At 46.6% G+C, this 230,686-nt stretch carries 200 protein-coding genes, 1 tRNA gene and 1 pseudogene (1 of these 202 cut by a window edge); 89 read left to right on the forward strand and 113 right to left on the reverse strand.

The genetic code is table 11. From position 1 onward, the window contains the following. Positions 1 to 180: 180 nt before the first annotated feature. Positions 181 to 600 carry a response regulator gene (locus CLV42_RS05860; RefSeq protein WP_106600964.1) on the reverse strand — a complete coding sequence of 140 codons (420 nt, stop codon included), beginning with the start codon at positions 598 to 600 and terminating at the stop codon, positions 181 to 183. Between the two features lie 227 nt (positions 601 to 827). On the opposite strand from CLV42_RS05860, the gene CLV42_RS05865 reads away from it, so the two are divergent. Next, positions 828 to 2,096, forward strand: a complete 1,269-nt coding sequence (locus tag CLV42_RS05865; RefSeq protein WP_106600965.1) for an NAD(P)/FAD-dependent oxidoreductase — start codon at positions 828 to 830, stop codon at positions 2,094 to 2,096. A 78-nt stretch (positions 2,097 to 2,174) separates the two neighbouring features. On the opposite strand, the gene CLV42_RS05870 is transcribed toward CLV42_RS05865, so the two are convergent. Beyond that, the gene (locus tag CLV42_RS05870; RefSeq protein ID WP_106600966.1) at positions 2,175 to 3,974 is read right to left on the reverse strand and encodes a hypothetical protein; all 1,800 of its coding nucleotides are present in this window, start codon (positions 3,972 to 3,974) and stop codon (positions 2,175 to 2,177) included. Positions 3,975 to 4,006: 32 nt separating this feature from the next. Next, positions 4,007 to 4,414, reverse strand: a complete 408-nt coding sequence (locus CLV42_RS05875) for a hypothetical protein (RefSeq protein ID WP_106600967.1) — start codon at positions 4,412 to 4,414, stop codon at positions 4,007 to 4,009. Positions 4,415 to 4,522: 108 nt separating this feature from the next. Between CLV42_RS05875 and CLV42_RS05880 the strand changes: the two genes are divergently transcribed. Next, complete coding sequence (locus CLV42_RS05880) at positions 4,523 to 5,002, forward strand: DinB family protein (RefSeq protein WP_106600968.1); 480 nt, start codon at positions 4,523 to 4,525, stop codon at positions 5,000 to 5,002. A gap of 220 nt (positions 5,003 to 5,222) precedes the next feature. Here CLV42_RS05880 and CLV42_RS05885 read toward each other — a convergent pair whose 3' ends face one another. After that, complete coding sequence (locus CLV42_RS05885) at positions 5,223 to 6,356, reverse strand: LamG domain-containing protein (protein WP_106600969.1); 1,134 nt, start codon at positions 6,354 to 6,356, stop codon at positions 5,223 to 5,225. Positions 6,357 to 6,481: 125 nt separating this feature from the next. Here CLV42_RS05885 and CLV42_RS05890 point away from each other — a divergent pair, with 125 nt between their 5' ends. Continuing rightward, positions 6,482 to 7,909 carry a hypothetical protein gene (locus CLV42_RS05890; protein ID WP_106600970.1) on the forward strand — a complete coding sequence of 476 codons (1,428 nt, stop codon included), beginning with the start codon at positions 6,482 to 6,484 and terminating at the stop codon, positions 7,907 to 7,909. Positions 7,910 to 8,091: 182 nt separating this feature from the next. Beyond that, a complete protein-coding gene (locus CLV42_RS05895) occupies positions 8,092 to 8,535 on the forward strand; it encodes a hypothetical protein (protein WP_106600971.1) in 444 nt (147 codons plus the stop codon). 13 nt (positions 8,536 to 8,548) lie between these two features. Here the strand turns inward: CLV42_RS05895 and CLV42_RS34415 are convergent, their stop codons facing one another. Next, positions 8,549 to 8,674, reverse strand: coding sequence for a hypothetical protein (locus CLV42_RS34415; RefSeq protein ID WP_262509987.1), 126 nt, complete (start codon positions 8,672 to 8,674; stop codon positions 8,549 to 8,551). Between the two features lie 249 nt (positions 8,675 to 8,923). On the opposite strand from CLV42_RS34415, the gene CLV42_RS05900 reads away from it, so the two are divergent. Genes CLV42_RS05900 through CLV42_RS05915 form a run of 4 tightly spaced genes read left to right on the forward strand, consistent with a single transcriptional unit; the run spans position 8,924 to position 11,602 of the window. Then, complete coding sequence (locus tag CLV42_RS05900; RefSeq protein WP_106600972.1) at positions 8,924 to 9,478, forward strand: phage tail protein; 555 nt, start codon at positions 8,924 to 8,926, stop codon at positions 9,476 to 9,478. A 43-nt stretch (positions 9,479 to 9,521) separates the two neighbouring features. Beyond that, a complete protein-coding gene (locus tag CLV42_RS05905; RefSeq protein WP_106600973.1) occupies positions 9,522 to 10,073 on the forward strand; it encodes a phage tail protein in 552 nt (183 codons plus the stop codon). A 29-nt stretch (positions 10,074 to 10,102) separates the two neighbouring features. Beyond that, positions 10,103 to 10,684 (forward strand): phage tail protein, encoded by a 582-nt coding sequence (locus CLV42_RS05910; protein WP_106600974.1) that lies wholly within the window; start codon positions 10,103 to 10,105, stop codon positions 10,682 to 10,684. A 9-nt stretch (positions 10,685 to 10,693) separates the two neighbouring features. After that, positions 10,694 to 11,602: a methionyl-tRNA formyltransferase gene (locus CLV42_RS05915; RefSeq protein ID WP_106600975.1), complete on the forward strand. Its 909-nt coding sequence runs from the start codon at positions 10,694 to 10,696 to the stop codon at positions 11,600 to 11,602. Here CLV42_RS05915 and CLV42_RS34420 read toward each other — a convergent pair whose 3' ends face one another. From CLV42_RS34420 to CLV42_RS05930, 4 genes are all read right to left on the reverse strand, one after another. Continuing rightward, a complete protein-coding gene (locus tag CLV42_RS34420) occupies positions 11,603 to 11,734 on the reverse strand; it encodes a hypothetical protein (protein ID WP_262509988.1) in 132 nt (43 codons plus the stop codon). Between the two features lie 95 nt (positions 11,735 to 11,829). Next, positions 11,830 to 13,665: an asparagine synthase-related protein gene (locus CLV42_RS05920; protein ID WP_106600976.1), complete on the reverse strand. Its 1,836-nt coding sequence runs from the start codon at positions 13,663 to 13,665 to the stop codon at positions 11,830 to 11,832. Positions 13,666 to 13,669: 4 nt separating this feature from the next. Continuing rightward, entirely contained in the window at positions 13,670 to 14,080 is a 411-nt protein-coding gene (locus tag CLV42_RS05925; protein ID WP_106600977.1) for a lasso peptide biosynthesis B2 protein, read from the reverse strand. Continuing rightward, the gene (locus tag CLV42_RS05930) at positions 14,080 to 14,976 is read right to left on the reverse strand and encodes a phosphoenolpyruvate carboxykinase (ATP) (protein ID WP_106600978.1); all 897 of its coding nucleotides are present in this window, start codon (positions 14,974 to 14,976) and stop codon (positions 14,080 to 14,082) included. The genes CLV42_RS05925 and CLV42_RS05930 overlap by 1 nt, the downstream gene beginning before the upstream one ends. 172 nt (positions 14,977 to 15,148) lie before the next feature. On the opposite strand from CLV42_RS05930, the pseudogene CLV42_RS34550 reads away from it, so the two are divergent. Together CLV42_RS34550 and CLV42_RS05940 are read left to right on the forward strand one after the other, a co-directional pair. After that, positions 15,149 to 15,274: pseudogene (locus CLV42_RS34550) on the forward strand (PqqD family protein); the annotation flags it as partial. A gap of 79 nt (positions 15,275 to 15,353) precedes the next feature. Beyond that, entirely contained in the window at positions 15,354 to 16,466 is a 1,113-nt protein-coding gene (locus CLV42_RS05940; RefSeq protein WP_106600979.1) for a nucleotidyltransferase family protein, read from the forward strand. A gap of 157 nt (positions 16,467 to 16,623) precedes the next feature. Here the strand turns inward: CLV42_RS05940 and CLV42_RS05945 are convergent, their stop codons facing one another. Beyond that, complete coding sequence (locus CLV42_RS05945) at positions 16,624 to 17,610, reverse strand: hypothetical protein (protein ID WP_106600980.1); 987 nt, start codon at positions 17,608 to 17,610, stop codon at positions 16,624 to 16,626. 33 nt (positions 17,611 to 17,643) lie between these two features. Here CLV42_RS05945 and CLV42_RS05950 point away from each other — a divergent pair, with 33 nt between their 5' ends. The 6 genes from CLV42_RS05950 (at position 17,644) to CLV42_RS05975 (ending at position 31,460) form a co-directional block, all read left to right on the forward strand. Then, on the forward strand, positions 17,644 to 18,126 hold the full coding sequence (locus CLV42_RS05950) for a dual specificity protein phosphatase family protein (protein WP_106600981.1): 483 nt from the start codon (positions 17,644 to 17,646) through the stop codon (positions 18,124 to 18,126). A 707-nt stretch (positions 18,127 to 18,833) separates the two neighbouring features. Beyond that, positions 18,834 to 19,349, forward strand: coding sequence for a DUF4402 domain-containing protein (locus tag CLV42_RS05955; RefSeq protein WP_106600982.1), 516 nt, complete (start codon positions 18,834 to 18,836; stop codon positions 19,347 to 19,349). Between the two features lie 90 nt (positions 19,350 to 19,439). After that, positions 19,440 to 20,267, forward strand: coding sequence for a fimbrial biogenesis chaperone (locus CLV42_RS05960; protein WP_106600983.1), 828 nt, complete (start codon positions 19,440 to 19,442; stop codon positions 20,265 to 20,267). 59 nt (positions 20,268 to 20,326) lie between these two features. Further along, the gene (locus CLV42_RS05965) at positions 20,327 to 28,282 is read left to right on the forward strand and encodes a T9SS type A sorting domain-containing protein (RefSeq protein ID WP_106600984.1); all 7,956 of its coding nucleotides are present in this window, start codon (positions 20,327 to 20,329) and stop codon (positions 28,280 to 28,282) included. A gap of 7 nt (positions 28,283 to 28,289) precedes the next feature. After that, positions 28,290 to 28,805: a DUF4402 domain-containing protein gene (locus CLV42_RS05970; RefSeq protein ID WP_106600985.1), complete on the forward strand. Its 516-nt coding sequence runs from the start codon at positions 28,290 to 28,292 to the stop codon at positions 28,803 to 28,805. 6 nt (positions 28,806 to 28,811) lie between these two features. Then, the gene (locus CLV42_RS05975) at positions 28,812 to 31,460 is read left to right on the forward strand and encodes a hypothetical protein (RefSeq protein ID WP_106600986.1); all 2,649 of its coding nucleotides are present in this window, start codon (positions 28,812 to 28,814) and stop codon (positions 31,458 to 31,460) included. A 5-nt stretch (positions 31,461 to 31,465) separates the two neighbouring features. Here CLV42_RS05975 and rhaM read toward each other — a convergent pair whose 3' ends face one another. The 12 genes from rhaM to CLV42_RS06035 form a co-directional block, all read right to left on the reverse strand. After that, a complete protein-coding gene (gene rhaM, locus CLV42_RS05980) occupies positions 31,466 to 31,777 on the reverse strand; it encodes an L-rhamnose mutarotase (protein WP_106600987.1) in 312 nt (103 codons plus the stop codon). 15 nt (positions 31,778 to 31,792) lie between these two features. Then, positions 31,793 to 32,389: a LutC/YkgG family protein gene (locus CLV42_RS05985; protein ID WP_106600988.1), complete on the reverse strand. Its 597-nt coding sequence runs from the start codon at positions 32,387 to 32,389 to the stop codon at positions 31,793 to 31,795. 132 nt (positions 32,390 to 32,521) lie between these two features. After that, complete coding sequence (locus CLV42_RS05990; protein ID WP_106600989.1) at positions 32,522 to 33,898, reverse strand: lactate utilization protein B; 1,377 nt, start codon at positions 33,896 to 33,898, stop codon at positions 32,522 to 32,524. Between the two features lie 88 nt (positions 33,899 to 33,986). After that, entirely contained in the window at positions 33,987 to 34,721 is a 735-nt protein-coding gene (locus CLV42_RS05995) for a (Fe-S)-binding protein (RefSeq protein WP_106600990.1), read from the reverse strand. Between the two features lie 5 nt (positions 34,722 to 34,726). Beyond that, positions 34,727 to 36,109, reverse strand: coding sequence for an FGGY-family carbohydrate kinase (locus CLV42_RS06000; RefSeq protein WP_106600991.1), 1,383 nt, complete (start codon positions 36,107 to 36,109; stop codon positions 34,727 to 34,729). A gap of 18 nt (positions 36,110 to 36,127) precedes the next feature. Further along, positions 36,128 to 37,402: a sugar isomerase gene (locus CLV42_RS06005; RefSeq protein ID WP_106600992.1), complete on the reverse strand. Its 1,275-nt coding sequence runs from the start codon at positions 37,400 to 37,402 to the stop codon at positions 36,128 to 36,130. A 217-nt stretch (positions 37,403 to 37,619) separates the two neighbouring features. Further along, a complete protein-coding gene (locus CLV42_RS06010) occupies positions 37,620 to 39,743 on the reverse strand; it encodes a bifunctional aldolase/short-chain dehydrogenase (RefSeq protein WP_106600993.1) in 2,124 nt (707 codons plus the stop codon). A gap of 47 nt (positions 39,744 to 39,790) precedes the next feature. Beyond that, positions 39,791 to 40,843: an L-rhamnose/proton symporter RhaT gene (gene rhaT / locus CLV42_RS06015; protein ID WP_106600994.1), complete on the reverse strand. Its 1,053-nt coding sequence runs from the start codon at positions 40,841 to 40,843 to the stop codon at positions 39,791 to 39,793. A gap of 154 nt (positions 40,844 to 40,997) precedes the next feature. Then, on the reverse strand, positions 40,998 to 41,597 hold the full coding sequence (locus tag CLV42_RS06020) for a hypothetical protein (protein WP_106600995.1): 600 nt from the start codon (positions 41,595 to 41,597) through the stop codon (positions 40,998 to 41,000). Positions 41,598 to 41,972: 375 nt separating this feature from the next. After that, positions 41,973 to 43,001, reverse strand: a complete 1,029-nt coding sequence (locus CLV42_RS06025; RefSeq protein WP_106600996.1) for an LLM class flavin-dependent oxidoreductase — start codon at positions 42,999 to 43,001, stop codon at positions 41,973 to 41,975. A 95-nt stretch (positions 43,002 to 43,096) separates the two neighbouring features. Then, positions 43,097 to 45,304, reverse strand: a complete 2,208-nt coding sequence (locus tag CLV42_RS06030) for a helix-turn-helix domain-containing protein (protein ID WP_106600997.1) — start codon at positions 45,302 to 45,304, stop codon at positions 43,097 to 43,099. Between the two features lie 54 nt (positions 45,305 to 45,358). Next, positions 45,359 to 46,249 carry an SAM hydrolase/SAM-dependent halogenase family protein gene (locus CLV42_RS06035; RefSeq protein WP_106600998.1) on the reverse strand — a complete coding sequence of 297 codons (891 nt, stop codon included), beginning with the start codon at positions 46,247 to 46,249 and terminating at the stop codon, positions 45,359 to 45,361. Positions 46,250 to 46,367: 118 nt separating this feature from the next. Between CLV42_RS06035 and CLV42_RS06040 the strand changes: the two genes are divergently transcribed. Next, positions 46,368 to 46,703, forward strand: a complete 336-nt coding sequence (locus CLV42_RS06040) for a four-helix bundle copper-binding protein (protein WP_106600999.1) — start codon at positions 46,368 to 46,370, stop codon at positions 46,701 to 46,703. A 128-nt stretch (positions 46,704 to 46,831) separates the two neighbouring features. On the opposite strand, the gene CLV42_RS06045 is transcribed toward CLV42_RS06040, so the two are convergent. The 8 genes from CLV42_RS06045 to CLV42_RS06080 form a co-directional block, all read right to left on the reverse strand. Then, on the reverse strand, positions 46,832 to 48,052 hold the full coding sequence (locus tag CLV42_RS06045; RefSeq protein ID WP_106601000.1) for an ABC transporter permease: 1,221 nt from the start codon (positions 48,050 to 48,052) through the stop codon (positions 46,832 to 46,834). Between the two features lie 2 nt (positions 48,053 to 48,054). Then, a complete protein-coding gene (locus tag CLV42_RS06050) occupies positions 48,055 to 48,804 on the reverse strand; it encodes an ABC transporter ATP-binding protein (RefSeq protein WP_106601001.1) in 750 nt (249 codons plus the stop codon). Next, positions 48,801 to 50,054: an efflux RND transporter periplasmic adaptor subunit gene (locus tag CLV42_RS06055; protein ID WP_106601002.1), complete on the reverse strand. Its 1,254-nt coding sequence runs from the start codon at positions 50,052 to 50,054 to the stop codon at positions 48,801 to 48,803. Before CLV42_RS06055 ends, CLV42_RS06050 begins: the two co-directional genes overlap by 4 nt. A gap of 16 nt (positions 50,055 to 50,070) precedes the next feature. Then, on the reverse strand, positions 50,071 to 51,378 hold the full coding sequence (locus tag CLV42_RS06060; protein WP_245901514.1) for a TolC family protein: 1,308 nt from the start codon (positions 51,376 to 51,378) through the stop codon (positions 50,071 to 50,073). A gap of 308 nt (positions 51,379 to 51,686) precedes the next feature. Next, positions 51,687 to 52,139, reverse strand: coding sequence for a hypothetical protein (locus CLV42_RS06065; protein ID WP_106601004.1), 453 nt, complete (start codon positions 52,137 to 52,139; stop codon positions 51,687 to 51,689). Between the two features lie 12 nt (positions 52,140 to 52,151). Beyond that, complete coding sequence (locus CLV42_RS06070; RefSeq protein WP_106601005.1) at positions 52,152 to 52,583, reverse strand: helix-turn-helix domain-containing protein; 432 nt, start codon at positions 52,581 to 52,583, stop codon at positions 52,152 to 52,154. After that, the gene (locus tag CLV42_RS06075) at positions 52,576 to 53,022 is read right to left on the reverse strand and encodes a hypothetical protein (RefSeq protein WP_106601006.1); all 447 of its coding nucleotides are present in this window, start codon (positions 53,020 to 53,022) and stop codon (positions 52,576 to 52,578) included. Before CLV42_RS06075 ends, CLV42_RS06070 begins: the two co-directional genes overlap by 8 nt. 356 nt (positions 53,023 to 53,378) lie before the next feature. Further along, positions 53,379 to 55,358: an alpha-L-arabinofuranosidase C-terminal domain-containing protein gene (locus tag CLV42_RS06080; RefSeq protein WP_106601350.1), complete on the reverse strand. Its 1,980-nt coding sequence runs from the start codon at positions 55,356 to 55,358 to the stop codon at positions 53,379 to 53,381. Between the two features lie 532 nt (positions 55,359 to 55,890). Between CLV42_RS06080 and CLV42_RS06085 the strand changes: the two genes are divergently transcribed. Continuing rightward, positions 55,891 to 56,517, forward strand: a complete 627-nt coding sequence (locus CLV42_RS06085) for a hypothetical protein (RefSeq protein WP_106601007.1) — start codon at positions 55,891 to 55,893, stop codon at positions 56,515 to 56,517. Between the two features lie 479 nt (positions 56,518 to 56,996). On the opposite strand, the gene CLV42_RS06090 is transcribed toward CLV42_RS06085, so the two are convergent. The 5 genes from CLV42_RS06090 to CLV42_RS06110 all read right to left on the reverse strand — a co-directional run bounded on the left by CLV42_RS06090 (position 56,997) and on the right by CLV42_RS06110 (position 61,253). Beyond that, a complete protein-coding gene (locus CLV42_RS06090) occupies positions 56,997 to 57,539 on the reverse strand; it encodes a hypothetical protein (RefSeq protein ID WP_245901516.1) in 543 nt (180 codons plus the stop codon). 69 nt (positions 57,540 to 57,608) lie between these two features. Then, entirely contained in the window at positions 57,609 to 57,977 is a 369-nt protein-coding gene (locus tag CLV42_RS06095; protein ID WP_106601008.1) for a hypothetical protein, read from the reverse strand. 150 nt (positions 57,978 to 58,127) lie between these two features. Then, positions 58,128 to 58,337 carry a heavy-metal-associated domain-containing protein gene (locus CLV42_RS06100; protein WP_106601009.1) on the reverse strand — a complete coding sequence of 70 codons (210 nt, stop codon included), beginning with the start codon at positions 58,335 to 58,337 and terminating at the stop codon, positions 58,128 to 58,130. A 12-nt stretch (positions 58,338 to 58,349) separates the two neighbouring features. After that, positions 58,350 to 60,596, reverse strand: coding sequence for a heavy metal translocating P-type ATPase (locus CLV42_RS06105; RefSeq protein ID WP_106601010.1), 2,247 nt, complete (start codon positions 60,594 to 60,596; stop codon positions 58,350 to 58,352). 93 nt (positions 60,597 to 60,689) lie between these two features. Then, positions 60,690 to 61,253 (reverse strand): helix-turn-helix domain-containing protein, encoded by a 564-nt coding sequence (locus tag CLV42_RS06110; RefSeq protein ID WP_106601011.1) that lies wholly within the window; start codon positions 61,251 to 61,253, stop codon positions 60,690 to 60,692. A 114-nt stretch (positions 61,254 to 61,367) separates the two neighbouring features. Between CLV42_RS06110 and CLV42_RS06115 the strand changes: the two genes are divergently transcribed. Next, positions 61,368 to 62,207 (forward strand): hypothetical protein, encoded by an 840-nt coding sequence (locus tag CLV42_RS06115; RefSeq protein WP_106601012.1) that lies wholly within the window; start codon positions 61,368 to 61,370, stop codon positions 62,205 to 62,207. Between the two features lie 42 nt (positions 62,208 to 62,249). On the opposite strand, the gene CLV42_RS06120 is transcribed toward CLV42_RS06115, so the two are convergent. From CLV42_RS06120 to CLV42_RS06135, 4 genes are all read right to left on the reverse strand, one after another. Continuing rightward, complete coding sequence (locus CLV42_RS06120) at positions 62,250 to 64,982, reverse strand: PAS domain-containing hybrid sensor histidine kinase/response regulator (RefSeq protein WP_106601013.1); 2,733 nt, start codon at positions 64,980 to 64,982, stop codon at positions 62,250 to 62,252. A gap of 299 nt (positions 64,983 to 65,281) precedes the next feature. Further along, positions 65,282 to 65,710 carry an SRPBCC family protein gene (locus CLV42_RS06125; RefSeq protein ID WP_106601014.1) on the reverse strand — a complete coding sequence of 143 codons (429 nt, stop codon included), beginning with the start codon at positions 65,708 to 65,710 and terminating at the stop codon, positions 65,282 to 65,284. 192 nt (positions 65,711 to 65,902) lie between these two features. Then, a complete protein-coding gene (xrtN, locus tag CLV42_RS06130) occupies positions 65,903 to 67,264 on the reverse strand; it encodes an exosortase N (protein WP_170117410.1) in 1,362 nt (453 codons plus the stop codon). Further along, entirely contained in the window at positions 67,261 to 69,786 is a 2,526-nt protein-coding gene (locus CLV42_RS06135) for an XrtN system VIT domain-containing protein (protein WP_170117411.1), read from the reverse strand. The genes xrtN and CLV42_RS06135 overlap by 4 nt, the downstream gene beginning before the upstream one ends. Before the next feature lie 238 nt (positions 69,787 to 70,024). Between CLV42_RS06135 and CLV42_RS06140 the strand changes: the two genes are divergently transcribed. From CLV42_RS06140 to CLV42_RS06165, 6 genes are read left to right on the forward strand one after another with little or no spacing between them, the layout of a single operon-like run. Continuing rightward, entirely contained in the window at positions 70,025 to 70,306 is a 282-nt protein-coding gene (locus CLV42_RS06140) for a DUF427 domain-containing protein (RefSeq protein ID WP_106601017.1), read from the forward strand. A gap of 21 nt (positions 70,307 to 70,327) precedes the next feature. Beyond that, the gene (locus tag CLV42_RS06145) at positions 70,328 to 71,710 is read left to right on the forward strand and encodes a mercuric reductase (protein WP_106601018.1); all 1,383 of its coding nucleotides are present in this window, start codon (positions 70,328 to 70,330) and stop codon (positions 71,708 to 71,710) included. Between the two features lie 48 nt (positions 71,711 to 71,758). Further along, positions 71,759 to 72,745: an ABC transporter ATP-binding protein gene (locus tag CLV42_RS06150; protein WP_106601019.1), complete on the forward strand. Its 987-nt coding sequence runs from the start codon at positions 71,759 to 71,761 to the stop codon at positions 72,743 to 72,745. Next, positions 72,720 to 74,288 (forward strand): ABC transporter permease/substrate-binding protein, encoded by a 1,569-nt coding sequence (locus tag CLV42_RS06155; protein ID WP_106601020.1) that lies wholly within the window; start codon positions 72,720 to 72,722, stop codon positions 74,286 to 74,288. Before CLV42_RS06150 ends, CLV42_RS06155 begins: the two co-directional genes overlap by 26 nt. A 10-nt stretch (positions 74,289 to 74,298) precedes the next feature. Then, entirely contained in the window at positions 74,299 to 75,450 is a 1,152-nt protein-coding gene (egtB, locus tag CLV42_RS06160; protein ID WP_106601021.1) for an ergothioneine biosynthesis protein EgtB, read from the forward strand. A 30-nt stretch (positions 75,451 to 75,480) separates the two neighbouring features. Further along, positions 75,481 to 76,470 carry an L-histidine N(alpha)-methyltransferase gene (locus tag CLV42_RS06165; RefSeq protein WP_245901518.1) on the forward strand — a complete coding sequence of 330 codons (990 nt, stop codon included), beginning with the start codon at positions 75,481 to 75,483 and terminating at the stop codon, positions 76,468 to 76,470. 55 nt (positions 76,471 to 76,525) lie between these two features. Here the strand turns inward: CLV42_RS06165 and CLV42_RS06170 are convergent, their stop codons facing one another. Beyond that, positions 76,526 to 77,011 (reverse strand): DinB family protein, encoded by a 486-nt coding sequence (locus CLV42_RS06170; protein WP_245901520.1) that lies wholly within the window; start codon positions 77,009 to 77,011, stop codon positions 76,526 to 76,528. Positions 77,012 to 77,100: 89 nt separating this feature from the next. Here CLV42_RS06170 and CLV42_RS06175 point away from each other — a divergent pair, with 89 nt between their 5' ends. Further along, entirely contained in the window at positions 77,101 to 77,661 is a 561-nt protein-coding gene (locus tag CLV42_RS06175; RefSeq protein ID WP_106601023.1) for a TetR/AcrR family transcriptional regulator, read from the forward strand. 311 nt (positions 77,662 to 77,972) lie between these two features. Continuing rightward, a complete protein-coding gene (gene fabF / locus CLV42_RS06180; RefSeq protein ID WP_106601024.1) occupies positions 77,973 to 79,226 on the forward strand; it encodes a beta-ketoacyl-ACP synthase II in 1,254 nt (417 codons plus the stop codon). Positions 79,227 to 79,253: 27 nt separating this feature from the next. Here fabF and CLV42_RS06185 read toward each other — a convergent pair whose 3' ends face one another. The 3 genes from CLV42_RS06185 to CLV42_RS34555 form a co-directional block, all read right to left on the reverse strand. Next, a complete protein-coding gene (locus tag CLV42_RS06185; protein ID WP_089831257.1) occupies positions 79,254 to 79,481 on the reverse strand; it encodes a DUF3820 family protein in 228 nt (75 codons plus the stop codon). Between the two features lie 418 nt (positions 79,482 to 79,899). Next, positions 79,900 to 81,123, reverse strand: a complete 1,224-nt coding sequence (locus tag CLV42_RS06190; RefSeq protein WP_106601025.1) for a hypothetical protein — start codon at positions 81,121 to 81,123, stop codon at positions 79,900 to 79,902. Between the two features lie 177 nt (positions 81,124 to 81,300). Beyond that, positions 81,301 to 81,435: a DUF3823 domain-containing protein gene (locus CLV42_RS34555; RefSeq protein WP_394337222.1), complete on the reverse strand. Its 135-nt coding sequence runs from the start codon at positions 81,433 to 81,435 to the stop codon at positions 81,301 to 81,303. 365 nt (positions 81,436 to 81,800) lie between these two features. On the opposite strand from CLV42_RS34555, the gene CLV42_RS06195 reads away from it, so the two are divergent. Beyond that, a complete protein-coding gene (locus CLV42_RS06195) occupies positions 81,801 to 82,355 on the forward strand; it encodes a hypothetical protein (protein ID WP_106601026.1) in 555 nt (184 codons plus the stop codon). A gap of 315 nt (positions 82,356 to 82,670) precedes the next feature. Then, a complete protein-coding gene (locus CLV42_RS06200) occupies positions 82,671 to 86,918 on the forward strand; it encodes a sugar-binding protein (RefSeq protein ID WP_106601027.1) in 4,248 nt (1,415 codons plus the stop codon). 166 nt (positions 86,919 to 87,084) lie between these two features. Here CLV42_RS06200 and CLV42_RS06205 read toward each other — a convergent pair whose 3' ends face one another. Both CLV42_RS06205 and CLV42_RS06210 read right to left on the reverse strand, forming a co-directional pair. After that, positions 87,085 to 87,477, reverse strand: a complete 393-nt coding sequence (locus tag CLV42_RS06205) for a hypothetical protein (protein ID WP_106601028.1) — start codon at positions 87,475 to 87,477, stop codon at positions 87,085 to 87,087. A gap of 11 nt (positions 87,478 to 87,488) precedes the next feature. Beyond that, positions 87,489 to 87,842 carry a hypothetical protein gene (locus CLV42_RS06210; RefSeq protein ID WP_106601029.1) on the reverse strand — a complete coding sequence of 118 codons (354 nt, stop codon included), beginning with the start codon at positions 87,840 to 87,842 and terminating at the stop codon, positions 87,489 to 87,491. Between the two features lie 204 nt (positions 87,843 to 88,046). Between CLV42_RS06210 and CLV42_RS06215 the strand changes: the two genes are divergently transcribed. Next, positions 88,047 to 88,943, forward strand: a complete 897-nt coding sequence (locus CLV42_RS06215) for a LysR family transcriptional regulator (protein ID WP_106601030.1) — start codon at positions 88,047 to 88,049, stop codon at positions 88,941 to 88,943. A 78-nt stretch (positions 88,944 to 89,021) separates the two neighbouring features. After that, positions 89,022 to 89,294 (forward strand): hypothetical protein, encoded by a 273-nt coding sequence (locus CLV42_RS06220; protein WP_106601031.1) that lies wholly within the window; start codon positions 89,022 to 89,024, stop codon positions 89,292 to 89,294. Position 89,295: 1 nt separating this feature from the next. Here the strand turns inward: CLV42_RS06220 and CLV42_RS06225 are convergent, their stop codons facing one another. From CLV42_RS06225 to CLV42_RS06245, 5 genes are all read right to left on the reverse strand, one after another. Next, entirely contained in the window at positions 89,296 to 89,766 is a 471-nt protein-coding gene (locus CLV42_RS06225; RefSeq protein WP_106601032.1) for a hypothetical protein, read from the reverse strand. A 2-nt stretch (positions 89,767 to 89,768) separates the two neighbouring features. Beyond that, positions 89,769 to 90,149, reverse strand: a complete 381-nt coding sequence (locus tag CLV42_RS06230) for an SRPBCC domain-containing protein (RefSeq protein ID WP_106601033.1) — start codon at positions 90,147 to 90,149, stop codon at positions 89,769 to 89,771. 63 nt (positions 90,150 to 90,212) lie between these two features. Next, complete coding sequence (locus CLV42_RS06235; protein WP_106601034.1) at positions 90,213 to 90,626, reverse strand: hypothetical protein; 414 nt, start codon at positions 90,624 to 90,626, stop codon at positions 90,213 to 90,215. A gap of 90 nt (positions 90,627 to 90,716) precedes the next feature. Beyond that, positions 90,717 to 91,064 (reverse strand): hypothetical protein, encoded by a 348-nt coding sequence (locus CLV42_RS06240; protein ID WP_106601035.1) that lies wholly within the window; start codon positions 91,062 to 91,064, stop codon positions 90,717 to 90,719. Positions 91,065 to 91,258: 194 nt separating this feature from the next. After that, positions 91,259 to 91,717, reverse strand: coding sequence for a hypothetical protein (locus CLV42_RS06245; protein ID WP_146154321.1), 459 nt, complete (start codon positions 91,715 to 91,717; stop codon positions 91,259 to 91,261). Positions 91,718 to 92,025: 308 nt separating this feature from the next. Between CLV42_RS06245 and CLV42_RS06250 the strand changes: the two genes are divergently transcribed. Further along, positions 92,026 to 95,184: a TonB-dependent receptor gene (locus CLV42_RS06250; RefSeq protein WP_106601037.1), complete on the forward strand. Its 3,159-nt coding sequence runs from the start codon at positions 92,026 to 92,028 to the stop codon at positions 95,182 to 95,184. A gap of 652 nt (positions 95,185 to 95,836) precedes the next feature. Here CLV42_RS06250 and CLV42_RS06255 read toward each other — a convergent pair. After that, positions 95,837 to 98,155, reverse strand: a complete 2,319-nt coding sequence (locus tag CLV42_RS06255; protein ID WP_106601353.1) for a family 20 glycosylhydrolase — start codon at positions 98,153 to 98,155, stop codon at positions 95,837 to 95,839. 78 nt (positions 98,156 to 98,233) lie between these two features. Next, complete coding sequence (locus tag CLV42_RS06260) at positions 98,234 to 98,869, reverse strand: pseudouridine synthase (protein WP_106601038.1); 636 nt, start codon at positions 98,867 to 98,869, stop codon at positions 98,234 to 98,236. Between the two features lie 106 nt (positions 98,870 to 98,975). Here CLV42_RS06260 and CLV42_RS06265 point away from each other — a divergent pair, with 106 nt between their 5' ends. The 3 genes from CLV42_RS06265 to CLV42_RS06275 all read left to right on the forward strand — a co-directional run bounded on the left by CLV42_RS06265 (position 98,976) and on the right by CLV42_RS06275 (position 103,616). Further along, the gene (locus CLV42_RS06265; RefSeq protein WP_106601039.1) at positions 98,976 to 101,378 is read left to right on the forward strand and encodes a glycoside hydrolase family 127 protein; all 2,403 of its coding nucleotides are present in this window, start codon (positions 98,976 to 98,978) and stop codon (positions 101,376 to 101,378) included. A gap of 29 nt (positions 101,379 to 101,407) precedes the next feature. Then, on the forward strand, positions 101,408 to 102,229 hold the full coding sequence (locus CLV42_RS06270) for an MBL fold metallo-hydrolase (protein WP_106601040.1): 822 nt from the start codon (positions 101,408 to 101,410) through the stop codon (positions 102,227 to 102,229). Positions 102,230 to 102,314: 85 nt separating this feature from the next. Next, on the forward strand, positions 102,315 to 103,616 hold the full coding sequence (locus CLV42_RS06275) for an acetyl-CoA hydrolase/transferase family protein (protein ID WP_106601041.1): 1,302 nt from the start codon (positions 102,315 to 102,317) through the stop codon (positions 103,614 to 103,616). Between the two features lie 4 nt (positions 103,617 to 103,620). Here CLV42_RS06275 and CLV42_RS06280 read toward each other — a convergent pair whose 3' ends face one another. Further along, positions 103,621 to 104,019 (reverse strand): winged helix-turn-helix transcriptional regulator, encoded by a 399-nt coding sequence (locus CLV42_RS06280; RefSeq protein ID WP_106601042.1) that lies wholly within the window; start codon positions 104,017 to 104,019, stop codon positions 103,621 to 103,623. 99 nt (positions 104,020 to 104,118) lie between these two features. Between CLV42_RS06280 and CLV42_RS06285 the strand changes: the two genes are divergently transcribed. Genes CLV42_RS06285 through CLV42_RS06295 form a run of 3 tightly spaced genes read left to right on the forward strand, consistent with a single transcriptional unit; the run spans position 104,119 to position 107,306 of the window. Next, positions 104,119 to 104,835: a DsbA family oxidoreductase gene (locus tag CLV42_RS06285; protein WP_245901522.1), complete on the forward strand. Its 717-nt coding sequence runs from the start codon at positions 104,119 to 104,121 to the stop codon at positions 104,833 to 104,835. Positions 104,836 to 104,893: 58 nt separating this feature from the next. Next, the gene (locus tag CLV42_RS06290; protein ID WP_106601043.1) at positions 104,894 to 105,958 is read left to right on the forward strand and encodes a winged helix DNA-binding domain-containing protein; all 1,065 of its coding nucleotides are present in this window, start codon (positions 104,894 to 104,896) and stop codon (positions 105,956 to 105,958) included. Positions 105,959 to 105,977: 19 nt separating this feature from the next. Beyond that, entirely contained in the window at positions 105,978 to 107,306 is a 1,329-nt protein-coding gene (locus CLV42_RS06295) for a S41 family peptidase (protein ID WP_106601044.1), read from the forward strand. Between the two features lie 6 nt (positions 107,307 to 107,312). Here CLV42_RS06295 and CLV42_RS06300 read toward each other — a convergent pair whose 3' ends face one another. The 4 genes from CLV42_RS06300 to CLV42_RS06315 form a co-directional block, all read right to left on the reverse strand. Next, positions 107,313 to 108,479, reverse strand: coding sequence for an efflux RND transporter periplasmic adaptor subunit (locus tag CLV42_RS06300; protein WP_106601045.1), 1,167 nt, complete (start codon positions 108,477 to 108,479; stop codon positions 107,313 to 107,315). 12 nt (positions 108,480 to 108,491) lie between these two features. After that, positions 108,492 to 112,850, reverse strand: coding sequence for a CusA/CzcA family heavy metal efflux RND transporter (locus CLV42_RS06305; RefSeq protein WP_106601046.1), 4,359 nt, complete (start codon positions 112,848 to 112,850; stop codon positions 108,492 to 108,494). Positions 112,851 to 112,893: 43 nt separating this feature from the next. Further along, positions 112,894 to 113,169: a hypothetical protein gene (locus CLV42_RS33665; RefSeq protein ID WP_146154322.1), complete on the reverse strand. Its 276-nt coding sequence runs from the start codon at positions 113,167 to 113,169 to the stop codon at positions 112,894 to 112,896. A 124-nt stretch (positions 113,170 to 113,293) separates the two neighbouring features. Further along, positions 113,294 to 114,286, reverse strand: a complete 993-nt coding sequence (locus CLV42_RS06315; RefSeq protein ID WP_106601048.1) for a YeiH family protein — start codon at positions 114,284 to 114,286, stop codon at positions 113,294 to 113,296. A gap of 188 nt (positions 114,287 to 114,474) precedes the next feature. On the opposite strand from CLV42_RS06315, the gene CLV42_RS06320 reads away from it, so the two are divergent. From CLV42_RS06320 to CLV42_RS06335, 4 genes are all read left to right on the forward strand, one after another. Then, positions 114,475 to 115,059, forward strand: coding sequence for a TetR/AcrR family transcriptional regulator (locus CLV42_RS06320; protein WP_106601355.1), 585 nt, complete (start codon positions 114,475 to 114,477; stop codon positions 115,057 to 115,059). Positions 115,060 to 115,120: 61 nt separating this feature from the next. Continuing rightward, on the forward strand, positions 115,121 to 115,861 hold the full coding sequence (locus tag CLV42_RS06325) for an SDR family oxidoreductase (RefSeq protein ID WP_106601049.1): 741 nt from the start codon (positions 115,121 to 115,123) through the stop codon (positions 115,859 to 115,861). 67 nt (positions 115,862 to 115,928) lie between these two features. After that, on the forward strand, positions 115,929 to 117,470 hold the full coding sequence (locus CLV42_RS06330; protein WP_106601050.1) for a DHA2 family efflux MFS transporter permease subunit: 1,542 nt from the start codon (positions 115,929 to 115,931) through the stop codon (positions 117,468 to 117,470). 92 nt (positions 117,471 to 117,562) lie between these two features. Beyond that, a complete protein-coding gene (locus CLV42_RS06335; RefSeq protein ID WP_106601051.1) occupies positions 117,563 to 118,210 on the forward strand; it encodes a class I SAM-dependent methyltransferase in 648 nt (215 codons plus the stop codon). A gap of 109 nt (positions 118,211 to 118,319) precedes the next feature. Here CLV42_RS06335 and CLV42_RS06340 read toward each other — a convergent pair whose 3' ends face one another. The 6 genes from CLV42_RS06340 to CLV42_RS06365 form a co-directional block, all read right to left on the reverse strand. Continuing rightward, positions 118,320 to 119,216, reverse strand: coding sequence for an SDR family NAD(P)-dependent oxidoreductase (locus CLV42_RS06340; RefSeq protein ID WP_106601052.1), 897 nt, complete (start codon positions 119,214 to 119,216; stop codon positions 118,320 to 118,322). Between the two features lie 16 nt (positions 119,217 to 119,232). Further along, the gene (locus CLV42_RS06345; RefSeq protein WP_106601053.1) at positions 119,233 to 119,436 is read right to left on the reverse strand and encodes a hypothetical protein; all 204 of its coding nucleotides are present in this window, start codon (positions 119,434 to 119,436) and stop codon (positions 119,233 to 119,235) included. Between the two features lie 158 nt (positions 119,437 to 119,594). Beyond that, a complete protein-coding gene (locus CLV42_RS06350) occupies positions 119,595 to 119,996 on the reverse strand; it encodes a hypothetical protein (RefSeq protein ID WP_106601054.1) in 402 nt (133 codons plus the stop codon). A 180-nt stretch (positions 119,997 to 120,176) separates the two neighbouring features. Further along, the gene (locus CLV42_RS06355; RefSeq protein WP_106601055.1) at positions 120,177 to 120,581 is read right to left on the reverse strand and encodes a hypothetical protein; all 405 of its coding nucleotides are present in this window, start codon (positions 120,579 to 120,581) and stop codon (positions 120,177 to 120,179) included. Between the two features lie 37 nt (positions 120,582 to 120,618). Beyond that, positions 120,619 to 121,053 (reverse strand): helix-turn-helix domain-containing protein, encoded by a 435-nt coding sequence (locus CLV42_RS06360; protein WP_106601056.1) that lies wholly within the window; start codon positions 121,051 to 121,053, stop codon positions 120,619 to 120,621. Between the two features lie 6 nt (positions 121,054 to 121,059). After that, positions 121,060 to 121,545: a hypothetical protein gene (locus CLV42_RS06365; protein ID WP_106601057.1), complete on the reverse strand. Its 486-nt coding sequence runs from the start codon at positions 121,543 to 121,545 to the stop codon at positions 121,060 to 121,062. 219 nt (positions 121,546 to 121,764) lie between these two features. On the opposite strand from CLV42_RS06365, the gene CLV42_RS06370 reads away from it, so the two are divergent. The 7 genes from CLV42_RS06370 (at position 121,765) to CLV42_RS06400 (ending at position 126,257) form a co-directional block, all read left to right on the forward strand. Then, a complete protein-coding gene (locus CLV42_RS06370; RefSeq protein ID WP_106601058.1) occupies positions 121,765 to 122,484 on the forward strand; it encodes a pirin family protein in 720 nt (239 codons plus the stop codon). 82 nt (positions 122,485 to 122,566) lie between these two features. Then, the gene (locus CLV42_RS06375; RefSeq protein WP_106601059.1) at positions 122,567 to 123,145 is read left to right on the forward strand and encodes a nitroreductase family protein; all 579 of its coding nucleotides are present in this window, start codon (positions 122,567 to 122,569) and stop codon (positions 123,143 to 123,145) included. A gap of 10 nt (positions 123,146 to 123,155) precedes the next feature. After that, positions 123,156 to 123,467, forward strand: a complete 312-nt coding sequence (locus CLV42_RS06380; protein WP_211303393.1) for a hypothetical protein — start codon at positions 123,156 to 123,158, stop codon at positions 123,465 to 123,467. A gap of 26 nt (positions 123,468 to 123,493) precedes the next feature. Further along, the gene (locus tag CLV42_RS06385; RefSeq protein ID WP_106601060.1) at positions 123,494 to 124,354 is read left to right on the forward strand and encodes a pirin family protein; all 861 of its coding nucleotides are present in this window, start codon (positions 123,494 to 123,496) and stop codon (positions 124,352 to 124,354) included. A 17-nt stretch (positions 124,355 to 124,371) separates the two neighbouring features. Beyond that, a complete protein-coding gene (locus CLV42_RS06390; RefSeq protein ID WP_106601061.1) occupies positions 124,372 to 125,304 on the forward strand; it encodes a ring-cleaving dioxygenase in 933 nt (310 codons plus the stop codon). Between the two features lie 11 nt (positions 125,305 to 125,315). After that, positions 125,316 to 125,621: a GNAT family N-acetyltransferase gene (locus tag CLV42_RS06395; RefSeq protein WP_106601062.1), complete on the forward strand. Its 306-nt coding sequence runs from the start codon at positions 125,316 to 125,318 to the stop codon at positions 125,619 to 125,621. A gap of 15 nt (positions 125,622 to 125,636) precedes the next feature. Further along, positions 125,637 to 126,257: an alpha/beta hydrolase gene (locus CLV42_RS06400; protein ID WP_106601063.1), complete on the forward strand. Its 621-nt coding sequence runs from the start codon at positions 125,637 to 125,639 to the stop codon at positions 126,255 to 126,257. 252 nt (positions 126,258 to 126,509) lie between these two features. Here the strand turns inward: CLV42_RS06400 and CLV42_RS06405 are convergent, their stop codons facing one another. Continuing rightward, complete coding sequence (locus tag CLV42_RS06405) at positions 126,510 to 127,091, reverse strand: Crp/Fnr family transcriptional regulator (RefSeq protein ID WP_106601064.1); 582 nt, start codon at positions 127,089 to 127,091, stop codon at positions 126,510 to 126,512. A gap of 119 nt (positions 127,092 to 127,210) precedes the next feature. Here CLV42_RS06405 and CLV42_RS06410 point away from each other — a divergent pair, with 119 nt between their 5' ends. The 3 genes from CLV42_RS06410 (at position 127,211) to CLV42_RS06420 (ending at position 131,639) form a co-directional block, all read left to right on the forward strand. Further along, entirely contained in the window at positions 127,211 to 129,664 is a 2,454-nt protein-coding gene (locus CLV42_RS06410) for an MG2 domain-containing protein (protein WP_106601065.1), read from the forward strand. A gap of 119 nt (positions 129,665 to 129,783) precedes the next feature. Next, positions 129,784 to 130,953 (forward strand): MFS transporter, encoded by a 1,170-nt coding sequence (locus CLV42_RS06415; RefSeq protein WP_106601066.1) that lies wholly within the window; start codon positions 129,784 to 129,786, stop codon positions 130,951 to 130,953. 2 nt (positions 130,954 to 130,955) lie between these two features. After that, the gene (locus CLV42_RS06420) at positions 130,956 to 131,639 is read left to right on the forward strand and encodes an HAD-IA family hydrolase (protein ID WP_106601067.1); all 684 of its coding nucleotides are present in this window, start codon (positions 130,956 to 130,958) and stop codon (positions 131,637 to 131,639) included. 77 nt (positions 131,640 to 131,716) lie between these two features. On the opposite strand, the gene CLV42_RS06425 is transcribed toward CLV42_RS06420, so the two are convergent. Then, entirely contained in the window at positions 131,717 to 131,956 is a 240-nt protein-coding gene (locus tag CLV42_RS06425) for a hypothetical protein (RefSeq protein WP_106601068.1), read from the reverse strand. Between the two features lie 116 nt (positions 131,957 to 132,072). Between CLV42_RS06425 and CLV42_RS06430 the strand changes: the two genes are divergently transcribed. Next, entirely contained in the window at positions 132,073 to 132,684 is a 612-nt protein-coding gene (locus CLV42_RS06430) for a DUF4142 domain-containing protein (protein WP_106601069.1), read from the forward strand. A gap of 24 nt (positions 132,685 to 132,708) precedes the next feature. Here the strand turns inward: CLV42_RS06430 and CLV42_RS06435 are convergent, their stop codons facing one another. From CLV42_RS06435 to CLV42_RS06470, 8 genes are read right to left on the reverse strand one after another with little or no spacing between them, the layout of a single operon-like run. After that, on the reverse strand, positions 132,709 to 133,278 hold the full coding sequence (locus CLV42_RS06435) for a 4'-phosphopantetheinyl transferase family protein (RefSeq protein ID WP_106601070.1): 570 nt from the start codon (positions 133,276 to 133,278) through the stop codon (positions 132,709 to 132,711). Further along, on the reverse strand, positions 133,275 to 133,529 hold the full coding sequence (locus tag CLV42_RS06440; protein ID WP_106601071.1) for an acyl carrier protein: 255 nt from the start codon (positions 133,527 to 133,529) through the stop codon (positions 133,275 to 133,277). The genes CLV42_RS06435 and CLV42_RS06440 overlap by 4 nt, the downstream gene beginning before the upstream one ends. A 5-nt stretch (positions 133,530 to 133,534) precedes the next feature. Beyond that, positions 133,535 to 134,806, reverse strand: a complete 1,272-nt coding sequence (locus tag CLV42_RS06445; RefSeq protein ID WP_106601072.1) for a beta-ketoacyl-[acyl-carrier-protein] synthase family protein — start codon at positions 134,804 to 134,806, stop codon at positions 133,535 to 133,537. Beyond that, positions 134,799 to 135,245 carry a 3-hydroxyacyl-ACP dehydratase FabZ family protein gene (locus tag CLV42_RS06450; RefSeq protein ID WP_106601073.1) on the reverse strand — a complete coding sequence of 149 codons (447 nt, stop codon included), beginning with the start codon at positions 135,243 to 135,245 and terminating at the stop codon, positions 134,799 to 134,801. Before CLV42_RS06450 ends, CLV42_RS06445 begins: the two co-directional genes overlap by 8 nt. Next, positions 135,242 to 136,042: an SDR family oxidoreductase gene (locus CLV42_RS06455; RefSeq protein ID WP_106601074.1), complete on the reverse strand. Its 801-nt coding sequence runs from the start codon at positions 136,040 to 136,042 to the stop codon at positions 135,242 to 135,244. The genes CLV42_RS06450 and CLV42_RS06455 overlap by 4 nt, the downstream gene beginning before the upstream one ends. Continuing rightward, positions 136,036 to 137,088, reverse strand: coding sequence for a type III polyketide synthase (locus tag CLV42_RS06460; protein WP_106601075.1), 1,053 nt, complete (start codon positions 137,086 to 137,088; stop codon positions 136,036 to 136,038). Before CLV42_RS06460 ends, CLV42_RS06455 begins: the two co-directional genes overlap by 7 nt. Beyond that, the gene (locus CLV42_RS06465; protein ID WP_106601076.1) at positions 137,085 to 137,798 is read right to left on the reverse strand and encodes a methyltransferase domain-containing protein; all 714 of its coding nucleotides are present in this window, start codon (positions 137,796 to 137,798) and stop codon (positions 137,085 to 137,087) included. The genes CLV42_RS06460 and CLV42_RS06465 overlap by 4 nt, the downstream gene beginning before the upstream one ends. A gap of 7 nt (positions 137,799 to 137,805) precedes the next feature. Beyond that, entirely contained in the window at positions 137,806 to 138,930 is a 1,125-nt protein-coding gene (locus CLV42_RS06470) for an NAD(P)/FAD-dependent oxidoreductase (protein ID WP_106601077.1), read from the reverse strand. Between the two features lie 630 nt (positions 138,931 to 139,560). Here CLV42_RS06470 and CLV42_RS06475 point away from each other — a divergent pair. The 3 genes from CLV42_RS06475 (at position 139,561) to CLV42_RS06485 (ending at position 142,019) form a co-directional block, all read left to right on the forward strand. Then, positions 139,561 to 139,806, forward strand: a complete 246-nt coding sequence (locus tag CLV42_RS06475) for a hypothetical protein (RefSeq protein ID WP_106601078.1) — start codon at positions 139,561 to 139,563, stop codon at positions 139,804 to 139,806. 256 nt (positions 139,807 to 140,062) lie between these two features. After that, a complete protein-coding gene (locus CLV42_RS06480; RefSeq protein ID WP_106601079.1) occupies positions 140,063 to 141,034 on the forward strand; it encodes a glycosyltransferase family 2 protein in 972 nt (323 codons plus the stop codon). A gap of 4 nt (positions 141,035 to 141,038) precedes the next feature. Next, complete coding sequence (locus CLV42_RS06485; protein WP_106601080.1) at positions 141,039 to 142,019, forward strand: glycosyltransferase family 9 protein; 981 nt, start codon at positions 141,039 to 141,041, stop codon at positions 142,017 to 142,019. On the opposite strand, the gene CLV42_RS06490 is transcribed toward CLV42_RS06485, so the two are convergent. From CLV42_RS06490 to CLV42_RS06510, 5 genes are read right to left on the reverse strand one after another with little or no spacing between them, the layout of a single operon-like run. Continuing rightward, positions 141,984 to 143,102, reverse strand: coding sequence for a glycosyltransferase family 9 protein (locus CLV42_RS06490; protein WP_106601081.1), 1,119 nt, complete (start codon positions 143,100 to 143,102; stop codon positions 141,984 to 141,986). The two genes, CLV42_RS06485 and CLV42_RS06490, sit on opposite strands and share 36 nt — an antisense overlap. Then, on the reverse strand, positions 143,102 to 144,586 hold the full coding sequence (gene rfaE2, locus CLV42_RS06495; protein WP_106601082.1) for a D-glycero-beta-D-manno-heptose 1-phosphate adenylyltransferase: 1,485 nt from the start codon (positions 144,584 to 144,586) through the stop codon (positions 143,102 to 143,104). The genes CLV42_RS06490 and rfaE2 overlap by 1 nt, the downstream gene beginning before the upstream one ends. Further along, positions 144,562 to 145,158 carry a D-glycero-alpha-D-manno-heptose-1,7-bisphosphate 7-phosphatase gene (locus CLV42_RS06500; protein WP_106601083.1) on the reverse strand — a complete coding sequence of 199 codons (597 nt, stop codon included), beginning with the start codon at positions 145,156 to 145,158 and terminating at the stop codon, positions 144,562 to 144,564. Before CLV42_RS06500 ends, rfaE2 begins: the two co-directional genes overlap by 25 nt. Then, positions 145,155 to 146,426, reverse strand: coding sequence for a glycosyltransferase family 4 protein (locus tag CLV42_RS06505; RefSeq protein ID WP_106601084.1), 1,272 nt, complete (start codon positions 146,424 to 146,426; stop codon positions 145,155 to 145,157). The genes CLV42_RS06500 and CLV42_RS06505 overlap by 4 nt, the downstream gene beginning before the upstream one ends. Before the next feature lie 16 nt (positions 146,427 to 146,442). After that, entirely contained in the window at positions 146,443 to 147,486 is a 1,044-nt protein-coding gene (locus CLV42_RS06510; protein WP_106601357.1) for a glycosyltransferase, read from the reverse strand. Between the two features lie 404 nt (positions 147,487 to 147,890). Between CLV42_RS06510 and CLV42_RS06515 the strand changes: the two genes are divergently transcribed. The 4 genes from CLV42_RS06515 (at position 147,891) to CLV42_RS06530 (ending at position 149,338) form a co-directional block, all read left to right on the forward strand. Further along, complete coding sequence (locus tag CLV42_RS06515; RefSeq protein WP_245901525.1) at positions 147,891 to 148,214, forward strand: alcohol dehydrogenase catalytic domain-containing protein; 324 nt, start codon at positions 147,891 to 147,893, stop codon at positions 148,212 to 148,214. A 122-nt stretch (positions 148,215 to 148,336) separates the two neighbouring features. After that, positions 148,337 to 148,432: a Rieske 2Fe-2S domain-containing protein gene (locus CLV42_RS34275; RefSeq protein ID WP_245901549.1), complete on the forward strand. Its 96-nt coding sequence runs from the start codon at positions 148,337 to 148,339 to the stop codon at positions 148,430 to 148,432. 132 nt (positions 148,433 to 148,564) lie between these two features. Next, positions 148,565 to 149,068 carry a CinA family protein gene (locus tag CLV42_RS06525; protein ID WP_106601085.1) on the forward strand — a complete coding sequence of 168 codons (504 nt, stop codon included), beginning with the start codon at positions 148,565 to 148,567 and terminating at the stop codon, positions 149,066 to 149,068. 45 nt (positions 149,069 to 149,113) lie between these two features. Then, complete coding sequence (locus tag CLV42_RS06530) at positions 149,114 to 149,338, forward strand: hypothetical protein (protein WP_106601086.1); 225 nt, start codon at positions 149,114 to 149,116, stop codon at positions 149,336 to 149,338. Between the two features lie 75 nt (positions 149,339 to 149,413). Here the strand turns inward: CLV42_RS06530 and CLV42_RS06535 are convergent, their stop codons facing one another. Both CLV42_RS06535 and CLV42_RS06540 read right to left on the reverse strand, forming a co-directional pair. Then, positions 149,414 to 149,944: a hypothetical protein gene (locus CLV42_RS06535; RefSeq protein WP_106601087.1), complete on the reverse strand. Its 531-nt coding sequence runs from the start codon at positions 149,942 to 149,944 to the stop codon at positions 149,414 to 149,416. Between the two features lie 422 nt (positions 149,945 to 150,366). Continuing rightward, a complete protein-coding gene (locus CLV42_RS06540) occupies positions 150,367 to 150,744 on the reverse strand; it encodes a response regulator (RefSeq protein ID WP_106601088.1) in 378 nt (125 codons plus the stop codon). A 325-nt stretch (positions 150,745 to 151,069) separates the two neighbouring features. On the opposite strand from CLV42_RS06540, the gene CLV42_RS06545 reads away from it, so the two are divergent. Continuing rightward, positions 151,070 to 151,819 (forward strand): 4'-phosphopantetheinyl transferase superfamily protein, encoded by a 750-nt coding sequence (locus CLV42_RS06545; protein WP_106601089.1) that lies wholly within the window; start codon positions 151,070 to 151,072, stop codon positions 151,817 to 151,819. 194 nt (positions 151,820 to 152,013) lie between these two features. Here CLV42_RS06545 and CLV42_RS06550 read toward each other — a convergent pair whose 3' ends face one another. The 4 genes from CLV42_RS06550 to CLV42_RS06565 all read right to left on the reverse strand — a co-directional run bounded on the left by CLV42_RS06550 (position 152,014) and on the right by CLV42_RS06565 (position 156,397). Then, the gene (locus CLV42_RS06550) at positions 152,014 to 153,165 is read right to left on the reverse strand and encodes a putative sensor domain DACNV-containing protein (protein ID WP_211303394.1); all 1,152 of its coding nucleotides are present in this window, start codon (positions 153,163 to 153,165) and stop codon (positions 152,014 to 152,016) included. Positions 153,166 to 153,370: 205 nt separating this feature from the next. After that, positions 153,371 to 154,114 (reverse strand): LytR/AlgR family response regulator transcription factor, encoded by a 744-nt coding sequence (locus CLV42_RS06555; protein WP_170117413.1) that lies wholly within the window; start codon positions 154,112 to 154,114, stop codon positions 153,371 to 153,373. After that, entirely contained in the window at positions 154,080 to 155,921 is a 1,842-nt protein-coding gene (locus tag CLV42_RS06560; protein WP_106601091.1) for a sensor histidine kinase, read from the reverse strand. Before CLV42_RS06560 ends, CLV42_RS06555 begins: the two co-directional genes overlap by 35 nt. A gap of 5 nt (positions 155,922 to 155,926) precedes the next feature. Further along, positions 155,927 to 156,397, reverse strand: a complete 471-nt coding sequence (locus CLV42_RS06565; RefSeq protein ID WP_106601092.1) for a hypothetical protein — start codon at positions 156,395 to 156,397, stop codon at positions 155,927 to 155,929. Between the two features lie 91 nt (positions 156,398 to 156,488). Between CLV42_RS06565 and CLV42_RS06570 the strand changes: the two genes are divergently transcribed. Both CLV42_RS06570 and CLV42_RS06575 read left to right on the forward strand, forming a co-directional pair. Next, positions 156,489 to 157,394: a DnaJ C-terminal domain-containing protein gene (locus CLV42_RS06570; protein ID WP_106601093.1), complete on the forward strand. Its 906-nt coding sequence runs from the start codon at positions 156,489 to 156,491 to the stop codon at positions 157,392 to 157,394. A 10-nt stretch (positions 157,395 to 157,404) separates the two neighbouring features. Then, positions 157,405 to 157,698 carry a chaperone modulator CbpM gene (locus CLV42_RS06575; RefSeq protein ID WP_106601094.1) on the forward strand — a complete coding sequence of 98 codons (294 nt, stop codon included), beginning with the start codon at positions 157,405 to 157,407 and terminating at the stop codon, positions 157,696 to 157,698. Between the two features lie 152 nt (positions 157,699 to 157,850). Here CLV42_RS06575 and CLV42_RS06580 read toward each other — a convergent pair whose 3' ends face one another. Genes CLV42_RS06580 through CLV42_RS06590 form a run of 3 tightly spaced genes read right to left on the reverse strand, consistent with a single transcriptional unit; the run spans position 157,851 to position 159,684 of the window. Further along, on the reverse strand, positions 157,851 to 158,477 hold the full coding sequence (locus tag CLV42_RS06580; protein ID WP_245901527.1) for a PQQ-dependent sugar dehydrogenase: 627 nt from the start codon (positions 158,475 to 158,477) through the stop codon (positions 157,851 to 157,853). 18 nt (positions 158,478 to 158,495) lie between these two features. Beyond that, positions 158,496 to 159,152, reverse strand: a complete 657-nt coding sequence (locus CLV42_RS06585) for a GDSL-type esterase/lipase family protein (protein ID WP_106601359.1) — start codon at positions 159,150 to 159,152, stop codon at positions 158,496 to 158,498. 19 nt (positions 159,153 to 159,171) lie between these two features. Further along, positions 159,172 to 159,684, reverse strand: coding sequence for an alpha-ketoglutarate-dependent dioxygenase AlkB (locus CLV42_RS06590; RefSeq protein ID WP_106601095.1), 513 nt, complete (start codon positions 159,682 to 159,684; stop codon positions 159,172 to 159,174). A 132-nt stretch (positions 159,685 to 159,816) separates the two neighbouring features. On the opposite strand from CLV42_RS06590, the gene CLV42_RS06595 reads away from it, so the two are divergent. Continuing rightward, positions 159,817 to 161,154 carry an NAD(P)/FAD-dependent oxidoreductase gene (locus tag CLV42_RS06595; RefSeq protein WP_211303395.1) on the forward strand — a complete coding sequence of 446 codons (1,338 nt, stop codon included), beginning with the start codon at positions 159,817 to 159,819 and terminating at the stop codon, positions 161,152 to 161,154. Here the strand turns inward: CLV42_RS06595 and CLV42_RS06600 are convergent. The 3 genes from CLV42_RS06600 to CLV42_RS06610 are packed head-to-tail and all read right to left on the reverse strand — an operon-like array spanning position 161,138 to position 164,236. Continuing rightward, positions 161,138 to 162,310 carry a DUF5009 domain-containing protein gene (locus CLV42_RS06600; protein WP_106601096.1) on the reverse strand — a complete coding sequence of 391 codons (1,173 nt, stop codon included), beginning with the start codon at positions 162,308 to 162,310 and terminating at the stop codon, positions 161,138 to 161,140. The genes CLV42_RS06595 and CLV42_RS06600 overlap by 17 nt on opposite strands. 1 nt (position 162,311) lies before the next feature. After that, complete coding sequence (gene treF / locus CLV42_RS06605) at positions 162,312 to 163,928, reverse strand: alpha,alpha-trehalase TreF (protein ID WP_106601097.1); 1,617 nt, start codon at positions 163,926 to 163,928, stop codon at positions 162,312 to 162,314. A 38-nt stretch (positions 163,929 to 163,966) separates the two neighbouring features. After that, positions 163,967 to 164,236 carry a hypothetical protein gene (locus CLV42_RS06610; RefSeq protein ID WP_106601098.1) on the reverse strand — a complete coding sequence of 90 codons (270 nt, stop codon included), beginning with the start codon at positions 164,234 to 164,236 and terminating at the stop codon, positions 163,967 to 163,969. 124 nt (positions 164,237 to 164,360) lie between these two features. Here CLV42_RS06610 and CLV42_RS06615 point away from each other — a divergent pair, with 124 nt between their 5' ends. The 3 genes from CLV42_RS06615 to CLV42_RS06625 all read left to right on the forward strand — a co-directional run bounded on the left by CLV42_RS06615 (position 164,361) and on the right by CLV42_RS06625 (position 166,794). Then, positions 164,361 to 165,458, forward strand: a complete 1,098-nt coding sequence (locus CLV42_RS06615; RefSeq protein ID WP_106601099.1) for a DNA alkylation repair protein — start codon at positions 164,361 to 164,363, stop codon at positions 165,456 to 165,458. A gap of 110 nt (positions 165,459 to 165,568) precedes the next feature. Then, positions 165,569 to 166,327 carry a DUF899 domain-containing protein gene (locus CLV42_RS06620; protein WP_106601100.1) on the forward strand — a complete coding sequence of 253 codons (759 nt, stop codon included), beginning with the start codon at positions 165,569 to 165,571 and terminating at the stop codon, positions 166,325 to 166,327. Positions 166,328 to 166,338: 11 nt separating this feature from the next. Then, entirely contained in the window at positions 166,339 to 166,794 is a 456-nt protein-coding gene (locus CLV42_RS06625) for a hypothetical protein (protein WP_146154323.1), read from the forward strand. Here CLV42_RS06625 and CLV42_RS06630 read toward each other — a convergent pair. Next, on the reverse strand, positions 166,783 to 167,706 hold the full coding sequence (locus CLV42_RS06630; protein WP_106601102.1) for a hypothetical protein: 924 nt from the start codon (positions 167,704 to 167,706) through the stop codon (positions 166,783 to 166,785). The two genes, CLV42_RS06625 and CLV42_RS06630, sit on opposite strands and share 12 nt — an antisense overlap. Positions 167,707 to 167,800: 94 nt before the next feature. Here CLV42_RS06630 and CLV42_RS06635 point away from each other — a divergent pair, with 94 nt between their 5' ends. Continuing rightward, positions 167,801 to 168,439, forward strand: coding sequence for a hypothetical protein (locus tag CLV42_RS06635; RefSeq protein WP_146154324.1), 639 nt, complete (start codon positions 167,801 to 167,803; stop codon positions 168,437 to 168,439). Positions 168,440 to 168,536: 97 nt separating this feature from the next. Here CLV42_RS06635 and CLV42_RS06640 read toward each other — a convergent pair whose 3' ends face one another. Then, positions 168,537 to 170,246 (reverse strand): GMC oxidoreductase, encoded by a 1,710-nt coding sequence (locus CLV42_RS06640; RefSeq protein ID WP_106601104.1) that lies wholly within the window; start codon positions 170,244 to 170,246, stop codon positions 168,537 to 168,539. A 13-nt stretch (positions 170,247 to 170,259) separates the two neighbouring features. Next, positions 170,260 to 170,811 carry a gluconate 2-dehydrogenase subunit 3 family protein gene (locus CLV42_RS06645; RefSeq protein WP_106601105.1) on the reverse strand — a complete coding sequence of 184 codons (552 nt, stop codon included), beginning with the start codon at positions 170,809 to 170,811 and terminating at the stop codon, positions 170,260 to 170,262. Between the two features lie 123 nt (positions 170,812 to 170,934). Between CLV42_RS06645 and CLV42_RS06650 the strand changes: the two genes are divergently transcribed. The 5 genes from CLV42_RS06650 (at position 170,935) to CLV42_RS06670 (ending at position 175,104) form a co-directional block, all read left to right on the forward strand. Next, complete coding sequence (locus tag CLV42_RS06650; RefSeq protein ID WP_106601106.1) at positions 170,935 to 172,584, forward strand: carboxylesterase/lipase family protein; 1,650 nt, start codon at positions 170,935 to 170,937, stop codon at positions 172,582 to 172,584. A 106-nt stretch (positions 172,585 to 172,690) separates the two neighbouring features. After that, positions 172,691 to 172,963 carry a hypothetical protein gene (locus tag CLV42_RS06655; protein WP_106601107.1) on the forward strand — a complete coding sequence of 91 codons (273 nt, stop codon included), beginning with the start codon at positions 172,691 to 172,693 and terminating at the stop codon, positions 172,961 to 172,963. 285 nt (positions 172,964 to 173,248) lie between these two features. Beyond that, positions 173,249 to 174,121, forward strand: coding sequence for a hypothetical protein (locus CLV42_RS06660; RefSeq protein WP_106601108.1), 873 nt, complete (start codon positions 173,249 to 173,251; stop codon positions 174,119 to 174,121). Positions 174,122 to 174,323: 202 nt separating this feature from the next. Beyond that, on the forward strand, positions 174,324 to 174,785 hold the full coding sequence (locus tag CLV42_RS06665) for an SRPBCC family protein (RefSeq protein ID WP_106601109.1): 462 nt from the start codon (positions 174,324 to 174,326) through the stop codon (positions 174,783 to 174,785). After that, positions 174,763 to 175,104, forward strand: a complete 342-nt coding sequence (locus CLV42_RS06670) for an ArsR/SmtB family transcription factor (protein ID WP_106601110.1) — start codon at positions 174,763 to 174,765, stop codon at positions 175,102 to 175,104. Before CLV42_RS06665 ends, CLV42_RS06670 begins: the two co-directional genes overlap by 23 nt. Before the next feature lie 67 nt (positions 175,105 to 175,171). Here CLV42_RS06670 and CLV42_RS06675 read toward each other — a convergent pair whose 3' ends face one another. The 11 genes from CLV42_RS06675 to CLV42_RS06725 all read right to left on the reverse strand — a co-directional run bounded on the left by CLV42_RS06675 (position 175,172) and on the right by CLV42_RS06725 (position 191,410). Beyond that, positions 175,172 to 176,545: an MFS transporter gene (locus CLV42_RS06675; RefSeq protein ID WP_106601111.1), complete on the reverse strand. Its 1,374-nt coding sequence runs from the start codon at positions 176,543 to 176,545 to the stop codon at positions 175,172 to 175,174. A gap of 13 nt (positions 176,546 to 176,558) precedes the next feature. Further along, positions 176,559 to 178,883 carry a glycoside hydrolase family 65 protein gene (locus CLV42_RS06680; protein WP_106601112.1) on the reverse strand — a complete coding sequence of 775 codons (2,325 nt, stop codon included), beginning with the start codon at positions 178,881 to 178,883 and terminating at the stop codon, positions 176,559 to 176,561. A 44-nt stretch (positions 178,884 to 178,927) separates the two neighbouring features. Further along, positions 178,928 to 179,590, reverse strand: coding sequence for a beta-phosphoglucomutase (gene pgmB, locus CLV42_RS06685; RefSeq protein ID WP_106601113.1), 663 nt, complete (start codon positions 179,588 to 179,590; stop codon positions 178,928 to 178,930). Between the two features lie 26 nt (positions 179,591 to 179,616). After that, positions 179,617 to 181,476, reverse strand: coding sequence for a glycoside hydrolase family 13 protein (locus CLV42_RS06690; protein WP_106601114.1), 1,860 nt, complete (start codon positions 181,474 to 181,476; stop codon positions 179,617 to 179,619). An 81-nt stretch (positions 181,477 to 181,557) separates the two neighbouring features. Beyond that, positions 181,558 to 182,592 carry a SusE domain-containing protein gene (locus tag CLV42_RS06695; RefSeq protein ID WP_106601115.1) on the reverse strand — a complete coding sequence of 345 codons (1,035 nt, stop codon included), beginning with the start codon at positions 182,590 to 182,592 and terminating at the stop codon, positions 181,558 to 181,560. A 38-nt stretch (positions 182,593 to 182,630) separates the two neighbouring features. Then, positions 182,631 to 184,223: a RagB/SusD family nutrient uptake outer membrane protein gene (locus CLV42_RS06700; protein ID WP_106601116.1), complete on the reverse strand. Its 1,593-nt coding sequence runs from the start codon at positions 184,221 to 184,223 to the stop codon at positions 182,631 to 182,633. Between the two features lie 19 nt (positions 184,224 to 184,242). Continuing rightward, complete coding sequence (locus CLV42_RS06705; protein WP_106601117.1) at positions 184,243 to 187,206, reverse strand: SusC/RagA family TonB-linked outer membrane protein; 2,964 nt, start codon at positions 187,204 to 187,206, stop codon at positions 184,243 to 184,245. 564 nt (positions 187,207 to 187,770) lie between these two features. Then, positions 187,771 to 188,805, reverse strand: a complete 1,035-nt coding sequence (locus tag CLV42_RS06710; RefSeq protein WP_106601118.1) for a LacI family DNA-binding transcriptional regulator — start codon at positions 188,803 to 188,805, stop codon at positions 187,771 to 187,773. Between the two features lie 298 nt (positions 188,806 to 189,103). Next, complete coding sequence (locus CLV42_RS06715; RefSeq protein WP_106601119.1) at positions 189,104 to 189,715, reverse strand: TetR/AcrR family transcriptional regulator; 612 nt, start codon at positions 189,713 to 189,715, stop codon at positions 189,104 to 189,106. 211 nt (positions 189,716 to 189,926) lie between these two features. After that, positions 189,927 to 190,517, reverse strand: coding sequence for a TetR/AcrR family transcriptional regulator (locus CLV42_RS06720; protein ID WP_106601120.1), 591 nt, complete (start codon positions 190,515 to 190,517; stop codon positions 189,927 to 189,929). 134 nt (positions 190,518 to 190,651) lie between these two features. Then, positions 190,652 to 191,410: a translocation/assembly module TamB domain-containing protein gene (locus tag CLV42_RS06725; protein WP_106601121.1), complete on the reverse strand. Its 759-nt coding sequence runs from the start codon at positions 191,408 to 191,410 to the stop codon at positions 190,652 to 190,654. Between the two features lie 387 nt (positions 191,411 to 191,797). Here CLV42_RS06725 and CLV42_RS06730 point away from each other — a divergent pair, with 387 nt between their 5' ends. From CLV42_RS06730 to CLV42_RS06745, 4 genes are all read left to right on the forward strand, one after another. Continuing rightward, a complete protein-coding gene (locus CLV42_RS06730) occupies positions 191,798 to 192,043 on the forward strand; it encodes a hypothetical protein (protein WP_106601122.1) in 246 nt (81 codons plus the stop codon). Between the two features lie 399 nt (positions 192,044 to 192,442). Beyond that, positions 192,443 to 193,036 carry an inclusion body family protein gene (locus CLV42_RS06735; protein ID WP_106601123.1) on the forward strand — a complete coding sequence of 198 codons (594 nt, stop codon included), beginning with the start codon at positions 192,443 to 192,445 and terminating at the stop codon, positions 193,034 to 193,036. A 132-nt stretch (positions 193,037 to 193,168) separates the two neighbouring features. Beyond that, the gene (locus tag CLV42_RS06740; protein WP_106601124.1) at positions 193,169 to 193,480 is read left to right on the forward strand and encodes a c-type cytochrome; all 312 of its coding nucleotides are present in this window, start codon (positions 193,169 to 193,171) and stop codon (positions 193,478 to 193,480) included. Then, complete coding sequence (locus CLV42_RS06745) at positions 193,477 to 194,025, forward strand: anthrone oxygenase family protein (protein WP_106601125.1); 549 nt, start codon at positions 193,477 to 193,479, stop codon at positions 194,023 to 194,025. Before CLV42_RS06740 ends, CLV42_RS06745 begins: the two co-directional genes overlap by 4 nt. Before the next feature lie 64 nt (positions 194,026 to 194,089). Here the strand turns inward: CLV42_RS06745 and CLV42_RS06750 are convergent, their stop codons facing one another. Both CLV42_RS06750 and CLV42_RS06755 read right to left on the reverse strand, forming a co-directional pair. Next, the gene (locus tag CLV42_RS06750) at positions 194,090 to 195,487 is read right to left on the reverse strand and encodes an aminopeptidase P family protein (RefSeq protein ID WP_106601126.1); all 1,398 of its coding nucleotides are present in this window, start codon (positions 195,485 to 195,487) and stop codon (positions 194,090 to 194,092) included. A gap of 77 nt (positions 195,488 to 195,564) precedes the next feature. Next, entirely contained in the window at positions 195,565 to 196,587 is a 1,023-nt protein-coding gene (locus tag CLV42_RS06755; RefSeq protein WP_106601127.1) for a serine hydrolase domain-containing protein, read from the reverse strand. A gap of 192 nt (positions 196,588 to 196,779) precedes the next feature. Between CLV42_RS06755 and CLV42_RS06760 the strand changes: the two genes are divergently transcribed. Then, on the forward strand, positions 196,780 to 199,128 hold the full coding sequence (locus tag CLV42_RS06760) for a GAF domain-containing protein (RefSeq protein WP_106601128.1): 2,349 nt from the start codon (positions 196,780 to 196,782) through the stop codon (positions 199,126 to 199,128). A 111-nt stretch (positions 199,129 to 199,239) separates the two neighbouring features. Here the strand turns inward: CLV42_RS06760 and CLV42_RS06765 are convergent, their stop codons facing one another. Continuing rightward, positions 199,240 to 200,466, reverse strand: coding sequence for a family 16 glycosylhydrolase (locus CLV42_RS06765; RefSeq protein WP_106601129.1), 1,227 nt, complete (start codon positions 200,464 to 200,466; stop codon positions 199,240 to 199,242). 283 nt (positions 200,467 to 200,749) lie between these two features. Here CLV42_RS06765 and CLV42_RS34665 point away from each other — a divergent pair, with 283 nt between their 5' ends. The 9 genes from CLV42_RS34665 (at position 200,750) to CLV42_RS06810 (ending at position 220,458) form a co-directional block, all read left to right on the forward strand. Then, positions 200,750 to 203,638, forward strand: coding sequence for a triple tyrosine motif-containing protein (locus CLV42_RS34665; RefSeq protein ID WP_106601130.1), 2,889 nt, complete (start codon positions 200,750 to 200,752; stop codon positions 203,636 to 203,638). An 8-nt stretch (positions 203,639 to 203,646) separates the two neighbouring features. Then, on the forward strand, positions 203,647 to 204,318 hold the full coding sequence (locus tag CLV42_RS06775) for an RNA polymerase sigma factor (protein ID WP_106601131.1): 672 nt from the start codon (positions 203,647 to 203,649) through the stop codon (positions 204,316 to 204,318). 77 nt (positions 204,319 to 204,395) lie between these two features. Further along, positions 204,396 to 205,607, forward strand: coding sequence for a FecR family protein (locus CLV42_RS06780; RefSeq protein ID WP_170117414.1), 1,212 nt, complete (start codon positions 204,396 to 204,398; stop codon positions 205,605 to 205,607). Between the two features lie 313 nt (positions 205,608 to 205,920). After that, complete coding sequence (locus CLV42_RS06785; protein ID WP_170117415.1) at positions 205,921 to 209,157, forward strand: SusC/RagA family TonB-linked outer membrane protein; 3,237 nt, start codon at positions 205,921 to 205,923, stop codon at positions 209,155 to 209,157. 11 nt (positions 209,158 to 209,168) lie between these two features. After that, positions 209,169 to 210,608 carry a RagB/SusD family nutrient uptake outer membrane protein gene (locus CLV42_RS06790; RefSeq protein ID WP_106601134.1) on the forward strand — a complete coding sequence of 480 codons (1,440 nt, stop codon included), beginning with the start codon at positions 209,169 to 209,171 and terminating at the stop codon, positions 210,606 to 210,608. A gap of 77 nt (positions 210,609 to 210,685) precedes the next feature. Next, positions 210,686 to 213,196: a zinc-dependent metalloprotease gene (locus tag CLV42_RS06795; RefSeq protein WP_106601135.1), complete on the forward strand. Its 2,511-nt coding sequence runs from the start codon at positions 210,686 to 210,688 to the stop codon at positions 213,194 to 213,196. A gap of 261 nt (positions 213,197 to 213,457) precedes the next feature. Next, complete coding sequence (locus CLV42_RS06800; RefSeq protein WP_106601136.1) at positions 213,458 to 216,625, forward strand: Ig-like domain-containing protein; 3,168 nt, start codon at positions 213,458 to 213,460, stop codon at positions 216,623 to 216,625. Between the two features lie 267 nt (positions 216,626 to 216,892). Continuing rightward, on the forward strand, positions 216,893 to 220,288 hold the full coding sequence (locus CLV42_RS06805; RefSeq protein WP_106601137.1) for a carbohydrate-binding protein: 3,396 nt from the start codon (positions 216,893 to 216,895) through the stop codon (positions 220,286 to 220,288). A gap of 97 nt (positions 220,289 to 220,385) precedes the next feature. Then, a tRNA-Lys gene (locus CLV42_RS06810) sits at positions 220,386 to 220,458 on the forward strand. Positions 220,459 to 220,730: 272 nt separating this feature from the next. On the opposite strand, the gene tnpB is transcribed toward CLV42_RS06810, so the two are convergent. From tnpB to CLV42_RS06840, 6 genes are all read right to left on the reverse strand, one after another. Then, the gene (gene tnpB / locus CLV42_RS34570) at positions 220,731 to 221,021 is read right to left on the reverse strand and encodes an IS66 family insertion sequence element accessory protein TnpB (RefSeq protein ID WP_394337221.1); all 291 of its coding nucleotides are present in this window, start codon (positions 221,019 to 221,021) and stop codon (positions 220,731 to 220,733) included. A gap of 20 nt (positions 221,022 to 221,041) precedes the next feature. Then, positions 221,042 to 221,344 (reverse strand): IS66 family insertion sequence element accessory protein TnpA, encoded by a 303-nt coding sequence (gene tnpA / locus CLV42_RS06820; protein ID WP_146154325.1) that lies wholly within the window; start codon positions 221,342 to 221,344, stop codon positions 221,042 to 221,044. Positions 221,345 to 221,562: 218 nt separating this feature from the next. Continuing rightward, on the reverse strand, positions 221,563 to 223,479 hold the full coding sequence (locus tag CLV42_RS06825; protein ID WP_106601140.1) for an AIPR family protein: 1,917 nt from the start codon (positions 223,477 to 223,479) through the stop codon (positions 221,563 to 221,565). Further along, positions 223,476 to 224,441 (reverse strand): PD-(D/E)XK motif protein, encoded by a 966-nt coding sequence (locus CLV42_RS06830; protein ID WP_106601141.1) that lies wholly within the window; start codon positions 224,439 to 224,441, stop codon positions 223,476 to 223,478. The genes CLV42_RS06825 and CLV42_RS06830 overlap by 4 nt, the downstream gene beginning before the upstream one ends. After that, positions 224,441 to 227,422: a Z1 domain-containing protein gene (locus CLV42_RS06835; protein WP_106601142.1), complete on the reverse strand. Its 2,982-nt coding sequence runs from the start codon at positions 227,420 to 227,422 to the stop codon at positions 224,441 to 224,443. Before CLV42_RS06835 ends, CLV42_RS06830 begins: the two co-directional genes overlap by 1 nt. A gap of 3 nt (positions 227,423 to 227,425) precedes the next feature. Then, entirely contained in the window at positions 227,426 to 228,910 is a 1,485-nt protein-coding gene (locus CLV42_RS06840; RefSeq protein WP_106601143.1) for an ATP-binding protein, read from the reverse strand. Positions 228,911 to 229,273: 363 nt separating this feature from the next. On the opposite strand from CLV42_RS06840, the gene CLV42_RS06845 reads away from it, so the two are divergent. Together CLV42_RS06845 and CLV42_RS06850 are read left to right on the forward strand one after the other, a co-directional pair. Beyond that, the gene (locus CLV42_RS06845; protein ID WP_106601144.1) at positions 229,274 to 229,690 is read left to right on the forward strand and encodes a very short patch repair endonuclease; all 417 of its coding nucleotides are present in this window, start codon (positions 229,274 to 229,276) and stop codon (positions 229,688 to 229,690) included. Beyond that, positions 229,690 to 230,686, forward strand: partial view of a DNA cytosine methyltransferase gene (locus CLV42_RS06850; protein ID WP_106601145.1) — the 5' portion only. Its footprint extends 266 nt past the window's final position; the window shows 997 of its 1,263 coding nt (coding positions 1-997); the start codon lies at positions 229,690 to 229,692; the stop codon falls past the right edge of the window. Before CLV42_RS06845 ends, CLV42_RS06850 begins: the two co-directional genes overlap by 1 nt.

A 230,686-nucleotide genomic window follows, 5' to 3' on the forward strand; every position in this document is an offset into this window, starting at 1 on the left:
CGGGGAACCAGATGTTTATATCAAACACAATTAACAAAACACAATAGGACTCCGCTAGGAGTCCCCTTGTTTGTAGCCCGGGGTGAAACCCCGGGGATTATAATGAACACGGGGTTTCACCCCGGGATTATAATAAACGCGGGTTTTCACCCCGGGAAACGGAATTCCTTCCCCCGCCCATCACGCATTCGGATGTTTACAATCCCTCCAGTAATCCAGTATCTGCCTCACCTGTTTTTCAATATCTTCCAACAGATCCTTTTTAACGAAGTAACCTTGTATAGCTAATTCGTATGCTTCATCAACCACTTCTTTTGATTCGACAGTGGTAAGGAACACAAAGGGAATACTCTTTTTTCTCAGGAACTCATCTGCGTCTATCTGCCGCATCAATTCAATACCACTCATGCGGGGAACATTGATATCAGACAGAATAATAAACGGCCTGTCAGGCGTTACCTGTAAATAACGAAGCAGGTCATCCCCTCCTTCAAAGAACTTAATTTCATTTTTAACCCCCAGTGAAGCCATTATTTGACCGTAGATCTCCCGGTCGTCGTGATCGTCCTCTAAAATAAGAATGGGGCCCGCTTTAGCCATAAGATTGCATTTATTGGTGAGAGAAGAGATCTAATACCCACATTAGTCATGCCAAGTTCCGACATCACTGCATGACGCCATTTCACGGGTTGAAAAGCGATATATAGCGAGCAGATAAATCCCGCTCGCTATTAATCAAATGTTTATCAACCGCTTATACATGGCACAAGGCTTGCCTTCTCCTGTTTCCGAAGAATGCGCACGTCATGACATCTAATCCAATACATATGACCACAAATGGTACCGATAAGAAAATCATCATCGTCGGTGGGGGATTTGCTGGGTTGAACTTTATCCAGCAGTTATACAGGAACGACTACTATGATGTTACATTGGTAGACAGGAACAACTATAACTATTTCACGCCGCTATTATACCAGGTAGCCACCAGCTTCCTGGAGCCTTCCAGTATCAGCTATCCGTTCAGAAAGCTATTCCGGGATAAAAAGATCAACTTCCGTATGGGGGGAGTGACAAAAGTAGATCCTGCAGCACAGCGCCTCTACCTGGATGATGACAGCATCTTGTCATATGATCATCTGGTATTCGCAGCAGGTGCCCAAACGAATTTCTTTGGCCTGGAGAATATAAAGCGGAATGCGATTTCACTGAAAGGCGTTAACGATGCATTGATCATGCGGAATACACTGCTGAAGACCATGGAAGAAGCAGCTGCGACGACCGACCCCGCGGAACGTACAAGACTGTTAACCATTGTGGTAGCCGGCGGCGGTCCTACCGGTGTGGAAGTAGCCGGTATGCTGGCGGAGATGCGGAAGTATATCATGACGAGGGATTATCCCGAATTAGCGCATGCAGACGGCGATATTTATATCGTGAATGGAGAGCATAACCTCCTGCAGCCTATGAGCGAGAAGACCCATAAAGGCACGTATAAGGCGCTGGACAAATTAGGCGTACGTATCAAATTACATACAAAGGTGACCGACTATGCAGATCAAAAGGTGACCTTTTCTGATGGAGAAGTGATCGAAGCAGGTACTTTAATATGGACAGCTGGTGTCACTGCCAATACATTCGAAGGTATGCCCGCCACCAGCCTTGGCCCTGGTGGCAGAATGAAGACAGACCACTTCAACAAGGTGGAAGGCGTAGACAACATCTATGCTATCGGCGATATCAGTATACAGACCACAGATCCTGCTTACCCTAAAGGACATCCGCAGGTAGCGCAGGTGGCGATACAACAGGGTCGTACCCTGGCTAAGAATTTCCTTTCCTATGCAAAAGGGAAAAAGTCAAAGCCGTTCAAATACTTTGACCGCGGAGAAATGGCGATAGTAGGCAGGCACAATGCCGTGGTAGATCTCTTTAAACATAGGGTACATGTAAACGGTTTTCCGGCCCTGATCGTATGGCTGTTCATTCACGTAGCATCGCTGGTGAATTACAACAATAAGATACGGACCATGTATAGCTGGATCGTTGCTTACATTACCAGGGACCAGTTCCTGCGAATGATCTTCAGAACCTAAGTATTACCATTGATCAAACCTGCAGCAGTGTTGCTGTTGTTGCCGAAGCGCCGTTTCCCATCCCCTGGGTGCTGAAAGCTACTTCACAGGGACACTGCTGTTATTACCTCCTCCGAGGTTCATGGTCGGTATCGGCAACCTGAAACCGATGAACACATAGTTAGCTCCCTGGAAAAGATTATATGCCCATCCTACCTGCAGATAGTCTTTCAATGCAGACGCCACTACGCCAAGTCCTAATTCCGGCACATCATCCTTATCGAAGTCAGGTGAAGAAACATGCAGACCGAAATTCAGGTCCAGCAGATTATTAGGCAGGGAGGAATTCCTTTTCCATTTCTGGCTCATACCAAAAATGCCTTTGAACAGCACGTTATAATAGGGCGCCATCTGTACATCCTTCTCTATCTTGGTAGGGGTGAGCGGATGCGCAAATATAACGCCTACAGTAGCTTGTAAGTGAGGCAGGATACGGTATAATGTCACACTGTGCGATTCTTCCAGCAGACTCTTTTTGGTGCTGGTATTGGTCACCACCATTTTGATCACTACCCTGTCGCCTTCCTGGCGGAAACCGGAATATAAAAGGTCAGTCGTTGCTTCACTAGGGATATCTCCTAATGCCAGCGAATATACTTTATCTGAGAAGCTTAACGCCAGTCCCTCCAGGCGTCTTTGTGCCTGACCGAAACGTAATATCTCATCAGGTATCAGCAGATTGGCCAGTGCTGTGATCTTACCGCTGGCCATCGTCACAAGGTTCGCACATTGTGTCCTGACTTCAGCAGTGGCAGCGGGAATATGAGACTGGAAATCGGTGAGCAGTCCTTTCATTTTATTGAACTCGCCATTGATCGCATTCACGTCGTTCTGCAACTTTGATATAAAAGCAATGCTGTTTCCCGGCACCGTATTATTCAAAAGCGACTGATAATAATTTACTTTCTCCGTTAGCTGTGTCTTTATCAGATCGCCCTGCGCCAGTATTTGTTTTACATCTGTAACAATCTGCTGGTCCTGTAAGGTAGTCAATACCTTCTCTCCTTCTTTCCTGAAGTCTTCGAAATCGGTCTTCAGTCTTTGCTGTAAGATATCAGTGAACTGCCTTACATATTCACCACGGAGTATTTCATTGACATTCAGTTCCCGCTGCTGACTGCTTTTCACCCATTTCTGGATGTCTTCCAGTTGTGCCAACTGTGCATCTGTGAGCGTAAACTTCCAGCGCTCTACTTCATAATAGTCTCCTAATGGGTTTTCATCAAGACCGTTGAAGTGCAAGGGTGACGGTTGGTTATTGTGCATCAGCCATCCTCCTATCTGAATGCGGACGTCGTTGTAGACCGGAGTTTTGGACAACTGCTCTTCCAGATCAGCCATCCTTTTATTGATCGCAAAGAGGATACCGCTCCACATCTTTTCCTCCGTAAAATCTTCGTTGACATTAAAAAAGCTTTCGTAGTAATCACGCGTTTGCTGATCCCGGTCAAAGATGGCTACAATCTCCGCAGTGATGGCAGAAGTCCGTTGCAGGAAAGTATTCAGACTGGCTTTATCTCCCCGCACATAGTTCTTCACCGCGTCTTCCATTCCCTTTGACCATCCTTCCACCTTCTGCGTAGCATCGTAAAGGGTATTGAGCAGGCTCACGGCATCAGGCGGTAATGGATTGCCAATACCGGCGCTATTGACCTTCCTGATGAAAGTTGCACGATCAAAAAGCACGGTCAGCCGGCTATTGATGTCGGCATTATTTTTATCGTCGTATGGTTTATTGTTCTGATCAATTTCCCTAACCTTAATAATAGATTGGGAAAACACGGGACGCACAGTACACAACAGGAACAGGATAGCACATGGCAATATAAAAAGTCGCATATTATATTCGCATTAAGGTAAAAAGGGAGTGATCATCCATTGGCGAAGGCCATCATCACAGCAGTATTCATACTACCTCTGCCCTTCATAAAACGGGCTTTGGTAACACCTTCAGAAATAACATTCTTAAACGGAGAGATAGAAAGGAGTACAAAATCATTATAATCCGCAAGATTCACGCGCTCATGGATCTTCAGTGTTTTCAGCAGCGGCAGAATAGTCATCGGGGCAGTTACTTTTACAAATACCACGGCCTCAAACATACTGATACCGTTCTTCCCTATGCGTGAACGGATAAAATTGGCGGTATCCGTGGCTTCATCTGCTACATCATCGTCCCCCAGTATTAATAAGAGCAGCTGGTCTGGTTGATCTAAGAGCTCCTCAAGTACTTTCTGTGCCTCGGATCCTTCTGTTGGAAGTGCTACGAAGTTTTGCATTTGCATTAATTATAGTGTGTCAGAAGTAGGCAGAAAAAACATGAAAGTACTCAATTATAAGTGAATTTCAAGATTATAACATAATTTTATTAATATATAATTGCTAATATGGTTAAAGTATACAGACAAGGAGCAAAAGGTGCATTGCTGGATGAATATGAAAAAGCGATCATCGAACTACAAAGCGTTATTGCAGATATGTCAGATAAGGAGCTGGTCACTGTTGTAGATCCAGTGACCAGCGATGAAAACTGCCGTTCAGTACAAACGATATTATCGCATGTAGTTAGTTCGGCTTATAGCTATGCCATTTACATTATGCACTATTACGGCTACCAGATGGTGCGGCCGGCGCCAAAGTACTATACTACCGTAAAGGAATATATCAGGGAGCTGACGGAAGCCTTCCAGTTTACAGAAACAGTATTCAGGGATATCAAAGACAGCGATCTGGAACAGTTAGAACAGGACAAAAAGATTGCCGCCCGCTGGGGCCAGTCATATGACATCGAGCAGATGATGGAACATGCTATTGTACATATCCTCCGCCATAGGCGACAAATACAACGATATCGTTCGCTGCATTAATAATAACAAACACCATTAACAAAACATCATTAACAAAACACAATAGGACTCCGCTAGGAGTCCCATTGTTTGTAGCGCGGGGTGTAACCCCGGGGATAAGGGTGTAACCCCGGGGATAAGGGTGTAACCCCCGGGAATCATAATGAACGCGGGGTGTAACCCCGGGAATCATAACGAACGCGGGTGTACCCCCCGGGAATCATAACGAACGCGGGATGCATCAATATTCATCCAACCTCGCCACAATCCCCCAACCATAGAAGCTATTCGCCACACCTATCAGCAATTCATTATCTCCTTCTTTCAACGGAACATTAAACGACGTATTCTCAATAGAGCAACGGCCATCGGGGAACTTCGACAATGGCTGACCGTAAAGGTTCTTATCTACATACACATATTTTCCGTTGATGAACACCCATACTTCATCACTGAAGCCCAGGTTCATTTTACGGGACTGCTCTTTTACGGTGTGAATATTAGCTTTCAGCCATATGATACGGCGTTCCTTGCTGGGTCCGAATTTCCTTGTCAGATCAACCAATCCTCTTCTTTCCGCCCAGATAGTTTCCCAGGTCGCCTCTTTACCAGGCATAAAACTATTACTGAAGTCGACATCTTTCGTTTCAATAGGTTGGCTCACCTGCCATTCCCGGAGGTAGCGGGGATCATTGTCGGTAGGGTCCGGACCTTCCAGTGGAGAAAGCCCTTCTGTCTGTCCGGGTTTGATCACCAGGTTGGAAAAGATAGCACCTTTTCCTTCGAAAGAGATGCGGCCATGTTCCGTATTACCTTCCAGGCGGGGTACTTTCAATGCCGGGCGGGACATATCATTCACATATACCCACATTTGTTTACCGGAGATGACCAGTTTAACATGATTCCATTTCTCACGCTTGAAATCCGCATTTGCCTGGTAGCAGGGAAGCATATCCCACATGTTGACGCCGCCAAAGTAGGGAGCATATTGAATGGCGTCTATAGCGGAAGCATTACCGGCAACATAGGTGCGGAAATAAAAACACTCCCTTTCCTCGGAAGAAGCCTGTCTGAAGAAAATGGTAGCAAAGCCATTCTCTACAGGCTCCATATCATATTCGATGGTACCGTCTGTGAAGTCGACATCCTTCAGTACTGCGGATCCTTTTCCCCCCAGGCATTTCAAAGCCGGAACGGAGCGCCAGGTGGTGAGTTCCGCTACCGTGGGGGCGATATCCCAATTATCTGCAGTCATCGCTACATTGATAGTGGCGGGTGTTGACAGGGATTTGCCGGGACGTTTTCCGTCTTTCTGCTGTGCCATAACGTGCAGGGAAAACAGAAACAGGGAAAGGATGCTGAATGTCTTGTACATGGTCTGTTGTTTTAAGTTTTCAAATGATAATGGGGCAAAACTGAATAATAAGTAACTTGATGGCAATTCAACGGGAGTTCAAGTTTGTGCAAGTCTGTGCAGGAACATAACAAACTCATTTTCAAATGGAAAACAATTTAGAAACAGATTACATACAGCGATGCCTGAAGCTGGTGGAGATACGGTTTGACCGAGGCGCCAACAGCGAATGGAGCAGCTATGATTTTGAAAAACTAAGTGAGGCCATCCAGGAAGCTACCGGTGTTGTACTAAGCGTTACAACATTAAAAAGACTTTGGGGGAAATTGTCTTACACCAATACCCCTGCTATCACTACCTTGAATACATTGGCGCAATACGCCGGGTACGAAGACTGGGGAACGTTCAGGCGGAAACTATCTGGCGGGAGTGCCAGCCCGATTGCCACCACAGATCCAACCACCGATACGACCAGTATCAACAGCGTCAATGGCACGGCTCCGCAGGAACACGAACACTTGCTGACCGGTGCATTAAAAGCTGGTGAATACGGTAATATGACCGTTACAGGCATCCCCCCAACCGGGTCTCTTTCTGCACAACAGGTCACAGGAAGCGCCCAAAAGTCCCGCTCCCGCAGATGGCCTTATTGGGCATTGGGTCTTTTATCATTAGCCATCATTCTCTATGTAACATTGTTATCCAACGGACGGTCAAAACAGGCCTCTATGGACCCTGCGGCTTATCAGTTCAGCAGTAATAAAACCGTTATGGCGGGGGTACCCAATTCCGTGATCTTTAAATACGACGCCAGGGCTGCCGGGGATGATTCCGTATTCATATCCCAGTCGTGGGATATCAGCCGGAAATTCGCCGTTCCAAAGGATAAACGGGAGTACTCTTCCATCTACTACCATCCCGGCTATTTCCGGGCAAAGCTGATCGTAGGCAAACATATTGTGAAGGAACATGACCTCATGATCAGTTCCAACGGCTGGCTGGCAGCGATAGACCAGGGTGAGGTACCGGTATATTTCAACCAGAAAGAATTCCTGAAAGGACATACCGCAGAAGTGGACAAAGCCACCATGGAAGCTTATAACATCTCCTTACAGCCCACTATCCCAAGTCTGCGATTCTATAATGTACAGGACATGGGCGACCTGCGGACTGACAATTTCAGTTTTGAAACAACCGTAAAGAGCAACTTTAACCAGGGCTCTGCTGCTTGCCAGCGGGTACAGATCCTGCTCCTGTGTAAGAATGATGTATTTATTATCCCACTATGTGCAAAGGGTTGCGTCGGAGACCTCAACCTCTATGCCGGCGGAAAAACTATGCAAAGCAACAATACCGACCTCTCAAAGTTCGGCCGGGATATGAGCCAGTGGGTGCAATTAAAAGTGGAAGCAAAAGACAAGCATATCCGGATACTCGTGGATGGAGAGGAAGCCACTGCCTTTGCGGGTGAATATGAGCCCTCGGATATCGTGGGCGTACAATACCGCTTCCAAGGTCCGGGAGCCGTGAAAGATACCCGCTTTGTAAAAGGAGATAAAGTGATCACATTATAATTTCCGGAACGCTTTATGCTGTCTGTTAGCGACGGCCTCCTATCGGTACAACCGCTGAAAGGTGCCTTCAGCGAACTGTATTACTTTTAGGCTCTCAGCCCGCCCGGGCGGACTGCATGTTTGTATCTCCGGGGGACATATCCGGGGTACCTCATATATTCACGTTTAAACGCTTTCATTCCATGATGACTACCGACGAGATTATCCACGCGCTTTCCTCCTTCATCCCCAATGGGCGCTCCGACGATGAGAACATCTCCTATTTCTACGACCTGATGGAGGACCTGAAACATCATCCCGATAGGGAAAAAGCAATAGAACCTATCTTCCGGCTCATTGAAAAATACCCACACCTTGACTACGGCTCTCCCGGCCCCCTGGCGCATACACTGGAAGGCTTTCATGATATTTACCATGACTACCTGTTTGCATCGCTGGACAGAAAGCCTACACCACTGACGGTATGGATGCTGAACCGGCTCACCAATGCCGATCAACGTTATCTTGAGCACAAGGCACTGACCGAAAAAATGCATGCTTTATTAAAACATCCTTTGCTGGATGAAGAAACCAAAGGAGCTATTGAGGATTTTGTAGACTTCCAGGATCATCCCGGTGAGGAATGAGTACGAAAACAGCTCAGACAATATAAAGACTACGTCCCTCCTTTTCCGTACTGACGCCTAAGCTGTTCAGATGGAAGATGAATTCATTGACCTTATTGTAGTCAAACAGGTAGTTCAGCTTTTTGCATAGTCTGTTCATACCTATTTATCATATATTACCAAATTTACAGGACAATAAAAAGACTTTTATTTTTCCTTACATTTTTATTTTACCCTAACCCTTCCTAATTTAGGTAATACGAGTCATGTAATGCATATTCCACTCACTGAATAAAAGAATGTTCCCCTGAATAACGCCAGATTCATGAAAGACTTTTTATACCACTCCTCTTTCCTCTTCCTTATTTTCATTTCGTAATGTTTATTATTTCACCCAAAATTCACACTTATGGCAGATGGTTATATCGGCGAAATCAGAGCCTTTGCTTTCAATTTTACCCCCCGGGGATGGCTGCCCTGTAACGGTGCGATCTATCCCATTCAGAGCAATTCCGCCTTATTTGCCATACTGGGCATCCAGTACGGTGGCAACGGCACTACTAACTTTGCGGTCCCCGACCTGCGGGGCGTAGCAGCACTGGGTATTAACCTTGGACAACCAGGTTATAATACACCCGGTACTACCGGCGGTTCGGAAACCGTCACATTAACAACGAACACCATGCCAGCACACATGCACAATGTGCAAGCGGTGGTCCGTACCAGTCAGCCGCAAACAGCCGCCGCTATTTCACAGCCCGGCAGTAATGCATACCTGACAAACGGTTATTCTATTATCGCCGCTAAAGGCATCGTGGTCTATTCCAATAACAAAGGGAATATCACCATGAACCCGCAGACAATAGGGGTGACCGGGAGCAGCACACCACACGCGAACATGGACCCTTATCTGTCAATGACCTATTGTGTCTGTTCAGAAGGTGTCTTCCCTCAAAGACCCTGATTGTCAAATCTCATTTTTTCACCTTATCTTATTCCAAATCATTATGGAAAACTATCTCGGAGAGATCCGGTTATTCCCTTATACACAGATCCCCAGGGGATGGGTTGTCTGCAGTGGACAAACACTGCCTATCGCGCAGAACCAGGCATTGTTCTCCCTGCTGGGAGTCTACTACGGTGGTAATGGCACCACTACCTTCATGCTGCCCAACCTGAACGGTAGAACGATCGTAGGTACAGGCACCAGCAAAAGCGGTTCCAGCTACCAGATCGGCCAGGCTGCCGGTACTGAAACGGTTACACTGACGACCCCCAATCTGCCTGCACATACGCACCTGGTAAGTGCAAATACCTCTTACGACACAGGTAGCCCTAATACCAATTATTTCGCCAATCCAAATACGCCCACCAGTCCGTCTCAACCGGGACAAAACACAGGCACTGTCAACCTGTTTGCGCCGGCCGGCGGCCCATTGGTGAACATGGCTCCCTCCATTACCCCAACAGGCGGCAGCCAGCCTCACACCAACAGGATGCCTTACCTCGCAATGAACTTCTGCATTGCCACACAGGGCATCTACCCGTCAAGATCCTAAACAATATTTAACACCTCTAAAGATTTTATATGGATAATTACTTAGGCGAGATCAGGATATTTGCCGGCAACTTCGCACCTGTTGGATGGAGGCTCTGCAATGGCGCCCTGCTGGCAATCAGTCAGTATGAAGCCCTGTTTACATTGCTGGGTACACAATATGGCGGCGACGGACAAACGACGTTTGGATTGCCCGACCTGCGACAAAGAATTGCAGTAGGTACAGGACAGATATCTCCTTCCGGAGGGTCGCAAACCTATATGCTGGGACAAGCCGCAGGTACGCCGAATGTAACACTGCTGCAAACCAATATCCCCTCGCATACCCACAACCTGGTAGCGACCACCACCACTGCTACTACCGGCGATCCTACCAATAACCTCCTCGGCGTTACCAATGGTAATAACAACACAGGGCCTACGGCATATCCGGACGTGAACCTATATACGACCCTGCCATTACCCGCAGGCGGTACTACCACGCCCAACGCCTTACTGGACCCCGGTACGATCAATCCTTCCGGAGGCACACAACCACACGATAACCAGATGCCCTATGTGGTCATCAATTATATCATCGCTACAGAAGGTATCTATCCTTCTTCTTTTTGAATAAACAATATGCGTATAGGAATTATCTCCAACAGCGATCAGTTTATTCCAATGGCATACACACTTGCAAACCAGGGTTTGCAGGTGTGTATCTTTTATGCCCCTTCAGAGGATATGATCGCCAACCAGAAAGTAACAGGTTTTATACAGGCTACCAGACTACATTTCACGCAGGAAGTACACCAGCCGGACGAGGTATATCAATGGCTCGACAATGTAAAACCAGCAACGGTATTTGTATACGGGTACCGGCATCTGCTGGATGTACCCCGCTTCAATGGTATACCGGCTTTTAATATTCATCCCGGCCCACTTCCCTCCTTCCGCGGACCATCACCTGCGTTCTGGCAGCTGAAAACGGGACAGCCTACACTGGGTTTCACCATTCACGAACTCTCGCCCCGCTTCGATGCAGGAAAAGTGGTATGGACAAGAAGTATTGCGAATCTTCCGCAGTACCATTATGGCATGGTACAACAGCTATGCAGTCAGCTATGTGTGGAAGGAGTGGCGATGATCTTAAACGCCGTGCGACAGCAGGCGCCATATCCTGAAGTAGCGACAACAGGCATTGCTGCAGCCTATCATAAACGGCCACAACTGAAAGATGTACTGATAGACTGGGATAAAATGGATGCGGTAGAAATATGTAACCTTATCAGGGCCTGTAATCCCTGGAATAAAGGCGCCCTCACTGTCTTTCAGGGACAGGAGGTAAAACTGATGGACGGTATGGTCACAGAATTGCAGACAGCCCATCCACCAGGCACCATGATGGTCCGGGGAGATGGGTTGTACATTGCCTGTGCCGGCGGCAAGAGTATTAAGTCCAATATGCTATATATGCACGACGGTTATTTACCATCCTATCATACAAGCATATACGGCTTAAATCATGGCGCCAGACTGGGAGCCTGATCAGGGTGCGCTGATTTCAGAACCAAAATCTGTACCTGCAGCGCCACCGCCTAAAGTAACTTCATTCACTGCAAGGATTGTCATACCTGGAGTTTCCCATTGGGGCTTGGATTGCATTTGCTCGTTTTTCATGACTGGATATTTGTGTTTGGAGTTTGGAATTTTGAGTTTGGAATTTTGAGTTTTCAGAGCTACAGTTTTCAGTTTAATATATGAGTAACTGTAAGTTAAGAAAAATTATTATCAAAAACATATCCCTTTTTTTGTAAGGCGGCTACTACCATGCTACTGATCACACCCTGTGTTATTCTGATCATAGCCAGTTCGTCTCTACTAACGCAGGTCTGCAGACTATCACGGGAAAGATAATATCTGAAGCCGGCATCATAATCATCCGATGCAAGAAAGGCCCTTATATGTTGCTTATTGTTTTCAAGGCGACTGAAAAAATCAGGTGAATACATTCCCTTGTCCGTTCTCCACTGTATGGCTGGTGGCAACACACCCTGCATGGCATGCCGCAGCAGGCTACGCTTATAACCTCCATGCACAAACAATTGATGGGGTACGTCCATCATAAATTCCAGCACATTCTTACTCAGTAAGGGAACGGCTGAACGCATACCATAGGCCTCATTGCGATTAGCCAGCATAGAGGGAAACAGTCCCGTACGTCCGCTGCTGATATTTTTAAGCATGGAAGCAGTGATATTCTGTATCGATCCGAAAACAAGCGTATCGCGGTACTTGCCGTAAAAATCATCCTGCAAACCAAGACCTATATAACTGATTTCAGACTGATGCCTTTTTTTATACCAGGAGGTATGCCTGATATATTCCCTTTTCAGGATAGGCCACAGTGGCTTCCCTTCCCGCTTTGAGAAGGTCTTTAATAAACGCCATGCACTGCCGAAGGCCCCCTTCCTGATCAGGTTATAGATAACAGGATTACCCTTCCAGGATACCCAATGATCTCCCCCATACCCGGTAAAGAGCACTCCGATATCTTTATGCCGGGCCGCCTCCAGGATAGCATGATCCATATAATAAAATACATTGGGAAACACTTCATCTTTTTCAAATGCATGCAGTGTATCCTGGAATGGCCCGCTGCCTGCTGCGTGTATATATGTCTGTACGATATTAGGACAGGCCCTTCCGATAATATCAATATATTTTCGCTCATCTTCCCCTTCCGCATCATTCTGTAGCACGGATGAGAAAGCATACAACGGTTGGTTCATCTCAGCCAGCAGCGGGGCCAGTATACATGCCACAGAAGAAGAATCCAGTCCGCCGCTCAACGTAATGCCCACCGGCCTGTCTGTCCGGATCCTGTTCCTGACGGCTACCTTCAGCAGTTCCTTAAGGCATTCCGTCCATTCATTGAACCGCTTAAAATGATATTTGCCGGGAGCCGGCGTCCAATACTTTTTAATATTGACAATATTGTTATCCAGCGTAAGCATATTACCGGCACATAACGCATACACGCCTTTCGTATAAGTACCTGCCGGATCTGACTGGCGGAAATAATATTCGATCAGGCTGGCCTCGTTAAATACATGCGGGCCAGGCTTGACAGCCAGGATGCCTTTCTGTTCGGAACTGAAAATGAACAGTTCCGGCGAGTCGTAATAATATAATGCCCTGCATCCCATCTGATCTGTGGCCATCAGTAGCTGACGTTGTTGTTTATTCCATATACAAAATGCGAACTCACCTTCCAGGTGCTGTACACAATGCGTCCCCCACCTGCGATAAGCGTGTAGTAATAACAGTTCGTCCGTCACCTCTTCCCGTGTACCGGTCTGCTGCAACAGGTATGGCCTGTTGTCAAGCTGGATATCCGCAGCAATAACAATATCTCCACTCACTAATGGCATCGTGCTGATGTCTGTCGTCAACAGCCGCAGGGTACACTGCCCTATGAGTATATTATTTTCACACCATGTATGCAGCCCATCTATCGCCCGGTGCTCCATGGCATGACTGATCCGTGCTATAGTTGCAGGATCCACCGGCTGCCCTGTCTTATTAATTATACCGAATATGGCGCTCATCAGGTTAACTTTTAAATCTTGCTATAACAATGAATTGGTCGGCCTCTTTACCACCGGTAATGATCACGCCTTCACTTTCCAGCCAGGCATGGGCCTGCAGGTCATCACCCACCTTATTGATACCAAAGAAAACAATACCGGACATATGTTTATAAGTGAGCATGATCTTACCGGCCAGCGCCTGTTCAAAACACTTTGCCCTCCAGGGTGAATATGCCGCAGCTCTTCTGATGGCCGCCCGGATCCGTTCCGGACGAGGTGAAGGCCTCATCTTGAAGGTATCTGCTTCGTCCACACTTTTACCCAGCAAGGGCGCTATTTTTCTGAAAGGCATAAAGACAAGCATACAGCGGGCAACAGCAATGCATATCCACGCCTGTATAAAGAGCAGCAGCGCTGAAATTTTCCTTTTCATTAGAATATTGATGTTACTACATCCAACAATGAATCAGGCGCACACTGGGCAGGACGTGTTACCTGGTATACTTCTGCACATTTTACCATTTTACTGATCACATCGAAACAAAGGGCCCGCATGGCGGGCTGCCTGAAGAAAGATGCTTTATAGACGTGTTGTACCACACCTGCAAAGGCTACACTGCCCCTTAACTGTTTATGACGGATCGTATCGGTTTCCCCTGTTTCCAGCAGAATGATCCGCTCAATAGGATACTGCCGTGTATCAAAAGCGCCATGAAAGAAAAAACCGTACTTCTCAAAACCCGGCATCACAGGAAAAGAACGATCGTTCAGCTGCAAGGTTTGCAGGGAGTGTTCCCACAATTTGATCATCGGGTAAGAAGCAACCCCACTGATACGGTCGTCATCCGGCAGTTCTTTCAGCACCGTAATATCATCGCTGAAGATCCTGTATTGCCGCTGTTTCAGTCCTGCGAGCGTCGTAGACTTACCAGCGCCCGATTGTCCGGCAATGAGCGTCAGCCTGTCATTCACTACAACAGCCGATGTATGCAGCGGTACCTGCCTTCTTTGCTGCAGGATGCCGGCTATTGCAGCACCGAGTACAAACAGGCGGACCGCCCGCTCTTCCGTATTGGCCGGATGAGGATGAACAATGATCCGGTTGCCATCGGCAACATAATAGCTCGCAACATCCTGTACAGAGAAGACCAGCTCATGGTCATTCAGCTGGTAAGAAATATGGCCGATGTCGAAGGCTATATCAACATTGATATCGGGTACTTCACCAAGGGTAATACTTACATCAGCATGCTTAAACTCGAACGGTAACAACTCAGGGAATTCCATTCCGGAAATAATATGCAGGCCGAAGCCCCAATATTTATGCATGGATAGCGAACTATTTGACGTTTAATAATGTTACAATTACTATACACTCAAGTAATCACTAATGTTTAAACATATGTCAGAAAGCGTACAGACTTCCCTATGCAGAGAGACTATCGTTCGCAGGAACGAGCGTAATTTCCTGATCAGTCATATCGGAGAAGAAGTGGTACTAATGGATATTCACAATGGTCAGTACATCGGTCTTAATGCCATAGGCAGCGCCATTTGGGAAAAACTGGAGCAGCCTGTGCCTGTTCATGAAGTGGTACACGCATTGACAGCAGAATATGCTGTCAGCATGCAGCTATGCGAACGGGAAACGCTTCTTTTTCTTGAGAAAATGATGCAGCATCAAATGTTGATCATCCAGTAATATTATGCGCCAACCCGAGGTTACTATTCTATTGCTATGTTGCCGGGTATACCTGCAAACCAGTTCCATTTCTACGCTCTGTACTTTTATATCCGGCCATACCATCGACTGGCAAACAGTATATAAGTTATGTGCACGGCACCGGATACGACCTGTGGTTTATTATGTATTAAATAAACTAAGGGCCATCGTACCGCCCGATGCCCTGAAGCCGTTTAAAGCTTATTGCAGAGAATTTTCTGTGTTCGCCTTTGACAGGAAAATGATAACGGAATACATTGTCGACCGCCTACAACAACACGGCGTCACCGCACGGTTCTACAAAGGGATGGACTTTGCACAGCTGGTGTATGGCGACATTGCCATGCGGGAGTTTACCGACATGGACATTATCATCCCGGAAGACCAGGTATCAACGGTCGTGTCTGTCATGCAGACGGAAGGATATGAGATGCACCAGGAAGAATATTTCAGCAATTATCCCGATCATTTTAAAGACCACATAAAAGAAGTGGTTTTCGGTAAACCTTGCAGCCGCGGCAAATGGCTGAGTTTTGAGTTTCATTACCGGCCTCCGGAAACCCTGACTTCTGCCCAGTATCAGTTTGATCAACTGCTGGGTAGTGATTATTTAACAGGTGTACCTTTTACACATGAAGATTATTACCGGCTGATGCTGGTAAACAACGGGGCGAGCGATTTCTATCCGCATCTGCGCTCTTTACTGGATATGGCTTTACTGTACCGTCACGGTCCCCATAAAGTGCCACCGGAGCTGCAGGGATTTGAAGACCTGTGGATGCAGCTCGCATCCGGCCTGCTGGGTGTTCCCGCCATTGCAAATGGTGCTGTACCCGACAAGACCTGTCAGCTGCTGATGAACCGCTTATTACACGAGCCCCGGCAAACGGAGAACAAATTCCTCCAACTGGCACTCATCCGCCTTTCCTTCATGACCAGCCTGAAAGCGAAATATGCTGTTTTCATGCGGTACATCGGCTTCCTGCTCAGACCTAACGGAGAAGATATTATGAGTCTCCGATTACCCTGGTTCTTCCTTTATTACTTCACCAAACCTTTCCGGCTGACGCTTGGCCTGTTCAGGAAGCCAAGATAAACCCTGCCTATTTCAGGTCCACCTCAAAACCATGGCAAAGCCGTCCCAAAGCCGCCCCAGAGCCACCTGTAGAACTCCTTTAGAGTCCCTTTGTTTGTAGCGCGGGGTTCGTAACCCCGGGGAACAACACGTAATCACTCGCGACAATAGGACTCCGCTAGGAGTCCCCTTGTTTGTAGCGCGGGGTTTCAACCCCGGGGACCGCAATGCGCGGGGTTTCAACCCCGGGGGCCGCAATGCGCGGGGTTTCAACCCCGGGAACCGCAATGCGCGGGGTTCGCAACCCCGGGGGCAGGTCAGCTATCGCCAGATGCCCCCTTCTGCGTTGGGGAACAATCTGCACCACAGGAATGCTCCAGAAAGCAGACAGGTTGTTATATAATTTCTTTTCGCGCTTTTTCTTTTTAACAGGCCTCACCGGCAACGCCACACTGACAATGTCCAAAGCAGTACATTCACTGTTCCGGGACAAATGCAACGCACCATTTACTTCATAATACGCCTGCACCTGCAACAGGATACAGGTAATATCCCCACTGCCGGTATTTAATGTAAAGCTTAATCCACGTCTTTCATCACGGGGAATGATGACCGCTTCACTGGCCATCTGCTGACAGCGATGCCTGGTAAAATCAACGGATAAGGCAATAGCCCTTATGCTCAGATGCGTAATGCCGTTGAAGGCTCTACGCCTACTGAAGATGATTTCAGGTAAGGAAACAGTAACGCAATTATCTTCCCTTGCTATAACCGGCATTGCGCCCAGCAGCCTCTCAATATTTGTTGCATGATTGAAGCTAAAGCCTTCCAGCAAATGCATATGCTGCGCCAGGATCCGGCGATTTCCGGGCTGATGGCTGTTGTCGGCGCGTACCACTGCGCCCATTACTTTATTCAGACTGTTGATCAGTGCACCACTATCGTACGACTGCGTATACTCCTTTAATGCATGACGCATCACTTTCGCACAGCGGCTGGCTGTACCAAAATCTGACGCAGCCCTTTTAGTGGCCACGGTTTGTTTTACTTCGTCAGGGGCCTGTCGGACGAAGTAATTTACCTTGCCGTTCTTATCTCTCCGGAAGTAATAGATCTTATCTCCCAATTTCCCGGACAATGGGAGGATCCCTTTTTGTCTTGCCATTTGAATTGTTATACATTAATTTACGAAAAAAACATGATCCGGATTCATGCTAATCTCTTTGTTGGTAACACGGCGGATTGTATATCGCAAACACCGGATCTGGCAGTTATCCACGCATGCAAAGAACCCTGTCACAGGAACGCCCTCGGCTATAAAGGAAATTTACCCTCTGACCATCCCCACTACCTGGTACAGGAAGCGAACAATCACCTGTACCTGAATATGGTGGATATGGACAATGAACTGGCGCCGCATTTTACTGACCCTATTATGCGGGAGGCCATGACCTTTATTGAAAGAAATATAACTGACAGGCAGGTACTGGTACATTGTAACCAGGGCTGGTCACGTTCGCCTTCGATTGCATTATTATACATGGCGCGCAGGGGTTATATAGGGAATCAGTCCTACAGTATAGCCGGAACCGATTTCAAGCGCATTTATGCCCCCTATAACCCGGGAAAGGGCATTGCAGCATACCTGGACAGAAACTGGGAAAAACTGCTGACTTTTTAAGTTCTATTTTTCTTCAGATTATCAAAATATATTACCTTCGCTATCAAATAGCTATTTACGATCCCCAATTAACCACAATATTTCTTTTTGGATTTGCTACAATAATTAACGTTAGTACGGAATACACCTTTATCACTCAATAACCAAATTGTTGCTATGTAGAAACTGATTCTTATTGTTCGAGTGTTTTCAACCCATAATTTATTTACCATGTCCATGAATCAATATCATGCACAGTGAAGGTATGTCTAAATATTTATTGCCGGGCAGAAGTTACGCCGGGTGCTATAGCAGCATTTCTGACAACCAGGCTTGCAGTACTATAGCCGTATGGAGCGCGCTTTAACATATTCTCCGCATATGAATATTTAATTCCATAATACGGTTCCCACAAATAACGATTCAACATTAATGATAAAGCGTACATGGATGGGGTTATTGCTGTCATCAACAGCATAATCAGCTTACCCGAAAAAATGTACCTATTTATCCCTAAAGAAACAATCCGGGAGACCGTTCTCTTATGAAATAAACAACAAGAAGCAGAACATGATGGAGCCCGTTAACGGAATGAAATATACCTTTTAAGAAGAATGCAATAAGTATACTGTGCACACCACGCACAGACACATTTTCCAACCTGACCTGATCTCCGGTGCATTCCCCGGTCTGTAACTCTTTTACCCTGACAATCTAAAAAAAACAATATGAAAAGAACATTCATTTTTTTTGTTGCCTCATTGACATTGACATGCCTGGCAACTACCACAAGGGCGCAGGAAACGGCTTCCGCTACAGCTACTGCCACCATCGTGACCCCCATCAGTATCGTGAAAAACATTGACATGAACTTCGGGAATGTGGCCGTGCAATCTACCACTGCGGGAACAGTGGTGCTGACACCTGCCGGCGTTCGCTCAGCTACCGGCGGCGTAACATTGCCTAATACAGCGGGAACAGTAGCTGCCGCAAAGTTTACAGTAAGCGGTACTTCCGGTTATACGTACAACATTACACTGCCGTCTACCGCATTGACCATTACCAGTGGTTCCAACACCATGACAGTGACCACCTTCACCAGCAGCCCTTCCGGCACCAGTGGTACCCTCACAGGAGGCTCAGAAGTACTGAATATTGGTGCTACACTGAATGTAAGTGCAGGACAACCTGCCGGTACCTACGTATCAGGCACTCCCTTTGACGTAACGGTTAATTATAACTGATCTTAGCGCTCATCTTCCAGAAGGCCCTCCCGGTAAGTGTGCTGTACACGGCCGGGTGGGTGTTTATTGGCCTGACTATTAACGCTGTTTATGCGCCATATCTATTATCTGATATTTGTTACCATTTTATCGCCCCTCCTATCAACCGCACAGGGCAATCTCCTGATCACACCCATGAGGGTTGTTTTCGAGGGACAAAAGAAAGTACAGGAACTCAATCTGGCTAATACCGGCATTGATACAGCCCGGTACCTGATCTCCCTTATCGAAATCCGCATGAACAGCAATGGCACTTTCGAAAGGATCAGTGAACCGGATTCCGGACAATTGTTTGCAAGCAAATTCCTCCGTCTCTTTCCCAGAAACGTGACCCTTGCTCCCGGCGAGGCACAGCTGGTGAAAGTACAGCTCACAAAAACAGGACAGCTACAGGACGGAGAATACCGCTCACATATTTATTTCAGGGCCGTACCCGATGTCAATACCCAGGGAGAAGTGCCCCGTAACAAGGACACCTCGACGATCTCTGTAAAGCTGATAGCTGTCTTTGGTATCAGCATTCCTGTGATCATCAGGGTAGGCCCACCGGCGTTAAATGTAAGCCTGACAGATATTTCACTTGAAACAAAAGAAAATGCGCCGCCCCGTCTGAAGATGATATTGCGCCGCACAGGTAATCATTCATCATATGGCGATATCAACATTGATTATGTTTCTGAAAAAGGAAAAGTAACTACTGTAGCTACTGTAAGAGGACTCGCCGTTTATACGCCGAATCCATACAGGCAATTCGATATGGAACTCGAAAAGAAACCTGGCATTAACTATCACCACGGCAAACTAAGGATCACATATACTGCGCAATCAAAAGGAACAGTGTCCGATCCATTAGCTGAAACAGAACTGCAACTACATTGATCAGTCGCGGGTGTTTATCCGGCATACAATAGCATATGCCGTCAGATAATATTCAAACCATGAATATCGATAGACAATTTATACGTGTTTGTTTTACACTCCTTATCTTATTGTCAGGCCTGCCTGTTTCCCTGTGGGCACAGACAAGCTGGACGGGAGCTGTCAGCACGGCATGGAATAATGCGGCTAACTGGACCGCAGGTATTCCAACAGCTACAGTTAATGCGGTGATCGGGGATGCGTCTTTCACAGGCGCCTTTCAACCCACCATCAGCGCCACCGCCAGCTGTAATTCCCTGACGCTGGTAACAAGCGCCAAGAACCCCGTATTGACCATTTCAAAAGGCCTGACGGTATCCGGTACGCTCACCATCAACAGCGGCTGCACGATTTCACACAAGGGCGTTACTGTTACAGTAAAAGGCGACTGGGTGAATAACGGCACTTATACGTTTACCAGCAATAACTCGAAAGTCATCATGGGGGGTACCACCCAGACAATCGGAGGTACTGCTGCCACCGCTTTCAGACGCATCACTATCTCTTCCGGCGCCACAGTGACCCAGAACACCAACTTTTCCGTAGCAGGTATCTTTACCGTAACCGGCACTTTTATACCTTCAGAAAGCACTACTCCGATTGTATCAGGGGGCGGTACCACTTCGGTCAGCTCCACCGGTATACTGCGCGTAAATGCCAGCACTTTTGCTGGCAACTATACCATATCAGGTACAATTACACTCACCGCAGGTAGTACGGTCGATTACAGTGCAACGCTTATCAATCAAACTGTCCGTAATGACCTTAGTTATTCCACACTCAGGATCAGCGGGGCATTGGTGAAAACATTGGCAGGCAACCTCGCTGCATTAAACTCCAGTACAAGTGCAGCAGGCCGTATTAACGTAGTGGCGGGTACACTGGATCTGTCCACTTTTACGGCCAACCGGGGTACAACAGTAGCTGGTGGCACCCTCACTGTAGCGAATGGCGCTACCATGAAAATAGGCGGAACGAATACCATCCCTGCCAACTATGCCACACATTCCCTTTCCCTGACAAGTACCGTAGAATATAACGGTCTTGCCCAAACGGTATCGTCAGAGACGTATGGCAATCTTACCCTGTCCAGCTCCAGCGGGTCCGTCGTAAAGACCATGCCCGCTACTGCCTTCACGGTGGCAGGCACCCTCACCAGTACGGTGGGAGCAGGCACCGGTGTAAGTTATACGGCAGCTTCCAATATAATGATCAGCGGCGGCGTGAATATCGGCGCATCTACTACGTTCAATGGTGGCAGTTTTACGCATGAGGTAGATGGTAACTGGGTGAACAATGGCACCTTCACCGGCTCTACCAGCACCGTTAACTTCGGAGGTCCCGGTTCATCTATCAGTGGTACCGGTACCCACAATTTCAATAACATAGGATTACTGGCTACCAATATCACAGCTGCCGCTACCAGTGCGTTAAGCGTGTCGGGTAACCTCTCCACTTCCGGACCAGGTACCTTCACCCATCTGACAGGCGGTACATTGACAATGACAGGTACATCCAAAACCATTACCGGCGCGAGCATCACCTTTGACAATCTTTCCGTTTCCGGTAGTGTCAGCGTCAGCACCAGCATCGTAGTAACGGACAATCTTAATGTGACCGGCACTTTTAATGGTCTCGGCGGTACCGTTTACATGCAGGGAACATCCAAGACCATTTCGGGCGCAGGCACTATCAGTTTCGGTACACTGATTATCTCCGGCACCGTCAGTACAGCCGTGTCTTTCTCTGCGATCAATACATCTCTTGACGTCAGCGGATCTCTTACAGCCACCGCCGGTACTGTTACCTTTACGGGCACCAGTACCTTAAACGGAACGGCTAATCTCTTCAATGTTACACTGAATGGAACATCCCTGCAATTGTCGGCCAACTCGGTATTGGGTATAGCCGGTACATTCACCGTCACCGCCGGTACACTGAATGTTACTTCCACACCACCTAATACCGTTAACTTCAATGGTACAGGCGCACAGACGATCAATGCCCTGACCTATGACAGGCTGGTATTATCCGGCGGCGGTACAAAAACGGCCGCAGGTGCTATTACCACTAACTATTTCACCCTCTCCGGTAGCACTACCTTTGCTGCAGGATCCTTCACTCACCAGGTGCAGAATGATTTTGTCAACAATGGTACTTTCACAGCCGGCAGCAGTACGGTATCATTTACAGGCGCCAATGCCTCCACCATTACCGGCGCTACCACCTTCAATATCCTTACGCTGAATAAGACAACAACAACAACACACGTCGACATCAACAATGACGTACAGGTGGCCACCATTAATATGACCAGCGGCACCATGAGTACCGGTAGCAATACCCTGACAATGACGGTAGACAGATCCGGGAATGGTGTTATACTAGGCAATATCCGTAGATCTCAATCTTTCTCCCTGGGTGTTGCCTATACATTCGAAAGTCCCAACAACTCAATAACTTTTTCAGTGGCGGTGCCACTAACCACTTCTATTACTGTTTCGGTTGCGGTGGCGCCGGTCTCCGATTTTCCTCAGGGTAGTGCGATCAACCGGGTGTATACAGTCAGTGACGTAACGTCTTTAGGACTTATGGCGCTACGACTGCATTATGAGGATGCGGAATTGAATGGTAACAATGAGTCTACCATGGGGCTGTGGTTCAATGGTGGCACCACCTGGGGGGCTTCAGGAAAAACATCCAACAGCACTACTTCCAATTATGTGGAATTAGGCGGACAAGTAGCCCTCAATGGACGATGGAGCATATCGGACAATTCCAACGTTGTGCGCTGGAATGGATCTGTCAGCAGTGACTGGTTTACCGCGGGCAACTGGACATCTGTACAGGGCACACCGTCCCTCCCTCCTGGCGTTAATGATATCGTAGAAATTGCCACCGCCGCATTTACCAATCAGCCTACGATCAATAATACCGCCTCTGTAAAGGCCATACGATTCGGCAGCACACAGGCGGCCACCCTGACCCTTACAACAGGTGGCAGCCTGACTACGCAGGGTAATATCAGCGGTTCCTGGTCTGCCAATGCAACACATACCATTACTACAGGCACTCAGACACTAACCGTAAATGGCGACCTGGTACTGAGTGATGGCACCAGCGGCCATGCTATCAATCTGACTGCAGGCGCAGGTACCGTTACTGTAGGCGGCTCCCTGATTGAATCAGGAGGCGCTAATGTTACGTTAAGCGGGGCAGGCACGCTCAATATAGGCAGCAACTATACTTACACCAGTGGAACCTTCACAGCCGGCAGCAGCACGGTCGTTTACAATGGCACAGGTACACAAACAATAGCCGGACTGGCGTATAATCATCTCCAGGTAAATAAGTCAGCCGGCATCGCATCCCTGAGCAGTGCAGGCACTGTAGCCGGCAACCTGAGTGTTAGCGCAGGAACGTTTTCACTGACTGCTGGCATGACTGTAAGTGGTAACGTCAGTATATCTTCCGGCGCCATTTTAAACAGCGATGTCATCACACTGACTGCTGGTGGCAACTGGAGCAACAGCGGTACGTTTAACGCCTCTGGTGGAACAGTTACACTGAATGGCACCGGCGCCCAGAGCATTTCGGCTACTACCTTCAATAACCTGGTAGTTAACAAAACAGCAGGTACGGCCACACTTAGTGGTAACTGTCCTGTCAATGGCAACCTTACAATCACCAATGGCACAGCAGATCTCTCTACTTTCAGCGCAAGCAGATCTTCTACTGGCGGTACGCTGACGATCTCTAACAGCGCCACCTTACTGGTGGGGGGAGCAAGTAACTTCCCTTCCCTATTTTCCACCTATACCCTCAGCAGTAGCAGCACCGTCAACTACAACGGCACCGTCGCGCAGACAGTGGCAGGTGTCGCTTACGGCAACCTTACCTGCAGCAACGGCAGTACAAAAACACTGGCTGCTACCTGTACTGTAAACGGAGATCTCACCATCGGCAGCGGCGCTACCTTCGATGGCGCTACCTTTACCGTCAATCTTTACGGCAACTGGAATAACAGCGGTACGTACACTCCCAGCAGCAGTACGGTAACACTGAATGGAACCAGTAAAACTATCACCGGCAATACTACCTTTAACAGACTCACCGTATATGGCAGCTATGCCGTGAGTGGCAGCGATATTATTTATAATGGCCTGCTCACCGTTACCAGCAGCGGCTCCTACGACGGCGGCAGTGGTAATGCCACATTAAATGGTGATCTTACCAACAATGGCTCTCTGATCAGTAACGGTGTTACCACCTTTAGCGGTACAGCAGTGCAGACCATCCGCTTCATAAATGCCGTAGTCTCCAATTCAAGCGGTGTTATTAATTTCAACGGCACCGTCCCCCCCGTGCTGAATTCGACCAGTACCCCCACTTATGCTACCCTCAACATCAACAATACAGGAGGTGTTACCGCCAGTGTGGGATGGAGAGTACTTATTGCATTCAATATCAGCAGCGGCGCTACTTTCAATGGTGGTATATCTACCCACACTATATTCGGATCTTTTACCAACAATGGTACGGTGACCAGCAGTGGCAGCATGAACTTCACACCTACAGCGGCACAGACCATCCAGCTCACCGGCACCGGCTTTACCAGCACAGGTACCGTGACCTTCGGTGGTAGTGCTGCAATGACCGTAACCGGTACCCCTACTGCGCTGAACAACGTTATCATCAGTAATACTGTTGGCGTTACACCATCCTCCAGCTGGACCGTGAATGGTGACTTTGCCATCACAAACAGTGCAATATTCAACGCAGGTAGTTTTACCTATACCGCAGCGAAAAACATCGAAAGTAACGGTACATTAAACGGAGGTACGTCCACCTTCAACATGACAACAGCTGATGGAACACTCATCGGTAACCCGGCTACAACTTTCTATGACCTGACCATCACGGGTACGGTGGCTTCTCTATCTGACTATAATGTCAGTCATAACTTCACCAACAATGGCACCTATGATGGCACCATCGGTACACTGATCATGACTGGCAGCCTGCCTTCACTCATTACAAGTTCTGCATCTTCATTCGCACTCTCCCAGGTAACCAATCAGAAAAATGCAGGTGTGACCACTACACTGGGCAAGCCGATCACTGCTGTGGATGATATCACCATTACCAGCGGTATATTTGATGCAGCAGGTATTGCGATCACACCTTCCGCAACCAGTTCCCTGACTATTGCGAATAATGCAAAACTCATCCTTGGCGGCACACAGACATTGCCCACGTTCACGGCTTATGCACTGGACACCTTAAGTAATGTTGAATACGCAGGAAGCACACAGGCCGTCTCTTCTGCCACACCATACGGCAACCTGATTATATCTGCCGCGGGTAGCAAAACAGCGTCCGCAGTAGTGAAAATACTGAACGACTTTACATTGACTAACGGCACCTATATACAGGGCAGTTTTACAGACACTATCGGCGGTAACTGGACCATGTCCAGCGGTACCTATACGAACACCGGCGCTACCGTTTATTTTAACGGCACGGGTACGCAAACCATCAATTCCACCGGGACCTTTAATAACCTGACGGTGAACAAGACCGCCGGCATTGTTTCTCTTGGTTCCAATATTACCGTAAGTGGTGTGTTGAACTTTGTACTGAATAAAATAAGCACCGGGGCTACATTCGCCGTTATTCAACCATCAACAGGTACTGTTACCGGCGCTTCCCAGAGCACGGGATGGGTATCCGGAAGACTACAGAAAGCACTGCCTACCGGCAGTAATGTGACAAGAACTTTTGAAGTAGGCGACAACCAATATTATACACCCGTTACCGTTACTATGCCGAGCGTTACCACAACCGGCAATCTGCTGACCAGCACTACTGCCGGCGATCATCCGAACATCAACAGCTCAGCGATCAGTTCCGCCAAAAGTGTGAACCGCTACTGGTCATTTACCAATACAGGTACTGTCTTCACGACGGCTTCCGTTACGCTCAACTGGAACGCGGCAGATGTAGATGCGGGGGCCAATACGGCCAATTTCAAGGTGGCAAGTTATGATGGCAGCATCTGGGCAACGCCTACCACTGCCAGTCCCCTGTCCACCTCTATACAAACCACTGGCCTGACCAATATGAGCCTTGCCCTGATAGCAGGTGAACTGGTGTCCAACAATACCTGGACCGGCACAATAAGCACCAACTGGTTTGTGACCGGCAACTGGTCTATCAACGCGCTGCCTACCAACACCATGAATGTGATCATACCAACTGGCCTTACCAATTACCCGACTGTCGGCACAGGTACTGCTACTACCGCCAATATCACCATACAAACGGGAGCATCTGTTACGGTAAGCGCAGGAACATTACAGATCTATGGTACTGTCAGCAACAGCGGTACTTTCACGGCTACCAATGGTACGGTAGAAATGGATGGTAGTGCGGCGCAAACCATCCCTGCAAATACCTTCGCTACCAATACCATACTGAACCTCACGACCAATAATGCCAGCGGTGTAACATTGTCCGGTACATTAAAGGTGTCTGGCGTACTGAAAGCTACAACAGGCACATTTGCCACAGGCAGCAACCTCACCCTGCTTTCCACGGCAACACGTACCGCGTTGATCGATGGTAGCGGCAGTGGTAGTGTCACCGGCAATGTGACCGTACAGCGTTACCGGCCTACAAGCTTTGGTTATGTCTATTTCAGTTCTCCGTTCCAGTCAGCAACAGTAAATGAGTTTTCGAACGAAATCAATCTCAACGCCACCTTCCCGACCTTCTACCAATATGTAGAGAACCGCACCTCCTCAGGATGGACTGCGTATACCACAACTACAGGAGTGCTCACGCCAATGGCAGGTTATGCCGGAAACCTGGGCACTTCTACTTCCCCTGTAACGATAGATATGACAGGGGTTGTCAATAACGGCACCATCGTCTCTCCTACCCTGACAAACAATAACCGGCCGTATACACTCGGCTTTAACCTGGTAGGCAATCCTTATCCATCACCGGTCGACTGGGATGCCAGCGGAGGATGGACACGCAATAACGTCGATAATGCCATCTATTACTTCAACGCTGGTACGACCAATCAATATACAGGCACTTATAGCTCTTACATCAATGGCGTATCCAGCGATGGCATTGCTACCAACATTGTACCTGCCATGCAGGGTTTCTTTGTACACGTCACCAATGGCAGCTTCCCGGTATCTGGTTCCCTCACCGTCAACAATACGGCGAGGGTCAATAACCTGACACCCAACTTCCATAGGGAAAGACCTCTGACAGAACCCTTATTACGCCTGAGCGCCGGGTTCACTGACGAAGGTTATCATGCAGATGCCGCTGTTATCTACTTCAGCAATACTGCTTCCAGGGATTTCGAGATAGAAACGGATGCGCTCAAACTCATGAATACAGATCCGACAATTCCAAGCCTGTATGTGCTGGCAGGTGGTCAACGACAATCTATCGCCGCCTGGCCGGAGAATATAGACAGTACGGAAACCATTCCATTGGGACTGACCACAGAACAGGAAGGATATATCAGCTTCACGATGCCGCTTATTGAGCGCATGCCTGCAGGCTGGCATTTTTATCTCTATGATAAGGAAGCAGATATCACCCATGATCTGCATAAGACTACACCTTACCGCCTGCTGTTACGGAAAGGCGTCTATGATAAAAGATTCTTCCTGGTATTCAAAACCGACGAGGGTGTGGTTCCAGGCAATACAGCATTCTATCATGCATTCTATACAGGCAATAACCTGTACGGACAGTTTGATAAAGTACCCGGTGAGAAATGCACCATTGCCGTCAGCAATATGGCAGGTCAGATCTTATTCCGGAAAGCATTTAAAGGCAATGGACGCTACCTGCTGGGCTCACGCTACAGCAGTGGAGTCTACCTCGTCACCTTCCAATCTGACAAAGAGCGGATATCGAAGAAAGTGTTTATAAGCAATCAATGATCATTACATGCGATCGGTGCTAGCAAAATATTACCTCCTTTGTACAGGCCTGCTGGTCTTCCTGCTCACCATCACATCATCCGTGAAGGCGCAGGAACCTCCGCCAAAGCCTATATCAGTGTTCGTGAATCCCGCACAGGGACTCATCTTTGGCGCATTCTTCCAGGGAGCAACCGGGGGCACGGTAACTGTTTTTCCCGATGGCTCGCGTTCTGTTACCGGCAGCATTGTGCAGGCCAACCTTGGCTTTCCTTTCTCTCCGGCAATTTTCGAAATAGATGCGAATCCAGGTACCCTGGTACAAATTCTGAACGGCCCCGACGTAACACTGACCGGCAGTAACGGCGGTACACTGTCACTGCACATTGGTTCATCAAGTACAGGAAGTCCCTTTGTTACTACTGCCACCTCTCCGGCCAGAACACTGGTGCGCATAGGCGGTACGCTCACTGTGGGAGTGCCGCTGGCAAATCCTGCGGGGAATTACAGTGGTCTATTCTCAGTCACCTTTATCCAGGAATAACAATTAATGACAGGCACTATCATACATATCACTCCTTTCCTCCGGCATTGCTGCAAGGCGATGTGCATCTTGCTCCTGGCCTGTTGCGTGAACCCTGTCTTTGCAAAAGATGGAGATAAGGATGGCGACAATGATGAAGAGCCGAAATTTGATGAGACCTCTATCATGGTCATCCTGCAGGGTGTGGGTGGCACAGAGATACCCGCAGTGGTGAAAGACCAGACAGCTTATCTATCCATCACAGATGTATTTAACTTCCTGAAGATAAGGAACACCCTGTCTGAAAGCATGGATACCGTTTCCGGCTTCTATATCAGCCAGGATGCTGTTTTCCTGATCGACAAAAAGAATAACAGGATACGCTTCCGCGACAAGGTATTTAACCTGGGGCCGGAAGATCTTGTGAAGATGGAAACAGGCTTATACCTGCGTACAGACTATTTCAACAAGGTATTTGATCTGAGTTGCCAGTTCAACTTCCGCAGCCTGTCCGTGAATCTGGTATCCAGGGCAGAGCTACCCGCTATCAGGGAAATGCGGCAACAAACAATGTATCAGAACCTTAACAAACTGAAAGGAAATGTGGAAGCAGATACTACCATTGGAAGAAGTAAACAGCTCTTTAAATTCGGAATGGCCAATTGGTCAGTAGTATCTACCCAGCGCCTGCAGAACGTCAACGATACCTGGTTCAATCTTACAATGGGCGGTACACTGGCGGGTGGAGAGGCCACCGTGTCCCTGAACTATAACAACTTCGCACAGCAGCAACTGGCGGCCACGCATCCTGATAGTAGTATCGTCCGCCCTTTTGACCAGCGACAACAATATTACCGTTTACGCTTCGTGAACAATGACAGGCCCTGGTTACGGCAGATCATCATGGGAAAGATATTTACGCCTACGATTGCCTCGCTGTTCGCGCCTATAGTAGGCGTACAGGTCACCAATACACCCACCACCTATCGCCGCTCTTATGGCACTTATACACTAAGCAATTTCACAGACCCTGGCTGGACGGTGGAACTCTATATCAACAATGCACTGGTGGATTATACAGTAGCGGATGCTGCGGGTTTTTATACGTTCCAGGTACCCCTGGTGTATGGCAATACCCAGCTCAGACTGCGGTTCTATGGTCCCTGGGGGGAAGAACGTTTCCAGGAAGAGAATATCAATATTCCTTTCAACTTCCTGCCTGCGGGTGAATTTGAATACACCGCCAGCGCAGGTGTGGCTGAAGATAGCGTACATAGTAAACTGGGAAAGGTACAAGTCAACTATGGCGTCTCAGGCATACTTACTGTTGGTGGAGGCCTGGAATATCTTTCTTCCATCCGGTCTGCCAATACCTTGCCATTCGTGACGGCTTCCATGCGTCTTGCATCAAGCCTGTTATTCTCCGGGGAGTATACATATGGTGTCAGGGCAAGGGGCATACTCAGTTACCGCTCACGTACAAATCTGCAGGCAGAACTCAATTATACAAGGTACAAAAGGAATCAGAAAGCGATTATCTATAACTGGCTGGAAGAGCGTAAAGCGATTATCTCTAAACCGTTCAATGCGAAGAATTTTTCCCTGTTCACAAGATTCACAGCTGATCAGATCATATTACCCGGCTCCTACTATACAACCACAGAATGGCTCATATCAGGCGCCCTCTACAAAGTGGGCGCCAGCCTTTCGACTTATTCAATTTTCATAAAAGATGAAAGTCCCTTCGTTTACAGCAATCTGGCGCTGACATTCCGTATACCAGGTAATATTATGCTGACGCCGCAGGCCCAGTATGAATACAACAGCAACCGCTTTATGGCTGTGCGTTGTGAGGCTGCCAAGTACCTGTTCAAAAATGGTTACCTGAATATTTCATATGAGAAGAATTACCGGAATAACATTACGAACTATGGCATCGGACTACGGTATGACTTTTCATTTGCACAGATCGGCTTCTCCGTATGGAAGAACAACAATCTCACCACGCTCGTAGAATCTGCCCGCGGCAGTATCATCTATGATGGAAAGGCAGACTATGCCAGCGTCAACAATCGCAGCAGTGTTGGCTCCGGAGGCGTTGTATTTGTACCATTCCTCGACATCAACAACAATGAACGTTATGATGCAGGGGAACCCCGTGTAGACGGATTGCAACTGAAACATAGTGAAGGAAGAATGATCCGTAGTCTACGGGATACGAGCATCGCCATCCTTGATATGGAACCATATGCCTCCTACCTGTTCGAACTGGAACCAACTGGTTTTGAGAGTGTTTCCTGGAAGATCAGAAAGCCTGCTATCCGCGTGATCATTGAACCCAACCAGCTGCGTCGAATTGATGTTCCTGTTACGGTGATGGGTGAAGTATCGGGCGTTGTATATCTGAAAGAAGATACCCTGCGGAAGGAACAGGCCGGTATTAAGATCTGCATTTACAAATCAGATGGTACAATACTAAAATGCCTCCTCACAGAATCCGACGGGTATTTTAACTATATGGGCCTTCCTCCGGGCGATTATATTATCCAACCCGATGCGGCACAGCTGAAGAAACTAAAACTAAAAACACTGCAACCCGCATATAACCTTCACATCAGCAGCAGGAAGGAAGGAGATGTGATCGATGATATTGAATTTATACTGGAGAAAAAGTGAACACGCTAATCCATATGGAAGACCTTCGTAAGCGGTATGGTTACAGGAGAACGATCTTCATTGGTGTCCATGATATCAGCCATATAGGCCCACCAGCGTTGTACAATCTGTGTTTTCCCTAAATCCTGAGATGACTGTTCTCCTGCCTGTTGCTGAACAGCAAACAGGATATTCGTTTCCTCATCCAGGAAGATGGTATAGTCACTTACACCATTATCCTTCAACAACTGTTTCAGCTCTGGCCAGATTTCATCATGGCGTTTACAGTATTCTTCTTTGCTGCCTGGTTTCAGGCGCATTTTAAAAGCGATCTTCATAACGGGAACATAAATTTAGGGCTTCGGAGTATAGAGGAAAACTGTCAGGCTTTTAGCACCATGAGCGCCTAATACCAATGACTGCTCGATGTCTGCCGTCTTGGAAGGACCAGCAATGAAAACACCAAATCCACCTCCCGGATGGGCAATGCGCTCCGCATAAGCATCATGCATAGTCGGCACAATATCCTGTGAGGCCACAACGATGGCGAGGTGCTGGGTGATGAAAGGCAGTACTCTTTCCTTTATTTCAACATCAGTGATCCAGATAGCGCCGTTCTCCGCTACACCAAACTGTCCGGGGATGATAGCCAGGTCTACATTCTCAAACTGACGACCGCCATCTCCGGCTTCCCATTCGGTGATTGCACCGGGCAGGTATTGTTCCTGCAGGGAAATGATCTTCCGTGCATCAGGCTGATGTTCCGCAATGAGGGCTTGTATTTCAGCATATGAACTGATTTCGAAAACCTGTCCGCCGAGTGTTTCTATTACTTTTCTGAAAGCAGCCGGATCACCGGGACCTGTACGTCTGAAAGCGTCCAGATCAGGTAATGCCTGCTGTTCCGGTTGATTCTTTTTTATGGCGGCGAGAATGCTTTCGCGGGACATATGCGTTGTTTTGATATTGTTGAAACAACATGGTTGCCCATGTTGCTGAATGCTGATATTGTTGTTATAAACATCGGTGTTGTTGCTTGCATCCGGGGTTATTACCCCACGCTACAAACACACAGCTCGTAACTATTGCTTTCTGTTTTTCTTATACCAGTCTGCAAATGATTCCTTTGGAGCTTCCGGCATCTCGCGTTGCTTGTACCATGGGTTCAGGCCATTGTTGACAACAGCCGGGAATGTTCTCATCACCCAACGTCCCACACCTCCGGCAGTTTTATATAAGCCGGGCTTAGATAATACCATGTTCATCGCATGCATACCGGCAGCTTTTGTTTTCTTGGCGTATCCTTCTTTCGTGATTACCTGCCGCCATTGATACAACTGCTGGTGAATGTCGATCTTCACCGGGCAGACATTGGAACAGGAACCACACAAGGTGGACGCGAACGGCAGGTCCGCATATTCCTTCATATCCAGGTTAGGCGCCAATATAGCGCCTATCGGTCCGGCAATAGCATTATGATAACTATGTCCGCCGCTACGACGATATACAGGACAAGTATTCATACAAGCCCCGCAACGGATACACTTTAGTGAATTGCGGAAATCCTCACGTCCTAACTGACGACTACGACCATTATCCACCAGCACGATGTGTAACTGTTGTCCTTTTTTAGGCGCACGGAAATGGCTGCTGTAGGTAGTAATAGGCTGACCGGTAGCACTTCTGGCCAGTAAACGCAGGAAGACACCAAGGTGTTTCCGCTGAGGAATGATCTTCTCAATGCCCATACAGGCAATATGTACATCTGCCAGGTGAGCGCCCATATCCGCGTTCCCTTCATTTGTACAAACCACCATCTCCCCGGTTTCTGCTACGGCGAAGTTCACGCCGGTAATAGCCACCCTTGACTGGATAAATTCCGCTCTCAGGTGCTGACGGGCAGCGGCCGTCAGGAATTTAGGATCAGCATTACCTGCAGGTGTACCCAGGTGCTCATGGAACAGTTCACCTATCTCCTCTTTCTTTTTATGGATACAAGGCAATACGATGTGGCTTGGCGGTTCTTTCGCCAACTGTACAATACGCTCACCCAGGTCGGTATCAATCACTTCAATGCCATGTTCAGCCAGGTATGGATTCAGGTGGCATTCCTCTGTGAGCATGGACTTACTCTTCACCATGCGTTTTACGCCCTGCTCCTGTAACAGTTGCAGCACGATCTTATTATGTTCAGCGGCATCAGCTGCCCAATGCACCACCGCACCATTGGCCTGTGCATTCTTTTCGAATGCAAGCAGGTAATCGTGCAGGTTGCCCAACACGTTATGTTTAATGCGGGAAGCAGCTTCTCTCAGGTCTTCCCACTCCGGAATACTCCAGGCCATTTTATCCCTCTTCTGACGCACCCACCAGAGGGTTTCGTCATGCCAGTTCACACGGGGCTCATTGGCGTTAAATTCTTCCGCAAGCAATGAGTGTTCTTTATGTTGATGTTCCATACCTTACAAATTGAAACCGGTATTCAGCTGTTCGTGGTTATCATCCCCAGCTACAGCCGGGGCCTATCGACGTTTTGCCAAGCCTTTCTTAAATTGAATTGAGTATCTCTGCAATATGCAGCACCTTCACATTGCTTTTCTGTCTGCGTAAAATACCTTCCAGGTGCATGAGACAGCTCACATCATTCCCGGTAATATATTCCGCACCGTTATTAACGTGATCAGCAATACGGTCCTTCCCCATTTTAACAGACACTGCTTCTTCAAAAACACAGAAGGTTCCTCCGAATCCACAGCATTCGTCTGTCCGCTTCAGTTCTATCAGCTCCAGTCCTTCCACCATCTGTAATAGCTGCTGAGGTTTGGAGAACGGAGCCGCCACCAGTTCACTCATTTGAGCAAGGCCCAATCCACGCTGTCCATGGCAGCTCTGATGTATCCCTACTTTATGTGGGAATTTTGCTTTCAGATGATCTACCTTCAATATATCTGTCAGGAATTCCGCCAGCTCGTATATATGCTGACGGATATGGGTAGCGACCTGCTCTTTCCCATCTACATGCAGATGGTCTTTGATATGCAGCACACAACTACCTGAAGGTCCTACGATATAGTCTACATCCTTAAAATGATCTACGAAAAGTTCATTGCAACCGTGGGTCAGGTGTTCGAAGCCGGAGTTTGCCATGGGTTGTCCGCAACAGGTTTGTCCCGGTGGATATACCACGTCACAACCCAGTTTTTCCAACAACGATAACGTGGCGATACCTACCTGCGGATAAAACTGGTCTATGTAACAGGGAATGAAGAGTCCTACTTTCATCTTTTTCAAATATAAATCGAGCCGTGGCTATAATGTCTCATCTCTACAAGATCGGCCGGTAAAGGCTGTGTATTCCAGTGGCGATGAATAGCAAGGGCGGCTCCTATAGCCGTAGCCTGTGCTACTGAGGCAGCGTAGATCTCCATCTGCGGGAAAGCTGCTGCCAACAGATGCATGTATATGCTATTCCTGCTGAATCCACCATCCACAAAAATACGTTTTACCGGTGTTCTGTCTATTACCAGCGAGGAAGAGAACTGCTGTTGTTCCATGATGTCCATCAGTAAGCGGTGATAGGCAACTTCATAGCTGGTAAAGTCGTTCAATGATCTTTCCGCAAAGCGGGAGGCCTGCAACAAGCCTGTACCGGATACCGGCCGTTCCTGTTGCGGAGATACCGCGAGCAACCTGGCAAATATAGCGGGGTCGAAGGCTACTTGCTGGTAGTAATTTACCGGTGTTTGATAATATTCTGCCAGCCTTTTCACCTGCTGCTCGTGCTCATTGCCTGCAAAGAGCCTTGCGGCCTTCACAGGTCGGTTTTCATAGGTCAGGTAGCAAAGGCAGTCAGACGCCAGTTCCTGCGCCGTTAAAGGACTGCTATTAAACGGATTAAGGGTAATGCACCAGGTACCTGTGGAAATAAGCGCAAAGGGTTCGGAGAAACTCGTAAGGTAAGGGATCAATGCGGCGGAGCTGTCATGCAGGCCAACGCCCGCAATGCAGTTATAACCGTCGATAGTGGCAGGCAACACATGATCGCACGGGAATACGGGAGGCAGCTTTTCTGCCAGTCCTTCTCTCAACACCCAGTCGTGGTATCCCTGTTTCGTAAAGTCCCACAACATCGTATGACAGCCAATGCTGGTAATATCAGACAGCGGCTGCCCTGTTACCAGGAAACTGATATACTGGGGTAAATGCAGGGCATATTTCACCCTGTCGAAGATAGCCCGCTGCAATTGTTTTAGCCGGTAGAACTGCAGGCCTGCGTTCAGGCTGCCCAGTGCCGGGGAAGCCGTATCTGCACATAGTTTTTCCCCTCCGCCGGAGGCCTCGTGAAGCGCCTCCTCCATACCGGCCGGATACGGTTTCAGATAGTTATACAAAGGCGTCAGCACCTGTCCCTGTTCATCCAGGTAAACAAGGCTGGCGCCGTAGGTACTGCAGTTAAACGCTACAATAGTATAGTCAGGCAACTGTAGCAGCTCCCGAAGACTGTTCTTCACCCAGTTTGTCAGCTGTGCTATATTTTCACACGCATCCCCATCTTCATCAACCGTTTCATCGAAACAGGCGCCTCTTTCCCATACGATCCGGTAGTGCTCGTCGATCAGGAATATCTTCTTGTTTGTCTTACCAATGTCGAGTATTGCAATACAGCGCATCCCCCGGAGAATTAGAAATTACAATCCCGTCGCTACGGTTTTCAGACCTCTTTCTTTTATCAGCTGTTCTCTTACCTTGAATTGCCTGTAGAAAGCAACCGGCTGTAACACACCTCCTGCCTGCAGACGCGCCTGTGCCACCAGCGGACGGACATCCGTGCGGTAAGCATATTGCAGTATTTCCTGTGCAGCCACCGCATCATTGTTCTGCTGAGCCGCCTGCAATGCCTTGGTATCTACCAGCAAAGCCTGCGCATAAGCGATCATGATCGCTTCTACTGATTGCAACAGGTCTTCCAGCGGGTCCTTTACATTATGAGAGGCATCTATCATCCAGCCCAGATCACTGGCATGATTCATACCGCGTGCATCCATACCTTCTACCAGTTCATTAAAAATGAGGAAGAGCTGATAAGGATTGATACTGCCTACGGTAAGGTCATCATCCCCATACTTGGAATCATTGAAATGAAACCCTGCCAGCTTTCCCTCCATTAACAGCAATGCCACTATCTGCTCGATGTTGGCATTAGGCAGATGATGCCCCAGGTCAACCAGCGTATACGCTTTTGCACCCAGCTTATTAGCGAAGAGCAATGACTGTCCCCAATCGCCTATCGTAGTGGAATAGAAATTAGGTTCATATGCCTTGTACTCAATGTACAATTTCCAGGCATCAGGGAGAGCGGCATATATTTCCTGCAGACTATCCAGCGTACGTTTGAAAGCACCTCTGAAGTTCAGCTGACCAGGAAAACAGGAACCGTCTGCCAGCCAGAGGCTCAAGGCATTGGAACCCAGTTCCACACCATATTTAATCACCTCCATATTGTGCTCTACAGCCAGTTTCCTGACACCTTTATCCGTGTGATGCAGGGAGCCAAACTTGTAACTCAGTTCCTGACCCGGCTGGTCCTGGAAAGTATTGGAATTAACAGCATCAAAACGGATGTCATGTTGTGCTGCCAGCGCTTTTATGTTAGCTGCATTCTCAGGAATATCCCAGGGGATATGCAGGGAGATAGCACCGCTGCTTCTATTCAGGGCATGCAGTAGACCTATATCAGTGATCTTTTCTTCCAGGTTGCGGGGCTCCCCTCCTCCGGAAAAACGGCCAAAGCGGGTACCACCTGTCCCTAAAGCCCAGCTGGGAATTGCCACCTGGAAGCCCTGTAATTGCTGCAGGATATCCGCTACATGCGGGATAGTCCCTGCTATATATTCAAAGCTACGCTCGTGCGCCTGCCGGTGAGCATCATTGAAATCAGCTATCTGGAATTTCTCAATATTCATAACGGGAAAATTGGGTCTTTAGTAAATTATGAAAAGTTTTTCGTTGCTGGTATACACCTCCACACATTATCAACACATGCCGGCCTGACCGGAGTCAGGAGCATGTGTTGACTCAATGTAACTGGTATTTAACTGATGAAAGAATTTATCTATAAAAGTCAGGACAACATCACGCCAGCTATTCAAATTACCGCCAGCGTTCAACTGATGAATGTACTTATCTTACAAAAGCCGCAGCAACACCACCATCAACGTTGATCACGTTACCGGTCGACTTACTCAGCAGGCCGCCTGTAACAGCGAAACATGCATTGGCGATATCTTCCGGAAGGATCACCTGGTTCAGTAAGGTACGTTTTGCATAATAAGCAGGCAACTCCTCTACCGAAACACCATAAGCCTTGGCACGCCCCGCAGCCCAATCGCCTTCCCATATCTTACTGTCTGCGATCACAGCATCCGGGTTCACGACATTTACCCGGATACCATCTGTACCCAGTTCTGCCGCATTCAGGCGACTCAGGTGCAATTGTGCTGCCTTCGCCGAGCCATAACCGGCATTATTCGGCCCACTCATCAACGCATTCTTACTCACGATATTGATCACATCACCTCCCAGGTCCTGCTTGCGCATCACTTCCACACCCTGCTGGGTAACCAGGAACTGGCCTTTCACCAATACATCATACAGCAGGTCCCAGTCTTTCTCTGTATGCGCTTCCAGTGGCTTGGAGATAGACAAGCCTGCACAGTTAACCACCATATCCACACCGCCGAATGCCAGGCTGGCGATGTCATATGCCTCTTTTATATCACTACCTTTTGTAACATCGAGGATGGCTGTTGCGAAAACATCCTGTCCATATTGTTTGGAGAATTCATCCTTTGCAGCTTGCAGTCGGTTCGCATCGTTGTCATTGATCACCACACAAGCACCTTCATCAGCAAATTTCCTGGCGATCGCTTTTCCAATGCCACCGGCACTTCCCGTGATCAGCGCAATACGACCAGACAGCGCTTTCGGCTTAGGCATACGCTGTAGTTTCGCCTCTTCCAGCAGCCAGTATTCTATGTCAAAAGCCTCCTGGCGTGGCAAAGCGGTATATTCAGAAATGGCCTCAGCGCCTTTCATGACATTGATCGCATTGGTATAAAACTCTGCCGCTACCCTTGCAGTCTGTTTATCTTTCGAGAAAGTGAACATACCAACACCTGGATACAGGATCACCACCGGATTAGGATCACGTAATGCAGGACTGTTCGGATGACGACAAGTATTGTAGTAGTCGGTATACATCCGCCTGTAAGCAGCAAACAAAGGCGCCAGTTGTTGCTTTACCGCTGCTGCATCATCCAGCGAAGCCTGAGGATCGAGTGGTAAAACCAGGGGACTGATCTTCGTACGCAGGAAGTGATCCGGGCAACTGGTACCCAGTGGTGCCAGCCTGTCAAGGTCTTTGGAGTTAATGAACTCAAGTACCCGGGGATCATCTGTAAAATGACCCACCATACGGGTATGTGCAGAACATAATCCACGTAGTACAGGCGCCAGGGCAGCCGCCTGTTTTCTCCTTATTTCAGGAGCAGGGGAAGTCATACGTACGCCACCGAAAACCGGTCCTTTCTTACCGTAATGCTCTTCAAGATAGGCAGCACAACGCTCAATGACTTCCAGCGTATTCATATAACTTTCATATGCGGTATCACCCCAGGTAAACAGACCATGAGATCCCAGCATAATCCCCCTGATACCTGGATTATCGCGCAGACACTGTCTCAGCTGTAAGCCCAGGTCAAAGCCTGGACGCTGCCAGGGCACCCAACCAATAGTACCTCCGAAAAGTTCTTTTGTAATACGCTCACCATCTTTCGCCGCAGCAATAGCAATAGCGGCATCGGGATGTAAATGGTCAATATGTTTGAACGGCAGGAAACCATGCAATGGTGTATCAATAGAAGGCGCTTTGGAACTGAGATCGAAGATACAGTGATTGAAAAGCTCCACCATTTCGTCTTCCTGTTCAATACCCTTGTAGATATTCTCCAGGCTGTGCAGTCGCTCTACATATAGCGCTGCCAGACCGCTACGTTTCAGTGTACCCAGATCACCCCCTGAACCTTTTACCCACATTACTTCCGTTTGTTTACCCGTCAGCGGATCTTTCGCCATCACCTTACAGGAGGTATTACCGCCGCCATAATTGGTCAGCCGGAGATCAGCCCCCAGCAGGTTAGAACGATAGATCAGCAATGCTACCTCATCACCCGCCAAAGCAGCAGCTTTCTGCTCGTCCCAGAGATAACTTACATGTTTGAAATTTGTTAAGGAAGAAACCGACATATATTCTTTTTTAAATTTTTACATTGTTACAGCACAGCAACACACCTCTAAATGGAGTTGCCATATCCTACCAGCATTACTGACCCCATAATTGTCAGCACACCCAGTATAATCGTTGCGAATGTCTTACGGCTCACACCTTTCCACTCTCTCAGTGTAATACCCCACAAGCTTGAGATCATGATAATGAACGCCATGTGTAATATCCAGGAACTGGCCCCGTTGCCCAGTTTACTCTCGCCCATACCATAAAAAAAGAACTGGAAGAACCAGGTAGTACCTGCCAACGCGGCAAAGAAGTAATTGCCCGCCAGAGGTGTTTCTTTATTGACATAATCGCCGAATGTTTTGTTCCTGATATTCAGCAGCAGGCACCAGATCAGGTTGGTGGTAAGTCCGCCCCAGAGTAATACAACAAATATCACGTTGTTCTGAAACAGCGGATTACTGCCCTGCTCTATGGCGATAGCAGCCATAGGCTTCCCGGCCTCTATGCCGAAATTGAAACAGGCGCTCAGTATACCGGAAACCGTTGCTACCACCAATCCTTTTTTAAGGTCGAATTCCTGTATACTTTGTTTCTTCTGATCTTCTGATAATTCACGTTCCTTCATCACCCCTGCAGCACCGCAAATGGCAATACCCAGCAGGCAGACTACAACACCACCCAGGACTAACAATCCCCCGGGGCTCTTTAGCATGGCGGAGAACGTATGTGTTGTATCGGAAGTGAACAGGTCCCTATAGATAGGAGGAATAAGCGAGCCGAAGGCGGAAGTATATCCCAGTGCGACAGACATACCCAGAGACATGCCCAGGTAGCGCATGGCCAGCCCGAAAGTAAGGCCGCCTACGCCCCATAATACACCCATAAAATAAGTCCAGAAGAGAGTAGAACTATCCGTTTTACTAATGATGCTCAGGAAATCAGGTACGGTGATCCAGGCTGCCAGGAAGGGCACTATTAACCAGGAAAAGAAACCGCCTACTATCCAGTAACTTTCCCAGGCCCAACTCTTTACTTTTTTAAAAGGGATATAAAAACTGCCGGAAGCAAAGCCTCCAATGAAATGAAAAAAGACACCTAAAATAGCTTGCATAATTGTGGAATTGTGTATTCAATCGTGGATTCTTTCAAATTTAAATAAAGGCAGCGGGGCAACTGTCCTACACATTCCTATTGGGGCTAAAATGAAGAAAAGGCCATCCGCCAACAGCGAACAGCCTTATTCTCTCTGCATAAATATCTTAATATCAGTACATTACTTTCACGTCAGCAACGATATAATCTGTTGTTATCGCCTTCACCTTGATAATCCCCTTCTTGGCGAAACCATTCTGGAAGAATACTAACAGCGGCATGTCAGCTGAAGCAAAACTTTCATTATCTGTAGCGATGGTCAGCTTTTTAAGAGTAGAGGCATGCGCGATAGTATCGAAAGCAGCCACCTTGAAGGTATCAGCAGGCACCTTGTTACGTACGAGTGTTGTCAGGGTACCAGGGATCTTCAGATCAAAGCTCTCATCATTAGGACTGGTAAAGAACATAGAGAAGGCACCAAAGTTATTGAAGGCCACGTCTATATATTTACCAACGGAATCAGGAATATCACTATCCACGTATACCTTTCCCTTAAAAGAGGAAAAAACGCGGCCATAGCTTTCATTTGCCGGTGTTAAGGAAAATTTCACATCTGTAAATGTAACGACGCTATCTGTTTTGTTGCCGGATCCGGATCCAGGTGTTTTAGTGGTATCACCAGGATTGTTTGTTCCACCACCAATACCCGCCTCTTTGGTACAGGCAGTATAAGCCAGTGCAACGACTGCTATCAGCAGGAAGTATTTTCTCATAGGATAGGATCAGTTATTTCCAGCAAAAATATAAAAAAATATAATCAAGTGTATGCGCTAAGATAACTGTAACGGCAATGCACCGTTTTTGCCTGGTTCTTATGTTAATAATACACGGATGTTGTGATATTTCTTGATAGATGACACCACATAGTGTCATAGTAATCATTCACTTATATCCCATCTCAAGACATGGCGTCTGTTGTAATTTCCTGGTAGACAACTTTTCAGAACCTTGTGATACCAATCATCGTTTTCTCTAAGACTGCATTCATCAATAGGATACTAATCAATAATTTATACGATATCACAACATTCTGATGTCTTCATAGCCGAATGGCAGGTACCTTTTACAGTAAAATGTTAATCAATCACTTAGGAGACATTACGAGGTTCGAGATCAAAAATCTCAGCCAGCAATTCATATGACCGGAAACGGTCTTCCACATGCTCCGCCATCGTAGCGGCAACTATCTCATCCACATCATATTCGTCGGCCAGTTTCAACATACGTTGTTTTACCTGGTCAGGAGTACCGGCAATCATACGTCCTCTGTTCGCCATTACACGTTGCCATTCCATGTCTGTGTACTCGTAATCCCGCACTTCTTCGTAGGAAGGAAATTCATCAAACCTGCCCTTCTCAAAACTTAACAGGCGGTAATCCATCATTGCCTGTAATTCATCCGCCTTTTCCTGCGTGTCTGCACAGAAAACGAAGATCCCGACGCTAGCGGCAGGTTCGTTCAGGAAGCGGGAAGGCTTGAATCGCTCACGATAGGTTTTTATCGCCTGCGGTCCACCCACATGGTAAATGAAATGTGCGAAAGATAAGGCCCAGCCCTGACGCGCTGCCAGCAGACCACTTTCTCCACTGGAAGTCAGCATCCATAGTTCAGGTGCCGTATCTATTTTAGGTATGGCTATTACTTTCTCATGTATAGTGCCTGCCTCCCGTGAGTCGGACAGATAACCTTCCAGATCATTGATCTGCTGTACAAAGTCTCTTGGTTCGAAGGTATTGGAAGGGTTCAGCACATGAGCGGTTAAACGATCACCTCCCGGTGCCCGGCCTATACCCAGGTCAATACGTCCGGGATACAGCGCCTCCAGCAGACGGAAATTCTCCGCTACCTTCAGCGTGCTATGATTAGGCAACATTACGCCGCCTGATCCCAGGCGTATATGCTTAGTAGCTGCTGCCAGCCTTGCAATCAATATTTCAGGTGATGCTCCCGCAAGTGAGCGGGTATTATGATGTTCTGAAAGCCAGTAACGGGTGAAGCCGAGGCGATCGGCCAGCTGTGCCAGCTTAACGCTCTCCTGTAATGCCTCCACGGCATTGCTTCCTCTACGGATGGGGGATTGATCTAATACGCTGAGTCTTAATTTCCTGTCGGCCATTGGGTAATCCTTTTTAGAATGTTCATTCCAAAATTACAAAAGAATTACGAAACAATCAGCATTCAGCGTTTTCTTACGCTATTATCTTCCCCTTCTTACTCCATCGTTTTCCGGTAATAAGCCTGTACCGCCCGGATCTCTGCCCAGGTGGCTGTCTCTCCCAATCTGGCCTTTATCGGCGCCGAAGCAGTACTTCCCAGCTCTTTCACCACCGGCAATATGAGCGCGATCTTTTTCTCATCCATAAAGCGATTGAGCTGCAATTCATCGTTCGCTACACAATCTGCCAGGTGACTTTCTACAGTACTCACCGCCAGTCCTCGCTCCGTCGCGATCTCTTGCAGCGTTTTACCAGTGAGGAATAGTTCCAGTGTTCCTCTTCGGCTATCCCCCGCCTCACGGGTCTTCTTCGCAGGTTTTTCCTTTGTTTTCTCCTCTTCCGGCGGCCGGCGTAAGGTTTCATAGTCCGGCAATCCCTCATTAAACTTCACATTGCCATAGCTGGCGTCTGCGAAGAGCTGTAAGCGGCCCCACAGAAAATGCTCCAGTCCGGACAGCTGTAGTACGTATTTCTTTATCTTGGGAATATCTTTTACGATATCTCTTTCCCGGCGAACCGGCTGTATGAAAGATTCATATATCTCGTTGGTAAAATAGGCGACTGCCTTACCCACACGTTCGCTTAAAGTAATGACATTACCCGTTTGCAATACTTCCTTCAGCAAAGGATCCAGCTGGTGCCTGAATTTCAATCCCACTTCGTGCAGCTGGGCCGCCCGTTGTTGTAAATTACGACTCAGCGTCACCGCGCTTTCCATCCCAACCATCTTTTTATCGCGCAACCAGGCAGCATGTAACTGTAACTCTGCAAGGATCTTTTCCGCACTGAAGAGCTTCAACAACTGTTCAGCCCAGAAAACCATCTTCTCTCCTTCCAGCAACATTTCCAGTTCGTCTTCTTTATGAAAGCGCGAGGAGAACTCCAGCACCTGTTCATCTGTGCGGATCGCTCCCGGATGGATCCGTGAGTGTAATACCAATCCCTCCAGGGAAGTACAACGGCTTAATGCTACATATACCTGACCCGGTGCAAATGCATTTCCTGCATCAATAATCGCCTTTTCAAAAGTAAGTCCCTGGCTTTTGTGTATAGTAATGGCCCATGCCAGGCGGATCGGGTATTGCGTGAAACTACCTAATTCTTCCTCATCTACCGTTCCTTCCGTCTTGTTCCAGGAGTAGCGGATATTACGCCAGGTTTCTTTTTCCAGCACCAGTGTTTCCTCGCTGTTGGCAAGTACTACAACGATCTTATCATCAGGCAGGACCTCTTTAACGGTAGCCAGCTTTCCATTGAAATAGCGTCGTGGCTCCGCCACATCATTTTTGATGAACATCACCTGCGCCCCCTGTTTAATACGCAGGTCCATATCCGTCGGGAGCGCCTTGTCACTAAAGTCTCCTTTGATCTCTCCCGTGAATGTATGAATACCACCCGGCATAGCAGCCAGACGCGCATTATTTATCTCATCGGCCCGGCGATTATGAGTAGTGAGCACGATATACTGATCTCCATCGCCGGTGAAATGCGGTAAATAACGCTGATTCAAGGCTTCCAGGTCATCCCAGTCCAATGTACTGTTGCGCACACCATTCAGCAGGTTAATGAATGTCGCTTCATTCTGCCTGTAGATCTTATTCAACTCTATGAACAAGGGCGGCGCCTGTTGCATCACTCTCGCATGAAAAAAGAATACGCTTTCATAACAGCCTTTCAGCAACTGCCATTGTTCATCCGGCATAACTGGCGGCAACTGGAAAAGATCTCCAATGTATAATACCTGTACACCACCAAAAGGCAATAAAGGCTGGTTACGGAAGTGCCGGAGAATTGCGTCGATCGCATCCAGAGTATCTGCGCGTACCATACTTACCTCATCGATGATCAGCAGCTCCATCTCACGCAGCAGCTCTTTTTTATCATGGTTGAAGCGGATATTCCGGAACAGCGCATGTGCATCTGTTACCCCGTTATTTACACCGAAAAGATGCGCACCTGATGGTACATAAGGACCAAAAGGCAGCTGGAAGAAAGAGTGCATCGTCACTCCGCCCGCATTGATGGCAGCAACACCTGTAGGCGCTACCACAACTGTATTCTTGCTGGTATGCTGTCTGATATATTTCAGGAAAGTGGTTTTCCCGGTACCGGCTTTACCGGTCAGGAAGATATGGCGGTTGGTATGATTAATATAGTCTGCCGCCAGATGAAACATCCTGTTGTTACTATCCGGTTGTGACATCAAAAAAAAGTAAGATTAAAAAATGTAAACATCGAAATTAGATAAAAATCAGCACTATTTGCTGACTGTTACACTCCATTCCGGCCCGCTTTTCACATGATGAGCAGCAGAGAAGTCGCCCATATTTACTGCAAATGATAAATTTAGCAGACTATTCAGATATGCCAGCTCCTTCCCTTCAGGAACAGCGGCAAACGTGTTAGCAAATGGTACACCGCCACTGTATACCAGTTCATTTCCCTTATAGATACTTACCTTCAGCACATCGCCCGGCTGCACTTGCAGCTTGCTGAAAGTCTGCTGATCAATATTCGTCCAGATATTACCATATTGTACATCCAGTACGGGGACGTTTCCCTTTACGGTGTCATTGGCAAATACCGGCGATTGAAAAGCAATAGTTACTACAGATTCAGCCAATTTAGGCCCCACCTGCTGGAAGGTGATCTTTCCGGCGGCCAGCTTACCGGCGGTATAAGCATAAACATCTCTGCCATGGAATGTATACGATGCACCGGAATTCTTTCTACGGTTCACCGCTTCATCAATCTCCCTGACCTCTGCTATGCCCATTTGCCTGGCTACAAGGGTAAGTGTGCCATTATCGGGCGTTACAAAGTAATGCCCCGTCTTTGTTTTCAGCACTACTGATTTGCGGGCAGAACCCACGCCCGGATCCACTACAGATACGAATACGGTACCTGCAGGCCAGTATGGAGCAGTCTGCTGCAGGCGATAAGCGGCCTCCCAAATATTATATGCCGGTATTTCATGTGTCAGATCGAACATCGGTATATCGGGAGACAGGCTATAAACTACGCCTTTCATCTCAGCTACGGCTCCATCTTTTAGTCCGAAGTCCGTCTGAAAGACCAATGCATGCCGCTGTGCAAAGGCAGAGAAGCAGATGAAGATCAAACAATGGAAAAGGAATGTACGTTTCATTTGCGCAAATTAGCGATTCTTCTACAATATTTGCTGAGTATGCCTGTTCAAATTTGTACGGTATTTGGTGCAATGTATCTGAAAACGCTTCATCATTCAACCACCAATACTTAAACACATGAACGGTTATCATTTTTACAAGGATTGTATCGACAATTGTTTACGTTGCGCCGCTGTTTGTAACCACTGTGCCAGCGCCTGCACACAGGAGAAGGATGTTACCATGATGGCCCGCTGTATCAGATTGGATATGGAATGTGCAGCCGCCTGTTATGCTGCTGCCCAATTAATGAGCCTGGGAAGCAGTTATGCGGTACAGCTCTGTTCCGTTTGTACCGACATGTGCGAAGCATGTGCTGCTGAATGTGGTAAACACAGCAACAAACACTGCCAGGAATGTGCGGAGATATGTAAACAATGCGCTGATGCTTGTAGAAAAATGCTTGTTTCTTAATGGATATACTAGCTGATATCGAGGCATTTGCCCGTCAGGCCCATGGGGAAGCAGCAACGACAGTTCGCAGATGAACCTTATATCGGGCATCCCATCAGAGTCATGCAACTATCCGGAGAAGAATGCTTTTATTCATATCGCAACGCTTCTATAGGATCCAGCCTGGACGCCTTTTGCGCCGGATAATATCCGAAGAAAACGCCTGTCAGTGCACATACCATAAAAGACAATACAATAGAAGACTCCGACACCAATGTCGGCCAGTTCAGGAAATAGGTGATAAGCTGGGCTGAGGTAATTCCTAACACCACGCCTATCAACCCGCCGGTGATACTGATCATAATCGCTTCTATCAGGAACTGCATCAGTATGTCTATCCCCCTCGCACCAATGGACATACGCAGTCCGATTTCCCTTGTACGCTCTGTAACAGATACATACATGATATTCATGATGCCAATCCCTCCGATAATGAGAGAAATACCCGCAATAGCCGTCAATAGTATCGTCAGCAGGTTACTGGTGGAGCTCAAAGTATTGATCAGTTCTGCCATTGTCCTGACCTGGAAATCATTTTCATCAGCATCCCTCAGGCGGTGGGCTTTCCGCAGAATGGTTTCGATTTCTTTCGTAGCTGCGTCTGTAGCGGCTTCGCTTACCGCAGACACATAGAGCGTACGGAAATAAATAGTAGCCAGTATACGCTTCTGCACCGTAGTATAAGGCGCCAGGATCACATCGTCCTGATCCTGGCCGAAGGAACTCTGCCCTTTTGCAGCCAGCACACCTATCACCTGGAAAGGAATATTATTAAAGCGGATGATCTTCCCCACAGGACTCTCTCCATTGGGAAAGAGATTACTGACAACAGTCTGCCCCAACAGGCAGACCTTGGCCGAAGCCCTTACATCTTCGTCTGTAAACGGCACTCCATCCTGCAGGGTCCACTTACGGATATCCAGGTAAGCAGGACTCACCCCCTGTATACTGGTGGGCCAGTTGAATGCCCCGTTGATGGACTGTCCGCTGGAAGTAGCCGCCGGTGAAATAGCACTGATGTTCAACGCCTGTTTCTGTATCGCCTTTACATCTTCGATGGTCAATGTCTGCACGCTGGCCCCTTCCAGCCTGGCGCCACCGGTTACGTTACTGGCGGGCAGGATAGTGATCATATTGGAACCCATGCTCGACAGCTGCGACTGGATGCTCTCCTTGGAGCCTTGTCCGATGGCCACCATGGCAATTACCGCCGCTACCCCGATGATGATGCCCAGCATGGTGAGAAAAGCCCTCAGTTTATTCCGCTGTAAGGCTTTCAACGCAATCCTTATGAGGTTGAGTATATTCATAATCAGTAATCATCTGCTGGTGGCAATGTTGCCAACTCTTCTTTGGCGGAACGTACATTTTCATTGACGGTATCCTTTACCACCTTCCCGTCGCGCAACATTACCGTACGGCTGCTGAAGGCAGCTATATCCGGTTCATGAGTAACGAATACGATTGTCTTTCCCTGTTCCCTGTTCAACTCCTGCATCAACGCCATGATCTCGTAGGAGGTACGTGTATCCAGGTTACCTGTCGCTTCATCTGCCAGTATCATTACCGGCTCATTAACCAGGGCCCGGGCAATGGCCACACGTTGCTGCTGACCTCCCGACAACTGGTTGGGTGTATGGCCCAGCCTTTCTCCCAGCTTCACTGCTTCCAGAGAGTGTATCGCTTTCTTCCTGCGTTGCTCGTGACTGATCTCCATGTTATATAGTAATGGGAGCTCCACATTTTCCAGTGCTGAAGTACGGGGTAACAGGTTATAGGCCTGGAATACAAACCCGATCTTCCTGTTGCGTAAACGTGCCAGTTCATTACGTGACAACTGCCCTATATTAAACCCGTCCAGCAGGTAGGTCCCATCCGTAGGCTTATCCAGGCACCCCAGTATATTCAGCAGGGTAGTTTTACCTGAGCCACTACTCCCCATAATGGTCACAAACTCACCCGCAAACACGTCAAAGGAAACACCCTTTAGTGCCCGTACGGTCTCCGTGCCCATACGGAATTCCCGTTTGATGTTTTGTATTTCGAGGATCTTTTTGCTCATCGTCTTCTTCTTTGCGGCATGAAAGGACTGGCTTGTCCACCACTACCTGCAGCCTTCTTATCACTTACCTGCTGCATACCCGTTATTACGTCGTCATCCGGAGAGAGTCCTGACAACACTTCTGCCCGGGTATTATCATTCAAACCGATCTCCACTTTTTTCTGCAGCAGGGTATCCCCTCTTTTCAACCATACGTAGTTTAATGCCTCTGCCATTTTCCCTTTTTCTGAGTTTACACGCCTGGTGGTATCCCTGCTACCACCGGTGACAGGCATTGACCGTTTATGGCGTTCCGATTCAGGCGGCGCTATAGCTATGAGTGTAAATTTTTTAGACAATGCCGAATCAGGTCTGAACATCAGTGCTTTTGCAGGAATGAGCATCGCATGGTTCTTTTCGGCAGTATAGATCGTCACGGTTGCCGTCATACCCGGTTTGAGTTTCATGTCTTCATTGGATGCACTGATCATTGTGGTATAGGTCACCACATTGGCTGACACTGAAGGCTTCAGCCGGATCTCCTGCACCTTTCCGGCAAATTCCTGGTCCAGGTAGGCGTCTACCGTAAATGATACCCGCTGACTATCCCTCACATTCCCTATATCAGCTTCGTCAACGTTTGCCTGTACCTGCATTTTAGTAATGTCCTTTGCCAATACAAAAAAGGTAGGCGTATTAAAACTGGCGGCCACTGTTTGTCCCACACTCACGTTTCTGTTCAGTACAACACCATCTATGGGGGAATAAATGTCAGCAAAAAACAGGTTCCGCTGAGCTGTCTTCAGAGATGCCTGCGCACTTTCTACACTGGCGACTGCCGCCTTATACAGGTAGTTCGTATTGTCGTAATCCGCACGACTGATAGCCCCGACCTTATAAAGTTGATCTTGTCGTTTAAACTGGGCTTCCTGGTATATCTGCTGACTTTGTGCATTCGCCAGCAAGCCTTTATTACGGTCTACTTCTGCCTGCAGCAATACCTTGTCCAGCTCCGCCAGCAATTCACCTTTTTTTACTTTGGAATTGAAATCTGCGTAAATGTATTTCAGTATTCCGGAGACCTGTGTACCTACCGCCACGGTATCCACGGGTTGTACCGTACCCGTAGCTGTTACACTGGTAGAAATATGCCCGTAATCGGGTTTCTGTGTGCTGATCACTACAGGATTCTCTTTCTTACGGAAAAAGAAGTACCAGACTGCCACCAGTGCTACCAGCACTAATATTGTAATTACAATCTTCCTGTTCATCCGTTGTTATTTTATACTATAATTTAACAGGTACTCCCCTGTAGAAGTCATATATCCTTACGTATAAAGCCGCGCTGTATTTTGCCTGGATGTATGCCTGCATGGACTGTACATAGAGGTTCTTCTGCTGTAATACTTCAACAGTATTGGCTGCGCCGATCTTTAACTGCTCATTTGCAATGCGGTAACTTTCCTGCGTATAACGAAGCTGCTCCACTGCCGCATCATATTGACCCTGGGCATTCAGCACATTGATATATGCTCTTTCCACCTCCTGCGAGAGATTAATGCGGGTATTCTGTAATGTCAGTTCCGCCTGTCCGACACCGATCTTCGCCTTTTCCTCATTCACGCGGTTCGCCCTCCGGCTGAAGATGGGGACAGATAAGGTTAACCCTACCTGTTGATAGAAGTTATTGTCCATCTGCTTCAGAAAGGTATTATAGTCCCCTTGTGCGTAACTTGTACCGATTCCCGCACCGGCCGTCAGCGCAGGCAGATATCCGGCCCTTGCCTTCTTCACGTCCAGCTCCGCCACCTGTACTCCCAGCTCACTGCTTTTCACTTCGGGGCGCATAGCCAGGGCCGTTTTCTGTGCTTCCAGCAATGGAGTAAGCAGGGCATATCCCATTAAAGTATCTGGTTCTACTATTTCGAAAGGCGTTTCTGTGGGCAACTGCAACAATTGTTTTAATACCAGCACATTCTGCCGGTGGGTATTCTGCGCAGTTACCAGTGTATACTTATCATTAGCCAGCTGCGCCTTTATTTGTATAAGATCTTTCAATGCCACTGAACCTACATCATAAAAATGCTGCTGTTGCTGTACCTGGGCTGCTGATGTAGCCACTACATCTTTTACATATACGATATTCTCTTTCGCCAGCAGAATGTTCAGATACGCCTGTGTGATCTGAAGTGTAATATCGTTTTCCACCGTTGCCAGGTCCAGTCCCGCTACCTTCACCAGCAGGTCCTTCTGTTGGATATCATTTCTGAGGTAACCTCCATTATATAAGGTTACAGAAGAATTCAGCGAAGTATTTCCCGACACCCTGAAGCGCGACCGGAAATCGCCGGAAGCGGTATCTATTTCTTTACTATGTGTTAAAGAAGGTGAAATACTCGCGGAAAGGTTAGGTAGTACAGCCGATTTTGATAACAGCAGGTCCTGTTCACTACTAAGGCGGTTTAGCCGATAGCTGTTGAGGGTAATATTATTAGCCTTTGCATAGTCGAGACAGGCCTGTAAGTCCCACTTCAACGGCAACTGCCCGGGTAATGTGGTACTATCCTGTGCATGTAAGGGATTTATCCTCAACATGAATATCAAAAATAGAACCCAATGTATGTATCTGCTGACCATATACTCGCTTTTATGGTAACCCGGTCCCTGATAAAGACTAAAAAGTATGCCATAGCGGACGTAACAGGATTAAAGATGCCTTAAAATCCATCAACGACCGTCTCCGCCCGATGACCAGACATATGGGCATATAAAGGCAAAAGCATTATAAATAACTGGAATTAAATAAACCTTCCGGGTGCTACAAACTATAATTATATAAAACTAAAAGACTGCTTTGGATATTCAATACTTTATTGGAATTAACTACATCGGACTTCCTGCGCTTAATTCTTCCCTCCTTTTTGCCCTTTCTCTCTTTTAATATCTGCCGGATCAATAATCGGCAGTATCACTTTTCCTATCAGATCATTTCTCCCTCTTTCAGATAACAGGCCCCTTGTACTATTATAGGAAACATCGATCAGAAAATCCTCCAGTTCTTTATCAACATCAACTTCAGATTGCTTCTTACCCAGCCTAACTTTTTTCCATTCATTCACTGCTGAAAATACGGCCACTGTTTCGATGTAACCCACAGGTGCCATACGTGAATTCCCCGCCCCCTTCACATATACCTCTGCCTTTATCACGACAGCAATATTTTTCTGTTTGGCATTCACGTTAATAGACGCCAGCAGTTTCAATTCCCCACTGTATGTATTCTTTTCTTCCAGCGGATTATAAGCCTTATATTCTCTGATTTCAAGGGTTTCAATTATGATGTTGAATCTGGGCATATCTGACGATTACTAATTCCTGTTTAAAGTAAGTGGCACTGTTACCGTTCTGTTTCCAACCTCCCTGTATAAAGACCATTGCTGTGAAGTATCAGATAATCCTCCAGCAGACTTCAGCGGCTTTATTGGAATCACTGTAGCATCTGATTTCGCCAGACGGCCGTCTCCCTGCCTTACCGTCCGCTCTTTGGGTACGTAAATTAACTTTGCGTCCAATGCCATATTGATCTTGGCGATCGTATCGAAAGTAAAGTTGTGTGTACCGCGCATCCACTTGCTGATCTCGGATTCTGACTTACCAAGCGCCTGTGCCAGATCTCTATGGCTCATTCCTTTCTTCTCAAGGATAGCATGGATACGATCTGCGACTTCAAGACTCATGGCTGCCCTTTCCATGGCATGTGCCGGTAATGCGTTTAACGCATCTTCAAAAATTTTACTCATAACAATCTCCTATTTTAAAGTGTAAATTTCCTTCAAGCTGCCTGTTAAACATTCTCAGGTCTCCCTCCACAATTCTTTCTGTAATTTGCCTGCTTAGTGCATTCATGAACTCAAAATGAAACAGGCAATCCTCACTTTGCTGCACTTTCTGTGCTGTCTTAACACAGCCATTTCCCAATATCACAATATCGGGACTGACCCTGCTGCAATAAAGCCTCACATTTCCGGACCTGTATGGCGGAGGTAATGCTTCTGCGGCTCTTTCATGCCTGAAATAATGTTCTTCTGCGCCCGTACATGTTCCCATATATCTTACTACAGACATGATGTTTTCATAATCATCCTTATAGGCAGGGATATTGAACCTGGTTACAAACTTCTCCACTTCACAAAGATCGTCTCCCTCAATATGGAATGAATAATATGTAATCTTATTCATCCTCATTATCCGTTTTAATTTACCACTATAACACTTCACTTTTAAGTTAAGTTCAAAGTTAACAAATAACGTTGTGTCTATCCAAAAAAAAACCAACATTTTTTCCTTAACTCTTCGTAGGCATAAAGTCATGACACTAGAGAAGCCGCCTTACTTTCGTAAAGAAGATTCAATACAGTATTTTTTACATTGACCGCCAGTGCTGGCGTTTAGGGGAGATGTCAGATCAACAAGCAAGTAACATTCACAACACCAATTTACACTTTTTTTTTAGTTCACAAATTTTTTCACTCCTTTCAACAAAAAAAACGCATGCACAAAAATGCATGCGTTTTCCTGACTGAAAAAATATATCCTTACCTGTAAGGTATCGTGATCACATTTAAAGAATTTGCCTTCACTACAACATCCACATTATTCTTCGCCGGTTTCAATTGCAGTTCTACCGGTTTCACTACAGATGGATTATCCAGCGTATTGAAATCACCCTTATTTTTCGCTGTCAGCACCTGTTGTGTTGTTGCATCCTTCGTAGTGACAGCTCCATCCAGCGCCAGTTTGTAATTCATGGCCTTACCAGAAGCGTTCACGATCTTCACTAATATCTTATGTGCCTGCTGATCGATCGTTGCACTGGCATAAATGCTATCTTTTCCTGTTAAAGGCTGATCATTCAACGTGACAGGGATCGTATGTGTGCCTTTGTTATTGGCGAAAAGCAACTGCACATAATAATTGGGCGTGCCTACTGAGCGCAGGTTATCAAACCATATCAGGTCCGGGCGCCATTGCCAGGCCTCCACATGGGCCAGCAGAGGCGCATAAGAGCACATCTGTACTATATCTGCATTTCTTTCCAGTCCGGTCATAAAAGCTGCTTCTGCCAATGCACTTTCCCATGTATTACGTGTTTCTCCCTGCTCACTGTCATTTTCCTTTGCCACTCTTATATGAGCGGCATATTCACCTGCGAATATCTTTGGCCCGTTCCTGTCATATTTATCATAACGGGTCGTATTTTTCAGGAACCATTCAGGCGGCATATAATAATGCTCATCTACGAGGTCTGCTTTTGATGTCCGTAACTTAGACCACAAATATTCAAACTGCTTTCCGCTGGAAAAAGGGCCAACGCTGGACACCAGTTTAATTTCCGGATGTTTACTTTTCAGCTCCTGCTCAAAACGCTGATATCTGGCAACATACTGACTGTCCCACTGCTCATTCCCTACCCCCATCATCTGGAGATTAAAGGGCTTCGGATGCCCCATTTCTGCCCTTAAATGGCCCCATTTGGTATCAGTGCCACCATTGGCAAATTCAATAAGATCCAGCGCATCCTGTATGTATACAGCAACGTCTTCATCTGCCGCCACCTCACCTGTATTAAACTGGCAGGCCATACCACAATTAAGAATAGGCAATGGCGATGCGCCTATATCTTCTGAAAGCAGGAAATACTCATAGAAGCCAAGACCGTAGCTCTGGAAGTAATCACCCGGCGCACGGTTAGCAAATTCAGTATTCCAGCGGTTGACGATCAGTGTACGGTCTTCTACTTTTCCCACTGTCTTTTTCCATTGATAGCGGTTGGCCAGATCACGTCCTTCAACAATACATCCGCCGGGGAATCGTACGAACCCGGGGTGCAGATCTGCCAGCTTCTGTACAAGATCACTCCGCAATCCGCCGGGGCGCTGTTTCCAGGTATCCTCAGGGAATAAAGAGATCATATCAATATCCAGGCTGCCATTACCGGAAAACTGCAATTGCAATCCGCCTTTGGCAACCGTACGCGATGCAGTTACAGATGCCGTATATTGCTTCCATTCCTTTCCGGTCGGCGGAATAGCCACCTCTCCAATATGTTCTCCTTTCTCATCCAGCAACACTAGTTTCAGCGCCGGATTGCCGGTTGTATTTCCAGCCCGGAAGGAAAAATTATAACGCAGGTCCTTTTTGAAACCCATTCCCCGGAACCCTTCATTAAACAAGCCATAAATACTATCGCCGGCCTGCACTGTTACATGCGCATACCGTGGATTGGCAGCATGTTCACTACCCTGGTTAACGATCAGTATCCTGCCGGCGCCCTCTTTTCCGGTCTCCTTCCAGCCCATTAGTGGATCTGTAAACTCAAAAGAACGGTTCTTCACGAGTTCCGCATAGATTCCTCCGTCAGCTGAAAAATTAATATCCTCAAAAAAGATCCCCCACATAGTAGGCTGTACAGCTGCCTGTGGCTTGTTCACTTTCAACGTAATTGTCTGCGCAGAAGATATGCCTCCCGTCAGCGACAGCAGTCCTGCTGTAATAAGCGTAATTATTGTTCTCATAAAGGGAATTGACACAACAATATACATTCAAAAATCAATATCCAAAACATTTACAGATACTTTTTGTGTTAAAATGACATTTAATTATTTGCCGGTAAGAAGTGTTCAAAAATCATTATCTGATGAAACTGACAACTCGCAAATGCAATTTTTACACACAAACATTCTCATGGATGACGATACAACATTTTATCCTGTCATTTAACATGTACAGTCAACATGTGTTGTTTCATCGTTCATTATTGCATTCATGAGACAGTTGAAAAATGGGAAAGCGTGTACCCGGAAATGTTACCTGCGGTCTACAGATTACCATTTTTTCCGCCCTACTCCTATCAGTAAGGTTTAATCACTCCCCGAAAACTACTCAAATAAGAAACAATTTACAATATCATGAAAATCAATAAATTAATAAGATTTAAAATCGTTTTAACATTTCCTTAGAGTATTCTCGCAAGGTTTTAGCTTAATCGATACCAACCATCTTTTATTGAGATCTTTTATTTTTTAACCAGTTTAAAATTGAAAAACCATGAAAAAGCAATTATTGAGATTTGGCCTCATGGCTGGCCTGGGAGCATTCGCACTGACACAGACAAACGCAGTAAACGCAATGACAACTAAAGCGGACACCGCAAATTTTGCATTGGACACTGCAAGTTTTATCAGAGACACAGTAAATTATGCACCAGACACGGCCAACTTTGCAATGGATACAGCCAACTTCGCACTGGACACGGCTAATTTCAAAGCAGACACTGCCAACTTCTCACTGGACACAGCTGCTTTTACAAGAGACACTGCTAACTTCAAATTTGACACAGCATCCTTTGTAAGAGACACTGCTGCCTTCGCGAAAGACACTGCCAGCTTCAGCAACGCAAAAGACACTGCATTCTTTAAAGACACAGCCAACTTTGCTTTTAAAGCAGACACTGTAGCTTTTAAATATGCAGACACGACTGCTGCTAAAGCCGACACTGCTACCATGAAGGACACCGCCAGTTTCGTAGCGAAACTGGATACTGCCACCGCAGTAGCTGACACTGCCGCCGTAAAAAGCGGTACAGCAGTAATCAGGAAAGATACTACTGTAAAAAATCCAGCCGATACTTCTGCAACGCAGAAGCCAAAAGCGGTGAAAGTGAACAAAAAGTAATTACAGGTCTAACACTAAAAGAGGCCGTCTCAACACATGAGGCGGTCTTTTTTATTTACCACTACTATCGCAATCTTAGGAAAGATTCCAAAGCGGTTCTAAAAAAAGTGTACGAAAACCTGAAAATTGCTTAATCACGTTATAAGCCCCTTTTATCACCAGCAATTAAGCTGGTCCTATCAGGCATATAACTTCGTATTGATCAGGTGCAAATAAGGTACAAGAACCGTACAAACAACGTTTCTCCTAGGTTCATCTTACGTTCATCTTACGTTCATCCTACGTTCAAAGACGTAGAATGAACGTAAGATAGACATAGGAGAAACATTGTTTAGTCCTTATTATAACGGCGTTTGTACGGCGCCATATCGGAGCTGCACCCTATTCATGTGTAAACTAATGAATATTAGCACTAACAAAAACCAAAAAAGCCGCCTCAGCAACGAGACGGCTTTCTATAACAAAAAAATTATAATCGATTAGAAGTTGTAACCAGCTTTCAGGCCAAAGAAGCCGCGGTTGTCGTTCTTAAACCACACTTCATATTTTGCTTCTACATCCAGTCCCAGGAAACGAATACCCAGACCTGGAGCAAAAATAGCCGCAGTACCTTTGTAGTTGTCTCCATCGCCGCCTACGAAGGTAGCAGTACCACCTTCAGCTTTCACATACAGCAAAGGGAAACCAAATTTGTACTTCAGCCCCACCCTTACCGGCAATGCCTTCAGCGATTGTGCCTTTGCGGTCAGCTCAGTACCACCTCCACCAAGGTAGGTATAGGTCTTACCCGGAAAATACATGAAACCTGCGGAACCAGTCACGCCGAATCCTGCTATCAGCTTGATATCGGCATTCAGGCCGCCACCAAAACCAGTGTTATGAGTGTCCTTAAAGTCTCCTACCGGGGAACCGACTTCAACATATGGACCAATGCTGAATCCTTTTAATTGAGCTTTAGCCGTATTGCCAAACATGCAGGTGGCGGCAATAAACAGGCCAGCGGTGTACAAGGTCTTTAACATAGAGGATATTTTAAAATTTCCACAAATGTAAGTAATTCACATTAAATCAAACAAATGGAGCAAACGGGGTTATTGTGGCCGGACCTTGTAAACTGAATCCATACGCAGACTATCAACTGGTGCCACCTTTTTGGCATCAGTTTTAGCCGGCATGCCAATCTTAGCACCTCCTCCGGGTGCAGGAGGAGCTGCATTGGGTTCTCCTGTAGGATATCCCATCTTAGCCATTTCTTTACGGGTCTTTTTGTCGAAAAGATATTGAGGTTTCTTCTCCCTGCGCAAGCCTTCCTCGAAACGGTATTCAGCGCCCCCTCTCGGAGCTGGGTCATAGCCGCTTTCTGTTTTGCAGCTGCTCAGGGTCAAAATGCCTGCCAGCACAAAATAACCTGATATTATGCTGGCAGGCTGTTTAAATTCTTTCCAGGTGAAATATGACATATGCCTGGGTTTACTGTCCGGTTTAATAACGTCATTGCTATGCAATTATTATACCGCTTGTGTACCGGCAACTAGTTGCAGCGTTAGAACCTGCACAAAAAACGGGCTGGTTACAACCAGCCCGGTAAAACACTAAAAAACTATCCCTGATTATAACTTTTCCGCTTTATAACCGGCCTTTTCTACTGCACGGATAATTTCTTCTGCACCTACCTTATCTGCGGATATTGTCAGCACCTTTTCCGGCGCAGCTGTATCCACTTTCCAGGCATTTTCGCCCGCTACTTCGTTCAGGTAAGGTGTTACAGTGGCGATACATCCACCACACTTAATATTCGTCTTAAATTGCTGTGTTTCCATACTTGTGTATTATTAAATTTTTGACCATTTTAATCTTAGGCTGTTGCTGACTACAGAGACGGAGCTCAATGCCATAGCGGCGCCGGCTATCATAGGATTCAATAAGAACCCGTTTACCGGAAATAGTACGCCTGCTGCCAGCGGAATACCGATTACATTGTAAATAAATGCCCAGAAAAGATTCTGTCTTATTGTGTAAACCGTTTTGCGTGACAGGCGCAGGGCTTTAGGTATTGCATTCAGATCTGAAGTGATCAGTGTCATTTTAGCAACGTCCATCGCTATATCTGATCCTTTTCCCATAGCAATGCTGACATCTGCCTGAGCGAGCGCATGGCTGTCATTAATACCGTCTCCTACCATTGCTACTACCCGGCCTTCCTTTTGTAGCTCCTCTACAAAAGCGGCCTTTTCAGCTGGTAACACGCCCGCTTTGTAATGACGGACACCCACCTGTCTGGCTACAGCGGCTGCAGTATGTTCATTATCGCCGGTCAGCATATACACGGCTATTCCATTGTTCTGCAGGGATCTGATCGCTGATGCAGATGTCGGTTTGATCTCATCTTCGATGGCAATAATTCCCAGCAGGCGGCCATCTGCGGCAAATGATATCACCGTCCTGGCGACAGCCTCCCATTCGTTGATCTTACGCAATACAGTATCTTCAGTCCTGACGCCATTGTCCTTCATCAATTTTGTATTACCTGCCAGGTATAACGTTTTGTTATAGACAGCCTGTATTCCTTTACCAGTAATACTTTCAATCTTCTCCAGTTGTCCGGCGGCAAACGGTGTGACACCTTTTGCCTGCAATTCCTTTATGATCGCTGCCGCCAGCGGATGTTCCGATTGCATCTCCATCGTCAGCAGTATGCGTTGCAGTTCCTTTACATCTTTATTTTCTGGCACGAAATAGCTGTCAGTCACAACAGGCTTACCTTCTGTAATAGTACCTGTTTTATCCAGGATGATGGCATTTACCTTATGCGCCAGTTCCAGGCTTTCCGCATCCCTGATCAGGATGTTGTTCTCCGCTCCCTTACCGACTCCCACCATGATAGCAGTTGGCGTTGCCAATCCAAGCGCACAGGGACAGGCAATCACGAGTACAGTTACTGCGGATAATAAACCATGTGTGAAGGCATTCTCTCCTCCTATCAGCATCCATACTGCGAATGTGAGCAGAGAAATACCTATCACCACAGGAACAAATATGCCTGCGATCTTATCGACCAATTGTTGTACCGGAGCCTTACTACCCTGCGCTTCCTTCACCATGCGGATGATCTGGGCCAGCACAGTGTCTCCTCCCACTTTTTCTGCACGGGAACGGAAACTGCCCTTCTGATTGATAGTACCGGCAAATACAGCAGCATCCGCTTCTTTCAGCACTGGTACCGGTTCCCCGGTAATCATGCTTTCATCTACCCAGGACGAGCCACTCTCTACGCGTCCATCTATCGGGATGCGGGCGCCTGGCTTTATTACAATAATATCGCCCACCTGTACTTCACTGAGGGGCACTTCTTTTGTATGCACACCATCTGCCGCTACTACAATAGCAGTAGCTGGCTGCAAGCCCATTAGTTTCTTCAGCGCAGCCGAAGTATTTGATTTGGCTTTCTCTTCCAGCAATCTGCCTAATGATATAAAAGCCACGACGACTGCTGCCGCCTCAAAATATACATGCGCATGTAATCCACGAGCATGCCAGTATTCGGGAAATAAAGTATTAAATACGCTGAATATCCAGGCTATGCCTGTACTTAACGCGACGAGCGTATCCATATTGGCTTTGCCGTGTGATGCCTGTTTCCAGGCATTGATAAAGAATTGTCTTCCGAGGTAAAAAATAACTGGCGTAGATAATGCCAGCATGATCCAGTTGGCATAGGGTATATCCATCAGGAACATACCGATCACAACGACAGGCGCCGATAATATCAGTGCTGCAATTGTTCTTTTCTTTAAAGCCCTGTAATGATCCAGCTGCGCCTGTTCCTGTACCTGTTCACGGTTATGCTCATCTATTACAAGGTCATAACCAATGCTGCGGATCACATTCCGTAATGCTACTGGCGTAACACTGTCGCGGTCGTATGCTACACGGGCTGTCTGATCTGCATAATTGACGGATGCCTCTTCCACTCCTGGCGTAGACTGTAGCATGGTGGCCACGCTAACAGCACAGGATGCACAGGTCATCTCTAGTACAGGAAATGTTTCTTTTATTATATGTCCGGTTGTTGTAGCCATGTCCAATCTTTTCACAAAGCTACTACCGAACAGAAAAAGGGTTGTTATACAATGATGGGGAATATGTATAAAATTATGAAACGTGCATTACCGTCATACTTTGTCAAGCGGTTTCCGGTTGTTCTCTTTTAATTGCCTGTAGCCTGTTGGTGTAAGTCCTGTGACTTTCTTAAACTGCTGCGATAGGTGCTGTACACTGCTGTAGCCAAGGCTGTCAGCTATTTCACTGAGGTTCATCTCATCATACTGCAACAGTTCCTTCACACGTTCAATGCGTTGCAGGATCACATACTTTTCAATGGTAAGACCTTCAGTAGATGAAAAAAGGGTGGAAAGATAATGATAATCAACCTGTAAAGCCTCCTGCAAATAAACAGACAACTTTGTATTGAGTGTTTCATTCTCGTTCCCGTGAATCAGGCGGATGACAGTGGTTTTCAGCTTCTCTACCAGTGTGGTTTTCTTATCGTCCAGCAATTCAAAACCCAGGGCATGTAATTGTTTTCCAAGGACCTCCAGCTTTTCAGGAGCGGGTGCTTTCTCCAGTTCAACATCTCCCAGATCGATTTTTGCGTAAGGGATATCCAGTTTCTCCAGCTCTTGCTGTACCACAAGGATACAGCGGTTACAAACCATATTTTTTATAAACAGATGCATTGATCAGAAATTGAAGAGGCAAAGTTACGTGATAAAATGAATTTATCTATTCCACCTATCATGAGAAGACGCACTATTATGCTACATGGTTTATATTCACTAATTTTAACGATCATGAAAAATTATTCATACATCCTATTAGCGCTTACCCTTGCAGGCTGCGTGGAAAACAAATCACAGGAACAACAGGCCGACAGCACGGTTCAGACAGTAGAGAAAAACAACGAACCGGCGGCGGAAGTATCGAAAGCGCCGGAAGCCACCTCAGAAAAGATCATCAGAGAAAGGGCGCAGGGCACCGTCACGCTCCTGGATTCTGCTAATGGCCGTCCTATTGTACAGGTAAACGACAACGTACAACTGGAAGCAGGCATCCCAAGAAAAGGCTGGGCGTCGACATTGGTAACTACAGAACTCAATGATACGCAGACGGAAGGGCAGCTGTTGAAAAAGGGCTCTCCAATCATTGCAGATGGAAAAACAGTGGGGAAAGTATTGGAAGATGTGGTGATCGAGATGACATTCAAAAATGACAAAGGCGTGAATACAGGCGTATTTCACGCTGCTGTACAGCAGAATAAAATAAAAACAGGTACTGTGATTGAAAATGTCCTTGCCAGATATTTGCAGGAGCATACCGGCAAAACATTGGCTGACATGCAGGCCTTCATCAAACAGTTCCAGCTGGAAGCACTTGATATCAATAAACCTTACATAGAATATTACAATTACGAAAGTGCAGCGGATGATCCATCTCCCGGCTATCGTACAGTATTGGTATTCCACCAGGATAAACTGATCGGTGTAGTAGATTCCAGAACATTACAACTGGCCGACGCTAAACACTATCAGCTTGACAGAGATTATCATGGTTATTTCTTTACAGATACGGACGAGAAACTCCGGAAAGAATACATCAAAAAGTTTAACCAGTTTGTGAATGCAGCAGACTAAGTTGAAAGTGACCGGGAATCAGGAACGAAGGACAACACGTTCCTAATTCCCGATCTTCGCGATTTGTTCCTCCATTAATCGCATGACGAGCAGGGATTCTTCCTGCATAGATGCCATCAGGAAACCGAAATCCGGTTCACGTTTGACCGTCAGCGTATCCAGCTGTTCTGCTATCCGGGCCAGTTTGGCGAGGCCAATGATCTGTGAGGTGCCCCGTATCTTATGCCCGACACGGTTGATCTTACGGATGTCCACTGCTGCAGCTGCGGATTGCAGTTCTGTGACGGATGATCTCAATTCCTCTATAGTCAGCTTTAACAATTGTTTCAGTACTGATTTATCTTCTCCCACCAGGTAGGCTTCTAATGTTCCCATATCAAAATGCGTATCTTTTGCTTCCTGTTCGGTAATAAGGTTGGCGGGCCCCTCTTCTATCACGACTGTCAGCCATTTACGGAACAGTTGTAACAGCTTTTGCTGTACCAACGGTTTACCAATAAAGTCGTTCATGCCAGCCTCTACGCACTTTTCCCTTTCACCTTTCAGATTACCGGCTGTCAATGCAATAATGGGTATACGCTGACCACCGGTCATCTCGCGGATCTTTTTAGTGGCCTCATACCCGTTCATCACCGGCATCTGCACATCCATCAGTATCAGATCAGGCATCTTTCCGCGGCAGATCCGCAGGGCCTCTATACCATCCTGCGCCTCATAGATACGCGCATCATGTGCGATCCTTTTCACGATGGTGGTGGCTAGCAGCATGTTCACCGGATTATCCTCGACAATAAGAATATTCAGTTTTCCACCTATCCACTGCTCTTCTTTTTCCTGTTTATGACGCTTTGCTCTTTTTTCTTTCCTGATCAGCAAGGAAAGGCTGTTATACAGCTCATTGATCTTAATAGGCTTTACCATCCGCAGGCCGATATCCAGCTGATCACAGACCCGGATGATCCGTTCATCATCAGAAGAACTGTGCAGCAGGATCACGCCCTGTTCTCCTGGTAGTCTGCCGAAATGATGCCTGATCTTTTTTACCGTTTCGAGTCCATCCATATAAGGCATATGGTAGTCCATGAGGATGACATCATAGCGGTCGCCCCTCGCTAAAGTATCTAATGCTTCAAATCCGCTACGGGCTTCTGTACAGGAGATATCTTTGAGCGACAGCATTTCCTTGAGGATGGTGCGGTTGTTATCATTATCATCCACGATCAGTACCTGCCGGATCTTTTCCAGGCTTTCCCATCTGTCGGCGGGCGCTTCGGCGGTAGCCAGGTCTATATCAAAGAAGAAGGTACTGCCTTCATTCAGATTACTCTTTATTTGCAGGTGGCTGCCCATCAGGGCCAGTAGTTTATTGGAGATGGTAAGTCCCAGGCCTGTGCCACCATACTTTTTGGTAGTGGAAGCATCTTCCTGGCGGAAGGCTTCAAAGATCTTGTATTGTTTCTCCGGTTTAATACCGATACCAGTATCCCTGACTTCAAACCTGATCCTAGCCTTTCCGTCCTGTTGCATTTCAAGAGGGGTTACTTTTAACTCGATCTCTCCATTGCTGGTAAACTTTACGGCATTACCGAGGAGGTTGATCAGGATCTGCTTCAGGCGTACTTCATCAAACCAGGCAAAGCGGGGCAGGTTGGTAGCAACGTTCAGCAGCATTTCCAGTCCCTTGTGCTGCGCCTGATAACTCACGATGTCACTCACCTGGCTGCTGAACTCATAAAGGTCATATTTGTCGATATCGAGTTCCAGCTTGCCGGATTCTATCTTGGAAAAGTCCAGGATGTCATTGATGATGCTTAGGAGCGCATTAGCCGACTGATTAACGATAGAGAGGTATTGATGCTGGGTTTCATTAAGGTCTGTTTTCAGCACCAGTTCTGTAAAGCCTATTACCCCGTTCAGCGGAGTACGGATCTCATGGCTCATGTTGGCCAGGAATTCTGACTTGGCCATATTGGCCTGCTCTGCCTGTAGCTTGGCTGCCGCCAGGCTGGCTTGCTGAGACAGCAGCTCCTGTTCTGTTTCTTTGGAGATGGAGATATCCTGGAAGGCACCGTATAGTCGTTTACATTTCCCGTTCTCAAATTCGGCATTACCGATGGCTCTTACCCATCGTTCATTCCCTTTGGCGGTAATGATCTGCAATTCGAGATCCCAGGGTTGCCCTGTTTCAATGATCTCTTTGAGAGCGGCGGTGATCTTTCTGCGGCTCTCTCCTTCTTTATAAAACCCGACTGCGGTAGTTAAGGTAGGCGTAAAGTCTGCCGGTACTTCATGAATCTCTTTAGTTACGTCAGACCAGAACATGTCCTTATAAACAAGGTCTGCTTCCCAGCCGCCTATACGGGATAACTGGCTGGTACGTTCCAGTATTTCCCGGGTACGTTTGAGGTCTTTTTCCAGTTCGAAGAAGGCGCGGAAATCGCGTTCGCTGTTCTGTAATGCTACCTGACGATTATGATCGATGATTTCGGCGACGATTTCGCCGGTAATGATCTTCATCATCTTTTGCTGCCGGACGTCAAGGCTCCGGGGCTCCTTATCCATCAATGATAAAGTGCCCAGCAGATCTCCCGAAGGGGATACGAGATCGTAAGTAAGGTGGAAAGTAGCTTCTTTTGGGGTAATAGGAATACCTGATGCAATGACAACGGATGGCTGTTGATCATCAATGATTAAGATCGTTGCTACCTGTACATTGCAAACAAGAGACGCTAATTCAGTCTGTCTATTCAGTTTCTCCTGTAATATTGCATTCAAACATTAAGCTTTTCACTGTGGATGAAATTACATGCTGATCTCTTCTTTCCTGTTCTGGTGTAAAAGCCTGTTAATGTAGAGCTATGAAGATACTAAATTTCCCTCTATGTGAGTAAACGAAATATGATCCCACTTTCGTGGCAGGTCATTGGCAAGTATATTGATGCGGTATTGAAGGGACTGTTTAAATGAAGTCTGGGGTTCCCGGCAATGCATGCGGGGCTGTAGGGATTATAAAAATGCGGGATACGGGTATGTGTGGCATACCTGTATCCCGCATAAAGTTATATTATGAGTTTTTATGCTTTCTCTACAAACTGTTTCAGCGAAGTACCTATCAGTTCTGTCCAACCCATAGCAAAATTTTCTTTCGCGAAGCTTGAAATAGGTGGGAAAGTTTCAAGACCTGCATGCGTTAGTTTTACGCGTGTTTTATCGCCTTCCGGAAACAGCTCGAAGGTTACGAACGAATTCCCCTCATATCCATCATAACGCCAGCTATAAGTAAGTTTACGGTCTGTTTCCACTTCAGTCACCTTACAAAGGTGCAGGAACTGCTGTCCCTTGGGATCGCCGCCCGTAAACTGAAATTCAGCTCCTACCTCTGGCTTGAATGCAGGAATGTCAAAATACCATTGTTTCATCTGGTCTTTATTGGTAATGGCATCCCAGACTTTTCTTACCGGCGCATCATAAGTCCGTTCAATTACAAATGGTTCGCTTTTCATAATTATATATGATTTAGAATGTTTTAGGGGACCATGTTATTATATAACCGATCGGTTACAAATATAAAGGAAACCTTTTGGTTACGGAAATATTTTTATGCTTCCGGGTGACTATACAATATTGGTACCAGGGCTCCCAGGAGGGAGAATGGTTAACGCCTCGCCAGTCTGTCACAAAAGAATAAGTCCATCTTATAAATACACTGACAAACGACGTTTATTCAGTATTTCATTCACTGCCAGTTGGAGCTCCCGTTCCGAACCGGCGGTAACATTGACCAGGGAATAGGGATGCGCTCCCAGGAGCACATCCCATCGCCATTGTAACTGGCTGCTTGTTGATACTAACCCATTGTCATACCACCAGGCTGTATATAGTCTGTCTTTTTCCTGTTGCAGTAAGGCAGTATAGATGGTATGTCCCTCTACCAGTTTCTCCTCCACTTTATAAAACTCATATCCGCTGCCTTTCCAGCAGATCATGGGGTTGTGTTCTGTGTAATAACTGGCCGGAATATGTTTGATGTAAACCAGTAAGGTATCGTTCTTTAAGCGGATGATATTTCCCGGCAGGGATTGCACAGCATACCCAGGCATAGCAGGTATATTGGACAGGACCTGCTGATCCACATCTCTTGGCTTATTGATGAGGAATACGATCAGCAGCGCAGCAGGCAATAGCATATTAAGCAGGAATAACTTTACTGCTGAACGAAGCACATAACGTTTTCTGTGTAACGCTATCGGTTTGCCATATTTACGGGCGATCCATTGTGTCAGGAACAATAGCGGCACGATCACATAAAGCACCAGGCAGATGATACCGGTTACATCATGCATCACTGTGCCTGGCATAATGTGGAGGCATACAAGGAATATAATGCGTAAAAGGTTGGAGGCTATGTTCATCAGTATCATCATGGCCAGTATTGATAAGACCCACCATAGGCTTAACACCTTTTTATATTGTTGCTGATAAAAACCAATGAGGGTCATGCCACACAAAGATGCCGTCACCATCATCTGCAAACCCATACACGCGGGATCTACCGAAAACTCGTTACCGTTGCAGGTGATCATATTTCCCTGTACATTTACCTCCTGCCCCGTTATCCGGATGATGTTTCCGGCCCAACCGGTCAGTGCCAGGCGTATCGGAAAACTGAATATGTTCATGCCATATTCAAACAACGGAGACATCATCACTAATACCAGCACTGGCAGGAAGTTCATACGCCCGTAAAATGTTTCGATCATGAACAGGCAGCCGCACAAGCAGGAGATACACAGGAATGTTTTGGCTGGCACCAGTAGATACAACAGCAGGAACACCAATGCCATGAAAAAGTAACGCGTACTTCCCCGTTCGCTCGTCTTAAATGATGTGGTGAAATACAATGCTGCTATTCCCAGGATAACTCTGGTAGCATCCCATACCAGGTAATCATGCAGACCAATGAATAAAACAAGGCCATAGCATACAACAGCCATCAGTGGCCAACATCTGCCAGCACGTAACAATCCCGCTATCACTGAAAAGATTCCTTTGTTCATATAGCTGCAACACGTTTGAATAACACCGGTCTGAATTTTAAGTACACGATCAGTAACAGGCCGATCACTATCAATGCCCATTCATGTGGTTCAGGCACTGCGCCCTTACTTTTGAGGGATGCATTTTTAAGGCTGTTGTTGCTTTCTTTTATATTGAAGCGATCGTAGTCTTCCTGCTTTTCCAATACTACCAGACTAGATAATGGCGTCACGATGTAAGACTCCGCGGCTTCTGCCACCAGCGTATCACTCTCGTTACCACCGGTCAGCAAGCGTGGCCCCATCGCATGCATGATATGATTATAGGCAAACAGGCGTTGCAGGTGATCAGGAGCGGTAGATACTTCTGTGCCGGGAGTTTCGTTGATTGTCATGCCGGCAGATTCGATCACGATACGCTGGTCATTTTCAATACTGGCAGGGAAACGGTGGGCGTCCAGCAACGCTTTCAGCGCAGCAATATCTCCCTGATCATAACGGAAAGTCCGGCATTCCTTTAGCGTACGCAGGTAGGGCGAAAGTTCACCACCCAGATTGTAAAGCATTACATGCTGACCACCTGCAAGCCATCCCTTCAACGCATCCATGAAGCGGGTGTTTTCCAGATCGTCCACGGAAGGAGAGTTCACTACTCCTTTGCTAATAACAATCGCGGTTGAAGGCTGAGATATTTTAAAGAATGGGAACAAGCTAAACCTGCTTGCAGCGGCTTGTTTAAATAATTCAGATCTGTTCTGTTCCGTTACCTGTTCCATCATTTCGTCAATGTATACCCAGACACGTTTGTGCCCCAGCAGCGAGAGTACCGTGTTGTATTCATTTTTGCTCCAGACGCTATTGACATCCAGGTAAACATCTGAGATATCCGCAGTAGCCAATTCCTTTCTATATGGCGTTACTGAAAATACTTTGCCATTAGCACTGAACAGCTGATGTACCAGTCCTTCGTCTTTAAAAGACAACTGCCAATCGGCACTGTAAGGGCCGGAAGCAGTCAGCCTGCCATCTTTTTCTTTACTGAAGATGCCTCCTTTCTGAAGATCTGCAGGCGGCGTTTCAAATGAGATCTCCACATCCTCGCCGGTGCTGCTGGTAACGGGACCATCGAAATAAATATTGCGGTAAATCAGCGCTCCATGTTCGAGAGAGAGTGGCGCTGTAATGCCCAGTTTGAACTGTCGTTCTTCATTATCAAGCACTGGGAATACCCTTACGGTCACGGTATTTCCTTCCTGCCAGTGTACGACGGAAGGGTCGCGGTTTTCCACTCCTACGATAGTTTTATATGCACTGTCTGCTTTTGCTTTTGTAGTGAGCAGGCCTTTTTCTTCCTTGTTATTGATCCAAAGGGACAATGATGACACAACAGCGCCTTCGGGGAGATGAAAGATGTAAATCGCTTCCTGGTTGTTTCTCCATCGCCCTCTCTCCGTTATGATGCGGTTATTCTTTACGTTCACCGTTTTTTCAGTATACGCCATTCTTAAGCGCGGCCAGATACGGGCGGAAGTCTGTACATGTGTGGTTGTCAGATCATCTCCTGACCATAAACGCTCTTCTGCTTCATAGCGGGAATCGTACAGGAATTTTAGTATATGGATACGGTCTTCATCGGTCATCATAGTAGTGCCGCACAATGTTGAAGCGATCATGACAAGCGGATCATGTTTCCGTGCCTCATTCCAATTGAGTGAAGAACCGAAATTGAAAAAAGGTCTTTCCCATCCGTCGGCCGTAGTGTATACCATTTCTGCCCTGAGGACTTTTCCTGTAACGGGATTGGGGGTAATGTGTGCCGCAACGTGTAACCAGGCAGGTAAGTAGGTGTCTCTGACCTTCTCGCTCCAACGACGATATTCGCGCCCCATTTCAACTACGTTCATCATCCAGAGTATAGTATATACCAATACGATCAGCACCGTTATACCAATACCTGACCAGAAAGCCAGTTTATATGGCCGTCTTCGGGCATTACTGCGGCGAAATAAGCGGATCGTATATAAAAAGAATAAAAGCGGTACCAGTGCATGCAGGGAAATTCCGAAGAAAAAGAAAGCCAGCAGTCCAAGCGCAGTAAAGGGTGCAACATAAATAGCCATGTACAGGAAACAGCAGAGAGACAATCCTAACAGGAAGAACATGACTATACGTACAGGAACAGGCACAACACGAATGAAGGCAAAAGCAAAATAGTTGACAGCACAAAGGATGATCATTACTGCGAACCAGGGCGCCGATACCTCAAAGACTGGGAATAAACGGTTTAAGGCATATGCGCTGACCAGGAACATCAGCAGGAAAAGAAAAAAAGGATGTAGTCCTTCCCTGCCCCGCCGCAGGCGTCCACTGATCCACAGGGTCAGAAAATAGCCCACCGTAATGGCATGGTTCAGAAAGAACCAGGTCAACTCATCTTCTATCGGCGACAATGCAGGAATGAGGAACATGATCAAGGTAACTGCCAGGAGAATTAACCCTGTGCAATAGATCTCATCGTTAAAACGCTTTCTTATAATTTTCAAAGGTATAGTTTGTCTACTCATAAAATAAAGTACTTTGAATTACAAAGAATACAAGGATAAAAAAACAGGCTGTAGCCCGTTTGCTGATTTAATATATACTTTGAAATACAAAGTAAGTAAAAGAAACTGATTCACACAAATCTCATTTCAAAAAAAAGTACTATCTTCTGCTATCGCGACATACCTACCCGGGTATAATATTTGGTCTTGCAACAATAACACTTTAAACGACAACACGATGAAAGCAATCTGGCAGAATGAGGTCATTGCGGAAAGTGACAGTACTGTGGTAGTCGAGAATAATCATTACTTTCCTCCAACATCCGTAAAAACGGCCCTGCTGAGCCCCTCAAAGACACATACTTTCTGCCCATGGAAAGGAGAAGCCTCTTACTATGATGTCAACATTAACGGCAAAGTCAACAGAGATGCTGCCTGGTATTATCCTGATCCTAAGGAAGCGGCAGCGAATATCAGGGGTTATATTGCTTTCTGGAAAGGAGTGGAAGTAGTTAAATAGAAAACCTGTAAACGCTTGGTTATGAGAAAATTTGATGCAATTGTCATTGGCTCCGGCCAGGGTGGTGTTCCGTTGGCAAAAAAGCTGGCCAAAGCCGGCTGGCAGACTGCCATCGTAGAGAAAAGATGGATCGGTGGTACCTGTATCAATGATGGCTGTACTCCCACTAAAACAATGATCGCCAGTGCAGCTGCTGCTCATATCATTGCCAACAGCCAGGAATGGGGCATTACCGTCAGTGATTTTAAAGTAGATCTGGAGAAGATTGTTGCCCGGAAAAATAAAGTGGTGCGGTCCTTCCGGGAAGGCACTACCAAAAGCATGGAAAAGATACAGGGCCTTTCTATTATTTATGGTGAGGCTGTATTCAGCGGTGATAAAACACTAGCTGTAAAACTCGCTGATGGCGGGCAGGACGAGATTGCTGCCGACCATATATTTATCAATACCGGCACCTTACCCAGCATCCCTCCTGTTCCCGGTCTTGATACCGTCAACTATCTTACCAATACGACCATCATGGACCTGACCAAGCTGCCTTCACATTTAATGGTGCTGGGCAGTGGCTATGTAGGACTGGAATTTGGTCAGTTGTTCCGCCGACTGGGTTGCCAGGTAACGATCATTGACAAGAACAAACAATTGCTGCAACATGAAGATGAGGATGTTGCTGTTGCGGTAAAGAAGGTCATGGAAACTTCCGGGGTTATGATGTACAGTAACGCCAATGTACAGAAGATAGAACAGACCGGCGATGTGATCAGATTACAACTTACTGCCAACGGAGAAACGCATGCCATTACCGGCTCTCACCTGCTGGTAGCGGCAGGACGTACACCTCAGTCGAAGTCACTGCAGCCTGAAAAAACAGGACTTGTGCTCGATGAAAAAGGATACATACCTGTGAATGATAAACTGGAAACCAATGTTCCTGGTATCTATGCGCTGGGAGATGTAAAAGGAGGCCCTGCCTTCACGCATATTTCCTACAATGACCACCTGGTGATATACAAGAACCTGATCCATATGGAAAACGTTTCTATTAAAGACAGGCCTATCCCCTATTGTATGTTCACTGATCCTCAACTGGGACGTGTGGGATTGACAGAAAAAGAAGCGAAAGCAGCCGGGTATAAAGTAAAGATTGCCTGTCTTGATATGACCAGGGTAGCGAGAGCGATTGAAACAGGCAATACACAGGGATTTATGAAAGCCGTTATTGATTCAAATACGGATAAATTGCTGGGAGTTGCTATCTTGGGACCGGAAGGCGGAGAAGTGATGTCGGCGTTACAGTTGGCTATGCTGGGAGGCCTGACTGTCACACAGTTAAAAGAAATGATCTTTGCGCATCCATTATATGCAGAATCTATCAACAATTTATTTATGACACTGGATAAGTAGCCAGCTCCGCAACAATATGCGGATTAAAATCCTCAATGAATCCCAACCATGATAAAACTTGAACATGTCAACAAATCTTTCCATAACGGCAAACCGGCTGTCAGGGATGTTTCCTTCGAAGTGAACACGGGGGAAACACTGGTATTGCTTGGCACCAGCGGTAGCGGAAAGACTACGACACTGCGCATGATCAACCGGCTGATTGCGCCAGACAGTGGACAGATCCTCGTGAATGGAGAATCGGTAAATACACAGCAAACCGAGGCATTACGACGGAATATCGGGTATGTACTACAGGATAACGGCCTGTTTCCTCACTACACCGTAGCTGAAAACATCGGTATTGTTCCCACTTTACTCAAATGGGATAAAAAACGTATAGAAGAGCGGACACGCTCTCTGATGGAAAAACTACGTTTATCAGTCGCGGACCATTATGATGAGTATCCCCAGCAACTGAGCGGGGGACAACAACAAAGGGTTGGACTAGCCAGAGCACTGGCGGCAGATCCGGCGGTATTGCTGATGGATGAGCCATTCGGAGCGCTCGACCCGGTAACACGGGCCAGTGTAAGGAAAGAATTCAGATCACTGGACGAGATCCATAACAAAACCGTGATCATGGTAACACATGATGTACCTGAAGCATTTGAACTGGGCAATCGTATCTGCCTGATGGATAAGGGCGCCATACAACAAACCGGTACGCCTGCAGAACTCCTTTTCAATCCGGTGAATGATTTTGTCAGCAACTTTTTTCAGGAACAACGTTTTTGGCTGGAGCTGAATGCACTCCGGCTTACAGATATCAGGTCCTGGCTTAGCGATACTGTGCCTGGCGAGAATCATGCACCTGTTCTGAAGGGAGAGGATTCCTGCTGGGACGCCCTGGAGCAGCTGACTACGCTGTCTGCTCCTGTCAACATTTTATTCAATGATAAGCTCGTTCGCATTGACACCAGCGAATTGATGCACGCCTTTACTCAATACAAGCAAACTGTCAGCGGACATGGAAGATCAACCAGGCTTTCCTGAATTTGTGCAACAACAGGCCGGCAAATTGCTGGAGCAAACGTTGCAACATATCGGGCTTACTTTTATTTCTCTTTTAATAGCAGTGGTGATAGGTGTACCGCTGGGTATTCTTATTACCCGCCGCAAAAAGCTGGCAGGTATTGTACTCGGTATTGCCGGTGTATTACAGACCATTCCAAGCATTGCATTACTGGGATTTATGATTCCCTTACTGGGCATCGGGGCTAAGCCGGCTATTATGGCTTTATTCCTGTATGCCTTGTTGCCTATTATCAGGAATACTTATACCGGTATTCTCCAGGTCGATCCTGTTGTGATAGATGCGGCTACGGGGATGGGCATGAGCAAACGGCAGCTGCTTTACAGGGTACAACTGCCACTGGCGATGCCGGTATTACTGGCAGGTATCAGAACAGCCACTGTTATTAATGTGGGTGTAGCTACCCTGGCAGCGTATATAGCAGCAGGAGGATTAGGAGAATTTATTTTTGGCGGCATCGCGCTGAATAATACCAATATGATACTGGCGGGTGCCATTCCGGCAGCATTACTGGCCATCATCTTTGATTGGGCAGTAGCCCGTCTGCAGAAACTGCGGGCACAGAAGGTCAAAACGGCACTCTACTTCCTACCCTTTTTACTGGTGATACTGTCCTCTTTCTACCTGTTGCCGGCAGCCTATGGAAGCAGTCTGGTAGCAGGATTCACGCCTGAATTCATGGGTCGGAAAGATGGCAATCTGGGACTAAAACAGGTGTATGGATTACATATGCGGACTGTCGTGATCAGTGACATGATCATGTACAAAGCTGCCTATGAGAAGACCCTGGATGTCATCAGTGGCAGTACGACGGATGGCAGGGTGAGGGCTTTTGATCTTCAGGCACTTACCGACGACAAACATATTTTCCCCCCTTATTATGCGGCTCCGATTGTGCGGCAGGAAACACTCGACAAGTATCCGGAACTGGCACCTGCACTAAATAAACTATCTGGTATAATTAATGATAGTGTAATGACTGAGCTGAACTACAGGGTCGATCATCTGAAGCAGGACCCGGCGGCTGTAGCCAGTGATTTCTTAAAAGCTAAAGGATTATTGCAGGTAGCGAAACATGGCACCAAGGGAACGGTTGTCATTGGAGCCAAGATATTCGGGGATGGCTATATCCTTGCCAATATGTACAAGTTACTGGTGAACGGGTATACTGAACTAGAAGCTACTACAAAAACGGGGCTGGGAGGTACTAAGATATGCTTTGATGCGCTTACCAATGGGCAGATAGATCTTTATCCGGAATACTCCGGCACCGGTTTACTCGTCATCCTACAGGCAGACAAATCTGTCGTTGATACATTGATCAGCGACAATCAAAAAGTCTATGACTATGTTTCACGAGAGTTTATGCAACGGTACCATATCAAATGGTTGCCTCCTATCGGGTTCAATAATACATATGCATTGATGATGCGCAGGCAACAGGCTGCGGATCTGCATATTACCTCTATATCAGACTTAAAGGAATATTTACTGCATCACTAACCACCAGTATATGCAATTGAAAAATGATTTTAACACGGTGCGGAAAAGGTCCATGCATATCTGCGCACCTTTGAAAACGGAAGACTATGTAGTCCAGCCTGTCGTAGATGTCAGTCCGCCGAAATGGCATCTCGGGCACACCACCTGGTTCTTCGAAACATTTCTTTTAAAACCACATTTTCCCGGTTATAAAGAATTTGATCCTAATTATAATTTCGTATTCAACAGTTATTACGAAACTGTCGGCGCCCGTGTGATCCGTACTGACAGGGGAAATTTAAGCCGTCCTGCAGTGGAAGACGTTATGCGTTACCGTGAGCATGTGGACAAAGCCATGCAGGCTTTCCTGGATACGGAACTGAGCGATGAAATACGTTCACTGATCGTATTGGGACTGAACCATGAAGAGCAGCATCAGGAATTATTGTACACGGATATTAAGTACATACTCGGCCACAATCCACTGATGCCGGCATATTCCGATACGGCAGTTACCAGCATTACGACGCCTGTAACGGAACAGCCTTTCCTGCAAATGCCGGCAGGGCTGTATGAGATCGGCTATAAAGGAGATGGCTTCTGTTTTGATAATGAGTTAGGCAGGCATACGGTTTATCTGCAGGACTATCAGATCAGTACGCAGCTTGTTACCAACGCGGAGTACCTGGAGTTCATGGAAGCAGGCGGTTACAGCGATTTCCGTCACTGGCATGCGGAAGGCTGGGACTGGGTAAAGAGAGAGCAGGTAAAAGCGCCATTATACTGGCACTTTGTAGATGGCAAATGGATGCAATACACCTGGCAGGGGCAACAGCCAGTGGCGGATGACGATCCGTTGTGTCATATCAGTTATTACGAAGCGACTGCTTATGCCTCCTGGAAAGGCCTGCGTCTTCCTACTGAATTTGAATGGGAAGCAGCTGCGCCGCAATTGTCATGGGGACAACGTTGGGAATGGACAGAGAGTGCCTACCTTCCTTATCCGGGCTTTACCAAAGCGCCGGGCGCGATTGGCGAATACAACGGTAAATTCATGGTCAGCCAGATGGTGCTGCGTGGAGGCTCTGAAGTAACACCGCCTAATCATAGCCGTCTTACTTACCGCAATTTCTTCCATCCATCATTGAGATGGCAGTTTACCGGTATCAGACTGGCAAAGTAAACTTATTTTTACACTACTAATAATTACATTATGGCCACCTCTGTAATGCATACGGTATTAGTTCCTTTAAAACAGGACCAACGGGAGATCTTCTCCCAGGATGTGATCCGCGGACTCAGTGCAAAAAACAAATACCTGGACTCCAAGTATTTCTACGATGCTGAAGGTGACCGTCTTTTCCAGGAGATCATGCGTTGCCATGAGTATTATCTGACCAATTGCGAAATGGAAATATTGCGGGAGCAGTCGGCTGCGATCAGTCAGGCGATCCTGTCGCACACCAGGCTTTTCGATGTGGTGGAACTGGGCGCGGGCGACGCAACAAAATCTATTCACCTGTTGAAGGAGTTACTGAAGACAGGGCAGGATTTTACGTATTACCCGGTAGACATTTCCGGTAATGTGATCGCCCAGCTGGAGCGGTCATTACCACAGCAGTTACCCAACCTGAAGATGCATGGATTACATGGAGAGTACTTCGACATGTTGCAGCAAGCGGGCACATTATCACGGAAGACGAAAGTAGTGTTGTGTATGGGTGGTAACATCGGCAATTTCACGCCGGTAGAAGCGAGAAAGTTCTGCCGCCTGTTGCGCAATTACCTGCAGCCGGGAGATCTTGTGATCATCGGTTTTGATTTAAAGAAACATCCGCAGATTATCCTGGATGCGTATAATGATGCAGCTGGTTTTACGCGGGATTTTAACCTCAATCTGCTGAAGCGCATCAACCGGGAACTGGGCGGTAATTTTGATATCAGTAAGTTTGATCATTATCCTACTTATGATCCTGGAACAGGGGCTTGTAAGAGTTATCTTGTCAGCCTGGAAGAGCAGGATGTAAAGATCGGCGATCAGACAATTCATTTCGGACTACATGAGCCCATTCATATGGAGATATCGCAGAAGTATGATCTGGAATCAACAGAGCAGATGGCGATGCAGTCGGGCTTTGAAACGGTGGCCGATTTCTTTGACAGTCGCAGATGGTTTGCGGACTGTATGTGGTTGTGCATATAATGCCAGAGAAAATATGAGGCTGCCCCTGTTAAACACCAGCGGGCAGCTTCTTTTTTTATGACTTCCAGGTGCCCAATAATCTTCTGAGCACGATAATTTCGCCGGTATGATAACTGGTATGATCTGCAATGAGCAGCGCTTCTCGTAACAGATGTTGCCCGTCGCCATGAGCGAAAGGTTTATACAGATCAGCATGCGGGTCTTTCAGCAGATCAATAAATTCCTGCAGATCACTTTTAATTTGTGCCAGGCACTTTTTCCAGGCCGTTTCACTGGCAGGCGCTGTTTCTTTCGGCCAGTACCCTTCCGGCCATGAGGGCGACTCATGTTTTGGGTTGCGTGAGAACTCCAATATATCCCATTGCGTTATCCTGATATGATCTACCAATTGCCATATGCTATACGGCATACCTTCGGGTACTACTCCTCTCAGTTCAGCAGGCAGCCCTTTTACAGCGTCATCAAAAGTAGCGTGCGCGTGACCGCCGGTTAATAATTGTTCCAGTGTCTTTATAAGTTCTATATTGTGTGTTGCAGCCATAGTTATATGCAATTTATGGCTTATGACTCAATAAGGATGCCAGGGGGAAATAATTTGTATACTTACTTACAAGTAAGTAATTTTACAGGATGCAGGACACAAAAGAAAGAATAGTTTCGCTGGCGGACCAGCTGATCAAGAGCAGGGGGTATAATGCCTTCAGTTACAAGGACATATCTGATCCTCTGGAGATAAAAAATGCGGCTATTCATTATCACTTTCCCACGAAAACAGATCTGGGTATGGCGGTCATAGATGTTGAGATGCAACACTTTATGGCTGGTACTGGCAAGTTGGCAGCGCAGCCGGAAGATAAGCAGCTGAAGTTCTTATTTGACACTTTTAGTAAGAAACATAAGGAAGGTCTGGTATGCCTGATGGGGTCACTATCGCCGGATTATGATACGTTGCCGGAACCATTGCAGGATAAGATCAGTGGTTTGTCGGCGGCGATCCTGGAGTGGACTACGGGCTGTCTTGAAAGAGGACGTGAGAAGGGGTTGTTTCGTTTTGAGGGGGAGGCGTCAGATAGGGCGTTGTTGGTGATAAGTAATTTACTGGCGTCACTGCTGTTGAGCAGGGTGATGGGGAGTAAGGTGTTTGGTAGGATCACACATCAGTTGTTGAGGGATTTAGGTGCGGGGAAGTGATGTTGGGACTCGAGATACGCGTTGCGGTTTCAGATGGGACCGCGGTCGGCGCCTCTCTGGAAGACGATTGGGCATTGTCAAGCGAATAGGATTTGGGATATGGATTGAGCAGCATCTGTCGTTTCACCGGAGAGCCGAAGGCCCGCGGTCTCCACTGAAACCGTCCGCTGCTTCGGACTCCCAACGAAATGAAAGAGGGTAATGAGATGGAGGGGCTTTCAATTAGGGCGTTCAAATATCAAATAAACATCTATTCGTTTAATGGTATAAGTTATAATATAATAAAATAAACTAGCTAATAAATAAAGTACATGCAAACATTAAAAAGAGCTGTCATTACCGGTCTGGGCGCACTGACGCCTATTGGTAATAATGTGACTGATTTCTGGAACAACCTGATAGCAGGTAAGAGCGGAGCTGCGCGTATTACAAAGTTCAATCCGGCCCCTTTCAGAACGCAGTTTGCCTGTGAACTAAAGGACTATGATCCGGCGAAATTGCTGGACCGGAATGATATACGCAAGACAGACCCATTTACACAATATGCATTGATTGCTGCACAAGAGGCGGTGACAGATTCAGGACTGGATTTCTCTAAAATGGATCCGTTTGACAGTGGTGTTATCTGGGGTTCTGGTCAGGGAGGTATGCAGACCTTTGAGGAACAGGTAAAGGAATATACCCTGGGTAATTATGTACCGCGTTTCAATCCTTACTTCGTGCCTAAGCTCATCGCTAATATGGCGTCAGGCATGATCTCTATCAGGTTTGGTCTGATGGGTATCAATTATACGACTGTTTCGGCCTGCTCGACTTCGAATACTGCTATTATGGACGCATTGAACTACATCAGGCTGGGCAAGGCGAAAGTGATCATTACAGGAGGCTCTGAGGCACCGATCACGGAGGCTTCTGTGGGCGGATTCTGTGCCATGAAAGCGATGTCGACCAGGAATGATGATCCGGCTACTGCATCCAGGCCATTTGATACGGAAAGAGATGGTTTTGTGATGGGTGAAGGTGCAGCTGCACTGGTGCTGGAAGAATATGAACATGCGGTAGCCAGAGGCGCGCATATTTATGCCGAAGTGGTAGGCGCTGCTATGACGGCTGATGCCTATCATATGACGGCTACACATCCTGAGGGATTGGGTGCTTTAAGAGCGATGAAAAGTGCGCTGGAAGATGCTGAGCTTACGCCGCAGGACGTGGACTATCTGAATGCACATGCTACCTCTACTCCGGTAGGAGATCTGAGTGAGCTGGCTGCTATCAGGGCATTGTTTGGGGAAGCACCGCAACATTTGTCTATCAGTGCGACCAAATCCATGACAGGTCATCTGCTGGGAGCTGCTGGTGCCATTGAAGCGATTGCTTCGGTATTGAGCATCAACAACGGTATTGTTCCTCCTACTATCAATACGACGAACCTAGATCCTGCTATTCCTGCAGGTTTACAGATTGTATTGGGTAAGGCCGTACAAAAGAAGATCAGCGTAGCGATGAGCAACACCTTTGGGTTTGGCGGCCATAATGGTATTGTGGTGTTCAGGGAAGTGAAGTGATTCGTCACCCACGATCTCATACAATCACTATTTCCCTTTCAGGGGAGTGAGCAGCCCCGTAAGGCCGTTCGACTTTATTTCATACAGCGTAGCCAGCAACATCCCCAGTTTGCCTTGTGGAAACCCTTTACGCTGAAACCATTCCAGGTAAGAAACCGGCAAGTCACACAGCAATACATCCTTATACTTACCGTATGGCATCTTCATTGTTACCAGCTGATTAAATATTTCCCTGTCCGGTTGTGCAAATTCCATTACTGATTGATTTAAAGTCTGATTCCTCACAAATATAGGATGAGAAATGTCGAGTGATGAAAAAACTTTTAACATTTCTTTGGCTTTCTAAATCCGTCTGCCATCTTCGTACGTAAGTAAGTACATTATTAGAATTATTCTATATCTGTGCTTGTAGAACAGCATTTTTGGGGGACAATCTTTTTGAGGCAATACATTTTGAATTTATGTTGAATTTCCTTGTAATGAGGTCAATCCTGCTATGCTTTTTTCTTTACCTATATAAATGAGTTTTTTTCATTTTGCAGTTTTTGTAAACTTTTTGATTAAACATCCCCCCAGAAGAGTGGTTATTCAGAAAATAAGGTTACAGCTCTCCCGTAGCTGTAGCCTTTTTCTTTTTATGTTTTCATGCATTATGCTTCCATACAATGCGCTATCACAACCAACCCCGCTCCTTCCAGGAACTGATCACTTTTCCGGTTACACCACATTCCCGTAGCACATCTTCAAAATCTTCCATTTCCATTCCCCAGTCTACAGCATATGCTGCAAATTCTTCTCCTACAGGCAGTCGGCCGAACAATTTCTCTGTGGTGAGAATATGTGCCACTTTACGCAGCAATACACTTCCCATTTCCCATTTTTCCTCTTTGCTAATGACCTGCATCAACTGTGTAAATGGCCGCTCAAATTTCTCAGATGCAATCTCGAGATAGGCATGATCAAGTTCTGTAGCCAGGAAGATGAGATCAAAAATATCTTCATCTGGATGTTGTTTGGAGATCTTTTTTGTGAAGGCTACTGAACGGGGTGACAGTGAAGGAATATAAACATCCGCGTAATGATAACTCATTTCCAGCAGCGATAAAGGCGTTTCCACTTCATGCGTCTCCAGTGCATCTGTGATGGCGATTGCCATACTTTCTGCAACGGTAGCCATTAATGTCTGGATGTTCAATTTTTCTTCCGGCCGGACATAAGACAATCTACTTACACCAGATGCATAGACTGTTCTAATCTCCTCCAGGATACCGTCGCTGTTATATTTATAGCTATTTTCGTATTCGGATTCACCGGTGCCGGGTGTGATACTCAGGCAATGCCCTTTTTCAATACGTCCTGCAGACAGTTCATATTTCTCCATGCTGCAAACAAGGGAATGCTCCTGATCAATGATACTGGCTATTTTCTCTGCTTCATCCATATCGGTGTAAACATCTCCTTCTCCCCTGCCAATGACACGTAAAGACTGATATGCCACTTTCTGTCCGTTCTCATCATACTGGACCCTTTTGATGCCTGATGGTATTTTAGTCGCGGTATTATACTCTACATATTCGATCCATTCTTTACCATAGGAATAGTAGCCCTGCCAGGATTCATTAGTAACAGCATGACCATAGGAAGTATAACAGGGTAATCCGTCGGCAGAGAAGCCATAAAAATGATAGTCGTTGATCTCCCTGACTGCAGCTACAGGAAACAATTTCTCCTCCGGTTGCAGAAAGGCAGGCGTACCATAGTCTTCAAGGTGATACCGAAAGCCCGGAATATATTTTTCGGAGGTGACGTTGGTTTTATACTGCTGTAAGCGATCAAACTCTTGAAATGCCTGTTTCCATCGGGATAGTAGGTTCTGCTTCAGTATTTCCAGGGACATTCTTCTACATTTTGAATAAAAATAATATTTTAAACGAAAAGATGCTACTTGCTTTGTTCAATTGGTTTACAGGATATTATAAAGCCTGCCAAAAAGTTTAAACGTTCTGGCGGGCTTAACTGGAGTGATTATGACTCCTATCTATTCAATTTTAAATGGTTGTGTATATATCTGCTCTCATACACCTGCTGTTTTAACGCCTATACGGGCGTAAAAAAAAGATTCTCCTGTCAGGGTAGCTGGAATGGTCACACTGAGCGTAACAGGGGCTGTAATGTCCCCTATTTGCGCTGCGAATATGCTGATGCTGATGAATTCTCCCGCTAAGTAGCCTCGGTTTCAGTATGGGATGGCGGTCGGCGCCTCTCTGGAATGCTATTGGGCGTTGTCAAGCGAATCGGGCATGGATATCTATTGGGCAGCACCCGTCGTGTCACCGGAGAGCCGAAGGCCCGCCATTCCCATCTGAAACCGCTTGCTACTTTCGCTGTTCCTGTTACTGGTTGACAGTCCGCCCTTTTTATGTTGCAATGAAGATGCGGCATAACCGGCATAATCGGCAAATACGGCAATGAAGTACGCTTTAAACCCGGCTTTGATAGGACGTTAATACGGCGTATCCATGAAGTATAGTACATTCGTAACAGGTCATTTTTTTATTTTAAAACCTGAATCTTATGGCAAAGTTTGTGGGAGGTCCCCCTCCATTTGTAGGCACCAGAGATAATGTGACGATATATGTCATGAATGGAGAATATTTTATCCGCAGTAAAAGTTCGCTTACAGGGAAACGTGTGAAGCGTGATCCGGCATTTGCAAGAACAATGGAATATGCGGGTTGGTTGAAAAAAGCGGCAGTGATTGCTTCACTTGTTTACAGGCAGCTCCCGGAGAATGGACGGGTGTATAGACAATACCGGGAACTGGTTGGAAAGGCCATGAGGCTGCTGAAAGAGGGATTTGATGTGGATGCTGTATTGATTGTGTTGGAAGCGGGTTATTTACCAGATAAATTATCTGATGATTTGCCTGAAGAAGATAACACTTTTGTCCGGTGTGCAGAGTTGGATAAATCCTATAAAGAAAGGAGTGCTGACAAAAAGAGAGGTATTGTTTTGTATCAGGTATTTGAGAAAGAAGCGTCTGTAAAAAGGCGGAAGTCTATAGGTAGCGGTAGGTTCCAGGTAGAACGTTCTACCATTCAAACCCGATGTACAGTTTTCAAATCATAGGCTGCCGCTAAAGTAAACAAAGTAATCCAGGCCAATCCGTTTTAATGTGTTCACATGTCGGTCTCCTGACTGCGGAATCGTCTCAAAACAACCTATATCAGTGATGGCAACCATATATCTACAGTGAATTAATAATGAAACCATTACAAGTAAATCAGCCCGCTGTAAGCGCCGTATTTTCTATATTTTCTCCGTACTACTTGCCCGTTTGAGCTGACTTCACTTCCTTTGGTATACCACGGATGAAAAAATATTTCCACGTTGCTGATACTGTGCCGTTCCACGAAAATTCCATGTCTCTAAATACCTACCATAATGAGAAAACCCGTTCCCTCGAAAGCGCGGTATTCCGCGTCCATTACGCAGGCTGACCCTGCCCGGTTTAAGCACCTCAGGAAGATTTCCGTATGGTGCCGGTTTACACTTTTCATGCTGCTCATGCTGCCCGGCATGGCGTCCTTTGCGCAGAGTGATGGATTGCCCCGCGGTGCATACCAGTTGCCCTACACACGCTATGAGGCAGAAAATGCCACGCTCGATGGCGGTGCAGCATTGCAGCAATCACCTCAATTCATTCAGACAGACATTGCCTCGGAGGCTTCTGACCAGAAGTATGTGAGCCTCAACAGCAACAATGCCAGCGTTGAATGGACACTAACACAGGCAGCCCAGGGTGTGACACTTCGTTTTACCATGCCGGATGATAATACCGGTGCAGGGAGAAGTGGTACGCTTGGTCTGTATGTGAATGGAACCAAGGTGAGAAATATCAACCTCTCCTCCTACTGGGCGTACCAGTATTTTCCGGCTGCAGATCCGGTGCAGACGCCCGGAGGCAAGACCTTTATGCGCTTTGATGAAGTGCATTTCCGGCTGGATAATCCGCTGAATGCGGGTGATAAACTCAGCATCCGCAAAGACAATGGAGATGCCATTAACTACGGCGTTGACTTCGTTGAACTGGAACCTGTTCCTGGAGCCTTGACTCAGCCAGCTAATTTTCTTTCAGTGACAGATTATGGCGCTGTCGCCAATGATCAGACAGACGATTTTGCGGCCTTTAATGCCTGTATTGCTGCTGCTTCAGCACAGGGTAAACATGTGTATATTCCGGCTGGTCGTTTCATGTTGAGTGACAAGCTGGCCCTGAATGTCAGCAACATGAAGATACAGGGCGCTGGCATCTGGTATACGGAAGTATACTTCTCGACTGACAAGCAATTTTATGGCGGTTTTATGGGGCGTGCCAGCAATGTGGAGATCTCCAATTTTACGCTAAGCACCATCAATAACGACCGTCTGAAATATGATGAGTCTAATCCAAGATTGCCAGGTGAGATGTATAAGACCTATAAGGGGTTTATGGGAACCTACGGTACTGGTTCCCGTATACATGATATCTGGGTAGAACACTTTGAGTGTGGCTTCTGGATAGCAGGTTATGATCCTCCGTATCCGATCGATATTACCAGGGACCTGGTGATTTCAAAATGCCGTATCAGGAATAACTATGCGGATGGGGTGAACTTCTGTCAGGGTACTTCGAATTCTGTAGTAGAGCAATGTAGTGTGCGGAATAACGGCGATGATGGTCTTGCGGTATGGCCTGCTAATGCGGCGGGCAACAATGAGACCTGTCGCAATAACATCTTCCGATATAATACTATCGAGAACAACTGGCGTGCAGGGAGTATCGCGCTCTTTGGTGGTACTGGGCATGAGATCCATCATAACTACATCAAAGATGGTGTGGGTGGTTCTGCCATCCGTTTTACCAATGATTTCCCTGGGTTTACGTTTGAGTATCCCGGCGATGTGATCAAGGTGTATGAAAACACGATGACAGGTTGTGGTACCAGTTATGACCTGTGGAATCAGAAGCGAGGGGCTATTGAGTTTTATGCTGGTGGCAGTGGCATCTTCAACATGCAGTTTGACAATAATACTATTCTGCGTTCTCAGCGGGATGGCATACAGATATATGGGAATAACCTGCATCACCTGGTGTTCAACAATACAACTATTGATGGTACCGGGTTAGATCCTGTTGTACGTGATGTACCGGCAGATGTCTATGGTGGTTTCGGATTGTATGTGCAGGCGGGCTCGCAGACGGCTACGTTCAACAATCTGACTGTTACCAATGCGGAGTCAGGTGCGTATATCAACCGTAATACCAATTTCCAGCTGATCATTCAGAACATCAATATTCCGGTATCAGGTGTTGCGATAAAGCCTGCAAATGATACAACGCTTACTGAAGGACAGACCTTGCAGCTGACAGCGGATATTATACCAGTAGATGCGACTAATAAGAATGTGACCTGGAGTAGTTCCAATACATCGGTAGCAACAGTGGATGCAACGGGTAAAGTGACGGCACTGGGATTTGGTACAGCTAATATTACCGTGACTACGGGCAGTGGTAATTTTACAGCTACCAGGAAGGTGAGCATTCTACCGGGCGTAAATGTAGTTGCAACGATCCCTAATGCTTCTGAGAATGGTACAGCGGGCAGGTTTACTGTCAGCACCTCTTCTCTGTCGCAGAGTATCAATGTGAAGTATACTGTTGCCGGTACAGCCAGCGCCAGCGATTATACGGCTAGTCCTGCGTTGAGTGGTACTATTACATTAACACCGGCGCAGCCTTCTGCTGTGATCAATATTACACCCGTGAATGATGCTGTGTTTGAAGGTCCGGAGACACTGCGTTTAACCTTGCAGAAAGACGCTTCTTATAATCTGGGTGGTGATACTGTAGCAGTGATCACTATTGCAGATAATGATAATCCGCCTTGTGTATCGCCGGTGATAGCGCAAGTGTCGGGCACTCCTCCTGTGATCGATGCTACAATTGATGGCGCCTGGGCGATTGCTCCTGTGCGGAATATCAGCAATGTTGTGTTGGGTAGTCTTCCGTCAGATTATGCAGGCAAATGGAGAGCACTGTATGACAATAATAATCTTTACCTGTTGGTAGAAGTGAATGATGCTACGAGAATCTCTGATTCCGGTGCCAGCTGGTGGGAAGATGATGTAGTGGAGATATTTATCGACGGTGATAATAACAAAGGAGCTACTTATGACGGTGCGAATGATTTTCAGCTGGGTTTCCGCTGGAATGATAATACGGTGCATACGGGAGGTAATTCTGTGACCAGGATGACTGGCATCAGCTATAACCAGTATGCTACGGCGACAGGTTATAATCTCGAAGTGGCTATTCCATGGACAACTATTGGTACTACTCCTTCACTGGGTAAACCATTGGGATTGGATGTGCAGATAGACGATGACGATAACAATGGTACCCGTGATGCACAGATTGCATCTTTTGCAACGAATACGACAGCGTTTTCTAATCCGTCTGTATTTGGTACTGTTTACCTGACAACGTGCAGCGGCACACCTAATCAGCCGCCTGTAGCGAATGCAGGTGCAGATGTTACACTGGCGGCTAATACGACCACGGTGACTTTACAGGGTACAGGATCTGATCCGGAAGGTAATACAGTTACTTATAGCTGGACAAAAGTGAGCGGTCCGGCGGTAACGTTCAGCAATGCTGCGATTGCTAATCCGGTTGTTTCAGGATTGACCAATGGCGGCACGTATGTATTCCAGTTGACAGTCAGCGATGGTAGTCTGACGGCTAGTGACCAGGTGCAGGTTACAGTGGGTACTGTTACTGATCCTAATCAGCCGGGAACGATACAGGCACGTCCGGCGTCTGGTACGATTACGGTGAATGGTAGTCTGAGTGAAAGCAGCTGGAATTTATCACAGACGATCAGTAAGGTGACAACCGGCTCTCCTAACAATACGGCTACTTTTGGTGTACTCTGGGATGCTAATAATCTCTACATTGGTGTGAAGGTGCTGGATGGGTCATTATATTCAGATTCACCCGATCCGTGGGACAATGATGCCGTGGAGATATTCATCGATGCAAATAATAACAAGCTGAGTGTGTTTGATGGAAAGGATAATCAGTTCATCAAGGCATATAATAGCAGTGCGCTGTTTAGTAAGGTGGCAGTAACGGGTGTACAACATGCGTATGCAGCTATCAGCGGAGGTTATACTGTAGAGATCAGCATTCCATGGTCGCAGTTGGGTATTACGCCAGCAGCGGGTGTATCGTTTGGTTTTGATGCGGGTTATGATGATGATGATAATGGAGGATCGCGTGATGGTCAGGCGGTATGGTTTGGCAACCTGTACAACTATGAGAATACATCAGGTTATGGTACTGTGATACTGGCTAATGCAGCGGCAGTTGGTGCGATGGCAGTTACACATGATGATGTTGTAGCGGAGAAAGCGCCTGAAATCCTTATCCTGCCTAATCCGGCAACTGATGGACAGGCAAAGATTATGATCTCCAATCATAGTGGTAAGGGTTATGTGTTTGTGTATGACTTGAATGGCAAGCAGGTGTATACTGCGAAAGCGCAAGCGGAAGTACGGCTGAATCTTCCGCAGTTACCGAAAGGAGTATATGTGGTGAAATATGTGTCGGGAGAAAAAGTGATCACGAAGAAATTGCTGATACAGTAAGATCGTCATTACTAAAAAAAGGAACGCCTGCTTCGGGAACGGAGCGGGCGTTTCTGTGTATGTATCGATATATGCTGAAGGTGCCTGGCCTTTTACCATAGCACCTGGAGCTGGAGGTGTAAACAATAGAGAAGACCGGTATAGGGATATGGGACAGCCCCATTGTTTATCCTTCGATTGTTGGAACAGGAGCAAGTGTTAAACTTTTTGCCCTTGCCTTTCTTCTTCCGCGGAAGAAGAGGTAAAGATTAAAGAACAGCATTACTCCGAGGTAAATGCAGAAGCCGCCGATTTTGGCACTCAGGACTTCCAGCAAACTGCGCTGATTGCCGATGCTGGATGATATTTCCATTACCCAGAAAGCGAACCCCAGGTTGAGCAGGTAGAAGCCTGTTTCAAATAGCTTATTGGTGGCGGTAGCGATATCGGTTTTGCCATGGAATATATCCAGCATAAATACCTTGCTATTTTTAAACAGTGTGTGTGCGACATACCATGTGAGCACGATCACTATAGGTAGATAGATCAGGTAAGCAATGAAATTCAAAGACGATTCCATACAACAGTGTTTTAAGCGTGAAGAATTGATTTATTTCGTTTACTGATGAGATAAATTACGAGCATGTTGAAATAGTGCATGATGGCTAGTGTAAGCACTATTTTGCCGGTCATGACTGTTATGGATGATAACAGCTCTGTCCAGGTGATGATCGTATCCCAGGTACTGATCATCAGTGCTGCATAGCCCAGGTTTACCAGGTAGTAACCGACGAGTAATATGCGGTTGATGGCGTCGGTCAGGGACACGTCGTTCTTTAGCAGACCGAGGATGAATAGTCGTCCGTTACGGTAAAAAATAAAGCCCACGCGCACAGTTATCAGGTATGTGATAAAGAGATAAATGATGTAAGCGAGTGTGTTCATACCGGGTACATTTTAGGTGACTGGCAGAAGGTTGCTTTTGTGATACAAACCTATGTATTAATATTCGAACTTTCAAAATATTCTGAAAGTTTCAGTTTAAACAAAAGCATAAGTAATTGATATTGCAGTAAATAATTTTTTAAAGGATGTTAGCTGTTGGCGCAGTTCGCTATTTTGAATACCTTGGCTGCAAATACGACCGTTATGTTATCGACCCGACATCTGGTATTTATGGAAGTAGCCCGGGAGAAAAGTTTTTCCAAAGCCAGCGAGGTATTGTTCATCTCCCAACCTGCGGTGAGCGGCCATATCAAGAGCCTGGAGGAGCAGTATCAGACGAAATTGTTTGAGCGGAAGGGGTTGCATATAGAGCTGACAGAAGCGGGCCAATTGCTGTATAAGAGGCTGCTAACGGTGAAGATGATACAGGAGGAGACGGAATTTGATATCTCCGTGATGAAGGACAAGTTACAGGCCAGCGGGGTGCTCAACCTTGGCGCCAGTACGACGGCTGCGCTGTATATCCTTCCCCGGGTGATGTCTGCCTTTAACCAGGAATATCCCCGGGTAGAGATCGCCCTGCTGAACAGGAACAGTGAGATCGTGCTGGATGCACTGATCAACAAAGAAATAAATATCGGCGTGACGGAAGAAAAGGGCAAACTGAGCAATGTAACTTACCTGCCCTTCCTGAAAGACCAGATCGTCGCTGTTTGCAGCCATAACAATCCGCTGGTAAAGAAAAAAGAATATCCGCTCCGGGAGATCCTGAATATGCCCCTGGCGATACGCGAGCGCGGCAGTGGTACCCTGGAGGCTATTAAACAGGGGTTGAAGAAAAGTAAGATTAACCTGGACGATCTGAAAATCAATGCCCGTCTGGGGGGAACAGAAGCGCTGAAGAACTTTCTGGTAGAATCCGGTTGCGTGGGATTCCTCTCTACCCGGTCCATCGTGAAAGAGCTGCAGCTTGGTGAGCTTGCCGTCCTCAACTTTGAAGGACTCCGTATTGAGCGTAGTTTTTACTTTATTCAACGGAAAGGGGAAACCAGTGAACTGAATAAGCGGTTTATCAAATTAGCAAAATCCATCTATAACTAAATCTTATGGATCATAAGATTTCTATATAGCTTTCATTATAGCCTAAGGCATACATTTGTTGTTCAAATGATAGCTTGTATGAATATCCTTTTTTACTACGAAGAATTGTATAATACGACCGCTGAAAGATTGAAAGAACTTGCCGGTATCTCTATACAACACAAGAATAACCTGCTGAAACAGATGAGGGAACATACCCCCTCCTTCCTGACTACCAGTACTGCAGACATCGATCTGCTGGCGAAAAAAGTAGTTGCTTCCCTGGGTGCGGTGTTATGTCCGGAGGCTGCTGCTGAATATGCTGGTTTCAGTAAATTAACTGAACAGGATATGGCTGAAGAAGCGGATTAAACTACAGCTGCTCCAGCTGTCGTTTATAGTCATACTGTAGGTCCTCGTGCTGTAGTGAAATAGACTTCTCAATCTTTTTCACCTGCTGTAGATAAAGTTTGGTCAGCGCAACGCTCTCCCCTACTTTAATACCTGCTTTTTTTATCTTGGTACAGTAATAGAGTAATAATTCTACCTCGGCCTGTTTAGAGCCGGTGTATTTGATATGCTTGTTCGTAGCACGGAGTATCTTCCGGAGATGTTTTTTGACGAAGTATATATTCTGACGGGGAGATTCTGCGAATGCTTCGTCCATCTCTTCTTTTACTGCTTCAATGTATGCCTGGAGATCGTGTGACTCGAATAACAGGTAATTCAACAATTCCTTGTTTTCCTTCTTGAACTTCGCCAGACGCAGGCATAATTCCACCAGCTGAGCTGGTGGGACTTCCTGTAACTCCTTCTTTAATTCATTGATCGTGGCGGCTTTCATGGCTATTCTGCGTAAAAATCAATCAAAGCGCCGAAGTAAGCGTTATTCCATCCTTCTACGATGTCGTCGTATGCTTCGTCAGGGATGTTCGTATGTCTTAATTCTACATCGGTACCTTTTTTATTCGGGTGCAGGATGATAGTGACAATAGACGCATCTTCCTGCTCGCCGAAGTACCATTCCTGGACGATCTTTTTGTCTTCTTCGAATTCCAGGTTCATACCGACGATACTTTCTTCCCAGAGGGCGAATTCAGTACCCGGTTCCGTGGACATCTCGGCGGGCTCGCCACTCCAGAGCTGGATGGTAGCGGCGTTGGTGAGTGCTTTGTATAAGTCTTCCGGTGGTGCCGGGATAATGAAGTGCTTTTTGTAATCTTTCATGTGAGTGTTTAGGGGGCAAAGCTAGGGAAATATTTGGTTTGTTGAGATGCAACCTGGCCATTGCTAATCAGGACACGATGCTGGATCGGCTTTCACTACTTTGCCATATTCATCGGTCCAGACACTAATCCGATAACCTCCTGCGTCGCCTTGTGCTCTTTCAATTGTATATTTAGACAGAGGTGCCAGTTTAAACTTCTTATTGTCTATCGTCTCCCGATACCCCTTAGAGATATAATAATTATTATCTATAGAGGAAAGGTTAATAACTGTAGGAGCATCTTTGTCTTTATCGCTCCACTTTATCGAATATTCTGTTTCAGAAGAATCTAGTTCTATGGATAGATTTCGTATTCCGTTGGAATTACAGGATTTGATGGCTTGTTCTTTGACATCAAAGTAGATTGCATTACTTGGAAAAAACAAACTACATCCAGGGATGGCTATAAACACGGAAAATGCTATTAAATATTTCATTCTAACTAATGACTATTTTTCGTTCTGCTTCTTCACAGTTTCCTTTTGAATTCATTTGAAAGAGGGATTACTTTCTGATCAGTGCAAGCACTAGTACTTCTGCATATCTTCTTTAACTAAGTCAAGAGCCACAGCCAATTGGATCTGATGCCGTTTGCTACGACCATGTAAATACAGAGGAACAGTTGTTGTTTCCACTATAGACCTATCACTATATTTATCCAGTTCAATCGTCGCAATAATACTATCGTTAATTAGTATCGTATATACATTCTCTCCTTGCTCTGGTATCCAGTTGAGGGTATATGCTGTTCTCATCTCTGGATAAACGCTTTTTAATACTTTATTCAATCTGTTTTCGGAATTTAATAGCCAACGATTCGATTGTATAAGTTGAATCCTAATATCTTGTTCCGTTTTACTACCAATGAGTTTCATACTTTATCTATTCCTATTTAGAATATTATTCTTATTGATATGGTCCACTCAATGGATGTCTCTGCTTGACTGGGCTCACATTCAAAAACTTTAATAACCAGTCACAATATATTAGTTTTTAACCTCTTCTTTAGCTAATGGAAAAATAATCCAGGTCACTCCCTGTCTGGATTATTGCATTTTTAATACTGCTTTCAAGTAACCCTATATTTAGAACAATACTTTTCAGGGCTAGTTAATTGCCAGGCTCCTTTTTTGATTGTTACGTCAACGGCTTTATCAACTCCATAGCCAGAGACGACACCGACGAGTCCCAGCACCATCTGGTAAGTGCCACGCCTACGTTGTTGATTCATCAGGTCAAGCTGCTCATTGGCCAACGGCGCTTTAGTATAATACCTCCGCAGTATGTTACCATGACGGTCAATCCTCACCGGGCGTGCATCATTAATTATGACGCCAGGTATATATGCGACAGTTGTGCCATAACGTGCACTGTGATATTCCACCGCCCGGTAAGTGAGTTCCAGCCGGGTTGTATTTATTGGCTTCTTAAATAACGGAACTTTCTTTTTTGTTGAATCTGTTTGGGAAAAGACCAAAATTGGTATACCCATGCATAACAGCATGAGCAGCAGCTTACGAACATTCAAGGGTGATAGTTTAGTATAGGTTTAAATATTGAAGGTGCAAAAATATACTATTTAACTACGTATTCAAATTATTATTCACATATATTATATAACTCTCCAGGGCCATAACGGAACACGGTATCAACTTATCATCCTTCAACCGGCCATTTGCCGCGGTGTCGGCAATACCCGGTTCTTTGTTGCTTTCGCCTGCACTCCTACTCATTTAAACAGTATTTCCTTTACTCAAATTTAATACTCCGCTAAAACTCTCTTAATATTCGCTCACCACCTTTGCACCTTTACATTTCTCACGCAAATCCATTCAAATGTCAAATTATCCAAAGTGGATATTCGTCACCTTTATGCTGTGCTTAACATCTATCTTCTCGTTTGCACAGGCCAACCTCGCCGGTATTTCCGGTAAAGTACAGGGAGCTGATGGTACTCCCTTACCAGGCGCAATGATCCTGGTGAAGAATGAATCAACCGGTTTTCAGACCAGGGCTGTTTCTAATGACAAGGGAGAATTCCTATTGAAAGAACTTCCCTTAGGTACACCTTACTCCGTTACTGTTGAAGCCATGGGAATGGTATCGCAAAAGCAGACAGGGTATTCCTTAAACCAGGGCGACCTGTTGGCGGTAACTTTTAAAATGGTGGAAAAAACAACAGAGCTACAGGCTGTTGTTGTTACAGCAGGTTCTAACAAAAACAAGGTGGAAAATATCGGCGCCGCTACCGCTGTAACGGCAAAGGATATCGCGAAACTACCAGTGAACGGACGTAACTTTACTTCATTGATGGACCTCTCTCCATTAAGCAGTGGCTCCAACCTCTCCGGACAGCTGGCTTCTGCTACTAACTTTACTATTGATGGTATGGCGGCAAGAGGTACTATTTCCGGCGGACAACCAACCGGCGCCTATTCCATTTCAATGGAAGCTGTAAGGGAATTCCAGGTAGTAACCAACCAATATGATGTTACCTATGGTAATGCAGGTGGTGGTACCGTTAGTACCGTAACCAAATCTGGTACCAATACACTGTCTGGTAGCGCCTTTACGTTCCTGAGAACCGACTGGCTATCCAGCAAGTACGGTCTCAACGGACAGAAACGTAACCAGCCATTTTCTACTTATCAATACGGTTTCTCTATCGGCGGACCAATCATCAAAGACAAAGCACATTTCTTCTTTGCCTGGGATCACCAGGAAGATTCCCGTCCGTTGAGCATCGCCTATATTCAGTCGCCCGATGACGAAAAGAGATACAATGTCACGCAGGCAACACTCGATCAATTCCTGACTATCGCGCGCAACAAATACGGCGTAGCAAACACGCCGCAGTTCGGTCAGTTCGACAAAAAGAAAAATACACATGCCCTCTTTGGAAGAATAGACTGGCAGCTGAACGCCAAAAACCTGCTGACCATCAGAGATAACTTTATCTATGATATGGATAACCAGTCAGACGGCGATAATACTTCGATCAATCTTTATGAAGTATACAGCACCCGTAAAAGCCTTAACAACAGCCTCATGGCGTCTTTGCGTACTTCTATCAGCTCCAGTTTAACAAACGAATTAAAACTGCAGCACTACTGGGAGTATAATAAAATGTTTGCCAACTCACAGCTGCCGGCTGATAACATTCCAAGAGCGATCGTACAGAGCGTGTTATCTTCTACCACTGAAGGTTCTACACTCAGCACTGCCATCCAATTGGGAGGACAACGTTATGGCGGCGATTACTTCAACAATAACCTGGTACAACTGATCGATAACGTTTACTGGAATGTTGGAAAATCACACGTTACCATCGGTGGTGGACTAACATTCACCAACCAGAACTCTATCTATGGTAGTGAGACGAACGGGCGTTTTTATTTCACTGGTTTGACTAACTTCGACAACCTGACTCCTTACCGCTATGCACGCGATGTATATTTAACTGATGACCACAACATCAAATTCAATATACTCGCGCCTAATGTATACGCACAGGTGCAAACACCCGTAGCACCGGGACTCGATGTTACCGCAGGTGTACGTGTAGACTACACCGCTTACCTCGACAGAGCGAATTACAATGCAACAGTAGACAGAACACTTGGACTGAACACCTCCAACAAACTCAGAACATTGCAGGTACAGCCACGCGTACAGGCAACATGGGACATCGGACAGAACAAGCGTGACATCATCCGCATTGGCGCCGGTATCCTGGGATCTGCACTCAACCCGTATTCTATGATCAACAATATGCTGTTCGACGGCTCTCATATTGTTGGCGTAGATCTGACCGGCAGCCTGGTACCTACACCTGATTTCGTTTCTTACAGGAAAAATCCTGCTACAGCTCCTGGTATGGACCTGATAAACAATCCGAATATTCCAAAGCTGGCTACTATTAACATGAATGGAAAGGACGCCAAAGTACCTACCGTTTACAAAGCCAATGCATCTTATTCCCACTTCTTTACAGAGAACTTCCGGGTGAGCGTTAACGGCTATCTGACACTGGGACGCCACAACTATACTTATGTTGACCGTAACATGGTGGATCAGCCTTATTTCCGCATTGCGCAGGAAGATAATCGCGGTGTATACGTTCCTGCAAATACTATCACCACTTCCAATGGTGCTGCCGACTGGACCAAGAGCCGTAAGACCACCGAAGTTGGACGTGTGCTCGAATTACAAAGCACAGGAAAAGTGAACCAGATGGCCTTCGTATTGGATGGTGCATACCGTTATTTCAGAGATGGCGAAATTGCTTTCTCTTATACATGGAACAACAGTAAAGATAATACCTCCTATAACGGTAACGTAGCCAATACAGCAACACTGGTACAGTACATCAAAGATGATCCACGTGACCTGAGTAAGATGTCATACTCTGACAACCAGTTCAGGAACAAAGTAGTGGTTTATGGTACTGCACCTACGTTCTGGGGTATCAGTGTAGGTGTTCGTTTCTCCGGTATCGGCGGCACCCGTTATTCACTGACCGTGAATGGTAACGTGAATGGCGACTTCGTTGCAAGCAATGACCTGGCCTACATATATGATCCTAAGTCCGCCAGCACGCCTCAATACCTGAAAGATGGTATCAATGCTCTATTAAATAACCCGAAAGTAGAAAAAAGCACCAAGGAGTATGTCACCAAAAGCTTTGGAAAAATAGCGGAAAGAAATGGTGGTGAAAATCCATTCTATGGTGTGTTTGATATTAGGGTGAGCAAGAAAGTGAAGACGTTTAAGAAACAGTTCGTGGAAATATCTGCAGATATGTTCAACGTTGCGAACTCATTGAATAAGTCATGGGGTGTGAATCACAATGTGGGTACTACTAGTTTGTACACCATCAAGGGTTTCGATCCGACTACGACTACCTATAACTACCAGGTTAATACCAATGCAGGGGTTTCCAGCTTAAGCGGTAATCCTTTCCAGGTACAGATCGGGGTGAGATACGGATTCTAATTTCTTAGGATATCTTCCTATAATAAAAAAACGGCCTTGCATAAGCAGGCCGTTTTTTTGTGTCTTTTTGCCGTCTTGATACCGCATTAATACCGCTAATCCTCCCTTCATCTTACGTTCATGAACGTAGGATTAAGGGAGGATTAGCGGTATTAAAGCGGTATTAAAGCGGAGAAATAACACACCAAAACCAGGGCGTTGTTCCGATAGAGATATAGTAGAGATTCGCTTGAGATAGCCTCATCCTCCCTTAATCTTCCGTTCCGGAACGGAAGATTAAGGGAGGATGAGGCTACCTCGAGCGAATCTCTACCGAAGGTCAAGCTTGTATTACCCAAAGAAAAGATAGATTCTTCTTATTTCGCACACTCAATACAAATCACACTCAAATATATGAAAACCAATATCTTACTAAGAAATAAGAGAAGATAAAATCCGTATTTCCCGCATGCATTTTCTACTTAGCTTTGTAATGTAATCATAATCATTCCTGCCAATCTTCCTGAGCTAGTTTAGCATTATTTCGAATAATCCGCGTTACTAAACGCGTCCAGATAACTATGTACGTTCTTTGACATCTTGAATTTATACACAATAAAAAAACCGCCTCATTTTGCAATGAGACGGTCTATTCTTTTTACAATGCATGTGCTTATTTCCGTTGGAACCAGGCATCCGGAACCTGCTGGATCTTACCTCCATTCACCCGGTATTCCAGTTTCAGCGTATAACCGCCGCCACCTTCAACAAACTGCAGTTCGAATGGATGTAATCCTTTCTGCAGCGCTACCTGCCCGCTCTTCTGCACCGGCGCATGCCAGCCGTCATTATCAACGACCTTATCTCCTTCTATGAGGAGGTTAGCGCCATCATCTGCTGTGAGGAAGAAACTGTATATAGCCGTTTCCGGCACCTCTATATAACCGGTTAGTCTGGCGCCAAAGGCTTTACCACCCTTGCCCATACCTTCAGGGATAATCGCGTTAGGGACAACTACAAGGCTGTCCGCTGTTGCCGGCAGTTTAGTGGCACTCTTGTAAGAGCCATTGAAATACTGCAGCTGCAGACCAGGCTGTAAGCCACTTACACTCACTGGTGGGAAGAATGACTGCTGACGATAGTTGAGTGTATAAATATCGCTCATACTACCTGCCGGACTGAAAGACGCCAGTTTGATCGTACCAGGACCAGGAATGATATAAGCCTCCGGCAATGCAGGAGATTTCACCGTCGGTGCGGTACCATCAGTAGTGTAGCGGATGGTGATATCCGGTGCTGGTTTTTCCAGCTTTAACACGGTCTTGCCTACCAGTACGTTGTCGTCAGTGAAACCGTCCAGATCAGGCATACGGTAATGCACTTTCAGGCGGTCGAGTCTTTTATACTGGCTGTTTAATCTTTTCAGGTAGCTATCGTAATCCTGACGGTGTGTCCACAGTACTTCCGCCAGCGCTGTCATACGTGGCATGAACATAAAATCAGCACGTTTTTCGGAAGGGATCCATTCTGTCCAGATGTTTGCCTGTGCACCAATAATCACCTTCGCCTCTTCCGGCGTCAGCCCTTTAGGGATCGGATCGAAGTGATACACATTAGAAACGGAATTACGGTCTGGGATGCCATCGAAGTAGAGCGGATTACCCGGTGTCATGATCACGGTATTGCCATTCTTCGCCGCTTTCACCGGCGCATCAGGTACCCAGCTACGCCAGTACATCAGCACCGCTGTAGGGCTGATACCACCTTCCAGGATTTCGTCCCAGCCAATCAGTTTTTTGCCTTTGGAATTGAAGAACTTCTCCATTCTCTTTACGAAGTAGCTCTGCAGCTCTTCGACGGTCGACAGGTTATTGGCCTTCATCACCGCTTCGCAGGCGGGCGATTTCGCCCAGGTGCTTTTTTCTACTTCATCAGCTCCTAAGTGAACATATTCTGAAGGGAAGAGCGCGAAGATCTCGGAGTATACATTCTCTGCGAATTCAAAGGTAGATTCGTTACATGGGCAGATCGGTGTGGTAAACAACGGGCCCCAGGTAGAACCACCCGTACAGCTCAGGAAAGGATAAGACTTGATAGCTGCCATCATATGACCCGGCATGTCTATCTCTGGTATGATGTCGATGTGACGGGCTGCCGCATAGGCAATCACGTCTTTCATTTGTGCCTGTGTATAAAAACCGCCATAGAGGGTCTTACCATTCTTTTGGATGATATGGGATTTGTCGATCTCCATATCCGGATTGGATTTCGCCTTCTGCATACATACGGAGTCCTGGTTGTTGAATTCACGCCAGGCACCCTGTTCTGTCAGCAGCGGATATTTTTTGATCTCAATACGCCAGCCCTGATCGTCTGTCAGGTGCAGGTGGAACTTGTTCATTTTGTACAATGCCAGCAGGTCGATGAACTTCTTCAGATAATCAACGGAGAAGAAGTGCCTGGATACATCCAGGTGCATGCCACGCCAGGCATAGGTAGGATGATCGGTGATCTGTACCGCCGGCACAGTGATCTTAGCCAGTTTACCGGCTTTAACGCCTTCAATGATAGCCGGCATCAGCTGGCGGACGGTCTGCACGGCACGGAACATACCGGTAGGTGTCTTTGCGGAGATCACCAGTTGCTGCGGCGTAACATCCAGGGTATAATCCTCTTCACCTGTCAGCTGATCATTTTGCTTCAGGACTATCGCACCGGTACCTGCTTTGGCAGCAACAGGCAATGTCTTTCCCAATCCCTGTTTTACCAGCGCCTGCAATTGTGCGGCTTCATTACTGAAAAATGTTTTGTTGGCGGATAGTACCAGTTTGGTGTTTGCAGTGATGACGAAATCCCCCTGTCTGGGCACCAGTTCCTGTGGATAGGGAACCAACGCATAACGTGCAGGGTCTGCTTCCTGCGCCTGTACAACGGATGCACCCAATAGTGTGCAAAGTACCACGACGCCTGTAAGCCTGAATGGTTTGAACATAATAGATTCTTTAAGCATGATAAAGGAAGCCAGCAAAATAGCAAGAATCTCAACAGTAAACTGATGCCATATTGCTCATTACTGCGGTAATATTGATGTCTCCGGCTGCCAGTTTTCGATCTTCAGCAGGCGGAAAAACTCCGTCTCTTCCATTTCCCTTACGCCTCCCGGTGGCAGGTCGCCCAGCTCTATGTCTTCTATAGATACACGTATCAGGCGGTCGCAATGATGCCTGATGGCTGATGTCATCTTACGTACCTGATGATATTTGCCCTCGGTGAGTGTGATCAGCAGCCAGGAATGCGGGAGAAATTCTTTCAGCGGATGGTGTTCCCTTTGTTTGATATAAGCCGGCTTTTCCACGATCTCCACCTGACAGGGAGTCGTCACCCAGTCTACACCACCCTTGATGCGGATGGTCACGCCCCGCTGTAATTGTTCTACTGTTTCCTGGCTCACGATGTTCTTCACCATGACCAGGTAAGTCCTTTTATGCGGCTGCTCACTTTCAAATAACAGGCGGGTTACTCTTTTGTTGGTAGTGAGGAGGAGCAATCCTTCGGAATGATTGTCCAGCCTTCCCACGGCATGCGTACCTTCGGGAAAGTCAAAGTCAAGGTCCCCCAGCAGCCTGACCTTGTCGGGGCTGATAAACTGGGAAACCATGTTGTATGGCTTATTGATGATAAAATAACGGTGACCGCTGTTACTCATTGTTGATTTATTTCAGATAAAATCTGGCCAATTCTGATTAATATATTTCCATCATGCTCACATAACTATCAATAATTTTAGCCATTGCCAAAATCGTCTTCATTGTATGAAATTATTTGCTTTCGTTTTTGCACCACTCGCTGGTTTCAGCATATTGGCACAGGCCCAGTTAAAGAAAGACTATCCCATACAGCCTGTCGCTTTTACCCAGGTGTATGTGACCGATAACTTCTGGGCGCCAAAAATAAGGGTTAATGCCGATGTCACAATACCCTATACGTTGGAACAATGCAAGCGTACCGGCAGGATCGACAATTTCAAACGGGCGGCACACGTGCTGCCGGCCGATACAATGACGGAATATACCTTCGACGACACAGACCTTTACAAAGTAATAGAAGGCGCCTCCTATGGCCTGCAAATGAAGAAAAACCCGGAACTGGAACGCTACCTGGATACCCTGATCGCCATTATCGGCGCAGCCCAGGAAAAAGATGGCTACCTGTATACTTTCCGGACCATGAATGCGCCAAAACCACATCCATGGATAGGCACAAAGAGATGGGAGGAAGAGGAAGACCTCAGCCATGAACTATATAACTCCGGCCACCTGTTTGAAGCAGCAGTCGCCCATTACCAGGCTACCGGCAAAAGGAACCTGCTGGATATCGCTATAAAAAATGCTGACCTGCTGGTAAAAACATTCGGTTTCGGAAAAGAAGAACGCTTTCCCGGTCACCAGATAGTAGAAACAGGACTGACAAAGATGTACCGGGTTACCGGTAATAAATCCTACCTGGACCTCGCGAAGTTCTTCCTCGATGTGCGCGGGCCAGGCAAAAAGTACAGCGGAGAATATAATCAGTCTTATAAGAAAGTGGTGGACCAGCATGAAGCCGTAGGCCATGCTGTACGCGCCACCTATATGTACACCGGTATGGCGGATGTAGCCGCCCTGACTGGGGACGAACAATACCTGCACGCGATAGATGATATCTGGCATGATGTGGTGGAAAAGAAACTGTATATCACCGGAGGGATTGGCGCTACCGGCAATGGCGAGGCTTTTGGCAAACCTTATGAGCTACCGAACATGTCGGCCTATGCGGAGACCTGCGCGGCTATTGCGAATGTATACTGGAACAGCAGGATGTTCCTCCTGCATGGCGATGCGAAATATATAGACATCCTGGAACGTACCTTGTATAACGGATTATTGTCAGGGGTATCCCTCAGCGGGGACAGGTTCTTCTACCCTAATCCCCTGGCCTCTATGGGACAACACCAGCGCAGCGCCTGGTTCGGATGCGCCTGTTGTATCTCTAATATGACGCGCTTTCTGCCCTCCATGCCGGGATATATTTATGCACAGAACAAAAACGATCTGTACGTGAACCTGTTCGTGGGAAATACAGCCGACATTCAGCTGCCCGCAGGAAAAGTCAGCATCACCCAGCAGACAAACTATCCCTGGGATGGGAAGGTTAATATTACCGTTAAACCAATCCATACTGAAGCTTTTGCACTGCATGTCCGTATCCCGGAATGGGCTGAAGGAAAACCTGTACCAGGTGACCTTTATTTTGATACGGATAGCATTGCCCGGAAGATCGATATCCTGCTGAATGGCAAATCCGTGAAATATACGATGGTAAAGGGCTATGCTGTTATACAACGTACCTGGAAAGCAGGTGATAATATCAGCCTGGAATTCCCTATGCAGGTACAAAAAGTGCTGGCGAATAACGCTGTAAAAAGCGATACCAACCGCTTTGCCCTGGAACGTGGTCCGCTGATGTACTGCCTGGAAGGCCCGGACAATAAAGACGCTACCGTACAAAACATTGTAGTGGATAAAAATGCAGCAGTGAATGCTGTATATAAACCAGGTCTGCTCAATGGCGTGACCGTCCTGGAAATGCAGGGAACCTCCACCAGCAGACAACTGAACTCCGCCCAGCTGGTTAGTTCAACACAGACAGTGACTGCCATCCCCTACTATTCCTGGGCCAACCGTGGTCCTTCAGAAATGACAGTCTGGATACCTTATGAAGCATCCGCTGCGCGGCCTAAGCCAGCACCGACCATCGCATCAAAAAGTAAGGTAAGCGCCTCCGTGGCGAATAAACGGATGTACCTCGCCCTGAATGATCAGTATGAACCATTGGATTCACATGATAATAATTCTATGTACCTCCATTGGTGGCCGAAACATAATACGCAGGAATGGGTGCAGTATGATTTTGACCAGGAATATACCGTATCAGCGTCACAGGTGTACTGGTATGACGATGGTCCATTCGGGGATTGCCGTATACCTGCTTCCTGGCGTATCCTGTATAAACAGGGCGACCAATGGATCCCGGTGAAGAACGTCACGCCCTATACGGTTACGAAAGATAAATACGACAGTGTGCGTTTTGAGCCCGTGAAAACAACAGCCCTAAAGCTGGAAGTACAGTTACCTGCAGAAAATGCTTCGGGCATTCATGAATGGATTGTTAAATGACTAAATTTTTTAGCTAATATTGCAGTGCTATGTCACTGCAAATTACGTCACTCAACTCGGGCAGCAACGGAAACTGTTATTATATCGGGAATGCAAAGGAAGCTGTCCTGATAGATGCAGGTATATCGTGCAGGGAAACAGAAAGGCGGATGAAACGCCTGGGATTGCGTATGGACTGTGTCAAAGCGATCTTCATCTCACATGAGCATTCCGATCATATCCGGGGACTGGAAGTTTTGTCAAGGAAATACAGTCTGCCGGTATACATTACGGAAAACACCATGCTTCATGGTAACCTGCAACTCGACGCGCTTCATGTACGGAGATTTGACGAATATGCGCCGATATCAATTGGAGATCTCAGCGTTACTGCATTCCCGAAATTTCATGACGCTATAGAGCCTCGCAGCTTTATGATCAGCAGCCAGGAAATCAGGATCGGCGTATTTACAGATATTGGTGCCCCTTGTGATCACCTGATCCGGCACTTCCAGCAATGTCACGCCGCTTTCCTGGAAGCCAATTATGATGAACAGATGCTGGAAAAAGGCAGGTATCCCTTCTATCTGAAAAAACGTATCCGCGGAGGGAAAGGTCATCTGTCCAATACACAGGCACTGGAATTATTCAAAGCACATAAGCCCCCTTATATGAGCCACCTCCTGTTATCCCACCTTTCCAGGGATAATAATAACCCGGAGATGGTACTCGAACTCTTCCGTCCACATGCAGGACGCACACAGGTCATCGTCGCTTCACGCGATGTGGAAACAGCTGTTTATCACATCAGTAATCACTATCAGCCACCGGTTCCCAAAGTAGAATACGTACAGGGACAGCTCTCTTTCTAACATATATCATCCTTTCAGCTAACGATTGTCATATTTCAATTCCGCCGGAGCGGATAATTTTGTAGTGTCAATTAAACATTATACTATGATTAATATGCCATATATCACTGCTGCAGAAGCGGTAAAATGTGTTCAATCCGGTAACCGGGTGTTCATACATGGTAGCGCAGCTACCCCGGTGCATGTGCTCAGGGCATTACAGAACAGGCATGCTGAATTGCAAAACGTGGAGCTGGTAAGTATTACCACATTGGGAGATGTCGATTTCGATAATCCCTTATACCGGGAAAGCTTTTTTATCAATTCATTGTTCGTTTCTGCGGCTAACCGATCCGTGGTGAACAGTGATGACGGCGATTATGTGCCTGTTTTCCTCAGCCAGATCCCACAGTTGTTCAAAAGGAATATCCTGCCGCTGGATGTGGCCATCGTAACAGTCTCTCCGCCTGATGATCACGGCTACTGCTCCCTTGGTACTTCCGTTGATGTTGCCCGTGCAGCGGTAGATACCGCTAAATATGTGATCGCGCAGGTCAATCCGCTGATGCCACGTACACACGGACAGGGGTTTGTACATATGTCTAAATTCCATGCTGCGGTATGGCAGAAGGCGACCCTTCCTGAGATCGATTATTCACTGCAATCAAGTGCAATTACCGAGCAAATAGGCCGTAACATCGCACAGCTGGTAGAAGATGGCGCTACCCTGCAACTGGGTATTGGTGGTATTCCGGACCAGGTGCTGAAGAATCTCACCAACCATAAAAATCTTGGTTTACATACGGAAATGCTGTCTGACGGAGTGATACCGCTGATTGAAAAAGGAGTGATCAATAACAGCCTGAAGAAGCTGAATACGGGCAAATCGGTAACAGCCTTCATGGCGGGCACCCGCAAGTTGTATGATTTTGTGAATGATAATCCGGCACTGCGTGTAATGGACATCAGTTATGTGAATGACACTGCTATCATCAGGCAGAATCCGAAGGTAACTGCTATCAACAGTGCGATTGAGATAGACCTGACCGGCCAGGTATGTGCGGATTCTATTGGTACGTACCAGTATTCCGGTATCGGCGGGCAAATGGACTTCATCAGAGGAGCATCCCTGTCAGAGGGCGGCAAACCGATCATTGCCATGCCTTCTGTTACCAATAAAGGCATTTCCCGCATCGTACCTTTCCTGAAAGAAGGTGCCGGCGTCGTAACGACAAGAGGCCATGTGCATTGGGTGATCACAGAATACGGTATGACCGACCTGTTCGGGAAAAGCCTGAAACAACGCGCCAAAGCGCTGATCGAGATCGCCCATCCGGATCATAGAGAAGAACTGGACAGGGCTTATTTCGAACGTTTTGTCAAAAAAGTAGTCCCAGCATTGATATAACAGGTTAAAGATGGCTTATTGCATCCTGTAGGTCTAACTGATTTACGGGATGCATGATCCTTTTACGGTGTGAACGTCCCCAGTTGGCCATTTCGTCGATAATGGTTTCCAGCGTCTTGCCATAGGGTGTTAACTCATATTCGACGGTTACCGGTTTGGTATCGTAAACAGTCCTTTTCACCAGCTCGTTCATTTCCAGCTCCCGCAATTCCTTGGAAAGCATTTTGGAGCCTACTCCTTCCACTTCCCGCTGTAATTCCATAAACCGCTTCTTGCCAAAACGCAGAGAGCCGATAATGGAGATCTTCCACTTCCCATTCAGCACGTCCAGTGTGTCATGAATGGCACGGAGGTGTTCCGTACATACTTCTGATTTTTCAGATGTTCCTGGTTTCTTGCTCATAGTTCACTTACTTTCCCCAAAGAAACTACTTTCCTTTGGGATACCACTTTCGAAAGTAAAGCATCTTTCGGAACTTTACAAATCAAAATGAACACTATTATGAGTAATACTAAGATGAAGGTAGAGATCTGGTCGGATATTATGTGCCCATGGTGTTATATCGGTAAGCGGAGATTTGAGGCTGCTATGGCCCAATTCCCGGATGCCAGCGCTGTGGAGATAGAATGGCATAGTTTTCAGCTGGACCCGACCATAGAGTCCGGCCATGGAGATAATCTGTATACCTACCTGTCAAAGAGGAAGGGCATTCCTTACGAACAGGCGGAACAAATGAATAACCAGGTGACGGCCCTGGCCAGCACCCTGGGATTGGCCTATAACCTGGAACAGGCCGTAGTGGCCAACTCTTTTGATGCGCACCGCCTGATCCAGCTCGCTAAAAAGCACCAGTTGGGTGATGCTGCTGAAGAACGTCTTTTCAGGGCCTATTTTACGGAAGGAAAGGATTTTAGCGATCCAGCTACCCTGGAAGCCCTTGGTAAAGAAATCGGCCTGGAAGAAAGTGTTTTACAGGAACTGGTTAACGGGCAGGCATATGCCGGCGACGTCCGCAAAGACATTGCGGAAGCAGAAACCCTGGGTATCAGAGGTGTCCCTTTCTTTGTTTTCGACCGTAAATATGGTGTTTCCGGCGCCCAGGCAGCTGAAACCTTCCTGGAAGTGTTGCAGAAATCTGTCGGCGAGTGGAAACAAACGCAACCTGCCGGACTGGATATCATAGAAGGACAAACTTGTGGTCCTGACGGAAACTGCTGACATACTGTTGTCATCTTCGTATCTTTCCTTTGTACTGTTAACATAAACAGCACTACGAATGACAGCAAAAAACCTCCTGCAGCAAAGACTGGCCAACCAGCAATTGATACGTCCTGCCTTTGGTTCCGCACCGGAACTCGTACACTGGTGCGGGGCCATACAGGCACAGGATTATGAAATGTCCAAATGGGCAGTAGGTATGCGGCTTCCTGCGGCTACCAGCGAACAGATAGAAGCGGCTATCACTAAAGGAGAATTGGTCCGTACCCACATACTACGCCCTACCTGGCATCTTGTACATCCGGAAGATGTACGCTGGATGATGACGCTATCAGGCCCCTGTATAGAACAGTCCATGGGCACTTATAACCGGAAACTGGAACTCGACAGTACCGTCTTCCGGAAAAGCCATAAAGTGCTTGAAAAAGCCCTGAGAGACGGCAAACAACTAACCCGGCCGGAGCTGGCAGACATACTGGAAAAAGCGAAGATCCCGACCAATGATCTCCGGATGAATTTCCTCCTTATAAAAGCTGAACTGGATATGGTCATCTGTAATGGTGGCAAACGGGATAAACAGATCACCTATGCCCTGTTTGAAGAACGTGTACCCGTAGCCAAACCGTTCACGAAAGAAGAATCCCTCGCTACGCTGGCGCTCCGTTATTTTAACAGCCACGGACCCGCTACCCTTAAAGATTTCACAGGCTGGAGCGGATTGCCTATTACCCAGGCAAGACTGGGACTCAACCTGGTAAAAGATCGACTGAATAAAGAAACCGTTTCCGAACTGGAATACTGGGGACCGGCCAATGCACCAGACATTAAAACCACTGATAATCAGATCCTGTTAATACCAAACTACGATGAATACCTTGTCGCTTATAAAGACAGAGACATCATTTACGACGGGCAGAACGATGATCATCTAAGCAGGGAAGGCAATCCCCTCTTCAACAATATCATACTCATCAAGGGACAGATTGCCGGCGTATGGAGACGTACGATCAAAAAGAAAGAGGTAGTGATGGACTTACAGACATTTACGCCACTCAATAAAACGGAGCAGGCTAAACTGGATAAGGAAGTGGCGAGATATAAGCAATTCATCCACTTACAATAATATGCATTAAATTGGGTGCATGTTTACCCGGTTCATCAAACTATTGCCAGCCGTCATTCTCATCTGCTGTGCACATGTCGTATCAGCACAACGTGGTAATGCGCTGAAGGCTGACCTGCAGCTGCTGAAAAATAAGCTGGAAACCATCCATCCAGACTTATATGCCTATACGTCTGAAACGCGGTTGGAACAATTGTTTGACAGCTGCTATCAGCAGCTGAACGATGACACGGACGACAGGCTATTCTACGGTATCGTCAAAGTATTATTAAGCGCTGTAAAGGATGGTCATTTGTCCACAGGTGCGTCACCGCACTTTTCTCAGGTCATTCATACCGAAAACAGCTATCTGCCACTGATCACGTATTTTAAAGGAGACAGCATCTTCATTGTCAACAGTATTGATAACAAGATACCTGCCGGCAGTCGCCTGATCAGTATCAACTCTCATCCTGCTGATGCTATGCGACAAAAGATGTACGACTACCTGATGTCAGACGGCTACAACACGACTAAAAAAGCGCTGGTGCTTAACCAGATCTTCTATTTCTATTATTATCTCGCCTATGGCAATTCCGCAGGATTTACCGTAGAATACGTTTCTCCCTCCGGGGATTATTCAACTGTCGCACTGCCTGCCATCGAAGAAAAAGCCATCAATACACTAAAGATCACTGAGGAAGAAAAGCCTTTGTTATCCGCCACATTTACGGAAGACAACATCTGCATACTTAGTATCGGGACCTTCGCCGCAACTGATCTGCAACAGGCAAAGCTTGACTATACTGCATTTCTTGGAAAGACTTTCCGGAGAATAAAACAGGACCGGGCGCAGCAACTCATTATCGACCTGCGTGAGAATGGTGGCGGAAGAGATGCATACGGTGTGCTATTGTACTCCTATCTCACCAAACAGGCATTCTCTTATTACAGCTACCTCGAGAAGGACCAAAAGAAACTGTCAGGTAAACCAGGACTGGGCAAACAAAAACCTGCTGCAATACCCTACAGCGGGGCTGTCTGGATATTGACCGGAGGTAATACTTTCTCTGCCGCGGCAGAATTCTGCGCTGTTGCTTACAGTAATCACAGGGCCACTTTCATCGGAGAGGAAACTGGTGGAGCGTATGAAGGGAATCACTCCGGACAATTGATACAGGTCGAATTACCATCCAGTAAAGTCACTGTCTGGATACCTACTACCAAATATGTCATGGATGTGATTCCCGCAAAATATCCCGGACATGGGATCATTCCTCATCTGCAGGTACAGCCTTCTGCAGAAGAATATCTGCATCATGAAGACAGGGTGCTACAGGAGGCGCTGTCAGAAGCCCGTTCCCATTAGTCAGTACTAGTGCTCCTCTTCTTCTCCTGTGTTCTTTAATTTGGAGAATAATGCATAGGCGCCTTTTACAACCACCTCTGCCCCTTTGATATCAAAGCCAGGTGGCATGATCACTTCGGTATAACCTAATTCGCTATTGCCTTTTTCAATGGTCAGCATCTCAAACAGATAATTTCCTTCCACTCCTGCCTCACGGCCTTTTGCGATAAAGATACAAGGCTTGCCTTCAAACTGGATTATCGCTTCATCAGGCAAGGCATTTACCATGGCATTACCTGTCTCGATCCAGGCAGTGAGGTACATGCCAGGCAGCAGTTCCCGGTCTTCTTTGTCCAGGTGACAGTGTACCTGCACAGTACGTTCATCGCTGATCTCGCGACCTATGAGATGCACCCGGGCACTACGTTGTGTGGTCTCATTCGCCAGCGTGAAACGGACACGTTGTTCCAGTTTTAGCTTGGGAATATCCTTTTCAAAGATGGTCAGTTCCGCATGCAGGTGTTCTGTATTGACAATCTCAAAGAGTTTGTCGGCCGGATTCACATAAGCGCCAATATTGGTATTCACGGCAGTCACATACCCTGTAATGGGACTATACAACTGAATTGTATTCTGGATATTTCCGCCATCCAGATTGGCCAGGTCAATATTGAGCAATTTCAGCTTCTCCTGTAATCCCTTGATGCGGGCGGCGTTGGAGAGATAGTTCGCTTTCGCCTGCTGGAACACTTTCTGCGCATTGACGTTCTCTTTCGCCAGTACTTCCTGCCGCTGATATTCTGCCAGCAGGTATTCCTGCTGTCCTTTATTTTCCAGGTAGTCCTGCTGCAACTGAATAAGATCCGGATGTTGCAGGGAAACGACTACCTGTCCCTTATGGATCAGGGAGCCTTGTAATAATTCTGTATTCTTTACAAAAGCACCGAATGGTGCGGAGATGGTGACCATACTTTGCGGCGGCACATCCAATTTGCCGTTGGCGCGGATATTACTGCTGATCTGTTTAGGTTCGATCTTGCCTGTTTTCACGCCAACGGTGGTATACTGTGCAGATGTTAATTCCGCTATCATTCCTTCTGCGGCAGCATGTTGTTCTTCCTGTTCCACTTTTTCTGTTTTACTACCACAGGCGGCTAAGGAGATGATCAGGGCACTATATATGAGATACTTCATGATGTCTGTTGATTATTGTTGTACGTTCAGCATTTGTAAGGACAATACTGCATTGTTATAGTCACGGATCGTTTGCAGGTAAGCTTCACGGATGTTAAATACTTCCTGCAGACTTAAGAGATAAGTAGTATATCCTACATCTCCTTTTTCATATCCCAGCAATGCTTGTTTTTCTATGAGCATCGCATTGGGCATGGCCGTTTCCTGGTAATAATCCAGGCTGCTCTTATAACGGGAGAACTGTGCCACTGCCTGCTGCCACCGGCTTTTCAGTTCAACGTTCGACTGCTGGTAGTTGAAGTCGGCCTGTATCCTGCGCTGCTCCGCCGCTTTCACTCTTGCGCGGAAAGGACCCAGCCATAAAGGAATAGAAACACCCGCATGCCATCCCTGGAAACGGTCGCCCCCTTTGGCAATGGAAGTACCCGCACTATTGAGCGAAGTACCTATCAGCGACTGGTTAAAATAACCGATTGACAGGTCTGGCAACAGCGCATTCGCTTCCAGCTTTTTTTCCTTTTCCTGGATGACCACCTGTTGCTGTTGCCACTGTAATGCGGGATAGTGCTGTAGCTGCGCAGAATCGCTGATAGTACCTGCCGGTAAAGGCGTCAATGTTTCTTTGGCAATAAGCAGCGGAGTAGTGCTGCCGGATAAGCCTTGTAATCCCGACAGCAGCACCTGTTCTTCAGCGAGACTTTGCCTGTTGAGATGCTGTATCTCGGCCAGTCTCGTTTCTGCGGAGGTTTTCTCTAATAGTCCTGTTTCACCTGTTTTGAACTTCAGGTCTGCCGCTTTTACAAAATGTTGATAGATGCTATCCTTCTGCACCAACATCTGCTGGTATGCATACAAGTATTGCAACTGGTACCAGACCTGCTTTACCTGGAATACCAGTTCATGTTTGGTTACAGCCTGCTGCAGTTTACTACCTTGCAGCTGTGCATCGTACAAGGAGGCCTTTGCACCGAATACAGAAGGGAATGGGATCTTTTGGGTAACGGTGATATTATTATCGCTTTTGACATAGCTATTGTATTGCCCATACAGCAGACCAATGTCTGTTTTGGGCAATTCTCCGGCAGTTCGCTTCAGCTGTTTATAATAGTCTACACCAGCTCCTGCTGCCTGTAGTTCTTTATTCTGCTGTAGTGTCAGCTGTATGAGCCCATCGAGTGTAAGTGGCTGTTGTGCATGCGTGAGCAGGGGAGCACCTGCCAGCAGCAACAGGATCGTGACTGTTTTATGCATGTTTCCGGTGCTTTTTATTTTTTCGGATAAGATGTAAAGGCAGGGCAGCACAAACAAGGTAAGCAGGGTCGCGGTTATCAGTCCGCCGATAACCACTGTGGCCAGTGGCTTCTGTACTTCAGCACCACTTCCGTGCGACAAAGCCATCGGCAGGAAACCAAGGGAAGCCACCGTAGCTGTCATGATCACAGGGCGCAAGCGGGTACCGGTACCCTGCATGACGATCTCGCGCAGGTCAGTAAGGCCCTCTTTACGAAGGCGGTTGAATTCAGCAATGAGTACAATGCCATTTAGCACCGCCACACCGAAGAGCGCGATAAAACCGACAGCGGCTGAAATGCTGAAAGCCATTCCCCGTAACCATAAAGCCACAATGCCACCAACTGCAGATAAGGGAATTGCTGTGTAAATAAGTAAGCCCTGCTTTACAGAACCAAAGGAGAAATATAGTAGAATGAATATCAGCAGTAGTGCTACCGGTACTGCTATCTTGAGGCGAGACCGCGCCTGTTGCAGGTTTTCAAATGAGCCACCGTATGTTACGTAGTAGCCGGAAGACATCTTAACTTTCTGTGCTACCTTCTGTTGTAACTCATTCACGATGCTCTCCACATCTCTTCCCCGCACGTTAAATCCAACAGTGATACGCCGTTTGGCATCATCGCGCTGGATCTGGTTAGGTCCTACTTTCAGGCTGACATCTGCAACCTGGTTCAAAGGTACCTGGTTGCCATTGGGAGCGGTGACATACAATGCTGATACATCTTCCAGGCCTGCCCGGCTTTGTTTATCCAGTCTGACCACCAGGTCATATCTTTTCTCTCCTTCATAGACAACGCCTGCACGCTGACCAGCGAAGGCGGTATTGATGACAGTATTGATGTCTTCTATATTCAGACCGAACCTCGCAATCTGGTCACGGTGATATTGCACCACGATCTGCGGAAGACCGGAAGATTGTTCCACATAAAGATCTGTCGCACCGCGTATACCACTCACCACACTACCCACCTTCTGGGCATAGGCGGCCAGCCTGTCCAGGTCTTCACCGTATATCTTTACGACCACATCCTGCCGGGCGCCGGTCATCAGTTCATTGAAACGCATCTGTATCGGTTGCTGGAAGCCAAAACTCACGCCGGGGATCGCCTCCAGTGCTTCCGTCATTTTATCTGCCAGTTCATCCCTGTTGTCTGCCTTTGTCCATTCAGAGCGGTCTTTCAGGGTAACGATCAGGTCACAGGCTTCTACCGGCATAGGGTCTGTAGGGATCTCACTACTACCGACCTTCCCCACTACTTCCTTTACCTCATCAGGGAATTGTTTCAACAGTATATCGGCGGCCTTCCCCGCAACGTCTATTGTTTCATACAGGCTGCTGCCGGTCAGTAATCTTGTTTCCACAGCAAAATCGCCTTCATCCAGGGACGGAATAAATTCCGCTCCCAACCGGGTGAACAACAGGAGACTCGCGCCGAATAACAGGATAGATACAACAATGACCGCACGTTTAAAGCGTAGCACGGATGTTAACACCCTGGCATAAATACGATGAAGATAATCCATGATCCTGTCTGACAAGGTGCGTTTATGTACAGCCTTTTTACTCAGGAACAATGCACTCGCCATCGGCACATAGGTCAATGAGAGAATAAAGGCGCCTAAGATGGCAAATGAGACCGTCTGCGCCATTGGGCGGAACATCTTCCCTTCCACACCGGAAAGTGCCAGAATAGGCAGATAAACGATCAATATGATGATCTCTCCAAAAGCAGCAGAGGTTCTGATACGACTTGCGGCGGTATAGACTTCATCATCCATTTCCGCCTGTGTAAATGCAACACCTGTTTTTCGTAGTCCTAAGTGATGCATAGTCGCCTCCACGATGATCACTGCACCATCTACGATCAGGCCAAAGTCGATCGCTCCAAGGCTCATCAGGTTACCGGAGACATTGAAGAGCTGCATCATACAGATGGCAAACAACATGGCAAGCGGAATAACGGATGCCACGATCAGGCCGGCCCTGAGGTTACCCAACAGTAGTACCAGCACAAAGATGACGATAAGTGCGCCTTCAGCCAGGTTACGCACCACGGTCTCTACGGCATTGTTCACCAGCTTTGTTCTGTCAAGGAAAGGTTCTATCAGCACTCCTTCCGGCAGGGTCTTTTCTATCTGTCTGATCCTTTCCTTTACGTTCCTGATCACGGCAGAGGAGTTAGCGCCTTTCAGCATCAGTACGATGGCGCCTACCCTTTCGCCTTCCACATTACGCGTCATGGCACCGTAACGGATAGCGTGGCCATAGCCTACTTTTCCTACGTTTTCGATCAGCACGGGAATACCACTACTATGTGTTTTTACCACTACATTGTTGATATCTTCCAGGCTGCTTATCAATCCTTCGCTGCGGATGAACCAGGCATTGGGTCTTTTATCAATGTAGGCGCCACCGGTATTCTGGTTGTTCTTTGCCAGCGCATTGAATACATCAGTAATACTGAGGTCCATACTACGCAGCTTTTCAGGGTCAAGGGCGATCTCGTATTGTTTGAGATAACCACCAAAGCTGCTCACATCCGCCACACCGGGCACGCCCAGTAATTGCCTGCGGATAATCCAGTCCTGTATACTGCGCAGCTCCATGGCATTGTATCTTTTTTCATAGCCTGGCTTTGTATGAACGACATACTGGTATATCTCTCCGAGTCCGGTGGTAACAGGCGCCAGTTCCGGATCTCCCACACCAGCAGGGATCTGTTCCCTTACAGTCCCCAGCCGTTCGCTGACTTGTTGCCGGGCCCAGTAGACATCTATATTTTCCTGGAAAACGACGGTTACTACACTCAGGCCAAACCGGGAAAAGGAACGTACTTCAGTAATACCAGGAATGGACGCAACGGATTGTTCCACCGGGAAAGTGACAAGCCGTTCTATGTCCTGTGCTGCCTGTGAAGGTGCAGTGGTGATGATCTGCACCTGGTTGTTGGTGATGTCGGGTAATGCGTCTATAGGCAACCTCGTGATGGCGTAAATGCCCCACGCGATCAGCCCGACGATAAAGAGTATAATGATCAGTTTATTCCGCACGGAAAAACCGATGATCTTATCGAGCATGGATGTAGTTTATAATGATGAATAAGGGAATAATATGGACGTATTATGCCCTGGGAGGGTTCCAGCATTTCGCTGTATAACCGGGAAGAGAGAGGATCCGGTATTCAGTATAAGGGGTATAAATAATGTTCGTAACGGGTTCTATCTGTACTGTCTTTTCCAATACTACGGGAACAGAGCAGTTATGGCAATTGAAGAAAGGAGAACATATACCTTGTGGCGCATCATGCCTGTCGCCTTCGCAATTATCAAAATTGCAACAGGGAATGACTGCCATCAGCAGCACATAGATCGATATGATCAATGTAAATACTTTCATAATGCCGGGTCAAATATAGGTCAATCATCAGATTTATTTGTAATGAAAGATTGCAACACTGTTGTCAGTCGGAAGGAAAGGCGCATAGATGTAGCTGTCTGACAGGTATCTATGGCCTTTCTGCTTATTTCGCCAATTGTAGCACGGCCCACAGGGCAGCACCGGAAATGATCACCCATAAAAGCACACCTTGTATCAATGGTCTTACACCTACGCCTTTCAGTACAGCACCGGATAATCCTGCACCGATCAGGAACAGGGTAACAGTGAGACCGGTCTTTGCTACGTGTACGATCGTCTCACTGACAGGCTGCATTGGTATATAAGTATGTATGATCATGGCCAGGATGAACAAGCCTATGAAGTATGGTATTTTCATTTTCTGTTTGCCTGTTTTGAAACAGAAGGCGGTCAACAGTACTACTGGTATGATCCAGAGTGCACGGGCAAGTTTAACGGTGGTGGCTATTTCGAGTGCTTCAGGACCATATTTGCTGGCGGCTCCTACAACAGAACTGGTGTCGTGAATAGCAATAGCGCTCCACAACCCGAACTGCGTCTGTGTCATATGCAGGAGATGACCAATAAAGGGGAACAGGAAGAGTGCTGCTGAGTTCAGGATGAAAACCGTGCCCAGGGCAACTGACAATTGTTTTTCTTCCGCTCTGATAACGGGGGAAATAGCTGCGATAGCGCTTCCTCCACAGATGGCGGTACCACAGGAGATGAGATGTGATGTTTTGGTATCAATCTTTAATAGCTTCCCCGCTATATAGCCTATTACCAGGGTACCGGTAATAGAGGCTATGGTAAATAAAAATCCTTCGCTGCCGGCTTTTACAGCGCTATGGATGTTCATACCGAAACCCAGTCCTACGACAGAGATCTGCAATAATATATGTGTGGCTTTATGATTAAGATGAAGGAAGGGATGCCCTATAAACTGTGCGATGATCAAGCCTGTTACCAGGGCTACAGGTGGAGTTACCCAGGGTGTCAGACAGGCGGTCAGCGCCAACACAAATATCACTTCGCGGGTAGTGATGCTTCTGTCCAGGAAATGCTTTTTCACGATGCCTTCCTCAATCGTCTTTTCATTGTGCACTATTGTATTCATATGCTTGATCTTTTGATGGCACAAAGTTGCGCTATATCTCCTGTCAAAGGAAATCATCATTGGTAATATCCGATAACCTGAGGTTATCCGTTATGTATCCTGAAAGTTATCTACCCATCAGCAGGAAAAGATTTATTTGGCAAATAATACCGATTGGTATATTTTTACATCGTCTTAATGAAAGTGATATGAGTAAGGCAGAAAAAACGAAAGAGTTCATCGTAGAGAAAACGGCTCCTATCTTTAATAAGAAGGGATTTGCCGGTACTTCTCTTTCTGACATGACGGAGGCGACGGGTCTTACGAAGGGTAGTATTTATGGCAATTTCGCCAATAAAGATGAGGTGGCCCTGGCTTCATTTGACTACAACCTCCGTAAGATGAGGTCATTTATCTATGCTGAAGAGGAAAAAGTCGAAACTATCAAGGAAAAGCTGATGGTGCGTACCAGGCTGTTTGGAAAAGAACGTCCCCTGGCTTACCCGGAGGGTGGCTGTCCGTTGCTGAATACCGGCCCTGAAGCAGATGATACACATCCTGCGCTGAGAGCAAGGGTAGCGGATGCCATTGAACGCTGGAAGGAAAGAACTATCAGCATGATAGAAGAAGGCATCAGGAATAAAGAGATCTCTCCGGATACGGATGCAGAACAGGCTGCGCTCACGCTCATCTCTATGATCCAGGGAGCTATATTTGTGGCCAGGACAACCGGCAAGCTGGAATACGGCAAGCGTGTCATGGAGTCGACCAGAAAATATATTGAATCACTCTGACTATTTTTTTAACTATAAATATACCAATCGGTATAATTTTTCAAAGCGTAAACAAAACATCATGAAAACGAATAACAACACTGTCCTCATAACAGGCGGCGGAGCAGGCATTGGCTTTCAGACAGCCAAATTATTATCTGAAAAAGGTAATCATGTCATCATTACCGGCAGAAATGCGGGCACCCTGGAAAAAGCAGCAGCACAGCTGAAAAACGTAACACCCATTGTGTCTGACGTATCAAAAGAAGAGGATGTATTTGCACTGGTGAAAAAGCTCAAAGCGGAATTTCCAGCCTTGAATATTGTGATCAACAATGCAGCAGCAGCGGAAGTATACACGCTGGAAGCCGGCGTAAATGCTTATGATAAGGCATCTCATGAAATACATACCAATTTCCTTTCTGTAATAAGGCTGAATGAACTGTTACTGCCATTGCTGGAAAAACAGGCAGAAGCAGCCATTGTAAACGTATCTTCTGTCGTGGCGATCGTTCCAGGTGTGAGACTGCCGGGTTATGCTGCCAGTAAAGCGGCGCTGCATTCTTATACCCAGGTATTGAGACATACACTATCTGACACCAGTGTGAAAGTGTTTGAACTGATGCCTCCATTGGTGAACACAGAATTCTCCAAAGAGATCGGTGGCGAGAATGGTATACCTCCGGCTGCAGTAGCAGAGGCCTTGCTCGAAGCGCTGGCTACAGATCATTATGAAATACATGTAGGCAACACTGCTGATCTTTATAAATTGTTCCTTTCCTCTCCTGCTGAGGCTTTCAAAGTAATGAACGCCGGAAGGTAAATCCTGCTTTTTTTTGACAGTTATTATACCGACTGGTATAATAACTGTCTCCATATAATTCTCTCACATGAAAAGGACTATACTGCTGATCACCGTTATTGCTGCTGCGGTAATGGAGCTGATAGACACATCCATCGTCAACGTAGCATTATCGCATATGAGCGGTAACCTGGGTGCTACACTGGAAGACACTTCCTGGGTGATCACGGCATATGCTATTGCCAATGTGATCATCATTCCTATCACCAGTTTCCTTTCGAATAAACTTGGCCGGCGTAATTACTATATTGGGTCCATCATTGCTTTCACCTTCTTTTCATTCATGTGCGGGCAGGCATCCAATATCTGGGTGCTAATTATCTTCCGCTTCTTACAGGGTATGGGTGGAGGCGCCCTGTTATCCGTTTCGCAGGTGATTGTGTTTGAACTTTTTCCTAAGGAAAAACAGAATGTGGCCAGCGCATTGTTTGGTGTCGGCGTATTCGTTGGTCCTACTATCGGCCCTACCCTCGGTGGTTATATCACGGAGTTCTACGACTGGCCATGGATATTCTTTATCAACGTTCCTATTGGTATTGTTGCTGCAGCCATCTGTTATGCATTATTGAAAGAACCGGAAGTGAAAGGAACAGCAGGTAAAATTGACTGGGCAGGTATTATCTTGCTCGCTATTGGTGTCGGCTCTCTGCAGACGGTGTTGGAACGGGGTGAGACGGACGATTGGTTTGAAGCAGGATATATCATTTTCCTGAGTGTTACGGCTTTCTTTGGACTATTGCTATTTATATGGTGGGAGCTGACTACGCCGACGCCGGTCGTTAACCTGCGGGTACTTAAAAGCAGGAACCTGAGTCTGGCGGCCATACTGACTTTTGTATCGGGTGTAGGCCTGTTTAGCTCTGTATTCCTGACGCCTGTATTTGCGCAAAGACTACTAAATTTTACACCAACACAAACAGGCCTGCTATTGCTGCCGGGCGCTATACTCGCCATCGGGGGACTGATCATCTCGGCCAGGCTGTTACAAAGGGGCGTCTCTCCTCTCATTATGATCACCACCGGCATGCTGATGTTTGTCGTTTTTAGCTGGCAGATGTCCGGTTATAACCTGGACGTCAGTGCCCAAAGTCTGACAACTACGCTGATCTGGAGAGGGGTTGGACTGGCGATGACCACTGTGCCATTGTCGGTATTAGCAGTATCGTCCCTTGCTCCGGTCGACTTTGCACAGGGAGCAGCCCTGAATAATATGATGCGGCAGCTGGGCGGTTCTTTCGGCCTGGCAATGGTAAACACGTACCTGGCCAATCGTAACGCGGTACACCGGTCGGACCTCGTGGCCAATATTACCGCCGACAATCCGGTGGCGGTGAAACGACTGGCTGACTATACACAATTCTTTATATCAAAGGGCGCGGGCCTGGCGGACGCCAAGGCCAAGGCATTGCGGCTCATAGATGCCGGTATTACCAAACAAACTTCGATGCTGAGCTTCGATGATGCTTACCTGTTAATAGGGCTGGTATTCCTTTTTTCACTGCCCTTATTACTGATGGCATCACGGAAGAAGAAAGGTACTAAAGTACAGGTGGTACTTGCAGATCATTAGGATGTTCTCGCTTTGTCAAGTATACCAGGGCTGGGGAAGCATTTGGCTCCCTGGCCCTTTTCGGCTAATTTACAGCCCATACCTGCCGGTGAATGAAGAACAACTACGATAATATTGCCAGATACTACGACTTCCTCAGCCGTATAATATTTCGTACAGCACAACGGGATGCACAAACAGCCCTGCTGCCTTATATTGAGCCTCACAGTACAGTGCTGATCGCAGGAGGAGGCACTGGCTGGATACTGGAAGAGATGGCAAAAATATGTCCCCCCGATTTACATATTTATTATGTGGAGATCTCGGCAAATATGATTGCACTCGCAAAGCAGCAACAATACAAACATGCCGTAACGTTTATTAATATGGCAGTGGAAGATTTCAACGGGGATATTTCTCTTACCTTCGATGTCATCATGACACCGTTTCTGTTTGATAACTTCTCCCAGGAAAGGATAAAGCCTGTTTTCCTTCATCTTCATAACATGCTCAGGCCAGGCGGCAGATGGCTGTTCACTGATTTTCACTATCAAAAAGTGGCGCCGCTGTGGCAGCGGATATTACTCCAGAGTATGTACATGTTCTTCCGGATAGTAAGTCATGTGGAAGCGAGTGCATTGGCGGATATTGAACCTTTATTCAAAGCACATCATTATGAGCAGCTTTTTGAGACGTTCTATTTCAGGAAGTTTATCTGGTCGGCCGTTTACGTTAAAGAGGCGCTTGTTAATAATTGTTAAATTACCCATACTGCGAAAACGTTTCATGGATGATTCATGAGATTTAATAAAAATTTCATGCATTCTATCCTGAACAACCACTAATAGAAAAGAGGGATAGGCTTATTGCCTATCTCTCTTTCAAATCTCCAGACTCCCGGCCGATAGATTCACGTTCCTTGCGGGAAGCACTATGGCTGGAAGCCGTTCTCCCATCTTCTTTCTCCGACGGTTCCATCAGTTTACGCATGTTGACGGCATTTGTTTCATCACTCCGCAAATTTGCCATATAAACATGCATCTTTGTTTTGCCGCCGGATATTACACGACTTTCTCCACTCATGAGTGCTTCATAACCGTCCTGGGCTACTTCCTCGGGGGTTTGCAATGACTCTTCCCGATACGTCTTCGTATTTTCCATATTAGCCTTATGGAAAAAGTCTGTATCAGATGCTCCCGGCACTAACACTGTAATATTTACGCCGGTGCCTACCAGCTCATTACTGACAGCAGCGCTGAATGACAGTACAAAGGCTTTTGTGGCGGCATACACTGACAATAATGGCATGGGGGCTTTACCAGCTTCTGATCCCAATTGTAGTATATGTCCTTCGCCTCTTGTCACCATATCAGTAAGAAAGTATTTAGTCAATGCCACCAGTGAACAAACATTCAGCTGAATAATGTCAAGATTACGCTGCAGATCAACATCTACGAAACGGCCCCATTCTCCCTGTCCGGCGTCATTCACCAGGTAATTCACAACAATGCCCCTGGCCTGTACTTCATCATATATTTCCTTTGCTGCAGCCGGCTGAAAGAGATCACATGAAAAAGGTGTTACCTCAATATTATATTGCTGCTTCAATTCATCCGTCACTTCCTGCAATCTTTCTTTGGATCTGGCAACAAGCACCAGGCTAAAGCCGTCCTTTGCAAACAATTTTGCCAACTCATACCCGAAACCACTTGTGGCGCCGGTAATCAGTGCATATTGGTTACGGTTGTTTACGTTAATTACTGGCATACATTTCAATTTAATGTCAACGGGAATTTTTAAGACTTTCCGGCGCTTCTTTCAGTTCATCCCTTTGTTTGCTTACGTCGGGAGTTACTTCTTTTGCACCTTTGTTATCACGTTCCCGTTCGGTCTGCTCGATAGATGATGCAGAAGATTCAGCTGCTTCTGATTGTTCAGCTTTACCAGTAAGGTCTTCTTTTGTCATCTTTGGTTTATTCTGTCCCATAACATAAATTTTAAGCTTGAAAGAATAACTTTTAAAATCAAACAACAAGCCATGTATGCCATTCTATAGGACGAGGCGAAGTCGACCGGCATATTTGTACATATGCTGGTACAGCAGTGTGGAATAAATTACTGGGTAACAAACCTGCGGCTATCTCTTCAGTCAGCCGACTGAACAGGCGCTTCTTTCTCTGTTCCTGCAATAAAGCTTTCCTTTCCGATATTGTTCTGTTCTCCCAGCGACAGATCATCTGTACGCGTGGTTTGCAACCAGCCGGTTCTGGAGCGTCTGAATATCTGTATGGCCAGGCCCATATCCCGATAAAAATCTTTTTCTACTTCTGCCACGGTGCGGTGCTCACTGATATCTACCCAGCCAAAGCTGTGGATCAACCGGATATCCTCGATGGGAGTATTACCAGGGATCTTTTTATTATTGGCGGAGCCTTCTCCCGGTTCATGGGGACAGAGATAACATTCCAGTTTCAGGTAAGGATATACCTCATGAAACTTGTTCTGGATGTTACGCAAAATATCTTCTTCACTGATATATATTTCCATCTTGTTGCGTTTTAATGAGTTATTGATACACCAGTCATCTTTCCCATGTATTCCCCTTTTTGTAAAACAAACAGGTGAATTATTAGTTGCAGGAATGACAAGATGTTTCAAAGGTAGAACACCCGGGAAGGGTGAGCAATGATGGAAGTTATAAGGAAAGGTGTTTATGATCAGGGAAAATCATTCTCCCGGTAGCAAAGGAAGGATGCAGTCCTGCAGGAAAGAACCTCTCAGCTGGCTGTAAAGGATACCGCGGGTGATACCGGTAGCTGCCCTGGAAACAGCCTGCCCGATGTCGGCCGATATGAGGTATTCTCCGCTTGTCTGTCTCGTCAGTGTTCCTTCAGATGCAGGAATACCAAAACCACATGCTACTGTTGCAGTAGCAAGGGGAAGGGTACTGCCGGATGGCATGACGGTTACGGTCGTGAATACAACAACCAGTTGTTTGTCAGGGTTTGTCTTTTGTTCCTGTTGTACATTAAACTCATAACTCACCTGTTTCTCCTTGCTGCCAGCGAAAGGCTCCGGCGAAAGGGAAAAGGAAAGCAGTTCAATGCCATGTAAATTAGGGGAGGTTTCCAATTTGTGCTGATTATAGTAGAGAAAAAATCGCGTGTGTTCAGGCGTTTACAGGGGAGCCTGTTAAACCACCGCTTTGACTGGCTATCTTGTATAGTGGCCCCTGGATGACGTCTTTTAAGGACGAAGGAACTACCGGAACGGTAACATTGACGTTCAGCGGTGGCGGCGCTATTGCCAGGTCGGCATCCAGCAGCCTAATGCCCAGTACCCGCTGGATATCTACTAATGTATCCATGGTAAAATTGTGGGTACCACTTAGCCATTTAGATACCAGGGAGGGGCTTTTCAAGTGGAGCTCCCGGGCGAGATCAAGGCTCTTCCAGCCTTTGGCTTTGAGGGCTGCATGAATCTTTGCGGCCATTTTCATTTTGTGGTCTGTCTGGTCTTGCTCAGCGGGGCTGATGTGACTCAGTAAATTATTTACCAGATCGCTGGTGTAGTTTGTGTTGGTTGCATCAAAGTTTTCCATCATTCTTTTTTAACGTATGAGTAATAAATCTCCTTCCAGTTTTAGCCGGTTGAGGGATATCCTTAAGGTATTATCCTTTAGCCGGGTGCGGATTATTTTGGAATAATGCATCATCTCATTGACTTCCCGGGCCAGTTTGGGATCATCCTGCCAGGCGCGGACATTTTTTGGACCTCCGCCACCCACGATCACTATCTGCTCACTTAGACGTATGCAGTACAGGCGCAGATGCTTATCGGGAATATCATAAAGGGCACAGACCTGGTCATCCCATTCCAGTCCTTCATCCAATTTAAAATAAGTACTGACAGCCCCTGTTACATTCCCGATACTCTTGAGCCGCCCCATCATACTTAGCAGATCCTGAAAGAACTCTTTTTCGTATTCCATTATAAACCGGTCCAAAAAAGCATACTGACTTTCGTCAGTAATAATACTATAGACCGAAGCCTTCTTACCTGAGAGATTATTCAGGCAAACCAATTTTGATTTCACTTAAAGAAGAACTTTTACGAAGTTAACAATATAAAATCACTTTAAAGTGATTTTTAAAACATTTTTTTTTACCTAAAAGTAAATTACTACATATTTCGCTAATTTATTACACTGATAGGTATACTATTTTTTCCTTCCTGCTGCCCTTTCTTAAGGTAGGTTAATGGATTCCTCCCCTTTTCCGGCGTATATTTGTTGCAACATATAAATACACTGATCATGGCAAAAACAGTATTACATAAGGCAGCAACACGTGGACATGCAGACCACGGATGGTTAAACAGCCATCATACTTTCAGTTTTGCCAACTACTACAATCCTGAAAGGATGCGGTTTGGTGCCCTACGGGTATTGAATGATGATATAGTAGCTGGTGGAAGAGGTTTTGACGCTCATCCTCATGATAATATGGAAATTATCAGTATTCCCCTGAAAGGCGCCCTGGAACACAAGGACAACCTGGGCAACACCGTACTCACCAAAGCAGGCGAGATACAGGTAATGAGTACAGGAACCGGCGTTTTTCACAGTGAGTACAATGCTAATACCGATATACCTGCTCATTTCCTGCAGATCTGGTTATTTCCTAACCAGTTGAATGTGACTCCCAGATATGATCAGGTAACAGTGGATATTGAGAGCAAGCCTAACCATCTGCAACAGCTGATCTCCCCGGATCCCAATGGTGAAGGTACCTGGTTGTACCAGGACGCCTGGTTTCACATGGGCCGGTTTGACAAAGGCAGTGAGACTTCTTATGATGTCAAAAAACAGGGAAACGGCGTGTACTTCTTTGTGATCAAAGGAAAATTCATCATCAACGGGCAGGAACTGGATAACAGCGACGGCTACGGCGTAGAGGATGCAAGTCATTTCACTATCGTATCGCAGGAAGAAGATGCCCGCTTACTGGTGATAGATGTACCATTATTCAGTTGATTTTGACAACTCATTGCTGAAAAAGCATGCGTTGTTACATATACCTTTGCTTAACTTAAACATTCAATATAAATCAAATTATATGTCTCCTATTAAGATTGCCAACACACAGAATGAAGTACTGGATCTGATCAGGAACAGGTGGAGCCCACGCTCATTTTCCGCCAAGGATCTGAATACGGCAACAGTTGAGACCATCCTCGAAGCGGGATCATGGGCGCCCAGCGCAAACAATTCACAGCCCTGGCGCTTTATATATGCTTTACGTGGTACGCCGGGTTTTGATAAGCTGCTTTCAACGCTGGCTCCTGGTAATGTACCCTGGGCGAAAAATGCTGCTGCACTGGTAGCCTCTATAGGCATCCGTGAACTGCCTGACACCCAGCAGAAAAATCATTATTACATGCACGACGTGGGCATGGCCACCTCTTTCATGCTGTTACAGGCTTTAAATATGGATGTATACGGACATGTGATGGCGGGCTTCAATAAACAACATGCTGCTGAATTACTGGGGCTGTCAGCTAATGAAGAAGCGGTGTCCATGCTGGCACTGGGCTATGTAGACAGCGCGGAAAAACTGGATGAACCTTACAAAACAAGGGAATTAACTCCCAGAAGCCGCAATCCGATATCTGCGATTGCTACTCAACTGGACTAAACCACACTATATGGAACCAATGCAACTGCATATACTCGCTGTAGGAAGAAATGCTGAGATCATGACGGTGATGCATCGACTACTCAATGCTCCCGACAACTGGACAGGTGTGACCGTTACGACAGACGAAGCTGCTAAGTCAGCTTTTGAAAAAGAAGCGTTTGATATTGTGCTGCTCTGCGCCGGCATTAGTCCTGAAGAAGAAACAGCATTGACTTCCTGGTTCAAACAGCGTTCGCCAGCCATTATTGTCAAAAGGCATTATGGTGGAGGCAGTGGCCTACTGAAAAATGAAATATTATACGCCCTGGAGAATAGATAACAATCTGGCACTACAAAACACCTGGTATGAAAAAAAACATTGCACACATCCTTGCGGGAAGAGCAAAAAATATCACTCCTACCCAAACGGTATTACAGCCTTTGCCACATGCGGACTTCCGTTTCGCCAATCCGTTCATCGTCCTGCATCATGGAGGACCTGATATCGTACCGGCGGGATCGGATGATAGGATACATCCCCATCCGCACAGAGGTTTTGCTCCCGTTACCTTCCAGTTACAAGGACAGGCGCATCATAAAGACACTGCCGGCAACGATCAGTTACTGAATGCAGGTGATGCACAATGGATGTTTGCAGGAAAAGCGATCCTCCACAGTGAGGGACCTTCAGCCCAGATGCATAAAAATGGCGGCGTATCAGAGATATTACAGTTATGGGTAAACGTACCTGCGGCCCATAAATGGGATGATCCCCGTTACCAGTTCGTACGGAACGAGGAGATGCCCAGCATACTTGAACAGGACGGTGTCAACCTCCGCCTCCTAAGCGGACAATTCGACGGTAAAACAGGACCGGTAAACATTTCTTTTACCCCTGTGATTTCCGCAGTAGGTGAAATTGCAGGTGGTAAGGAAGTGGAGTTCAACGTAACAGCAGACTACTGGACCTTACTATATGTTGCACATGGCAGGGTGACTATCGATGATATCACACCAGTGCCCGAACATTCCCTGATCGTCTTCAAAAGAGAAGGCACTACTTTCTCAGTAGCTGCCAATGAAGACAGCCAGGTGCTTTTCCTCTCAGCTGAAGTCATTGACGAACCGGTAGCAGCCAAAGACAATTTCGTTATGAACACCATGGCGGAAGTAGACCAGGCTATAGAGGATTATAAGAATGGCCGCTTTGGCACATTAGCTTACTAAACATTAAAAACTATTTTATGGAAGATAGAATCTTAGGCCTTCATCACATTACGGCCATTGCAGACAATGCTAAAAGAAACCTTCAGTTTTATACAGAAACCTTAGGTCTTCGCTTCGTGAAGAAGACGGTGAACTTCGACGATCCGGGTACTTATCACTTCTACTTTGGAGATGAACATGGTACGCCGGGCTCCATTCTGACCTTCTTCCCATGGGAAGGCATAGGCCGCGGTCAGACAGGAACAGGTATGGCTACAGAGATCGGTTATTCCGTACCTGCAGGCAGCCTGGATTTCTGGGTAGAACGTTTTAAAACGCATAACGTAACACATGGTCCTATAGCCGAAAGGTTTGGTGAGCAGTATCTTCCTTTCGAAGATCCGGATGGCCTGAAACTGAACCTCATCGTATCTAAAACGGCTGACAACCGCCAGGCATGGGAAACGGCTGAAGTGAAAGCAGCCCACGCTACCAAAGGGTTCCACAGTATTGTGCTGACCCTGAGAAGCATCGGTCCTACTGCCAGCATCCTGACAGAAGTACTTGGTTATAAATTCCTGGAACAGGATGGTAACCGTCACCGCTTTGTTACCGACGCCATTCCTGAAGCGAATATTGTAGATCTGGTAGAGTCTAAAGAACCGGCCGGCAGAGGCGGTGGAGGTACTAACCATCACGTGGCTTTCCGTGTAGAAAACGATGAGATCCTCATGAAATTCAGAGACAAAGTGGTAAAGAAAGGACTGAATATTACCCAGAAGATCAATCGTGACTACTTCTTCTCCCTTTATTTCCGGGAGCCAGGTGGCGTGCTGTTTGAACTCGCTACCAACAATCCCGGCTTTACGGTAGATGAACCGCTGGACCAGCTGGGACAACATCTTAAACTACCGGTACAGTATGAATCTATGCGCGCAGACATCGAAAAAGTATTACCTGCACTCAAATAGCAACCTACACAATGGACGAAGTAGTAATCAGGCTCAATGCCAAGAACCACGGTGCTTTCTACCTGATGCACGAAGGAGAACAGACCGGTGAAATGATCATCAGCATTGCTGATAATGTACTAACAGTCTATCATACAGAGATAGATCCCAAATTTGAAGGCAAAGGCCTTGCAAGGGTACTCCTGAATGGTATGGTAGCTTACGCCCGGGAACATCAGCTGAAGATAAAACCGTTGTGTGCTTATGTGCATGCACAGTTTAAGCGACATCCGGAGGAGTTTGCCGACGTCTGGCTGAAGCAGGAAGGAGAGCAATAATCACAAATACAATTTATGCATAGCAAGAAGATAATAACAGCAGGGAAAAAGACGACAGAAGCAAAGAAGGCGCTGATTATGATCCATGGACGCGGAGGGAGTGCGGAAGATATCCTCACTCTCTCCAACTACCTGGAGGTCAGAGATTATGCACTGATAGCCCCACAGGCTACCGGAGGTACCTGGTACCCCTACTCTTTTCTGATGCCCCCTGCGCAGAATGAGCCGTGGCTATCGTCTGCCCTGGCTGTGCTGAAAGAAATAACTGCCGATGTGATAGCTGACGGAATCTCCCGCGAGAATATTTATTTCCTGGGATTTTCACAAGGCGCCTGTCTTACACTGGAATTCGTCACCCGCAACGCGGATACCTATGGCGGAGTGGTGGCCTTTACCGGAGGTCTGATCGGCGACAAGATCTATCCGGAGAACTATACAGGCAATTTCGGGAATACCCCGGTATTCATCGGCACCAGCAATCCTGATCCGCATGTACCGGTGGAACGCGTCAGGGCGAGCGAAAAGATACTGAAAGAAATGGGAGCTGAAATTAAGGTGAATGTCTACAACAATATGGGCCATACCATCAGTCAGGACGAGATCAACCTGGCCAATGAGCTGGTGTTTCGTAAGTAATATTACCCTATCCGCTGTAGACACTTCCTGTCCGGCTATTTATAGGAATGTCAGGTCTTACGCATAGCTTTTGTCCACTAAATGTGGTAACTTTAATAGACTTCTCTAACATGGCTTTGGGATTCGTAAGTAAATAAATTTTACTCACTATCCCGAAGCCTTTGTGTTACAAGCAATACCAACCTGTAGATCAAGTTCACCTCTTCTTTGTCGCTTCTTCGTCAATACAAGGCTTTTCGGTGGTCGCTATGCTCAATGCTTTCTGTACATAGTACTCCTTACCTTACTCAGGAATTCAGGAGATACCCCTATATACCTGGCTATATGATGCTGCGGGATGCGCTGTACAATAGCCGGATATTTCTCTAAAAAAGCCAGATAGCGCTCTTCAGCCGTCTGTGAAATAGAGGCATATATCCGTTGCTGCAATACCCCGGCGGTACGCTGTAGCAACATGCGGAAGACCTTTTCGAACTTGGGGACCTTCTGGTATAAAGTATTCTTGTCTTCGTAAGAAATCGTCAGTAACTCGCAGTCCTCCAGCGTTTCGATATTCTGCCGGGAAGGCTGCTGCTCTGAAAAACTGGCAATATCTGCTACCCACCAATCCTCCACAGCAAAGGTCAGATTTGTTTCCACCCCCTGCTTGTCCACATAGAAGGTACGCACACAACCTTTAAGTATATATGCTTCATAATCACATATTTCTCCCTCTTTCAGGAGAAAGTTCTTCTTCTTTACTTTCCTGAATTGCAGGAGTGAATGGAAGATCTCCACTTCCTCCGGGGTAAGCTGTATATATCTTGCAACGAATTGGTCAATTGAGCCGAACATAGTAAATTGATGGGCGGTTGTCTTAAATTTTGCTTAAAAGCTTACTTTCAACCGCAATAATAAGCAAAGCACGTATTTTTTGATAGTAAATTAGATAAGTATTACATAAATCGTCCCGCATGGAATTTTCATCTCTAAAAAAGTATTCCCGTCTGAAATGGCTCATCCCTGTCTTCTCAGCAGGCATACTTACAGCGTTCTCCCTTGTGCCAGCCGACGACTGGCAGGATAAGATTACAAACGCCCTGGCTCTTTTCAACAAACGTTATCCGCAGGAAAAGGTATACCTGCACTTTGACAAAGACTTCTATGCCTCTGGTGAAACTATCTGGTTCAAGGCATATATCATGATACAGAACCAGCCTTCTCTGACTGCCTCTAACTTATATGTAGAGCTGTTGGATAAAGATGGCAACGTTGTCATGAAAAAACGCCTGCCTGCGGCCGGTGCTGCCGCAGCGGGGGATTTCGAACTACCGGAAACGCTGAAAACCGGCCAGTACCAGGTAAGGGCTTATACCGCCTGGATGCTTAATTATGACCCGGAATTCCTGTTCTATAAGAATATAGAGATCTTCGACCCAGCCAAAAAGAATGCCCTCCCTTCAAGGGACACTGCCATATCACGTGACTTTGCAGTGCAGTTCTTTCCAGAGGGTGGCAATATGCTGCAAAATGCCGCTGGTCAGATCGCCTTTAAGGCCATAGACCAGAACGGTTATCCTATCGCTATTGCAGGTACAGTGCAAAACAGTAAAAAACAGACCGTTGCGGAGATCAAGACCGTGCATGATGGTATGGGCTCCTTTGAACTGACGCCAGCCGCCGGAGAAAACTATAAGGCAATTGTAAGAATAGCTACCGGACAACAAAAAGAAATAGCACTCCCCGCAGTACAGTCTGAAGGTGCTGTGCTTAAACTCTATAACAGGGGCAGCCGTATCTTCTACCAGGCAAGCCTTGCCAATCCTGACGATTCCGCCTACTATCGTATGATGGTGATAGCCCAGGTGCAGAACCAGATGATATATAAGGCCGTACTGGATGCAGGAGAAGGCAGGATCAGCGGGTTTATTCCCACACAGTCTCTTCCCTCCGGTATTGTGCAGGTAACCCTGTTCAGCGACAAAGGGCAGCCGCTTTCCGAAAGACTCGCGTTTATCAGGAAGAATGACCAGATCGACCTCAGCTTCATGAATGCAGAGCTCAGCAAGGATCCGAGAGGTAAAAGCTCTATCGAGCTGTTTGCACCTGACAGTGTGCAGACCAGCATGTCCATCTCTATCACCGATGCTGACCAGGTGCTCAAAGATCCGGATGAGCACAACATTATTTCCAATATGCTGCTCACCTCCGACCTAAAAGGATATATTTATAATCCTGCCTGGTATTTCCAGGACACTACTAAGGAAAGACTGCAGGCGCTCGACCTGGTGATGTTGACAAACGGATGGAGAAGGTTCAACTGGCAGAAGATCCTCAACAACGACATGCCGAAGATCAAATTCCCTTATGAACAGGGTATGTCGCTCAAAGGAACCGCAGTGACCAATACCGGCCGTTATCCGCTGGTGGGTGGTAAAGTGGATTTCATCTTCAAACAACCGTTGGATAGCAGCACCTCTTTCGCCTCTGCCCCTACCAATGACAAAGGTGAATTTGAAGTGCCCAATCTCCAGTTCATGGATACCGTATTGGTATTCTTCCAGGGAAATGACAAACAAAAAAGGTGGAAGGATGTACAGGTTACTTTTGAGCCACACTTCTTTGATAAATCCCCCCAGGTTACTTTACCCTACCCTATGCGGGTACCGGAAGGCCTGGACCTGGCCGCAATGAGCCGGTTCCTGAATACGGCCAGTGAGAGCAATAAGGTGAACCGCTCTATGAGCAACAAGACCGTTTACCTGAAAGAGGTGAACATCCGCGATAAAAAGGTCACGCCACAGCAGACCACAGAGCAGCGTTACACTTCTGGTCTGTTCTCTTCAGGCGATGGTTACACCTTTGATCTGACGAAAGAAACACCTTATCAAACGAATGTGTTCCAGTACCTGCAGTCTAAAGTGGCTGGCTTGAACATTGCCGGAGATATCAATAATCCAAGCATGTCATGGCGTGGGGCCAAACCATCCCTGTACCTGAATGAGATGCCGGTGGATGTCAGCATGCTGGCGAATGTCAACATCAATGATATCGCCCTGGTGAAAGTATTCCGCCCTCCATTTATGGGAGGCTTCGGCGGAGGTGCTGGTGGTGCAATTGCGGTATACACCAAAAAAGGAGGCGATAACAAAGGTGATGAAACGATCCGTGGCTTTGAGCGTATGAAGAAAGCGGGATATAGCCTTGTGAAAGAGTTCTATTCTCCTGATTATGCTGTAAAGAAAGAGGTACATGCTTTGCCTGACAAACGCCTTACGCTCTTCTGGAGCCCTTATATCTCGGTAGATTCCATCACCCATGCTACTACCATCCATTTTTACAACAATGACTTCTCCAAACATTTCCGTATTGTGGTGGAAGGTATTGCAGCCGATGGCCGTGTAGGACGGGTAGAGCAGGTGTATTAAGCGCTTATACTGTTTAACAATACTGATTAAAAAATTAGGAATTGGGCATAGCATCAGGAAGCATCCTTCTTTCTGATTCTTCACACCCAATTCCTAATTATTTTTAGCTTTGTTGTCTTATGAGCACTCCCAGATCTGCGCGTATAGCAACAGCAGTATTCTTTTTTATCTCCGGCTTTAGTTTTTCCAGCTGGGCATCCAGGATTCCGGATATCCAGCGCCGGCTGGCCTTAAATAAGGCCGAGCTGGGCTTCTTTCTACTGGCTTTACCAACCGGACTGGTACTCACTCTGCCCGTTACCGGATACCTGTTACAGCGATACAGCAGTCGTAATATCATGATGATAGGAGTATTGGTATTCAACCTGATGCTGGCACTTATTGGGGTTGTCAGCCTCCCCTGGCAACTGGGGCTGGTACTTTTCTGCTTTGGTTCTTCCCGGAACCTGATGAATATTTCTGTCAATGCACAATCTGTTGCCGTCCAGGCATTGTATAAACGCTCAATAATCACTACTTTTCATGGTGTATGGAGCATGGCTGGTTTCGCAGCGGCAGCACTCGGAGCGATTATGGTGGATTTCAGGATGGCGCCTTCCCGGCACTTTCTTTTTGTATCTCTGGCCATGACCATTATGGCATTCCTTGCCTTTCGCGACAGTCCTCATATGCCACCATCTCCGGACGCTAATACAAAACGCTTTATATGGCCCGACAACCATTTAATGAAATATGGGTTAATATCATTTGCCGTAATGGCTTGTGAGGGGACGATGTACGACTGGAGCAATATCTATTTTCAGGAGGCAGTACATCCACCTGAAAAACTGATTGCGGCAGGATATGTTATCTATATGATCGCAATGACTACCGGTCGGTTTACCGGCGACAGTCTGGTGAACAGACTGGGCGTGGCAACGATGATCAGGTATAGCGGCATACTGGTCCTTTGCGGGTTTATTGTATCAGCCCTCATGCCTTATACAATATCCACCAGCATCGGTTTCCTGATGATCGGATTCGGTGTATCCTGTGTGGTGCCGCTGGTACTGCGCATGGCGACACAGACAACCAGCATGAATAGCGGACCGGCGATAGCGGCAGTGTCTACCGTGGGATATATGGGTTTCCTGATAGTACCACCATTAATAGGCTTTATAGCAGAAGCTGCGGGATTACGCTGGGCATTTGCATTGATGGCAATGTTCGGTCTGCTGATCACTGTTTTGATCTTACAGATAAAGGAAACAGCACAAACAACTACATTAAAAGAAAGCATAAAAGCATAGGTATGAAAAAGCCTGGATGTATCATATTTGATTGTGATGGTGTATTAGTAGACAGTGAGGTATTAGGTGTAAAAGTATTGCTTGATATGGCATCCCATTATGGCGTTACCATGGATCTTCAGGAGGCTGTGGAGGAATTTAGCGGCATCCGTCTAAAAGAAGGTATCAGGATGCTGCAACAGAAGGCCAGCAGCCCTTTTCCGGAAGACTTTGAACAGGCATTCCGTGCCCGCTCCTATGAGATCTTTAAAACGGAGATGCGCCCGGTAAATGGTATTAAAGAAGTTCTCGATATCCTGGATATTCCGTTTTGTGTAGCGTCCAGTGGGCCGATAGAAAAAATGAAACTGAACCTGACCGTTACAGGATTGATCTCCTATTTTGAAAAGGGTAACAGGATGTTCAGTGGTTACGAGATCAACAGCTGGAAACCTGACCCTGGTATTTTTCTTCATGCCGCGGAAGTAATGGGCTTTTCTCCTGCTGAATGCGTTGTGATCGAAGATAGTAAAGCGGGAGTTATTGCCGCACATAGAGGAGGCTTCCGGGTATTTGGATATGCAAAACCTTTCAACGGTGAGGAGCTGAGAAAAGAAGGCGCTGCCGTTTTTTACGCCATGAAAGAACTTCCTTCCCTTCTTTCGCTTAACGATATCAGTAATCTTAGTACTTCGCCCTCTATTTAAAATAAAAGTATAAAAGAAAATGTCTGAATACCTGGTGTAAAGTCCCGATATTCAGACATTTCTTTTCTCCCCGGCTGTTAATCATGTCCTTCCACCTTAACGATTTTGTTGTATATGCCCATCAGCAGGAAGGGAGCAGCCCATTGCCCGATGAACAAACTGATATGTTTCTGTCTCAGGCATTGCAAAGCCAGTGAAAGTCCCATCGCTCCTACGGCTGCCCACAAAAAGGTGTCTGATGGTAATTTTGCCGTTTGCTTTTCTATTGCTTTTGCAACTGGTCCTTCTTCATGGCCCTGGTTGAGTATAGAATCCATAATACATGTTTTTAGGTGATACAATATGATTCATTACACTGTTAAAGCAATAAAACTATGCCAGCATCGGGCCGGTGGTATTTTTTTTGCGGCTCATTTAGCATAAATCATCTGATATGAAAAGCATACACTTCATCCTGATCATATCAGCCATACTCATCTATGGCTGTAAGAATAATAACAACGTAAAAAGCAGCAAGGAGGCTAGCAAAGACAGCACTAAAGCGATGGCAGAAAGCATGAACAATGTCAGTAATGCGGCTGTTGATTTTGCTACGAGTGCTGCCAGCAGTAATATGAAAGAAATAGCACTGGCGAATGCAGCACTTAAATATGCTAATTACAGCCGGTTGAAGGAATTTGCACAGAAGATAGCAGATACACATACAATGGCAAACAAAGATCTTCAGACAGCCTGTTATTCCGCCGGCGTTACCCTACCCTCCCGTCTTTCTAAATCAGACCAGGAAGAGGTGGATAAAGTGACCGGCAAAGAGGGTAAATCCTTTGACAGGGCCTTTATCAAAAAGATGGTCAGTGAACAGCAGAAAATAATGGAAAGACTGGATAATGCCGCCGCTACTATGAAGAACACTTCCTTACGAAATTATGCAGAGAAAACACTTCCGGTAGTAAAAGCGAACCTGGCAGATGCAAGAAATGTACTCGAAGATGTACGTAAGCGATATGATCCTACTCAGTGGGATGACGTGGATTCTTATCAATGATACGGTTCCCTTCACGGTCGTATTTCAGGGTCTGTACGTAGCGTTCTCCGCGCACGTTAAGATTGCTTTCTTTTGTACCCAACCTACATAGTTACCATGATGACTAATAGAAACAGGTACAGGGGAATAAGTGCAACGATTCAAGAGATAGGGTACGCCATCCTGGTTTTTTATCAGGCTTTTATCAGAGAACAGATGTACGGGTAAACTGCTTCCTGTATAGATATCGAGGTGATCGAGGAAGATGTCATGAGAGACCGCTACGGTGTGAATACAATTGTCATTGCGACGGCTGATAAAGGAATAGGTACAGGCCTCATATGATACATTGCCACAGGCGGCGCCTTCTTTATTGTCTGACAATGTACAGCTAAACTTTGCGGGGTTATATGTTCTGATGTTCGTAACGCGGTTAACAATCTTGTACGCAGCTTCTTTACAGCTCCAGAGCAGCCATACCATGTCTGATGGTATCGATGCGTGACAAATCATCTCCTGCTCGGTAGCTGTAAAGATCTTGCTGAGGTATCCTTTTCTCTGCCAGTTACTCTCCTGGCATGCGAGATTGAGATCTATGATATCGTTGCCGATCATTGCGCGCCTAATTTGGCCTCTATGATCTCTATGGCTGATTTTACATTCAACATGCGCTCCATCGATTCATTGTCGATCACAATATTGAATTGTTCTTCTACATCCAGGATCACGTCCACGAGGTTGGCGGAGTTGATCTTAAGATCATTGACGAAATCTGTATTTTCGTTAATGTTCAACAACGCTTCCTCATTCTTCGCATAGGGTTTTACGATCTCCCTTAATTGTGTTATCAGCGTTTCTTTATCCATTGGTTTTATTTATACTTCTTTAATATCACGCAGGCATTTACGTCACCAAAGCCAAAACTCGCTTTCGCGATCAAATTTAATTCTTTATAAACCAACTGCTGAGGTATTTTTTCGGGATCTATGATAGCGGTTATATCGGGATGCAGATCTTCACAGTTGATATTAGGGAACAGGAAACCTTCGTTCAGTTGTAATATGGCAGCCACCAGCTCTATACTGCCCGAAGCACTGAGACAATGACCGATCATACATTTCAGGGCATTGATATAAGGGAAGTCCTTTCCTCTTCTTCCCAATGCGGTGCTCCAATTCTCAACTTCCAGTGCATCCTTTCCGGTAGCTGTCAGGTGTCCGTTAATGGCATCTATCTCCTCCGGCTCTACGCCGGCCGCCTTAATAGCCTCCCGGATACAGCGTTGTACGGCTATACTGTTGGGTGCTGTCATAGACCCATCGCCTCTTTGTGCACCGGCGTTAATATGTCCGCCCAGTACTTCTGCATAAATGGGTGCCTTACGTTCCAGTGCACTGTCCAACGATTCCAGCACCAATGCCCCTGCGCCACTGCCGGGCACAAAGCCGCTGGCGGAAGCGCTCATAGGGCGGGAACCTGCAGCAGGATGATCGTTGTGCTTAAAAGTGCAGACCTTTAGTGCATCGAAACCGCCCCATATATAAGGCCCCGCATCACTGGTACTACCTGCCAGCATACGTTTGGCATGTCCGTTACGGATACGTTCATAAGCCATCAACACACTTTCTGCTCCTGTAGCGCAGGCAGATGAATTGGTACTTACCTGGTTGGCAAGGGCCAGTTTCCCACCCAGCCAGGCGCTGATACCGCTGGCCATCGTTTGCGGCACTACAGTACTACCCAGCCGGCGCACCTGCAAAGCATCCACTTTATAGATCGCTTCCCTTAATTTATCCACGCCTGCAGACCCGGCACCGAAGATGGTACCGCTATCCCAGTCAGGCGCCAGTTCGGCCCCCACAGGGAGTTGTGCATCCTTCCATGCGTCTATGCCTGCAATGAGCCCGTAAAGGATACCGTTGCTATTGAAATTCCTCAGTTCGAGGGCATCCAGGTATTGTAACTGCAATATTTCAGGCACGTCTGGTCTCCCTGCTATCTGACAGGAGAACTGTAATGCTGCCAGCTCCGGGTCATGCCGGATACCGGAGATACCTGCTTTAATCGCCTCTGTAAAAGCGGGGATGCCAACGCCATTTGGAGCTGCTACTCCCAGGCCTGTCACAACAACTCTTTTATTCATGTGGTTTGCTAATGATCATTCCGGCAATTGTGCCACTGCACACATCCTGCTGTGCTTCGTTTTTCAGGGTGACCCTGCACTTTAATTTTCCGAAACGGAAATATACCTTTTCTGCATAAACGGTTACTTTTTCTCCCGGGAATACGGGCCGCAGGAATGCTATTTCTGTGGATGTCAGTCCGAAGGTCATATTTTCCGCCAATACTTCATCGCCCAACAGATAAATGCCCAGGCAGACCAGTCCTGTCTGTGCCATCACTTCCGTTAGCAGTACACCTGGCGTAACAGGATATCCTTTGAAATGACCTTTATAACAGTCCATGTCTTCCCGGAAGGTAAAATATCCCTGTACTTTCTCACTGTCAATATAGTCCAATCCATCTACAAAGAGAAAGGGGGGCGCGAAGGGTAGTTTCTGCAGAATTGCTTGTGTTGTCATGCCTGACTGATATGTTCACCTCCATTCACCGGAATCACGGTCCCATTGATCCATGCAGCTTCATCTTTGCATAAAAGATAAACGGCATTGGCTACATCTTCAGGTGTAGTGAGACGATGAAAGGGGTTACGCTGTTTTGTATATGTAAGAATATCTTCACTGCCGGGGATGAGCTGCATAGAACGGGTTTCCGTCACGCCGGCCTGTATACAGTTAGCCCTGATGCCCAGCGGGGCAAATTCCAGGGCTATTTGACGGCTGATCGATTCCAGTGCGGCTTTGGCGGCTGCTACGGCGCCATAGTGTTTCCATGCCTTGCTGCTACCTTCGCTGGTAAAAGAGAGTACCCTGGCATCAGATGCGAAGAGCTGTTGCTGTACCAGCTCCTGTGTCCAGTCGTACAGGCTGATGGCCATGTTGTCAAGGGTAATGCGAAAGTCGTCGGTACTCAGCCTTGCGTTGTCACTGTTCATCGCTTTGAGGTTGCCTTTGGCAATACTATGTACGAGCGCTCTGACGCGGCCCTTTTCACCCATGGCCGACTTTAACGCCGTTAACACTTCCCCGCGCTTAACGGCATTAACGGCATCTGTATTAAATGCGAGCACTTGTACTCCGGAGTCTCTGATGGTGTCAACATCGTTGTTGATACGCTCCATGTCCACCCGGGTATCCCGGTGAATGATGCAAATGTTCATGCCGTGCAGGGCGAGTTTCCGGGCTGCTGCAAGACCTAAACCACTGCTACCACCGAGTATCACCGCCCAGTAATGATGTGATGCAAATTCCTTTACCATTGTAACAATATTCGCTGTGCGGAAAAGCCGGGTCCAAAGCTCAGCATCAGTCCCTTCTCTCCTGCCGGCACTCCTCTGTCCATAAAACGCTCCAATACATACAGTACGGTAGCGCTGGACATATTGCCGTATAAACGCAGTACTTCTTTCGTATCATCGATGTTCTTCCCCATGGCGCCAAACAACTCTTCCACGGTTTGAATGATCTTCTTTCCTCCGGGATGGAATATCAGATGCTCAATGTCTTCTATACGGTACCCATAACTATCCAGGAAAGGGTGTATAATAGCCGGAAAATGGGCTGCAATCGTATTGGGCACCTCTACATCCAGGACCATCTGTAAACCGGTATTAGTGAGCTTAAAACCCATTAAATGTTCGGCTTCATAGAAGTGGTACATCCCGTCTCCCAGCAGCTGCGGACCGCTGTCATCTTCATGGGAAGAAAGGATCGCACAGGCGGCGCCATCTCCGAAAATGGCTGCGCTTACGATATTGGGCATAGAATAGTCATCCAGCTGGAATGTAGCGGTAGGCGATTCTATGGCTATCACCGCCGCCCTTTTACCCGGATTGGCTTCCAGGAACCTTTTAGCGTAGATCATTCCGGAGATTCCTGCTGCACATCCCATTTCTGTTACCGGCAAACGTATGATATCCTGGCGTAGCTGCAAGAGATTGATCAGGTATGCGTCCAGTGAGGGGATCATGATGCCGGTACAACTGACGGTAATAATGTAATCCAGGGCATCTGCTTCAAGACCTGCCTTTTCCAATGCGTTCACCAGACATTGGCTACCCAGCTTAATCACTTCTCTTACATAAATGTCGTTCTTTTCTTCAAAGGAAGTATTGGTAAACACTTCCTCAGGGCTCATAATGGAATAGCGCCTGTCAACAGCTGCATTCTCAAAGATCTTTTTGACTTTTCTGGCAAAGCGGTCCTCCTGGCCGGACAACCAGATATCAAGAAAGGGCATGATCTCTTCCGTGCTTCTGGTATAAGGAGGTAAGGCTTTCGATACTGCTGTTATTTTAACGCTCATACATTAGTAATTATCCACTGATAACGGAAAGCCCATTTCCATCTGAGTGTATATTGCTTGAAATTTAATTTACGTGACAGTTCCTGTATTTCTTTTCTTTTAAATCCCCGCAGGATGGATATCAGCCCATCTTCCTTTGCCATCCCTCCCATTGCCATCAGCCTGCTGAAAAGCTGGAATAAACGGTATGCCAGTGCGCTTCTGTGCAGGTCATTAACGACAATACCAATTGTCGCATTTCTGCGGAAGAGTGACATGAGTTTCATGATCTGCCGGTCTTCAAAGTGGTGTAATGTAAGTGTACATAATACGATATCGTATTGCAATTCCCTGAATTTCTCTCCCAGAATATCCATACAATAGTAAGTGATTTCCGGATATTGTGCAGATAAAGTGCTCGCATAATTCACTGTATACTCATTTGCATCGATACCTACGAGCTTTACCCGCCAGCCTTTTTTACCAGCTATTCTGGCCACTGCACGCAGCATGTCGCCATTTCCACAACCGATATCGGCTATCGTCACTTCCTTCCCTGGCGCTACATCCTCCATTAGCATACTAACCCCTTCCAGCGTGATGCTATTTCCTCCCAACAGCTGATTAATACGCGCGATCTGGTCCAGCGTATTCCTGAGCGTCTCTCCCTCCATTTGAAAGTCATCCATGATCTCGGACGCGAGGGTTCTCTGACTGGTATTAACGAACATACGTAGTTTACGTTTTAAAAGGTTTTCCATGTGTCTGCCGGACAATGACAGGCAGCAGCCCCGGAAAAAGCATCAGGCTATTCATAACACCTGCTGCCAGCTCCTGTTTCCGGAAAACAGCAGACAGTAACTTGCCTGCCTGTATCCGTTTATTAAATTCTTTCTTCCAGCTCCTGGTATAACTCATTTCCAATTCCTGCCGGGAAGAGAGACGACCTGATAAGAAAGCCATTACATGTTCTGCAGCGATCTTTGCACTATGAATAGCCATTGCCATGCCGTTTCCACAAAGTGGATGTATAAGGCCGGCTGTGTCGCCTGTCATCAGGATATGACCATCCACTTTCTGCTTTTCCGCAAAAGACACCTGGCTGATGGTCAGCGGCCGCTCAAACAGCGGCCTGCTGTGTTCCAGCACTTCTTTCAGATGCGGATTACGGCAGAGCACTTCCTGCTGATGTACTGCTATATTTTTAAATCGCCTGAAGGTATCATAACTGACGAGGTAGCAGATATTGATGATATTATTCTCCACTTTGGAGACACCACAATACCCACCCATAAAATTATGCAGCGCAACCAGGCCGTCGGGGAAATCACCTTCATAGTGACTTTTAACTGCCAGCCAGGGAGACTTCGTAGTAGAAAAATCGCGTGCAAGCTGCTGGTCCAGGGCGGCCCTTTTTCCATAAGCACCTATGACAAAGCGTGCGGCAAGCTCCCGCCCCGAGGCTGTACTAACGGTAAACTGATCATTTTTGAAGGAGATATTGTTCACTGTATCTTCTTCCAATATTCCCCCGGCGGCCACCATCTGCTGCATCAGGAACTGGTCCAGCGCATAACGGCTGATGCCGAAGCCACCCAAAGGCAGCGCTGCTTCTACGCTTTTGCCAGAAATTGCCGAAATCTTCACCCGATTGATCCTGGCTGGCCGGAGTACCTCTGGATCTGCTCCCAACCATTGCAGGTAAGGCAACACCTCGTTGGAGATATATTCACCGCACACCTTATGTCTTGGAAACGGATTTTTTTCAATAACAATAACCCGTAACCCTGCACGTAGCAGGTGCAAGGCGCCGCATAACCCGGCCAATCCCCCTCCTACAATAATGACGTCAGCCTCCGGCATTTATTAACTGATTGATTTTAAGCACCCGAACATTCAAAGTCAAACTACATGTTGCAACAAGTGTACGTTATTTTCCTGACATGAAGAACGGGGCAGTATGAAATATCCGTTTGAGGCTTCCGAATTAATCCGGGGGTACATCCCCGCTCAGCCTATAGCCTGTCCTGGGGACTAATCTTGTTCCAGGTGGCCTATTCCTGCTACAGCTGCTTTACTGTTTATTTCAGTAGTGCGAACCGGGGCTAACAAGAAGGGCCGGCTTTCGCCGGCCCACTTCACCCTTATCTGATAAAACCATTGCCACTGTCTTCATTATAAGTACTCCACTGTGGGCTTCACCTGGTGCCGCGACGGCATTGACCTCCGTACTTCGGGACATGTTCAAACGTTTTAATGGTAAACAAAATCTCCAGATGGTCGTCTGTTATCTTCGGCTATAAACATGCCATACAACGCTTACTCTAAACGCTCTACTTTAACTGTTTCTCTTTTTACATACCTGTGTGGACAAGCTTTCCCTCTTACCGGAGCTGGCAATATATTCTTGCTGGCAGGCCGTCATGGCGTAATCTTTGAAGACATTCAGAAGTACCCTTGATTAGAATTTTTCACTTCACTAAACAGATCTGTATGCAAAAGACAAACATCAAACAAAGACCGGCCGATGAAAAAGGACCATTGAATGCCCGGCTGGCAGAGGATCAGGAAAATGACGAAGTAAATGATGTAGATAAGGACGCTGATCTGGCCGGCGATGAAGAAGAGGAACTGGATGATACTCCCGAGCTGGACGAAGAAGATCTGGAAGAAAATAACCTTTTAGAAGAAGACGCAGACAAAGTTCAATGGGATCCTCAAAAGGATACGAATAAGTAGTGTTACAGGGTGGTTCGTAATACTATGACAAACGGGGCAATAAGCGAGACGATCGCTTGTTGCCCTTATTGCTGAATTCACCATACTGAAAAACCGTTTCTTATGCACAAACCTGATTGTAATGCTGCCTCCCCGACTCAGCAGCATGTGTTGCAGCCAACAGTTTATCCTGTGACCCGAAGAAGAAGCAGATAAAACACCTGATAGATATCCTCCGTATAAGAGCATTGTTTTCTCATTAAAAAATAACCCGTCAATGGAGAAGAAAATCACTGTGGTGGTACCCACCTACAAACGCCCTGAATTACTGTCCCGTTGCCTGAGGGCATTAGAGGATCAGGAATTTGACAAAAGCGATTTTGATGTAATTGTCGTCAGCGATGGTCCGGATAAATATACCCGGCAACTAGCCTGCAGCTGGAAATATGCGGGGCTGATAGATGTAAAATATCTGATGATGCCTGTTAAAAAAGGTCCCGCTGCAGCAAGGAACGCCGGATGGCGTGCGTCAGATGCACCTATTATAGCTTTTACTGACGATGATACTATTCCTGATCCTTACTGGCTACAAAACATCTGGCAGACCTGGAAGGGAGAACCTGCCGTCGTATATACCGGACGTGTGGTCGTCCCGTTAAAAGGACGTCCTACTGACTATGAATGGAATACAGCGCAACTGGAGAAAGCAGACTTTGTAACGGCAAATTGCGCCTGTACACGCCAGGCATTGGAGATGGTGAACGGCTTTGACGAATCTTTTGAGACAGCCTGGCGGGAAGACAGTGATCTTGAATTCAGACTATTACAGCAGAATATTCCCATTTATCATCTTACAAACGCCATTGTACTGCACCCTGCACGTAAGGCCCACTGGGGAGTAAGTATACGCGAACAGCGGAAGAATATTTTCAATGCATTACTATATAAAAAATTCCCCAAAATGTATAGGGAGAGGATCCAGCGCAGACCCGCATGGAACTACTACCTGATGATCTGTTGTTTTCTGCTGGGTGGCATTCTGGTACTCTATGGGGCATACACCGCATCAATTGTATTATTTGGTGCATGGTTATTGATGATTGGTCTCTTTGCAGGCAAGCGATTAAAACACACTTCGCATACTGCGTCACATATTCTTGAAATGATCGTTACATCTGCTGCCATTCCATTTGCGGCTACATATTGGAGCCTTTACGGAGCATGGCGCTATAAAGTACTTTATCTGTAAAATGATGCCTGAATCAATTCATAAGATTGCGGTATTCCGCGCATTACAATTAGGAGACATGTTATGTACAGTGCCGGCATTACGTGCCTTACGCACGGCATTTCCCGAAGCACACATTACATTACTGGGATTACCCTGGGCAGCTTCCTTTGTAGAAAGGTTCTCCAAATACCTGGACGCCTTTGTACATTTTCCGGGTTATCCCGGATTACCAGAACAGCCCGTAGTGCCTGAACAGTTCCCGTTGTTCCTGACAGCCATGCAGGAACAACGGTTCGACCTGGTATTGCAGATGCAGGGTAACGGTGCTATTGTTAACCCTATGATCGCGTTAATGGGTGGACGATATACGGCCGGTTACTGGCGACAGGAAGACGGTTGCCCGGATGCCGGCCTTTTCCTCGAATATCCTGAGGATGTGTCAGAAATAGAACGCCACCTGCTATTGATGGAATACCTTGATATTCCCAGGCAGGGCACTTACCTGGAGTTTCCCATTACCGCAAAAGACATGGGGGACTTTAATCGGTTGGACCTTCCGCTGGAAGCACAGGAATACCTGTGTGTACATCCAGGCTCAAGAGGTAGCTGGCGTCAATGGCCTCCACATATGTTTGCTGCTATGGCTGATGAATTTGCAGAGAAGGGATGGAAAATAGTACTGACAGGTACTGGGGACGAACGTCCTCTTACTGAGGCTGTAGCGGGACTGATGAAGCATAAATCCATCAATACTGCCGGACTCACTACACTAGGTAGCCTGGGAGTGCTCATTAAAAATGCACGTGCACTTTTGTCCAATTGTACCGGGGTATCTCATATGGCGGCTGCCTTTGAAACACCCAGCGTCATTATCAGCATGGATGGGGAACCCGTCCGTTGGGCGCCATTAAATAAACAATTGCATTATACAATAGACTGGACGACTGAGCCGGATTATGAGATCGTGTTAAGAAAGGGCATGCGGCTCCTCGAAGCTACCTGAAGAGGCAGCAGTGAGTGCTAACATGGCCTGGGTCATCTTTGCAATTTTATCTGGCGTAGCTAACGGCAGTTTCTCTGCAGAGAAAGAGCGGTATACATATTTCACTACTTCGTTCTTACTCTGCAGAGGCGCCGGCACGTCGAAGTAAAGTACCTTATTGGTAACACGCCAGGGTGTATGCTGGGGGTTGGTCAATGCATATAATACCAGTACAGGAGTATGTACTGCTGCCGCTATATGTACAGTACCAGTATTGACAGACAGTAATAAGGGCGCATGTTTTATCAGTATGGTCAACTCTGCCAGGTCAAATAGTCCTGCTGCAGCAAAGGCACGGTTGCCTATTCCTGCAGCCATTTCACCTGCCTCTTCTGCATTGTTCTTCCCTGTTATCAGTATCTGGCAATTAGTAGCGGCTTTTATTTTTCGTCCTGCAGTTATCCAATCCCTCACCGGATACCTGCGTTTCTGTTCTGAGACTTCAGGATGCAGGACTATCCACGGCTTCCGTGGATCAAGTCCCAGCAGCAATAATTTTTCACATACTGCCGGCCATAGTATTTCCTTTGCCTGGATACTCAGGTGCTGATCTTCCGTGGCAGCCCCTATCCGAGCCACCAGTTCAAGATCGCGCGTTACCTGGTGCCTGATGCAGGTATACGGCTCTTCGTCAGGTACCCAATGCGTCAGTAACTGGTATGGATTCTCGCGACAGTAAGCCAATCTGAGCGGGATTTCTGCCAGATATGCCAGCATAATGGACGGCATCGGGTTCTGGCTATATACGGTGAAGATAACGGCGGCATCAAACCTACCTTCCCTCAGTTTCTTTACAAGCCGATAGAATTGGGCCGGATCAGGCACTCCTGTAGTCTGTACCCAGGGTACGTCAAATACAATTGCTTCATCTATTTCCGGTATTTCCGGCACTGCTGCTGCACCCAGAGAGGAGACGAGAACTGTAATATGACAGTTGAATGATTGCTTCAGTGCCCTGATAGCAGGTGTGCTCATCAACAGGTCTCCTATATTATCCGGCCGTATACAAAGTATACGACGACATTTCTTCCATTCATTTTCCATTATCCTTCCGCTACTTTTAGAGCAGGTGTCGTATAAATTCGTTTGATGATAAGTGTGGTAGAACGGTCCGGTACGAGTGGCAGTAACACCACTTCACCTCCAAACTCCTCTACCGCTGTTGCTTCCGGCAGAGATTCCCTGCTATAATCACCGCCTTTGGCAAAGATGGCTGGCCTGATGATACGGATCAATGATTCCGGTGTATCATCCTGCCCGCTCCCGAATGCAATTACATGCGCCACCGCACCGAGGCCGGCCAGCACCTGCACACGGTCGTTCAGATGATTAATGGGTCTCTCTGGTCCCTTTAACCGTTTAATACTTTCGTCGGTATTGACTCCTACAATAAGGATATCTCCCAGCGAGGCTGCCCTCTCCAGATAACTGACATGCCCACTGTGCAGGATATCAAAACAGCCGTTAGTAAACACGATCTTCTTCCCTTGTGACTTATACATCTCGCAAAGTGCCTCCAGTTCTTCCACATCCCGGATGTATTTATCCTTCATGGAGAAATACGCCATTAACTCTGATTGTTTACAGTGTGCAGTATTATTCTTCCGGATAGCTACAGTTGCAGCCGCTCCTGCTATTTCAGCGGCAGTCGGTGCATTGGCGCCTGCAAGACTAGCCAGTGTAAAGGCGCTGACATATGTATCTCCTGCACCTGATACATTCGGATTGCTGACTGCACGCGCTGCTGTATGACAAAGCAGTTTATCTTCCAGGAAGATAAGGGCTCCTTCCTCATCCAGGGTCACTGCTGTAACAGCAGCTCCTGTCACCGCATATATGGCCTCACCCATTTCTTCCAGTTGCTGTGCCTTGGAACATGGTTGCTCAGGCAACTCCAGCATGGCCATCATCTCCCTGAAATTAGGCTTTGCCAATGCTGGTTGTAAGCCTTTATACTGTTGCAGCTTCCTGGCATCTACAGCAACGAACTTCGGATGCTGTTGATTTAACCGTTCCAATGCGGCAATAATACCGGGCGTGAGTAATCCCTTATTATAGTCAGCGATCACAATAGCATCATGCAAAGGGAACTCCCTTTCCAGTACGGCTATCAGCTGTGCTTCACAGGCACTGTCAAGCGGTACCTCTGTTCCTTCATCATAGCGGGTCAATAACTGTTGTCCGGCAATCACGCGTGTTTTAATCATCGTGGTCCGTGTGTCACAGCGGATCACCTCATCCCGGATACCTTCTTTTTGCAACAGCTCACCGGCCAGTTCTGCGCCATAGTCGTTTCCTACAAGACTGACGAAGGTAACTGATGCTCCCAGATGGCGCAGGTTTGCCGCTGTATTCGCTCCTCCCCCGAGCACTGATGTATGTGAACTGATATCCACTACAGGCACGGGTGCTTCCGGCGATAAACGGGTGCTGGCGCCTCTCAGATAAGTATCGATCATCAGGTCGCCCAGTACCAATACAGCAGGCTGCATAAAAGCTTTGATCAACGTTTGATATATAAGTTCCATGTTTCGAATTTTGCTGTAGCGTGTTTCACAATAAGCCGGGCAGCCTCCAGCATGTCATTTGCTATATGTGCAGGTTTATTATAGTCATTCGTTTCCCATACCGTCTCATTCCCGTTGTTCAGCAGTACCGACCGGCAACCGGCACGATTACCTGCTTCCACATCGTTCAATATATCTCCTATCATCCATGATCCGGGAAGGAATATATCCATTTCCTCAGCTGCCTGCAGCAGCATACCGGGCAATGGTTTCCGGCAATCGCATCTGAGGGCGTAGGGTGTTATTTTTCCTGCGGGATGATGAGGGCAGTAATAAAACCCATCTAATGTTATTCCTCCTTCCTGCAGTAGTTCCCGTACCCTGGCAATAACAGGCAGCATATCCTCTTCTCTGAAATATCCATGCGCAATACCTGCCTGGTTGGAAACAACGATCAGCGCATAACCTTTCTCCTGCAGCAGGCGCAAACCTTCCAGAGCGCCATATTCCAGTACTATTTTGTCAGGATCTGCATTGTAGGGCACGTTACTGATCAATGTACCATCCTTGTCGATAAATACCGCTTTTCTCATATGGAGACACTTTCTTCTTCTGTTCTAAAGTTCCTGGGATATGATATATCATTATTCCCGATAATTCCTTCATATACCGCCTGCATATCCCTGGCCACCAGTTCCCAGGTGAACAGTTTATTCACCCTTCTGAGTGCGTTATTTCCCATTTCTCTTAAGATAGCCGGTGATTGAAGCAGCGTGGTGATCTTGCGTGCCAGCGCTTCCGGGTCTTTGGGTGGTACCAGCGCGCCACTGTGCCCGTCTGCCACGCTGTATTTTATTCCTCCTACCTTGCTGCCGATCACGGGCGTACCACATGCCATGGCTTCCAGCGGTGTGATACCAAAAGGCTCATACCATGGCGTTGTAATGAAGATATCTGCGGCAGTATAGTAGTACTTCAATTCCTGCCGGGATTTCTGTCCAAGGAAATATACCTTATCACTGATTTTCAAATCACTGGCCAGTTGTTTCAGACGTGTCAGTTCCTTTGCAGTATCCACATCACCTCCTACTATAAGTAGTCTTACGTTTGAACTTCTGCATCTTGCCTTTGCCAATGCCATGATCACATTGTCCACGCCTTTCCTGGGTACCATACGCCCCAGTTGCAACAGCACCTTTTCATCATAAGGTATTCCCAATAAAGAACGGGCAACGGATTTATTCACCGGATAAAGCTCTTCTACATTCACGCCACAGGGGATGACGGTGATCTTTTCTGCGGGTGCATGGTAATAGGTCATGAGGTCTTCCCTATCCTGCGGACATTCGGCAACGATCACACGTGCTTCTCTTACAGCTTCCTCCTCTATAGCGAGGCGCTCTTTCGGGAACTGGTCGTTGTCTCCCTGGTGAATACGGCGGATGTGCCCTAATGCATGAAAAGTAACCACGAAAGGTATACCCAGTTCTCTCTTCAGCGCCATCGCCACCCATGCAGACATAAAGAAGTTGGCATGTATCAGTTCGTAGGTTATCTGTTCTTCCTGCATGAACCGCAGCATATCTGCTTTAAAAGCTGGCATGTATTGCAGCAGCGTCTCCTTCGGAATATCTTCTGCGGGCCCGGCATTCACATGTATGATCCTTATCTTATCGCCGAAGGATACTACTTCCGGCAGTTCCTTATCCTCCCGTCTTGTAAAGATGTCTATCTGGTAATCCATCGTGGCCAGCTGCTTAGCCACTTCTCCTACATATACATTCTGGCCGCCGGCATCTGCACCTCCCAAAGCGGCCAATGGTGAAGCATGTTCACTAATGAACGCTATTCTCTTTCCCATATACTTATTTTTAAGATCAGTTACCGCTGGCAATAGTGCTGTGATCAGATTCTATCGCCTGCTTTCCAAATAGTTGGTCGGTATAAATAATCTCATTCATGTTCCCACTGCAGACTGTCTGAAATAACCTTTCCCAGTCTGCCGTGAAACGCTCTATATTGAACCGCTTCATGGCGGTGGCCTTTGCGGCTTCTCCCATTTGCGCGGCCAGCTCCGGCTCGTTCAGCAACAGCTTCATCTTTTTGATCAGGTAATTAATATCTGTATGAATGAATCCATTCTTTCCATTTTCAATCACCGTTACCAGCTCGGTAGTGGCAAGGCCCACAACAGGCATTCCCTGCATCATCGCCTCACAAACTGCCAGTGCCAGACTGGTATGTCTTACGGGATGGAAATAGAATCTGTACTTACTTCTGAACAATGGCAGCTGCGGATGTAATACTTCTCCGAGACCATCTTCTCCGTTGCCCATGCCTACGAGGTCAACGGGCAGTATATTACGGACATGCTGAAAAATATCCCAGCCCAGTCCTCTGCCCCTTTGCGGCAAATGATTAATGGTCACCAATCCCTTTGCCAATTCTCCTGTATACGGCACATCGGGGGCCGTTACGCCATGTTCGATCACGGTGGCCGGTGTACGGTTATTGTCCCACATCAGCCGGTTGTAGTGCGTCACATGTACCAGGCAAATGCGGCGGTCGTTCACGACGTGTCTTGTGGTAACAGGATTCTTGGCTGGTGTGTTATGCTCCAGGTATACCCGGGGTAACCTGCGCTGCGCGGGAGATAGTATATCATATTGATCCACCAGGTAATCTTTTGTAGACTGATAAAGGATGACATCAAAGTCAATATCTTTCACCATTCTTATCGGGATCTCATGCACATTATCACCGAATGGAAATGTCTTTCCTCTGCCATAGTACCCGGGAGTACGTTGCTCGTTGACAGGGATATAGATGTCATAATTGCCTTGTGACAGGTAATACAGGTAGCTTCCATGGATATGCCAAGTAAAAATCTTCAGCCTGGGCTTTTGCTGCGTAGTCGTCATATATGTCATTAAATAGGATTGACTGTGTAACAATATTCGCTTATGACCTTCCCTATGTGTCTTAATGATTCACCTCTTACTCTCTATAGTTGTTCAGAAGCAGGATCAATAAACAAACCAAAGATGTGATGCTGGAAATAATTGATTTTTAGACAATTATTTTCTACTATCGTTAATTCTGTGTAAGTGCTGTATAGCAGCGCTTCCCCGGCGAACGCTGCTGAAACTCAAAGAAGAAATTGCTATCGAAACCACAGTGCAACAGCTACATGGTACAATTGACGCAAGAGTTCTACACTTAATGTAACCTATTCACGTTTCAAAGAATATGCATATATAGTAGTGGGCCGAAAATGGCCATGGCATGATTTTCCACACATTCCCTTACTACTAAACTTACTTTCATGAAGGCAGCTGTTTTCCATAAAATCGGAGACATTCGTGTGGATAATGTCGAGGATCCGCGTATAGAGCAATCTGAAGACATCATTGTAAAAGTCACATCTACCGCTATCTGCGGCTCCGACCTGCATATTTATGACGGGTTCTTTCTACAATTGAAAGACCAGGTAATGGGTCATGAGTTCATGGGAATTGTTGAAGAAAAAGGCCCTGGTCTATCAAAGCTGAAACGCGGCGATCGTGTGGTGCCGTTTCCTATTGCCTGCGGACATTGTTATTTCTGTAATCCTGATCTGCCGGTTCACTGTGAGAACTGTGAACTTTGAGAAGGGTACTTCGAAAGTGATGGAGGATTGTTTTAAGGCCAGAGATCTCCATCTGAACCCGCTGCCTGTCTTTCGCGAGCTCCGACTGTAGTGCGATGTAAAATGGAATCAGGCAGAGAAGTCTGGACTGCCCTTGCCATGGTACCCGGTATAATTATGACGGCAGGGTTGTGACTGGTCCGGCGGATACTGACCTGGAAGGTATTGCCTTGTCGTGAGTGTATGAACAACACGATACCACTCACAGACAAACTGCACCTGACAACGCTAATTGTAAGAATAGATATGTCAGGAATATTTGATTCTTATTTTAGTTTAATTTAATGATGAACATAATGAATTGATAGCGTATGATTAATTATGGTTATGATCTTGACATCATAAATAAGATCTCTGATACACTGAGGCATAAGGGCGAAACACTGGCTGTAGCGGAAAGCGTAACCGCCGGTCAGTTACAGGTAGCCTTTTCTCTTGCGGATGGCGCTACGCAGATCTTCCAGGGCGGTGTTACTGCTTATAATATCGGACAGAAATCAAGGCATCTGCTGATAGATCCTATTCATGGCGCTAATTGTAATTGTGTATCTGAAAAAGTGGCTGATCAGATGGCGGCACAGGTAGTATCTCTTTTTTCAGCAGACTGGGGGATTGCTATTACCGGCTATGCTTCTCCTGTACCCGAACAGCACATTCATGAGTTATTTGCCCATTATACGATTTATTACAGGGATAAATGCGTAAAACATGAACGCGTCACTGCCCCTCACAATGATGTATTGACGGTCAGATTGCATTTCACAAATGCTGTGTTGCGGAAATTTTATGATGCCTGCAGAACTATCGGCATCTAGTCCGGATATGGAATAATCTTTGCCGCCTTCTTCAAAAAACGTGTTATGGAAAGATTGTCACTGGAAAAAGAAACCGTACATCTTGACTATACAAGGGAAGGTATTCCCGAGTCAGTAAAAAATTTCCGCCCGAATGTATTCAGAGACGGAGATATGTATCATTGTATCCTGGGCTGTGATGGAGACACGGCAGTATTTGGAAGCGGCAATTCAATAGAAGAGGCATTGCTCGAATGGGATCATGCTTATCAGGATAAAATGAAGAAATAAAAATCAGCAGATAAGATAAAAAGGCCATTCCGTATCAACAGAACGGCCTTTTATCTACTGAAATTATTGAGATTATCAGGGAGTTCCTTCTGTCATATTATCATTACTGTCACTACCCCTGCTGTAGTTATTATTTTCCTCATCTTCTGCGCCAATGTCTTCATTTTCGTCATCCAGTTCTGCACCAGGTATATCAAGATCAGCAGCGGATGTTTCTTCACCAAAAGAACCTTCATTCAATGGATCACCATCGTCATCCGTACTATCTAATGAGGCTCGTCTCAGGCTGTCGGCATCTTCTTCTCCCGGTGTGATATTGGCACTGTCTTCCAGATCCTGTCGTTCCTCATCCGTAACATCAGATTCATCGTCTATATCCTCCTCATCATCCAGGAGGCCTTTCCCTTCTTCATCATCGGATGATATAGTGGTATCTGCCAGTTCACCAAGGGGCGGTACATGTATATGTTCCTGTCCGGGGATATCTGATACATCAGGGAGCTGTATTTCAGTTTCTTCCCGCTGCATTTTCCTTTCGTCCTGCGGATTATCCTGTATATCCCGTTTTTCCTCGCTGCTTTTTATACGTGTGAATGCTTTTTCCATATCAAATGCTTTTTAGTTTTTATTGCCCTCATCTCTCGTTTTAGGTCCGGCCTGGAAGACCAGATATGCCACAGCGATGACAACAACAAAAAATAGCGTAATCAACAACGTAAACATATGCTATCTGTTTACTGAATTATCACAAATAATCTGCCATGCCAGGCGCTCAGTCTGTCACTTGCATGTTTAGTCCCGTCTATTTTCAGGATACGGGGAAGGTGCCTGCCCATGGAGATCCGGACAGTTGCATCATTTCCCGCTACGCTGTAAACACAAGAGAAAACCGTGGATGAAAAGCCTCTTGTCGAGAATGGCTGGGAATATTTATGCACAAAGCGGTGGATATACACAGGTCTCTAAGCAGGCTTATGGATGTTGTGTTTTATAAGGCTGGCATTATATTATTTGCATATGGGGATTATTTATACTTGTGTAAAAAGATTCTGCAGTTCTTTTACGAGGTCAAATACGGAGGTAGGTTTCTGCAGGCAACAGAAAGCCCCCCTGTTCATCGCTTCTTGCTGAAGACCGTAATCTATGCAGGTAGAATACATAATGACCGGGATATGGCATATTTCCTTCTTTTTTTTGATCTCTTCCAGACAAGCCAGGCCATTAGGTCCCGGCATATTGTAGTCAAGCAAAATAAGATCGGGCCTGGCAACCCGCAATATACCATAGGCCATCTCGGCCCCTTCCGCCCAGTCACAGGTACTATTACTTCCCGCCATCTCTACCGCCTCATTCAAAATTTCTATTTCATCGGCGTCGTCATCGATCAGCAATATGGACCTTACCATAAAGAAAAAATTAAAGCAGTGAGACAATGCAATTCAAAAGGGATAATCGTTATCCGTGTCAATAGTTATTCTTAGTATAAGGGTATCAGCGTTCCCGTTGGATGAAAGGAAAAACAATGCAAACACATTATTTTATCAAGACCTGATAACAAGAGCAAACGGCTAATGGTTGAAACCGTTGTATAACTAAATGTAAGATTTTTTACCGAAACACCAAAAGAAACATGATGAGTATCATATTTTTAGAAGCATTTTTCGAATTTTCAAAACGTATAATTCAAAAAACCAATGTACCTTCCTGACAGATCGAAAACCAGGTAAGCAAATGATGTTGATCCATCAAGGTAAATTCACGTTAAAGCGGGAGAACAGCATGCACGCTGCCGCATTCTGTATCCTGCATGCCTCTTTGAGGCAGCTTACCCAACATATCCACCTCCTACATCCCGAAGAACGATCTTATTATGAAACATTAAAATTTGATAAGCGCCGGGAGAGCTATCTTCTAGGAAGGATCTCTGCCAAGAAAGCGATCGGTGCATTATCCGTCTTTGAAGATCTGGGTAAGATCGCCATTGAAGCCGGCATCTTTCAGTTCCCGGTGGTGAAGTATGCCGTTACCCGGAACCTGCAGGTCAGTATTACCCATTGCGAAGGCTTAGGCATCGCTCTTTCCTACCCGGAAGTACATCCACTAGGACTCGACCTGGAACGGACAGATAAGGCTAATACGGAGGCTATTAAGGAGCAGCTGACTCCAGGGGAGCTAGCGCTTATGAAGACGGTACCGTTACCAGAAGATATTGCCTGCACGATGGTATGGACGATGAAAGAAGCGTTGTCGAAGGTACTCCGGACCGGATTGACTATGGATCTCAAGCTGTTGGAGATCCAGTCGCTGGTGAAGGAAGGGGATTTGTATACCAGCCATTTCAAACATCTTATTCAATACAGGGCGATTTCCTGCTATGCCGGCACGCATGTCTGTTCGATAGTGGTGCCTGGTAAAACGACGCCTGACCTGGAGGAATTCTGGGGATATTTCCGTGAAACGGTGTTGGGTTCGGGGGAATGACAACGTCATGTGGCCCCGGGGTTATCACCCCGGGCTACAAACAACAGGACTCCTACGGAGTCCATTGGTGTTTTGTTACCCACCCAAAGTACGCTTTAAACAGGGCGTATACATGCCGTATACACGACGCATCTATGCCGCATAGGTGGACCTGGGAAGCATATTTTTTATAGAGGTATTATAAGATAACCGGCTTACAACAATAACGTATCTATTCTGTGAGCTTGTACCAGCTGGACCTGTTCTGACCAGGAGAAAACGGTAAAATAACCATCCTGGGAGGCGACCAATGCAATCGCATCTCTTTGATCATGAACAAATTGTGCGGCAGAAAGGTGCCGGGTACCTCCTATTGCGGATGGATGCATTAATTCGGGCGTGCCCCCGATTACGGGTTCTATCATCACCACCCTGTCTACCCCCCTGGAAGACCAGGGCGCCCGGGTGATCTTCGCCCCAAAGGTGATCAGCTCATGGCGGTCATTGATGAGGGTAGCACCATCTACGGCAGTCAGGCCGGTGATATTGTCTACTTCCCGGCGCATAGCGTTCTGCCAGTATATTTCGGTCACTTTGGTTCCGTCCTGGTTGAGGAGGTCCGCCACACCCGTAAAAGCAGGAGAAACGGGATATGTTAAAGGATGTACGATCGATTCTTTCCACTTTTCGCTATCTGCCGGTACCATCAGCAGGATACCTCCCCGTTTATGCGCCCGCATAGATACGGCGATCTGGATCAGGACATTGACCGGGTCATTCCATACGGCAGAAGAGGTCAGTCCCAACAGGGAGGTCAGAATATCAGGACTATCTGGCAGTAATCCGCAGGATTCATCCACGATCTTTACCTGATCGCCTTTCAGCACCGCTACGTTGGCAAATTTTCCCAGTCCGACGCTACGGCGGTGTTTAACCACCAGCAAGCCCGGTTCGGAGACGTCCAGTACGAAACAGAAATTAGGCAGTTTAAGGGTGGTACCCCATATATATAAGCGGTCGCCTTCATACCAGATACCCACATGTACGCCGGCCCGTTCTACACCAGGAGCCAGTTTAGTAAGTACACGGACGTCAAATGGAAGCTTTTGTGCAAATTTCAATGGTTTCCCCGCCTGACAAGGATTCAGGAATGCCAGGGAGATACGGGTAGGGTTCCCTTCTTCCCTGCGCAGGCTGGCCCAGAAGGCCACGTCAAGCATTTTCTCAATAAATCTGGCTTCAGGAACGGTGGCAAGGTCTTCTTCCCCACTCACAGCAGCAATGGCCAGGTGTTTGGAGAAATGAGTTTCTATCTGGTCGGCTACCTTAACGGCAGCCTGATAAGTTGAGTCAAGAGTCAAATCCATAGCTATACAATACAATTAGCGCCAACATCAAAATTAACCTTTTATTCTATGCCCCAAAATATACCACTTATTCCCTTCATATGCCTTCTTATGACATTTCGGCTAAAACGAGCAGGGATAATTATGATCTTAGGGCCTCCTCTTTAAGCCAGGATATGGTTATGGTCATGAGAAGGAATGCCAGCCCCAGGCATTCCTTTCTCTTTTATTTGAAGATCTTAAAGGCCTGCAGGAATTCGTCGATATAACGGCGGCTGAAAAAGAGGGTTTCCCCATCTCTGAAGAAGATCTCGTTATTGATAACGTTGATCTTCATGACTTCTTTCACGTTCACAATATAGTTTCTGTGTACACGGCAGAACTGAAGTGCCGGCAGCTGGATCTGTAAATCCTTGAGCGACTGCTGGATCACGAATTTCTCCGTATGACACACCACCTTACTATACTTTCCGTCCACTTCTATATACCGGATATCATCAATGGCGATCCTCTGCAGGAGGTTACCTTTTTTGATGAACAGGGTATCCGAAGCAGGGGGCAATGCCTGTGCTGGGGGAGCCGCAGATTCCTGTTTAAACTTTGAAAGGGCCAGTTCTATGGCATATTGCAACTCCAGCGGGTTATAAGGCTTGAGCAGGTAATTGTAAGGCGATGTGAATTTTGCCAGCCGGAAGGTGGTATTATCGTTTGCGCTGGTCAGGAAAATAAAGGGACGCTTTTGCGCCCTATGTTCGTTGATCGTTTCGGCAAAGAGGATCCCATCCGGTTTATCACCCAGGTAAATGTCAATCAGGCAGATGTCAGGAAGCTCTTCATCATAAGCAGCCACCGCGTCTTTGAGCATGGTGGTGATCCTTATGTCAGTACAGCCCAGTTTACGTAAAAAACTCTCCAGGAAGTCCGCTTCGGCCGGACTATCTTCCAGGATGAGTACTTTCAGTTCCTTCATAATGTTCATTGGCAGGCAAGCAGACTACAATACGAGTGCCGGCGCCCACGCTGCCGGTGATGCGTAATGCACCACCGTTCTTTTCCGTCATGGCCTTTACCAGCCATAATCCGAGTCCGGTACTCTTGCTGCCCGCGGTATCTTGTTGTATACGTTTTGTATCCCGTTTGTAAATAGCCTGTATGATCTTTTCGTCCATTCCGATACCCGTATCCTGCACGGTTACTTCGCAGCTGTTCCCGACGGTTTCTGCGGAAATAGTGATGGTACCGCTGGCATGCGTGTATTTGATTGCGTTATCTATAATATTTCTGAAGATGATCTTAGCCGTGTTCAGGTCAGCATAAAAGGTCATTCCTTCCGGTACTTCATTGATGATACTGATCCTTTTCAGGGCCGCGCCTGCGTTGAAATCGTAGGCTACCTGTGCGATGATCCTGTTTGCATCATGCAGCTCCCGCTGCAGGCTTAACTGGCCGGTCTGGCCCAATGACCAGTACAGCAGGTTGTTTAACAGTGCATAGGTATTGTCGGAGATCTTTTCAATATTCTCTGACAATGCCGTAGCTTCCCTGATCTTGTTACGGGAAAGTGTATCTTTCAGATAGGACAGATTGATCTTGAGATGATTTACAGGAGAACGCAGGTCGTGTGCTACAATAGAGAACAACTGGTCTTTCGTTTCATTGAGCAGTTCCAGTTTGTCATTCTGTTCGGCAATAATGCGGTTTCGTTTACTCGTTTGCCGGTAAGCATAGAAGATCAGGCCAGCACAGGACAGGAAGAACAATGAGAGGACAAAAAAGGTGTTCCGCTGCCATCTTCTTCTTGTCAGTTCTGCTTCGCGGAGTTTATTTTCCTGCCGCAGTATCTGTAACTTATATTCCTGCTGTTGTATAGCGATCTTCTTTTCCTGTTCTGCCAGTTCCCATATTTTATCGCGGTTGGCGATCTGTGCTTCCAGCTGTTCATATTCCTTTCTGTAGCCCAGTGCGGCCTCAAAATGCCCTGTACGCTCTTCTACAATGGCGAAGTTGAGATATACCTTACTGCGGATCTTCAGATCGCTGGCCTTTTTAGCCAGTGCAAGCGCACGTTGCAGGTAACGCCACGCTTCCTTCTGACGGACCTGCTGATCGTACAGCAGCGCCGTATTCAGGAATGAGTTCACCAGCGCCGTTGTGTCCTTCAGTTTCTCGGCAATGGCTATACTCTTTTCGAAGTTATCTTCTGCTTCCTCGAACCGTGTCAGGTGGAGCAGGCATACGCCTGTATTATTCAGGATCTTTCTGGCCACCACTGGTTCATAAAGATGGAAGAAACGTCGTTGTATAAGATTGAAATATTCGAGCGACTGATTGAACTGTCGCTGTTCCAGGTAGATCTCCCCTATATTGGGATAGATGTTTGCCTGAATATTGATATCCAGCGCAGGAACGGCTGTCAGTTTCAGGTATTCCGACAGCGCTTCTTTATAAAAGTCCTTATAGTAGAGGATTTTGGCCTTCAGGAACCTTACGGTGAGTGTGCGCGGAGCGAGAGAATTGCTATCAGTGATAGCGGTGATGGTGGACGCATATTTAAATCCATCATCCAGGTTGCCACTATCGAGCGCAGCATGGCACTGATGAAAATAGCGGGACACCATACTATCCTGCCCTGGCGGCAGCTGATTACACACATTACATTGCTGTGTGATCAGCTGCCGGATTGCGGCAGGCAGATTAATTTTCTGTGCAGACACCCGGGTGAGGGTACTACAGCATAACAATAAAATAAGCAGCTGGTAACACAGGAGTCTTAACATGGGGATCAGGTCTTCTCAACGCTGGTAACAGTGCCGTTAGTTGTTTCAGGATCACCAATAACATAACGTACACGGATAGCCGGCATTTCACGACCTTCCACGCAGTAACGGAATTTGATCTCCCATAATGAATATGCATAAATTTCAGGATGACCTGCCGGATTGTCATAGAGAATATTGACATCTCTGACTTCAATAGGGCCATTCCAGATCTCGATAGTACCGCAGTCAGAAATGTTCTCGTCCAGGTGTACATTCCTGGCATGGTCTGGCAGGTACATATGGAGGTTTACATCATAACAATTCTGAAAATCACCGGACTTACGTAATGAAACCAGTGGTTCTTTAGATGATAATTGTCCCATCAAACCTGATGCAAGTAACCTGATGCTTTGTGTTTTGATCTTCGCTTTAGATGGCTCTGTAGCCAGAAAGGTACCGGTAGCACTCCCGGCAAGTGGTTGTTGTGTGTCCAAGGGATAAGGGTTTAAGTACCAAATATAAATAAATTATTATAATGAGAGATGGCAAAGATTTTGTGCTGTTAGCCACATATACACTATACATATGGCTTTTATAGATTATTACAAGGTGCTTGGAGTAGATAAAAAAGCCTCCCAGGACGACATAAAGAAAGCATACAGGAAGCTTGCCAGGAAACACCATCCCGACCTGAACCCAAACGATAAGGAGGCGCAGATGAAGTTTCAGCAGATCAACGAGGCGAATGAGGTATTGAGCGACCCCGAGAATCGTAAAAAATATGATGCCTACGGAGAGCATTGGCAGCATGCAGACCAGTATGAGAAGGCCCGACAGCAACAGGGCAGCGGCGAGTTTGGTGGTCAACAGGGATATGGCGGTTTCGGTGGACAGGACTTCGGAGACTTTTCCGAGGGACAGTTCTCAGACTTCTTCGAGTCCCTCTTCGGCAGCCGTACCGGTGGCAGCAAGCGTAAGTTCCGCGGGCAGGATTATAATGCGGAATTACATATCAGTCTGCGGGATGCTTATATTACTCACCAGCACACGCTCAGCGTCAATGACAAACAACTGAGGATCACCATACCGGCAGGTATTGCCAACGGACAGGTCATCAAGCTGAAAGGACATGGCGCTCCCGGAGGCAACGGAGGACCCAACGGAGACCTCTATATTACTTTTGTGATAGCTGAAGATCCCGTCTTTAAAAGGGTCGACAATGATCTCTACATGAATGTGGACCTGGAGCTTTATACCGCCATACTCGGAGGAGATGTCACCATCGATACGCTGAGCGGAAAACTGAAACTGAAGGTGAAGCCCGAAACACAGAATGGCACCAAGGCCCGGCTGAAAGGCAAGGGATTTCCTGTATATAAGCAGGAGAATGTATTCGGAGACCTCATCATCACATATTCCATATTGCTTCCGACCAATCTGACAGAGGCACAGAAAGAACTATTCAGGCAACTGGCCGCATCATCACATTAAACTATCCGTTATGCAAACAGCACTGATAGCCGTTACCCAATATTGCAGTATACACGAAATTGAAACTGACTTTATTAACTCACTGGCAGATGAAGGACTGATAGCCATTACCGTTGTAGAAGGCGACCGTTTCATTTCCGAGGAACAGCTGCAGGACCTGGAGCTGTATACCCGCTGGTACAGTGAGATGGGGATCAATACAGCCGGTATTGAAGTCATCAAACACCTGCTGGATAAGATCAGGCATATGCAAATGGAAATAGTGTCGCTGAGAGAACGGCTGCATTTGTACGAAGCATTCTGAGATGTGATAGCCTGATGCCATATTTCATCAGGCCTGATTATCTTACTCCGTTAAATTATCAACCATGAATAAATTCTTCAGAGCAATTATCGCCTTTTGGGGCGCAAAGAAATTCGGCGGCGGTTGTTTAGGTAGCATTGTGTTATTCATTATTATTTATTGGGCCTTGGGGCATTGTCATTGAGGGTGCGGGCACTATAGCTAACCTTCCAGATACGATTCGTTTTATCGTCTGTGATGTATAAAGCACCAGTATTGGAAACAATGATACCTACAGGTCTTCCGCGCACCTCTCCTGCTATACTGTCTTTCATAAAGCCTGTGAGGAAATCTTCCGCCTCTCCGGCAGGTTTGCCATCTTTAAAGGGTACGAATAACACTTTGTAACCTGATAAGGGCTTGCGGTTCCAGGAACCATGCTGGGTAATAAACGCCCCATTCCTATATTTCTGCGGGAAACTGTTCTTAGTGTAAAAGGCCAGTCCTAAAGAGGCGGTATGGGATTTCAGGGAGTAATCAGGCACGATGGTCTTTTCTACCAATCCCTCCGGTGCATTGGGGACCCTGGGGTCTCTGTGCTGGCCCCAATAGCTGTATGGCCATCCATAAAAAGCGCCTTCTTTGACACCTGTCAGATAATCCGGCACCAGGTCATTTCCCAGTTCATCACGTTCATTGACCACGACCCAGAGGGTATTGGTACCCGGCGCCCAACCCATACCTACCGGATTTCTCAATCCGGATGCATAGACCCGCATACCACTGCCATCCGGATTCATTTCGAGGATATTTGCCCTTTATCTATGCAACAGCAGCGGACTTACAGCTTTTCTCCAGATAGCGTAACCCTGTGCATTCATATGCAGCATATCTTCCACAAATAGCTCTTTTCTGGGTTGACCGTTCTTATCGAGCATCAGTTGAAATACATCTACAAAAGTGATGTGAGACAGCTTTGCAATATAACTGCGGATGAGGCTATTCGCCTGTTTAGCGATGGGCAGGAACTGCACCCTGCTTGGGCTCGGTTTGATGGAAATATATACAATGGGAGTATTGGGTAGTTTGCTTCTGATAGTCGCATACAGGTTTTTAAACCTGTTAAAGATGCTATCTGCTGTTATGCCTTTTTCTGTCAGGTCATTCTCCCCAACATAAAGCACTATCTGACGTGGGTGATAAGGAAAGATGATCTGATCAGCGTAATAGATGATATCATTCGTTACAGCACCACCTACTCCCCTGTTCATGACAACATAACTGCTGAAGGTCCTCTCAAGGTCATCCCATTTACGGATAGAGGAACTTCCGGTGAACAGTATCGGGTTCGCCGGAGGCGCATACATCTTATCCCACTTCTGGATAGTGTTGATATCGTCCTGATATCTTTGTGCGTGAACAGCAGAAATACAAACGATCAGGATCAGTACTAAAAAGCTTAACAGTTTCTTCATAAACATGGTATAATGATTATTATTTAATTGCACGAAAAGTAAGGCTCATTCTTCCATTGTTCGTATCTGACGCGGGAATTGCATGTAGCCATTCATCCTGAACAGCCTGTGTCATGTAGATCAGGGAACCTGCAGGCAACGGAAAGTCAATCGTCTCAACGGGCTCTTTGATGTTTTTGAACCGGAGTGTTCTTGTTTCTCCAACAGAAACAATGGCAATACCTGTTCCTTGTTCAAGGATATCTGTCTGATCTGCATGAAAACCCATCTTAGATTTCCCGTCCAGGTAGTAGTTTATAAGGCAGTTATTGGGGGTAAAACCCAGCGTAGTGCTTATCCGGGTAACAATAGCTTCCAGTTCAGGGGGAAAGGCCTGAAAAGGATAGCTCATCTGTGAATAATTGTAGGCAACGCCAAAACTCGCGGTTTTACGGGCAAGCATTCTTTCATCCCATAAAACATTATCCCTCAATGAACTAAATAAGCGCTCAGCATCCCGTACGAAATCCGGTATAAAAGTAATTCCGTTCATAGTGCCGCAAAATATAGAAAATCTTGCAGGATAATGCCGCCAAGATCCTGTGTGGTAGGGATGATTATATCATGTAAGCCGGATTGACTATCTTTACACACCAGATTTTACACACCAGGAAATAAGTTTACAATGGAAAGCTCAGAAACAAAAGAACAAGCAATTAAGGTAGTAATCATCGGCGGTGGATTTGCAGGCATTAATCTGGCCCAACGATTGCAGCACGACAAGCGTTACCAGATTACATTGGTAGATAAGAACAACTATAACTTCTTCCCCCCACTCATCTATCAGCTGGCGACGGGATACCTGGAGACATCAAGCATCTGTTACCCTTTTCGTAAATTATTCCGGGATAAGCCCAATCTCCGCTTCCATATGGGAGAGTTCCAACGGGTAGACCCGGAAGCACATATCTGTTACCTGAATGAAGGCGAAATAGAATACGATTACCTCGTTTTTGCCACAGGTACTGAAACCAACTATTTCGGCAATGAAAACATAAAGAAGTACGCTATTCCAATGAAGAATGTGAATGATGCACTGGAGATGCGGAATACGCTTCTAAAAAGGCTGGAAATAGCCTGTATCACCCAGGACCCTGCGGAGCGGAAGAAACTGACCACTATTGTCATTGCAGGTGGTGGTCCTACCGGTGTGGAAGTATCCGGCATGCTGGCGGAATTACGTCAGTATGTGGTCAGAAAAGACTATCCGGAACTACATGGACATGGCGGGGAGATCTACCTGGTGAGCGGTGGAGAAAGCCTGCTTGAACCGATGACTAAAAAGTCGCAACGGCACACCTATAATGCCTTACGCAGGCTAGGCGTGAAGATCAAGCTGAAAACAAGGGTAAAAGACTTCGTGGACGATCAGGTGATCCTGAACAACGGCGATACTATTCAGACTAAAACCCTCATCTGGGCAGCCGGTGTAACCGCACGGCTGATGGACGGCATTCCCGTGGCCAGTACCGGCGCAGGCAGGAGAATGATGACAGATGCTTACAACAGGGTGATCGGTGTGGACGATATCTTTGCTATCGGCGATACCTGTTTACAGACCACTGATAAGAATTTCCCGGACGGACATCCCCAGCTGGCACAGGTTGCATTACAACAGGGTAAGCTCCTGGCCAAGAACTTCTCCGCAATGGCGGATAACAAGCCGCTGAAGCCTTTCAGTTATATAGATAAAGGCACTATGGCTATTATCGGTCGTAATAATGCTGTAGCTGACGTTCCTAAGCCAAAACTGCACTTCAATGGCTTTATTGCCTGGTTCATGTGGTTGTTCATTCACGTGATGGCACTCATCAACTACCGCAACAAGCTGAAAACCATGTACAACTGGACCGTGGCCTATTTTACAAGAGACCAGGCCCTGCGTATGATCATTAAACCGATCCCACCTCAGCCGGAGGTAAAGCAAGCTGAAATGGCGGCAGCGGTTAAATCTTCAGTCTGATCCGTTTCTTTTCCATCCAACCTACCAGTAGAATGACCAGGAAGCCGATCGCAATAGAGCGGAGTATCCCTCCTATCCCTTCACTTAATGCAGTTGGGTAGCTGAATCCAACCAACGCCAGCACTGCGTAAAGCAAATACGGGATCAGGTAACAGGTTAATGTACTCGTACCAGCCGGACGGATCCATTTGAACCAATCCATCTTACCTTTTACGTCTACCAGCCAGATCATTGCGGTAAATAGCAGTATGCTGATGCCTGAGCAGATCAACACCCAGGCCGGGGTAGCCCGGATCTTGGAAATACCGGCGGTATAGGGGCGTAGTATAAAACCAGCCACTATCGCCAGCACTCCCAGGCCTATAAATACGGCCCAGAGGGAGCTTAACTTCCTTTTTTTGTCCAGCAGTGTATACAATGAAGAGATCACCGCTCCTGCCATGATCAGGGATACGGAAGAAGCATTGTCTATAACCGGAATCTCGAAGTGCAACAGGCCGGCGTGAGTCAATATGTTTATCAGCAGAAAAACGCCTAAAATGGCGGTTATAGCTCCAAAGTTACCTTTCACTATCAGGTACAAGCTGGCACAGACCAGGTATGCCCACCCGATAATGCCCAGTATACCCCACCAGGAAGGCCGCATCCAGTGTGGCGCATCTGCCGGACCTCCTTTATATAGCGCCGCCATAACAAGCAGTAAGACAATACCGGCGCCCACCAGTGTATATCTTTTTTTCTTTTCCATTTCCTGCGGATAATCCAGCCATATCAGGAAGAATCCGATGGTGATCAGCAGTTCCCATATCGGGTAAGGTAAATATGCCGCCTGACTGTAATTTTCCAGGTTGACATGGAAAAAGCCCATGACGATCAACGCCAGGGAGCGGACCAGGATATGCGTTTCTGTACTGATGAAGGATTTCTGCTGACTAATGCGTTTTCCGATGGCAAAGGGAATGGACAGGCCGACGATAAATAGAAAGGCAGGAAAGACCGTATCTGCAAATCCTAGCCCATCTTCCTGGGCTTGTACGTGTTCAATCCAGGCAGGGATATTTTTCACACCACTGACGTCATTTACAAAGATCATGGTCAGCATGGTAAGGGCGCGAAAGGCATCAATAGATAACAGGCGTTGGGATGATTTAAGCATGCTATAAGGTATTAATATTTTTTACATTATTCAATACCCCTTCCTGTTGCAGGTGCAATATTTTCAGGAGCACCCCGTTCGTCCATCCGAAGCCGTCCTGATTAGGGTATTCTCCTCCTCCTCCCTGCAGCGAGGTGTCTTTCACGTTATACTTCTCCAGCAGCTTACCTGTTTGTTTAAACACCCGGATGTTCTGGTTTGCCCAGCGGCCGGCTATCTCAGATGCAAGGGAGTCGTTCTTATAGGTGAGCAGGCCGGAGATCGTCATCCAGTGCAGGGGCGCCCAACCATTGGGAGCATCCCATTGTTCTCCTGTTTCGATTGGCGTGGATACCAGTCCGCCGGGATACAGGAACTGTCGCTGTATCACGATGGCAGCACTATCTGCCTGTCCCTGGCGGGCAATCCCGAAAAACAGCGGATACATACCACCCAGGTTCAGTACAGGCGTTCTGGTGCCTTTTTTAAAGTCGTAATCCCTGAAAAAGCCGGTCTTCGGGTCCCAGCAATAGCGCAGGATAGCATCCCGGCGGGTAGCGGCGGCAGCTTCGTATTGCAGGGCCATGGCGGTATTGCCCTTCATGCTGTAAGCATCTCCGAGGGTCATTTCCAGGTTGTATAAGAGGCAGTTAAGGTCTACAGGGATAATATCCGTAACGTGGATAGAAGACAGTGATTTCCCGTCTGCCAGCCAGCGGCTGCTGAAGTCCCAGCCAGATTCTGCACCGGTACGCAGTTCCTGGTAAACCTTTTCGACCGGTTGCCGGCGGGCGCTTTTGGCCGTTTTGATGTCTTCCGTCCAGGCTTCTTCCCGGGGCCAGTTGCCCCTGTCGTAATAGCGATTGAGGACGGCCCCGTCAGACAATGCTACCAGGTGTTCTTCGCTCTGTCCTTCTATCGGCTTCTTCATCCAGAAATGATGTTCCTTTTCCAGGGCATCGAGGTATGTGGTTAGTATCTCCTGTTTGCGATCCTCCTTTGCGGAGATCAGCAGTTGCAGCATCAGGGCGAAATAAGGTGGTTGTGAGCGTGTGAGGTAATAGGTGCGGTTGCCATTAGGGATAAAACCATAGGTGCGTATCAGGAAGGCAAAGTTCTTTACCATACTCTCTATCAGGTCTATACGGCCGCTTTCTTTCAGTCCCAGCATGGTGAAATAGCTATCCCAGTAATACACCTCACGGAAACGGCCCCCCGGAACAACATAGGGAGCAGGCAGGCTGATAAGGGAACCCCATGTATTGGCACTGTCAGGCTCCCGTTTTAAGACTTTCCAGAGTGATTCAATATGTGCGACAACGTCCTGACTGGTATCGGTGATGTAATGGGTAGTAGCGGCTGCGGGTACCAGGAAATATTTATGAATGAAAGCGGCCAGACTAAACCCTTCTGCCTCCTGTTCTTTTGCATAAAACTGAAGCACCATTGCAGGCGCTGCCTGGGGTCTGCAGTCTGCGAAAGTTTTGCTGTCGGGAAAGATGTGGGCGGATTGGACGGCTTCAAACAATCCGGGGAATTCCTGCCTGGGGGAGCGTTCTTTAACCTGCGGTGGCCGCTGCTGCTTACAGGCCAATCCGCATGCCATGGCAATGGCAATGAAAAAGCGTTTTCCATTCATACGTTACGTGGTTTCTATATTTTATAAAGGCTCCCTGCTTACCGGTTAATACGGTTCAGCAAGATGGCGAAAGATCGCATATTTTCGCGTGTTGCGCCAGCATCATTTTCAGATTGCTCAAATAACTGCCTGAGATCTTCCATCTGGCTCATCAACGAAGGCGATATGAAACTATATTTTCTCAGGATGTTTATGGCTTCATCTACCTGTGGCTTCGCGTAACTATATATCCTGAAGGTGTAAGGCGGGTCAAGGAAATAGGATTTGATCTCTGCAAGGCGGATAATATCCGGATTACTTATTTTCATAATTACACATTTCAGCGAAACAAAGTACAAAGTTACACTATTACCGGGGGATACGGATAAATTAATCCCTACCCGCCTTCGGAAGACAATACTTACTTTTGCAGCTCCTGTAAAATACCTTACTATGAGTAGCTTACTGAAAGACATTTATTCCCCTGCCTTTTATAACAGTTTTTCCGACGTACTTGTCAAAACAGTACCCTCATTCAACAAAAAGCGGTTCATTGAAAGGATATACCAGGACGGCTTTGAAGAAAAGGAACTGAAAGAGCGGATGAAGCACACGACAGCCGTTTTGCACGAATTTATGCCTGCCAGTTATACCCAGGCCATTCCCCTGATCGAAAAGACCATTAACAGCCTCAGAAAGGCCGGCTTCAGGGAAGCCCTGGAGTTTATCTTCTTCCCTGACTACCTAGCTACTTATGGGCTGGAACACTATGACACTTCTATCAGGGCACTGGAATTCGTAACCCAGTTCATCACCTGTGAATTTGCCGTACGCCCTTTTATCCTCAAATACGGCGACACGATGATGCAGCAGATGCTGGCCTGGTCCTTACATGAAAGTGAGAAGGTAAGGCGCCTGGCCAGCGAAGGCAGCCGTCCCCGTTTGCCCTGGGCAATGGCTATCCCTTTCCTGAAAAAAGACCCTACCCCCATACTGCCCATCCTGGAAAACCTGAAACAAGACCCTTCCGAGTCGGTAAGACGTAGTGTGGCGAACAATCTCAATGACATCGCCAAGGATAATCCGGCTATCGTGATCGCCATTGCGACAAAATGGAAGGGCATCAGCAAAGAAACGGACGCTATTATCAAACATGGCAGCCGCACCTTACTGAAACAGGGCAGTAAGGAGATGTTGCAGCATTACGGATTGGACAGCACACATGTTGCTTTCAGCGACTTTAAAATACTGACACCAAAGGTCCGCACCGGTGACAGCCTGGAATTCTCCTTCGCCATCAAAAACAAGGATGCACAACCACAAACGATCAGGCTGGAATATGGGGTACACTACCTGAAGGCGAACGGCACCCTATCCAAAAAAGTGTTTAAGATCAGTGAGAAGACCTATGCCCCTGGCGAACAGGTAAAGATTCTCCGGAAACAATCCTTCCGGCTCATTACTACCCGGGTATTTTATCCCGGTAAACACCAGCTGTCCGTCATCATCAATGGAGAGGAATATCCGGCTAAAGCATTCGAGTTGATATAGGGTTTACACGTATCTCAAATTGTCTCAATTCCCCCCTTAATATGGCAATAATGACCAGCCATTTTCTGCGGGGACAATCGGACATTTGTAGTACACTAAACCTCAAAGACATGAAAGAATATATTGCTGATCAAGCCGCTACACTTGACCACCCGGTAGTGTCCGAACAGGAATGGACAGAGGCCCGTAAAAAACTAATGCAGAAAGAAAAGGAGCTGACCCACCTGAAAGATGAACTGACTCACCTGCGCCAACAACTCCCTTGGGTAAAAATCGAAAAGGACTACGTTTTTGAAGGAGCAGACAGAACATATACCTTAGCCGATCTCTTTGACGGCCGCAGCCAGCTGATCGTACAACACTTCATGCTAGGACCAGGCTGGAAAGAAGGTTGCCCCGGCTGTTCATTCATGGCCGATCATGTAGATGGGGCGCTGGTCCACCTGTTGAACCACGATGTTTCTTATGTGGCGGTGTCTCGCGCTCCTATGAGCGATATCATTCCTTTTCAGAAAAGGATGGGATGGGGCTTCAAATGGGTGTCTTCCAACAAAAACGACTTCAACTATGACTTCCACGTTTCTGCTACCGAAGAAGACATCGCCAAAAATGAGATGATTTATAATTACGACAAGATTCCCGTAACAGAGCAGGAATTACCCGGTGTCAGCGTCTTCTATAAAGACGATAACGGAGATATCTTTCATACCTATTCATCTTTTGCCAGAGGAGTAGATATCATGCTCACCACCTACAATTTACTGGAAATGACGCCAAAGGGACGTAATGAAGACAATGCGATGAATTGGGTAAAACACCATGATAAATATGAAACCAAGGCTCCGGAAGCAAGTAATTGCTGCCACTAACAGTTGATATCATGCGTACATTTAATTGTTGCGGGGGACATGCTGAAAAGTCGGTTCCCTGCAATGTTCCTGCACAATTGTCCGCACCTGCGGAAGAGGGAATGCGCGGTAAAGAAGCGTCAGTAACAACCGTTCCTGCCAGCAAATCCGAAGGCATTTTCAGGAGGACAGCACGCTTTATTAAACCCGTACTCCCCGCCTTTCTGCTGGCGCTTGTTCCCAAATGTCCTTTCTGCCTTGCGGCCTATATTGCATTAGGTACGGGTATTGGTTTATCTGTAGCAAGTGCGAAATTGCTGTACATATCCCTGTTGTGTGCAGGTGTGATACCATTATCATTATTTGCCGCCAGATATATCGGGATGTATTTCTTCCCGGTTACCATCACCGGATGGAGGGCACGGCAACAGCTGTTTATTGTAATGACGGGAATCCTGATCGGCAGCAGTATACTGTTACTTTTTTGAGTTGAATACTTCCAGGCACCAGTCTATCAGGCCTTTCTGATCAATAATACTCCATGCATGAGGATGCCTGTCTGTACCGTTATATCCTTTATTCTCTGTGGTGATAAGCGTGGCGTCGTCATTGCCGTTTAGTTTCAGTTGGTTTACCAATCCTGCCAGGTCAAGTGCATTCATGTCATAGTAATCTTTTCGCCTGTTTTCGATCCACCAGTTGACATCCGGCTCGGTATAAAGTCTTACATGTGCATGGTTTAGCAAGCCTGCATTGCCGCCATTTGCTGCTGTGTGAGAATAGGGAGACAACTGCTGGTAAGCAGTCAGATATTGTCCAGGAGGGCCACCCATTTTGCTGATAAACATATCTTTCAGCCCCTGTGCTTCCGCCACAGCGCCCTGATGAAATTTTCTTTCGATGGTATGGATAGCGAGATACCACATCCGTTCATAATCCAGCGGAGGATCTGCAGCAAATACACCTGCTATTTTGATATGATAGACTGACTTACCTGCTGCACAATACTGTGCGTAACGAACGGCCCCTGTACCTGCAGCCGACAAACCACCTATGATCACTTTATCTGCCGGGATCTTATGGGCTGACAATACTTCATTTATCAAGGTATCCATGTAATGAAGTACAGTATCTCCTACCATGTTTTCCCTGAAGCCATTGTCATACCGTGGTACAATGCTGACTACCAGCACACCATGTTCCAGCGCGTATTCATTGCCCGCATTTGAAAGGGCCTGGTTGTTTAAAACCAATAATCCTTTTATGGGGCTTGAGGGTATCAGTTTTACGTAAAAATTATGCGTGCTGTCCTTCGCATCCCTGTATACGTACTTCACTTCCTGTGCATGCAGTTGCAGGCATAAAAAACATAAGAGCAGTAAGATGTAATAACGTTTCATGAAAGTGCTGTTATTATTCACTAAATATAGTCAAAACACAGGCATTTTGGCTCCTACAGAATATTCGATATTTTCGTTCAGCCAAAGACGATCTATGAGATATATCCTGCTATTTGCCGGAGTACTGTTTTTTTGTAATTGCCGGACTCCCAATACCTTCACACACAATACCAATGCGTCAGATACGTTGATACGTTTTAATACATGGGGACTTCCGTATTTTAAAGCATTGGGAATAATAGACAGTGTCAACAGCAAATGGGGATTTTATGAAGACAATGTGATGGGATGCATTGTTACTAAGGCGGAGATAGACAGTCTTACACGTGATAACGAAATAGCGGCACGCCCACTGGTAGCCAGATATGGTAGCAACTGGCACAAGAAATACTCAAAAGAGTTGCACATAGCCCTTGCAACGCCAGGATTAATGACTCCGTCCATTTACTTTAATGAGGAAGTGACCAAAAAACGGGAAGAACTGCAATTAGTGGGAGATACGCTTTTTTACCACTTTAAACGAACAAGGGCAATCGGTACTTATAACGTTGACGTAGTGGGATGGCAACGTCAGGGAACAGAGAAAAAATGGGTATCATACTATAGATACCGTTTAAGTTATAAGAAACCAATACCTAAGCTGATCACGAGGAAAATAAGAACAGATACAGTCTATCTTCACAATAACATTTATTTTTCAGAGGATAGCTTTGATGCGTATCTAAGAGATTAATATATGGAATATCCGTTTACGTTAACAACAAAATCCTGCAATATAAAAAAGCCTTCCTGCAATCAACAGGAAGGCTTTATATTTCACAAATATGTTCTTATATCTCTCCTTTCTTCAACTGCGACACCGCGTAATCCACTGCTCTGGCAGTTAACGCCATATAAGTCAGCGATGGGTTCTGTGTGGAAGTAGAAGTCATACATGCACCATCCGTCACGAATACGTTGTTCACAGCATGCATCTGGTTCCATTTATTGAGGATAGATGTTTTAGGATCTTTACCCATACGTGCACCACCCATTTCGTGGATATCCAGACCAGGCGCCTGTTTAGAGTCTTCGGTGCGTATATTGGTGAAACCCGCTTTGGTGTACATTTCGGTCATCTGCTCATAGAAGTCTTTGAGCATCTTCTCATCGTTGTCATCATAACCGAGGTTCACATGTACGACAGGCACGCCCCATTCGTCTTTCTTCGTTTTATCGAGTGTAAGCTGGCTGATCTCTTTAGGAATGGTTTCTCCCATCATGTGAGACCCCACCCACCAGTTACCCATCTCCTGGTTGAAGAGATGATCTTTCAGCGTCTGACCGAAACCATCGTGGCTATTCCAGGTACGTCTACCGGTGCTGAAACCAGCAGCATAACCACGCAGAAAGTTTGTTTCCTGTTTAGCTACGTTGCGGAACCTTGGGATGTAAGCGCTGGTAGGGCTACGTCCTTCGGTGGTCTTATCCAGCATGCCGTCGTAGTCGGCGGAGATGCGGCCACGGTAGTTATGGAAAGCAAAGTATTTACCCAGCACGCCACTGTCGTTTCCTAATCCATTAGGGAAACGGTTGGAAGTGGAGTTCAGGAGGATCAGGTTTGTATTGATGGCAGCAGCGTTAACAAAGATAACTTTTGCAAAATATTCGGTCGTCTCTTTGGTCTGCGTGTCTACTACGCGTACACCGGTAGCCTTACCTTTCTGTTCGTCGTAAATGATGGATTCTACCACTGAGAACGGGCGTAATGTGAGGTTACCTGTCTTTTCCGCCCATGGCAGTGTAGATGCGTTGCTGCTGAAATAACCGCCGAATGGACATCCACGCTGACAGAGGTTTCTCTTCTGGCATTGTACCCTACCCTGCTGGATATGAATGGGCTGTGGCTCCGTGAGATGAGCGCAACGGCCATATATGACATGGCGGTCTTTGTAGTTCTTTGCTACAAAACCCTTGAAATATTCTTCAACGGCTGTCATCTCCAGGGGTGGCAGAAATTCACCATCCGGGAGGTTGGCGATACCGTCTTTATTTCCGGAGATACCCACAAATTTCTCTACATAGCTGTACCATGGCGCAATGTCAGCATAGCGGATCGGCCAGTCTACTGCAAAGCCATCCCGTGCAGGACCTTCAAAGTCGAAGTCGCTCCAGCGTTGGGTCTGTCTTGCCCAGAGGAGGGATTTACCGCCCACCTGGTATCCACGGATCCAGTCGAATGGTTTATCCTGTTCGTAAGGATGTTCCTTATCCTTTACAAAGAAGTGCATCGCATCTTCCTTAAAGGCATAACAACGGCTTACGACAGGTGCTTCTTCCTGGATAGCTTGCGGTACTTGTCCCCGGTGAGGAAATTCCCAGGGATATTTATTGGTAGTCGGATAATCTTTCAGATGTTTTACGTCGCGGCCTCTTTCGAGTACCAGTGTCTTTAGTCCCTTCTCAGTGAATTCTTTTGCAGCCCATCCGCCACTGATACCAGATCCGATCACAATTGCATCGAATGTGTGGTCCTGAGCCCCCTTATTAATATTCGCCATACTGATTTATAAATTAAGCAGTCCTTTTGCTGGCTGGTTTCACAGGTACGCTTCCGTGGAAACGTCCGGGTACCAGCTCGTACACCTGTACTTTAGTGAGATAATATTCGGAAGTCGTATATCCGTAGATGGTAAGATCTTTCATTGTGCGATAAAATGCAGCTGCATCATCTTTGCTGGCATCGGCAGCTTCCAGTTCTTTCAGGAGCGTTGCTCTTTCTGCGGGATTGCTCTTTTCAAAAGAATGACCGTTCTTTTTCTGACACAGGTCGGAAAATGCTTTCATGCCGGTAAGGAATTTCTGCTGATCTTCTTTTTTCATACAGTCGTCAACCATAGTAAGGGCAAATAAATGTGCCTTCACGTCCTTTGCACCTGGTGTGGCGGTAGCAGGGATCAATGTATCTGCCAGCGCAGCCAGCATATTTTCTCCTTCAGCATCTACTGCTATATTTTTCAATGAGATAGAAGCGGGAGACGGTTTCCGCAAACAGGAAGGCAACAATGCCAGACCTGCGGATACTACTAAGACCTGTTTTAACGCGGTACGTCTGTTTACTAGCATGGATAGGTATTTACTAAAACAAGCCAAAAAGGTATAGGTTATATTTAATATTTCCAAGCCAATTGGTTGATAATTTTCGTTGTAGTACCTTCAGCACATCACATTTACATCAATACGCATGTTATGAAATTATACTGTTTGTCACTCATCCTGTTCAGCCAGCTGGCCTGGCTACCGGGCAATGCTCAGTCCCGGACCAGTGCCCCGAACCCTATTATCAACACAAAAAGTGGCCGTATACAAGGCACTTCCACTACTCCCGGCGGCATCTATGTATATAGGGGTATTCCCTATGCACAACCGCCTGTAGGGCCGCTACGGTGGAAAGCCCCTCAACCGCTGCAGGCCTGGGATACTATCCTGAAAGCGGATCGTTTTGGCCCCAGGGCGATGCAGGGGAACGTATTTGGAGACATGAATTTCCGTTCTAACGGTATGAGTGAGGACTGCTTATACCTGAATATCTGGGCGCCAGCCCAACCTTCCAAAAGCAAGCGGCCGGTACTGGTCTATTTCTATGGAGGTGGAATGGTAGCAGGAGACGGTTCAGAAGGCCGCTACGATGGCGAGAGTATGGCCCGCAAAGGGATTGTCTCGCTGACAGTGAATTACCGCCTGGGCGTATTCGGGTTGCTGGCCCATCCGGAGTTGTCAAAAGAAGCGCCTTACCATGCCTCCGGCAACTACACATTGCTGGACCAGCAGGCTGCACTGGCCTGGGTAAAAAAGAATATTGCCGCCTTCGGTGGAGATCCTGACAGGATCACTATTGCCGGAGAATCAGCGGGTTCCATTTCTGTATCTGCCCTGATGGCATCTCCCCTGTCCAAAGACATGATCAATGGTGCTATCGGAGAAAGTGGCGCTATGATCTTCCCGACCATGCCACCTGCCAGTAAAGAAGATGCTGAAAAGAACGGCCTTGCATTCGCCAATGCCTTGGGCGCCAGCTCCCTGGAAGCCCTGAGGGCTATTCCGGCAGAAGACTTATTGAAAAGAGCTTCCGGCCCCGGTATGCCGCCATTAACGACCAATATAGACGGTTATGTACTGCCTAAAAAGCCGGCAGAGATCTTTGCAGCAGGCGAACAGGCACAGGTACCACTGCTGGTAGGCTGGAACTCCGCAGAAATTCCCTACAGGGCATTACTCTGGAAAGATGATCCTACTTCTGAGAACTATACCAAAAAGATCAAAGAATTATATCCACAAGACGCGGAAGAAGTGCTCCGCCTGTACCCGGGTAATACCAGAGAAGAAGTCATTGCTTCTGCCACTGACCTGGCCAGCGACCGTTTCATTGTATACAGTACCTGGAAATGGGCTGCACTGCAACTAAGTACCAGTCAGCAGCCGGTGTATCGTTACGTCTTCTCCCACAGCCGTCCACCAATGACACCCAAAATGGGTAATGCACAACCCGGACTGGCCGGTGGTGTGATAAAAACCAGCGCCTCACAGCCAGCTAAATCTAAACCGGCAGAAATATTTAAAGGAGCGCCTCATGCAGCAGAGATTGAATATGCCCTTGGCAACCTGCGGCTTAATGAGGTGTATGCCTGGACCAAAGAAGACTACCTGGTATCCAACACCATGCTGAATTACTTTGCGAATTTCATTAAAACCGGTAACCCGAATGGCAACGGGCTCCCCAAATGGGAAGCAGATGCAACGACCAGATCCCGGTATATGAATATTGACCTGCGCTCTTCCCTGCAGCAGGAAAAACACGCAGACAGGTACCTGTTCCTCGATAAAGCATACAAACAATAATATTAACTCCGGGTCTCTTCCTATCATTGCTATCAAGAGACCCGGAGTATCCTTTTTTACTGTGCCAATGGCCTGGTTATTGTACCCTTATTTAAAACAGTATTTTATGATGACCCGGCAGATAACAATTGCGCACAATGACCAGCACCAGCTGTATGATATTTCATTTGAAAGGCGGGCACATGCCACGATCTATCATATTGCGCCGAACATACATTCCAATGTATCGTTTCCCAGACAATTTGAGATCATAAAGAACGACGACAGCGATCAGCCTCAATACGAAACAGAAAACCTGAACGAAGAGAATAAGGAGATAGCTGACGCTTTATGGAAACAGATCAGTTTACTGCCACCTCAGTTCAGCGGAGGCAAATGAAAAGGTAATTATATCATTCCGGGAACAGTGCTATATAAACTGTTCGTACATACGTAGTTCCTTCCCTATTCAGGGAGGGTACTATCTATCGTTCATCTGAAGCCCCCTGCCGCAACTGCTCCATTTTTGTAAGCAAACGAAAACCAGTCTTTTATCTCATAAGCAATCCTTCCATCAGCCGAAATAAAAAAATTTTCACCCCTCAAGGCAACCTTTCGAATTTTAGTCTCGTATTAAGGAGTTGACACAAGTGCTCAATTTGCTTATTTAAAAATTTCAAACACCATGCATTTATTAAAATCTGCAGTGGCAATGTTATTCGTTGCCTCCGTGATAACATCATGTTCAAAAGACGACAACGATGGCGGCAGTACACCTCCTCCAGCTCCTAAGAAGACCGTACAAGTAACTACCAACGCAACTTTCGGTAAAGTATTAACAGACAGCACCGGCAAAACACTGTACTTCTTCTCTAATGACGCACAGGGTGTACCTACCTGTAAAGATGGTTGTGTAGCAGCATGGCCTGTATTCTATGTAGACGCTGATAAACTGACCATAGATACATCACTGAACAAAGCTGATTTCACCACTGTTACACGTCCTGATGGCAGCAAACAGACTGCTTATAAAGGATGGCCTTTATATTACTATGCCAGCGATGCTGCGGCAGGTGATGTGAAAGGTGATAACGTTGGTAAGATCTGGTTTGTAGCTAAACCTGACTATACTGTAATGGTGGCTAACTTCCAGTTACATGGCAACGATGCTAAAGATTATGTACTTGACGCTACCGGCGCTATTGCTGCAGGTACAGGTGCTTCCAAATACCTGACAGACGACCGCGGTCACACTTTGTACAAATTTGCCAACGACAAAGCAGGTACGAATAACTTCACCAATACAGATCCTACTCACAATGCGATCTGGCCTATTTATGAAGTATCAGAAGTAAAGAATGTGCCAACAGGATTTACTAAAGCAGACTTTGCGATCATCACTGTACAGGGCAAAAAACAAATTACCTACAAAGGCTGGCCTATGTATTACTTCGGTGCTGATGCACAGGTAATGGGCGCAAGCAAAGGTGTAAGTGTACCTGCACCAAATGTATGGCCTGTAGTTTATACCACCACAGCAACGGCTCCTTTACCCTAACGAAAAACCATATATGATGCTGCCGCACTTGTGTTAAAGCCCGGCAGCATTATATATAAGCAGATTGCCCGACCTGGTAATACCGGGTTGGGCAATTCGTATTTGTAATCAATCGATTATCCAGGCTGTCTTTTTTTATGCCTATTCCTCTTGCGTAACTCAAAAGTTACATATACATTTGTGTAACTTCAAAGTTACATATATGAAAAGAGACATCAAACTCAAGTGGTTCTATCCACACCCTGTAGAAACGATCTGGGAATGCCTGACCAATCCGGAGATCCTCAAACAATGGAATCTTGCCTCCAGCGGTTTTAGGGCGGAAGTGGGCTTTAAATGGATGGAAGTGACGAAACCCCGTCCGAAGATGGATTGGGATGGTAAGATGTACTTTGAGGTATTGGAGGTCATTCCTTTGCAGAAGCTCTCTTACTCCTTCAAGGGTGGCCCCGGTGAAGGCGTTTATAATCTTGATACAGTAGTGAACTGGATACTGGTGCCCAAAGACGGTGGTACTGAATTACACCTGGAGCAGACAGGCTTTAAAGGAATGAAGAATTATATCAGCAGCTTTATTATGGAGATGGGATGGAAGAACAAAGTGGCCAAACGTTTCCAGCAAGCACTTACAAACTTTACCGATGACAGCACTCCAGTTCGATAGCTTTCAGGCTATCGCAGACCCAAGCCGGCGTGAGATATTGCTTATGCTGGCCGGCGATAAAAAATCCATCAATGCTATTGCGGAGCAATTTGACATCAGCCGCCCTGCTATTTCAAAACATATCAAGGTACTACATCAGGCTGGGTTCATCACCTTTGAAGAGAAAGGCCGGGAACGGTATTGTATACTCCGCCAGGAAGGGTTTGATGAGTTAAAAGAGTGGATTAACTTCTTTGATGATTTCTGGAAAGAGCGTTTAAGCAAACTGGAACAACTGCTGGAGAAGAACCCGGACATCGCTAAAAAGAAGAATAAATAGCATGATCTGAAGCCCCGTTACACCAACGTTCCTGCTTGTAACGGGACTTCAGCTATGCAATATAATCTCACGCAACCCCATAGGTTGGCACCAATACTTCTGCCGTCTTTTTTTCCCTGTCCTTTACATACAACACTGCCACTGCTGCAATGATCATAAACACGCCGCCCATTACCAGGGCGAAGATCGCTTCATTGTGAAACAGGTGTTTTACGATCAGACCTCCGAAGATGCCATTCACGATCTGCGGGAAGGTGACGAAGAAGTTGAAGATACCCATGTATACGCCTGTTTTATGAGAAGGTATCACCCCTGAGAGGATCGCATAGGGCGTTGACAGAATACTTCCCCAGGCCATACCTATGCCAATCATAGGCCATATCAGCATGTTTTGATCCTGGATGAAATAGAAAGAGATCAGCGATAACCCGCCCGCTGTCAGCGAAATAGCATGCGCTGCCTTGCGGGATGTTTTACGCGCTATCACCGGCAATACCAATGCATACACAGCAGATACTGCACTGTAGATACTGAACAGGAAACCTACCTTATTCCCTGCGTCAGCGAAGAGTGCTGAAGAAGTATCGCCTGCCTGTACCTTATAGATATGCTGCGCCACTGCCGGCGTAGTAAATACCCACATAGAAAACAATGCGAACCAGGAACAGAACTGTACCAGGCCCAGTTGTTTCATAGCAGCAGGCATATTGGAGAAATCTCTCCCGATGGTCCTGATCCCTCCTGTAGGTGCTTCTGCCGTATGCTCAGGGTTGAATTGCCTAAACTCCTCGGGGGAATATTCTTTCGAAGTAATGATGGACCAAAGAATGGTAGCCAGTAATACCATCGCACCCACATAAAAGGAATAGATCACATTATCCGGCACAACGCCCGGAGCGGCGGTCTTTGACACGCCTGCATACTCTGCCAGCAGATAAGGAAGGGAAGATCCCAACACCGCCCCCGCTCCTATCAGGAAGGTCTGGGCGGAAAATCCCTGGCTGCGTTGTTCGTCCGGTAGATTGTCTGCCACCAATGCCCTGAAGGGTTCCATGGCTACGTTGATGGAGGCATCCATCAGTGTCAGCATACCTGCCCCGATCAATACCGGCGGCAACACATATGCCAGCAGGGAGGAATTCGGTAGCAGTATCAGGGCCAGCGCAGTAGCAATAGCGCCTACCAGGAAATAGGGACGACGGCGCCCCAACCTGTTCCAGGTACGGTCACTGTAATGACCAATGATCGGTTGTACGATCATACCTGTGAGTGGCGCCGCCAGCCAGAATAATGACAGGTGTTCTACTTCTGCTCCATAGGTCTGCAGGATACGGGAAGCATTCCCATTCTGCAATGCAAAGCCAAACTGGATACCGAAAAAGCCCATGCTCATATTCCATATGCGCGCAGCGGACAACCGCGGCTTAACCATTCCTTTCATGGGATAAATATTTTTAATTGACTAAATTTCCTTGGTTTGTTGTCACCATTTTACCTGCTGGTACATGTACCGGCTCTCCGTAGACAAGCACTGTAATATCTTCCACAGATCCGTTCTCAATGTGTACACCCTGTTTGCTTACTTTTATTTTCAGCACACGACCTCTGAAACGGATATTGAATGCGAAAGACTGCCACTTACCCGGCAGGAATGGTGTGAACTGTAACTGTCCATCTCTTACACGCATGCCCGCAAATCCTTCTACTACGCTCATCCAGGTACCTGCCATGGAGGTAATGTGCAGACCGTCTTCTGTATCGTTGTTATAGTCATCCAGGTCCAGGCGGGAAGTACGCAGGTAGAACTCATGCGCACGTTGCTCATCGCCGAGTTTGGCCGCGAGTATAGCGTGTACGCAGGGCGATAAGGAACTCTCATGCACTGTTCTTGGTTCATAGAAATCAAAGTTGCGGCGCAGCGTATCCATATCATATCTGTCTTCCAGGAAGTACAATCCCTGTAACACATCCGCCTGTTTGATATAACAGGAACGCAGGATACGGTCCCAGCTCCATTTCTGGTTCAGTGGTCTTTGTGCAGGGTCCAGGTCTTTTACGAGGATCTGTTCTTTGTCCAGGTAGCCATCCTGTTGTAAGAAAATACCGCGTTGTTCATCTACCGGGTAGTACATGTTGTCGATGATATGCTGCCATTTTTCTGTTTCCTTTCCTGCGTCAAAAGCTGTCTGTTGCAGGATAGCGGCATATCTGTCCGGAGCAGTGTTTCTCACCTGTTGCAAGGCCTCTATCGCATATTGGAGGCACCAGGTAGCCATAGTGCTGGTGTACCAGTTATTGTTGACGTTGTTCTCATATTCGTTTGGTCCTGTTACGCCCAGCATCACGTACTGCTTACGGGCGTCGCTCCAGTTCACCCGCTGTGCCCAGAAGCGCGCTATACCCATCAATACTTCCAGTCCATACTCCGCCAGGTAAGCTTCGTCACCCGTATAGCGAATGTAGTTGAAAATGGCAAAAGCGATGGCAGCATTCCGGTGAATTTCTTCAAAGGTGATCTCCCATTCGTTGTGACATTCTTCTCCGTTCATCGTCACCATGGGATACAAGGCAGCTCCGTTGTTGAAGCCAAGTTTAGCGGCATTCTCTATGGCTTTTCCCAGTTGTTTATGACGATAGATGAGAAGATTGCGGGCCACCTGCTGATCGGCAGTAGCCAGGTAGAAGGGAATACAATAAGCTTCCGTATCCCAATAGGTAGAACCGCCATATTTTTCACCGGTAAAACCTTTAGGCCCGATATTCAGACGAGCGTCTTCACCTGTATAGGTCTGGTTCAGCTGGAAGATATTGAAGCGGATACCCTGTTGTGCAGCAGGATCTCCTTCTATAACGATATCGCTTTCCTTCCACTTCAACTCCCAGGCAGCAGTCTGTTCTGCCAGCATGATATCGAAGCCTTTCGCGGCCACTTTATTAACGGTCGCTTCGCAGTTGTTAGCCAGTGCTGCCAGGGAATGATTTTCCGAAGAAAGGTTAGCGGCGTATTTGTAGATAACGGTTTCTTTTTGGCGGGAGATAAAAACGGTGGCAGTCCCTCCTACATATTTTTCCTTCTCAACAGGTGTGATGCTCAGCTGTAATGGCTGACCATCCTGGTGAATATAGAACTGCATACCTGTACATACCTGGAAACCGGTCTTTTTTGTCTTCAGTACCAGGTAAGCACTATTACCTTCTATATTGGCATCTACCTCATCCCAGAACTTCTCATCGTAGTTGGCATCCTGGTTCTTTACATCGCCATCGATATAAGCAGTGACCTGCAGTGTACCGTCAAAGTTCAGTGGTGTAATGCTGTAACGGATAGCCCCTGTTTCATCATCCACAATACTGCAGAATCGGGTAGCCACTACGCGTACCTGTTTACCATCTGAGATGGTAGCCGTAAATGAACGTTGCAGATAACCTTCCTGCATATTCAGTACACGACGGAAATCGCTGACCTGCGCTTTATGCAGGTCCAGCACTTCATTGTCGATGCGGATATCAATACCGATCCAGTTGGCGGCATTCAATACTTTGGCGAAGTATTCCGGGTAGCCATTCTTCCACCAGCCCACGCGGGTCTTATCGGGATAGTATACGCCGGCTACATAATTACCCTGTAATGTCTCGCCTGAATAGGACTCTTCAAAATTGGCACGCTGTCCCATACGTCCGTTACCCAGACTGAAAATGCTTTCAGAAATCCTGTTATAATGTGGTACAAAACCTTCCTCGATAATGTTCCACCCGTCTACTTTTATGTACTGCTTCATGACTCTTAACTAAGGCGCCGTTTTGCGCGCGCAATTGGCATTGTTTATTTTGAGTTGAATAAATTGGTCAGTGTTTGAATATTGATCTCCTGCAGCCCGCCAACTACCAGATCAGCCTCACCCAATACGCTTTGCTCTCCTATGCCCACCACTTTCATTCCTCCGGCTTTACCAGCTTGCACACCAGCAATAGCATCCTCAAAAACAATGCATTGTGCCGGTGCTACGCCCAGGGCTTCTGCACCTTTGAGAAATACTTCAGGATCGGGCTTGGAGGCCGATACCATATTGCCATCTATCACAGCGTCAAACAAAGGCAGGATACCCACCTTGTCCAGTATCACACCCGCATTTTTACTGGCTGATCCCAGGGCGGTCTTTATACCGGCAGCCCGCAAACTATCCAGCAGTTCCTTTGCACCCGGCAGGATCTCCTCCGGTGTCATATGATGGATCATATCCACGTACCATTCATTCTTACGGGTAGCCAGTTCCTGCTGTTCTTCGGCCGACTTCTCAATACCACCCCATCCGAGGATCAGTTCCAGGGAACGGACACGGCTCACGCCTTTCAGCTTTTCGTTCTGTGCTTCCGTAAAATTGAATCCCAGTTCATTGGCCAGTCTTTTCCAGGCTTTAAAATGGTAAACAGCTGTATCTACTATTACGCCATCGAGATCAAAAATGCATGCTGCTATTCCTTGCATATATTCAGGTAAATCGTTTGTGAATGTTATCGTTCCAGCTCCATCACCAATGTGCTCTCTGCAGGAATGCGGAGGCTGTCGGCCAGGGGAACACTATTTCCCGAGATCACATCTCTCGCTTTGGAAAAGCCGGTAGTCCTTTCTGTGAACCGCGCTGTTAACATTGCCATCTCCTTTTCATTCGGGTTCATGACAATCATCACGGTCTTCTCTGCGTTGTAGCGGAAGTAGGTGTAGACATTATCCTGCGGGATGAACTGCATCAGTTTTCCTGTTTGTAATACCGGGTTATTCTTCCGGTAGTTGGCCAGTTTGCTGATATAATCATGCAATTCATTCTCTTCTGCATTGCGACCGGCAGCGGTGAATTTGTTCAGTGTATCACCGGCCCATCCTCCCTTGAAATCTTCACGTACCAGGCCATCGGGATTGCTGAAGTTCTTCATGCCTATCTCAGCGCCGTAGTACAATTGAGGAATGCCACGGGTGCTGAGCAACCAGGCTAAGGCAGCTTTGTATTTGTTCTTGTTACCATTCACGACAGAGTAGAAACGGCTCAGGTCATGATTATCCAGGAATACCACATTACGCATAGGGTCCTGGTATTGATAATCCTGTACCAGCGTGGAGTAGAGTTTCACCACTCCATCATCCCATCCCGGCTTTTCATTAAGTGCAGCAGCAATAGCCCAGAGACTCTGGAAATCTGTCGTACCAGGCAGCTGTGAATCGAAGCCCCTGTTTACGGTATTCCCCTGGCTAAAAAAGACCTGTTCAGGACCGCTGCGTACCCATACCTCACCAAAGAAGGTAAAGCCCGGATAAGCGGCTTTAATGGCCTTTCCCCATTCAGCCATAAAATCTGCGTCGTTATAAGGGTAGGTATCCAGGCGGAAGGCATCTACGCCGGCATATTCTATCCACCAGAGATGACTTTGCGTAAAGTACCTGCGCACGTAAGGGTTGGACTGGTCCATATCAGGCATATGCACATCAAACCAGCCGTCTGTCATTAGTTTCCTGTCGGCAGCTGCACTGTAAGGGTCCATCAGCGGGGCAGCCCGAAAGTTGGAGCGGGTGAATGCCGGCCACTGATGTACCCAATTGCTCATAGGCAGGTCTTTCATCGTCCAGTGCTGACTACCGATATGATTATGCACGAGGTCCTGTATCAGTTTCATACCCCGTTTATGCAGACTATCGGCCAGTCGTCTGTACATTTCGTTGGAACCAAAGCGCGGGTCTATACGGTAATTCTCTGTAGCAGCGTAACCATGATAAGAAGCAGAAGGCTGATCATTCGTCACAAGAGGCGTCATCCACAATGCGGTCACACCCATGTCCTGCAGGTATCCCAGGTGATCAATGATACCTTGTATATCGCCGCCATGGCGTTTATACATGGAATCCCTGTTCAGTGAGGTTTCCTGCATACCTTTGATGACATCATTGCTTTTATCCCCATTGGCAAAACGGTCGGGCATGATCAGGTACACCAGGTCACTGCTATTCACCCCTTGCGCTTTGCTGCTGTTCTCTCTTTTCCTCAGTTCATATTGGTAGACGATATCCTTTTGCCCTTTCTGTCTGAACACAATTGGGATCGTTCCCGGATTTGCGGCAGCAGCGATATTGATATCCACGAAGAGATAATTCGGGTTCTCTACCTTGTGTACCTCCTGCAATGTCACACCGGGATAACTGAGGGATACTTCACGTGCCGCGATCTTATCTCCGTGTACGATCAGCTGCACCATTGGCTCCTGCATCCCTGTCCACCAGAAGGCGGGTTCTATCCTTTCCAGCTTAGGCATCTGCGCCATAGCGGTATACATAGCAGTCAGCAGCAGGATGGCGGTTAATAACATTCTTCTCGTCTGTAACATGCGCTTTAGGTCTTCTCTTGTTTTAAATAGTGCAGCCCGGAGCAAGCGACCGGGCTGCATATATCATGCAATCAATCCTTACTATTGAGCTAGTGTATAAATGTAGTTGCCTGGATTGTTGAGGTCCATTGTAATGGTATACGTTCCGGCGGTCTCAATACTGATAGCACCTGCACTACCTGCTGTCAGCACTCCATTATTATCATCATCACTTAAAGCGATCGTGTTGGCGTTGTTCGCCCTGAAGTAAAAGCTACCTGCCTGTAGGGCGGTTGTAATACTCCACTTCTTAGTAGCCGCATTAAAGGTCATCGCCTTGTCTGCGCCTCCGGCAGCACTGCCCGTGAGACTCCAGGCGGTATTGGTCAGCGACCAGGTCAGGGTGTTCAGATTAACGGTGAACCGGTAATAACCTGCTTCCGCCGCTTTAATGTTTCCGCCATTAGCTACCAGCGAGCCACCACCAGCGTCGCCATAGTTAACGTCCCAGCTTTTTGCGGCTGCTACTTTAAACTCGGTATTGGCATCAGGAAAATAGAGGTAACCTTCATATACTTTGTCGCTGTTCACAGAGGCCAATGCGCCCAGGCGTGGATCATCAAAAGACCATCCTTCATAGCCACCGGGCACATATACATAAGGGTATACTTTTGGTACGTAGTACGGTGTAACTGTCAGCAGTACACTGTCAGAATACACCTGATCACCTACGGTGTCCACAGCAGCCTTTACACGAACCACCAGTTCATGCTGACGTCCTGCTGCCAGTCCCATATTGTTGATGATCTGGTTCAACGCGGCCACCGTGAATTTTTTACTCAGGCTGTTATTGGCACTGAAGGCTTCTGTCGGCTTTCTGAAGCCATTGCCTTTCTCATCGATCTGTAAGGTATAGTTGACTACGGCCCTGTATCCCCAGTCGCCGGAGGCTGTCCAGGAATAAGTTACCGCATCATCTCCTGCGGTAGCTTCTGAAAAAGTGAAGTCTGTAGCGGTAGCAGAGAAGGCAGGTTTAGTGCCGGTCTTCACCTGCGTAAAGCTGTCCTGTTTTTTACAGGAGAATAATCCCACCACACAAATACTTCCCGCTATTATTTTATTCAACCAGGCATTCATGATGCAAGTATTTTGATATTGTTAGATGCTGTTTGCGATTAATAGTTCCCGTTCTGTTTCAGGTTAGGATTAGCCACCAGTGCACTGGTAGGTAGCGGGTATATGGTGCGGAAATCCGCCACGGAAGTACCTGCTGCTACGCCACCTTTGAACGGCCATACATAAGTGCTGCCGGTGAACAGGCCATAACGGATCAGGTCTGTTCTGCGATGTCCTTCCCAGTACAGTTCACGACCTCTTTCTTCCAGGATGAACTTCAGGTTCAATTCACCTGCGGTGATGTTGCCGGTAGTACTGCCATAGGCCCTTTCACGCAATGCATTGATATAGGCCAGTGCAGTAGTGGTACTGCCACCGCTGCCACCACGCAATACCGCTTCTGCATAGGTCAGGTACATTTCAGCCAGACGCATTAAAGGGAAGTCGGTATCTACGAAAGTAGAATTGGAACCATCCGCACCTTTGGATGTTTTATTGGACCATTTGGTAATAGCATAACCATCGGTAAATGTAGCCAGGTCGGCAATGGTCTTGTTCTGACCATCTGTATAGAACATAGCACGTTTATCAGTGGCGCCGGTGATATCTGAAAACAGGCTCACGAAAGCGCTGGTGGTTCGTAAACCACCCCAGCCACTGTTCACACCGAAATCTGCCGCATTCATACTACCGCCCACTGCAGCATGCACCAGGTACGTAGTACCACCATACGTCTGTGTACGTGTACCGTCGAAGTTGGCGGTGAGCAGGAATTCAGACTTAGACGTTGCGTTGTTATCCGCCTTGAACATATTTGCATAACTGGTGGCCAGCGTATATCCTGAAGTGATCACTTTACTGCTGTAGGTGATCGCATCTGTATAACGGTCGGTACCGGTATATACTGTAGCATTCAGGTATAACTTCGCCAGCAATGCCCATACACAGGCTTTATCTGCACGGCCATATTCATTGGTATGCGCGTCCACCATCTGCGCTTCTATATCTTTCAGCTCGCGTTCAACATAGGCAAACAGGTCTGCACGGGAGATCTGGTTTGGATAATAGTACGCCACCTGGTTACTGTCAGTCACAAATGGTACACTGCCAAACAGGTCCAGGGCATGATAGTAAGTCAAGGCACGCAGGAAGCGGGCTTCTGCGCGGAAAGTCCTTGCTGTCTCCTGGTCTTTTTCTGCAATACCATTGCTGCTCAGGTTAGCATCAGCAGTCTGCCTGATGAACTCATTACACTGCGCTATCTGGTAGAACAGACGGGAGAACATCGCATTGATGAAGTTATCGTCTGCTGTCCAGGTCATCTTATGGAAATCCTGCACGGTACCATCATTCCAGCCGATCACAGCTTCATCAGTCGGTAGTTCCTGCATCTGGAAATAACCACGGATGTAGCTGGAAGTACCTTCATCAATACCACTGATATCAGCACTACCGGTAGGCCCTACCTGTCCGGTCACAGAGAAGCCACCATACAATTTGGCAAGGATGGCCTTGTAATTGGTAAAGTCTTTATATATACTGGCAGAAGTAGCTTCTGTAATGGGTGTACGGTCCAGGTCCTTGGTACAGGAAGCCAGTCCCCATGCCATTGCGCCGGCCAGTACTATCTGATAGATGAATTTCTTGGTCATAACGTTTCCTGTTTGTTAATTAAAAATCAAGGTTAACACCTAAAGAATACACACGCGGACGGGGATAGAACTTATCATCTATACCACTGAACACTTCCGGATCCTGGCCGCTATACTTCGTGATCACAAATACGTTCTGTACGTTGAAGTTCAGGCGTAATCCCACTTTGTCATGCATCAGGCGACCGAAATCATAACCGAGATTGATGTAATCCATGCGGAGGAATGAACCATTTTCCACGTAGTAGTCAGACCAGTACTGGGTGGTTGCAAACTTTGTTGACAACACACTTCTGGACAGGTTAGCCAGGTAGTTACTGTTCTGGAAAGTCTTGTAAGACCCGTTATTGGAAGCCTGGTTATTGTAGATATAGTTACCGAGGTTACTACGCATGCTGAAACCCAGGTTCCATTTCCTGTAATTGAACTGTGAATTGAAGCTCAGGTATACAAGCGGATTAGAAGATTTGTAACGGTATTTATCATCAGAAGTGATGGCACCATCACCATTGGTATCTTCATATACACCTTCTATCGGCTTGCCGTTCTTGTCGTACACCTGTTTATATACATAGAAAGAATTGATCTGGTGTCCTACAGAGTTGATCTGTATCGTGTTTCCCGTACCACCGCTGATACCACCCGTAGCAATACCTACCGAAGTATCTGCCTTTGCTTTGGAGAGGGAAAGTATTTTGTTCTTGTTGTAAGTGATGTTGAAACCTGCATTCCAGCGGAAGTCTTTGGTCTCTACCGGCGTGGCGTTGATGATGAATTCCACGCCCCTGTTCTCGAGGCTACCGATGTTGGTATACAGGGTATTGGTCAGGTTCGTACCGGCAGGTGTGGTCACATCAGCCAGCAGGTCAGTGGTCTTTTTATAGTAGAAGTCTACACTACCAGAGATCCTGTTATTCAGGAAACCATAATCCAGCGCTACGTTGTAAGTGGCAGTCTGTTCCCATTTGATATTCTGGTCATAACCAGCAGCACGCAATGTCTTGTAGAAAGCATCACCTAATTGATAAGAGGAATTCGCGTCACCATAAGTATAACGGGACAATGCCGCATATTCCTTACCCATACCAATGTTTTCCTGACCGGTCTTACCATAACCCAGTCTCAGTTTCAGGTCAGACAGTACGCTGGAATTCTTCAGGAAAGCTTCCTCTTTCAGTTTCCATGCAAAAGCTACAGAAGGGAAGTTACCCCAGTGCTCACGGAAACGGGAAGTACCATCGCGACGCATCGTGAAGGTGAGCAGGTATTTGTCATTGAAAGTATAATTCAAACGACCAAAGAAAGATACCAGTGTATGCTGTGCTTCACTGTAGTTACCAGCAGCAGTGGTAGTATCGCCTGCTTCATCCTTTACAGGATAACCAGGTGTGGCAATGATGAAATCCTGGTAAGAATAACCGGCCATTACATCTATACGGCTTTTGATGCCCTTCAGGTCTTTGGCATAGTTCAGGTAGAAGTCGAGCAGTTTGTTCTTCATCTCCTGTGAATAATGCTTGTAAGAACCGCCCTTGCCATTGTAGTAGGCTAATGCAGCATACTTAGGAATATTGGTATTGCCCTCTCCTTTCTGGTAGTCGTAACCCAGGTTCAGGTTAGCACGCAGTTCAGGCAGGAAGTGGAACTTATAGTCAAACTGGATATTACCGATACTTCTTTTTACTTCGGATTTATCTACTTTCTGTTCAAGGTTAGCGAGGGGATTTTTTGTGGCCAAGTCATACAGCTTGCCGTTATACAGCCATTCGTAGTAACCACCAAAGTCTTTACCACCGGTGCGTACAGGCTGCGTAGGATCGAACGCTATGGCCGCGTTGATAGCAGTCTGGTCTGCAAAACGGTTATCAGCGAGAGAGCCTTTTACGTTCATATTTATCTTCAGATGATCATCAAATAAACTGGGTGACAGGTTGATGCTGGCAGACTTTCTTTCCAGGTTGGAATTTTTCAGGATACCGTCCTGGTTCAGGTAACCAACTGATATACGGTAAGGCAGTTTCTTCCAGGAGCCGCTCAGGGCCAGGTTATTATCAGAGCTGAGTGCAGACTGATAGATCTGTTTCTGCCAATCGGTATTGGCTTTTCCTAACAGCGCGATCTGTGCTGCGGTACCGTTTGCCTTTACCACATCGGTAAACTCACTGGCCGTCAATACCGGTGAATAGCTGGTTACTTTGGCCACCGCGTTGGTAGAGCTGAAAGACACATGGAGTTTATCGCCCAGGCGACCTTTCTTGGTCGTGATGATGATCACACCATTAGAGGCACGGGAACCATAGATAGCGGTGGCAGAAGCGTCTTTCAGTACGTTGAATGACTCAATATCATTCGGATTGATAAGGCTTAAGCCATTGGACTGTCCGCTCACGTTATTATTATCCAGGGGCACACCATCCACAATGATCAGCGGATCGTTGGTCGCATTGAGGGAAGCACCACCACGTACGCGGATGGTACTACCAGCACCGGGAGCGCCACCGTTGGAGGTGATCTGCACACCAGGCACCTTACCGGTAATCAGCTGTTCAGGAGATGATAATGGCCCTTTGTTGAAATCTTTGGTAGAAACAACCGCAATGGAACCTGTCAGGTCACTCTTTTTCTGTGTACCATAACCCACCACTACTATTTCATTCAGCCCCTTGGTATCCGCCTTTAACTGGAAAGTAAGCGGTGCTGTATTGTTGCCAGCATTAACTGGCAGTTCAAACGTTTCATAACCCATGATACGTGCTACCACGACCATATTGCCGGGTGTAACACCAGTAATGGTGAAGTTTCCCTGGGCATCAGCCGTAGCATTTTTGCTGGTGCCTTTAATGAAGACGGTGGCGCCGGGAATAGGCTGCCCTGTTTCGTCTGTCACTTTTCCGCTGATACTGCCCGATTGTGCATAGGTAAAAAAGGACATCAACACAAAGCACAGCAGAAATGCAAAACTGGCAAAGCGTGTTCTTTTCATTGATCGATTGATTAGTTGATAAGAAATTTGTTTCACAATAGTTCACCGTAAGACCCTTTGAGCAAAAGTCTCCCCCTGTCGAATCCAGTTGGATGCGACGACTATGAATTTTTTGTCGTTCTGATGGAACCGGAGACTGATGTTGTACCGGCTGTAAGAGATCCGGAATCTATTCCGGAAGTTCAATAGTTAAGTTAGTTACGTTCCGTGGACCAGTGATTTTTCTCCCGGATGATCCGGAGGGATGCTACCCCTTTTTCCCGACCTCCCGGATGCCGTGACCCGGACTGTTAAATGCTGTCATTTTTCTCTACGTAGGATTCATTTTGCTTTTGATTTTCATTTCCGGGAACGTTCCCGGAACGTGGAACACTTTTGCTAAAGTAGAGTATTTCGTGAATACTGTAACATTTCGAAACACTTTTTTTAAAAAAAAGTTAAAAAATGATAACGGGAATGTCTGACAAGATAAGTTAAATCAGCATTAAACAGTTGATAAACAGTCTATTAAAGAAAAATCACTATAAGAGAAGGCAAAGGATACCGCTTTCATTTTCTTTCTTTCTATTCAGCCTCGCTCTCGGGTATTGTTTTTACCCCGGTGGAGGATGTTCTGGGGATGAGTTTTGAACTTAAAACGACATGGTCATTGATGGGGGTATCACTTTCCAGGGCTTTAAAAAGCAACTGCGCGGCGTTCGTTCCCAGGTCATATGCCGGCTGGGTAATGGTAGACAGGGCAGGATTCAGCAGGGAGGCAATTTCCAGGCTGGAGAAGCTGACGATCTTGATCTCTTCCGGGATCTGGATTCCCAAATGATGGCATACGTAATAGCTGGAGATAGCCAGACGCTCTACAGATGCCAGTAAGCCGTCGGGGCGTCGCTCCGGCAAGACTTTGGACAGGATCTCAAAGTTCTGGTCATAGTCGTTGGTGCAATCTATCACCAGTTGTGTATCATATTCGATCCCCGCATCTTTCAGGGCATCGCGATAGCCCTGCATACGGACATTACCGATAGACAGGCTTTTATTGATCACAAGAAAAGCGATCTCCTTACAGCCCATTTCTATCAGGTGACGGGTAGCAGCAAAGCTACTGTCATAGTCGTCTGTAGTGACTTTGGGTACATCGATATCATCGTACACCCTATCGAAGAATACCAGAGGGATATGTTTATTATCAAGCCGGTTGAGGTACTGGTGGTCATCCGCCTCGCCTGATGCCGACATGATGATACCGTCTACACGGCCATTATAGAGCTTATCGATGAAGGTCACTTCTTTCTGGTACTCATCGTCGGTCACATAGATCAGCGTATGATAGCCCTTCTCCCGCGCCACGCGTTCTATGCCGTGGATGGCCTGGGAAAAGAAGTTATTGGCCAGTTCGGGAACGATGATAGCAATGGTCTTGCTCTTCTTCTCCCGCAGGTTACTGGCGTGGTGGTTAGGCTGATAATTGAACTCTTTCGCCATGGAAAGGATCCTGGCCTTCGTCTCGGGATTAATGTCACTGTTGCCTCTGAACGCCCGGGAAACTGTAGAGGTGGATAAATTCAGTTTTTCCGCTAATCTTTTGATATCGACGCGATCCATGCTAAAGTTGTTTAGATAGGCTGAACTGGCAAATTAGTCAAATTTTGCCGAAGCTACTGCTGATTTCTGTATCTCCGCGGCATGATACCGGCATTTTCCCCGCCGGAATATGACAGATTTTCCATCTTTTTTCGACCTGTATCCCTTGTGAGTTCGATGAAGTTCCTATATCTCCATATCGCTATACCGTCATTTCCATATCACTTTACCGACATTTCTATATCGATTCGATATAGAAATGACGGTGAAATGATATGGAAATGACGGTATAGTGATATGGAAGAATGGGTACATGAGCCTATTCATAAGGGTTAATGAGCAAAAAAGCGGTTACATTTCTGACAGCATTCAGTAACACCTGTTGATTAAAATCGTCCCTGTTATGTTTATATACCACGTTAATGGATATCAGACCATGTACCGCCGACCACATGAAGTAGTATATGACAGACACATGTTCGTCGGATTGTTGCTCTGTGGGCAGGACTTGCCTGATCACATTTCCAAACAATGCAGCAAGCGCTTCTACTTCGGGCATATTACTGTTATCGCAGCAACCCTGGGTGTTTATTCCAAACATCAACTGATACAGTTCCTTTTCTGCGAATGCATAGTCCCAGTATGCCGTCCACATGCTTTCCAGCTGTTTCTCCGGCAAATCATGTTCCAGTTGTGCCCTGTGAATGTTCCCGCTCAGTTGAGCAAACCCCATTCTGGCCAGGTCCATCAGGATAGCCTCTTTGTTCAGAAAATAGTCATAGATCACCGGCGGTGTATGCTTGATCATGTCGGCTATTTTGCGCATGCTTACGGCTTGCCAGCCACGTGCTTTAGCAATGCTCAATGCAGCATCCAGAATATTAGTGCGGCTTTCTTCTTTCAGACGAAGCCTTCTTTCTTTTACTCCCATAACAATTATTATTATCGGTTTATTTCCCGGCTAACCCGGTATATTTTGTTGTAAAAAAGCAAAGCATTCCCCTGGTCCCAGGCGCCTAAGGCGTAAGACCAACCGCATGACCGTGCATGCACGTCACCTGAAATAGACTATTTAGTCTCTTGTATAAAAGAAAAAAAACAGCCATTCCCAAGGCTGTTTACGTTAATTGCGTGAGTACGTTTTAGACAAGACTGTACGATGCCAGTTCTTTTTTCATAGCTTTCACTGCTGTTTTCATTGGTAACGGACTACCCGTTACACGGGACATCATGATGGCCCCTTCTACTGTTGAGAACATCTTTACCGCCATCTCATCTGCATTGATTGACGGAGAAAGTTCTCCTGCCTTCACGCCTTCTTTTACGATACCGGTCAGCATTTTGAGCGTCTGGTTGACTACGGACCGCACCTTTTCCTTAATAGCAGGATTAGTATCATCCGTGTCTACGGCAAAGTTCAGGATCGGGCATCCACCGTGTATAAAACCATTCAGTGGATTCGCATTTATTTCCGCAAAAACAGTCAGCTTCCCGATGGATGTTTGCTGTTCCTGCATTAAACGATTTCTGTGAGTAGTCACTTTGTCGAGCAGATATTCTGCACTGGCAGAAGCTAATTCATCTTTGCTCTGGAAATGTCCATACAGACATCCTTTTGCTACTTTCGCCGCCTGCAGGATCTCATCAATGGAGGTGCCTGCAATCCCTTTCTCATTAAATAAATCCGCCGCCTGTTCAATAATAAACTGCCTCGTCCTTTCTGACTTCTTCATTTACGTTAATTTACACTGTCTAAAATAGACTAAATAGTCTTACCTGACAAATTTATTTTAAAAGGCCGCCCCGCAAAGCGAGACGGCCTTCCCCTTTTACCACATGGTTTATATTATTACTAACATGACTTATCTTAACGTGGCGTATGTTCCACTGACATACTTGTTTCAAGTGCTGACTTCAGCTTGTTGTTGGAATCGAGATCAGCATCGATATTGAGCACGAGCTTTCCACCGGTGAAGGAGCCTGTAAAGTCGCCGATCTGCAGTTTGGTCATTACAAGGTTCAGGTCCAGTTTCAGCTTACCATCGAAGGTAATACCATCAGTACCGATTGATACATCTTTGCCTGTAGCGGTCAGCTCAACCTTTCCGGTTACCTTCACGATAACAGGAATATCTGTTCCGCGCCATGTGATCCTTCCGTTCATCAGGAAGGCAGGTTTAACTGAATCTCCCTGCACACGTACATACAATTTCACCTTCTGGAAGTTACCCAAAGGCAACATAAGGCTACCCAGTTCAGTGCTGTCGAGGATGTCGATAAACCTGTCGCTTTTAATACTCAGGTTAATTTCATCCGGACCGTTTTTAGCTTCGAATTTCAGTTCCCTGAATCTGATCTTAATACTATCCCAGGTAAAATCAAACCGAAGGGATGGAAAAGACGCCACAGACGGATCGTTCATAATTCTGCCCAGCCGTTCTTTTCCTGCGGCATCTGCTGCTACTGAGCCTGTAGGATTGATTGCCTGGATCCGGTAATCGACGGTGGCTTTACCATCTTTCGCTGGCGGTGCTACATTTTCATTGGAGCTTTGTTTCGAACATGCAGAGAATAGTACAGCAACCAGGGTAACAGCTGCACATAACTGAAAAAAGGATTTTTTCATGAGTTAATTGGTTTAATTGTTTCCAATAAAATAGAGGTAAGAAGGTTTTACAATTCGATATGTTTTCCCCTGGAAATAACAGTAAGTGCTACTGACTCTCTTTGTGACATATGGTTTTAATACGGGTCTTAGCTGGTATTTCAGGTTGCCTTGCATCATACAATTTTCGTACCGCAAGTCTTCATAACACCATTATTATTAATGCAATAGAAGAAAACTACTCGTTTTCGGAGTGAACTGTTTATACCGCCATTTTTATTGCACTGTCTCCTTTTGCAGTCAGAGTGTGGAAATATGTCGATACTTGTCACAGTAATAATTTTCAAATCAATGGAAGGGATCGTTAGTAAGGTCTGATTATTGTGGCAATTCCCGAAAAGGATAACTATGAAGAAATTATCATTCAACTTATTGGTTGACGGAGTGCCATACATGGTGAAAGCGGAACCTTTTTCATTTAATGATGAACTGCGTTATAATGTAAGTTTTAATGGCAGCGAGACCTTCATCTTTGCCTGGGACGAAGACACATTGCGATATGCGCCCATTGGTGAGGTTGCAACAGAGCTGTCTATGGCCCTGGAACAGGAGATTGCCAGCAGGCTTTATGAAGTCACCCCGAGCAGGGAATAAAAACAAATAAGTATATTTCCCTATACCTCTTTTTCATAAATTCTTTTTTATCATCGAACAAAACGAAAACAAGCACTGTTATTTAACAGTGTAAAAAACTTACTAACTCAAGTAGCCGAATACATAGACCTCCAAAACCTTATTTACCAAAACAACCATGAAAAACATCCATGCATCACAACATAGTATAAACCACTAAATAACCAGGACATATTCACTACAGGTCACCATTAAACCCTGCAGCAGGGTGATCTCTTTTCATGTCTTTTTATGACTGCTTCCCCGTTGGCGGATGATCAGTTTTCTTTTACCCGGTATGTATCACTTATACATATAAGTACTTCTATGGCGGATACCGAAAAGCCAGAACAGAGTAGGTAATATTTTAAACCATATGTTATGTCAAGCACAGCGCAAGCGCCCAGCCCAAAAGTGAGAAAATTAGAAAAGTCTACAGCAGGTACCATCGTCAACATAATGGTGATTGTTGATAGCGACGCTATTACTGCAGTTTACCCAAAGAACCCTAATGCCCGTAAGGACAATCCCACAGGCCTTAACCACCACGAAGGCATTACCATGTTGTGTAATATCGAGAACTATGTAGGAAATATTAATAATGACCCTGCTAATCTCGAGTTCAAGGCAAATGTGGGCGACTGGGTTTCTTTCCACGCGATGACTGTTTCCGGTAATTCACAGTCTGCCGTTATTCTCTATGATGTATCATCACTGAATGGCATCAACGTATTTAATGTCTTCCATGCAACAATGGAAACCAGGACCGGTGCCGTGCTGCCTAACCCTGCCAGTCAGGATGGCCTGCCGCCAACAGTGCAACCGGTAACCTTCTTCTCATATGATAGTAAGGTGGCCAGCCAGGGTAAAGAACAACTCGGTTTGAAATTTGCCCTGTATACACTGGACGATACCGGCGAAAACCAGGTGCTATATGATTACTTCTGGTTTGATCCACAGATCGATGTAAAATAATCACGCTTTTTACCATAGCACATATTGAAAGTTTTATTACAGCAGTCCTGTTTATGCGGGACTGCTTTTTTATATACTGACGGATTTGTTCTATTTTTCCTTTCCCCGCTCATCTAATTTTGATAAAAAAAGATGAAACGGACCATGCGTATTATTTTATTGCCACTACTTCTTTTCCTGTTCGCCACCGGCTTTAGCACCAGGCATGCGGGAGACGGACAAGCCCTCTACGAGCATCATTGTGTCCGCTGCCATGGGGCAGACGGCACCCGGGGTATGTTCGGGGCCAGGAACCTGCAAAAAAGCCTGCTCCCTGACACGGCCATCACTTTACAGATAATGAATGGTAAAAGGGTCATGCCGCCCTTTAAAAAGAAGCTGACACCCGATCAGATAAATGAACTCTCTGCTTACATCAAAACACTTAGAAAACCTGCAATATGACACCTGTAAAAACGACAAACATGCCTACTATCTCCCACATCATGCTGATCATCACAGCTATCACCACAGCGCTGATCAGCGGCCTATTCTATGCATGGTCCTGTTCTGTAGTACCGGGACTGGCCCGGGTATCTGACAGTACTTATCTTGAAACCATGCAACAGATCAACAGGGCTATCCTGAACCCCGTATTTTTTATGAGCTTCATAGGCACCGCCCTGTTATTGCCATTGAGCACATGGCTGCACTATAGCCCTGAACTGAATGCCCGTTTCTGGCTATTGCTGCTGGCATCTGTTGTGTACCTGGCAGGAACCTTCGGGGTGACTATGTTCGGTAATGTACCGCTGAATGATATGCTGGATGCCTTTAACTTATCATCTGCCTCTGTACAGGAGCTGGCTGCCCAGCGGGCAAGATTTGAAGTACCCTGGAACAACCTGAATATCATCCGTACCATTGCTGGCATAGTGACACTTATCCTGATCATTCTGGCCTGCCTTAGTCCTGCGGCAGCGACAACACGTCCGGTGGTGTACAGATAAGCTATTAACGCAAGAGGCGCCTCCTTTACAGGAGACGCCTCTGCTATTTAAATGAATGGGTTAGTTATTGTCGTAATGCCTCTATTTCGGCAATTGTTTTCGATAGGTCTTTACCCAGCTTTCTGTTACCATCCGCAGTGATGAGATAGTTATCTTCAATACGGATACCGCCGAAGTCGCGGTAAGATGCTACCGTCTTATAATCTATAAAGTTACTAAGTTTATCTTCAGCTACCCAACGATCGATCAGTTCAGGAATAACATACACACCGGGTTCCACAGTCAGTACAAATCCGGGTTGCAGCTCACGTCCCAGGCGAAGAGACTTCCAGCCAAATTCCGTGCTCTTTTTCAAATTATCGGTATAGCCTACATATTGCTCTCCCAGGTCTTCCATATCGTGTACATCCAGTCCCATCATATGACCAAGACCACACTGGAAGAACAGGGTATGTGCACCGGCTGCCACTGCTTCTGCAGGATCACCTTTCATAAGGCCCAGTGTTTTCAATCCTTCTACCAGTTTTATGCTGGCCTGCGTATGTACTTCCTTATATTGAATACCCGGTTTCAGCAGGCTTACTGCATGATCGAGCGAATCCAGTACCACCTGGTATACTTCCCGCTGACGGGTAGTGAACTGCTTCCCAACGGGGAAAGTCCTGGTCAGGTCACCGGCATAATGCATCACGTTTTCCGCACCGGCATCGCAGAGTATCATATGACCTTCCGCCACCCGGTTGCCATGGAAGTGATTATGCAGGATCTGTCCGTTGATGGTCAGGATGGTAGGATATGATAAACGTCCGCCGCCTGCGAGTGCTGCTTCTTCTACTTTGGCAGCGATCTCGTATTCCATCATGCCCGGCTTTGTATACTGTATAGCTGCCAGGTGCATGTCAGCACTGATAGAAACAGCTTTCTCCAGTTCTGCTACTTCATGTTCATCTTTGATGGCCCGCTGCGCAATCACAGCTTTAATCAATTCCAGGGATGCATATTCCTGCAGGCCACCGATAGGTTGCTGCAACCATTCTGACAGCCGGATCTTGTTCTCAGGACGGTAAGGCGGCAGGATATGTATACGACGGCCGGAAGTCTGTGCACTTTTCAATACATCTGCGAGCTGCGCATAAGGACGGGTTTTCGCAATGTTAACTTCAGTCGCTAAGTCCTGCAGGGAAGGTAATGCGCCTGTCCAGATAATATCATCAATCCCTGCTTCTCTTCCGAAGAGTGTCTCCTCTCCTGTTTCGGTATCCAGTACTACTGCCAGTCCGGGAATATCGATACCTGCATAATAGATGAACGTACTGTCCTGACGGAAAGGATAGGTATTGTCCGCATAGTTCATGCTGCTGTCTTCATTCCCCATCAACAGGATGATTCCTTTACCAACCTGCGCTGCCAGCTTTTGTCTGCGCTTACTATAAACGGATTTATCAAACAGATATAAATGCATAGTCTTATAATCAGCCACGAATTTAGTACTTCGTTGTGTAATTTCGTTTACTCAAAATAAAAAAGTAGTCGTTGCCGCTATTGTATTGCTTTCACAATCTCCAGCACCTGCTCATGATAATAAAAACTTTGCTTAAGATTGGTCATATTCCTGGCGATGTTTTCCAGTACGATCACGCTGGTCTTTGAACCGGGGAAATAAACATCCATAGAAATGAAGCCAGGCGCTACACCTGTCATGGCCAGTTCGGGTACAGTAGTGTGCCGCGGAGTAGTGATACCATAACCATAGTCTATCGTTCCAAATGTGAGATGCTCTCTGAAGGCGTTTTCCTTCGGAGCGATCATCAGGCGATAAGTCTTGTCAGACAACAGCTTGCCACCATGTAGGCTGTTATTCCATCTCACCAGATCATCTCCGGAAGAAATCAATCCGCCAGCGGCAGCAAAAACGTCCAGTATGCTTTCTTCTTTTTGTGGCTGTCCTTCTTTATCGAGCGTATATCCCTGCGCCAGGTCTTTGTATTGCTTTGTCCGTGGATGGAAGCTATGCTGCATACCACATTGTTTAAACAAGGCCATACAAAGATCAGGGAAAGTCCGGTCGGATGTTTTCTCCACTATCTGCGATAACAGATCATAACTGATGAAACCATACGCAAAACGGGAGCCGGGTGTGAAAGCAAGCGGCTTATCAAGTGCCGTAATACCATGAGTATGTGTTAACAGGTGATGAATAGTCACTGTATCCGCCCATTTTTCCGGCAGATCGGGCAGGTATTTGTGAATGGGATCATTCAGCTGCAGATGTCCTTTTTCCATCTCCTGCAGCACAATCACGGCTGTGATCTGTTTACTGATAGAGCCGATGATAAATTCGCTATCCCAGTTAACAGGTTGTTTGTTTTCAAAGCTGGCATAACCTGCGGCCTTACTATAGAGCGTCTTCCCTCCCCGGCTGACGACGACCACACCATTAAAAGGCGTTTTAGTGTTGGCCGTGAGCAGGGAGTCAAGTTTGCGGGAAAGGTTTTTCTGTTGTGCAAATGAACTGCTGAAAGCACTCAGGAAGGCAATGAGGAAAAGGATGCGCCGGGTCATTGGATTGGAAATTTTTGCGGTGAGGTTTTAATGACCTGCAAGGTCGAATTAATTATCTGCATTCGTTCATGCATTGTAAAAAAAGTTCGTCTCAATGTCCTCTTTATATGGCCGGACCAACGTTTCCTGCGTGTTTGCCCGAAAGCAGGCAAATTATGACTAATTTTATGCTGGTAAGATCAAGATAACAACATGAAGCGGCATTCCTTTCCAGACAGTCCATTCCAGATACAGCTGAGTTTTTTCCATATTATTGAGGAACTGGAAAAACAGGCAGCGGGGTCGGTGGGAGAATCAACCATCCAGGCCAAAGCCTTACTGGCCGAAGTGGCGCAATGCCCTGAACTGGTAGAAGGACTGACCACGTATGAACAGATAGAAAAGAACGAGGACCTCATTCATCGCCTGCTGACCAATTACTTTCCGCAGGAACTGACCATGAATGAAATCAAAGCGATCAATCTTCCCTATACAGATCTCATCTTCAATCATACAGCACGTTTTAAAAATATACTCAAAGCCGCAGGACCAGACTTCTCATTCAATATCAGGGATTTCGATGCACATCAGTTCTATGTACTCAGCTGCTGTCTGATACTGAATGAATTCTATGGTACGACGCTGGACTTCAGCAGACCTTTGTTTTATGATATTCCTACGGCGGATGGCGTCATTAAACACTACAGGATATTATACAATGCAGACTACCTGGATATCCTGCCTACAGAAAGGGCGGTTACACTAACGGCTGATGACATTGACCTTTTACTGAACAGCTATGATAACCTGGACCTCTGGAAATCAAAGTTCCCGAAGGAAAGCTGGACGCTGAGAGGTTTTTCCATTATGACCCTGTACGATGCCACGGTAGAGAATGCTGTGTCCATCTTCAAGGAGAGATTACTGGGATTGAATGCCGCAGGCTTTGAAGAGAACATGCAATCCATCTTCCGGTCCATTTACCGCATACCCGATATAAAGGTTGGCTTTACGCTCTATAACCAGGAGGAAGACCAGTTCACTGCCAGCGAACCTTTCAGCCAGTATATGACCAGTTTTATTGTGCAGGGACAGAGCCATAAGGAAGCCCAGATGCTGTTATGTTCCAGCTCTTACAATTGCCTGATAAGAAGGAAGCAATACTTTGCTATTTCAGATGTGGACGAATTTGTGGCATCCGATCCGGAAAACATGCTGGGTAATTACTTTCACCGACAGGGGATCAAAAGCTTTATACTGGCGCCGGTGGTCAAGAACGGGCAACTCCTGGGAGTATTGGAATTGCTTTCCCTGCGCACCAAAGAACTGAACAGTATCAATGCAAATAAGCTGGAAGTGGTCATGCCCTACCTCACCGATACGATGGAGAGGCTGTTGGTGGAAATGCAGAACGAATTGCAGGCCGTTATCCAGGAAAAATATACGGCCATTCACAGCAGTGTATACTGGAAGTTCAGGGAAGAAGCACAAACGCTGATCGCTCACCGGGAAACAGGGAGAGATTATGAATTGCGGGAGATCGTATTTCCGGACGTATATCCGCTGTATGGACAGATAGATATCAAAGGCTCTTCAGAGGTAAGGAATGCCAGCGTGCAGCAGGACCTGCAACTGCAGATAAAGACCCTGTGTCCTTTAATAAAGCAGCTGATTAATCCTGACTATGTGATGGCCGAGGAAGCCGCTTACGGCAAGTCAGGGACAAGTGATCCATCCCCACAGATCAACGCCTTCCGGGAGGTACAGGAGCAGCTTCGGGACTACCTGGTCGAACTTACTTTCCCATTAAGGGCAGGTACGGAGCAATATATCACGGCTTACCTGGCGAATGAAGTACATCCGCTTTTACAACGTTATGCCACTGATCCCCGGGTACAGGCTTACTTCGCTGAAACTGACAAGGAAAAAGGCGCATTCCATTTGCAGCGGCGGAAGTATGAGACAACCATCTCCACTATCAATAATAGGTTATCTGATGTTATTGACCGGAATCAGACCATTGCCCAGGTATTATACCCTCACTATTATGAGCGCTTCAAAACCGACGGTATAGAACACAACCTGTATATAGGCGCCTCTATCTCTCCCAAATTGCAGTTCAGTCTTCAAAGGCTGTACGACCTCCGTTTATGGCAGTTAAAGACGCTCTGTGAGATGGAAATAGCACATCATCGTCTGAAGGCGGAACTCCCCTATCCCGTGGATGTTACCACGCTTATCCTGGTATACAATGCCACTATCGCTATCCGGTTCCGCATGGACGAGAAACGCTTTGATGTGGACGGGAGTTATAATGCGCGGTTTGAGATCGTGAAAAAGCGGATAGACAAGGCCTTTATCAAGGATACTTCCGAGCGTATCACCCAGTCGGGGAAGATCACGATCGTGTTTTCGAATCGTCTGGAAGAGCAGGAATACCTGCAGTATATTAACACCCTGCAATCGCAAATGATCCTGGAAGCCGATATTGAACAGTTTGATATCGAGGATCTGCAGGGGGTATCGGGGTTAAAAGCGATCCGGGTGAAGATTGTTCATTAGCATATACGGACATCTCTAAAACGACACTATCCTACAGCAATTGCCATAGGATAGTGCATGTAATGGAGGGGCTATGAGCCAGTATATAGCGTCAAGCCTGCGAAAGTGCGATTAGTAGGTGAATTTCTCCCAACCCTGAGCAGTAGTGCGGTTACAGGTCATTGCCTGTGCACCGTTCTCAGAAGAAACGTAAGCGCCGTTGTTGCCGCGCAGAGAGAAGGTACCGTCGCCGTTATCGATCCAGTCGAATTTCTCCCAGTCCTGGATGGTAGTACGGCTACAGGTTATTGCCTGCGTACCGTTTTCAGAAGAAACATATTTACCCATGCTCTGAAGGGCTACTTTACCACCACCTGCATCAACAATGGTGAATTGCTCCCAACCCTGAGCGGTAGGACGATTACAGTTCATTGCCTGCTGACCGTTCTCGCCACTCACGAAAGAACCGTTGTTACCCCTGATAGAGATCGTAGTGCCGATCGGCGCACCACCACCACCAGGATTCTGGGTAATGTTATATACTCTTACATAATCTACCAGCATGGAAGCAGGCAGCGCGCCATCGTTGATGTTATTGCCAGGCAGGTTACCACCTACGGCAACGTTCAGAAGGATGAAGAACGGTGCATGGAATTCCTCTGTACCGTTGATGTTGTTCTGGATGTTGGCGATATGATATTCAGTATTGTCCACATACCAGTGGATAGAAGAAGCATCCCATTCTATAGCGTACACATGGAAGTCAGTCGCAGTCGTAGTGGTATTACCGCTATAGTAAGTATAGGCAGTATTCCACCAGTGGATAGTACCCAGGATGGTGTTGCTGGTGTTTACCTGTTCCATGATGTCGATCTCACCACAACCAGGCCAGCCAGCGCCGGTATTGATACTGTTACCCAGCATCCAGAAGGCAGGCCATAAGCCCTGTACACCTGGCAGCTTGATACGGGCCTCGATACGGCCATATTGTGTAGAGAACTTACCGTTACTATTGATACGGCCGGAAGTATAAGGCTGTCCCTGTACCGTTTCTTTACGGGCAGTGATCACCAGGTTACCGCCGGTAACGGCAACGTTCTGGGTCTGGTAAAACTGTTTTTCGTTGTTTACGCCCAGGTTACCATTTTCATACCCCCATTTGGAAGTATTCAGGCTGGTACCATCAAATTCGTCAGACCATACCAGGTCATACGACTTAGCAGCGGCAGCAGCACCTACGGCTTTGTCGCTGGCAGAGAGTTTTGGCGTTTGCCCTGCCTGGTTTTCTTTCGTACAGGATGTTACGGCGGTGGCCAGCAACAGGAGGCTCAGGAGCCCGGAGAAGGTTTGTTTTTTCATAGTTTTTAAAAATTCCGGTTTTCATTGTTCCCGCATACTGCATTCTTGCTACCGGAATGGGTGACAATCCCAAATCATCCGTAGACAGGAAAATGTGATAACGCGGAAACAGGTTATTTTAAGATCAGGGCAAAGATGAGGGTAATTTTCATGCAGCCTCGTTTCAGGGGTACGTCTAATCTACTACAAGACAAAGACAGCCGATTGATTATCAATAAACATTATTTACGTCAGCACTACTTCAAACCATAATATTCATATTTTTAGTAAAACGTTATGGAAAATGAACAAGCTCATTTTGCTTGTACTGTCTATCCTATGGACAAGTGATAACCTGGCACAACAGATCATCGGCTTACCACCTATTGTCAACTACACCCGGCAGCAATACCCGGGAAGCGGGCAAACATGGGACCTGGATATCGACAGGAATGGCATTCTTTATTTTGCCAATAATGAAGGGCTGATGACCTTTAATGGTCATTCCTGGAAATTGCTGCCAGTTCCCAATCATACCCGGCTGCGTTCTGTGAAAGTGGATAAAGATGGGCGCATCTATGTAGGTGCACAGGACGATTTCGGGTACTACCTGGCAGATGCGGATGGCGTATTACGTTATACATCCCTCAAACCGGCCGTCAGGGACCGGAAGGATCAGTTTGCGGATATCTGGGATATCGTCTTCTATAATGGCGGCGTCTTTTTCAGGGGCTCCACCAAGATATTTTATTATGATCATCACAATTTGCATATATATCCTGGCACCATGCAATGGCAGATGCTATGCCGCGCCAACAACAGATTATATGCCCAGGATGCGAGCAAGGGGCTGATGCAGTTCAAAGACAATACCTGGGAGCCGGTCTGTAAGGAAGTTGCCGACAGGCACTTACTGATCAGGGAGATCATAGGAACGGCCAAAGGGAATGACAATGACACCCTATTGGTCTGCACTTTAAAAAATGGCATTTTCAAACTACACCAGGGACGCCTCTTCCCTTTTACAAGTAATGCCACCCCTATTTTCGTCCAAAACCAGATCTACTGCGTAAGACCCTGGGGAGACAAGCAGCTGCTGATTGGGACCTCCTATGGCGGCTGTTATATTATACACCGGGAAACAGGCGCTGTTATCCAGCGATTTACCGTCAATGAAGGGTTGCAACACAATAGTGTGCTGAAGATCTTTACCGACCCCGGAAAGAATATCTGGCTGGCACTGGACAACGGCATTGACATGGTACGATATAATACCGCCATCAAACAGATCCTGCCGGATAATAAACGTTATCTCACTACTTATGGAGCTACCGTCTTCGACAAACAATTGTATATCGGTACGTCGGATGGTGTATTCAGTACGCCGCTGGGTGAACAGCGGGACCTTAGTTTCCTGGAAAGCCATTTCCGGCAGGTAAACAATACTGCCGGGCAGGTATGGAGCATTGCGCAGGTAGAGCAGCACCTGCTGATGGGACACCATGAAGGGGCTTTTGAGATCAAAGGCGGGACAGCCGTTCCTTTGTCCAAATGTACGGGGTGCTGGTTATTTCAGCCCTTGTCGTCTTACCTGGTAGCAGGTTGTTATAACGGATTACAAGTAATGCGTAAGGAAGGAAGTGGCTTGTCAGCCGGACGACCAGTAAAGGGATTATTTGAGTCCCTGCGCTTCCTGACGGTGGAAGACGACAGCATCATCTGGGCATCCCATCCTTACCGGGGCGTATTCCGCATGTACCTCGACAGGGACACGATGTTGCGGTATACATTATACACCCGGAAGAACGGCTTACCGGCAGACTACAACAATTTTGTGTTCAGGATCAAGGGCAGGATGATCGTGGCCACGCAGGCAGGTGCATATGAATATGATGCGGCCACGGACCGGTTTGTACCCTCCCGCTGGCTGTCTCCCATCCTGAAGGACGCCAGTCTGCAATACCTGTCGGAAGATGCTGCCGGCAACGTCTGGTTTGTCTCTGATAAGATGCCCGGTGTGATAGACTTCCATAAACCAGTGCCGGAGCATGCGTATAGCATCGTACATTTCCCGGAACTGAAAGGACAGATCGTCAATGGTTTTGAATTCCTGTATCCTTATAATGATGAGAATATTTTTGTAGGAGCAGAAAAGGGCATGTTCCATATCAACTATAAACATTACCGGCAAGCAAGGGAGCAACCGCTGGTGCTCATCAGTCAGGTGAGCGCCCATGGAAAGACAGACAGCCTGTTATTTGGCGGATATCATCCCCTGGGAAAACATTCTTTCAAAGCAATGCCTAATGCCTTTTCCGGTTTTCATTTTGAATATGCATCGCCGGTATACAGCCAGGGTAATACCATTGAATACAGTTATAAGTTGACTGGTTTTGATCAGCAGTGGAGTGAGTGGTCTGTTAAAACCGAAAAAGACTATACCAACCTGCCTTATGGTCACTATACCTTTTTAGTAAAAGCGAAAGACAACCTGGGCAATGTGTCGAAGGCTGCCGTGTATTCGTTCCGTATATTACCGGCCTGGTATCAGACACCCCTCGCCAGAAGCGGGTATGTCCTGCTTGGATTAGCGATACTATTAGGCGCTTATATCTCCCAGAAAAGAAAATTCATAAGACAGCAACGCCGTTACCAGCAAAAACAGGAACAGCTGATATTGCGGCATAAATTTGAAAAAGAACAGCGGGAGAAAGAGCTGATCAGTCTTCAGAATGAGAAGCTCACTACAGAGGTTCGTTTTAAGAATAAAGAGCTGGCTACTGCCACCATGTATCTCCTGCACAGGGGTAAAGTATTATCGAATATCAAGGAGGAACTGCTGACGGCGATAAAGAAGATAGATCCCCCTGATAATATATTCAAAAAGGTACTGCGCCTGTTTGAAGAGGCAGAAAACAATGACGAGGACTGGGAGCAGTTCTCCCGGCATTTCGATGAGGTACATAACAATTTCCTGTTCACGCTGAAGCGCAAATATCCTGACCTGAGCACCACCGATCTCAAATTATGTGCTTACCTACGTATCAACCTGACGACAAAAGAAATAGCCCAGTCCCTGGGTATTTCTGTCAGAGGCGTAGAAACCAGCAGGTACCGGCTGCGGAAGAAACTGGAGCTGCCGGCAGATACCAGTTTGTATGATTTCCTGATAGCCGTTACCAATACCCCGTAGAAACCGGTATGAAAACCAGTGGGAAACGGTTATATTTGTGCTTTACGCCTTTACCACAATTGTCATTGTCAGAGTCTATTGTTCATATACGGATAGCAGAAGAAGAGGAAAGAAATTTACTCCAAAATGTTGCAGCTGGTGACTGGCAGGCCTTCACGCGCCTTTACGAGGCATATTCCCCGCTAATATTACATTATCTGCAGGTGTACCTGGCAGATAAACATGATGTAGAAGAAATAGGCCAGGAAGTGTTCCTGAAGGTCTGGAAGAAGAGAGAACTGCTTGTAACAGTACGTTCCTTTAAGAACTATGTATTCATCATGGCCAGGAATGCCCTCAATGACTTCCTGAGGTCTCAGCAGGCGCTGATAGAGAAACAGGCAGGATACAGCAAGGACTATGTACAACCGCATTATGGTGCCGACGACAAACTGATCACCGACCAATACGAATCCCTCGCCCGGGCGGCCCTGGACACACTCCCCGAAAAGCAACGCCAGATCTTTCTGTTACGTACAAGAGATGAAATGACGATACAGGAAATTGCAGATATGCTGGGCATGTCTGTAGGCGGCGTGCATAAATCATTACAACAGGCTACTACCTACCTCAAAGACTACCTGGCGAAGAATGGCATTAGTTTTACCCTCCTTCTTCTCATACTCTTTTTCCAGCCCTGAGAAACTTTTTTTAAAATTTCATGCTGTCCCGGTGAAAATTCTTATTCATCGACCGTCTTTATACGTATATGTCATATATGAATATAGCTGAAGCCATATTACACATTACAAAACTGGCGGAGGGAGAGACAGCTACTGAGGAGGAGACAGCCCGATTCCGGCATTGGTTCCTCCGGGAAGCAAGCGAAGCGGAACTGCAACAGCTGGCAAGTGCGCATGAAGCAGTACTCATGGAAGTACAGGAACCCGTCTATGATAATAAAGAGATTGTCAATAATATATATAGCCGGCTGACCGCCTACTACCAGGCAGAAGTAAGTGCCATGGAAGAAAGTAACAGGCAGGAAACCATTATCAGGAGGATCAGGAAACGTAATTACTGGTGGGCCGCAGCGGCTTCCTTACTGGTGCTGGGAGGCAGTGCCATATGGCTAATACGTCAACAGCAGTCCAAACCGGCAGTCATGGTAACACGTACCGTACTGGAACCGGGTAGCAACAAAGCAATTCTTACGCTGGCAAACGGCCAGCAGATCATATTGGATAAGCAGGCCAACGGCAACATTGCCGTGCCAGGTGGTATTACAATCATTAAAGCAGATAGCGGCGCTATTGCTTACATGAGGACAGGGAACAATGTACAATACCACACACTGTCCACTCCACGGGGTGGACAGTTCCAACTGACATTACCGGATGGATCAACGGTCTGGTTAAACTCAGCCTCATCCATACGTTATCCTACGGCATTCACCGGGTCTGAAAGAAGGGTGGAAATGACAGGAGAAGGATATTTCGAAGTGGCCCCGGACGCCGCCAAACCCTTTACCGTGGAAGCGGGCAGACTTGATGTACATGTATTGGGCACAGGTTTCAACATCATGGCTTATGCTGACGAAAATGCCATCCGTACAACGTTGGTAAGCGGATCGGTAAAGGTGGAGGCAGGCGATGCAACAACGGTACTGACACCCGGCATACAGGCCAGCCTGGCACCGGAAGAACAGACATTCAGAACGTCCAGACCAGACCTGTCTGAAGTACTGGCCTGGAAGAACGGGCAGTTCCGTTTCAACCGCACTGGTATTAAGAACATTATGCGCCAGGTAGCCAGGTGGTACGACGTGGATATACGTTATGAAGGGAACGTTGACAATATAGAGTTACAGGGCATCTTATCCCGTAAGGTAACTGCCAGCGCATTACTGGAAACACTGGAAGCGACAGGAGAAGTACATTTCAGGATTGAAGGAGATCATATCAGTGTAATACCAGGACCTAAAAAATAATTATGGGGGAACAAGACAAATAAAAACAGGTTAAGCATTTTCTGACACCTCAACCAAATATCTAACATCAACAACCAATCAGCGTATGTAGTAAAACAGGAAAACAACCAACAGATCAGCACAGAGCAAGAACAGCTGAACGTAAGTCCTGATCAAAAGGCAGGGCCTCAATTGCACTTGAGGTCCTGCTATAAGGACTACTTCATTAATGTCACTTACGTCATTTAATCAGTAAATCCCTAAATGTACAAGTATGAAAAATATTGTACCTGGCAAAGGTATGCCAATTCCTTTTTCAAAAATTGTCATGATTATGAAATTAATCATCCCGCTTATCCTTGTTGCGGTGCTTCACGTAAGTGGATCCACCTATGCGCAGAAGGTAACGATAAGCAAAAAAAAGGCGGCGTTGACAGATATCTTTAAGGCCATCAGTGAACAGACTGGGCGCGAATTCCTTGCCAGTCCTACTCTCCTGGCAAATACGCATCCCATAGATATTAATGTAAAGGATCAGGAGATCAGCGAATTTCTACCCGCCTTACTGGCCAGACAAGGGCTTGTCTACTCCATTCTCAATAATGTGATCGTCATTACCAGGGACCCCAAATCATATCTCCCGGTAACTGTCACCGCCGCCGATCCGCCAAAGATTGTGAAGGGCTGGGTGGTCGATCCCTCAGGAACAAGACTGCCTGGAGCAACGGTGATGCTCAAAGGCTCCCGCAAGGGAACAATGACTGACGCCAGCGGGTATTTTGAACTGAAGGTGGAGGATGGTGCAGAGAATGCAGAACTGACCATCTCCTATACAGGGTACATCGTAAAAACAGCTACGGTAAGTCTTAAAACCCCGACATTCATTTATCTGAAGCCATCCACCAATGAGCTGGACCAGGTACAGGTGATCGCATATGGTACCACCACAAAGCGTTTTAATACCGGTAACGTAGCAACAGTGACTGCCGCTGATATTGCTAAGAACCCGGTAAGCAATCCGCTGCTGGCATTGTCAGGAAGAGTATCGGGCCTGGTGATCAACCAGACGACGGGTATGCCCGGAGGCGCGGTGACGGTGCAATTGCGCGGCCGTAATTCCATTGCATCCGGCAATGACATCCTGTATATTATTGACGGCGTGCCATTCAAGGGCGGTACTTCCGGTTCCGTGAACAGCGCACTGGCACAGGGCAACCTGCTTGACCTGGTGAATCCTGCAGATATTGAAAGTATTGATGTACTGAAAGATGCAGACGCTACTTCCATTTATGGCTCCCGCGGCGCAAATGGTGTCATTCTGATCACTACCAAAAAAGGAAAACCAGGACGTACCCAGGTGAACCTGACAGCCTACACCGGTATCAGTAAGATCACCCGCATGCCGGAATATATGAACCTGCAGCAATACCTGCAGATGCGTCATGAAGCATTCGCGAATGACAACGCAAAGCCCGGCTTCCTTGATTACGACGTGAATGGCACATGGGATACTACCCGGTACACAAACTGGCAGAAACTAATACTGGGAGGCAATGCGCATACGTCCGATGTACAGGGAACAATAACAGGAGGAACAGACAATGTCCAATACCTCGTAGGTGGTGGTTATCACCGGGAAACGCCGATCATGCCCACAGATGGCGCTTTGAAAAAAGGGTCTGCACATTTCAGTATTAGCGGTACCAGCAACGACAGGAAATTAAGTATCAATGCCGGAGGTATCTATGTATCCAACACCAACAACATTACCCCTGTTGATCCCACATTCAACATCAGATTGCTTGCACCCGATGCGCCGAAAATCTATAATCCGGATGGAACACTTAACTGGGAGAACGGCACTTTCGACAATCCGTATGCAGCCCTTTTACAACCTTACCTGGGACGTTCCAATCACCTGAACGGCAATGTGACCATCGGATACAAGATCATCAAAGGAATGAATGTAAAAGTAGCGGCAGGTTATGAGAATGTAGCACAGAATGAATATGTAGGCAATCCCCTTTCCATTTCCAATCCTTACAAGTCAGCAGGAAGGCAGGCAACAGCCAGATACCGGAACGCCAATTACGGCAGCTGGAACGTAGAACCACAGGTCACATATAACTTCGGTCTTGGCAAAGGCAACTTTGAAACCTTACTGGGAGCGACCTTCCGGCACGAGCAGAATGAGAACCTGACACAGAGCGGTGTAGGTTACGCCAGCGACGCATTACTCCGAAATCCACAGGCAGCAGCTACCATTACTGTAGAAGATTTCGGCAACAATGAAAATAAATACACGGCTACTTTCGGCAGGATCAAATACAACTTCGCCAATAAATACTTCCTTAATTTAAACGGACGCTATGATGGTTCCAGTCGCTTTGGTCCTGACAGCAGGTTCCACTTCTTCTGGTCAGCAGGTGGTGGATGGATCTTCACAGAAGAAAAGGCAGTCAAGGAGCTGCTGCCTTTCATGAGTTTTGGTAAACTGAGAGGAAGTTATGGTACCACCGGAAATGACAACATAGGAGATTACGCCTTCCTTGATCTCTACAAGTCTTTAGGCTTTAGTTATCAGGGTGATAAAGGGTTACAACCACAGGCATTATTCAACCCGGATCTGGCATGGGAAGCTACCCGTAAAATAGAAGGGGCTATTGATCTCGGTTTCCTTCACGACAGGATACTGGTCACCGCTTCCTACTATACAAACCGCAGTAATAATCAGTTGTTAGCCTATCAGTTATCGGCTGTAACCGGCTTTAGCTCTATTCAACGCAACCTGCCGGCCGTAGTACAAAACACCGGATGGGAATTTGAGCTGCGTACCACGAATATCAAGGATAAAAACTTTGAATGGACCAGTTTCCTGAACATATCATTACCGCGCAATAAGCTCACAAAATATCCGGGATTAAGCCCTGATGATCCGAACTTCATCATCGGCAAACCGCTTGGTATTACGAGAGTATACCAGTATGCAGGCGTAGATCCGCAGACGGGTACTTATCGGTTCATCGATAGTAAAGACAAAAGTGTGGCAGCACCCGACCAGAAAATCGCCTTTATTGATCCGACAGTGAAATATTTCGGAGGTTTCCAGAACTCGCTCCGTTATAAGAACTGGTCACTCGACCTGCTGTTTCAGTTTGAACAGCATGTTGTTAAAAATCCTTTGCTGAATGGCATTTTCCCTCCCGGTTTCATGGGCAATCAGTTAGTGGATGTTGCGCTGGACCGCTGGCAGAAACCTGGGGATGTGAAAGATATTCCGAAGTACAGTCAAAACATTTTCGGTTACCTGCCCTGGGCATTATACGCCAGGAGCAGTACACTGGCTTATTCTGATGCTGCTTTTCTTCGTCTGAAGAATGTCTCCTTCTCTTACCAGCTGCCTTCAAAATGGCTGCAGAAGATCCATCTGCAACAGGTAGCCTTGTTTGCACAGGGTCAGAATCTGCTGACTTTCACCAAAAAGGAATTCCGTGATTTCGATCCGGAATCCGGAGGGCTGAATCTGTCACCGATGAAGACATTTACTGGAGGTATTAAAGTGAACTTATAAAAAGACTAACCATGACATTACCATATAAATCATTTCGTTCCCTGTATACTGGTCTTATGCTGCTGGCACTTGGTACCAGCTGTAATAAGGCCGTGGAAATCGATCCACCCGCATCAAGGATCATCAGCCAGGAAGCCTTTGCAGGAAATGCATCTGCCACTTCTGTCATAACAGGTTTATACAGTACCATGATCAGCAATCGTGGATTTGTGAGCGGCATCAATGGTATCAGTATGCTGGAAGGAATGGCGGCCGACGAGATAACGAACTACCTGCCCGCCATCATGGGCACCACGCTGCAGGAGTTTTATACCAACACCTACAATGTGGGCGGCGATTATTTCTGGAGCGAATTCTATCAGCGTTTGTATACCTGTAATGTAACTATAGAGGGCGTTACAGCATCCAAAGGACTTTCAGAGCCTGTTAAACAGCAATTACTCGGAGAAGCCAAATTCCTGCGTGCGCTTATTTATTTCTATGCCGTGAATATTTACGGAGATGTACCGCTGGCACTAACTACCGATTACAGGGTAAATAATACACTGTCGCGTACACCCAAAGAACAGGTATATGCACAGATCATTGCCGACCTGAAAGATGCACAATCACTAATGGGAGAAGCCTACTTTAAAGGTATCACTCCCGGCACCACTGAGAGGGCACGTCCCAATAAACTGGCCGCAACGGCACTATTGGCACGCGTTTATCTTTACCGGAAAGACTGGGCTAATGCAGAAGCACAAGCCACTGCCGTGATCAGCAATGGCGTTTATCAACTGGAGCAGGACCTTAATAAAACACTCACCACCACTTCCAAAGAAGCTATCTGGTATCTGCTGACAGTTGATCCCATTAACTATGCGACCTATGATGCGCAAGCATTCATTCCATTTACCAATCCACCGGGAGTAACACCTATTACACCAGGCGCACTCAGTACTTCTCTGGTGAACAGTTTTGAACAAGGTGACGCCCGTCGCGATAAATGGGTGGGCACCTTCGTAGCCAATGGCACTACTTATTACTATCCTTTTAAGTATCAGAAAAACCCGAGCGGTACACCTGAATCGCTGATGGTGTTACGCCTGTCGGAGCAATACCTGATACGTGCTGAAGCAAGAGCACAACAGGGGAATATTACAGGTGCCGGCAGTGCACAGGCAGACCTGGATGCCATTCGCGCCAAGGCCTTACTACCAGGTACCACGGCTACAGATAAAGATGGGATGTTGTCAGCTATTGCACAGGAACGCCGGATAGAGCTGTTCACCGAATGGGGACACCGCTGGTTCGACCTGGTACGTACAGACAAGATAGATGAGCTAATGACCGTACTTGCTCCGCAGAAAGGTGGTGTATGGGATCCCAAACACAAGGTATTGCCGATACCGTATGCGGAGACACAGCTTAACGCCAATATCAAACAGAATCCGGGTTATAGCAATTAAGAGACACCACCTTTGTCATAACCTTGCCATATCCAACCAGGAAAGCCATGCTTATCATTTAAAACACACTATTACCGATGAAATCTGCAACCGCAAGCATCGTGCTTGGAATGCTATGCACCGTGGCCATCGCATTACCCGCAGCTGCACAGAAACAACAGAAAGGGAAAGACACTACCACCATAAAAAAGGACAGTGTAGCTGCGGCTTTGGCCAAATTAGCCATACCGGCAAAACCAGACGCGCTGAAGCCGTATAAAGAAGTCGTTCCACCTGGTACCATTACCACCAGCGGACTGTTTAAAGTACATAAGTCAAATGACAAATATCTCTTCGAGATACCAGATTCACTACTCGGCAGAGATATGCTGGTAGTGGGCAGGATCGCCAAAGGATCTTCTGAATTCCGCTTCTTTCTGGGTACTTATTCCGGCGATCAGATCGGGGAAAAAGTGATCCGCTTTGAGAAGGGGAATGGTAATAAGATCATGCTGAAGACGATCTCTTATAAAGAACGCTCCGCAGATAGTTCGGCCAACGGGTTATATCGTTCCCTGCTGAACAATAACCAGCAGTCTATACAAGCCGTTTTTGGCATCAAGGCCATCAACGACAGTGCAAAGAGTAGCGTAATAGAGGTAACGGATTATGTAAATTCTGACAACTCTATCCTCTTCTTTGACCCGGCACTCAAAAATCTGATGGGCCTTGCAATGATGGCGCCAGACAGATCTTACATAGAAGATATCCGTTCCTATCCGATGAATGTGGAAGTAAAGACAGTGCGCACGTACAATTCCCGGCCTTTCCCTAATGGCGAAACCAGGACGTACAGCTTTGAGCTGAACAGCTCTATTGTATTGCTGCCGGCCATACCTATGCAGCCCCGCTTCTTTGATCCGAGGGTAGGATTCTTTGCAGATGAATACATCAACTTCGACGCTAATTCCCAGGGCATCAGGAATGAAAGCATGATCTGGAAATGGCGGCTGGAACCCAGGGAGGAAGATCTTGAAAAATATAAACGTGGGGAGCTGGTAACACCTAAACACCCGATCGTTATTTACATCGATCCATTGACGCCGAAGAAGTGGGTGCCTTACCTCATGGCTGGTATCAACGACTGGCAGGCGGCGTTTGAAACAGCAGGGTTTAAGAATGCGATCATGGCGAAAGAGGCACCTACCGACGATAGTACCTGGAGTATTGAGGATGCCCGTCATTCTGTGCTGGTATACAAGCCGTCCAACATCGCCAATGCGATGGGACCGAGCATTAAGGATCCACGTACAGGCGAGATCCTGGAGACGCACATCAGCTGGTATCACAATGTCATGGATGTATTATACAAATGGTACTTCGTACAGGCAGGCGCTATTGATAAAAGGGCACAGGCGCCGCAGCTACCTGATTCGCTCATGGGAGAGCTGATCCGCTTTGTTTCTTCTCATGAAGTAGGGCATACGCTAGGCTTACGCCATAACTGGGGTGCTTCGTCTACTGTACCTGTAGACAGCCTTCGCAGCAAACAGTGGGTGGAAGCAAATGGGCATACGCCTTCTATTATGGACTATGCACGTTTCAACTATGTGGCGCAACCAGAAGATAACATCGGTGCAAAAGGCATCTTCCCCCGTATCGGCGACTATGATAAATGGGCAATTGAATGGGGATACAAACTGGTGCCTGGCGCCAGCAGTGCAGCAGCAGAAACACCTGTGCTGAACAAAAGGGTGATGGAAAAACTCGCATCAGGGAAACAATACTTCTTCGGTATTGAGCGGGTGCCTAATGACGCAAAGACACAATATGACCCAAGGAACCAGCGGGAAGACCTGGGTGACGATGCGATGAAGGCCAGCGGTTATGGTATTGCCAATCTGAAGCGAATAGAGAAACACCTGATGGAATGGACGCGCCAGCCCAATGAAGATTATTCGAAGGCAGGTGAGATGTACCTGGAGATCGTAAAACAGTTCGATCTCTACATGGGGCATGTGGCATCGCAGGTAGGTGGTATACTCACCACTCACAAGACAGTGGAACAGGCAGGTCCTGTATATGAATTTCCTTCAAAAAGCAAACAACAGCGGGCAGTAGCCTTCCTAAACGAGCAGCTTTTTACCACGCCTTCCTGGCTGGATGACAAACAGCTTGCTTCCCTGACAGCTACAGATTTTTCTGCGGTAACTGCTATACAGAAAAAGGTGTTAATGCAGCTGCTGGCTCCCGATATGATAGACAGGCTAAATATGCAGGAGGCATTTGATGCATCGAAGGCTTATACAGCGGCGCAGCTCCTGCACGATCTGAAAGCAGGTGTATTCTCTGAATTAACGGCGCATAAAGCAACAGATGCCTATCGCCGGGGCCTGCAGCGCGTATATGTAGAAAGCCTGCTGGCGGTGCTGGCGCCAACTGCAAGACTCAGTAAGGACAGCGACGTTACACCACTGATCAGGGCACATGCAAAAGAACTATTGAACGCTATAAAAACAGCTATGCCACAGATGGCAGATAGTACGACCCGCAATCATCTCCAGGACCTTTATGAACGACTGGATAACGGGTTGTACCCTAAAAAGTGATTATTTCTCGGGCAAATATGTGGTAAAGAGCATATGAGCTCTATTAGGTGTAAACATGGAACGTGCGATGTCTATCGCACGTTTTTCTTAAGTAGTAAGTATCAGTAACCGGCGCTCATAGGGGTGCCGTTTTTTTTAATGTAACCCACAGCGCAGTGACTTTCAGGGTAAAAGATTTCGCGATATGCCTACCGGTTCTCCCCCGCAATTATTAAATTGATATTCTATTTACCACGTTCACGTTAACTTAAATTTCCTCGTATGAAGAACCCAAATTACCCAACACCCACGGTGAAAAAGAGCCCATTACTTGCAGCTGTGCTCTGTCTTTCACTGTTACCCTTTGCGTCCCAGGCCCAGCGACAACTTGTCTGGGAGGAAAACTTCAACACCACCACGCTCAATCCGCAGACATGGACCTACGAAACGGGAGATGGCTGTAACAAAGGAAATTGCGGCTGGGGGAATGCCGAGTTGGAATACTACACCAACCGCACTGAAAATGTAAGAATTGAAAATGGTACGCTCATCATTGAAGCCCGGCGGGAAACCATGGGCGGCAAGCCTTTTACCTCAGGGCGTATCAAGACCGCAGGACGTGTATCTTTCCGTTATGGCTCACTCGAAGCCAGGATCAAAGTACCTAACGTAGCCAATGGTCTCTGGCCTGCATTCTGGTTGCTGGGTGCCACAGGCGGTACCTGGCCGCACAACGGAGAGGTAGACATTCTTGAGATGGGATTTGCCGGCGCCATTGCTGAAGGCCGGGCCAACAGGACCGTCAGCGCAGCTACCCACTGGTGGACTGAAAACCCGGGAGGCTACACCGGGCATGCTACCTATGCCAAGGATAGCATTCTGCAGAGCACTTCACTGAATGATGCCTATCACCTTTACAAACTGGAATGGGATCCGCATTTCCTGACCATCTTCCTGGATAACAGTCCATACTACAGGATAGACATCAGCGGAACAAATGGCTTTGATGCCTTCCGTAATCCCTTCTATATCATCCTCAACCTGGCGGTAGGTGGTAACTATCCCGGCATTACTTCCTCAGCAGGAATAACCGCGCCCCTACCCGGCCGTATGGAGGTTGACTACATTAAACTGTACCAGGACATTACACAGGGAGAAGAGCTTATTCTCGGCTCCAATAATGCGCCGGAAGGTAATTACGGCATCTTTACCGAGAATACACCGGTTGGTGACAAGGTGACCTTCGGACAGGACGCCAATCTCTATCTCTGGAACAACATCACCAACATCGCACCGGCGCCTACACCATTTGAAGGCAGCAATGTATGGGCATTCCACGCCAACGCAGGTACCTGGTACGGATTGGGCGTAGCCAATGATAGTAAGAATATGAGCAACTATGCCAACGGCAGCCTTAAATTTCATATGAAGACCACCTCCACAGCCCCTTTCAAAGTAGGCATCGTAGCAGACGGCGTGGAAGGCTGGGTGAATTTCACCGGCACTAATGAACATGGACTGGTGAGGGACGGTCAATGGCATGAAGTGACCATTCCTGTCAGCGAGTTTGGTACGCTGGATCTCCTGCAGGTCACACAGCTGTTCATGTTCTCCGGCGATGCACCGGCTGCAGCGGCAGACTTCTATTTTGATAACATCTACTACACCGGCGGTGTGTCTGACAACCCGGCGCCCAAAGTCGCTATCACCAATATTGCCGAGGAAACGGTATACACCACGCCGGCGTCTATCTCTATTCAGATCAGTGCAAGCGACCCGAATGGCACTATCAGCAAAGTAGACTTCTTCAATGGGGCCAACTACCTGGGAACCGTAACAGCTGCGCCCTTCAATTATACCTGGCAGACGTCTACCCAAACCATCGCAAAACTGATTGCAAAAGCGACAGACAATCAGAACAAGACCACTACCTCCAAACCTGTTACCGTACTGGTAGCCGCACCGGGTAATACGGCACCGCAGATCAGCATCACTTCTCCTACAGCCAGCACACCATACAGAAAGCCGGCTAAAGTGGTGATCAATACCAATGTATCTGACAATGGTTTGATCTACAAGGTTGAGTTCTTTAATGGCCCCACATTACTGGCTACCCTTTCGCAGCCGCCTTATAATTTTACCTGGGAGAATGTACCACAGGGTACTTATACCATCACGGCCAGGGCCACTGACAACGGTAAGCTAAGCACCACCTCCGCCCCTGTAACTATTACCGTGCAGGATAATAAGATCCTTTCCAACCGGTATGGTATCTACAGTGAAAATACTTCCATTACAGACAAGCTGACTTATGGTCTGGATGCCAACCTCTATGTATGGAATAACCTGACCACCATTAGCGGCGCAGCGCCTTATGAAGGGACGCAGGTAATGGCCTTTACAGCAGCAGCCAATAACTGGTTTGGTTTAGGCGTAGCAAATGATGTACGCGACCTGTCACATTTCAGTAATGGTTTCCTGAAGTTCCACTTCAAAACCAGCTATCAGGGTTCTTTCCGTTTCAGCGTCATTTCGCAAACCGGAGAACAGGCCATTCAATTTGCCGCCGGTGAGCAGAAGCTGGGACTGATCAGGGACGGTCAGTGGCACGAGGTAACGATTCCCGTCAGCTCACTGACAAATGTCAACCTTGCCACCATTACGCAGGCCTTTACGTTCTCGGGAGACGCACCTGCAGCTGCTGCGAGTTTCTACATCGATAATGTATATTATGTTACACCGGATACTGTCGCAACGCAAACAAACCTGGCACTGAATAAACCGGCGGTCATTTCTTCTTATGAGAATGCCGTTTTCGGGGGGCAGAATGCGGTGGATGGTAACATCGGTACCCGCTGGTCCAGCGCCTTTAGCGACCCGCAATGGATACGTGTGGACCTGGGAGCGGATTATAACATCAACCGGGTGAAGATCACCTGGGAAACGGCCGCAGGGAAAGATTATGTTGTACAGGTATCGAATGACACTGTCAACTGGTCGCCGCTTCGCACAGTTACCAACAACAATGTGCCAGTCAACGATTATACCGGTCTTACAGGGCATGGGCGTTATCTCCGGATATATGGCACCGCCAGAACCACAGCTTATGGTTATTCCATTTTCGAGCTGGAAGCATATGGATCATTATATACTGGTGCAGCTTTGTTAGGCAGTTCAAATCCGGTAGAAAAAACGCAGCGCACATGGAAGGCGAATCTATATCCGAATCCTGTTGTGAATGACAGGGTACAACTGTTCAGTAGCGAAGGTGTGAAACAGATAAGCGTAGTTGATTTGAACGGGCGTTCAATGTCTTCACAATTATCACAGGAAGGTAAAATCTCTGGCACATATACTTTCGATGTAAGTCGTTTACCGGCGGGTGTATACTTCATGCAGCTGATGAACAAAGATCATAAGACCTTGTTGTTGAAATTCATTAAACAATAATCTACAATCAGTTAAGTAGTTGATACGTTTGCCTATCACCGTTAGGTAAACGTATCAACTATTTTTTGAGATAGTATACTAAACTGGTCTACTTGCATTAGTATAACTTCAAAAGTTCATTCATCGATAATGTAAGTATCAAACTTATGTTGTAAATTTCGTTGTCAAAAAAATAACCTTATTCTGTATTTTATTTATCACTCCCTAAACCATATTCTAAACCGTCAATAATCATAATTCTAGTTCACAAAAAACCATTTAAACACAATGAAGAAAAACCTGCTGCTTAGGTTTCATAAGCATCTGCTAACAGCATGCTGTGGAATCGGTATGTTCCTGGCGGGCGCAAACAGCGCTTACAGCCAGTTGCCAACTGGGTTTGTCCAGAAAAAGTTAACCGGCGACGTTATCAATGAAGCTACTGCTCTGGCCCATGCTCCGGATGGCAGAATTTTTATCGCAGAACGCGGAGGTAATGTGAAAGTGTTCCTGAACGGAACCGTCACTACCGTACATTCTGTGCAAACCGTTACTGATGCCGAACAGGGATTATTAGGCATCACCCTACACCCGCAGTTTGCCACCAATGGTAAGTTTTACATTTTCTACACGAACCCGGAAATGACACGTCATTACATTGATGCAGTCACCATCACCACTACCAACCAGGTAACGTCTGTTAACCGGATACTGGAACTTGATCCGATTATCAACGGTGCACACAATGGCGGTGCGCTGCTGTTCCGTCAGGGTCTGCTCTATGTTGCTGTTGGAGAAAGTAACTCTTCCGTTGAATCTCCCAAGCTGGATACTTACCGCGGCAAGATCCTGCGTCTGACAGAAGACGGTCAGCCGGCGCCTGGCAATCCTTATTACGATGTAGCTGGTGCTAGTCGCCAGCAAAGAAGCATCTGGGCACGCGGTCTGAGAAATCCATGGAAAATGGCCCTCGACCCTGTATCTCAGAAGATCTTTGTAGTAGACGTAGGTGGCGATTATGAAGAGATCAACGACGTCACCACTCCTGATGCCAGCAAGGGTTATAACTATGGTTGGAGCCAGGATGGTAAATCCGGTCCTCAACAGGCTGCAGGTACTATCACGGGTGTATATTATTACGACCATAGTGATGACAAGGGAGGATGCGCCATTACATCCGGCGTGTTCTTTAATCCGCCAGCTACCAACTATCCACCAGAATACCGTAACAAGTTCTTCTTCACCGACTGGTGCAGGGATTGGTACAGATTCGTGGATGTTAACAACCTGACACCGGCATCTCAGTATACTGAGTTTGCTTCGAAAGGTTTCGGACGTATTTTAGGAACAAGTGTTGGCCTGGACGGCAACATTTATTATATACAATATGGTACAAATGGTAGCCTATGGAGAGTTGAATACAATAATAACCAGGCCCCGACTATCGTAAACCAGCCGGTAAGTGCAACAGTGACTGCAGGAGATCCTGTACAGTTTTCGGTGAGCGCTTCAGGTGGTATTCCGATGTCGTTCCAGTGGCAGAAAAACGGGGTGAACATCTCGGGTGCAACATCGAGCACTTTCTCTATTGCACAAACCATCCGCGCGGATTCTGGCCTCTACCGTTGTGTGGTGATCAATCACATTGACACAGCGATCAGTACTGCGGCCAAGCTGACCGTACTGCCTTTCAATGCAAGACCAGTTCCGCACATCAGCGCACCAACCGGTGATGTAAAATGGAGCGTAGGTACTGTAGTGAACTTCTCTGGTACCGCTACGGACACTGAAGATGGTACATTGCCAGCATCAGCATACCGCTGGGAGCTCCGTTTCTTCCATAAGGATACAGAGACAAGTGAGCATTGGCATCCTGGTCCTACCCTGCCTGCAGGTATCAAGTCAGGTTCTTTCACCGCAGATAATCTTGGCGAATCTTCTCCGAATATCTGGTTCCGCCTGCTCCTGACCGTTACAGATTCCAATGGCCGTACAGGTGTTGATTCTGTAGATATCTTCCCTAACAAGGTACAGGTAACTGTAAACTCCAATGTTCCGGGTCTTCAGGTAGTATTAGGTAAAGAAGCCGCTACTCCATTCACCAAGACAATGGTAGTAAACGCACTCACCACGCTGCAGGCTATCTCACCTCAGGTGCTGGGCGACACAACCTATACATTTGTATCGTGGGCGCATGGCGGAGATACTTTACAGTCTATCCGTGTTCCGGCGGTTAATACAACCTATGCCGTTACCTATAAAGCAACTGGTTCCCGTCAGAATCCTTTCCCTGCCGGTACTGCTCCACGCGCTATACCTGGCAAGATCGAGATCGAAGACTTCGATTCCGGTGGTGAAGGTATCGCCTATCACGATGAAAGTGCTGCCAATCAGGGTAATCAATACCGTACCAATGAAGGGGTAGACCTGGAAAACTGCTCAGAAGGTGGTTATAACATCGGCTACGTGAACAACGGCGAATGGCTGGAATACTCTGTTAATGTCACTGTCCCAGGTAAATATACCTTTGCGGCACGTGTTGCCAATCCAGGTACAGCCAAAACCCTCCATGTAGAACTGGACGGACAGAACATCACTGGTCCTGTTACCGTACCTGCTACTGGTGGTTTCCAGGCATGGCAGACCGTTTCTGCTACTACCACTACTGCATTACCAGCCGGTAACCATGTAGTACGTATCGTACTTGAAGCAAACGACTTCAACGTAAACTACTTCACTTTTGCCCTGGCTATCGGCGATGCGCCGACTGTGAACATCACTGCTCCTGCCAACGGCGACATATTCTTAAGCAATTCAGACATCCTGCTCAAAGCTGACGCTGCTGATACAGATGGTACGGTGAAGAAAGTGGAGTTCTTCCAGGGTGCAACCAAGATCGGTGAAGACACAACCAGCCCATATCAATTCCTGTGGACAGGTGTACCTACCGGTGCTTACAGCATCACTGCCAAAGCTACAGACAACAACCAGATGACAACTACTTCTACTCCTGTTGCCATTAATGTATCTGCTGCTCCTGTTCAAAAGAACATCCCTGGCCGTATCGAGGCGGAAGATTTCGATGCTATGGACGGCATCGGTACAGAAGGTTGTGCTGACGTTGGCGGTGGCCAGAATATCGGCTGGGTTGGAACCGGCGACTGGATGGACTACAACGTAAATGTTGCTTCGGCCGGTACCTATAACGTAGCCTTCCGCGTAGCCAGCGCTCCGGGTGGTGGTCAGCTGCAATTACAGTCTGGTACGAACGTACTGACAACCGTTGATGTAGAAGCCACCGGTGGATGGCAGTCATGGGTAACCAAGACCGCTACCGTTACGCTCACTGCAGGTAGACAAACACTCCGCGTGTACGCTTCTCATGCTGACTTTAACCTGAACTGGTTCGAATTCAGCGTACCTGCACAGACCCTGGCGATCAGCAAACCAGCTGTTTCCGAGCCCGTGATCAGAGTGTACCCTAACCCGGTAACTGACCTCCTGACTGTAGGTAACGTGAAGAACGACGGACTGTTTACCATCACCAATGCCACCACTTCACAGACTGTTACTATTAAGGCTGTGAATGGTATTCTGGATGTAAGCAAACTGACACCAGGTGTTTATGTACTGAAATTTACCAATGCAGGTAAGCCTGTGGTGAAGAAATTTGTGAAGATGTAATAGTGTTTTAACGTATAGAAAGCCGCCTCAATCACGAGGCGGCTTTTTTTATTTTGGAGTTTAGGAATATTTGTTTAGGTTTGCACCCCGTTAGAATGATTCCGTAGCTCAGTTGGTAGAGCAATACACTTTTAATGTATGGGTCCTGGGTTCGAGTCCCAGCGGGATCACACTAAATAGACAAAACCTGCGATAATCGCGGGTTTTTCTTTTTTAGTCGAGCGTTTAGTCGAGTTCCTTTTGTATAACCCCGATTTCTTTCCCGTACCTTATACAGGTTTGTAGTCGTTATTCTCTATTAGGGCGTTCATCGTTGCAATAATAACAATCTAACTGCAATTAGATGTCATCAGGATGTTAATGAAACATATCTTCTTTGCGGTAGCGCTTTCTATATTGGACTTTACTCAGACTTACATATTGTAGGATCAATATTAACTGATTATAGGCAATTACTATGTCTTTGATCATGAAGAAAACGGGCAGTTCGAAAGTACCTGCCTCCGGTCTTGCGAAAAATAGCAAACTTGTCCCCCTGCCAAACCAAAACCTTGATCTGGATACATCTATTATTAAGGAAGATAGACACATCTTTTGACAATGGGTCCATTTGCATCTGTTCTTTGACAATTGCAGCAAGACTGTAGAAACTCTTATTGATATTGAATGGTACCCTATAAAGGAAGTACCTGCAATCCGGATTAAGTGCATCATTTCTTATCAATGTGAGCAATTCTTTCAGAAATGCGGCAGTTACGGGTGGTGAATGACCAGACGGCTATTGTCAGGTAACAGATTCTCGACAAAGGGTACACTCATATCCATCGCCGGATTGGGAATAATTGAGATGAACTGGTTGGCTATCTTTCTCCTGGCAGGACGCTTTTGCCCCATGTCAAACTGTTTTATCCATGTTCTGAAGTCAGATAACGGGATTTGCTTTTCCGGACAGAACGCCTTTATCGTGAGATTACTTTGCTCCCATTCCCTGAGCAACGTCTTCTTTTCATTCATAGACCTGCGATGCTTTACAGGCATCGTGGGGGAAATCGACATAATGTAAATTGTTTTTCAGGCAAATCTATATCTGGCTGAAATCTATAACAAAATACACTTGAATATTTTGCTTGTTAAGTTGCCTGGCTAATTTAAACATACCATGCTTCCACGAACATTGTATTAGCGTGGCTGCCTGATGAACATATTTCAAGCTTTAGTCCAGGTTGAATTTTAAAGCTGGACTAAAGCTTCAGGTCAGTCAGAATAGTGTCTAATCATGATGCGGAGAAAATGCCGGAGGTTGTGTCTACCATATACCTTTTTTTATAATCCTTCGCTGTCAGTTTATATTTCTCCAGTTGTTTTATTGTTGCGGGTTCCTTTGAAAAAGCTGTGAACTCAGTACTGTTCAGAATAGTATTCCACAGCTCTTCCTTTTTGGCATATTCACCAACATCATCGCTTTTGCTATATTCTTTACACCATTCATGAGTTAATTTCAAAAGCGTTTTCGAAAATTTTCTGAGATCGTCCGGTAGCTTCTGATTGTGCCAGATCGTTCCAAGATCAAACATATTGGTGCCATTACTGCTTGTCAATACGTATAGCAAAGACAGCGCATACGGTACTACCGATGACCTGATTTGCCCTACAGCATTAGGGCCTGAGCCATAAATCTGCTCAAATTCCTTAAACATGATGGCCTTGGCTATCAGATCTTCATAAAAAGGCCGACCAAGGCTGTCCGGTGTACGGGGCTTCTCCTTTTCGTCCTGCTGAATAAAAGTCATAAAGTCTCTGAACACCTTTTCACCGCCTTTTCTAACCAGATAAGGTGTTACGCCCCACGCTACGTAGTACTTTGCAACCTGTTCCTTACTCAGTCTTTTTTGCTTGGGATAGCTTTTTTCTATCTCACTTCTCCGTTTGTGATTGATTTTCAGCAAGGTATTGAACTCTCCTCTTATTCTTTCAAAGAACCATTTGTTGCCGGCCGGGTCTGTAATACTTTCAGAAAGGTTCTTTATTTTGACCAGATGAACGCTTCTTGAATTAAGATCAACAGTGGATACCCTGTTCTGGGAATTGGAGAATTTAGATATTTTGGAAATAACATCATCCATTACTTCATCTTCATCCGACTTAACAATATTTATCTTGGCTGTAACCATAACTTTGGAAACATCTTTCCCCTCCTTACTTGTAAAATATATGGATGCAGTGGTTTGCCCACCGTTTACGATCTGAAAATCTGTCAGGGATTTAATGGATACAAGTCCATTAACTTTATCCAATGTGACGTCAGTGGCCGTTATGGTCAGGCCGTTATTAAATGCTATGAACTTCTCCGGCTCAAGCGCTATTGTCTCCTTGATTTGTTTGTTAACACCTTTAAACTGAAGGAACGAACGTACATTTCTTTCAAGTAAGCGGGAACTGTAGTCATGATAGAACTTAACGAGCAAGGTTGCCGGAATAACTGCCAGATAAGACTCAAAGACATTAGTATTATTCGTGGCCCTCAGGGCTGGCAGCCCCGGGTCAAAATTAATAACGATAGGCTCCGGGTTTCCCTTAGCCATCTCGTAGCTATAAATCCTGTTCAGGTTAATCAGCTGATACTTCAGCTTAAAGCTTTTTGATTTTTTTTCTTTTTTCAGGGTGTAGCTGACTTGTATTGTTTCATCCGGGAAGCTAACGTTTCTTAGTGACAGGTTGCCGCGCCTCTCTACAGAAATAGTGTTGGAAATTAAGAATATTTCCACCACATCTATCTGGTCCTGAAATTCCGGCGTTTCAAGCGACTTGATTATTACGGCTGCGGGATCGCTTGACTGCACATTTTCAAATTGATGCTTTACGGCCTTTATAAAGAAATTACTGGCTTTGGCAAACAGAGATGTGTAGTACTCTTTTCTGGCTATAAGCAAATCTCCTTCGGGAAGAACCAGATCTGATAAAAACAGCTGCAATCGTTCCTGTGTTTCATTTATCATATATCCGTCTATCTCTACCTTTTCCTTTTCCCGCTGAAAAAAAGACTCAGACATTTCATCTGAATCGGTCAGTCTGGATTGACTTAAAGCTGGTAATACATAGTCGAGGAGTGCCTTCCGGTTAATATTATTATCTTCAGATGTAATATTGCTGATTAAAGTACCGGAAAATGATATTAGTTCATTGAGCGTCATATGAAAGGGATAATATCGGTAATAACGTGATTGTTCAGGTCTTGTGTCAGATTCAGATCGTATTTAACATTGCGGATGTCATCCGGTAACATAGTGCTTCGCAGCGAGGGGAAATTTGCTTTGCTGCAGTCATAAAAACTGAGCCCCACATTATAGAAAGCATATGGGGCGGTATATTCTATAGCGGGCGAATTACCGAGCCCGAGCCGGGTGAGCGCCCTCCAGTATAAATGCATGTTTGTGCCGGTCCGGGAACGCAGTATAGTTGCTATTTCCTGAATCAGCTGATCGGCTGTGATTCCCTGTCCGTTGTCAGGACTGAATGCATAGACGGCAAGAATAAGCTGCTGGCCGGAAAGAAAATCGAGCTGAAACTCGCTGGATATATGAACAAAGGGTCTGTTTTCTACTCTGCTTTTGACCTCAAAAAGATTATTGCCCAATTCAAAGTCGTGTCCCTTTCCATAGGGGCCCTTCCACGCAGATAGTAAATCGTTGTAAGGTGCCCACGAATTCTCCAGAAGAAATTTCAGAAAATACAACTCCGCAACAATTCCCTGCAGTTCCTGGCGGTTCATGGATGAGGAAAGCGGGTCAAACAGTTCAAACCACTCATTGGCCAGCGTAACGAACCGGGCTTTTGAAATTTGCGATGGCTGATATATAGTCTGGTCAACGAGACTCAGAATCAGGTCTGTAAACAAGGACTTTAGACCGTCATTCAGCAAAGTCAAAATCAATGTGGGGCGTCCTTCCACAATTTCTTCTACCAGTGACAGGTTGGCCATGATCACCGGATCTATAGGTCTTGTATCCGGGCCGGAGGGGAACCAGAAGAAAAGGCAGTACTGAAGCCGTTCATTGATGCCATACCGGAACCTTTCCGTGTTGGGTACCTCAAAAAAAAGCGTCCGGGGAAACAGTCCCTCATCTTTTAGTAATATATCCCAATTTAGTTTCATTATTTAATCTCACTATGTTCGCTATTATTAAAGTCTTCCGGCTCCTCTGTATCTTCGTTAGGTAACTCATTCTCTGCAGCGCTGGTGATTTCATTAGACATATAGATACCTCCGGGGTCATCTTTTATTTCAGGAAAGCTGAGGGCATAGCCGATAAGAGGAAAATCTGTGTTTATTTCATTCTTTTTAGCCACTACTTTCAGCTCCGGAGTATTGAAAACATCCTCAAGGTCCATAAGGTAGATTAAGAGAAGTCCCTCAATTTCCGGTCTGACTTTTCTGAAAATCCATCCCGGTATTGTCGTTTTCCGGGATTTTTCATCAGCCTGCTCCTCAGTAAGGGAGTGTGGAGCATCCGTAAATTTTTTACTTTTCTTCTGTCTGAACTCATCAATAGCTTTCTGCTTCAGCTCCTCAGGCAATCCGAGTGCTTCATCCATTCCCGATGTTATTATATTCATCGATTTGCCTGATGCCGTGAAACAGAGATGCTGACTCAATTCATTATAATAGACCGGCTCATCTTCTTTTCGGGGCGCTCTTCTTTGGGTTAGCTTTAGTTGCAGGTTTCGATCCTTCAGATCCCGGCCGCCTCCACCTCGTTTAACACCAATTTTCCAGTTGGTAAGTTTTCCACCCGCGATGCATTTATCAATATAGTCGGTCAGGAGTCGCTTCTCAAGTTGTTCTGCTGCGTAAGTTCCTGGCAAATCCAGAAAAAGTTGAAGTTCTCGTTTTCCGCCATCGAGGGTATAAAATCCGCTATTGACCTCTGTGAAGGGCAGTTCATCAAATAACTGTCTGAAAGCCTGCCATGATTTTTCTACTGCATCCTTTTGAATCCGGAAGATAGTGGTCTGCTGCACTGTATCCTGAAAGGAATATCTCAGTTCTTTCGCGCTTTTTAAAATTGCAGGTCGTGTAATCTTTAATACATCCGGATGCTTCCTGATCCGTATTTCAAAATCTTTCGGTTTTTTCTTCTGCAATTCCATGTTTTCAATCTGTTCCTCCAGTTCTGTCAGCGCTGTAGTAATAAAATTGTATTTTTCTTCCGTATCAAAATCGATAAAGAGCCGGCAGGCGTCTATATAACCCGGCCTGTAACCGAACCACCTGCCCATTTGCAGTAGCGTATCGTAATAATTAGTATCCCTGCAGAAATAATTAATTGTCAGTCCCTCAAGAGTGAATCCTCTGGATAGCCTGTTACCACCTATTGCAATATATTTCCGGGAAGAAACATCGGTATACTCCAGCTTATCACCCGTACCCGAGTTAATGGCCTTTACATTTATATTCTGCACTGCAGTTGGCAGATACGTTGAAATTTCCTCCCAGGATTTGGGAACAAGACCATCGGTATTATAGCCGTCCGGAAGGTAGCTGGTGATGTTTTCGACCTTGTAGGCAAAAAAGCGGTTCCACTGCCGTTTCATCTTTTCATACACTCCCTGCGTATCGCTCATACTGTCATCGGCAATTCTACTCTGGAGCTGTCCTATATATTCCGCAACCTTTTTTGATACAGCAATCTGATCTCCGATGAGCCGTGAAATATGGATGAGCATTGTATGATGTTTCGTATAACCTGGAAGTGTTTCCAGTATCTGATTACGCGAATCGCGCAGGGCTATGGACAGGACAAAACAGTCAATTGCATCGATCAGTGATTTCCTTAGTGTGTTATCATTTTCATCAAACACAACTTCCTCATCTTCCTCTTCGACAGGAATTGTTTCTATAAGCGGAATTTTTTTGTCTCCTTCAGTTTCCCGACCGGTTGAAAAAAATCTTTTCGGCCCGAGATACGAAGACGGGGCAGACAGTTTATAAATGAATTTGTCAGGGAAAAGTCCTGGTGACAGGCTACAGAGCATGTCCTGAATTTGCCCGTTGTACCGGAAGCTGATTTTCCAGGCATCATCATTCCCCAGCTCCCCATGCTGATCCTGGAGTATATTTGCAAACGGTGTAGCGGTATATCCGAGATAAGAACGCCTTTCAAACAAATTGAGCAGGGCGCGCATATGCCCGTTTACCTTGCTGGCATAAATAGCCCCCTTATGGCCAAGATTGTTCAGTGATGCATTATCGGCCTCATCATCAACCACCAGCAGCCGTTTTGGGAGTCGCTTTTTACCCTCCGGCATTGATGATCTGAGCCAGTAAATCATATTAGTAAGCACACCAACATTCTTCTTACATACCAGAATCTTCTGATTACTGAAATTGAAATTAGCATCAACCAGCGACTTCCGGAAATCCGTTGAAGTGGATGTGATGGAGTTGATCTGGCTAATGCCATTCCCTCCGAAGGTGTGAATATGGCCCACCCCAATTACCTGATTGATCTGGTTGCCTTGTTCCCCGATTCCTATAACCTCATTATTAATCCTTTTCTGCGTTTGAAACCTTAAATCCTCCATAATGCCGGAAAAGACAATAATCAGATCATAACCTACATCTATTGCACGGTTGATAACACCATTAAAGTTCGTAGTCTTCCCGGACTGGACAGAACCGAGTACCAATCCTTTCTGAAGCGGTTCTATGTGCTCCAGCGGATCCCCCAGCCTTTCAATTATTTCCCGTGTGCTATGTTCCGTGCTTCTGATCACATCAGTCGGACGCCCTATTTTTTTCAGGTATTGGATGTACCTTTCAAAATAGTTCCATTGTATGGGGGCGCCCCGTTTCTCAATCCACCTATCGTAACCAATTCCCCCGTCTATCACATTGTCAGGGTCAATAGTGGTGGCAACAACGGATTTGATGCGAAGTTTTATTTTTGCCAGCCATTCGTTTCTTACGCCTGTATCAGTTCCTTCGAAGTAGTCTTCAAATCCCTCGGAAAACTGCAATTTGTGAAAAGTGTCATTGATGGAACCTTCCAGTTGCGATGCCGTAATAAATCCCTGCTGCTTCTTTGTTTTTTCTACTTTGTTTCTGATATGATCAGATAAGAACTCCCAGGACATATATTATTTTTTCAGAGATTCAATGAATGAAATTGTTTCCTGCTGCCTGCCAAAACTTTCAATCAGCAGTTGCCTGATTTCCTCCCATGAATAGCCGGCTTCTTCATAATATTTTCTTATTTTAATTATTCTTTGTTTTTCAGCCTCGTCTATAGTTTGTTCAAATTCCATACTGCCGGTTTCCCCCTGCCATATTTGATTGAGCTTTCGTTCAATTAAATGCATCAGAATATCCAATTTGCCTGCGTTCACCGGACTAAGCTGGACTTTTAGTTGTCTGAGTATCTCAAAGTCGGGATCGATCTTTAACATTGGCCCTTCGGCACCAATCTGCTTTGATATAAGTGTTACACCTTTTGACAAAGCGTTCTGGCGAATAACAGCTGAGGCAATCCGGTCGCGGTATTCTTTAACGGCCTGGGTTGTGACACTGGAAATCATATCAGCCATTGCTCTTTTCAGTGAAAAGGGAATCTTTATAGAAGATTTCGCCACATTCAGCTGAAAATCTCCGTCATTAAGATTGGAAATATCTATTCTTATACGGCCGAACTGTAGATTAGAGGCTTTGCTAACTGTTCTCAGCCATCCACCGTAGTTAATAAGTCTTCTGTTTCTGTAAACATAGATGCCTTGCAGTTCTTCCAGGGTACGGTTGGGCATGGCCCATGCTGACCCATTTTCTGCTGATTCCTTTTCAGAAATTTTCGGAAGAATTATCCCCTGAAATTTAATGTAATTGTCTCCCGTTTTCCAGAACGCTTCTGCTATCGTCTGAATTCCGGGATTGTTAACGGGAAATGGATCAAACGGCTCAATCAGAAGATTGTTCAGACGTATTTCAAGTTCCCCGTTCTGAATAAATCGGTGAAACACCAATCCAAGGTGATTTCTTAACTCCTCCAGTTCCGCGTTCAGCTCAGTGTTTTTTGTAAATTTTCTAAGTTTATATAACTCCTCCCAGACAATCAGGGTATTGGGAGAAAAGCCGGGATCGGCTGAATGAAAATTCATACTAGCGGCAGAAAAATCAGTTATATGTTTTTCTACAATATCTGCGGGCTCAATAACCAGTGTCCAGTCGCCTGTTTTTTTTAAATATTCAACGTCCCAGCAACGTCCTTCATAGTAGCTGCCTGCTGTCCGGGAGATAACGGTAAATTTTCTGGACTGGGAAAATGATGCTGTTTTCAAACCAAGTCCAAACCGACCCATGTCACGGGAGGAGCGTACATCCTCCATATCGGCACTGGGGAAGCGCATATTCAGCGTTAAATCGCGCGGGGACATCCCGTTTCCGTTATCCGCCACGTACATTATGAGGGCCGGCTTATTTGTCTCCATTAATATCTCCACACGGGTTGCGCCCGCGGCAATAGAATTGTCAACAAGGTCTGACATAGCCGTGGAAAGGGTATAGCCTTGTTCGGAAATTGATTTTATAAAAACAACCGGCGGAGGGGATAAAACTACAGAATCTCTTTGCATTATCGGGTACGCTGATTCACTAAATTCAGGATTAAATATCGGAATTTCCTCCGAATTACAGAAATGAGGGCCCCGGGTATTGCATATTTTTTATAAAGTCGTGAAAATTCTCTACTTTTGTTTTGCATTTTTTTTATGTAAAGTAATGATTTTCAGCATGAAAACATGAATAACTGATCCTTAACTATGAGCATCCGGCAGCAGAATGCATCCTTTTATGTTGTATATTGTAAAAGCAACTTACCCAACACCGTACATGGCTACCCCTACGTTCCGGATAAGTACGGGAAAATTCTGTTGGATGCCGGCAAAACAATAGTTAAGATCAGCGGAGCTTACAGAGAGGGGCGCCAATTATAACTTATGACTGACGTACATTCAAAAGAGACCAGAAGCTTTAACATGAGCCGCATAAAGGGCAAGAACACCAAGCCCGAAATGCTGGTCAGAAAGTTTCTCTTCTCACATGGGCTCCGGTACAGGCTGCACGACAAAAAGATGGCCGGCAAGCCCGATCTGGTGCTTCCAAAATACAAAACAGTACTTTTTATAAACGGTTGTTTCTGGCACGGACATGAAGGTTGCCGTTATTATGTGATTCCTAAAACGAGAACCGAATGGTGGTTGGCCAAAATCACCGGTAATAAAAAAAAAGATGCAGAAAGCATCACCAGGCTGCAACAGGAGGGCTGGAAAGTGATCGTGTTATGGGAATGCTCTCTGAAGCCAGGCACAATTGATAATACATTAAAAAAACTATTGAAAGAATTTAAAACCTGATGAGTTTCAGATTCATTGATTTATTTGCGGGCGCAGGTGGCCTGTCTGAAGGATTTATAAGGGCTGGCTTTGAACCAATAGCGCACGTTGAAATAGACGAAGCGGCATGTCTTACACTGAAAACCCGGACCGCCTATCATTACCTGAAATCCGAGGGCCGTTACGCTACCTATATTTCTTACCTGAAAGGAGACATTACAAGGGAGCAGTTATACAGTTGCCTGCCTGACAGGTTTGAAAGATCAATTATTAACCTGCCTATTGGCGCTGACTATAACCCGCTTATCCACAAGGCGATTGAGGAACAGTTAAAGGGGAACAAAGTGGACCTGATAATCGGGGGACCACCCTGTCAGGCCTATTCTGTTGCCGGACGCGCCCGTTCAGAAAACGGGATGAAGGGCGACCACCGGAACTATTTATACGTACACTACGCAAAGTACCTCGAAAAATATCAGCCCAAACTGTTTGTATTCGAAAATGTACTTGGCCTTCGGTCTGCCGGCAATGGCATTTACCTGCATAACATGAAAAAACTCTTCCTGAAGAAGGGATATGACATGAAAATATTCAATGTGGAGGCGAACGACTTCGGAGTACTGCAGAACCGGAAACGTATCATTATCATTGGCTGGCAACAACAGCTGGGGTTCAATATTCCTGACCTCGAAGCTGTAAGAACCCCTTCGCAATATAAGGTAAAAGCCGTACTAAGTGATCTTCCCAGAATACAAGCAGGAGAAGCTACGGAAAGGTATTTGAAATACCGGACCAAACCAAGTAACTATCTCACGGATAACGCCATACGTAATGGCATAGAAATCGTGACGCATCACATTTCCCGGCCCCATACGAAACAGGACAAGGAAATATACCGTATAGCTGTGGAAAAATGGAATAAGGAAGGGACACGTTTGAACTACAATGACCTGCCGGAACGGTTGAAAACCCACCAGAACCGTAGTTCATTCTTTGACAGGTTTAAGGTGGTAGCAG

The organism is Chitinophaga ginsengisoli (assembly GCF_003014595.1).
GTDB classification, from domain to species: domain Bacteria; phylum Bacteroidota; class Bacteroidia; order Chitinophagales; family Chitinophagaceae; genus Chitinophaga; species Chitinophaga ginsengisoli.

Excerpts from the sequence above, each read along its gene's own strand:
- CLV42_RS05860 (WP_106600964.1), bottom strand. The coding sequence starts at position 600 with ATGGCTAAAGCGGGCCCCATTCTTATTTTAGAGGACGATCACGACGAC.
- CLV42_RS05865 (WP_106600965.1), top strand. The coding sequence starts at position 828 with ATGACCACAAATGGTACCGATAAGAAAATCATCATCGTCGGTGGGGGA.
- CLV42_RS05870 (WP_106600966.1), bottom strand. The coding sequence starts at position 3,974 with ATGCGACTTTTTATATTGCCATGTGCTATCCTGTTCCTGTTGTGTACT.
- CLV42_RS05875 (WP_106600967.1), bottom strand. The coding sequence starts at position 4,414 with ATGCAAAACTTCGTAGCACTTCCAACAGAAGGATCCGAGGCACAGAAA.
- CLV42_RS05880 (WP_106600968.1), top strand. The coding sequence starts at position 4,523 with ATGGTTAAAGTATACAGACAAGGAGCAAAAGGTGCATTGCTGGATGAA.
- CLV42_RS05885 (WP_106600969.1), bottom strand. The coding sequence starts at position 6,356 with ATGTACAAGACATTCAGCATCCTTTCCCTGTTTCTGTTTTCCCTGCAC.
- CLV42_RS05890 (WP_106600970.1), top strand. The coding sequence starts at position 6,482 with ATGGAAAACAATTTAGAAACAGATTACATACAGCGATGCCTGAAGCTG.
- CLV42_RS05895 (WP_106600971.1), top strand. The coding sequence starts at position 8,092 with ATGATGACTACCGACGAGATTATCCACGCGCTTTCCTCCTTCATCCCC.
- CLV42_RS34415 (WP_262509987.1), bottom strand. The coding sequence starts at position 8,674 with ATGAACAGACTATGCAAAAAGCTGAACTACCTGTTTGACTACAATAAG.
- CLV42_RS05900 (WP_106600972.1), top strand. The coding sequence starts at position 8,924 with ATGGCAGATGGTTATATCGGCGAAATCAGAGCCTTTGCTTTCAATTTT.
- CLV42_RS05905 (WP_106600973.1), top strand. The coding sequence starts at position 9,522 with ATGGAAAACTATCTCGGAGAGATCCGGTTATTCCCTTATACACAGATC.
- CLV42_RS05910 (WP_106600974.1), top strand. The coding sequence starts at position 10,103 with ATGGATAATTACTTAGGCGAGATCAGGATATTTGCCGGCAACTTCGCA.
- CLV42_RS05915 (WP_106600975.1), top strand. The coding sequence starts at position 10,694 with ATGCGTATAGGAATTATCTCCAACAGCGATCAGTTTATTCCAATGGCA.
- CLV42_RS34420 (WP_262509988.1), bottom strand. The coding sequence starts at position 11,734 with ATGAAAAACGAGCAAATGCAATCCAAGCCCCAATGGGAAACTCCAGGT.
- CLV42_RS05920 (WP_106600976.1), bottom strand. The coding sequence starts at position 13,665 with ATGAGCGCCATATTCGGTATAATTAATAAGACAGGGCAGCCGGTGGAT.
- CLV42_RS05925 (WP_106600977.1), bottom strand. The coding sequence starts at position 14,080 with ATGAAAAGGAAAATTTCAGCGCTGCTGCTCTTTATACAGGCGTGGATA.
- CLV42_RS05930 (WP_106600978.1), bottom strand. The coding sequence starts at position 14,976 with ATGCATAAATATTGGGGCTTCGGCCTGCATATTATTTCCGGAATGGAA.
- CLV42_RS05940 (WP_106600979.1), top strand. The coding sequence starts at position 15,354 with ATGCGCCAACCCGAGGTTACTATTCTATTGCTATGTTGCCGGGTATAC.
- CLV42_RS05945 (WP_106600980.1), bottom strand. The coding sequence starts at position 17,610 with ATGGCAAGACAAAAAGGGATCCTCCCATTGTCCGGGAAATTGGGAGAT.
- CLV42_RS05950 (WP_106600981.1), top strand. The coding sequence starts at position 17,644 with ATGATCCGGATTCATGCTAATCTCTTTGTTGGTAACACGGCGGATTGT.
- CLV42_RS05955 (WP_106600982.1), top strand. The coding sequence starts at position 18,834 with ATGAAAAGAACATTCATTTTTTTTGTTGCCTCATTGACATTGACATGC.
- CLV42_RS05960 (WP_106600983.1), top strand. The coding sequence starts at position 19,440 with ATGCGCCATATCTATTATCTGATATTTGTTACCATTTTATCGCCCCTC.
- CLV42_RS05965 (WP_106600984.1), top strand. The coding sequence starts at position 20,327 with ATGAATATCGATAGACAATTTATACGTGTTTGTTTTACACTCCTTATC.
- CLV42_RS05970 (WP_106600985.1), top strand. The coding sequence starts at position 28,290 with ATGCGATCGGTGCTAGCAAAATATTACCTCCTTTGTACAGGCCTGCTG.
- CLV42_RS05975 (WP_106600986.1), top strand. The coding sequence starts at position 28,812 with ATGACAGGCACTATCATACATATCACTCCTTTCCTCCGGCATTGCTGC.
- rhaM (WP_106600987.1), bottom strand. The coding sequence starts at position 31,777 with ATGAAGATCGCTTTTAAAATGCGCCTGAAACCAGGCAGCAAAGAAGAA.
- CLV42_RS05985 (WP_106600988.1), bottom strand. The coding sequence starts at position 32,389 with ATGTCCCGCGAAAGCATTCTCGCCGCCATAAAAAAGAATCAACCGGAA.
- CLV42_RS05990 (WP_106600989.1), bottom strand. The coding sequence starts at position 33,898 with ATGGAACATCAACATAAAGAACACTCATTGCTTGCGGAAGAATTTAAC.
- CLV42_RS05995 (WP_106600990.1), bottom strand. The coding sequence starts at position 34,721 with ATGAAAGTAGGACTCTTCATTCCCTGTTACATAGACCAGTTTTATCCG.
- CLV42_RS06000 (WP_106600991.1), bottom strand. The coding sequence starts at position 36,109 with ATGCGCTGTATTGCAATACTCGACATTGGTAAGACAAACAAGAAGATA.
- CLV42_RS06005 (WP_106600992.1), bottom strand. The coding sequence starts at position 37,402 with ATGAATATTGAGAAATTCCAGATAGCTGATTTCAATGATGCTCACCGG.
- CLV42_RS06010 (WP_106600993.1), bottom strand. The coding sequence starts at position 39,743 with ATGTCGGTTTCTTCCTTAACAAATTTCAAACATGTAAGTTATCTCTGG.
- rhaT (WP_106600994.1), bottom strand. The coding sequence starts at position 40,843 with ATGCAAGCTATTTTAGGTGTCTTTTTTCATTTCATTGGAGGCTTTGCT.
- CLV42_RS06020 (WP_106600995.1), bottom strand. The coding sequence starts at position 41,597 with ATGAGAAAATACTTCCTGCTGATAGCAGTCGTTGCACTGGCTTATACT.
- CLV42_RS06025 (WP_106600996.1), bottom strand. The coding sequence starts at position 43,001 with ATGGCCGACAGGAAATTAAGACTCAGCGTATTAGATCAATCCCCCATC.
- CLV42_RS06030 (WP_106600997.1), bottom strand. The coding sequence starts at position 45,304 with ATGTCACAACCGGATAGTAACAACAGGATGTTTCATCTGGCGGCAGAC.
- CLV42_RS06035 (WP_106600998.1), bottom strand. The coding sequence starts at position 46,249 with ATGAAACGTACATTCCTTTTCCATTGTTTGATCTTCATCTGCTTCTCT.
- CLV42_RS06040 (WP_106600999.1), top strand. The coding sequence starts at position 46,368 with ATGAACGGTTATCATTTTTACAAGGATTGTATCGACAATTGTTTACGT.
- CLV42_RS06045 (WP_106601000.1), bottom strand. The coding sequence starts at position 48,052 with ATGAATATACTCAACCTCATAAGGATTGCGTTGAAAGCCTTACAGCGG.
- CLV42_RS06050 (WP_106601001.1), bottom strand. The coding sequence starts at position 48,804 with ATGAGCAAAAAGATCCTCGAAATACAAAACATCAAACGGGAATTCCGT.
- CLV42_RS06055 (WP_106601002.1), bottom strand. The coding sequence starts at position 50,054 with ATGAACAGGAAGATTGTAATTACAATATTAGTGCTGGTAGCACTGGTG.
- CLV42_RS06060 (WP_245901514.1), bottom strand. The coding sequence starts at position 51,378 with ATGTTGAGGATAAATCCCTTACATGCACAGGATAGTACCACATTACCC.
- CLV42_RS06065 (WP_106601004.1), bottom strand. The coding sequence starts at position 52,139 with ATGCCCAGATTCAACATCATAATTGAAACCCTTGAAATCAGAGAATAT.
- CLV42_RS06070 (WP_106601005.1), bottom strand. The coding sequence starts at position 52,583 with ATGAGTAAAATTTTTGAAGATGCGTTAAACGCATTACCGGCACATGCC.
- CLV42_RS06075 (WP_106601006.1), bottom strand. The coding sequence starts at position 53,022 with ATGAATAAGATTACATATTATTCATTCCATATTGAGGGAGACGATCTT.
- CLV42_RS06080 (WP_106601350.1), bottom strand. The coding sequence starts at position 55,358 with ATGAGAACAATAATTACGCTTATTACAGCAGGACTGCTGTCGCTGACG.
- CLV42_RS06085 (WP_106601007.1), top strand. The coding sequence starts at position 55,891 with ATGAAAAAGCAATTATTGAGATTTGGCCTCATGGCTGGCCTGGGAGCA.
- CLV42_RS06090 (WP_245901516.1), bottom strand. The coding sequence starts at position 57,539 with ATGTTAAAGACCTTGTACACCGCTGGCCTGTTTATTGCCGCCACCTGC.
- CLV42_RS06095 (WP_106601008.1), bottom strand. The coding sequence starts at position 57,977 with ATGTCATATTTCACCTGGAAAGAATTTAAACAGCCTGCCAGCATAATA.
- CLV42_RS06100 (WP_106601009.1), bottom strand. The coding sequence starts at position 58,337 with ATGGAAACACAGCAATTTAAGACGAATATTAAGTGTGGTGGATGTATC.
- CLV42_RS06105 (WP_106601010.1), bottom strand. The coding sequence starts at position 60,596 with ATGGCTACAACAACCGGACATATAATAAAAGAAACATTTCCTGTACTA.
- CLV42_RS06110 (WP_106601011.1), bottom strand. The coding sequence starts at position 61,253 with ATGCATCTGTTTATAAAAAATATGGTTTGTAACCGCTGTATCCTTGTG.
- CLV42_RS06115 (WP_106601012.1), top strand. The coding sequence starts at position 61,368 with ATGAAAAATTATTCATACATCCTATTAGCGCTTACCCTTGCAGGCTGC.
- CLV42_RS06125 (WP_106601014.1), bottom strand. The coding sequence starts at position 65,710 with ATGAAAAGCGAACCATTTGTAATTGAACGGACTTATGATGCGCCGGTA.
- xrtN (WP_170117410.1), bottom strand. The coding sequence starts at position 67,264 with ATGAACAAAGGAATCTTTTCAGTGATAGCGGGATTGTTACGTGCTGGC.
- CLV42_RS06140 (WP_106601017.1), top strand. The coding sequence starts at position 70,025 with ATGAAAGCAATCTGGCAGAATGAGGTCATTGCGGAAAGTGACAGTACT.
- CLV42_RS06145 (WP_106601018.1), top strand. The coding sequence starts at position 70,328 with ATGAGAAAATTTGATGCAATTGTCATTGGCTCCGGCCAGGGTGGTGTT.
- CLV42_RS06150 (WP_106601019.1), top strand. The coding sequence starts at position 71,759 with ATGATAAAACTTGAACATGTCAACAAATCTTTCCATAACGGCAAACCG.
- CLV42_RS06155 (WP_106601020.1), top strand. The coding sequence starts at position 72,720 with ATGGAAGATCAACCAGGCTTTCCTGAATTTGTGCAACAACAGGCCGGC.
- egtB (WP_106601021.1), top strand. The coding sequence starts at position 74,299 with ATGCAATTGAAAAATGATTTTAACACGGTGCGGAAAAGGTCCATGCAT.
- CLV42_RS06165 (WP_245901518.1), top strand. The coding sequence starts at position 75,481 with ATGGCCACCTCTGTAATGCATACGGTATTAGTTCCTTTAAAACAGGAC.
- CLV42_RS06170 (WP_245901520.1), bottom strand. The coding sequence starts at position 77,011 with ATGGCTGCAACACACAATATAGAACTTATAAAGACACTGGAACAATTA.
- CLV42_RS06175 (WP_106601023.1), top strand. The coding sequence starts at position 77,101 with ATGCAGGACACAAAAGAAAGAATAGTTTCGCTGGCGGACCAGCTGATC.
- fabF (WP_106601024.1), top strand. The coding sequence starts at position 77,973 with ATGCAAACATTAAAAAGAGCTGTCATTACCGGTCTGGGCGCACTGACG.
- CLV42_RS06185 (WP_089831257.1), bottom strand. The coding sequence starts at position 79,481 with ATGGAATTTGCACAACCGGACAGGGAAATATTTAATCAGCTGGTAACA.
- CLV42_RS06190 (WP_106601025.1), bottom strand. The coding sequence starts at position 81,123 with ATGTCCCTGGAAATACTGAAGCAGAACCTACTATCCCGATGGAAACAG.
- CLV42_RS06195 (WP_106601026.1), top strand. The coding sequence starts at position 81,801 with ATGGCAAAGTTTGTGGGAGGTCCCCCTCCATTTGTAGGCACCAGAGAT.
- CLV42_RS06200 (WP_106601027.1), top strand. The coding sequence starts at position 82,671 with ATGAGAAAACCCGTTCCCTCGAAAGCGCGGTATTCCGCGTCCATTACG.
- CLV42_RS06205 (WP_106601028.1), bottom strand. The coding sequence starts at position 87,477 with ATGGAATCGTCTTTGAATTTCATTGCTTACCTGATCTATCTACCTATA.
- CLV42_RS06210 (WP_106601029.1), bottom strand. The coding sequence starts at position 87,842 with ATGAACACACTCGCTTACATCATTTATCTCTTTATCACATACCTGATA.
- CLV42_RS06215 (WP_106601030.1), top strand. The coding sequence starts at position 88,047 with ATGTTATCGACCCGACATCTGGTATTTATGGAAGTAGCCCGGGAGAAA.
- CLV42_RS06220 (WP_106601031.1), top strand. The coding sequence starts at position 89,022 with ATGAATATCCTTTTTTACTACGAAGAATTGTATAATACGACCGCTGAA.
- CLV42_RS06225 (WP_106601032.1), bottom strand. The coding sequence starts at position 89,766 with ATGAAAGCCGCCACGATCAATGAATTAAAGAAGGAGTTACAGGAAGTC.
- CLV42_RS06230 (WP_106601033.1), bottom strand. The coding sequence starts at position 90,149 with ATGAAAGATTACAAAAAGCACTTCATTATCCCGGCACCACCGGAAGAC.
- CLV42_RS06235 (WP_106601034.1), bottom strand. The coding sequence starts at position 90,626 with ATGAAATATTTAATAGCATTTTCCGTGTTTATAGCCATCCCTGGATGT.
- CLV42_RS06240 (WP_106601035.1), bottom strand. The coding sequence starts at position 91,064 with ATGAAACTCATTGGTAGTAAAACGGAACAAGATATTAGGATTCAACTT.
- CLV42_RS06250 (WP_106601037.1), top strand. The coding sequence starts at position 92,026 with ATGTCAAATTATCCAAAGTGGATATTCGTCACCTTTATGCTGTGCTTA.
- CLV42_RS06255 (WP_106601353.1), bottom strand. The coding sequence starts at position 98,155 with ATGTTCAAACCATTCAGGCTTACAGGCGTCGTGGTACTTTGCACACTA.
- CLV42_RS06260 (WP_106601038.1), bottom strand. The coding sequence starts at position 98,869 with ATGAGTAACAGCGGTCACCGTTATTTTATCATCAATAAGCCATACAAC.
- CLV42_RS06265 (WP_106601039.1), top strand. The coding sequence starts at position 98,976 with ATGAAATTATTTGCTTTCGTTTTTGCACCACTCGCTGGTTTCAGCATA.
- CLV42_RS06270 (WP_106601040.1), top strand. The coding sequence starts at position 101,408 with ATGTCACTGCAAATTACGTCACTCAACTCGGGCAGCAACGGAAACTGT.
- CLV42_RS06275 (WP_106601041.1), top strand. The coding sequence starts at position 102,315 with ATGATTAATATGCCATATATCACTGCTGCAGAAGCGGTAAAATGTGTT.
- CLV42_RS06280 (WP_106601042.1), bottom strand. The coding sequence starts at position 104,019 with ATGAGCAAGAAACCAGGAACATCTGAAAAATCAGAAGTATGTACGGAA.
- CLV42_RS06285 (WP_245901522.1), top strand. The coding sequence starts at position 104,119 with ATGAGTAATACTAAGATGAAGGTAGAGATCTGGTCGGATATTATGTGC.
- CLV42_RS06290 (WP_106601043.1), top strand. The coding sequence starts at position 104,894 with ATGACAGCAAAAAACCTCCTGCAGCAAAGACTGGCCAACCAGCAATTG.
- CLV42_RS06295 (WP_106601044.1), top strand. The coding sequence starts at position 105,978 with ATGTTTACCCGGTTCATCAAACTATTGCCAGCCGTCATTCTCATCTGC.
- CLV42_RS06300 (WP_106601045.1), bottom strand. The coding sequence starts at position 108,479 with ATGAAGTATCTCATATATAGTGCCCTGATCATCTCCTTAGCCGCCTGT.
- CLV42_RS06305 (WP_106601046.1), bottom strand. The coding sequence starts at position 112,850 with ATGCTCGATAAGATCATCGGTTTTTCCGTGCGGAATAAACTGATCATT.
- CLV42_RS33665 (WP_146154322.1), bottom strand. The coding sequence starts at position 113,169 with ATGAAAGTATTTACATTGATCATATCGATCTATGTGCTGCTGATGGCA.
- CLV42_RS06315 (WP_106601048.1), bottom strand. The coding sequence starts at position 114,286 with ATGAATACAATAGTGCACAATGAAAAGACGATTGAGGAAGGCATCGTG.
- CLV42_RS06320 (WP_106601355.1), top strand. The coding sequence starts at position 114,475 with ATGAGTAAGGCAGAAAAAACGAAAGAGTTCATCGTAGAGAAAACGGCT.
- CLV42_RS06325 (WP_106601049.1), top strand. The coding sequence starts at position 115,121 with ATGAAAACGAATAACAACACTGTCCTCATAACAGGCGGCGGAGCAGGC.
- CLV42_RS06330 (WP_106601050.1), top strand. The coding sequence starts at position 115,929 with ATGAAAAGGACTATACTGCTGATCACCGTTATTGCTGCTGCGGTAATG.
- CLV42_RS06335 (WP_106601051.1), top strand. The coding sequence starts at position 117,563 with ATGAAGAACAACTACGATAATATTGCCAGATACTACGACTTCCTCAGC.
- CLV42_RS06340 (WP_106601052.1), bottom strand. The coding sequence starts at position 119,216 with ATGCCAGTAATTAACGTAAACAACCGTAACCAATATGCACTGATTACC.
- CLV42_RS06345 (WP_106601053.1), bottom strand. The coding sequence starts at position 119,436 with ATGGGACAGAATAAACCAAAGATGACAAAAGAAGACCTTACTGGTAAA.
- CLV42_RS06350 (WP_106601054.1), bottom strand. The coding sequence starts at position 119,996 with ATGGAAATATATATCAGTGAAGAAGATATTTTGCGTAACATCCAGAAC.
- CLV42_RS06360 (WP_106601056.1), bottom strand. The coding sequence starts at position 121,053 with ATGATGGAAAACTTTGATGCAACCAACACAAACTACACCAGCGATCTG.
- CLV42_RS06370 (WP_106601058.1), top strand. The coding sequence starts at position 121,765 with ATGGCAAAAACAGTATTACATAAGGCAGCAACACGTGGACATGCAGAC.
- CLV42_RS06375 (WP_106601059.1), top strand. The coding sequence starts at position 122,567 with ATGTCTCCTATTAAGATTGCCAACACACAGAATGAAGTACTGGATCTG.
- CLV42_RS06380 (WP_211303393.1), top strand. The coding sequence starts at position 123,156 with ATGGAACCAATGCAACTGCATATACTCGCTGTAGGAAGAAATGCTGAG.
- CLV42_RS06385 (WP_106601060.1), top strand. The coding sequence starts at position 123,494 with ATGAAAAAAAACATTGCACACATCCTTGCGGGAAGAGCAAAAAATATC.
- CLV42_RS06390 (WP_106601061.1), top strand. The coding sequence starts at position 124,372 with ATGGAAGATAGAATCTTAGGCCTTCATCACATTACGGCCATTGCAGAC.
- CLV42_RS06395 (WP_106601062.1), top strand. The coding sequence starts at position 125,316 with ATGGACGAAGTAGTAATCAGGCTCAATGCCAAGAACCACGGTGCTTTC.
- CLV42_RS06400 (WP_106601063.1), top strand. The coding sequence starts at position 125,637 with ATGCATAGCAAGAAGATAATAACAGCAGGGAAAAAGACGACAGAAGCA.
- CLV42_RS06405 (WP_106601064.1), bottom strand. The coding sequence starts at position 127,091 with ATGTTCGGCTCAATTGACCAATTCGTTGCAAGATATATACAGCTTACC.
- CLV42_RS06410 (WP_106601065.1), top strand. The coding sequence starts at position 127,211 with ATGGAATTTTCATCTCTAAAAAAGTATTCCCGTCTGAAATGGCTCATC.
- CLV42_RS06415 (WP_106601066.1), top strand. The coding sequence starts at position 129,784 with ATGAGCACTCCCAGATCTGCGCGTATAGCAACAGCAGTATTCTTTTTT.
- CLV42_RS06420 (WP_106601067.1), top strand. The coding sequence starts at position 130,956 with ATGAAAAAGCCTGGATGTATCATATTTGATTGTGATGGTGTATTAGTA.
- CLV42_RS06425 (WP_106601068.1), bottom strand. The coding sequence starts at position 131,956 with ATGGATTCTATACTCAACCAGGGCCATGAAGAAGGACCAGTTGCAAAA.
- CLV42_RS06430 (WP_106601069.1), top strand. The coding sequence starts at position 132,073 with ATGAAAAGCATACACTTCATCCTGATCATATCAGCCATACTCATCTAT.
- CLV42_RS06435 (WP_106601070.1), bottom strand. The coding sequence starts at position 133,278 with ATGATCGGCAACGATATCATAGATCTCAATCTCGCATGCCAGGAGAGT.
- CLV42_RS06440 (WP_106601071.1), bottom strand. The coding sequence starts at position 133,529 with ATGGATAAAGAAACGCTGATAACACAATTAAGGGAGATCGTAAAACCC.
- CLV42_RS06445 (WP_106601072.1), bottom strand. The coding sequence starts at position 134,806 with ATGAATAAAAGAGTTGTTGTGACAGGCCTGGGAGTAGCAGCTCCAAAT.
- CLV42_RS06450 (WP_106601073.1), bottom strand. The coding sequence starts at position 135,245 with ATGACAACACAAGCAATTCTGCAGAAACTACCCTTCGCGCCCCCCTTT.
- CLV42_RS06455 (WP_106601074.1), bottom strand. The coding sequence starts at position 136,042 with ATGGTAAAGGAATTTGCATCACATCATTACTGGGCGGTGATACTCGGT.
- CLV42_RS06460 (WP_106601075.1), bottom strand. The coding sequence starts at position 137,088 with ATGAGCGTTAAAATAACAGCAGTATCGAAAGCCTTACCTCCTTATACC.
- CLV42_RS06465 (WP_106601076.1), bottom strand. The coding sequence starts at position 137,798 with ATGTTCGTTAATACCAGTCAGAGAACCCTCGCGTCCGAGATCATGGAT.
- CLV42_RS06470 (WP_106601077.1), bottom strand. The coding sequence starts at position 138,930 with ATGCCGGAGGCTGACGTCATTATTGTAGGAGGGGGATTGGCCGGGTTA.
- CLV42_RS06475 (WP_106601078.1), top strand. The coding sequence starts at position 139,561 with ATGCAAAAGACAAACATCAAACAAAGACCGGCCGATGAAAAAGGACCA.
- CLV42_RS06480 (WP_106601079.1), top strand. The coding sequence starts at position 140,063 with ATGGAGAAGAAAATCACTGTGGTGGTACCCACCTACAAACGCCCTGAA.
- CLV42_RS06485 (WP_106601080.1), top strand. The coding sequence starts at position 141,039 with ATGCCTGAATCAATTCATAAGATTGCGGTATTCCGCGCATTACAATTA.
- CLV42_RS06490 (WP_106601081.1), bottom strand. The coding sequence starts at position 143,102 with ATGGAAAATGAATGGAAGAAATGTCGTCGTATACTTTGTATACGGCCG.
- rfaE2 (WP_106601082.1), bottom strand. The coding sequence starts at position 144,586 with ATGGAACTTATATATCAAACGTTGATCAAAGCTTTTATGCAGCCTGCT.
- CLV42_RS06500 (WP_106601083.1), bottom strand. The coding sequence starts at position 145,158 with ATGAGAAAAGCGGTATTTATCGACAAGGATGGTACATTGATCAGTAAC.
- CLV42_RS06505 (WP_106601084.1), bottom strand. The coding sequence starts at position 146,426 with ATGGGAAAGAGAATAGCGTTCATTAGTGAACATGCTTCACCATTGGCC.
- CLV42_RS06510 (WP_106601357.1), bottom strand. The coding sequence starts at position 147,486 with ATGACGACTACGCAGCAAAAGCCCAGGCTGAAGATTTTTACTTGGCAT.
- CLV42_RS06515 (WP_245901525.1), top strand. The coding sequence starts at position 147,891 with ATGAAGGCAGCTGTTTTCCATAAAATCGGAGACATTCGTGTGGATAAT.
- CLV42_RS06525 (WP_106601085.1), top strand. The coding sequence starts at position 148,565 with ATGATTAATTATGGTTATGATCTTGACATCATAAATAAGATCTCTGAT.
- CLV42_RS06530 (WP_106601086.1), top strand. The coding sequence starts at position 149,114 with ATGGAAAGATTGTCACTGGAAAAAGAAACCGTACATCTTGACTATACA.
- CLV42_RS06535 (WP_106601087.1), bottom strand. The coding sequence starts at position 149,944 with ATGGAAAAAGCATTCACACGTATAAAAAGCAGCGAGGAAAAACGGGAT.
- CLV42_RS06540 (WP_106601088.1), bottom strand. The coding sequence starts at position 150,744 with ATGGTAAGGTCCATATTGCTGATCGATGACGACGCCGATGAAATAGAA.
- CLV42_RS06545 (WP_106601089.1), top strand. The coding sequence starts at position 151,070 with ATGATGTTGATCCATCAAGGTAAATTCACGTTAAAGCGGGAGAACAGC.
- CLV42_RS06550 (WP_211303394.1), bottom strand. The coding sequence starts at position 153,165 with ATGGATTTGACTCTTGACTCAACTTATCAGGCTGCCGTTAAGGTAGCC.
- CLV42_RS06555 (WP_170117413.1), bottom strand. The coding sequence starts at position 154,114 with ATGAAGGAACTGAAAGTACTCATCCTGGAAGATAGTCCGGCCGAAGCG.
- CLV42_RS06560 (WP_106601091.1), bottom strand. The coding sequence starts at position 155,921 with ATGTTAAGACTCCTGTGTTACCAGCTGCTTATTTTATTGTTATGCTGT.
- CLV42_RS06570 (WP_106601093.1), top strand. The coding sequence starts at position 156,489 with ATGGCTTTTATAGATTATTACAAGGTGCTTGGAGTAGATAAAAAAGCC.
- CLV42_RS06575 (WP_106601094.1), top strand. The coding sequence starts at position 157,405 with ATGCAAACAGCACTGATAGCCGTTACCCAATATTGCAGTATACACGAA.
- CLV42_RS06580 (WP_245901527.1), bottom strand. The coding sequence starts at position 158,477 with ATGAATCCGGATGGCAGTGGTATGCGGGTCTATGCATCCGGATTGAGA.
- CLV42_RS06585 (WP_106601359.1), bottom strand. The coding sequence starts at position 159,152 with ATGAAGAAACTGTTAAGCTTTTTAGTACTGATCCTGATCGTTTGTATT.
- CLV42_RS06590 (WP_106601095.1), bottom strand. The coding sequence starts at position 159,684 with ATGAACGGAATTACTTTTATACCGGATTTCGTACGGGATGCTGAGCGC.
- CLV42_RS06595 (WP_211303395.1), top strand. The coding sequence starts at position 159,817 with ATGGAAAGCTCAGAAACAAAAGAACAAGCAATTAAGGTAGTAATCATC.
- CLV42_RS06600 (WP_106601096.1), bottom strand. The coding sequence starts at position 162,310 with ATGCTTAAATCATCCCAACGCCTGTTATCTATTGATGCCTTTCGCGCC.
- treF (WP_106601097.1), bottom strand. The coding sequence starts at position 163,928 with ATGAATGGAAAACGCTTTTTCATTGCCATTGCCATGGCATGCGGATTG.
- CLV42_RS06610 (WP_106601098.1), bottom strand. The coding sequence starts at position 164,236 with ATGAAAATAAGTAATCCGGATATTATCCGCCTTGCAGAGATCAAATCC.
- CLV42_RS06615 (WP_106601099.1), top strand. The coding sequence starts at position 164,361 with ATGAGTAGCTTACTGAAAGACATTTATTCCCCTGCCTTTTATAACAGT.
- CLV42_RS06620 (WP_106601100.1), top strand. The coding sequence starts at position 165,569 with ATGAAAGAATATATTGCTGATCAAGCCGCTACACTTGACCACCCGGTA.
- CLV42_RS06625 (WP_146154323.1), top strand. The coding sequence starts at position 166,339 with ATGCGTACATTTAATTGTTGCGGGGGACATGCTGAAAAGTCGGTTCCC.
- CLV42_RS06630 (WP_106601102.1), bottom strand. The coding sequence starts at position 167,706 with ATGAAACGTTATTACATCTTACTGCTCTTATGTTTTTTATGCCTGCAA.
- CLV42_RS06635 (WP_146154324.1), top strand. The coding sequence starts at position 167,801 with ATGAGATATATCCTGCTATTTGCCGGAGTACTGTTTTTTTGTAATTGC.
- CLV42_RS06640 (WP_106601104.1), bottom strand. The coding sequence starts at position 170,246 with ATGGCGAATATTAATAAGGGGGCTCAGGACCACACATTCGATGCAATT.
- CLV42_RS06645 (WP_106601105.1), bottom strand. The coding sequence starts at position 170,811 with ATGCTAGTAAACAGACGTACCGCGTTAAAACAGGTCTTAGTAGTATCC.
- CLV42_RS06650 (WP_106601106.1), top strand. The coding sequence starts at position 170,935 with ATGAAATTATACTGTTTGTCACTCATCCTGTTCAGCCAGCTGGCCTGG.
- CLV42_RS06655 (WP_106601107.1), top strand. The coding sequence starts at position 172,691 with ATGATGACCCGGCAGATAACAATTGCGCACAATGACCAGCACCAGCTG.
- CLV42_RS06660 (WP_106601108.1), top strand. The coding sequence starts at position 173,249 with ATGCATTTATTAAAATCTGCAGTGGCAATGTTATTCGTTGCCTCCGTG.
- CLV42_RS06665 (WP_106601109.1), top strand. The coding sequence starts at position 174,324 with ATGAAAAGAGACATCAAACTCAAGTGGTTCTATCCACACCCTGTAGAA.
- CLV42_RS06670 (WP_106601110.1), top strand. The coding sequence starts at position 174,763 with ATGACAGCACTCCAGTTCGATAGCTTTCAGGCTATCGCAGACCCAAGC.
- CLV42_RS06675 (WP_106601111.1), bottom strand. The coding sequence starts at position 176,545 with ATGAAAGGAATGGTTAAGCCGCGGTTGTCCGCTGCGCGCATATGGAAT.
- CLV42_RS06680 (WP_106601112.1), bottom strand. The coding sequence starts at position 178,883 with ATGAAGCAGTACATAAAAGTAGACGGGTGGAACATTATCGAGGAAGGT.
- pgmB (WP_106601113.1), bottom strand. The coding sequence starts at position 179,590 with ATGCAAGGAATAGCAGCATGCATTTTTGATCTCGATGGCGTAATAGTA.
- CLV42_RS06690 (WP_106601114.1), bottom strand. The coding sequence starts at position 181,476 with ATGTTACAGACGAGAAGAATGTTATTAACCGCCATCCTGCTGCTGACT.
- CLV42_RS06695 (WP_106601115.1), bottom strand. The coding sequence starts at position 182,592 with ATGAATGCCTGGTTGAATAAAATAATAGCGGGAAGTATTTGTGTGGTG.
- CLV42_RS06700 (WP_106601116.1), bottom strand. The coding sequence starts at position 184,223 with ATGACCAAGAAATTCATCTATCAGATAGTACTGGCCGGCGCAATGGCA.
- CLV42_RS06705 (WP_106601117.1), bottom strand. The coding sequence starts at position 187,206 with ATGAAAAGAACACGCTTTGCCAGTTTTGCATTTCTGCTGTGCTTTGTG.
- CLV42_RS06710 (WP_106601118.1), bottom strand. The coding sequence starts at position 188,805 with ATGGATCGCGTCGATATCAAAAGATTAGCGGAAAAACTGAATTTATCC.
- CLV42_RS06715 (WP_106601119.1), bottom strand. The coding sequence starts at position 189,715 with ATGGGAGTAAAAGAAAGAAGGCTTCGTCTGAAAGAAGAAAGCCGCACT.
- CLV42_RS06720 (WP_106601120.1), bottom strand. The coding sequence starts at position 190,517 with ATGAAGAAGTCAGAAAGGACGAGGCAGTTTATTATTGAACAGGCGGCG.
- CLV42_RS06725 (WP_106601121.1), bottom strand. The coding sequence starts at position 191,410 with ATGAAAAAATCCTTTTTTCAGTTATGTGCAGCTGTTACCCTGGTTGCT.
- CLV42_RS06730 (WP_106601122.1), top strand. The coding sequence starts at position 191,798 with ATGAAGAAATTATCATTCAACTTATTGGTTGACGGAGTGCCATACATG.
- CLV42_RS06735 (WP_106601123.1), top strand. The coding sequence starts at position 192,443 with ATGTCAAGCACAGCGCAAGCGCCCAGCCCAAAAGTGAGAAAATTAGAA.
- CLV42_RS06740 (WP_106601124.1), top strand. The coding sequence starts at position 193,169 with ATGAAACGGACCATGCGTATTATTTTATTGCCACTACTTCTTTTCCTG.
- CLV42_RS06745 (WP_106601125.1), top strand. The coding sequence starts at position 193,477 with ATGACACCTGTAAAAACGACAAACATGCCTACTATCTCCCACATCATG.
- CLV42_RS06750 (WP_106601126.1), bottom strand. The coding sequence starts at position 195,487 with ATGCATTTATATCTGTTTGATAAATCCGTTTATAGTAAGCGCAGACAA.
- CLV42_RS06755 (WP_106601127.1), bottom strand. The coding sequence starts at position 196,587 with ATGACCCGGCGCATCCTTTTCCTCATTGCCTTCCTGAGTGCTTTCAGC.
- CLV42_RS06760 (WP_106601128.1), top strand. The coding sequence starts at position 196,780 with ATGAAGCGGCATTCCTTTCCAGACAGTCCATTCCAGATACAGCTGAGT.
- CLV42_RS06765 (WP_106601129.1), bottom strand. The coding sequence starts at position 200,466 with ATGAAAAAACAAACCTTCTCCGGGCTCCTGAGCCTCCTGTTGCTGGCC.
- CLV42_RS34665 (WP_106601130.1), top strand. The coding sequence starts at position 200,750 with ATGAACAAGCTCATTTTGCTTGTACTGTCTATCCTATGGACAAGTGAT.
- CLV42_RS06775 (WP_106601131.1), top strand. The coding sequence starts at position 203,647 with ATGAAAACCAGTGGGAAACGGTTATATTTGTGCTTTACGCCTTTACCA.
- CLV42_RS06780 (WP_170117414.1), top strand. The coding sequence starts at position 204,396 with ATGAATATAGCTGAAGCCATATTACACATTACAAAACTGGCGGAGGGA.
- CLV42_RS06785 (WP_170117415.1), top strand. The coding sequence starts at position 205,921 with ATGAAATTAATCATCCCGCTTATCCTTGTTGCGGTGCTTCACGTAAGT.
- CLV42_RS06790 (WP_106601134.1), top strand. The coding sequence starts at position 209,169 with ATGACATTACCATATAAATCATTTCGTTCCCTGTATACTGGTCTTATG.
- CLV42_RS06795 (WP_106601135.1), top strand. The coding sequence starts at position 210,686 with ATGAAATCTGCAACCGCAAGCATCGTGCTTGGAATGCTATGCACCGTG.
- CLV42_RS06800 (WP_106601136.1), top strand. The coding sequence starts at position 213,458 with ATGAAGAACCCAAATTACCCAACACCCACGGTGAAAAAGAGCCCATTA.
- CLV42_RS06805 (WP_106601137.1), top strand. The coding sequence starts at position 216,893 with ATGAAGAAAAACCTGCTGCTTAGGTTTCATAAGCATCTGCTAACAGCA.
- tnpA (WP_146154325.1), bottom strand. The coding sequence starts at position 221,344 with ATGTCGATTTCCCCCACGATGCCTGTAAAGCATCGCAGGTCTATGAAT.
- CLV42_RS06825 (WP_106601140.1), bottom strand. The coding sequence starts at position 223,479 with ATGACGCTCAATGAACTAATATCATTTTCCGGTACTTTAATCAGCAAT.
- CLV42_RS06830 (WP_106601141.1), bottom strand. The coding sequence starts at position 224,441 with ATGAAACTAAATTGGGATATATTACTAAAAGATGAGGGACTGTTTCCC.
- CLV42_RS06835 (WP_106601142.1), bottom strand. The coding sequence starts at position 227,422 with ATGTCCTGGGAGTTCTTATCTGATCATATCAGAAACAAAGTAGAAAAA.
- CLV42_RS06840 (WP_106601143.1), bottom strand. The coding sequence starts at position 228,910 with ATGCAAAGAGATTCTGTAGTTTTATCCCCTCCGCCGGTTGTTTTTATA.
- CLV42_RS06845 (WP_106601144.1), top strand. The coding sequence starts at position 229,274 with ATGACTGACGTACATTCAAAAGAGACCAGAAGCTTTAACATGAGCCGC.